The organism is Pseudomonas marginalis (assembly GCF_024169655.1).
Lineage (GTDB): Bacteria > Pseudomonadota > Gammaproteobacteria > Pseudomonadales > Pseudomonadaceae > Aquipseudomonas > Aquipseudomonas paraveronii.
On record NZ_JALJWV010000001.1, the window covers coordinates 2,960,669 to 3,185,895 of the forward strand.

At 59.7% G+C, this 225,227-nt stretch carries 220 protein-coding genes, 1 tRNA gene and 5 pseudogenes (2 of these 226 running past the window's edge); 125 read left to right on the forward strand and 101 right to left on the reverse strand.

Features of this window, described 5'->3' with window-relative positions:
• The 5 genes in view from tssK to J2Y83_RS13335 are tightly spaced (each overlapping or abutting the next) and all read left to right on the forward strand, a layout consistent with a single transcriptional unit that may run on beyond the window.
• Positions 1-535: the 3' end of a type VI secretion system baseplate subunit TssK gene (gene tssK, locus J2Y83_RS13315; protein WP_253395850.1), read on the forward strand. The gene continues 848 nt to the left of window position 1, outside the view; 535 of the gene's 1,383 nt are visible here — the last part of the coding sequence; its start codon lies beyond the left edge, outside the window; its stop codon occupies positions 533-535.
• On the forward strand, positions 532-1,200 hold the full coding sequence (locus J2Y83_RS13320; RefSeq protein ID WP_253395853.1) for a DotU family type IV/VI secretion system protein: 669 nt from the start codon (positions 532-534) through the stop codon (positions 1,198-1,200). The genes tssK and J2Y83_RS13320 overlap by 4 nt, the downstream gene beginning before the upstream one ends.
• Positions 1,200-5,138, forward strand: a complete 3,939-nt coding sequence (locus J2Y83_RS13325) for a type VI secretion protein IcmF/TssM N-terminal domain-containing protein (RefSeq protein ID WP_253395855.1) — start codon at positions 1,200-1,202, stop codon at positions 5,136-5,138. Before J2Y83_RS13320 ends, J2Y83_RS13325 begins: the two co-directional genes overlap by 1 nt.
• Positions 5,138-8,317: a response regulator gene (locus J2Y83_RS13330; protein ID WP_253395857.1), complete on the forward strand. Its 3,180-nt coding sequence runs from the start codon at positions 5,138-5,140 to the stop codon at positions 8,315-8,317. Before J2Y83_RS13325 ends, J2Y83_RS13330 begins: the two co-directional genes overlap by 1 nt.
• Complete coding sequence (locus tag J2Y83_RS13335) at positions 8,310-8,957, forward strand: response regulator (RefSeq protein WP_247397518.1); 648 nt, start codon at positions 8,310-8,312, stop codon at positions 8,955-8,957. The genes J2Y83_RS13330 and J2Y83_RS13335 overlap by 8 nt, the downstream gene beginning before the upstream one ends.
• Before the next feature lie 76 nt (positions 8,958-9,033).
• On the opposite strand, the gene J2Y83_RS13340 is transcribed toward J2Y83_RS13335, so the two are convergent.
• Positions 9,034-12,147 (reverse strand): efflux RND transporter permease subunit, encoded by a 3,114-nt coding sequence (locus tag J2Y83_RS13340; protein ID WP_253395858.1) that lies wholly within the window; start codon positions 12,145-12,147, stop codon positions 9,034-9,036.
• Positions 12,148-12,163: 16 nt separating this feature from the next.
• Positions 12,164-13,321 (reverse strand): efflux RND transporter periplasmic adaptor subunit, encoded by a 1,158-nt coding sequence (locus tag J2Y83_RS13345; protein WP_253395859.1) that lies wholly within the window; start codon positions 13,319-13,321, stop codon positions 12,164-12,166.
• A 147-nt stretch (positions 13,322-13,468) separates the two neighbouring features.
• Here J2Y83_RS13345 and J2Y83_RS13350 point away from each other — a divergent pair, with 147 nt between their 5' ends.
• From J2Y83_RS13350 to J2Y83_RS13390, 9 genes are all read left to right on the forward strand, one after another.
• Positions 13,469-14,107 (forward strand): TetR/AcrR family transcriptional regulator, encoded by a 639-nt coding sequence (locus J2Y83_RS13350; RefSeq protein ID WP_247397526.1) that lies wholly within the window; start codon positions 13,469-13,471, stop codon positions 14,105-14,107.
• An 80-nt stretch (positions 14,108-14,187) separates the two neighbouring features.
• Positions 14,188-15,627 (forward strand): AdeC/AdeK/OprM family multidrug efflux complex outer membrane factor, encoded by a 1,440-nt coding sequence (locus tag J2Y83_RS13355; protein ID WP_253395860.1) that lies wholly within the window; start codon positions 14,188-14,190, stop codon positions 15,625-15,627.
• Positions 15,628-15,904: 277 nt separating this feature from the next.
• Complete coding sequence (locus J2Y83_RS13360) at positions 15,905-16,465, forward strand: nitroreductase family protein (RefSeq protein WP_253395861.1); 561 nt, start codon at positions 15,905-15,907, stop codon at positions 16,463-16,465.
• A gap of 126 nt (positions 16,466-16,591) precedes the next feature.
• Positions 16,592-17,179, forward strand: coding sequence for a Spy/CpxP family protein refolding chaperone (locus J2Y83_RS13365; RefSeq protein WP_253395862.1), 588 nt, complete (start codon positions 16,592-16,594; stop codon positions 17,177-17,179).
• Positions 17,180-17,209: 30 nt separating this feature from the next.
• Complete coding sequence (locus J2Y83_RS13370) at positions 17,210-17,602, forward strand: hypothetical protein (protein WP_253395864.1); 393 nt, start codon at positions 17,210-17,212, stop codon at positions 17,600-17,602.
• A gap of 50 nt (positions 17,603-17,652) precedes the next feature.
• Complete coding sequence (locus tag J2Y83_RS13375; RefSeq protein WP_253395866.1) at positions 17,653-18,537, forward strand: universal stress protein; 885 nt, start codon at positions 17,653-17,655, stop codon at positions 18,535-18,537.
• A 44-nt stretch (positions 18,538-18,581) separates the two neighbouring features.
• Entirely contained in the window at positions 18,582-19,271 is a 690-nt protein-coding gene (locus J2Y83_RS13380) for a phosphoribosyltransferase (RefSeq protein ID WP_253395868.1), read from the forward strand.
• 189 nt (positions 19,272-19,460) lie between these two features.
• Positions 19,461-20,120, forward strand: coding sequence for a c-type cytochrome (locus tag J2Y83_RS13385; protein ID WP_253395869.1), 660 nt, complete (start codon positions 19,461-19,463; stop codon positions 20,118-20,120).
• A gap of 137 nt (positions 20,121-20,257) precedes the next feature.
• Positions 20,258-20,512, forward strand: a complete 255-nt coding sequence (locus tag J2Y83_RS13390) for an Lpp/OprI family alanine-zipper lipoprotein (RefSeq protein ID WP_253395870.1) — start codon at positions 20,258-20,260, stop codon at positions 20,510-20,512.
• 242 nt (positions 20,513-20,754) lie between these two features.
• On the opposite strand, the gene J2Y83_RS13395 is transcribed toward J2Y83_RS13390, so the two are convergent.
• Both J2Y83_RS13395 and arcD read right to left on the reverse strand, forming a co-directional pair.
• Entirely contained in the window at positions 20,755-21,297 is a 543-nt protein-coding gene (locus J2Y83_RS13395) for an Hsp20/alpha crystallin family protein (RefSeq protein ID WP_253395871.1), read from the reverse strand.
• A gap of 78 nt (positions 21,298-21,375) precedes the next feature.
• Positions 21,376-22,866 carry an arginine-ornithine antiporter gene (gene arcD / locus J2Y83_RS13400; RefSeq protein WP_301295008.1) on the reverse strand — a complete coding sequence of 497 codons (1,491 nt, stop codon included), beginning with the start codon at positions 22,864-22,866 and terminating at the stop codon, positions 21,376-21,378.
• Between the two features lie 431 nt (positions 22,867-23,297).
• Here arcD and J2Y83_RS13405 point away from each other — a divergent pair, with 431 nt between their 5' ends.
• From J2Y83_RS13405 to J2Y83_RS13440, 8 genes and pseudogenes are all read left to right on the forward strand, one after another.
• Positions 23,298-24,497 carry an acetate/propionate family kinase gene (locus J2Y83_RS13405; protein ID WP_253395872.1) on the forward strand — a complete coding sequence of 400 codons (1,200 nt, stop codon included), beginning with the start codon at positions 23,298-23,300 and terminating at the stop codon, positions 24,495-24,497.
• Positions 24,498-24,521: 24 nt separating this feature from the next.
• Positions 24,522-27,023, forward strand: coding sequence for an alpha-glucan family phosphorylase (glgP, locus tag J2Y83_RS13410; RefSeq protein WP_253395873.1), 2,502 nt, complete (start codon positions 24,522-24,524; stop codon positions 27,021-27,023).
• Between the two features lie 73 nt (positions 27,024-27,096).
• Positions 27,097-27,249: pseudogene (locus J2Y83_RS13415) on the forward strand (carbohydrate porin); the annotation flags it as partial.
• Between the two features lie 231 nt (positions 27,250-27,480).
• Positions 27,481-29,130 (forward strand): flavin-containing monooxygenase, encoded by a 1,650-nt coding sequence (locus J2Y83_RS13420; protein ID WP_253395874.1) that lies wholly within the window; start codon positions 27,481-27,483, stop codon positions 29,128-29,130.
• Between the two features lie 83 nt (positions 29,131-29,213).
• Positions 29,214-30,263, forward strand: a complete 1,050-nt coding sequence (locus J2Y83_RS13425; RefSeq protein ID WP_253395875.1) for an alpha/beta fold hydrolase — start codon at positions 29,214-29,216, stop codon at positions 30,261-30,263.
• Positions 30,264-30,346: 83 nt separating this feature from the next.
• Positions 30,347-31,321, forward strand: coding sequence for a transporter (locus tag J2Y83_RS13430; protein ID WP_253395877.1), 975 nt, complete (start codon positions 30,347-30,349; stop codon positions 31,319-31,321).
• Positions 31,322-31,772: 451 nt separating this feature from the next.
• A complete protein-coding gene (locus J2Y83_RS13435; protein WP_253395879.1) occupies positions 31,773-32,663 on the forward strand; it encodes a helix-turn-helix domain-containing protein in 891 nt (296 codons plus the stop codon).
• A 248-nt stretch (positions 32,664-32,911) separates the two neighbouring features.
• Positions 32,912-33,850 (forward strand): ADP-polyphosphate phosphotransferase, encoded by a 939-nt coding sequence (locus J2Y83_RS13440; protein ID WP_253395881.1) that lies wholly within the window; start codon positions 32,912-32,914, stop codon positions 33,848-33,850.
• 18 nt (positions 33,851-33,868) lie between these two features.
• Here J2Y83_RS13440 and J2Y83_RS13445 read toward each other — a convergent pair whose 3' ends face one another.
• Positions 33,869-34,510 (reverse strand): TetR/AcrR family transcriptional regulator, encoded by a 642-nt coding sequence (locus J2Y83_RS13445; RefSeq protein WP_253395883.1) that lies wholly within the window; start codon positions 34,508-34,510, stop codon positions 33,869-33,871.
• A gap of 122 nt (positions 34,511-34,632) precedes the next feature.
• On the opposite strand from J2Y83_RS13445, the gene J2Y83_RS13450 reads away from it, so the two are divergent.
• Positions 34,633-35,850 (forward strand): MFS transporter, encoded by a 1,218-nt coding sequence (locus J2Y83_RS13450; protein ID WP_253395885.1) that lies wholly within the window; start codon positions 34,633-34,635, stop codon positions 35,848-35,850.
• A gap of 53 nt (positions 35,851-35,903) precedes the next feature.
• Here J2Y83_RS13450 and J2Y83_RS13455 read toward each other — a convergent pair whose 3' ends face one another.
• From J2Y83_RS13455 to J2Y83_RS13465, 3 genes are all read right to left on the reverse strand, one after another.
• Positions 35,904-36,107, reverse strand: a complete 204-nt coding sequence (locus tag J2Y83_RS13455; RefSeq protein WP_253395887.1) for a DUF2986 domain-containing protein — start codon at positions 36,105-36,107, stop codon at positions 35,904-35,906.
• A 124-nt stretch (positions 36,108-36,231) separates the two neighbouring features.
• Positions 36,232-36,387 (reverse strand): DUF2569 family protein, encoded by a 156-nt coding sequence (locus tag J2Y83_RS13460; RefSeq protein WP_253395889.1) that lies wholly within the window; start codon positions 36,385-36,387, stop codon positions 36,232-36,234.
• 42 nt (positions 36,388-36,429) lie between these two features.
• A complete protein-coding gene (locus J2Y83_RS13465) occupies positions 36,430-37,470 on the reverse strand; it encodes an alpha/beta hydrolase family protein (protein WP_253395891.1) in 1,041 nt (346 codons plus the stop codon).
• A gap of 302 nt (positions 37,471-37,772) precedes the next feature.
• Here J2Y83_RS13465 and J2Y83_RS13470 point away from each other — a divergent pair, with 302 nt between their 5' ends.
• The 4 genes from J2Y83_RS13470 (at position 37,773) to J2Y83_RS13485 (ending at position 45,087) form a co-directional block, all read left to right on the forward strand.
• Positions 37,773-38,918 carry an NAD(P)H-hydrate epimerase gene (locus tag J2Y83_RS13470; RefSeq protein WP_253395893.1) on the forward strand — a complete coding sequence of 382 codons (1,146 nt, stop codon included), beginning with the start codon at positions 37,773-37,775 and terminating at the stop codon, positions 38,916-38,918.
• A gap of 296 nt (positions 38,919-39,214) precedes the next feature.
• Positions 39,215-42,802, forward strand: coding sequence for a magnesium-translocating P-type ATPase (mgtA, locus tag J2Y83_RS13475; protein WP_253395895.1), 3,588 nt, complete (start codon positions 39,215-39,217; stop codon positions 42,800-42,802).
• Positions 42,803-42,967: 165 nt separating this feature from the next.
• Entirely contained in the window at positions 42,968-44,107 is a 1,140-nt protein-coding gene (locus J2Y83_RS13480; protein ID WP_253395897.1) for a hypothetical protein, read from the forward strand.
• A 362-nt stretch (positions 44,108-44,469) separates the two neighbouring features.
• Positions 44,470-45,087, forward strand: coding sequence for a CatB-related O-acetyltransferase (locus tag J2Y83_RS13485; RefSeq protein WP_247397554.1), 618 nt, complete (start codon positions 44,470-44,472; stop codon positions 45,085-45,087).
• A gap of 61 nt (positions 45,088-45,148) precedes the next feature.
• Here J2Y83_RS13485 and J2Y83_RS29880 read toward each other — a convergent pair whose 3' ends face one another.
• Positions 45,149-46,012: a methyl-accepting chemotaxis protein gene (locus J2Y83_RS29880; RefSeq protein ID WP_373423758.1), complete on the reverse strand. Its 864-nt coding sequence runs from the start codon at positions 46,010-46,012 to the stop codon at positions 45,149-45,151.
• Positions 46,007-46,777: pseudogene (locus J2Y83_RS29885) on the reverse strand (MCP four helix bundle domain-containing protein); the annotation flags it as partial. The pseudogene J2Y83_RS29885 and the gene J2Y83_RS29880, both read right to left, overlap by 6 nt.
• Before the next feature lie 184 nt (positions 46,778-46,961).
• Here J2Y83_RS29885 and J2Y83_RS13495 point away from each other — a divergent pair.
• The gene (locus J2Y83_RS13495; protein ID WP_253395901.1) at positions 46,962-48,173 is read left to right on the forward strand and encodes a multidrug effflux MFS transporter; all 1,212 of its coding nucleotides are present in this window, start codon (positions 46,962-46,964) and stop codon (positions 48,171-48,173) included.
• Positions 48,174-48,218: 45 nt separating this feature from the next.
• Here J2Y83_RS13495 and J2Y83_RS13500 read toward each other — a convergent pair whose 3' ends face one another.
• Positions 48,219-49,133 (reverse strand): site-specific integrase, encoded by a 915-nt coding sequence (locus tag J2Y83_RS13500; RefSeq protein WP_253395903.1) that lies wholly within the window; start codon positions 49,131-49,133, stop codon positions 48,219-48,221.
• A 108-nt stretch (positions 49,134-49,241) separates the two neighbouring features.
• Complete coding sequence (locus tag J2Y83_RS13505; RefSeq protein WP_253395905.1) at positions 49,242-50,054, reverse strand: M949_RS01915 family surface polysaccharide biosynthesis protein; 813 nt, start codon at positions 50,052-50,054, stop codon at positions 49,242-49,244.
• Between the two features lie 512 nt (positions 50,055-50,566).
• Between J2Y83_RS13505 and arnC the strand changes: the two genes are divergently transcribed.
• The 14 genes from arnC (at position 50,567) to J2Y83_RS13575 (ending at position 67,515) form a co-directional block, all read left to right on the forward strand.
• Complete coding sequence (gene arnC / locus J2Y83_RS13510; RefSeq protein ID WP_247402749.1) at positions 50,567-51,604, forward strand: undecaprenyl-phosphate 4-deoxy-4-formamido-L-arabinose transferase; 1,038 nt, start codon at positions 50,567-50,569, stop codon at positions 51,602-51,604.
• Positions 51,601-53,592, forward strand: a complete 1,992-nt coding sequence (gene arnA, locus J2Y83_RS13515; RefSeq protein ID WP_253395907.1) for a bifunctional UDP-4-amino-4-deoxy-L-arabinose formyltransferase/UDP-glucuronic acid oxidase ArnA — start codon at positions 51,601-51,603, stop codon at positions 53,590-53,592. Before arnC ends, arnA begins: the two co-directional genes overlap by 4 nt.
• The gene (gene arnD, locus J2Y83_RS13520; protein ID WP_253395909.1) at positions 53,592-54,476 is read left to right on the forward strand and encodes a 4-deoxy-4-formamido-L-arabinose-phosphoundecaprenol deformylase; all 885 of its coding nucleotides are present in this window, start codon (positions 53,592-53,594) and stop codon (positions 54,474-54,476) included. Before arnA ends, arnD begins: the two co-directional genes overlap by 1 nt.
• Entirely contained in the window at positions 54,473-56,128 is a 1,656-nt protein-coding gene (gene arnT / locus J2Y83_RS13525) for a lipid IV(A) 4-amino-4-deoxy-L-arabinosyltransferase (protein ID WP_253395911.1), read from the forward strand. Before arnD ends, arnT begins: the two co-directional genes overlap by 4 nt.
• Positions 56,125-56,472 carry a 4-amino-4-deoxy-L-arabinose-phosphoundecaprenol flippase subunit ArnE gene (arnE, locus tag J2Y83_RS13530; protein ID WP_253395914.1) on the forward strand — a complete coding sequence of 116 codons (348 nt, stop codon included), beginning with the start codon at positions 56,125-56,127 and terminating at the stop codon, positions 56,470-56,472. The genes arnT and arnE overlap by 4 nt, the downstream gene beginning before the upstream one ends.
• A complete protein-coding gene (arnF, locus tag J2Y83_RS13535) occupies positions 56,469-56,882 on the forward strand; it encodes a 4-amino-4-deoxy-L-arabinose-phosphoundecaprenol flippase subunit ArnF (RefSeq protein ID WP_253395917.1) in 414 nt (137 codons plus the stop codon). Before arnE ends, arnF begins: the two co-directional genes overlap by 4 nt.
• Positions 56,879-58,258, forward strand: coding sequence for a UDP-glucose dehydrogenase family protein (locus J2Y83_RS13540; RefSeq protein ID WP_247402738.1), 1,380 nt, complete (start codon positions 56,879-56,881; stop codon positions 58,256-58,258). Before arnF ends, J2Y83_RS13540 begins: the two co-directional genes overlap by 4 nt.
• A 30-nt stretch (positions 58,259-58,288) precedes the next feature.
• Positions 58,289-59,887 (forward strand): ArnT family glycosyltransferase, encoded by a 1,599-nt coding sequence (locus J2Y83_RS13545; RefSeq protein ID WP_253400389.1) that lies wholly within the window; start codon positions 58,289-58,291, stop codon positions 59,885-59,887.
• 187 nt (positions 59,888-60,074) lie between these two features.
• A complete protein-coding gene (locus tag J2Y83_RS13550; RefSeq protein WP_253395919.1) occupies positions 60,075-60,785 on the forward strand; it encodes an HPP family protein in 711 nt (236 codons plus the stop codon).
• A 354-nt stretch (positions 60,786-61,139) separates the two neighbouring features.
• Positions 61,140-62,657 (forward strand): acyl-CoA dehydrogenase family protein, encoded by a 1,518-nt coding sequence (locus J2Y83_RS13555; protein ID WP_253395921.1) that lies wholly within the window; start codon positions 61,140-61,142, stop codon positions 62,655-62,657.
• A gap of 2 nt (positions 62,658-62,659) precedes the next feature.
• Positions 62,660-64,279, forward strand: a complete 1,620-nt coding sequence (locus tag J2Y83_RS13560) for a cytochrome P450 (protein ID WP_253395923.1) — start codon at positions 62,660-62,662, stop codon at positions 64,277-64,279.
• A complete protein-coding gene (locus J2Y83_RS13565; protein ID WP_253395925.1) occupies positions 64,276-65,121 on the forward strand; it encodes an alpha/beta hydrolase in 846 nt (281 codons plus the stop codon). Before J2Y83_RS13560 ends, J2Y83_RS13565 begins: the two co-directional genes overlap by 4 nt.
• Positions 65,122-65,256: 135 nt before the next feature.
• A complete protein-coding gene (locus tag J2Y83_RS13570; protein WP_253395927.1) occupies positions 65,257-66,360 on the forward strand; it encodes an enoyl-CoA hydratase/isomerase family protein in 1,104 nt (367 codons plus the stop codon).
• Positions 66,361-66,363: 3 nt separating this feature from the next.
• Positions 66,364-67,515, forward strand: coding sequence for an acyl-CoA dehydrogenase family protein (locus J2Y83_RS13575; RefSeq protein ID WP_253395930.1), 1,152 nt, complete (start codon positions 66,364-66,366; stop codon positions 67,513-67,515).
• A 63-nt stretch (positions 67,516-67,578) separates the two neighbouring features.
• Here J2Y83_RS13575 and J2Y83_RS13580 read toward each other — a convergent pair whose 3' ends face one another.
• Genes J2Y83_RS13580 through J2Y83_RS13600 form a run of 5 tightly spaced genes read right to left on the reverse strand, consistent with a single transcriptional unit; the run spans position 67,579 to position 73,141 of the window.
• Complete coding sequence (locus J2Y83_RS13580; protein WP_253395932.1) at positions 67,579-68,352, reverse strand: enoyl-CoA hydratase; 774 nt, start codon at positions 68,350-68,352, stop codon at positions 67,579-67,581.
• A 14-nt stretch (positions 68,353-68,366) separates the two neighbouring features.
• Positions 68,367-69,494, reverse strand: a complete 1,128-nt coding sequence (locus tag J2Y83_RS13585; protein ID WP_017846261.1) for an acyl-CoA dehydrogenase — start codon at positions 69,492-69,494, stop codon at positions 68,367-68,369.
• Between the two features lie 9 nt (positions 69,495-69,503).
• Positions 69,504-70,688 (reverse strand): acetyl-CoA C-acyltransferase, encoded by a 1,185-nt coding sequence (locus J2Y83_RS13590; protein WP_253395934.1) that lies wholly within the window; start codon positions 70,686-70,688, stop codon positions 69,504-69,506.
• A gap of 13 nt (positions 70,689-70,701) precedes the next feature.
• Positions 70,702-71,469 carry an SDR family NAD(P)-dependent oxidoreductase gene (locus tag J2Y83_RS13595; RefSeq protein ID WP_253395936.1) on the reverse strand — a complete coding sequence of 256 codons (768 nt, stop codon included), beginning with the start codon at positions 71,467-71,469 and terminating at the stop codon, positions 70,702-70,704.
• Between the two features lie 22 nt (positions 71,470-71,491).
• Entirely contained in the window at positions 71,492-73,141 is a 1,650-nt protein-coding gene (locus J2Y83_RS13600) for an AMP-binding protein (protein ID WP_253395938.1), read from the reverse strand.
• A gap of 236 nt (positions 73,142-73,377) precedes the next feature.
• Between J2Y83_RS13600 and J2Y83_RS13605 the strand changes: the two genes are divergently transcribed.
• The 5 genes from J2Y83_RS13605 to J2Y83_RS13625 all read left to right on the forward strand — a co-directional run bounded on the left by J2Y83_RS13605 (position 73,378) and on the right by J2Y83_RS13625 (position 83,630).
• Positions 73,378-74,271, forward strand: a complete 894-nt coding sequence (locus J2Y83_RS13605) for a bestrophin family protein (protein ID WP_253395940.1) — start codon at positions 73,378-73,380, stop codon at positions 74,269-74,271.
• 76 nt (positions 74,272-74,347) lie between these two features.
• Positions 74,348-75,406, forward strand: a complete 1,059-nt coding sequence (locus J2Y83_RS13610) for a tetratricopeptide repeat protein (RefSeq protein WP_253395941.1) — start codon at positions 74,348-74,350, stop codon at positions 75,404-75,406.
• A 141-nt stretch (positions 75,407-75,547) separates the two neighbouring features.
• Positions 75,548-77,047, forward strand: a complete 1,500-nt coding sequence (locus J2Y83_RS13615) for an ATPase domain-containing protein (RefSeq protein WP_253395942.1) — start codon at positions 75,548-75,550, stop codon at positions 77,045-77,047.
• A complete protein-coding gene (locus tag J2Y83_RS13620) occupies positions 77,047-78,756 on the forward strand; it encodes an ATP-binding protein (RefSeq protein WP_253395943.1) in 1,710 nt (569 codons plus the stop codon). The genes J2Y83_RS13615 and J2Y83_RS13620 overlap by 1 nt, the downstream gene beginning before the upstream one ends.
• A 113-nt stretch (positions 78,757-78,869) precedes the next feature.
• Positions 78,870-83,630 carry a hypothetical protein gene (locus J2Y83_RS13625; RefSeq protein WP_253395944.1) on the forward strand — a complete coding sequence of 1,587 codons (4,761 nt, stop codon included), beginning with the start codon at positions 78,870-78,872 and terminating at the stop codon, positions 83,628-83,630.
• Between the two features lie 55 nt (positions 83,631-83,685).
• On the opposite strand, the gene J2Y83_RS13630 is transcribed toward J2Y83_RS13625, so the two are convergent.
• The 5 genes from J2Y83_RS13630 to J2Y83_RS13650 all read right to left on the reverse strand — a co-directional run bounded on the left by J2Y83_RS13630 (position 83,686) and on the right by J2Y83_RS13650 (position 90,253).
• Positions 83,686-84,063, reverse strand: a complete 378-nt coding sequence (locus J2Y83_RS13630; RefSeq protein WP_253395946.1) for a response regulator — start codon at positions 84,061-84,063, stop codon at positions 83,686-83,688.
• A 78-nt stretch (positions 84,064-84,141) separates the two neighbouring features.
• A complete protein-coding gene (locus J2Y83_RS13635) occupies positions 84,142-85,335 on the reverse strand; it encodes a hybrid sensor histidine kinase/response regulator (RefSeq protein WP_253395948.1) in 1,194 nt (397 codons plus the stop codon).
• Complete coding sequence (locus J2Y83_RS13640) at positions 85,329-85,928, reverse strand: chemotaxis protein CheB (RefSeq protein WP_253395950.1); 600 nt, start codon at positions 85,926-85,928, stop codon at positions 85,329-85,331. The genes J2Y83_RS13635 and J2Y83_RS13640 overlap by 7 nt, the downstream gene beginning before the upstream one ends.
• Complete coding sequence (locus J2Y83_RS13645) at positions 85,925-86,755, reverse strand: CheR family methyltransferase (protein WP_373423750.1); 831 nt, start codon at positions 86,753-86,755, stop codon at positions 85,925-85,927. Before J2Y83_RS13645 ends, J2Y83_RS13640 begins: the two co-directional genes overlap by 4 nt.
• Complete coding sequence (locus J2Y83_RS13650; RefSeq protein ID WP_253395954.1) at positions 86,756-90,253, reverse strand: response regulator; 3,498 nt, start codon at positions 90,251-90,253, stop codon at positions 86,756-86,758. It lies immediately after the preceding gene.
• A gap of 276 nt (positions 90,254-90,529) precedes the next feature.
• Here J2Y83_RS13650 and J2Y83_RS13655 point away from each other — a divergent pair, with 276 nt between their 5' ends.
• From J2Y83_RS13655 to J2Y83_RS13665, 3 genes are all read left to right on the forward strand, one after another.
• Positions 90,530-94,153, forward strand: coding sequence for a hypothetical protein (locus J2Y83_RS13655; RefSeq protein WP_253395957.1), 3,624 nt, complete (start codon positions 90,530-90,532; stop codon positions 94,151-94,153).
• A gap of 148 nt (positions 94,154-94,301) precedes the next feature.
• Complete coding sequence (locus J2Y83_RS13660; protein WP_253395958.1) at positions 94,302-94,667, forward strand: response regulator; 366 nt, start codon at positions 94,302-94,304, stop codon at positions 94,665-94,667.
• Positions 94,668-94,832: 165 nt separating this feature from the next.
• Entirely contained in the window at positions 94,833-96,233 is a 1,401-nt protein-coding gene (locus J2Y83_RS13665; protein WP_253395960.1) for a DUF1254 domain-containing protein, read from the forward strand.
• An 18-nt stretch (positions 96,234-96,251) separates the two neighbouring features.
• Here J2Y83_RS13665 and J2Y83_RS13670 read toward each other — a convergent pair whose 3' ends face one another.
• From J2Y83_RS13670 to J2Y83_RS13685, 4 genes are all read right to left on the reverse strand, one after another.
• Positions 96,252-96,923 (reverse strand): DUF3313 domain-containing protein, encoded by a 672-nt coding sequence (locus tag J2Y83_RS13670; RefSeq protein ID WP_253395962.1) that lies wholly within the window; start codon positions 96,921-96,923, stop codon positions 96,252-96,254.
• 77 nt (positions 96,924-97,000) lie between these two features.
• Complete coding sequence (locus J2Y83_RS13675) at positions 97,001-97,495, reverse strand: hypothetical protein (protein WP_253395963.1); 495 nt, start codon at positions 97,493-97,495, stop codon at positions 97,001-97,003.
• A gap of 68 nt (positions 97,496-97,563) precedes the next feature.
• The gene (locus tag J2Y83_RS13680; RefSeq protein ID WP_253395964.1) at positions 97,564-98,028 is read right to left on the reverse strand and encodes a DUF934 domain-containing protein; all 465 of its coding nucleotides are present in this window, start codon (positions 98,026-98,028) and stop codon (positions 97,564-97,566) included.
• Positions 98,025-99,689, reverse strand: a complete 1,665-nt coding sequence (locus tag J2Y83_RS13685; RefSeq protein ID WP_253395966.1) for a nitrite/sulfite reductase — start codon at positions 99,687-99,689, stop codon at positions 98,025-98,027. The genes J2Y83_RS13680 and J2Y83_RS13685 overlap by 4 nt, the downstream gene beginning before the upstream one ends.
• 240 nt (positions 99,690-99,929) lie before the next feature.
• Between J2Y83_RS13685 and ccoN the strand changes: the two genes are divergently transcribed.
• From ccoN to J2Y83_RS13700, 3 genes are all read left to right on the forward strand, one after another.
• On the forward strand, positions 99,930-101,357 hold the full coding sequence (gene ccoN / locus J2Y83_RS13690; RefSeq protein WP_253395968.1) for a cytochrome-c oxidase, cbb3-type subunit I: 1,428 nt from the start codon (positions 99,930-99,932) through the stop codon (positions 101,355-101,357).
• Positions 101,357-101,566, forward strand: a complete 210-nt coding sequence (locus J2Y83_RS13695) for a cbb3-type cytochrome c oxidase subunit 3 (RefSeq protein WP_247403285.1) — start codon at positions 101,357-101,359, stop codon at positions 101,564-101,566. The genes ccoN and J2Y83_RS13695 overlap by 1 nt, the downstream gene beginning before the upstream one ends.
• A gap of 90 nt (positions 101,567-101,656) precedes the next feature.
• Positions 101,657-102,349: an aspartate/glutamate racemase family protein gene (locus J2Y83_RS13700; protein WP_253395970.1), complete on the forward strand. Its 693-nt coding sequence runs from the start codon at positions 101,657-101,659 to the stop codon at positions 102,347-102,349.
• On the opposite strand, the gene J2Y83_RS13705 is transcribed toward J2Y83_RS13700, so the two are convergent.
• Both J2Y83_RS13705 and J2Y83_RS13710 read right to left on the reverse strand, forming a co-directional pair.
• Positions 102,346-103,497: a glycerate kinase gene (locus J2Y83_RS13705; protein ID WP_253395972.1), complete on the reverse strand. Its 1,152-nt coding sequence runs from the start codon at positions 103,495-103,497 to the stop codon at positions 102,346-102,348. The two genes, J2Y83_RS13700 and J2Y83_RS13705, sit on opposite strands and share 4 nt — an antisense overlap.
• Positions 103,498-103,588: 91 nt before the next feature.
• Positions 103,589-104,695 carry a sugar diacid recognition domain-containing protein gene (locus tag J2Y83_RS13710; protein WP_253395974.1) on the reverse strand — a complete coding sequence of 369 codons (1,107 nt, stop codon included), beginning with the start codon at positions 104,693-104,695 and terminating at the stop codon, positions 103,589-103,591.
• Between the two features lie 161 nt (positions 104,696-104,856).
• Between J2Y83_RS13710 and J2Y83_RS13715 the strand changes: the two genes are divergently transcribed.
• On the forward strand, positions 104,857-106,167 hold the full coding sequence (locus tag J2Y83_RS13715; protein WP_253395976.1) for an MFS transporter: 1,311 nt from the start codon (positions 104,857-104,859) through the stop codon (positions 106,165-106,167).
• Positions 106,168-106,214: 47 nt separating this feature from the next.
• On the opposite strand, the gene J2Y83_RS13720 is transcribed toward J2Y83_RS13715, so the two are convergent.
• Positions 106,215-106,919 carry an SDR family oxidoreductase gene (locus tag J2Y83_RS13720; RefSeq protein ID WP_253395978.1) on the reverse strand — a complete coding sequence of 235 codons (705 nt, stop codon included), beginning with the start codon at positions 106,917-106,919 and terminating at the stop codon, positions 106,215-106,217.
• A gap of 101 nt (positions 106,920-107,020) precedes the next feature.
• On the opposite strand from J2Y83_RS13720, the gene J2Y83_RS13725 reads away from it, so the two are divergent.
• From J2Y83_RS13725 to rarD, 3 genes are all read left to right on the forward strand, one after another.
• Positions 107,021-107,923 (forward strand): LysR family transcriptional regulator, encoded by a 903-nt coding sequence (locus tag J2Y83_RS13725; RefSeq protein WP_253395979.1) that lies wholly within the window; start codon positions 107,021-107,023, stop codon positions 107,921-107,923.
• A gap of 82 nt (positions 107,924-108,005) precedes the next feature.
• Positions 108,006-109,016, forward strand: coding sequence for an aldo/keto reductase (locus J2Y83_RS13730; RefSeq protein WP_253395980.1), 1,011 nt, complete (start codon positions 108,006-108,008; stop codon positions 109,014-109,016).
• 157 nt (positions 109,017-109,173) lie between these two features.
• A complete protein-coding gene (rarD, locus tag J2Y83_RS13735; RefSeq protein WP_253395981.1) occupies positions 109,174-110,055 on the forward strand; it encodes an EamA family transporter RarD in 882 nt (293 codons plus the stop codon).
• 61 nt (positions 110,056-110,116) lie between these two features.
• Here the strand turns inward: rarD and J2Y83_RS13740 are convergent, their stop codons facing one another.
• From J2Y83_RS13740 to J2Y83_RS13750, 3 genes and pseudogenes are all read right to left on the reverse strand, one after another.
• Positions 110,117-111,367: a dermonecrotic toxin domain-containing protein gene (locus J2Y83_RS13740; RefSeq protein ID WP_253395982.1), complete on the reverse strand. Its 1,251-nt coding sequence runs from the start codon at positions 111,365-111,367 to the stop codon at positions 110,117-110,119.
• Positions 111,368-111,507: 140 nt separating this feature from the next.
• The gene (gene hppD, locus J2Y83_RS13745; RefSeq protein WP_253395983.1) at positions 111,508-112,584 is read right to left on the reverse strand and encodes a 4-hydroxyphenylpyruvate dioxygenase; all 1,077 of its coding nucleotides are present in this window, start codon (positions 112,582-112,584) and stop codon (positions 111,508-111,510) included.
• A gap of 245 nt (positions 112,585-112,829) precedes the next feature.
• Positions 112,830-113,582 (reverse strand): annotated as a pseudogene (locus J2Y83_RS13750) (DMT family transporter); the annotation flags it as partial.
• Between J2Y83_RS13750 and J2Y83_RS13755 the strand changes: the two are divergent.
• From J2Y83_RS13755 to J2Y83_RS13765, 3 genes and pseudogenes are all read left to right on the forward strand, one after another.
• A pseudogene (locus J2Y83_RS13755) lies at positions 113,576-113,854 on the forward strand (LysR family transcriptional regulator substrate-binding protein); the annotation flags it as partial. The pseudogenes J2Y83_RS13750 and J2Y83_RS13755 sit on opposite strands and share 7 nt — an antisense overlap.
• A gap of 47 nt (positions 113,855-113,901) precedes the next feature.
• A complete protein-coding gene (locus J2Y83_RS13760) occupies positions 113,902-115,443 on the forward strand; it encodes an EAL domain-containing protein (protein WP_253395985.1) in 1,542 nt (513 codons plus the stop codon).
• Positions 115,444-115,639: 196 nt separating this feature from the next.
• Complete coding sequence (locus J2Y83_RS13765) at positions 115,640-116,002, forward strand: histone-like nucleoid-structuring protein, MvaT/MvaU family (protein ID WP_253395987.1); 363 nt, start codon at positions 115,640-115,642, stop codon at positions 116,000-116,002.
• 111 nt (positions 116,003-116,113) lie between these two features.
• Here J2Y83_RS13765 and J2Y83_RS13770 read toward each other — a convergent pair whose 3' ends face one another.
• Entirely contained in the window at positions 116,114-116,650 is a 537-nt protein-coding gene (locus J2Y83_RS13770) for a DUF4946 domain-containing protein (protein ID WP_253395989.1), read from the reverse strand.
• Positions 116,651-116,847: 197 nt separating this feature from the next.
• On the opposite strand from J2Y83_RS13770, the gene gloA reads away from it, so the two are divergent.
• Positions 116,848-117,369 carry a lactoylglutathione lyase gene (gene gloA / locus J2Y83_RS13775; protein WP_253395990.1) on the forward strand — a complete coding sequence of 174 codons (522 nt, stop codon included), beginning with the start codon at positions 116,848-116,850 and terminating at the stop codon, positions 117,367-117,369.
• Between the two features lie 62 nt (positions 117,370-117,431).
• On the opposite strand, the gene ahpF is transcribed toward gloA, so the two are convergent.
• From ahpF to J2Y83_RS13790, 3 genes are all read right to left on the reverse strand, one after another.
• Entirely contained in the window at positions 117,432-118,997 is a 1,566-nt protein-coding gene (gene ahpF, locus J2Y83_RS13780) for an alkyl hydroperoxide reductase subunit F (RefSeq protein ID WP_253395991.1), read from the reverse strand.
• A 118-nt stretch (positions 118,998-119,115) separates the two neighbouring features.
• On the reverse strand, positions 119,116-119,679 hold the full coding sequence (gene ahpC, locus J2Y83_RS13785; RefSeq protein WP_010210361.1) for an alkyl hydroperoxide reductase subunit C: 564 nt from the start codon (positions 119,677-119,679) through the stop codon (positions 119,116-119,118).
• 133 nt (positions 119,680-119,812) lie between these two features.
• Positions 119,813-120,745 carry a site-specific integrase gene (locus J2Y83_RS13790; RefSeq protein ID WP_253395992.1) on the reverse strand — a complete coding sequence of 311 codons (933 nt, stop codon included), beginning with the start codon at positions 120,743-120,745 and terminating at the stop codon, positions 119,813-119,815.
• Positions 120,746-120,915: 170 nt separating this feature from the next.
• Between J2Y83_RS13790 and J2Y83_RS13795 the strand changes: the two genes are divergently transcribed.
• Positions 120,916-121,923: a DNA-binding protein gene (locus J2Y83_RS13795; protein WP_253395993.1), complete on the forward strand. Its 1,008-nt coding sequence runs from the start codon at positions 120,916-120,918 to the stop codon at positions 121,921-121,923.
• On the opposite strand, the gene gorA is transcribed toward J2Y83_RS13795, so the two are convergent.
• Together gorA and galU are read right to left on the reverse strand one after the other, a co-directional pair.
• Entirely contained in the window at positions 121,924-123,282 is a 1,359-nt protein-coding gene (gene gorA, locus J2Y83_RS13800) for a glutathione-disulfide reductase (protein WP_253395994.1), read from the reverse strand.
• Positions 123,283-123,387: 105 nt separating this feature from the next.
• Positions 123,388-124,227 (reverse strand): UTP--glucose-1-phosphate uridylyltransferase GalU, encoded by an 840-nt coding sequence (galU, locus tag J2Y83_RS13805; protein ID WP_003212579.1) that lies wholly within the window; start codon positions 124,225-124,227, stop codon positions 123,388-123,390.
• A gap of 310 nt (positions 124,228-124,537) precedes the next feature.
• Between galU and J2Y83_RS13810 the strand changes: the two genes are divergently transcribed.
• Together J2Y83_RS13810 and J2Y83_RS13815 are read left to right on the forward strand one after the other, a co-directional pair.
• Positions 124,538-124,723: a hypothetical protein gene (locus tag J2Y83_RS13810; protein WP_253395995.1), complete on the forward strand. Its 186-nt coding sequence runs from the start codon at positions 124,538-124,540 to the stop codon at positions 124,721-124,723.
• A gap of 145 nt (positions 124,724-124,868) precedes the next feature.
• On the forward strand, positions 124,869-125,150 hold the full coding sequence (locus J2Y83_RS13815; RefSeq protein ID WP_247402404.1) for a YgdI/YgdR family lipoprotein: 282 nt from the start codon (positions 124,869-124,871) through the stop codon (positions 125,148-125,150).
• A gap of 12 nt (positions 125,151-125,162) precedes the next feature.
• Here the strand turns inward: J2Y83_RS13815 and J2Y83_RS13820 are convergent, their stop codons facing one another.
• On the reverse strand, positions 125,163-125,393 hold the full coding sequence (locus J2Y83_RS13820) for a hypothetical protein (protein ID WP_253395997.1): 231 nt from the start codon (positions 125,391-125,393) through the stop codon (positions 125,163-125,165).
• A gap of 252 nt (positions 125,394-125,645) precedes the next feature.
• The gene (locus J2Y83_RS13825; protein ID WP_247402399.1) at positions 125,646-125,996 is read right to left on the reverse strand and encodes a hypothetical protein; all 351 of its coding nucleotides are present in this window, start codon (positions 125,994-125,996) and stop codon (positions 125,646-125,648) included.
• Positions 125,997-126,209: 213 nt separating this feature from the next.
• Here J2Y83_RS13825 and J2Y83_RS13830 point away from each other — a divergent pair, with 213 nt between their 5' ends.
• From J2Y83_RS13830 to J2Y83_RS13875, 10 genes are all read left to right on the forward strand, one after another.
• Positions 126,210-126,512: a DUF1883 domain-containing protein gene (locus tag J2Y83_RS13830; RefSeq protein WP_017846312.1), complete on the forward strand. Its 303-nt coding sequence runs from the start codon at positions 126,210-126,212 to the stop codon at positions 126,510-126,512.
• A gap of 26 nt (positions 126,513-126,538) precedes the next feature.
• On the forward strand, positions 126,539-126,703 hold the full coding sequence (locus J2Y83_RS13835) for a hypothetical protein (RefSeq protein ID WP_247402393.1): 165 nt from the start codon (positions 126,539-126,541) through the stop codon (positions 126,701-126,703).
• A gap of 4 nt (positions 126,704-126,707) precedes the next feature.
• Positions 126,708-127,373, forward strand: a complete 666-nt coding sequence (gene alkB, locus J2Y83_RS13840) for a DNA oxidative demethylase AlkB (protein ID WP_253395999.1) — start codon at positions 126,708-126,710, stop codon at positions 127,371-127,373.
• 75 nt (positions 127,374-127,448) lie between these two features.
• The gene (ada, locus tag J2Y83_RS13845; RefSeq protein ID WP_253396001.1) at positions 127,449-128,495 is read left to right on the forward strand and encodes a bifunctional DNA-binding transcriptional regulator/O6-methylguanine-DNA methyltransferase Ada; all 1,047 of its coding nucleotides are present in this window, start codon (positions 127,449-127,451) and stop codon (positions 128,493-128,495) included.
• A gap of 118 nt (positions 128,496-128,613) precedes the next feature.
• The gene (locus J2Y83_RS13850; protein ID WP_253396003.1) at positions 128,614-129,672 is read left to right on the forward strand and encodes an NAD(P)H-dependent flavin oxidoreductase; all 1,059 of its coding nucleotides are present in this window, start codon (positions 128,614-128,616) and stop codon (positions 129,670-129,672) included.
• A 119-nt stretch (positions 129,673-129,791) separates the two neighbouring features.
• Positions 129,792-130,559: a molybdate ABC transporter substrate-binding protein gene (modA, locus tag J2Y83_RS13855; protein WP_253396005.1), complete on the forward strand. Its 768-nt coding sequence runs from the start codon at positions 129,792-129,794 to the stop codon at positions 130,557-130,559.
• Positions 130,560-131,240, forward strand: coding sequence for a molybdate ABC transporter permease subunit (modB, locus tag J2Y83_RS13860; protein ID WP_017846319.1), 681 nt, complete (start codon positions 130,560-130,562; stop codon positions 131,238-131,240).
• A 5-nt stretch (positions 131,241-131,245) separates the two neighbouring features.
• Positions 131,246-132,325 (forward strand): molybdenum ABC transporter ATP-binding protein, encoded by a 1,080-nt coding sequence (gene modC, locus J2Y83_RS13865; RefSeq protein WP_253396007.1) that lies wholly within the window; start codon positions 131,246-131,248, stop codon positions 132,323-132,325.
• A gap of 242 nt (positions 132,326-132,567) precedes the next feature.
• Positions 132,568-134,190, forward strand: coding sequence for an ABC-F family ATP-binding cassette domain-containing protein (locus J2Y83_RS13870; protein ID WP_253396009.1), 1,623 nt, complete (start codon positions 132,568-132,570; stop codon positions 134,188-134,190).
• Positions 134,191-134,259: 69 nt separating this feature from the next.
• The gene (locus tag J2Y83_RS13875) at positions 134,260-134,964 is read left to right on the forward strand and encodes a YoaK family protein (protein WP_253396012.1); all 705 of its coding nucleotides are present in this window, start codon (positions 134,260-134,262) and stop codon (positions 134,962-134,964) included.
• Between the two features lie 143 nt (positions 134,965-135,107).
• Here the strand turns inward: J2Y83_RS13875 and J2Y83_RS13880 are convergent, their stop codons facing one another.
• On the reverse strand, positions 135,108-135,461 hold the full coding sequence (locus J2Y83_RS13880; protein ID WP_247405367.1) for a hypothetical protein: 354 nt from the start codon (positions 135,459-135,461) through the stop codon (positions 135,108-135,110).
• Between the two features lie 109 nt (positions 135,462-135,570).
• On the opposite strand from J2Y83_RS13880, the gene J2Y83_RS13885 reads away from it, so the two are divergent.
• Entirely contained in the window at positions 135,571-135,828 is a 258-nt protein-coding gene (locus tag J2Y83_RS13885; protein ID WP_253396014.1) for a hypothetical protein, read from the forward strand.
• Positions 135,829-135,934: 106 nt separating this feature from the next.
• Here J2Y83_RS13885 and J2Y83_RS13890 read toward each other — a convergent pair whose 3' ends face one another.
• The 3 genes from J2Y83_RS13890 to J2Y83_RS13900 all read right to left on the reverse strand — a co-directional run bounded on the left by J2Y83_RS13890 (position 135,935) and on the right by J2Y83_RS13900 (position 137,225).
• Positions 135,935-136,246 carry an AzlD domain-containing protein gene (locus J2Y83_RS13890; protein WP_247405361.1) on the reverse strand — a complete coding sequence of 104 codons (312 nt, stop codon included), beginning with the start codon at positions 136,244-136,246 and terminating at the stop codon, positions 135,935-135,937.
• Positions 136,243-136,938, reverse strand: a complete 696-nt coding sequence (locus tag J2Y83_RS13895) for an AzlC family ABC transporter permease (RefSeq protein ID WP_253396016.1) — start codon at positions 136,936-136,938, stop codon at positions 136,243-136,245. The genes J2Y83_RS13890 and J2Y83_RS13895 overlap by 4 nt, the downstream gene beginning before the upstream one ends.
• Before the next feature lie 71 nt (positions 136,939-137,009).
• The gene (locus J2Y83_RS13900; protein WP_003191339.1) at positions 137,010-137,225 is read right to left on the reverse strand and encodes a hypothetical protein; all 216 of its coding nucleotides are present in this window, start codon (positions 137,223-137,225) and stop codon (positions 137,010-137,012) included.
• Between the two features lie 177 nt (positions 137,226-137,402).
• Between J2Y83_RS13900 and J2Y83_RS13905 the strand changes: the two genes are divergently transcribed.
• The 11 genes from J2Y83_RS13905 (at position 137,403) to J2Y83_RS13955 (ending at position 147,197) form a co-directional block, all read left to right on the forward strand.
• Entirely contained in the window at positions 137,403-137,759 is a 357-nt protein-coding gene (locus J2Y83_RS13905) for a metalloregulator ArsR/SmtB family transcription factor (RefSeq protein ID WP_247405356.1), read from the forward strand.
• Positions 137,760-137,778: 19 nt separating this feature from the next.
• On the forward strand, positions 137,779-139,062 hold the full coding sequence (locus J2Y83_RS13910) for an arsenic transporter (RefSeq protein ID WP_253396018.1): 1,284 nt from the start codon (positions 137,779-137,781) through the stop codon (positions 139,060-139,062).
• Positions 139,063-139,075: 13 nt separating this feature from the next.
• The gene (locus tag J2Y83_RS13915; RefSeq protein WP_253396019.1) at positions 139,076-139,561 is read left to right on the forward strand and encodes an arsenate reductase ArsC; all 486 of its coding nucleotides are present in this window, start codon (positions 139,076-139,078) and stop codon (positions 139,559-139,561) included.
• The gene (gene arsH / locus J2Y83_RS13920) at positions 139,558-140,244 is read left to right on the forward strand and encodes an arsenical resistance protein ArsH (protein WP_253396021.1); all 687 of its coding nucleotides are present in this window, start codon (positions 139,558-139,560) and stop codon (positions 140,242-140,244) included. Before J2Y83_RS13915 ends, arsH begins: the two co-directional genes overlap by 4 nt.
• Before the next feature lie 50 nt (positions 140,245-140,294).
• Positions 140,295-141,086, forward strand: coding sequence for an AraC family transcriptional regulator (locus J2Y83_RS13925; protein WP_253396023.1), 792 nt, complete (start codon positions 140,295-140,297; stop codon positions 141,084-141,086).
• Positions 141,087-141,160: 74 nt separating this feature from the next.
• Positions 141,161-141,772 (forward strand): LysE family transporter, encoded by a 612-nt coding sequence (locus J2Y83_RS13930; RefSeq protein WP_253396025.1) that lies wholly within the window; start codon positions 141,161-141,163, stop codon positions 141,770-141,772.
• 320 nt (positions 141,773-142,092) lie between these two features.
• Complete coding sequence (locus J2Y83_RS13935; protein ID WP_253396027.1) at positions 142,093-142,395, forward strand: hypothetical protein; 303 nt, start codon at positions 142,093-142,095, stop codon at positions 142,393-142,395.
• A gap of 224 nt (positions 142,396-142,619) precedes the next feature.
• Positions 142,620-145,334, forward strand: a complete 2,715-nt coding sequence (gene mgtA / locus J2Y83_RS13940) for a magnesium-translocating P-type ATPase (protein WP_253396029.1) — start codon at positions 142,620-142,622, stop codon at positions 145,332-145,334.
• 65 nt (positions 145,335-145,399) lie between these two features.
• On the forward strand, positions 145,400-145,747 hold the full coding sequence (locus J2Y83_RS13945; RefSeq protein WP_253396031.1) for a DUF2493 domain-containing protein: 348 nt from the start codon (positions 145,400-145,402) through the stop codon (positions 145,745-145,747).
• Between the two features lie 18 nt (positions 145,748-145,765).
• Positions 145,766-146,557, forward strand: coding sequence for a hypothetical protein (locus J2Y83_RS13950; RefSeq protein WP_253396033.1), 792 nt, complete (start codon positions 145,766-145,768; stop codon positions 146,555-146,557).
• Between the two features lie 112 nt (positions 146,558-146,669).
• A complete protein-coding gene (locus tag J2Y83_RS13955) occupies positions 146,670-147,197 on the forward strand; it encodes a DinB family protein (RefSeq protein ID WP_253396035.1) in 528 nt (175 codons plus the stop codon).
• A 2-nt stretch (positions 147,198-147,199) separates the two neighbouring features.
• Here J2Y83_RS13955 and J2Y83_RS13960 read toward each other — a convergent pair whose 3' ends face one another.
• Complete coding sequence (locus tag J2Y83_RS13960) at positions 147,200-147,658, reverse strand: GFA family protein (protein WP_247400661.1); 459 nt, start codon at positions 147,656-147,658, stop codon at positions 147,200-147,202.
• A 199-nt stretch (positions 147,659-147,857) separates the two neighbouring features.
• Between J2Y83_RS13960 and J2Y83_RS13965 the strand changes: the two genes are divergently transcribed.
• Both J2Y83_RS13965 and J2Y83_RS13970 read left to right on the forward strand, forming a co-directional pair.
• Entirely contained in the window at positions 147,858-148,139 is a 282-nt protein-coding gene (locus J2Y83_RS13965; protein ID WP_253396036.1) for a hypothetical protein, read from the forward strand.
• A gap of 312 nt (positions 148,140-148,451) precedes the next feature.
• A tRNA-Leu gene (locus J2Y83_RS13970) sits at positions 148,452-148,538 on the forward strand.
• Between the two features lie 110 nt (positions 148,539-148,648).
• On the opposite strand, the pseudogene J2Y83_RS13975 reads toward J2Y83_RS13970, so the two are convergent.
• Positions 148,649-148,888, reverse strand: a pseudogene (locus J2Y83_RS13975) (alpha/beta fold hydrolase); the annotation flags it as partial.
• Between the two features lie 153 nt (positions 148,889-149,041).
• Positions 149,042-149,233: a hypothetical protein gene (locus J2Y83_RS13980; protein ID WP_253396039.1), complete on the reverse strand. Its 192-nt coding sequence runs from the start codon at positions 149,231-149,233 to the stop codon at positions 149,042-149,044.
• A gap of 786 nt (positions 149,234-150,019) precedes the next feature.
• Between J2Y83_RS13980 and J2Y83_RS13985 the strand changes: the two genes are divergently transcribed.
• The 3 genes from J2Y83_RS13985 (at position 150,020) to J2Y83_RS13995 (ending at position 154,163) form a co-directional block, all read left to right on the forward strand.
• Positions 150,020-150,952, forward strand: coding sequence for a cation diffusion facilitator family transporter (locus J2Y83_RS13985; protein WP_253396041.1), 933 nt, complete (start codon positions 150,020-150,022; stop codon positions 150,950-150,952).
• 1,546 nt (positions 150,953-152,498) lie between these two features.
• Complete coding sequence (locus tag J2Y83_RS13990) at positions 152,499-152,735, forward strand: DUF2790 domain-containing protein (RefSeq protein WP_253400390.1); 237 nt, start codon at positions 152,499-152,501, stop codon at positions 152,733-152,735.
• A 1,173-nt stretch (positions 152,736-153,908) separates the two neighbouring features.
• Entirely contained in the window at positions 153,909-154,163 is a 255-nt protein-coding gene (locus J2Y83_RS13995; RefSeq protein ID WP_253396043.1) for a helix-hairpin-helix domain-containing protein, read from the forward strand.
• 50 nt (positions 154,164-154,213) lie between these two features.
• On the opposite strand, the gene J2Y83_RS14000 is transcribed toward J2Y83_RS13995, so the two are convergent.
• The 3 genes from J2Y83_RS14000 to J2Y83_RS14010 form a co-directional block, all read right to left on the reverse strand.
• On the reverse strand, positions 154,214-154,672 hold the full coding sequence (locus J2Y83_RS14000) for a hypothetical protein (protein ID WP_253396044.1): 459 nt from the start codon (positions 154,670-154,672) through the stop codon (positions 154,214-154,216).
• Between the two features lie 113 nt (positions 154,673-154,785).
• A complete protein-coding gene (gene treS, locus J2Y83_RS14005) occupies positions 154,786-156,852 on the reverse strand; it encodes a maltose alpha-D-glucosyltransferase (RefSeq protein WP_253396045.1) in 2,067 nt (688 codons plus the stop codon).
• Positions 156,853-156,938: 86 nt separating this feature from the next.
• Positions 156,939-157,706 (reverse strand): AraC family transcriptional regulator, encoded by a 768-nt coding sequence (locus J2Y83_RS14010; protein WP_253400391.1) that lies wholly within the window; start codon positions 157,704-157,706, stop codon positions 156,939-156,941.
• A 220-nt stretch (positions 157,707-157,926) separates the two neighbouring features.
• Between J2Y83_RS14010 and J2Y83_RS14015 the strand changes: the two genes are divergently transcribed.
• From J2Y83_RS14015 to J2Y83_RS14060, 10 genes are all read left to right on the forward strand, one after another.
• The gene (locus J2Y83_RS14015; protein WP_253396046.1) at positions 157,927-158,853 is read left to right on the forward strand and encodes a 4-hydroxyproline epimerase; all 927 of its coding nucleotides are present in this window, start codon (positions 157,927-157,929) and stop codon (positions 158,851-158,853) included.
• Positions 158,854-158,894: 41 nt separating this feature from the next.
• Complete coding sequence (locus J2Y83_RS14020) at positions 158,895-159,842, forward strand: dihydrodipicolinate synthase family protein (protein ID WP_253396047.1); 948 nt, start codon at positions 158,895-158,897, stop codon at positions 159,840-159,842.
• Positions 159,832-161,094 (forward strand): NAD(P)/FAD-dependent oxidoreductase, encoded by a 1,263-nt coding sequence (locus J2Y83_RS14025; protein ID WP_253396048.1) that lies wholly within the window; start codon positions 159,832-159,834, stop codon positions 161,092-161,094. Before J2Y83_RS14020 ends, J2Y83_RS14025 begins: the two co-directional genes overlap by 11 nt.
• Positions 161,095-161,374: 280 nt before the next feature.
• Positions 161,375-164,002: a LuxR C-terminal-related transcriptional regulator gene (locus J2Y83_RS14030; protein ID WP_253396049.1), complete on the forward strand. Its 2,628-nt coding sequence runs from the start codon at positions 161,375-161,377 to the stop codon at positions 164,000-164,002.
• Positions 164,003-164,163: 161 nt separating this feature from the next.
• The gene (locus J2Y83_RS14035) at positions 164,164-166,248 is read left to right on the forward strand and encodes a hydantoinase/oxoprolinase family protein (RefSeq protein WP_253396051.1); all 2,085 of its coding nucleotides are present in this window, start codon (positions 164,164-164,166) and stop codon (positions 166,246-166,248) included.
• Between the two features lie 12 nt (positions 166,249-166,260).
• A complete protein-coding gene (locus tag J2Y83_RS14040) occupies positions 166,261-167,919 on the forward strand; it encodes a hydantoinase B/oxoprolinase family protein (RefSeq protein ID WP_253396053.1) in 1,659 nt (552 codons plus the stop codon).
• Positions 167,920-167,989: 70 nt separating this feature from the next.
• A complete protein-coding gene (locus J2Y83_RS14045; protein ID WP_253396055.1) occupies positions 167,990-168,880 on the forward strand; it encodes a hypothetical protein in 891 nt (296 codons plus the stop codon).
• A 32-nt stretch (positions 168,881-168,912) separates the two neighbouring features.
• On the forward strand, positions 168,913-169,734 hold the full coding sequence (locus J2Y83_RS14050) for an aspartate/glutamate racemase family protein (protein WP_253396057.1): 822 nt from the start codon (positions 168,913-168,915) through the stop codon (positions 169,732-169,734).
• 20 nt (positions 169,735-169,754) lie between these two features.
• Positions 169,755-171,113, forward strand: coding sequence for an MFS transporter (locus J2Y83_RS14055; RefSeq protein WP_253396059.1), 1,359 nt, complete (start codon positions 169,755-169,757; stop codon positions 171,111-171,113).
• Between the two features lie 149 nt (positions 171,114-171,262).
• The gene (locus J2Y83_RS14060; protein ID WP_253396061.1) at positions 171,263-173,197 is read left to right on the forward strand and encodes an avidin/streptavidin family protein; all 1,935 of its coding nucleotides are present in this window, start codon (positions 171,263-171,265) and stop codon (positions 173,195-173,197) included.
• Here J2Y83_RS14060 and J2Y83_RS14065 read toward each other — a convergent pair.
• From J2Y83_RS14065 to J2Y83_RS14075, 3 genes are all read right to left on the reverse strand, one after another.
• Complete coding sequence (locus J2Y83_RS14065; RefSeq protein ID WP_253400392.1) at positions 173,190-174,173, reverse strand: GlxA family transcriptional regulator; 984 nt, start codon at positions 174,171-174,173, stop codon at positions 173,190-173,192. The genes J2Y83_RS14060 and J2Y83_RS14065 overlap by 8 nt on opposite strands.
• Positions 174,174-174,911: 738 nt before the next feature.
• Positions 174,912-175,073: a hypothetical protein gene (locus J2Y83_RS14070; RefSeq protein WP_253396063.1), complete on the reverse strand. Its 162-nt coding sequence runs from the start codon at positions 175,071-175,073 to the stop codon at positions 174,912-174,914.
• A 136-nt stretch (positions 175,074-175,209) separates the two neighbouring features.
• Positions 175,210-175,632, reverse strand: a complete 423-nt coding sequence (locus J2Y83_RS14075) for an RDD family protein (RefSeq protein WP_253396064.1) — start codon at positions 175,630-175,632, stop codon at positions 175,210-175,212.
• 224 nt (positions 175,633-175,856) lie between these two features.
• Here J2Y83_RS14075 and J2Y83_RS14080 point away from each other — a divergent pair, with 224 nt between their 5' ends.
• On the forward strand, positions 175,857-176,555 hold the full coding sequence (locus J2Y83_RS14080; RefSeq protein ID WP_253396065.1) for a tetratricopeptide repeat protein: 699 nt from the start codon (positions 175,857-175,859) through the stop codon (positions 176,553-176,555).
• An 89-nt stretch (positions 176,556-176,644) separates the two neighbouring features.
• Here J2Y83_RS14080 and J2Y83_RS14085 read toward each other — a convergent pair whose 3' ends face one another.
• Positions 176,645-176,974 (reverse strand): hypothetical protein, encoded by a 330-nt coding sequence (locus J2Y83_RS14085; protein WP_253396066.1) that lies wholly within the window; start codon positions 176,972-176,974, stop codon positions 176,645-176,647.
• Positions 176,975-177,403: 429 nt separating this feature from the next.
• Here J2Y83_RS14085 and J2Y83_RS14090 point away from each other — a divergent pair, with 429 nt between their 5' ends.
• A complete protein-coding gene (locus J2Y83_RS14090) occupies positions 177,404-177,613 on the forward strand; it encodes a hypothetical protein (protein ID WP_253396067.1) in 210 nt (69 codons plus the stop codon).
• Between the two features lie 8 nt (positions 177,614-177,621).
• Here J2Y83_RS14090 and J2Y83_RS14095 read toward each other — a convergent pair whose 3' ends face one another.
• The 8 genes from J2Y83_RS14095 to J2Y83_RS14130 form a co-directional block, all read right to left on the reverse strand.
• A complete protein-coding gene (locus J2Y83_RS14095; protein WP_253396068.1) occupies positions 177,622-178,128 on the reverse strand; it encodes a lysis system i-spanin subunit Rz in 507 nt (168 codons plus the stop codon).
• A complete protein-coding gene (locus J2Y83_RS14100) occupies positions 178,125-178,634 on the reverse strand; it encodes a glycoside hydrolase family 24 protein (RefSeq protein WP_253396070.1) in 510 nt (169 codons plus the stop codon). Before J2Y83_RS14100 ends, J2Y83_RS14095 begins: the two co-directional genes overlap by 4 nt.
• Positions 178,635-178,693: 59 nt before the next feature.
• Positions 178,694-179,089, reverse strand: a complete 396-nt coding sequence (locus tag J2Y83_RS14105) for a hypothetical protein (protein ID WP_253396072.1) — start codon at positions 179,087-179,089, stop codon at positions 178,694-178,696.
• Position 179,090: 1 nt separating this feature from the next.
• The gene (locus J2Y83_RS14110) at positions 179,091-180,449 is read right to left on the reverse strand and encodes a pyocin knob domain-containing protein (RefSeq protein ID WP_253396074.1); all 1,359 of its coding nucleotides are present in this window, start codon (positions 180,447-180,449) and stop codon (positions 179,091-179,093) included.
• Between the two features lie 65 nt (positions 180,450-180,514).
• The gene (locus J2Y83_RS14115) at positions 180,515-181,177 is read right to left on the reverse strand and encodes a hypothetical protein (protein ID WP_253396076.1); all 663 of its coding nucleotides are present in this window, start codon (positions 181,175-181,177) and stop codon (positions 180,515-180,517) included.
• Between the two features lie 322 nt (positions 181,178-181,499).
• A complete protein-coding gene (locus J2Y83_RS14120; RefSeq protein ID WP_253396078.1) occupies positions 181,500-185,069 on the reverse strand; it encodes a phage tail protein in 3,570 nt (1,189 codons plus the stop codon).
• Positions 185,070-185,128: 59 nt separating this feature from the next.
• Complete coding sequence (locus J2Y83_RS14125) at positions 185,129-185,716, reverse strand: tail assembly protein (protein ID WP_247395566.1); 588 nt, start codon at positions 185,714-185,716, stop codon at positions 185,129-185,131.
• A 54-nt stretch (positions 185,717-185,770) separates the two neighbouring features.
• Positions 185,771-186,112 (reverse strand): hypothetical protein, encoded by a 342-nt coding sequence (locus tag J2Y83_RS14130; RefSeq protein ID WP_253396080.1) that lies wholly within the window; start codon positions 186,110-186,112, stop codon positions 185,771-185,773.
• Between the two features lie 146 nt (positions 186,113-186,258).
• Here J2Y83_RS14130 and J2Y83_RS14135 point away from each other — a divergent pair, with 146 nt between their 5' ends.
• On the forward strand, positions 186,259-186,705 hold the full coding sequence (locus tag J2Y83_RS14135) for a hypothetical protein (RefSeq protein WP_253396082.1): 447 nt from the start codon (positions 186,259-186,261) through the stop codon (positions 186,703-186,705).
• A gap of 21 nt (positions 186,706-186,726) precedes the next feature.
• On the opposite strand, the gene J2Y83_RS14140 is transcribed toward J2Y83_RS14135, so the two are convergent.
• The 20 genes from J2Y83_RS14140 to J2Y83_RS14235 form a co-directional block, all read right to left on the reverse strand.
• Positions 186,727-187,494: a C40 family peptidase gene (locus J2Y83_RS14140; protein ID WP_253396084.1), complete on the reverse strand. Its 768-nt coding sequence runs from the start codon at positions 187,492-187,494 to the stop codon at positions 186,727-186,729.
• A gap of 2 nt (positions 187,495-187,496) precedes the next feature.
• Positions 187,497-188,249, reverse strand: coding sequence for a phage minor tail protein L (locus tag J2Y83_RS14145; protein WP_253396086.1), 753 nt, complete (start codon positions 188,247-188,249; stop codon positions 187,497-187,499).
• 9 nt (positions 188,250-188,258) lie between these two features.
• Positions 188,259-188,597: a phage tail protein gene (locus J2Y83_RS14150; RefSeq protein WP_253396088.1), complete on the reverse strand. Its 339-nt coding sequence runs from the start codon at positions 188,595-188,597 to the stop codon at positions 188,259-188,261.
• Positions 188,597-191,647, reverse strand: coding sequence for a phage tail tape measure protein (locus J2Y83_RS14155; protein WP_253396090.1), 3,051 nt, complete (start codon positions 191,645-191,647; stop codon positions 188,597-188,599). The genes J2Y83_RS14150 and J2Y83_RS14155 overlap by 1 nt, the downstream gene beginning before the upstream one ends.
• 27 nt (positions 191,648-191,674) lie before the next feature.
• Positions 191,675-191,977, reverse strand: a complete 303-nt coding sequence (locus J2Y83_RS14160; protein ID WP_253396092.1) for a DUF1799 domain-containing protein — start codon at positions 191,975-191,977, stop codon at positions 191,675-191,677.
• 17 nt (positions 191,978-191,994) lie between these two features.
• Positions 191,995-192,375, reverse strand: a complete 381-nt coding sequence (locus tag J2Y83_RS14165) for a phage tail assembly chaperone (protein WP_253396094.1) — start codon at positions 192,373-192,375, stop codon at positions 191,995-191,997.
• A gap of 3 nt (positions 192,376-192,378) precedes the next feature.
• Positions 192,379-193,035 (reverse strand): phage tail protein, encoded by a 657-nt coding sequence (locus J2Y83_RS14170; protein WP_253396096.1) that lies wholly within the window; start codon positions 193,033-193,035, stop codon positions 192,379-192,381.
• Positions 193,036-193,108: 73 nt separating this feature from the next.
• A complete protein-coding gene (locus tag J2Y83_RS14175; RefSeq protein ID WP_253396098.1) occupies positions 193,109-193,525 on the reverse strand; it encodes a phage tail terminator-like protein in 417 nt (138 codons plus the stop codon).
• A complete protein-coding gene (locus tag J2Y83_RS14180; RefSeq protein WP_253396100.1) occupies positions 193,522-194,178 on the reverse strand; it encodes a hypothetical protein in 657 nt (218 codons plus the stop codon). Before J2Y83_RS14180 ends, J2Y83_RS14175 begins: the two co-directional genes overlap by 4 nt.
• Complete coding sequence (locus tag J2Y83_RS14185; protein WP_253396103.1) at positions 194,175-194,543, reverse strand: hypothetical protein; 369 nt, start codon at positions 194,541-194,543, stop codon at positions 194,175-194,177. Before J2Y83_RS14185 ends, J2Y83_RS14180 begins: the two co-directional genes overlap by 4 nt.
• Positions 194,544-194,591: 48 nt before the next feature.
• Positions 194,592-194,816, reverse strand: a complete 225-nt coding sequence (locus J2Y83_RS14190) for a hypothetical protein (RefSeq protein WP_253396105.1) — start codon at positions 194,814-194,816, stop codon at positions 194,592-194,594.
• A gap of 40 nt (positions 194,817-194,856) precedes the next feature.
• Entirely contained in the window at positions 194,857-195,360 is a 504-nt protein-coding gene (locus J2Y83_RS14195) for a DnaT-like ssDNA-binding protein (RefSeq protein WP_253396107.1), read from the reverse strand.
• 59 nt (positions 195,361-195,419) lie between these two features.
• Positions 195,420-195,995 carry a hypothetical protein gene (locus J2Y83_RS14200; RefSeq protein WP_232565783.1) on the reverse strand — a complete coding sequence of 192 codons (576 nt, stop codon included), beginning with the start codon at positions 195,993-195,995 and terminating at the stop codon, positions 195,420-195,422.
• Between the two features lie 49 nt (positions 195,996-196,044).
• A complete protein-coding gene (locus J2Y83_RS14205; protein WP_078825126.1) occupies positions 196,045-197,013 on the reverse strand; it encodes a major capsid protein in 969 nt (322 codons plus the stop codon).
• Between the two features lie 11 nt (positions 197,014-197,024).
• A complete protein-coding gene (locus J2Y83_RS14210; protein WP_253396108.1) occupies positions 197,025-197,732 on the reverse strand; it encodes a hypothetical protein in 708 nt (235 codons plus the stop codon).
• 94 nt (positions 197,733-197,826) lie between these two features.
• Positions 197,827-198,417, reverse strand: a complete 591-nt coding sequence (locus J2Y83_RS14215; RefSeq protein WP_253396110.1) for a hypothetical protein — start codon at positions 198,415-198,417, stop codon at positions 197,827-197,829.
• Positions 198,418-198,459: 42 nt separating this feature from the next.
• Positions 198,460-199,545 (reverse strand): minor capsid protein, encoded by a 1,086-nt coding sequence (locus J2Y83_RS14220; RefSeq protein ID WP_253396112.1) that lies wholly within the window; start codon positions 199,543-199,545, stop codon positions 198,460-198,462.
• Positions 199,520-200,980, reverse strand: coding sequence for a DUF4055 domain-containing protein (locus tag J2Y83_RS14225; RefSeq protein WP_253396114.1), 1,461 nt, complete (start codon positions 200,978-200,980; stop codon positions 199,520-199,522). The genes J2Y83_RS14220 and J2Y83_RS14225 overlap by 26 nt, the downstream gene beginning before the upstream one ends.
• Positions 200,980-202,467: a terminase gene (locus J2Y83_RS14230; protein ID WP_232565787.1), complete on the reverse strand. Its 1,488-nt coding sequence runs from the start codon at positions 202,465-202,467 to the stop codon at positions 200,980-200,982. Before J2Y83_RS14230 ends, J2Y83_RS14225 begins: the two co-directional genes overlap by 1 nt.
• 1 nt (position 202,468) lies before the next feature.
• Positions 202,469-203,086: a hypothetical protein gene (locus J2Y83_RS14235; RefSeq protein WP_232565788.1), complete on the reverse strand. Its 618-nt coding sequence runs from the start codon at positions 203,084-203,086 to the stop codon at positions 202,469-202,471.
• A gap of 85 nt (positions 203,087-203,171) precedes the next feature.
• Here J2Y83_RS14235 and J2Y83_RS14240 point away from each other — a divergent pair, with 85 nt between their 5' ends.
• On the forward strand, positions 203,172-203,381 hold the full coding sequence (locus J2Y83_RS14240) for a hypothetical protein (protein WP_232565789.1): 210 nt from the start codon (positions 203,172-203,174) through the stop codon (positions 203,379-203,381).
• A 31-nt stretch (positions 203,382-203,412) separates the two neighbouring features.
• On the opposite strand, the gene J2Y83_RS14245 is transcribed toward J2Y83_RS14240, so the two are convergent.
• The 18 genes from J2Y83_RS14245 to J2Y83_RS14330 all read right to left on the reverse strand — a co-directional run bounded on the left by J2Y83_RS14245 (position 203,413) and on the right by J2Y83_RS14330 (position 212,022).
• A complete protein-coding gene (locus J2Y83_RS14245; RefSeq protein WP_253396116.1) occupies positions 203,413-203,667 on the reverse strand; it encodes a hypothetical protein in 255 nt (84 codons plus the stop codon).
• A complete protein-coding gene (locus J2Y83_RS14250) occupies positions 203,664-203,852 on the reverse strand; it encodes a hypothetical protein (protein ID WP_253396117.1) in 189 nt (62 codons plus the stop codon). Before J2Y83_RS14250 ends, J2Y83_RS14245 begins: the two co-directional genes overlap by 4 nt.
• The gene (locus tag J2Y83_RS14255; protein ID WP_253396119.1) at positions 203,849-204,040 is read right to left on the reverse strand and encodes a hypothetical protein; all 192 of its coding nucleotides are present in this window, start codon (positions 204,038-204,040) and stop codon (positions 203,849-203,851) included. The genes J2Y83_RS14250 and J2Y83_RS14255 overlap by 4 nt, the downstream gene beginning before the upstream one ends.
• On the reverse strand, positions 204,037-204,246 hold the full coding sequence (locus J2Y83_RS14260; protein ID WP_253396121.1) for a hypothetical protein: 210 nt from the start codon (positions 204,244-204,246) through the stop codon (positions 204,037-204,039). The genes J2Y83_RS14255 and J2Y83_RS14260 overlap by 4 nt, the downstream gene beginning before the upstream one ends.
• Before the next feature lie 49 nt (positions 204,247-204,295).
• A complete protein-coding gene (locus J2Y83_RS14265; RefSeq protein ID WP_253396122.1) occupies positions 204,296-204,628 on the reverse strand; it encodes a phage holin, lambda family in 333 nt (110 codons plus the stop codon).
• Positions 204,629-204,998: 370 nt separating this feature from the next.
• Complete coding sequence (locus J2Y83_RS14270) at positions 204,999-205,508, reverse strand: hypothetical protein (protein WP_253396124.1); 510 nt, start codon at positions 205,506-205,508, stop codon at positions 204,999-205,001.
• A gap of 157 nt (positions 205,509-205,665) precedes the next feature.
• Entirely contained in the window at positions 205,666-206,211 is a 546-nt protein-coding gene (locus J2Y83_RS14275) for a hypothetical protein (protein WP_253396125.1), read from the reverse strand.
• On the reverse strand, positions 206,208-206,474 hold the full coding sequence (locus J2Y83_RS14280) for a hypothetical protein (protein WP_104902918.1): 267 nt from the start codon (positions 206,472-206,474) through the stop codon (positions 206,208-206,210). The genes J2Y83_RS14275 and J2Y83_RS14280 overlap by 4 nt, the downstream gene beginning before the upstream one ends.
• Positions 206,471-207,148 carry a recombination protein NinG gene (locus J2Y83_RS14285; RefSeq protein WP_253396127.1) on the reverse strand — a complete coding sequence of 226 codons (678 nt, stop codon included), beginning with the start codon at positions 207,146-207,148 and terminating at the stop codon, positions 206,471-206,473. Before J2Y83_RS14285 ends, J2Y83_RS14280 begins: the two co-directional genes overlap by 4 nt.
• Entirely contained in the window at positions 207,145-207,417 is a 273-nt protein-coding gene (locus J2Y83_RS14290; RefSeq protein ID WP_253396129.1) for a hypothetical protein, read from the reverse strand. The genes J2Y83_RS14285 and J2Y83_RS14290 overlap by 4 nt, the downstream gene beginning before the upstream one ends.
• The gene (locus J2Y83_RS14295) at positions 207,414-208,001 is read right to left on the reverse strand and encodes a DUF1367 family protein (RefSeq protein ID WP_253396131.1); all 588 of its coding nucleotides are present in this window, start codon (positions 207,999-208,001) and stop codon (positions 207,414-207,416) included. Before J2Y83_RS14295 ends, J2Y83_RS14290 begins: the two co-directional genes overlap by 4 nt.
• The gene (locus J2Y83_RS14300; RefSeq protein WP_253396133.1) at positions 207,994-208,185 is read right to left on the reverse strand and encodes a DUF1382 family protein; all 192 of its coding nucleotides are present in this window, start codon (positions 208,183-208,185) and stop codon (positions 207,994-207,996) included. The genes J2Y83_RS14295 and J2Y83_RS14300 overlap by 8 nt, the downstream gene beginning before the upstream one ends.
• Positions 208,182-208,688 (reverse strand): hypothetical protein, encoded by a 507-nt coding sequence (locus J2Y83_RS14305; RefSeq protein ID WP_253396135.1) that lies wholly within the window; start codon positions 208,686-208,688, stop codon positions 208,182-208,184. Before J2Y83_RS14305 ends, J2Y83_RS14300 begins: the two co-directional genes overlap by 4 nt.
• Positions 208,685-209,482 carry a hypothetical protein gene (locus tag J2Y83_RS14310; protein ID WP_253396137.1) on the reverse strand — a complete coding sequence of 266 codons (798 nt, stop codon included), beginning with the start codon at positions 209,480-209,482 and terminating at the stop codon, positions 208,685-208,687. Before J2Y83_RS14310 ends, J2Y83_RS14305 begins: the two co-directional genes overlap by 4 nt.
• On the reverse strand, positions 209,469-210,383 hold the full coding sequence (locus tag J2Y83_RS14315) for a helix-turn-helix domain-containing protein (RefSeq protein ID WP_253396139.1): 915 nt from the start codon (positions 210,381-210,383) through the stop codon (positions 209,469-209,471). The genes J2Y83_RS14310 and J2Y83_RS14315 overlap by 14 nt, the downstream gene beginning before the upstream one ends.
• A 1-nt stretch (position 210,384) precedes the next feature.
• Positions 210,385-211,245 carry a BRO-N domain-containing protein gene (locus tag J2Y83_RS14320; RefSeq protein ID WP_253396141.1) on the reverse strand — a complete coding sequence of 287 codons (861 nt, stop codon included), beginning with the start codon at positions 211,243-211,245 and terminating at the stop codon, positions 210,385-210,387.
• A gap of 61 nt (positions 211,246-211,306) precedes the next feature.
• A complete protein-coding gene (locus J2Y83_RS14325; RefSeq protein ID WP_042947214.1) occupies positions 211,307-211,774 on the reverse strand; it encodes a YmfL family putative regulatory protein in 468 nt (155 codons plus the stop codon).
• Positions 211,775-211,842: 68 nt separating this feature from the next.
• The gene (locus tag J2Y83_RS14330) at positions 211,843-212,022 is read right to left on the reverse strand and encodes a Cro/CI family transcriptional regulator (protein ID WP_253396143.1); all 180 of its coding nucleotides are present in this window, start codon (positions 212,020-212,022) and stop codon (positions 211,843-211,845) included.
• Between the two features lie 109 nt (positions 212,023-212,131).
• Here J2Y83_RS14330 and J2Y83_RS14335 point away from each other — a divergent pair, with 109 nt between their 5' ends.
• The 20 genes from J2Y83_RS14335 to J2Y83_RS14430 all read left to right on the forward strand — a co-directional run bounded on the left by J2Y83_RS14335 (position 212,132) and on the right by J2Y83_RS14430 (position 225,053).
• Positions 212,132-212,788 carry a LexA family protein gene (locus tag J2Y83_RS14335; RefSeq protein WP_253396145.1) on the forward strand — a complete coding sequence of 219 codons (657 nt, stop codon included), beginning with the start codon at positions 212,132-212,134 and terminating at the stop codon, positions 212,786-212,788.
• A 19-nt stretch (positions 212,789-212,807) separates the two neighbouring features.
• Positions 212,808-213,032: a hypothetical protein gene (locus J2Y83_RS14340; RefSeq protein ID WP_253396147.1), complete on the forward strand. Its 225-nt coding sequence runs from the start codon at positions 212,808-212,810 to the stop codon at positions 213,030-213,032.
• Between the two features lie 5 nt (positions 213,033-213,037).
• Positions 213,038-213,262 carry a hypothetical protein gene (locus tag J2Y83_RS14345; protein WP_253396149.1) on the forward strand — a complete coding sequence of 75 codons (225 nt, stop codon included), beginning with the start codon at positions 213,038-213,040 and terminating at the stop codon, positions 213,260-213,262.
• Positions 213,263-213,379: 117 nt separating this feature from the next.
• Positions 213,380-215,374 (forward strand): ATP-binding protein, encoded by a 1,995-nt coding sequence (locus J2Y83_RS14350; protein ID WP_253396151.1) that lies wholly within the window; start codon positions 213,380-213,382, stop codon positions 215,372-215,374.
• A gap of 125 nt (positions 215,375-215,499) precedes the next feature.
• Entirely contained in the window at positions 215,500-215,718 is a 219-nt protein-coding gene (locus tag J2Y83_RS14355; RefSeq protein ID WP_247395624.1) for a hypothetical protein, read from the forward strand.
• A 105-nt stretch (positions 215,719-215,823) separates the two neighbouring features.
• Positions 215,824-216,150 carry a DUF2388 domain-containing protein gene (locus J2Y83_RS14360; RefSeq protein WP_253400393.1) on the forward strand — a complete coding sequence of 109 codons (327 nt, stop codon included), beginning with the start codon at positions 215,824-215,826 and terminating at the stop codon, positions 216,148-216,150.
• Positions 216,151-216,243: 93 nt separating this feature from the next.
• Positions 216,244-216,567 carry a DUF2388 domain-containing protein gene (locus J2Y83_RS14365; RefSeq protein ID WP_253396153.1) on the forward strand — a complete coding sequence of 108 codons (324 nt, stop codon included), beginning with the start codon at positions 216,244-216,246 and terminating at the stop codon, positions 216,565-216,567.
• 694 nt (positions 216,568-217,261) lie between these two features.
• Positions 217,262-217,537, forward strand: coding sequence for a hypothetical protein (locus tag J2Y83_RS14370; RefSeq protein WP_253396157.1), 276 nt, complete (start codon positions 217,262-217,264; stop codon positions 217,535-217,537).
• A gap of 118 nt (positions 217,538-217,655) precedes the next feature.
• A complete protein-coding gene (locus J2Y83_RS14375; protein ID WP_253396159.1) occupies positions 217,656-217,871 on the forward strand; it encodes a hypothetical protein in 216 nt (71 codons plus the stop codon).
• Between the two features lie 77 nt (positions 217,872-217,948).
• Positions 217,949-218,530 carry a superinfection immunity protein gene (locus J2Y83_RS14380; protein ID WP_253396161.1) on the forward strand — a complete coding sequence of 194 codons (582 nt, stop codon included), beginning with the start codon at positions 217,949-217,951 and terminating at the stop codon, positions 218,528-218,530.
• 165 nt (positions 218,531-218,695) lie between these two features.
• Complete coding sequence (locus tag J2Y83_RS14385) at positions 218,696-218,947, forward strand: DUF1654 domain-containing protein (protein ID WP_253396163.1); 252 nt, start codon at positions 218,696-218,698, stop codon at positions 218,945-218,947.
• A gap of 432 nt (positions 218,948-219,379) precedes the next feature.
• Positions 219,380-220,141 carry an SAM-dependent methyltransferase gene (locus J2Y83_RS14390; RefSeq protein ID WP_177080762.1) on the forward strand — a complete coding sequence of 254 codons (762 nt, stop codon included), beginning with the start codon at positions 219,380-219,382 and terminating at the stop codon, positions 220,139-220,141.
• 517 nt (positions 220,142-220,658) lie between these two features.
• Positions 220,659-220,904 (forward strand): hypothetical protein, encoded by a 246-nt coding sequence (locus tag J2Y83_RS14395; RefSeq protein WP_253396166.1) that lies wholly within the window; start codon positions 220,659-220,661, stop codon positions 220,902-220,904.
• Positions 220,905-220,907: 3 nt separating this feature from the next.
• Entirely contained in the window at positions 220,908-221,354 is a 447-nt protein-coding gene (locus tag J2Y83_RS14400) for a hypothetical protein (RefSeq protein ID WP_253396168.1), read from the forward strand.
• Positions 221,355-221,512: 158 nt separating this feature from the next.
• Complete coding sequence (locus tag J2Y83_RS14405) at positions 221,513-222,607, forward strand: hypothetical protein (RefSeq protein WP_253396170.1); 1,095 nt, start codon at positions 221,513-221,515, stop codon at positions 222,605-222,607.
• On the forward strand, positions 222,607-223,350 hold the full coding sequence (locus tag J2Y83_RS14410) for a hypothetical protein (RefSeq protein WP_253396172.1): 744 nt from the start codon (positions 222,607-222,609) through the stop codon (positions 223,348-223,350). The genes J2Y83_RS14405 and J2Y83_RS14410 overlap by 1 nt, the downstream gene beginning before the upstream one ends.
• Positions 223,347-223,910, forward strand: coding sequence for a siphovirus Gp157 family protein (locus tag J2Y83_RS14415; RefSeq protein WP_253396173.1), 564 nt, complete (start codon positions 223,347-223,349; stop codon positions 223,908-223,910). The genes J2Y83_RS14410 and J2Y83_RS14415 overlap by 4 nt, the downstream gene beginning before the upstream one ends.
• 7 nt (positions 223,911-223,917) lie before the next feature.
• Positions 223,918-224,160 (forward strand): hypothetical protein, encoded by a 243-nt coding sequence (locus J2Y83_RS14420; RefSeq protein WP_253396175.1) that lies wholly within the window; start codon positions 223,918-223,920, stop codon positions 224,158-224,160.
• Positions 224,157-224,630 (forward strand): hypothetical protein, encoded by a 474-nt coding sequence (locus J2Y83_RS14425; RefSeq protein WP_253396177.1) that lies wholly within the window; start codon positions 224,157-224,159, stop codon positions 224,628-224,630. The genes J2Y83_RS14420 and J2Y83_RS14425 overlap by 4 nt, the downstream gene beginning before the upstream one ends.
• A 69-nt stretch (positions 224,631-224,699) precedes the next feature.
• Positions 224,700-225,053 (forward strand): hypothetical protein, encoded by a 354-nt coding sequence (locus tag J2Y83_RS14430; protein WP_253396179.1) that lies wholly within the window; start codon positions 224,700-224,702, stop codon positions 225,051-225,053.
• Here the strand turns inward: J2Y83_RS14430 and J2Y83_RS14435 are convergent.
• Positions 225,050-225,227, reverse strand: partial view of a hypothetical protein gene (locus J2Y83_RS14435; protein ID WP_253396180.1) — the 3' portion only. 53 nt of this gene lie beyond the right edge of the window; 178 of the gene's 231 nt are visible here — the last part of the coding sequence; its start codon lies beyond the right edge, outside the window — the gene reads right to left on this strand; its stop codon occupies positions 225,050-225,052. The two genes, J2Y83_RS14430 and J2Y83_RS14435, sit on opposite strands and share 4 nt — an antisense overlap.

Below are 225,227 nucleotides of genomic sequence, written 5' to 3' on the forward strand. Positions count from 1 at the left end.
GAGTCTGTTTTCCGATGTCTGCGACATGCTCGGCGAAACCCCGGATGGCCGTCTGTTGGTGCCGCCGTACAAACACGAGGAGGCGGGGGCCGCAACGATTGCGCTGGTGGCCCTGATCGGCCAGCAGCTCAATGAAATCAGCATCGGCTCAGAGTTGTTGGTGCACCTGCAACTGCAGGAAGGTTTTTATCAGGCCCCATTACCAGACGCGTTTTTCGGCCCACGGCATCGTTACTTTCTGGTGGCGCGCAGTGTGGTCGATCCGGTGTGGCTGGCCGAGTGCCTGCCGATGGATGGCAAGCTCGGAGCGCAGAGTGTCATGCAAGGCCTGGTCAACCGCGCATTGCCCGGCGTCGAGTTGATCTACCTGCAGGTTCCGCCCCAGGGGCTGCCACGGGTGGCCGGCGCGTTGTACTTCCGCCTGGAAACGCTGAGCGATGGTTGGGAAACGCTACAGCAGGAGCGTCAGGCGGCGTTTTTCCTGCCCCAGCCGCCGGCTGACCTGAGTATCGACCTGGTGGTGGTGCGCACATGATCAATCCCCGCCTGGCCGACTGCTGGATGTCGAGTTTCGAGGCTGCCAAGCGCGGCTTCATTGATCCGGCACAGTCCTACGAGACGCTTGCGCCGGCGCTCATCGTGCTGCTCGATGGCGCGGCCAATCGGGCCCGCGAGCTGCATTTTGCCGAAGCCGAAGTGCGTGAGGCGTTGTTCGCGGTGGTCGCCTGGATCGATGAGGCGGCCATGTCTGGCGAATGGCCCGGGGCGGCAGAATGGCGGCGGGCGCCGTTGCAACGTCACTACTTTTCCACCAGTCGTGCCGGGGTCGAGTTCTTCCAGCGCCTGGAGGCATTGCCCGAGGCGGCGGTCGGTGCCCGCGAGGTCTTCGGCCTGGCCTTGCTCGGCGGCTTCCAGGGGCGCTACGCGACCCGTCCGGGTGGTGAGCTGGTGCAGTACCGTCGGCTCTGCCTGGAACGGATCATTCTCGATCGGCAGATGGTCCCGCTGGATGCCACCAGCCACCTCTTTGAACAACCCGAGGCGCAGCTGCCAACCCGCCTGCGTGTGGTGCGCCGGGGCTTGCCCGGTATTTCGTTGCTGCTGCTGATCGGGGTGCCCTTGATTCTGTTGACCGTGCTTTACATCAGTTTTGACCTCTCGCTGGGTCGACAAGTCAGCCAATTGCTGGAGATGCGCTGATGTTGAAGAAAGCAGGGGTGTTGTTGCTCTGGGCGGTGCTGCTGGTATGCATCGTGCTGTTGCTCTGGGGCCTGGCGCTCTACGAAAACTGGCCATTGTGGTACGTGCCGGTGATTTTCATCGTTGCGCTATTGCTGGTTTTTTGCCTGCGTGGGGTCGGGCGGCGCTGGTATGCCTGGCGCTTGCGTCGGCGGATGAACAGCGAATTGCCCCAGAGTCGCGATGAAGCGCCGGCGCTTGATCAGGACTGGAACAGCGGCGTGCAGATGTTGCGCCAGTCGCGCCTGAGTCGATTGGGTTCACCGCTGTATGTGCTGCCCTGGTTCCTGACGCTGGGCGAGAGTGACAGCGGCACCCGGCGTTTGCTGGGCAACAGCGGGCTGACCTCGGCCTTGCGTTCGACCCACGGTGGAAAGCCGGCGGCCTCCACCGGGACCTTGGATTGGTGGTTCCTTGAGCGTGGCGTGATCATTGACCCCGCCGGGCGCATGGCCGAGGGCAACAGCGACGCTGGCCCGGAATGGCGGCGGTTGCTGTACTGGCTGTTGCGTTCGCGGCGCCGTGAACCCCTCAACGGTGTGCTGCTGGTGATCGACTGTCAGCGCTTGTTGAGCGATTCGGATGCGCGCCTGGCCGAGCAGGGGCACAATCTGCGCCGCCGCCTGGATGATCTGGTGAAGGTCTTTGGTGCCCGTTTGCCGGTGTATTTCATTATTACCGGTGCCGAAGCCTTGCCGGGCTTCACCCAATGGGCGTCCGCTCTCACACCGCCGCAACGTGAGCAGCCATTCGGCCTGCTCAGCCTGCAGCGCACGGGGGCGGCGCAGGTGTTTCTCGAAGAGATGTTCAGTGGGATTGGCCAGCGCCTGTTCGACCTGCGTATCGAGTTGGGCGTGCGTGGCCTGCCTGATGACGAGGCGTTCAGCCTGCCGGAGCGCATCGTTGATCTACGCTCGCGTCTCCAGCATCTGCTGTTGCCCGCGTTTGACGCCAACCCCTACAGCGAGTTGCCGCTGCTCTGCGGGCTGTTCCTCACGGCCAACGGGCAAGAGGCTGACGGCACAAGCGAAGGCTGGTTCAGTCATGAGTTGCTCGGACAGCAGTTGCCGGCGCAACGCCATGCCTATCAGCCCATCGACAGCTGGCATCGCTGGCGCCGACTGTTGGCCCATGCCGCGGTGCTTGGCTGGCTGGGACTGTGTGTCGGCTTTGGCGCCTTGCTGGTGTATGCCGACCACCACACTGAGGCAGTGCTCACCGAAGCGATGGACGAGCCGCCAGCGGCCGAGGACTTCGACGGCGGGCTGGAGACCGACCTGGATGCGCTGCGTCGCTTCCGCCAAGCGTTGATCAGCCTGTCTGCCCAGCAGCAGGGCGGCTGGCATGGTTTGCTGCCGTTCTCCCGGCATATCGAACAGGTCCAGGAGCATTACCGCTCTGACTACGTCAGGCTGTTCGACCGCGAAATACGCACGCCGGTATTCGATGGTGTCATTTCGCAAAACCTGCGCGGCGCGTTGAACAGCGGCGATCCACGCCTGATTGCCGCGTATGCCGAATACCTCGTGCGACGGATCAACCTGCTCGATGCCCGTCTGAACAATCAGTCGATGGATAACCTGCCGCTGCCGGGTTCCGAGGTGGGTTTCCTGAACTTGACCTACGGCTCCAAGCAAGCGACCAGCGCCGGGCAGTTGGTCACCCTGGGGAGCAGCTATCGCTCCTATCTGGAGTGGCAGACCGATATGGCGCAGATGCAAGGCCAGCGCGCGGCCTTGCTGGGCCAGCTCGAAAGCATGGGGCTTGAAGGGCGCCCCCTGACGTGGCTCAAAGCCTGGGCCGAACTGCAGGACAATCTGCCGCCGATCCGGCTGGCTGAATACTGGAGCGATAGCGATAACCCGGGGCTGAGTCTTTCCGGTGCCTATACGTCGCAAGGGCATACTGCGATTTTTGCTTTTATGGATGAACTCGGCCTCGCCAGCCGTGACAGCGCGCTGTGGGAGACACAGCGGGTGAAATTCCTCGATCAGTACCGAAGCGATACCCAGGATGCCTGGTATCGGTTTCTCCAGGGCAGCCTGCTCAGTGCGCAGACGCGCTTGAAAAATCGCGGTGATTGGCAACTGGCCCTGAGTGTCGTCGGTACGCCCAACGATCCGTTCCTGAAGCTGTTGCATCGCAGTGCCGAACGGTTCGCCCTGATCCCGGTCGAGCAACGCACACCTTGGGCGAACCGCGCGGTGTCGCTCGATCGCTTGCTTGAACTGGCCAGTAACAACGATCTGCATGCCGAGGCGGGGGCGCTGGGCAGTCTGAAAATCACCAATGCGCTAGGCGGCGATGTGCTCAAGGGCATGGCCAATGGCGGCTCGATCGAAGGCGGCGTCAATGGTTTGCGCGACGAGTTGACCCAAGCCCGCGCGTTGGCCAGGTTTCAGCAGTTGATGAAAGGAGTGGTGGCCGATCTGCAGAAAAGCGATGCGCAAGCGTTCCAGGTTGCCGTGGATACTTGGGGTTTCGGTGCCGATCCTGCGGTGAAGTCTGCGCCGCTGTGGGAAGCCGATAGCGTGCGCAGCGCCTTGATCCAGGCGCTGAAGGGTCCGGATCCGCGTGAAGATGTGGTCTGGTCGTTGGCGACCGGCCAGTTGGATTTCGCCTCGCATTACGCCTCCGAAGTGGCGGCCTGTCGCCTGCAAAGTGACTGGAGCGGGCAGTTGCTCAGTTCGATCCAGGGCGTGCAGGACCCGGTCATGCTTAACGAGCTGCTGTACGGCGAACGCGGTCAACTGCCGGCCTTTATGAACGGGGCGGTGAAAACCTTCGTGCAACGCGATGTGCAGCGCTACAGCGGACGGGAAGCGCTGGGTGTGCAAATTCCGTTGACCGGTGCGTTCTACGCTTATGTCAGTCGTATGCAGCATGCGCGCAACGATCTGCTCGGTGCCGAGCGACAGAGTCAGGCCCAGCAGGCCACCGAGCAGCAAAGCCGGCAGGCACTCGAAGCCGAGCAGAAAAGCCTGGTGGCGCAACGGGCTGAGCTCAAGCAGAGCATTGCCACACTGCAGGCCACCGCGGCCGTGGTGGAATTGTCCGCCGCGCCGTCACAGGTCAACCTCGGCGCCCGTTCGCTGCCCCAGCAGACGCGCCTGACGCTGCAATGCAGTGGCCGTTCGACGGTGCTGGATAACTTCAACTTTCCCACCAGCGCCAGCTTCGTCTGGGCACCCGGAGCCTGTTCCGATGTTGCCCTGGAGATCAGCTTCGCCAACTTCAAGCTGACCCGGCACTGGACCGGAGACCGGGCGTTCGTGGACTTCCTGCGGTTGTTCAACGGTGGGCAACACACCTTCAGCGCCGATGATTTTCCGAGCCAGCGTAACTTGATGGGCAGTGAGAACCTTATCGGCATTCAACTGACCTACCGCCAGGAAGGCGAACAGGTATTGATGGACAAGTACAGCCAGGCCGACCAATTGCAGCGCCAGGCCACCATCCTCGATGCACAGCTGAATGGCATCGCCGAGCAGTTGACGGCGATGGATGCCCAGGCGGCCGCGACGAATGTCCGTCTGGCCGCCCTCGGTTCGCCCACCGAGCAGGGGGTCGCGAGTATTCAACCGCCGACCCAGATTGCCTGGTGCTGGACGCCCCGGCCCGTGGCAACAGGTCTGTCGGCAGGTGAAGGGATACGTTTGGATCTTGGCACCTATGGCAACGAGACGCGCTTGAAGAACCTTGAGGCGCAGTTGCATACCCTGGGCTTGACCAGTCGGCGCGAAGCCGCGCAGGGGATAACGGGTGACAAGGTGACGCGGTTGCTGGTGTTGGCGCTGCGTGACGACGCGGCGGCACAACGGACGATTCGCGACATTCTGCGCAAAATGGGCGTGAGCGCCACACTCGACAGTGCCGCCGCCAGTAAGGTCGACCTGTGATGAAGGGCTGGCGTGCTTCATTGGCGCTGCGCATTACCTGTGTGCTGGCGCTGGTTCTGGCGTTGAGTTGGTGCGTGGCCGCCGGGCTTAGCGCGTGGCGCACGTATGAACAACTGCAAGGCAAGGCGCTGGACGATCTCGGCCAGCGCCTTGCCTTGCTCTCCAGTGTGGACAATGACGATTTTCGCGACGCGGAGGAGGGCGCCAGACGACTGATGACGCGCTGGAACAGCGGCGCGGCAAACGAGTTTGGCGGCAACATTTTCCAGCGCAGCACCCTGCATTGGGTGCTCAATCCGCCCGCGCAGGGCGTTGCGGACAACGCCGCGGCCACTGATCGGTTGGCCCGCGCCGCTTCCGCTGCCGAAGCATTCGGTACGGCCGGCCAGGCGATGACGGTCGATACGTTTTTCTATTTTCCCGACGCTGGGGCGGCTTTTTCCACGCAAGTCGATATTCCGTCGGGTTTCGCCCAGGCCCGGGCAACTCATTTGCGCGCGCTGTTCGACGGACTGCCGACAGATGGGCCTCAGGTTGTCTGGGACGGGCCTTATTACGAGCCGTCGCTGGGCCGCCAGTTGATCAGCGTTGCGGTGGTCGCCCGGGATGTATCGGGCAAACCCTTGTTCATGACGGGCTATGAATTGAAGCTGGATGAGCGGTTGGCCCGTATCGGGCAGTTGCTCAATGGCTATCCCACCCTGTTGCTGGATGCGCAAGGTCAGCGTATTGCCGATCTTTCCGGCAATACGCTGGAGGCGGTTTCCCGCGACAGGCTCAAGCAACTGATCGCGGATTTGCCGGCCGCAGCCGGCTTCCCACAGATCGGTCGCTTCGACGCCGACACGCCGATGATCGTCGCTCACCTGCAGCAACCGGATTGGTATCTGTTGACGCTTTATCCGCAAGCGCAACTGCGCGCTGGCGCGTTGGGCCTGATTCTAGCCGAGATACCTTTTGCGATTGTCGGCTTCATCCTCTTGGCCCTTGGTTTACTCTGGGTGTTGCATCGCCAGTTGGCGCAGCCGCTGGCCCGGTTTGCGCGGGAAATCGAAGAGACCGCTCGCGGCGACGACCTGTCGCGTCGTTTGCCAGAGGCGCGCGCCGATGAGTTGGGACGCTTCGCCAGGGCGTACAACCGCTTGCTCGATGCGTTGCAGGCCGAGCAGGCCGGGCTAGAGCACCTGGTGGAGGTCCGCACTCAGGAACTGCAGGGCGCCCGGGATATGGCCAACCAGGCCAACCAACTCAAGGGGCAGTTCCTGGCCAACATGAGTCACGAAATCCGTACCCCGATGAACGCCGTCATCGGCATGAATCACTTGCTGGCGGATACGCCGCTCACGGCTCAACAGCAACATTTTGTCACGGCCATCCGTGAGAACTCCGAAGCCCTGCTGGCGCTGATCAGCGACATCCTGGACTTCTCCAAAATCGAGTCGGGTAACCTGAATATCGAGCAGGTCGAGTTCGATCTGACCGAAGTGCTGGAAGACGTCACCGAACTGTTGGCGCCGCGCGCGGCGGAAAAGGGCCTGCGCATGATCTGTCATATTGCCACTAATGTACCGGGGCAAGTGATCGGTGATCCGTGGCGACTGCGGCAGATTCTGCTCAATCTCCTGAGTAACGCTGTCAAGTTCACCGCCAGCGGCTCGATTCGCCTGCTGGTCTGGCGGGGGGAGGGCGACCTGCTCGGATTTCAGGTGATCGATACCGGCATCGGCATCGCGCCGTCCGCACAGCGTTCGGTGTTTGAGGCGTTTTTGCAGGCCGATGCCTCCACCACCCGAAACTACGGCGGTACCGGGTTGGGCTTGTCCATCAGCCAGCGCCTGGCCGGGATGATGGGCGGCGGTATCGAGTTGCACAGCCAACCGGATGTGGGTTCGACCTTCGCGCTGACCTTGCCCTTGCCGCAATGCCCGGCGCGTGCGGCCGACGCCCCTCGGTTGTGGGGGCTGCGAACCCTGGTGGTGGATGAGCACGCCGATGAGCGTGGGGCATTGATGGAGATGCTCGGCCAGTGGCAGATGCTGTGCCAGGGCGCAGCGTCCGCGGAAGAAGCATTGAGCCTGATGCACGAGCAGGCGCAGTTGGGGGTCAGGTTCGACTTGGTATTGGTCAATTGGCGCCTGCCGATGGTCGATGGCGTCGAGTTCGCCGACCTGTGCCGTGCAGCGCCGGCGTTGGCAACCGCGCGCATCGTGCTGATGGCCTCGCAGGTGGAATCACTGCCGTCTGCCGATGAACTGCGCGCCCATGGCCTGGCCGCGTGCGTTGTCAGGCCGCTGCGTCGTCAGCATTTCTATCGGACCTTGTGCGAGGTGCAGAGCGGCGCAACGCCGACGCTCTGCGAAACAGCATCGCCGTTGCGCAGTCTGGAACGGCATGATTTCGGCCTGGATGTGCTGGTGGTCGATGACATCGCCACCAATCGCGAGATTACTCAGTTGTTCCTAGAGCGTTTCGGCCATCGCGTCGTTCATGCCCGCGACGGTGTCGAGGCACTGGAGATACTCGGTCGGAAGATTTTCGACGCGGTCTTGATGGACGGGCAAATGCCGCGAATGGATGGCATGGAGGCTGTTCGTCAATTGCGTTCGGGGCAGTGCTCAGTGCTGGATGAGGATGTTTACGTGATTGCCTTGACCGCCAACGCCATGAGCGGTGACCGGGAGCGTTTCATCGAAGCCGGCGCCAACGACTATCTCGCCAAGCCCGTGTTACCGATGCAGCTGTTCGATGCGATCACGCAAGTGATCGTGCGGCAGCAGGCACGCGGGATGGAGTTGCGCAGCGCAGAGCCCTCGGCACCGAGCCTGGCGAGGCCCGTGCCGACCCTGATGCCACTCCAGGAACAGGATCCACTCCGGGCCCCGCGTCTGCAGCGTTTATTCATGGCGGACTGCCAGGCCTTGCTGGCTCGGCTCAAGGAGGCGGTCGCGCAGGTCGATCATGCCGAGGCGGCGCGTATCGCCCATAGCCTCAAGGGAAGCGCCGGGCAATTCGGTGAAGCGGCGTTGGAGGCGTCGGCGGCGTTGATGGAACAGGCCGCTGCTGACGCGGATATCGCCACGATGGTCGCTGCGCTGTTGCAACTGGAAATGCATGGTCTGACCCTGGCTGCGCGTCAGCCCGGCCCCTCTGAAAAAACTGGAAAGCCTGACGATGTCTGAGTGCCGTTTACTGCTGGTGGATGATCACGCAATGATTCGCGAAGGGTTGTGTGCGCTGCTGGCCGGTGTGCCTGAGCTGAGCGTGGCGGGCGAGGCCGAAGATGGTCAGCAAGCCGTTGCCATGTGCCGCGCCTTGCAACCCGATCTGGTGTTGATGGACCTGAATATGCCGTTGCTCGATGGCGTCTCGGCCCTGACCCTGATCGCCAGGCGCTGGCCGGCCATCCTGATCATCGCCCTGACTTCCACAGTCTCCGAACATAACGCCGCGCTGGCGCTGGAGGCCGGCGCGGTCGGCTATGTGCTCAAGCGCAGCCGGCGCGAAGATTTGCTCCAGGCCATCGCCCAGGTACGCGCGGGGCGAATCTATATCGATTCCGGTCTCGATGCCGCTCAAGTCATGGCGCTACGCGGCGCCGGGCACGCGGCCAGCGGTGTCAGCCTGACCGGACGAGAACGCCAGGTCTTGAAGCTCGTCGCCGAAGGCGCGCGTAATCGAGACGTTGCCGAGATCTTGTGTATAGGCCTCAAAACCGTAGAGACCCATCGGCTCAACCTGATGAAGAAACTGGACGCACACAACGCTGCCGATATGACCCAGTGGGCCTATCGGCTCGGTCTGCTTGGAGAGGATCAATAACCCGTTGGGCAAAGGCGGTTGGCTTTTTGATTGGCGCGGGGACACCGGCGTAAGTCAGCCCGCGCGCTGAACAACATCATGACGAAGAATCAATTTTGAACAATTTGTAGACGACGACAAAGAACACCGGTACGAAGAAAATCGCAAGCAATGTCCCAGAGAGCATGCCGCCAATCACCGCCGTTCCCAGTGCGTGCTGTGCGCCGGCGCCGGCGCCACTGCCGAGGACCATGGGCAGTACGCCCAGAATGAAGGCAAGCGACGTCATCAGAATGGGGCGTAAACGCATCCTGACCGCTTCAAGCGCTGCCTCAATGAGCCCCTTGCCGTGCTCGTGAATCTCCTTGGCGAACTCGACGATGAGAATGGCGTTTTTCGATGCGAGCCCGATGGTGGTCAGTAAACCGACCTGGAAATACACGTCGTTCATCTTCCACGTCAGGATGGCACCGACCAGTGCGCCGAGCACGCCTAAGGGGACGACCAGAATCACCGACATCGGTATCGCCCAACTCTCGTACAACGCTGCCAGACAAAGGAACACAATCAGGATCGACAAGCCGTAGAGCAGCCCGGTGCGGCCCGTTGAGGCTTTTTCCTGGAGCGACAAACCTGTCCACTCGTAGCCAAAGCCTGCTGGCAGTTGGGCCATGGCGTCTTCGACAATCGCCAGCGCCTCGCCGCTTGAGGCTTTCCCCGGCATCGCCATGCCAAGTATCTCCACTGACGGCGAACCGTTGTAGCGCTCCAGCTTGGGCGATCCTGACGCCCAGTGCGCCGTGGCAAACGCGGTGAACGGCACCATGGTTCCTGCGCTGTTGCGGACATACCAGCGACCGATGTCCTTAGGCAACATGCGGAACTGAGCATCCCCCTGGAGCATGACTTTTTTGACCCGGCCCTGATCAAGAAAGTCGTTTACGTAAGTGCTCCCCCATGCGGTTGAAAAGGTATCGTTGATATCGGACATCGAAAGCCCGAGCGTGCCCGCTTTGTGGTGATCGATATCCAGGCGAAACTCTGGCGCGTCCTCTTGCCCGTTGGCCCGAACTGCGACCAATCGCGGATCTTTGCTGAGAATTTCAAGCAGTTGGTTACGGGCTTTCATCAAGGCTTCATGGCCAAGGTTTGCACGATCCTGAAGCATGAGGTCAAAACCCGTTGCATTGCCCAGTTCCGATACCGCGGGTGGGGCGAACGGGATGATCTGCGCATCCCTGACCTTGGCGAAGTAAGCCCATGCCCTGGCCGTCACGCTGTTGACGCTAAGGGATTCGTCACGGCGCTCGTCCCATGGCCGCAGCTTGATGAATGCCAGGCCAGTGTTTTGGCCATTGCCTGCGAAACTGAATCCGGAGACGGTGAAAATGCCCGCAACCGCCTCTTTCTCATCCACGAGAAAATGCTGCTCGACTTGTTTGAGCGCGTCATTGGTGCGGGCTGCAGTCGCGCCGGGTGGAAGCTGTATCAGCGCAAAGAGCGTGCCTTGATCCTCGTCGGGCAGAAAACCCACCGGGATTTTGAGGAAGGCGCCGACAACCAAGATCAGGAGCGCGGCGTAGATGAGCATATAGCGTTTGGGCCTGCTCAACATATGGTTCACGCCACCCTGATAGTGGCGGCTGCCGCGTTCGAACGTCCGGTTGAACCAGCCGAAGAAACCGCGCTGGATCAGCTCATGTCCACGATCGATCGGTTTGAGCAGCGTGGCACAGAGTGCGGGCGTCAGAATCATTGCGACGAGAATGGACAACACCATCGCCGACACGATCGTGATGGAGAACTGGCGGTAAATCACCCCCGTCGAGCCGCCGAAGAACGCCATGGGGATGAACACGGCGGCCAGCACCAGTGCGACGCCGACCAGCGCCCCGGTGATCTGCCCCATGGATTTGCGGGTTGCCTCCTTGGGTGACAAGCCTTCTTCGCTCATGACCCGCTCGACGTTCTCCACCACCACGATGGCATCGTCGACCAACAGCCCGATCGCCAACACCATCGCAAACATCGTCAGGGTGTTGATGCTGAAGCCGAATACCGCAAGTACGCCGAACGTGCCGAGCAACACCACCGGAACGGCAATCGTGGGAATGAGGGTTGCGCGAAAATTTTGCAAAAACAGGTACATCACCAGAAATACCAGCACGATCGCTTCGACCAACGTGCGCACGACTTCTTCTATGGAAATGCGCACGAAAGGGGTCGTGTCATACGGCTTCTGTACCTGAACACCCTCCGGGAAAAAGGGTTTGAACTCATCAATCCGCGCGTCGATGGCCTTGACCGTATCGAGTGCGTTGGCGCCCGGAGCGAGTTTGATGGCCAGACCGGCAGCCGGTTTGCCATTGAACCGACTGGCGTTACTGTAGCTTTCGCTGCCCAGTTCGATCCGTGCGACGTCGCGCAAACGCACCTGGGCGCCGTCGGTCTGCGTGCGCAGTAAGATGTCCTCAAACTCGGCGGCACTGCGAAGTTGAGTCTGAGAGGTAATGGTCGCATTGAGTTGCTGGTTGCCGGACGCCGGCAGCGCGCCGAGTTGCCCGGATGACACCTGCACGTTCTGCGCTTGGATCGCGTCCTTTACATCCAGCGGCGTCAGGCTGAAGTTTTCCAGCTTGTCGGGATCGAGCCATATCCGCATGGCATATTGCGCACCGAATAACGTGGTATCGCCAACCCCATCGACCCTTCCGATCGCGTCCTGGATGTTGGCCGAGACATAGTTCGAGAGATCGGCACCGTTCATTCGGCCATCTTCGGAGGTGAAGGCCAGGATATTCAGAAAGTTGGTGGACGATTTGACGACCTGCACGCCCTGTTGCTGAACCTGCGTGGGGAGCAGGGGAGTCGCCAGTGCGAGCTTGTTCTGCACCTGTACCTGCGCAGTGTCAGGATCCGTGCCGTTTTCAAAGGTCAGCGTAATCGTGACGGAGCCATTGGATTCGCTCGTTGACGCAATGTAGCTCAGGCGATCCAGGCCCTTCATTTTCTGTTCGATGACTTGAGTGACCGTATCCTCCAGGATTTTTGCCGACGCACCGGGGTAGGTCGCGGTAATCGCGATGGCGGGCGGTGCAATAGTCGGGTATTGCGCAATGGGCAGCGTCAGGATCGACAACACACCGACAAGCATGACGATGATGGCCAGCACCCAGGCAAAAATCGGGCGATCAATAAAAAAACGTGCCATGGTATTTACCCGCTGCTCAATGAAGGTCGGAAGGTGCAGTTGCCTGTGTCACGGACGGTGCCTGCCACGGTACGGTCTTGACCGTCACACCTGGGGCCGCGCGCTGCAGCCCATCAATGACCAATTGATCACCGGCATTCAGCCCACTGCGAATCAGCCACTGATCGCCGATAGCCCGGTCGGTTTCCAGATCTCGTCGCTCGAGTTTGTCGTCCTTGCCCACCACGTAAGCCTGCGGTTTGCCTGTGCTGTCCCTCGATACCGCTTGCTGGGGAACCAGCAGGCCTTGATCCTTGACACCCTCTTCAAGGACGGCGCGGACATACATCCCAGGAAGCAGGGTGGCGTTGGGATTGGGAAAGATCGCGCGAAGGGTGATGGCCCCGGTGTCTTGATCCACCGTCACATCCGAAAATTCAAGCGAGCCTTCCAGGGGGTAAAAGCTGCCGTCTTCGAGTCGCAGCCTGACTTTGGCCGCGCTCGTACCGCTTTTTTCCAGATCGCCTTGGGCCATTGCTTTCTTGAGACGCAGTAGTGCGACGCTCGGCTGCGTGACGTCCACGTAGATGGGATCAAGCTGCTGGATGGTTGCCATGGCCGTGCTCTGACTGGCCGTGACCAATGCGCCTGGCGTGATACTGGATTTGCCGATGCGTCCTGAGATAGGGGCATCGACGCGGGTGTAGGCCAGATTGATGCGACTGCTTTCGACATTGGCCCTGGCCGATGAAACATCCGCCTCGCCTTCGCCCACGGAAGCCACCGCGTCGTCGTAATCCTGTCGACTTATGGCATTGACGGCGGACAGCTCCTTGTAGCGATCACGCTTGAGTCGTGTGGAGATGAGGGTTGCCTGGGCCTTGGCCAATGCCGCGACATTGTTTTCATAGGTGGCTTTGTAGGTCGCTGGGTCAATCGAGTAGAGCACCTGGCCCGCCTTGACGTCGCTGCCCTCGGTGAAGCTGCGCTTGAGCACGATTCCGTTGACCTGAGGCCTCACCTCTGCGATCAGAAACGGCACCGTCCGTCCAGGAAGCTCGGTGGTAAACACCACGCGTTGTGGCTGCACAGAGAGCGTACCCACTTCAGGCGTACCTGCGGCCAGTGGTGCGCCGCCTGGCGGTTTGCCACAGGCCGCCAAGACACTGATTGACGCGATGACCACCACTGACATGAGGCGCTTCGGGTATGCAAGGCACATAGCGTGCTCCAAGGACAAAAGACATTATTAACGATACCGAACTGTACGGTAATCTATTTTGACAGAAGCATTTGGTCAAGTAATAATGGTACACATCGGTATCGAAATAGGAGATTTCTTGTGCGGGTACTCACGGACAGTAAGCGGGACGCAATTCTTCAGGCCGCTGCAGACATTTTTCATGAGCAAGGGTTTGAAGGGGCTTCCATGGCAGGCATTGCCACGCGAGTGGGCGGTTCCAAGTCGACGCTCTATCGCTATTTTTCCTCCAAGGAGGAGTTGTTTGTTGCGGTGAGTCATCAGGCTGCCAAAGACCAGATTCTTCCAACCCTGGAAATATTGCTGGCAAGCACGGATCAGGAACTGGGCAGCGTACTTCGACGTTTCGGGGAGACGGCACTGGCGATTGTCGCGAGTGAACCGGCGATCAAAGCCATGCGCACAGTGATCAGCGAGTCAGGTCGCAGTGACATCGGCAAGCTCTTTTATGAAACCGGGCCACAGATCGCCATGAATGCCCTGGCTGAATTTTTCCGGGCGCGGATGCTCGCAGGTACGTTGCGTCAGGCTGACCCCTGCGTGGCCGCTCGACACCTCATCGCGCTCTTCGAGTCGGAGACCGTATTTCCTTGCCTGATGGGGATCAGGTCCGAGTTGTCCCGCGCCGAGCTCAAAGGAGCTGTTCAGCGTGCCGTTGACGTTTTCCTAGGTGGTTACGGCCGGGGGGATGGAAAAACAGAAACCGAAACGATTGCTTGAGGGGGGTTAAGTCCTCCGTATCCGTCCCAGCCGCGTTGGCGAGGGCCATTCAAACGCCATTTATTTGATAGGGCTGCGCAATGAAGAAATCTCTGTTGTCTCTTGCAGTAACCGCGTTTGTGCTGGGCGGCTGCTCACTGATCCCTGACTATCAACGGCCCGCAATACCTACGGATACGCAGTACCCGAAGGGGCAGTCGTATTCGCCAGCCGTGGTGGCGGACACTTCTGCCGCTGAGCTGGGCTGGCGCCAGTTTTTCAAGGAGCCTGGGCTTCAGCAACTGATTCAGCTATCCCTGGAAAACAATCGAGACCTCAGAGTCGCCGCACTCAATATCGAAGCGTACCGCGCCAAATACCGGATCCAGCGTGCCGACCTGCTGCCATCGATTTCCGCCGATGCCAGCGGGACTCGCCAGCGAACACCGGCCGATCTCTCGCAGACAGGGCATACAACCACGTCAGGCCAGTATTCGGCGACACTGGGCATTAGTTCTTATGAACTGGATTTGTTCGGCCGCGTGCGCAGCCTCAGTGAAGAGGCGCTGGAAACCTACCTCTCCAGCGAAGAGGCCCGTCGCTCGACTCAAATCAGCCTGGTGGCAAGCGTTGCCAATGCGTACTTCACCTGGCAGGCGGATCAAGCACTGCTGTCGCTGACCCAAGACACCCTTAAAGCCTATGAGGAAAGCTTGGACCTCACCACGCGCAGCAGCAAAGTGGGGGTGTCTTCCGCACTGGATCTGGCACAGGCTCGCACATCGGTAGATAGCGCTCGCGTGAGTCTGGCGACCTACCAGCGACAGGTCGCCCAGGATCAGAATGATCTGGTGTCACTGCTGGGCGCTGACTTGCCCGACAATCTTCCGCTAGCCAAGCCCTTGGGGACTGACCTGCTGGCCACCGTACCGGTTGGTTTGCCGTCGGATCTGCTGACCCGTCGTCCAGACATTATCGAGGCCGAACATACGCTGAAGGCTGCCAACGCAGACATCGGCTCAGCTCGCGCGGCGTTTTTCCCGAGCATTACCCTGACAGCCGACGCGGGAACGTCCAGCAGCGAGCTGTCCGGCCTGTTCAAGAGCGGCTCCGGCAGTTGGCTATTCACGCCCAGTATCAGCCTGCCCATCTTTAACGCCGGCAACCTGCGGGCCAGTCTGGACTATTCGAAAATAGAGAAAGACATCAGCGTCGCCAACTACGAGAAGGCCATTCAAACCGCCTTCAAGGAAGTGTCTGACGGCCTGGCGTCGCGTAAAACCTATGTCGATCAGCTTCAGTCGCAGCGTGACTACGTTCGCGCCAGTCAGGACTACTACGCGCTTGCCGAATACCGATACCGTGTCGGGATCGACAGCAACCTCACCTTTCTGGATGCCCAGCGTTCGTTGTACAGCGCACAACAGTCCCTCATCAGTGACCAGTTGTCCCAGCTGACTAGCGAGGTCAACCTGTACAAGGCTTTAGGGGGAGGGTGGTACCCAAACACGGTCGAGAAGACTTTGAAACTCAAAGGTTGAGTATTTGAGTCGTACTGCCCGCCTCATTGACGTACTGAGCATCGCCATAGCGGTACTTTTGAGCGCGCCTTCCTGCGCATGCCCCAGGCAACTTGTGAGATGAATGCCGGTGGTGCTCACCATCAGGCCGTCTGCAGCCGAGCGGGTTGATTTTTGTCAACCCGGCGACAGTCAGTGAACGCGTCGGCCGGGGTGTGACTTTGTTGATAAAAGTCAACCTGGCCGCAGGCACTTCAGAGAAGCATGCAAGTACCGTCGACGTGAGAGGAGAGCCCCCATGAACGTAACCAAGGCAATCGCCGGCCGGCGCTCGACACGTGACTACACGCCAGAACCGGTCGATGAAAAACTCATTTTTCGCCTGATCGATGCCGCCGCCCAGGCGCCCAGCGCGATGAACCAACAGCCCTGGACGTTCACGGTGATCCGCGACCAGGCACTGCTGGAGCGGATTTCCCGTGAAGCCCGGGCCTGGACGCTCGCCACCACGCCCGCCGGAACGCACTCCAGCCACTTCCAAGCGTTGCTCAGCGAGGAAAGTTTTCAGATTTTCTACCATGCGCCGGTCCTGGTGCTGATCTCGGGCAACGCGCCCAATCAGTGGATTGTCGAAGACTGTGCCTTGGCGGCCGAGAACCTGATGCTCGCGGCGCATGCCGAGGGGCTCGGGACGTGCTGGATCGGTTTCGCCCATGGCTTTCTGAATACGCCGCAGGGTAAGCAGGCGCTGGGCCTGCCCGCCGAGTGGACGCCCGTGGCACCGATTATCGTGGGGCATCCGAAGTCGGTGCCTGCGCCCATCGTTCACAAGGCCCCAGAGATCCATTGGATAGGCTGATGCGCCAGGCAGGGCTACCGTTGATCCAGCGGCTGGCCGGTATCTCGGTTTTCTGACGTGGATCAGATCGCCCGCCAGGCGGGCTCCTATGCTCGGATTGAACCCACGATGTTGAGATGAGTTGAAATGAAAAAATCACGCTTGATGGGTCAGTGCTTGTTGATCGCGGCCAGTGCTCTGCTGTTGCCGTCCACTGGCGCCTTTGCCAACCCTGCGATGCCAGGGCCAGGGCCGGGCGGCATGTTCCATCACGCCTCGAGTTTCGATTGGGTCAAGCATACGCAGCAGACCCTGGACGAACTCAAGGGCAAGCTCAGTCTCAAGCCGGAGCAAATGCCCGCCTGGGAAACCTGGGCCACGGGCGTCATCGCAGACGCCAATCAGCAAATGGAAAAAGGCAACGCAGCCGATACTGACAAGGCGAGTGCCAGACAAGCGCTGAAGGACGAAACCACGCCGCAAAGAATGGCAAAAGGCATAGAGCGCCTGCGAGCGCAAACCACTTGGATGCAGGCGAAACTGGTCCGTCTGGACGCTGCGCAGGCACGCACGCAAACCTTTTATGACGCCCTCGATGCCCCGCAAAAAACCATCTTCGATCTGTTCTGGACTGTGATGCACCACCGGGTCGCCGATCAGGACGGTTGGCAGATGCCCATGCACATGGCATGGCCGCAAGGGTGCGGCGCGTCCGGCCAGATGGACCAACCGTAACGCTACTCGTGATCCTCCTGGGTAAACATCATGAACAGTGACTCGGTAAAACAGTGTGTGCTGACAGGGTTCATCCTGATGGCGGTCGCCGTTGCATTGCCGGCGCATGCCGCGCCGCACGGCGGCGGTCATGGGGGCGGGCCAGGCTGGTGGGGCTTTGGTCTCGGCCTGGGGTTGGGTTGGGAAGCCGCGCGGATCGCCACCCCGTATTACTACCCGACGTACCCGGTTTATTACTATCCCGCCCCGGCTTACTACTACCCACCCAGCCCGCCGACGGTGGTGGTCGAGCCCCCGCCCGGCGCGACCGCGCCATCTGCCTGGTACTACTGCGATTCGGCCAACGGCTATTACCCGACCGTGCGCCAGTGTCCTGAGGGATGGCGCATGGTTCCCGCGACGCCGCCAGGGCCTATACGTTAAGTCCCTCTTACGTGTGGGTTGTGCTTTTCATTCCTCTCTGGAGCCCGATCATGAGCCAATACAAACGCCTGTTACTGATCATCAACCCCGCCCTGCGTGATTCCCCGACGATCAGCCATGCGGCCGCCCTGGCCAAGGCCAGTGGCGCGAGCTTACATATTGCTGCGCTGACAACACCGTTGGACATCCTGTCGCTACTGGCCGAAGACGTGCGGGAAAAGGCCCGGGCCAGCTACCTCCAAGACCACCGCGACTGGCTGGACAACCAAACCAACAATCTGCGCGCGCTGGGGCTCGACGTGACGTCGCAGGTGACCTGGGCCTCTGACCTCAAGCAAGACATCCTGGATTACGTCACGGAGACGCAGCCCGATCTCCTGATCAAGCAAGTGCAGCACGAGTCGGCGCTCAAACGCGCGTTCTTCACCCCGCTGGACTGGCAGTTGCTGCGCGAGTGCCCGATTCCGGTCTATCTGGTCGGCGGTGGCGGCCATGCGTTGCCGCGCATCGTGTTGGCAGCGGTTGATGTGGCGGATGCTCAACAGGTAAACGGCGCGTTGAACCAACGTATCATTGAGCAGGCCACCAGCCTGGCGCTGCAATGCGATGCCGAGCTGCACCTGCTGTACGCCTGTGATATGTCCGCGATCTACATGGGCGACATGGGCGGCATGGCCCTTTCCAATCTCAGTAAGGAACTGGCGAGTACCGAGAAAAACAACCTTCTCGAACTGGCGCGAAACTATGGCGTCCCTTCCGATCGTCATCACTTCGTGTTGGGTAACCCCGTCGCGGTGTTGAGTCAATTCGCCAAGGAACATTCGGTGGATGTGATCGTGATGGGCCGGGTCCAGTACCACGGCATCGAGAAGCTGCTGGGCAGTACCACTGAACACATCCTCTACCAGGTGCCGTGCGGTGTGCTGGCGGTCTAGGACCGTAAACGTCCTGTGCAATGAAACGACAGATGAGGTGCCCCATGACTCATAGCCCTTCGCTGCAAACGCTCTGGCAGGATCGGTCGGTGGCCGGACAAGGTCTGGTGGAACCGCTGCTCAGATACGCCCGTCGCCCCGATGTCATCGTCCTCGCCGTGCCGCGGGGTGGCGTCCCTGTGGCGTATGAGGTGGCCACTGCCTTGCACGTGCGTCTGGACCTCCTCGTAGTACGCAAGCTCGGCATTCCATCCCAGCCCGAGTTCGCCATGGGCGCCATCGCCAGTGGCGGTATCCACCTTCGCAATGAAGAGGTGCTGCGGGCTCATTCGATTGATCAAGGCAGCTATGACGCCGTGGTCGCCCAGGAAACGCGTGAGTTAACGCGCCGTGAACAGGTTTACCGCGGCACGCGGGCGCCGTTGCAACTGAAGGATCAGGTGGTCATCCTGATCGATGACGGCCTGGCCACGGGGGCCTCGATGCGCGCCGCGATCCAGGCGGTGCAGTTGCAGGCCCCGGCGCGTATCGTCGTGGCGGTGCCGGTCGCGCCGCTGGATACGGTGGAGACCCTGCGCTGCATCGTCAATGAAGTGATCTGCCCGTTGATTCCTGAGCGGATGATGTCCATCGGTTACTGGTACTCGAGTTTCCCCCAGACCACCGATGAAGACGTCATTGAATTATTGCAGCGGGCCTGGCAGCGCGAATCGGCGGAAGGACGCTCGGTGTAGACGCGTCGCGACCTGTGAGCCTTACACGCCGAACGGAAAGGTTTCGTCTTCGGGTTCCCAGACAGTGCAGCGCCTCATTAATCGAGTTACACCCCGCCCCAGGCGAATCATTGAGTTTTGTCAATAAAGCCTGCACGGCCTTGAGCGAAGGTGTCTGGACCCGGTACGCGCTGGCGACCGACGCTGCTCATGGAGGCTTGTGATATGAGGTGCTCTATCAACCGATCACACCTGACGCTTGCCCTCTGTGCTGTGGTCCTTATGGGCTGTTCCGGCACCCGCGATCGGGCAGCGCAAAACACCGCGTCCATGCCCGCGCTTGCCTTGGTAAACGACGTGTGTTCCCTATGCCATGGGCTGACGGGGGAGTCGGTCGCGCCGCTGTTTCCTAAATTGGCCGGCCAGCAAAAAGACTACCTGAAGCAGCAGTTGACTGATTTCAAAGGCCATGTGCGCATGGATAAAGCCTCGATTCAGTACATGTGGGGCTTTACCCATTTGACCGAATCGCAGATCACTGAACTGGCGGACTATTTTTCAAAACAGCGGCCCATGCAAGCAGAAGCCGAAACGCCTGACGCGCGGGGCGAATTGATCTTTCGCCACGGCGTGCCTGAATCCGGCATCGCACAGTGCAGCGCCTGCCATGGCGCCGAAGGCCGGGGCCATGGCCAGACCCCGCGCGTGGCAGGTCAGCATGCCGCCTACCTGATTCGCCAGATCCAGGTGTTTCAACAGGCCGACCTGCGTGAGCGGGGTGATCTGACGAGTCAGATTGCGCATACGTTGTCGGACGCCGATAGCGAGGCTGTCGCACGTTACATGGCGCGGCTGGGTACGACGGAATAAGGACGGGGTGTCGCTCGCTGAGTGCTGTGCGTGAATGTTGGTCGAAAGTTGACAAAAATCAGTGCCCCGCATCGACGGCGCCGGATACTGGAACCGTAGCCGGAGCTTTCCAGCTACGACCCTCAAGGAGAATACCCATGAATATGCGTTTACCCGTAGCGTTGCTCAGCGTCCTCATGGCGCTGTCGGCTGGTTGCAGTAACAAGCCGGCCAAAGAAGTGGATGCACGCCTGGACGCCGCCCAAAGCACCGCGCTGTCGGCACAAGCAAGGGCTGATGAAGCCTACTCGAAAGCCGAACAGGCGGCGGCGGCGGCCAATCAGGCGCAACAGACGGCCGATCAAGCCAATGAGCGCGCCAGCCGGATGCTCGAAAAGGCAAGCCGCAAGTAGTGAACGGTTGCAGCACCCGACACGTCGTCGGGTTTGCTGCCAGGCAGTCGCAGGGTTGCCAGCAACGCGTGCCGGGCAGGGGAGGAGACGTCATGAATACCGTCCCACGACTGCCGCCAATCATCCCGCCCCGTGACGATCAATGGGCAGGACATCTGGCGCCTGAGCGCCTTCCAATGAACCGCGGCAGATAAAAAAAGCCCCTTGTCGGTTTCCCGCCAAGGGGCCGTGCAGCCCGGAATTCACTCGCCTTTGATGGGCACGACTTTGTCCGCTTTCATGGCTTCAGGCTTTTTCGGCAACGAGATGCTCAGTAGGCCTTTACTGAACCTCGCGTCGATCTTGTCGGCGTCAATACCTTTGGGCAGGTTGAATACCCGTTCGAAGGAACCGTAGTGACGTTCGCTCAGGTGGTAGCCTTTGCGTTTTTCTTCCTTGTCCTCGTGTTTCTCGCCTTTGATGATCAGGCTGCCGTTGGACAGTTTGATCTCAATGTCTTTCTGATCCATACCGGGGACTTCGGCGGTGATTTCGTAGCTTTTTTCTTTCTCGGTGATGTCCACGGCAGGCATGCCATGGCCGATCAGCTCGCGACGCCAGAACGGTTCAACGTCGAACAGCCCGCGACCGAAGGGCGACAGGCTGGTACCGCGATTGAAGTCATCGAACAGGTGGTCGACCTGTTGCCGCAGTTTTTCCAGCGGTCGCCACAGGTCAGTCGTCATGGCGTGCTGGTCGGCTTTGTGTTCGGCAGTGACCGGCATTTTTTTTGCGGAATTGCTCATCTTTCGGTACTCCTCTTCAGATAGAAGGCAGGCAGCAGAACGCTCTCTGCGCGGCCTGCCAGGACAGAACACGGGGCCTTACATGGTCAGCGTCCCCGACCACAGCATCCAGCCGGCATACGCCGCAGCCGCCCAGATAATGATCAACAGGCCGGTCTCAGGGCCGCTGAGCGGTTGTCCCTGACGGGCGCGCAGGGTGCCCAGGTAGATCAACGAACCGGGGGCGTAGAGGAGGGCGCTGAGCAGCATGTATTTAGGCCCGGCGGCGTAGAGCAACCATACGCAATACAGCGTGGCGACTACCGCGATGGCCATGTCGCGCAGTTGCAGGCCGCGATGGCCGGCGTAGGTGTCACCCTTCCAGGTCAACTTCAGCGCATACAGACCGCTGAACAGGTACGGCAACAGAATCATCGAGGTGGCCAGGGAGATCAGCGCCAGATAGCTGGCACTCGAATACAAGGTCAGCAGCAGGAACAACTGAATGCAGCCGTTGGTCAGCCACAGCGCATTGGCCGGCGCGCCTTGGGTGTTTTCCACGCCAAGCGCGACAGGCATGACCTTTTCCTTGGCGGGCGTGAACACCGACTCGGCCGCCAGCAGCGTCCAGGCGAGCAGGGCTCCGCCGACCGAAACGATCAGGCCGATGCTGATCAGCACCGCGCCCCACGGCCCGGCGGCGGCCTGCAGTACGCCAGCCATCGACGGGTTTTTCAAGGCCGCGAGTTCCGGTTGTTTGAGAATGCCCAGCGACAGCAAGGACACCGCAATCAGCAGCAACAGCGTGATGACAAAACCGATTACCGTGGCCCGCCCGACATTGACACGCTCCGCCGCCCGGGCGGAAAACACGTTGGCGCCTTCGATCCCGATAAACACCCAAACGGTGACCAGCATCGTGCTTTTGACTTGATCAAGCGTACTGCCCAATGCCGGCGAGCCCCAGAAGTCGACAGTGAACGTTTCACGCTGGAACGCGGCGATCACCAGGCCGATGAACAACAGTAACGGCACGATCTTCGCGACAGTCGTCAACGCATTGGCCCGCGCAGCGGTGCGCAAGCCCTTGAGGATCATCCAGTGCAACGACCACAACACCACCGACGCACCGACGATTGCCGCCTTGTTATTGCCTTCGCCAAACACCGGGAAGAAGTAACTCAGCGCAGCGAACAGGATCACCAGGTAACTGACGTTGCCGATCCAGGCACTGATCCAGTAACCCCAGGCGGAGTTGAAACTCAGGTATTCGCCACCCAGCGCTCGCGCATAGGCAAACACACCGTTGTCCAACGCGGGCTGGCGGTTGGACAAGGTCTGATAGACCAGCGCCAACGACAACATGCCGACGCCCGTGATCACCCAACCAATCAGAATCGCGCCAGCGCCAGCACTGGCGGCCATGTTTTGCGGCAGGCTGAAAATACCGCTGCCGATCATCGAACCGACCACCAGGGCAATCAACAAGCTCAGCGACAAGCGCTTGGGTTCTACCTTGCGCAAACTGCCTGCCACGGGTTGGGCCGCCGGCGGGACGATCGGTTGAGTGCCTTGCAGATGCGTAGCCATGACGAACCTCCACGAAAACGTGAGTTTCTGCACCGTCGAATGCGAGGGTGCGACTGCTGCGTCTAATTTCTGCGCGAAGGGGCTGGGTTTGATTGATTTAGATCAGATGTAAGTGTCTGCGGATCAGTCGCAATACTTAACTGATTGAATTGTTTTCAAAAAACATTTTTTCGCGGGTGTTTTCGTCGTTAAACGCCAAAGTGTTGTTCGTCAATGATATTGATGCGCCAGGAAAGCGCTGAACCGTAACGGGAACGTTTTATTGAGGAAGATCAAGCCGCCGCGCCCCGTGGATGCCAGGATAAGGCCAACCTGGGGCAAGGTTCCCTGTAACCTCATCGAGTGTCGAGGCGGCCCATGATGCGAGCATTACGGTTACTGCTTGGCGGCTCCCGTCAGGCCGTGGATTCCCCGGCGTTGTGGAGCCGCGCATGATGGATGCCCCTTGCCCGGCGTTGTTGGTGCTGAATGCGGGCTCTTCGACCCTCAAGTTTTCCCTTTACTTCGTGGCGGCACCAACGGTCCATTGCCTGGGCAGCGGCATGATTGAAGTGCGCCAGGGCAGGGCAACGCTGGTGTATCAGGCCCCAGGATCCGAGGCCGAACATCAGGAGCAATGGCGCGCCGACAGTTGCATGGACGCAGTTTCCCTAGGCAACCTGATGCGTTGGCTGGGCAGCAACCGCCAATGGCAGATTGTCGGCGCGGCGCATCGAGTGGTGCATGGCGGCGCCCGTCGGGAAGTGGCTGCGCGGGTCGATAGCGCGCTGATCGACGAGATACAACGACTGATTCCAATGGCGCCCTTGCACCAGCCCCTGTGCCTGGCACCGATTCTCCATGTGGCCCGCGAACATCCCGAGCTGCCTCAGGTGGCCTGCTTCGACACGGCCTTTCACCACACGCTCGACCCGCTGGAAACCCTGTATGGCCTGCCCAGGGCACTGAGCGAGGAGGGCCTGCGGCGTTATGGCTTCCATGGCTTGTCCTACGAGTACATCGCCGGGGTCCTGGCCGATTATGATCCGCGCGCGGCCACCGGGCGCACCCTGGTCGCCCACCTGGGCAACGGTGCCAGCCTGTGCGCGATGCGTAACCGGATCAGTTGCGGCACCACCATGGGTTTTTCCACCCTGGACGGACTGTTGATGGGCACCCGCCCGGGCAACCTCGACCCCGGAATCGTGCTGTTTCTGCTGCGCGAACGCGGCATGAGCGCGGAGGCGGTCGAACACCTGCTGTACCACGAGTCCGGATTGCTTGGCGTGTCTGGCGGTGTGGCGAGTGACATGCGCACGCTGCTGGCCAGTCATGCCGAGGGGGCCGCGCAGGCCATCGAGTTGTTTGTACGGCGTGCCGTCAAGGAAATCGGGGGGCTGGCCGCAGTGCTGGGCGGGCTCGACGCGTTGGTGTTCACCGGTGGCATTGGCGAACATGCTCCCGCCGTGCGTGACGCGATTCTCGACGGTTGCGCCTGGTTAGGCGTAACCCGCAACCACGAGCATCCCACCGGAGCCTGCCTGACGACGCCGGACAGCCAGGTATCCGCCTGGGTCATTAGCACTGATGAAAATGCAGTCATCGCTCGACACAGCCTGGCCTTGCTGCCAGCGCCGAGCGAGGCGCTTTAGCCACTATCGCCTTGAGGTGTCGACGTGTATGCATTCTTGCCACGCGAACTGCCAGAGCAGTTGCGCGCATTGACCGAGCTTGCGCTTAACCTGCGCTGGACCTGGAACCATACGCTCGACGAGCTATGGAAAAGCATCGACCCGCTGCTGTGGGAGCGCACCCATAATCCCTGGCTGATACTGCAGAACACATCGCCGCACCGGCTTGAAGAACTCTGTCGAGATGCGACGTTCTCGCAAACCCTCGCGCACGCCATCGAAGAGCATCGGCACTACCTCAGTGAGCCGGGTTGGTATGCGCAGCAGAAAACCGCTGGCGATTCCAAACGGATCGCCTACTTCAGCATGGAGTTCGGCCTGAGCGAGGCGCTGGCGCTCTACGCCGGCGGGCTCGGTGTGCTGGCCGGGGATTACCTGAAGACGGCAAGCGATATGGGGGTGCCGATGATCGGAGTGGGGTTGCTCTATCAGGAAGGCTATTTTCGACAAACCATCGACGCGACGGGGCGCCAGCAGGAGGCCTACCCCTATAACGACCCCACCAGCCTGCCGATCCAGCCGGCGTTTGGGCATGACGGCGCCTGGTTGAAAGTCCCCTTGGCGCTTCCCGGCCGTACCCTGTTTTTACGCGTGTGGCAGGCCATCGTCGGGCGTACCAGCCTGTACCTGCTGGACAGTAATGATTTGCTCAATGGCGCCAGCGACCGTGGCATCACCTCGAAGTTGTACGGCGGCGGTTCGCAGATGCGCTTGCTGCAGGAAGTGGTGCTTGGCATTGGCGGCTGGGCCGCACTCGACGCATTGGCGATCAGTGTCGATGTGTGCCACCTCAACGAAGGTCATGCTGCGCTGCTGGTGCTGGAGCGTGCCCGGCGCTTCATGCACCAGCACGGCACATCGTTCCACGAAGCCTGGTGGGCGACGCGGGCAGGTAACGTCTTTACCACCCACACGCCGGTGGCGGCGGGTTTCGATGTGTTTCCCGCGGCACTGGTACTCAAGTATGCCCGAGGCTATCTCGACGACTGCCACCTCTCTTCGCGCGAACTGCTGGCGCTGGGCCGACGCAATCCGTTGGACGATGATGAACCCTTCAACATGGCTTTTCTGGCACTGCGCGGGTGCGCTCAAGCCAATGGCGTGAGCCGGTTGCACGGCGAGGTCAGCCGCCAGCTATTTAGCGATCTGTATCCCCGTTGGCCCGTCCAAGAGGTACCGGTGGGGCATGTCACCAACGGTGTCCATGTCTCGTCCTGGGACTCAATGTGGTCGGATCATCTATGGACCACAAGCTGCGGCAAGGAACGTTGGCGCGGCGCGGTCGAATTGCTGCCGGCGACGGTCGCCAACAATGACGACGAGGCCTTGTGGAACATGGCGGCCGAGCAACGCCGCGACCTGGTGAACTATGCGCGCAAGCGCCTGGCCTGGCAGCTTGAGCAGCGTGACGAGTCGGCGCAGCAGGTGGCGCAGGCCGCGCAGGTACTTGACCCTAACTGCCTCACCCTCGGGTTTGCACGACGCTTCACCGACTATAAGCGCCCGAACCTGCTGCTGCATGACAGCGACCGCCTGGCGCGGCTGTTAACCAACGAACAGCATCCGGTACAACTGCTCATCGCCGGCAAGGCTCATCCCGCCGACGAGCAGGGCAAGCAACTGATCCAGGCATGGCTCGACTTCGTGCATCGCCCGGGGCTGCGCCGGCATGTGGTGTTCCTGGAAGACTATGACTTGGAAATGGCCCAACACCTGGTGCAGGGCGTCGATGTCTGGATCAACACCCCGCGTCGGCCGTGGGAAGCCTGCGGCACCAGCGGCATGAAGGTGCTCGTCAACGGCGGCTTGAACCTCTCGGAACTCGATGGCTGGTGGGCGCAAGCGTACCAGCCCGCCTATGGCTGGGCGATCGGGGATGACGCGCCGAGCAATGACGACGTCGACGCCGAGCGCTTGTACGGCCTGCTGGAAAACGAGGTAGTTCCCACGTTCTACGCACGCGATGCACAGGGTATTCCAAGGGACTGGGTGCAACGCATGCGCGCCAGCATGTCGCAACTGGGGCCGTACTACAGCAGCAATCGCATGCTGCAAGAATACCTGGAGCATCTTTACCAGCCGGCGATCCAGGCGTTTAGACGCCGCCGCGAGGATAACGCGGCACTGGCACGCACGCTCCACGCCTGGCAGAAAGGGTTGGTGTCGGCATGGGGCAATATTCATTTCGGCACGGTCGAGGGGCATCGCGACGGCGACTGTCTGTGCATCCGCGTGCCAGTCTATTTGGGTGAAGTCTCGCCTCAGTGGGTCAAGGTGGAACTCTATGGGGGACTGTGCGGCGAGTATCCCGCAGAGTGCCTGCTGATGAATGCCGTCGATGTGATTCCGGGTGCGATCCAGGGTTATATCTATTCCATTTCGGTCGCCACGATACGCCCGCTGGAGCACTACACCCCACGGGTTCGCGCCTGGCACCCGGAGGCCTTTGTGCCGGCGGAAAACCCGTTGATTGCGTGGCAGCGTTGAGGCGGATGCAGCCTTGCGACGCGCCTATTGCCAGTCGGGGCAACATCGGCACGTGAGGCTTTTCACGCAAGGCCTTCTCACACGCCCGGAATTGCGAGTGTTCGCAAGCTTCATGAACTGGTCTTCCGATCTGGACAAATACACGACCTCTGACACCTTCGGCAGGACGGACTTCAAGGCCGGAGGTGTATGGCAATACGGGGTACAGATGGAAACCTGGTTTTAATGTTCGGACGCTCCGGCCCACGCGCCTTCAGCGCGGCGGTCGGGTTGCGTCGCGCCCATCTGTCGTCGGCCTCGACGAAGCCCGGTTCGTTACACCGGATTGTTCAAGCTATTCACCCTTTCCTTCAAGAGTAAAACGCGCCTTGGTTGTTATCGTTTATTCGTGCCTTAAGCGTTGCCTGGCAGCAAATAAGTAACGGCAAATATAAACATAACAATATGAGGCTTCAAAATGAGTGCTCAATCTAAACTCACCTCTGCGTCTACCGACAACGGCAAAGTCACGTACCTGGACGCAATGGTGATTGGTGCAGGGGTAGCTGGCCTCTACCAGTTGTATCGACTTCGTGAGATGGGCTTGACGGTCCGCGCCTACGATGCGGCTTCCGGAGTTGGCGGCACATGGTATTGGAATCGTTACCCCGGTGCGCGGTTTGACTCTCAGGCAGAAATTTATCAGTACTGGTTCTCTGAAGAACTCTATAAGTCCTGGCAACCCACCGAGCGATTCCCTGCTCAGCCCGAAACGGAGCAGTGGCTGAACTTTGTCGCCGATCGGCTGGACCTCAAGAAAGATATCCAGTTCAGCACCCGCATCGCTGCGGCTCTCTTTTGCGAGGAGAGCGGGAGCTGGAGGGTGATAACCGAGGCCGGTGAAACGATCAATACCCAATACCTGATCTCTTGCTGCGGGATGCTGTCCGCTCCACTGTCCGATCGGTTCCCCGGCCAAACCAACTTCAGCGGCCAGATTTATCACACCGGTCTGTGGCCAAAAGATCCCGTGGACTTCAACGGCAAACGTGTGGCCGTGGTGGGCACTGGCGCCACCGGTATTCAGGTGATCCAGACCATCGCTCCGTCGGTGGGATCGATGAAGGTCTTCGTGCGTACCCCGCAGTATGTGATTCCGATGAGGAACCCTAAATACAGCAAAGAAGACTGGGAAAAGTGGGGCACACAATTCCACCAACTCAAGAAGCGCGTGCGAGAAACTTTTGCCGGTTTCGACTACGACTTCGACGCCGGCCCCTGGTCCGAGAAAACCCCTGACGAGCGACAAGCCGTGCTTGAGCAACTCTGGGAGGATGGTTCTTTGGCCATGTGGCTGGCTTCTTTTCCCGAGATGTTCTTTGACGAACAGGTCAATGAAGTCGTGTCGGAGTTCGTGCGCATCAAGATGCGTGAGCGTCTGCAGTCGAGGCCAGATCTCTGCAATCTACTGATCCCAACCGACTATGGCTTCGGCACCCATCGCGTACCGCTGGAAAGCAAGTACCTTGAAGTCTATCTGCAACCCAACGTCGAGGCGGTCGACTGCAAGCAGTCACCGATCGAGCGCATTGTGCCGCAGGGGATCCAGACCGCGGATGGAAAGATTCACGAGGTAGATATCATCGTACTGGCCGTGGGTTTTGATGCAGGCTCCGGCGCACTCAGCCGGATCGACATTCGAGGGCGCGACAACCGGTCGTTGAGGGAGCAGTGGAAACAAGAAATTCGCACATCGATGGGCCTGCAGATTCATGGCTACCCCAACCTGTTCACAACAGGTGCGCCGTTGGCACCGTCGGCTGCACTTTGCAACATGACTACTTGCCTGCAGCAGCAGGTGGACTGGATCACGGGATGCATTGAGTTTGCCATCCAGCACGGCAAACAAGTCGTGGAAGCCTCCAAAGCGTTCGAGGACAACTGGGTACAGCATCACGACGAGACTGCGGCGAAGACCTTGGTCGTCAAGACCGACTCTTGGTACATGGGCTCCAACGTCGACGGGAAACCACGCCGACTTGTGTCGTATATCGGCGGTGTCGGTAATTATCATCGCCGATGCGACGAAATAGCCGCACAGGGTTACCCAGGCTTTGAAATGGCCTGAAGTCGAACGACTGCTCACGGGTTGAAGCTGTCACTGCGACTCTCTAGTGCGCCGTGACAGCTCGATATACGAGGTGACCTAAAATGAATAATTATTACTCCGAAGAAAATCACGGTCCTTTTGAACTTATCAATATCGGATCGCTCCAGCTTGAAGAAGGTTCATGCATTCCGGAGTGCCGACTGGCCGTAGCCGTACATGGCACCCTGAACGCCGAGAAGAGTAACGCCATACTTGTTCCTACCTGGTATTCGGGCACGAGCAAGGCGATGGAGCAAATCTACATTGGCGAAGGGCGGGCGCTGGATCCTTCGAAATACTGCATCATCGTCGTCAACCAGATCGGTAACGGCCTTTCCAGCTCAGCGAGTAACACTGGCGGCGCATTGGCGGGCCCTGGATTTCCGAATGTCAGGATTGGCGATGACGTCAGCGCCCAGTACACATTGCTCACCGAATACTTTGGGATAGAGCACTTGGCGCTAGTGGTCGGGGGATCGATGGGTGCGCAGCAAACCTACGAGTGGACCGTGCGCTATCCAGACTTTGTCAAACGTGCCGCGGTCATAGCCGGCACCGCGCGCAATAGCGAGCATGACTTCCTGTTCACCGAAATACTCATTGACGCGATAACGACCGATCCGGCCTTCCGGGCCGGCTTATACGGTTCGTCGTCGACAGTGGAGGCCGGACTTAAGCGGCACGCGAAAGTTTGGGCATTGATGGGCTGGAGTACTGAGTTCTTTCGCGCCGAGCGGCATAAAGCGCTGGGTTTCGAATCGATGCAGGTATTCATCGACCGCTTCATGACAGGCTACTTTGCGGCAATGGACCCTAACAACCTCCTGACCATGGCGTGGAAATGGCAGCGAGGAGATGTCAGTCGAAACACTGGCGGTGATCTTGCGACGGCCCTTGGGCGAATCAAAGCGAAAACCTATGTCATGCCAATTTCACATGACCAGTTTTTTACCATGGACGATTGTCTGTCGGAGCAGCAAATGATCCCGAACAGCGAGTTCAGGCCATTGCAATCAATCGATGGTCACCTCGGACTTTTTGGCACCGATAGCGAAATGCTCAATCAACTGGACGCCCATCTAGGAGAGCTGCTTTTATCCCCAACCTATTGAAACACACCTGCAAGAACGCAAAAAAATAGCACAGGACTCCTGTGCTAAACCCAGAATAATTTTATAAAAAACAGGGTTGAAGGATGAAAATAACAACAGCACGTTCTTTGCGCGCGCCGAATACGCTCGAATCGAGTTCTGACGCCGACGTCGACTGCCTCAGGAAAAACAACCTACACTTGCGTGTCCTGCATGCGTTTCGGTTGCTGATTCTAATTCTTTGCCTTCAACGTTCGATTGTCTGCCACGCATTGGATGTCGATCCTGGCGACTATACGCCAATGCCCGATGGCACACAGCTCGGACTACTTTATTTACAGCACGCAGAACGCCATGATTATTACGTGCGCGGCAATCAGTTAAGCGACAAATATAACCTTTACTCGGATGTTGCCATCCTGAGGGGGGTTAGCTATCAAGCGTTTGCAGGCCTGCTGACGAATATCCAACTTCTATTGCCTTTCGGCCATCTCTCGACAGGTGGCGATATAAAAGCCATGGGCAGTGAAAGCGGAATGGGCGACCCCATTCTGGCGAATGCGATCTGGATCCATCAGGATCCTTCAAAAAACCGCGCATTGGGCCTGACTCAATATCTTTTTTTGCCTATAGGCGACTACAGCAAGAATCAAGAGTTGAATATCGGGGAAAACAGATGGAAATATGTCTTGCAGGGCGGGTACATGCACGGTATCGGCAGTAGCGTCATTCTGGATTTCGTTGCTGATGTTACTTTTTTCGGTGATAACGATAGTTACTCCGCTCGTGACCTGACGCTGAAGCAGGATCCACAGTATCAGATGCAAGGATTTATCCGGTACAAGCTCAGTGACCGCGCAGCTATGCATGTCGGTTATTCGCGGCTATGGGGCGGGCAGAGGACAGTTGACGGAACTGATTTGGAAGATGAAAGCCGTCAAGCAAAAATAATGCTGGGAGGGTCTTACTTCGTTACTCCTAAAGTTCAGTTGCTTGCGACATTGGGGCGAGACATGTCAGTTGAAAATGGCTTCAAGGAGGCGTCTCGCCTTAATCTTCGAGTGCTTTACGTATTCTAAGTCACACCGCTCTTGATCAAGGAAAGTCAGGCAAGGACTCCCCAATCGAGCTGCGCTGGCTACGTCAGGAAAATCATCGAAAACACCCCCCAGGGCGATGGCCTGATATGAATCGCTCCGTTGCGAGAACTCCGCCTCGCAGCCCCTTTTGCGGCCGCCCGCCGGTGGCCGTTTTTTTTGCCTGGGTCGGAAACGTTAGTAACCATCAACGCATGGAAATCGGTCGGTGACTTTTTATAGCTGTTTCATACTGGCATTCGGTTTTTTATAATTACTTAAATCGCGTAGCGTTTGATATTTGTTTCGATGCCGCTCATCCCATGCTAGTATTTCTGTGAGATGTACATACTAATAAAAACAATATTACAAGGCCAGCCCTCGAGTGCTTTCAGCACTTTACGTAGGAGCACAGCGAGAGCAAGGATGACGGCCTTCAAGTGAGACTTTAATTATGCCGACTGTCATTACTCCAAAGGAACTTCTCAAGTGGGTGCCAGGCGTAGTTCTCAGCTCAAGCGAAGAGCTCGGATGGAAAGATATAGAACAACGGTCATATCGCTATAGAGGTCAGGACGTTCTCATTCCACCCCTTGATCATTTCATGATCGTTTATTATTTTGGCGGCCGTACACCGATGGATCGATGCGTGGACGAGGGCTGGACGCGCACAGCTTGCGCTCCGGGCGATATTTCGCTGCTTACGATGTCACAGGACTCCCACTGGAACTGGACTGAAGACATTGATGTTTCTCACCTCTATCTTTCCAATGCGCTGATGTCACGTGTGGCCATGGATGTTATGGACCGTCCGATTGAAGACGTTCGCCTACATGATCTGCTCCGCACCCAAGACTCGATCCTGACAGCGATTGTCGGCGCAATCACAAATGAAGTAAGAAATCGTGGAATTGGTGGGGCATTGTATGTGGAAGCCTTGAGTATGCAGTTGGCCATTCACCTCCTACGGCATTACGCCAGTGTCACCTTTAAAGAATTCAGTGCGCCTGGCCGGCTGTCCCAACAGCAAAAAAAATACTTGCTCGAGTTTATCGATGCTCACCTGGAAGAGTCCATACGTCTGGACGAAATGGCCGATGCCGTAGGATTGGGCGTCTGGACATTCTCCCGAAAATTCAGTGAATCATTTGACTGCTCGCCACATACATTTGTTACCGAACAGCGCATCGAGCGAGCCAAACGAATGTTGTACAGCGGCACACTTTCGATTAAAGAAATTGCCTATCATTGCGGATTTTCCGATCAAGCGCATTTGACACGTGTATTACGTACTAAACTCGGCATGACGCCTACGCAACTAAGGAACAATAAAAACCACGAATAGTAGATGCCTGGACAGGAAAATCCAGATTGAAAGCATCGCGTAGGAGCGGGCCAAGTCGAAAGAGAAAATTTGCGGTAAATTCCAGTTAGCCCTCACACGGCACCCAGTCGCGCCCTCTATTCCAGAACAGTATTCGCCTTGCGAATCGGCAACCGTCGCCGAGGCAACGTCGGATCCGGCCGATACAAAATAAATCAGTACTCTTGGGCAGAATTCTGAACGACACTGTGACGTGTTGCGTTGATCGGATGGCAAATTCCCAATGCAGCGGCAAGACAACCAGCAACCGCGCCGGCGGCACCGAAAGGCGGAATATGAAAATCAATTCGGCGGAATTTAGAGTACGGGAAGGTGACAAGGTCAATCTCCACAAGTGGCCGACCAAGGTGGAGCCTTTCTACAAGTCAAAACAGCAATATCGCAAGCTTCTGAGAGCGCATGTTGCGCAATTGAGCGCGCAGCAACAGCTTCTTTACGCGTCCAATCGCTATGCCATTCTGCTGATTTTCCAGGCGATGGATGCGGCTGGAAAAGATGGTGCCATCAAGCATGTGATGTCAGGGGTGAATCCGCAGGGTTGCCAAGTATTCAGCTTCAAGCATCCCAGCGCGGCTGAATTGGAGCACGACTTTTTATGGCGAACCACACGCAATCTACCGGAACGCGGGCGGATTGGCATATTCAATCGGTCGTACTATGAGGAGGTACTGATTGCGCGTGTCCATCCGGAGATTCTCCGAAGCGAGGGACTCCCGGATGCTCTTGAAAACAAGAGTACTGTCTGGCGCGACCGATATCGTTCGATCTCCAATTTGGAGCGACACCTTTCAGGTAACGGAACATGCGTCGTCAAATTTTTTCTCCATCTCTCGAAAGAAGAGCAACAAAAGCGCTTCCTTGATCGCATCGATAAGCCGGAAAAAAACTGGAAATTCAGTGCGGCGGATATCGAGGAACGCAAGTATTGGAACGACTATATGCAGGCCTACGAAAAATGTCTTAGTGCAACGAGCACGACTGAGACACCTTGGTATGTTGTGCCTGCCGATGACAAGAAAAATGCCCGACTGATCGTATCTCAGATACTTTCAGATGTGCTGGATGGGCTGAGAATGTCATATCCAAAGACCAGCGAGGAGCGTCATCAAGAACTGCTGAATATCCGCAAGCAGCTTCTGGAAGAATAACTAAGTTTGCCGTACTCACTACCTGCCCAGGTGGCGAATGGGCGGTGTGACAGACGCAGCAACATCCCAAGTCAGCATGAGCTGGCTGATCGCCGCATCAAGGCTGGCGTGCGGCACCCCATCGCGGGCCAAGATCGAAACGCCTTGCAGGAAACTGTCAAACACTGTCGCCATCACCGCCGACTGGGTCTGCTCGGGCAACTGGCCGATGTGCACCGCGCGCTCCACACAGGCCACGATCCCCGCCCGCGTGCGCAGCCGCGATTGGGTCAAGCCATTCGCCACCCGTGCGTTCTCCGGGCTGGGCGCGCTCATCACGCCCAGCGCCACCATGCAGCCCTTGGGGTGGCCGTCTTCACACTGCATGCGTACCGACTGGCGCAGCGCGGTCTCAATCGCCTGACGCGGCGGCAGGCTTTCATCCCACAGGCATTCGGTGACTTTGGCGTAGGTGTCCAGGTAGCGCTGCACGCACTCCTCGAACAGCGCCTCTTTGGAGCCGAACGCCGCGTAAAAACTCGGCGCGGAAATGCCACCACCCAGACCGGCCTTGAGTTGGGCGAGGGAGGTGGCGTCATAGCCGTGTTGCCAGAACAGGTGCATGGCCTGTTCCACGGCCTGGTCGCGGTCGAAGGTGCGGGGGCGGCCCATTTGTGCCATGGCAGGTCTCCTGTGCAAAGGCATATAAATACTAGTCGATACATAAGTCATTGACAATGCGCGGAGCGCGCCTGCAATATTTGTATCGATCAGTATCTAAGTCGCTTTCCAAGGAGTTTCCCGTGCCCCCCTCACTCACCTTATCGGCCGCGTCCGAGCGCCTGCCCATCGGCGCGTTGCTCGCCCTGGCGATGACCGGTTTCATCTGCATCGTTACCGAAACCCTGCCCGCCGGCCTGTTGCCGTTGATCAGCGAGGGCATGGCGATTTCGCCGTCCATGGCCGGGCAGATGGTCACGGCCTACGCGCTGGGGTCGGTACTGGCGGTGATCCCCATGACCAAAGCCACCCGGGGCTGGCGTCGGCGCAATGTGCTGCTGCTGACCATCGTTGGTTTTCTGCTGTTCAACTCGATCACCGCGCTGTCGTCCCATTACGGCATAACCCTGGTTGCGCGCTTTTTCGCAGGCGTCGCGGCGGGATTGGCCTGGAGCTTGTTGGCCGGTTACGCGCGGCGCATGGTCGCGCCCCATCAACAGGGCAGGGCGCTGGCACTGGCGATGGTCGGCACGCCGATTGCGCTGTCGCTGGGCGTGCCGCTGGGCACCTGGCTGGGCGGGCTGGTGGGGTGGCGCACCACGTTTGGCCTGATGTCGGGGTTGACCCTGGTATTGATCGTCTGGGTGCTGGTGAAAGTGCCGGACTATACGCCGCAACCCGCACACCAGCGGCTGTCGCTGGGCAAAGTGCTGGCCACGCCAGGCGTGCGGCCGGTACTGGCGGTGGTGATCAGTTGGATGCTGGCGCACAACATTTTGTACACCTACATCGCACCGTTCGTGGCGCCCGCGGGGTTGGCGAGTCACGTCGACCTGGTGCTGCTGGTGTTCGGCATCGCCGCGTTGGCGGGGATCTGGATCACGGCCAGGCTGGTCGAGCCTTTGCTGCGCAAGACCGTGCTGGTGAGCCTGGCGACGTTTGCGCTGGTCAGTGTGGCGTTCGGGTTGCTGGGGAATAGGCCTGAGGTGATCTACCTCGGTGTGGCGGTGTGGGGGCTGAGCTTCGGTGGCGCCGCGACCTTGCTGCAAACCGCGCTGGCCGATGCTGCGGGCGACGGCGCAGATGTGGCGCTGTCACTCAACGTGGTGGCGTGGAACAGCGCGATTGCCGGCAGCGGCGTGGTCGGCGGCGTGTTGCTGGACACATGGGGCGTGGCGGCATTTCCGTGGGCGATGCTGGGGTTGGGGGCGCTGGCGCTGGGCATTGCGTGGACGGCGCGGGCCCATGGTTTCAAGCCGGGGAAGCGGTCTGCCGATGGTGCGGCGGCGGTGGGGCATTAGTGTTGGCGCGACCTGCCATCACTTACGCCGCCCTGGCCCTGGCCGGGCGCGCGCTACTGGCCGCTGGCCTGGCCGGCCGTCTCACCCCCAGCGTGAAAGTTCTCAGCGCAACTGTCTGGCGCCTGGGCGGCTTCGGCTTCCAGCTTTTCCCGGTCGGCCTTGCTGACGTATTTATCCTTGGATTTGGGCGCCAATTTGGCGCTGGCCTTTTTCGCCTTGGCCTTGAACAACTGCTGGAGTTTTTTCTGACGATTCATGGGTTTTTTACCAGATCTGTAAACGCGCGAATCATACCAGTTTAAAAAACCTGATCGTTGCGCCTGCCGGTCATCGGGCAGGCGCTCAACGCATCAAAGGCTGACGGGGCTAGGCGCTTCTGCCTCAACCGGCCGAGGCGATGAGCGTGACGATATAAACCCTGGGGAATAAATAGTGTTCGGAGAAGAACAGGTAAACCAAATAACCAAAGGCCGCGATCAAGACTGCATTCATGAGTGTTTCTGAAACCAGGATCGCGCCCCATAGGGTGTTATCCATCGTCGTGCCGGATGAGGTAATGGTACTAGGTCGATGTTTGCTTCAATGTCGAAACGAGCGCTCCAAAAACTCGCTGATCAGCCCCACCACCTGCTGTTGAATCACCGCCCGTGGCCGAGCCCCCTCACCATCCCGGCAAATCATGCCGTCGCCCGGCGAATCCGCTTCAATCAACGCCATGCCACCCGGCTTGCAGATCGCCATGAAACTGAAGTGAGTGGCGTCGGCGATCTCCACGTATTGCGTCGACGCTTTCGGCAGGCGCTTGACCAAGGCGGCGGACTCCAAGTTAGGGTCCATCTCCTCCGACGGCACACCCCCCGCGATTACCAGCGCCGGCACTGGCAATACCGCCAGGCTGGCGTGGGTGAAACCGCGCGACAGGCCCAGGTCCAACGACACAATGGCGGTGATGCGTTTGTCGCTCAGGTCAGCGGCCAGTTGGACCTTGCCGGCGGGTGTGCCGGCAGGGTTCATCTGCCGATAGCCAATGCAACCGCCCAGCTTCGGGTGGACGTTGCAGTCTCGATTGAACAGGTCTGGATCGAAACGGGCACCGGCGATTTCCAGCACGGTCCAGCCGCCGAGGGAGTGGCCCACGGCGGCAATCTGGTTGTGCTTGACCGCGCCAAATTGCGCACGCTGCGCGAGCACCGCGTCGATGGCACGGCTGAGGTCTTTGGGCCGTTGCCACAACTGCGCGGCGGCGGCGGGGCTGCGATCCTTACTGGTGGTGCCGGGGTGGTTGACCGCTGCCACGATGTAACCTTGATGAGCCAGTGCACTGGCCAGCCACACCTGGTTGCGCCAATTGCCGCCGTAACCGTGGGACAGCACCACCAAGGGATGCTCTCCGGCAGCCGGCGGTGCGTCGGGCACGGCGAGAGTCCCGATGAACACCGCATTGTCGGCGATCAGCTCAGGCTTGGCCGTGGCGGCGGCGGGGTACCAGACGGCCAGTTGCAGCGCACGCTGGTTCTCTACATCGGGCAGGGTGGCGGTTTTAAAGCCGATCGGGTTTTCGTCGGCGAATGCCGGGGAGGTCAGGCAAAGCAGCAATAGCGCGCAGAACGCCGTTCTCATTGTTTTTATCTTCCATGATGGGATCGAAGGACCGTGGGGCTAAGGTAGTGCGTAGCGCCCATGATCCGGCGGGATCGTATCGTGTTTTGGGTCGCTGACCTACATCTCCCGGGGAGGGCAAGCGCTATGCCGGCATTCAGAACCAGCTATTTTATGCAGAAAACTGCAATAGGGTATACGGCGATGCACAGGCCGTCCTGGTCAAGATGATCGAGGCGGGCAGAGGCTTGGGGTAACCGAGCATGGCGACGTCCCAGCATGGGCGGTAATTGACTTCAGTACCGATCGAAGGTGTGAAAAGCATGAACACGTTGAGTCCCGACCTCGATAACGGCGCGCGCCAGGCGGCCTTGCTGACGGTACACCAGATGGCGGAAGCCGACCGGCTATCGGTGGTTGCCGGAGTGTCGTCTTTCGAGTTGATGAGCAATGCCGGTGCGGCGGTGGCGCGCGAAATCGAGCGCCGCTGGACACCCCGGCCGCTGCTGGTGCTCTGCGGGCCGGGCAACAACGGCGGCGATGGTTTTGTCAGCGCATACCGACTTGCGCAAGCGGGCTGGCCAGTGAGGGTGGCGATGTGGGGCAGTCGAGCGGCCCTGAAAGGCGAAGCCTGGCAACATGCACAGCGTTGGCAGGGCGAGGTTCAAGCCCTGAGCCCCGCGGCGCTTGAGGGGGCCGAGCTGATTGTTGACGCGGTGTTCGGCGCTGGTCTCGCCCGTGCGCTGGAGGGGCAGGTGTTGGACACCCTTGCCGCGGCTGGCCGTGGCAAGGCGCCAATTGTCGCGGTCGACACGCCCAGCGGCGTGATGGGCGATACCGGTGAGTCCTTGGGCGCGGTGGCGGCAGCCCTGACAGTGACGTTTTTTCGCAAAAAGCCCGGGCATCTGCTGTTGCCGGGGCGCGATCTGTGTGGCGAAGTCGTTGTGGCCGATATTGGCACGCCCGAAGCGGTGCTCGACGCGATCGTCCCCCAGGCATTTGAGAATCACCCTGCGTTGTGGCGGCTCGACTTACCGCGAGCCGGTCTCGATACCGTCGAGCAAACCTTTGCTGCAACCCCCGCGATCATTGCTGCGGATGCCATGCAGGTGCTGACCCTTCACGAGGGCGAATTTCGGCGGATGTTCGACTTCGTCGGCGACAAATTGACCCGCACTCGAGCCGCTGCCCAGCGCTGCTCGGCGGTGGTTGTGCATCGAGGCAGCGACACGGTGATTGCCCGCCCCGATGGCCGCGCCGTGATCCACTGCAGCGTGCCCTCGGCCGGCACCGGCGACCTATTGGGCGACATTGTTCTGTGGTTGCTGACCCAGGGCATGCCGGCTTTTTCGGCTGCGGCAGCGGGCGTGTGGCTGCACGATGCGGCCGGTGCCGAATTCGGCCCAGGGTTACGGGCAAAAGAGGTACCGAATCTTTTACCAGGGCTATTACGTCGACTGTACGGTTGATTGTCCGTGGACGTGTCGGTGAGCGGTGTATTCCACGTCCAATGTCTGATTTGAAACCTGGATGGGCGTGCGTTTGATATTTATCAAGTACGGTTTGCCGGAAAAGAGCAGTTTAACCCGCACACGAAGGTATTCATCTTCTTAGAGCGGGCCCGTACAACCCAACCCACACCGTTGCGGAGCGAGCATGCACTGCGCTCCGCCAACACCGCCCGGGGCAGGTTGACTTGGATCAAACGGCCCCGCCCAGAACGCGCCAGAATCGGACTCTCTGCTGACTCGCTCAGGGGCATGGTATGCCTGTCAAACCGCCCACTCCGGGTTTCATCGATCCGCCTGTACCTGAAGAGGAACAGCATTACAGCCGTTCCGCGCTGTGGCTGACGTGGCTGTTGGGAGCCGCGATGTTTGTGACAGTGGTCGGCGTGGCACTGCAATTCACCGACGTCGAATCCTTCACGCGCTTGCTGACCCAGGCAGAGCCGCTGTGGCTGGTCGGCGCCCTGGCGTTGCAAGTCTTGACCTATATGGCGCAAGGGCAGGTCTTTCGGGTGGTGCTCAAGGCCGGGGCACAGCCGCTTTCACTCTGGGAGGCGGGCAAACTGAGTGTGATGAAGCTGTTTGTCGATCAGGCCCTGCCGTCCTCCGGCATCAGCGGCGCCTTTGCGGTAGTGGCCTCGTTCGTCCGCCTTGGCTTCGCCAAACCGCTGGTGCTGGCCAGCCTGGTGCTGGATTTGTCCGGGTATTTCCTGGCGTATGCGGTGTCGGTCGGCGTGGCGTTACCGGTGGTGATCTTACAGGGCCATGCCACGCCGGCGGTCATCACCGCGTGCCTGGTGTTCGTCGCCGTCAGCCTGCTTCTGGCAATGATCACGCCCAGGCTGGCCGGCAATCGACACCTGGTAGCGCATTTGCCGGGGCAGCATTTTTCGATTGTCGCCAGAATCGCTTCATTGCTCACGGGGGCGGACAAACAACTGGTTCGCAGCCGAGGGTTACTCTGGCGCATTACCTTGCTGGAACTGCTGATCATCGTGCTCGACAGCGCCACGTTGTGGGTGCTGGTGCGTGCGCTGGGGGTGTCCGCGCCGCCGCTGGGGCTGTTTGCCGGCTTTATGCTGGCCAGCGTGCTGCGCAGTATCGGCATTGTGCCGGGCGGGCTCGGGGCCTTTGAGGCGGCGGCGGTGGTCACGCTGCATTGGGTCGGGGTAAACATCGCGGTGGCGCTATCGGCCACGTTGTTATTCCGCGGGCTGACGTTCTGGTTGCCGATGCTGCCTGGCCTTTGGTTGGCCCATCGTGAATGGCGATCCACCGCCAAGCCACCCGCATTCTTGGCAACCGGCGACTATTGGAGCCCACCGCTGTGCCAGGTGTTCAGTAACGTACAGAGCACGCCGCAGGGCTTGAGCGAGGCCGAAGCCAGCGCGCGGGTGCGCAGCGCGCCGGCCGCGGCCAAGGACCGACCGCGAGGCCTGGCCCGGCTGGTGCTGGAGCAAATGCGCACGCCCCTGGTGCTGATCCTGATCGTGGGCGCGCTGGTCGCCGTGGTGGTGGGGGACTGGCTGGATGCGGCGATTATCGGCTGCATTGTGCTGATCAGCGCGGTTCTCAGCGCCTGGTATGAAAATCGCGCCAGTACGGCGGTGGAGCAACTGCGCAGCAAGATCGCGCAGCGCGCCACGGTGCGTCGCGATGGCAAGCCCGTGGACATCGCCGCCAGCGCGGTGGTGCCGGGGGATATCCTGTTGCTCAGCGCTGGCAGCCTGATCGCAGCCGATGGCCGAATCCTGCAGGCGCTCGATTGCTTCATCGGTGAAGGCCTGCTCACCGGTGAAACCTTCCCGGTGGAAAAGTTGCCCGGCGACTGCACCGCCGATGCCACACTCGGGCAGCGGCATAATTGCGTGTTCATGGGCACCTCGGTGCGCAGCGGCACCGCCGAGGTGCTGGTCACGCGCTACGCCCCGGAGAGCGAAATCGGGCGCATCGCCAAGACGCTGACCCTACGCCCACCCGAGACGGAGTTCGAGCGCGGCCTGCGCCGGTTCGGCGGCTTGCTGTTGCGGGTGATGCTGGTGATCACGATCGTGGTGTTCGGCATCAATATCCTGCTGCACCGTCCCGCCCTCGACACTCTGTTGTTCGCCATCGCTTTGTCCATCGGGCTGTCGCCGGAACTGTTACCGGCGATCCTGAGCATCACGCTGGCCAAAGGCGCGCAACGCATGGCGGCCAAAGGGGTCATCGTGCGTCACCTCAATGCGATTGAAAACCTCGGGGCGATGGACATCCTGTGTACCGACAAGACCGGGACGCTAACCCGCGGTGTCGTGGTGCTGGACGGCGCAATGAATGTCGAGGGCAATGTCGATGCCAATATCCTGCAACTGGCGGTGTTCAACGCCAGCCTGCAGACCGGCATGCGCAACGCCATGGACGATGCAATTACCCTGGCCGGCAAAACCCTGGCGCCATGCCCAGGCGCGAGCAAACTCGATGAAGTGCCGTATGACTTCGTGCGCAAGCGCCTGAGCGTGGTGGTCGCGAATGCGCCAGAGGCCGCCCGGCTGATGGTGACCAAGGGGGCGTTGGACAACGTGCTCGAGGTCTGCACGCAGGTGCGCAGCGGCGAACAACTGCTGGCGCTGAGCGATACCGAGCGCGCCACGATTGCGCAGCGTTTCGCCGACTGGAGCGAGCAGGGCTTCAGGGTCCTGGGCCTGGCCACGCGGGTTTTGCCGGAGCAGCCGCATTACGGCCGGGATGAAGAAAAGGACATGACCTTCCGCGGCTTTCTGTTGTTCTTCGACCCGCCGGAGCCGGGCGTGAAAGACACCCTTGCCACGCTTGAGCGCCTGGGTGTGCAAGTGAAGATCATCAGTGGCGACAGCCATCTGGTCGCCCGTCACGTAGGCAGGGCAGTGGGCCTGCCCGTGGAGCGGATCATCACCGGTGCAGAGCTGGCGGCCATGAAAGACGAAGCGTTGATGCACCTGGCGCCGCTGACCACGCTGTTTGCCGAGGTCGACCCCAACCAGAAGGAACGCATCATCCGCGCCCTGCAGAAGACCGGGCACGTCGTCGGCTACATGGGCGATGGCATCAACGATGCCCCGGCGCTTCAAGTCGCCGATATCGGGATCTCGGTGGACAACGCCGCCGACGTGGCCAAGCAGGCCGCCGACTTCGTGTTGCTGGAGCACAACCTCGACGTATTGCGCGAAGGCATCGAAGAGGGCCGGCATACCTTTGCCAATACCTTGAAGTACATTTCCATCGTCTCCAGTGCCAATTTCGGCAACATGATCAGCATGGCCCTGGCTTCGTTGGTATTGCCGTTCCTGCCGATGCTGGCCAAGCAAATACTGCTCAACAACTTCCTGTCTGACATCCCCTCCATGGGGATTGCCAGTGACAACGTCGACCGCGAATGGGAAAACACCCCGCACCGCTGGAACATCAGCGAAATCCGCAACTTCATGGTGGTGTTCGGGCTGGTCAGTTCCCTGTTCGATGTGCTCACGTTCGCCGCGCTGTACCTGCTGGCAGAGAAGGGCGCCGAAGTATTTCGCAGCGGCTGGTTCGTCGAGTCGCTGCTGACCCAACTGCTGACGATCTTCATCGTGCGCACCTACCGCCCGTTCTACCAAAGCCGTCCGGCGACACTGCTGTTGCTCAGCGCCGCGGCCATCGGCCTGCTGGCCGTCGGGCTGCCTTACAGCCCGATCGCGTCTTGGTTCGGCCTAGTGCCCTTGCCACTGCCGATCCTGCTGACGGTGCTGGCAATCAGCCTGGTCTACATGGGCGCGGCGGAATGGGTCAAGCGGCTCTTTTACCGTCGCCAGCGGTTGAACCGCGCCCGCGCTGCCACACTTTCTTGATTCCAGACTTGCCATCAACCGCGCAACTACGCGATGTACTAGCTTCATGGCAAGCAGGTGGCAGTATGGCGTGCAATCATAGGAGGTGAACCGAGTGTGCACTTAAGGAATGGGCCGTACTCAATAAACGTCGAATGGACATAAAGACAATGACCGCGAGGGTGAATGATGTTTAGGGATGAAAAAGAAATGCAGGAGGCGATGGGGGTTCATCTTCGAGAATTTAGCGGTCTAGGCGATATAATTATTCCGTGTGAGTACGAAAAAGACGGTGATGCACGGCGTAACCGCATCATCGAGTCGTATGAGTATTGCTGGAAGTGTGTGCGTGAGACGGTGCTTGTTAGTCAAGATAAAAATATTTCTCTATTCGCGTCGGAAATAATAAAGCCTGACTTTCTGTTGTACGACCCCGGGATGGAAACATTCGTAGTGGTCGAGCTCAAGAACTCTTCAAATCCCACAAGAGAAGCGGGGACAGAGTTGGGCGCATATACAAACGCCATTAAGGCGCATTTCCCACTCATTTCAAACGGTGATGTGATTTGCGTGATCGTCTCAAGTCACTGGCCGACGCTTTTAAGAAATTATTTGTTTAGTGAGATATTTTGGCACAAAAGAAACATTCTATGCCTGCAGCCAAAATCCACCTCGCCATTGCAGCTTGAACATCTTCCGCCGGAAAAGCTCCTCAATGCCAGTACATCATTGAAATTCAATAAGAATACCTTTTCTGGTCTTCAGAATTGCATATACGCAAATAACATATACAGCGGGGGTGATATTGAGGATTTGGACAAATATCTGGAGCAAATAAAGTCTGCGTTTGAGCGGATTGTTAGAAAGTCTAATGAAATCAATTCACATGGATTCGCCTTCCTGTGGCGAGATTTGAGAGAACATACTGTAGCCAGATACAGTATTACGTACCTTGATATCAATCCGTGTGAGAAGTTTCAGCGCTACGAAGTCAGTATCCCGAACAAGATATCTGAATCTCTACATGACGTTATTACAGAGTGGGAGACCTCCGGAGTTACCTACTCGACAATTAATACAATTTCGAAGGGTGACTACTTTCTCAAGAATATAGCAGGCCCCGTGCCTGAAGCTCCATCGCCTTGGCGGACGCTAAGGAAATTTATGCTTGACCATAGCGAGCTTATTTCTTTCAGGGCGTGGGGGGTTTTGGCAGATCTTCATGAGGAAGCACTTCTGGAGGAGTATAAATCTGATGGGGGTACTACGAAATATGACTGTCCTGCATTTGGTTTGAGATTTATATCGAGTATTGTTCCAGATTGATGTGTATTGGGGTCACGCCAGGAAGGAGCAATGGCGCGCAAATACCAAAAGCAAAACCGCGCCGTCGTGAATAACACGAGGTCGAGGTTCGGGGTTCGGGGTTCGTGAAAGGGAGGCTATAGGTTGGTGAAAGCGGCTAATTGGACGCCTATCCAGCATAGCACCTAATTTAACATAATATACATTATGCGAACCGTCGTGTGTAGAGCTGGGGGGCTCTCGGGTGAGATTTTAAGCCTGGCACTGACTCTCGCCACCTCAGGCCGAAAAAACAAACCCTCCATTTCACTTGCCAGCTTGCAACCCTGGTTTTCATTCTTCAGGATAACGTCCCATTCCAACGTTTGAATAAGGTTCTTCCCATGAAGCTACTGCGCATCTGGCGTGAGCGTCAGGAACGCAAAGCGCTGCGTGCACTGCCGAAGCTTGAGCGTGCAACACAAAAACTGCGTAACCGTTATCCGCAATTCAGCTTTGGTATTGGCACCTATGGCGATCTCAAGGTACATGACTGGCATGAAGGAACGACATTGCGCGTAGGCGCTTATACGTCGATTGCCGGCAACGTGGAAGTGTATCTGGGCGGTCATCATCGCATCGACTGGCTAAGCTGTTATCCGTTTCCCGCCAAGGTCGAAGAAGTTGCCTATATCACTGACTTCGGCGGCAGCAATGGCGACGTAGTGATCGGCAATGATTGCTGGATCAGTTCCCATGCAAAAATTCTTTCGGGTATCACCATTGGCGATGGCGCCGTAGTGGCGGCCGGTGCGTTGGTGACCAAAGATGTGGCGCCCTATTCCATAGTCGGCGGAAACCCGGCCAAGTTTATCCGTTGGCGTTTTGATGAGCCTGTTCGCCAGGTCTTGGAACAATCCGCCTGGTGGTATTGGCCTGAGACCGAGGTACGCAGTGTCGCGCATCTGCTGTGCTCCTCTGATATCGAGCCGTTTATCGAGTACTTAAAACAACGCCAGTAAGGTGGAAAAATATAACTCAACTAAATAGATGTTTAGTTGAGTTATATATCAGCTGTGATGCTCAAAGCCGAAATCGATCCACCGACTGCGACAACTTCCCCGCCAACGCGGACAACTCGTCCGTCGTCGAGGCCGTCTTGCCGATCACCTGGCTATTGCGCTCCGACATACTGGCAATCATCTCCACTTGATGGGCAATTTCGTTGCTGGCCAGGCTTTGCTCGCTGATGGTGCGGGAGATGTCGTTGACCAACTCGGTGGTGTTGAGGGTGGCCTGGAGAATCTCGCGGATGGCGCGCTCGACTTCAGCAGTCACCGCCATGCCCTTGTCCACTTGAGTGACGCCCTCCTCCATGCTGGTCACCGCTTCCCGGGTGTTTTGCTGGATGCGGCCGACCATGCTGGCAATCTCCTGGGTCGACGCGCTGGTGCGTCCGGCCAGGCTGCGCACCTCATCGGCGACCACCGCAAAACCGCGCCCCTGTTCACCGGCGCGGGCGGCTTCGATCGCGGCATTCAGGGCCAGCAGGTTGGTTTGATCGGCAATGCCCTTGATAACCTGGATAATGCTGAAGATTGCCTCGGACTCCTTGTCCAGCGTGCGGATGACTTGGGCCGACTGTTGCGCCGAACGGGCAATGCCGTCCATGTCACTGACCACCTGGTGGATCACCCGACCGCCGTCCTTGGCCAAGGCTTCTGCCTGGTTGGCCATATTCAGTGCGCGTGCGGCATGTTGGGTGATTTCCTCGATGCTGGCGGTCATTTCACTGGCGGCCGCCGCCATGGTGCTGGCGGCGGCGCTTTGCTGCTGACTGCTGCCCGCCACCTCATGGCAACCCTGGCTCAGTTGCTCGCTCATGTCATTGACGCCGTGGGCATTGCTGCGCACCACTTCGATCATGCCGCGCAAATACGCCTGCATGGTGGAGAGGCTGCGTATCAGCGCGCTGGCCTCGTCCTTGCGGTCGGGCACGACAATCGGCTCGCTCAAATTGCCACGGGCGATACTGTCAGCAATTCGGCTCGCGGCCTGCAACGGATCCATGATGCTCCGGGTAACCCAGCGGCCCTGCGCAAGGAGCAGCAGCAGGCTCGCAATCAACACCACGCCCAAGGTGACGTTGGCGTTGCTGATGGTTTGTCGGGTACCGACGCTGGTTTGCTGCGTATTGTTTTCGATCAGCTCGCTGAGGCTAGCTAGCTGACCTTCCAACTGGCTGAAAGCAGTATTGAAGGTCTCCAGTTCGCCGCGAGCGGCCTCCGGGTTGTCCAGCGCGAGTGCGACGATGCGTTCACCGGCGTTGATATAGGTATCCAGGCTGGGTTTGATTTTTTCCAGGCTGGTCTTGAGCGTGTCGCCCAGCGGCAGCTTTAGATTGTCCTCCAGCACCTGGCGGAAATGCTCGGCATGCTCCTTGAGTGAACTGCTGACTTCGGCTTTGGTGCTGGTGCTTTTACCCAACCCGACCAACATCGCCGACAACACGTCGGCGCGCAGGGCATCGTGCATCATGTCGGCTTCCATGTGGTTGCGCAGCACCGTCATGCTGGTCTCGTTATCCTGCACGGCATCGGCCATCCGACCGTTTCCCAGGTAACCGGCCAGGCTCATGATCAAAGCGGTGAGCAACCCGGTCGCAATCAATAGCCATAAGCGTAATTTGATCGTCATGCTGGTCATTCCCATAGCCTGGATAGCTGGTTGGGTACCCAACCGCTTGAGCGTCGCTGATACTGTTATCGGCAGAGACTCCCTGTTATTGAAGCTCAATTGCTCAGATCTGCGCAGTTAAACTCAACGTCTTCCCCATCTTGTTTGCGCGGGGGTGGTTCTTTAAGCTGGCCGACCTTTGCTTCACCCGGAACTGCTCATGTCCAAACGTATCGCCCACCTTGCTTTGCTGCTTGGTCTGATCACTGCCGTCGGCCCCTTCGCCATCGACATCTACCTACCGGCGCTGCCGACCCTGGGCGCCAGCCTGCAGGCCTCACCGGCAGCGGTGCAGATGAGCCTCACAGTGTTCTTCATGATCATCGGCGTCTGCCAGTTGTTTTATGGCCCGATCAGCGATGTGTTCGGGCGCAAGCCGCCGATCTACGCCGGGTTGCTTATCTTCGCCGTGGGCAGTATCGGCTGCGCGCTGGCGCCGAGTATTGAAGTGCTGATTGGTTTTCGTGCGGTGCAGGCGTTTGGCGCGTGTGCGGGGATGGTGATTCCCCGGGCGATTGTGCGCGACCTGTATACCGGCCATGAAGCTGCGCGGCTGATGGCGTTGCTGATGCTGGTGATGAGTGTGTCGCCGATCCTGGCACCGTTGGCCGGTAGCCTGGTGATTGCGCTCTGGAGTTGGCGCGAGGTGTTTGCCGTGTTGGCGGTAGTGGCCGTGTTGTGCCTGGTCATGACCGTCGTACAACTGCCTGAAACCCACCCCGCCGAGCGTCGGTTGGGCAAGACCCTGGGGAATGCCTTCAGCAGTTATGGGGCGTTGCTGCGCGACCCGGTGTTCATCGGTTTGTCGGTGGTGTGCGGGTTTGGCCTGGCGACGTTCTTTGTATTTATTGGCAGCGCGCCGTTCGTATACATCGAGTATTTCGGGCTGACCCCCACCCAATTCAGCCTGTGCTTTGCGCTGAACGCCGCGTCATTTTTTGCCATGAGCCAGCTCACCGCACGCCTGAGCGCACGCTTCGGCCTGGCGCCGCTGATTCGCTGGTCGGTGGTGGGCGTGGCCGCGGTCATGGTATTGCTCGCCGCTACGACGCTATGGGGCAGCCACCTAGGCTTGATGATGTCGCTGTTGTTTATCGGCTTCGGTTTCCTCGGCTTGCTGTTGCCAGCGGCCGGCGTGTTGTCCCTGGAAGACCACGGCGCGGTGGCCGGTTCCGCATCGGCGTTGCTCGGCGCGATCCAGATGATCACGGCGGCCGTTTCCATGACCCAGGTGGGCGTCTTTGCCGATCACACCCCGGCGCCGATGCTGATCGGCATCGCGCTGTGTGCCGTTGCGGCGCTGCTGACCACGCTGTGGACCTTGCGCCGCCTGCCGGCGCACTTGCTGCCCGGTGCCCCGCCCTCCTCCTGAGCCGAGCCTGACGCGGACCGCGCGTTTTTCGCCGGTCGCCGCCGGCTAAAGATCAAACCGCTCCACCGCTCGCCGTCGCTCATTGTCGTCACGCACGTCGTAGTTCGCGGTGGTCTGGATATTGGTGTGGTGCGCCAGTTTCTGCGCGATGGACAGGTCATGCTCCTCAATCACCCGCGTGATGAAGGAGCGCCGGAAATCATGCGGCATGATCTTCACCCCCACCTGCTGACCGCGCTGGCGGGCGATGTAGTAAATCGCATGCTTGGTGATGCGTTCGCGGGTGATATGGCTGCCCCTGCGGATGCGGTTGAACAGGAAGGAATCGTCCTGCTCGCCTTCCTTGAGTTGTTCGCGCCGGAATTCGAGCCAGGCCTGCAATTTGGCGAAGGCCCAGCCCGGCGCGTATTTGATCAGTTCCTTGTTGCCCTTGCCAATCACGCGCAGGCTGCGCTCGTCAAAGTTGATCTGTGCGAGGTCGAGGTTGACCGACTCCGACTTACGCATGCCCGAGCCGTACAAAATACCGATCACTGCAGCATCGCGCAGGCCCTGGGGCCGCGGGTCGGCAGCGCATACATCCATCATTTCGCGGATCAGCGTGCGACGCAGGTTGCGCCCCTGGCTCAGGCGCGTGCCGGACGCGGCCTTGACCGTGCGCATTTTCAGCAGGTGTTCCTGGCTGATCAGGCTCATGCGCCAGGCTTCGTTCATCACCCCGCGCACGGCGTTTACATACAGCGACGAGGTATTGGGCGCGTAGCCGTCCTCGCGCAAGGCCGCAACCAGCGCGATCACCTGTTCGGGTTGCAGCAGGTGCCAGTCGATGTCTTCAAGGTTGATGTCCTCGAAGCCGAGGCGGTCGGCGGCGTCCTGCAGCACGTAGCGCATGGTCAGTTGGCTGGAGGGCGCCAGGCGGGTGAGGTAGAGGGTCAGCGGGTTGCGGATTGACTCAGTCAAGGTAGATCGGCCTTTGGATTAAATACCTCGAACAAGTCTTTGTTTATTCGAGATATTCATTGAATTGGCGAGGGCCGAGTCTAACGCACCATCGGCCCTGGTACCCAGTCACGGGGCGGTGTCTTCATCCCCGCTCGATTCCTGGGGCGGGGTCTGCGCCTGACTCCATTCAGCATCCTGTTTCTGCATCAGCGCGAACCAGTGCTGACGCATGAATGTCAGGTAGGCCTGCGGTGCCTTGGCAAAATCCTTCTCGTCGCTGTAGCAACCCGGCAAAGGCAATTCAGTGCCCTGCTCCTTGTACTGGCTGACCAGCGCCTGTTGCCCGGCGACGCTGCAATCCTTGGGCAATGGCATGCCACGCAATGCCCCGGCTTCTTCGTCCCACCAGGCCGCGCCGACCCGGTCGACGCCACGCAGGCGGTACTTCTGCGACTTGCCGACATGCATGATCAGCTTGAATTCATTGGGGCTGACATCACTGGTGCAGCTGCGCGTGTAACCCACGGTGGCCTGGGTGATGCCGTCGCCGGAAAGGTCGGTGACCTTGGTCGCCGCCATGTCAAAGCGCAGCGCGGCATCGAATTCGCAGCGCTGCACGTCGTCGTAGAGCATCCATATGCGTTTGGGGCGGTCACCGTCGAGCAAGTACTGGGCCGCGTAGACAAGCGCCGACTGGGTGCCGTCATCCTCGCGTTGGTTGATTTGCTCGGCCAGCACCAGCAGGTTCTTGCCCTGGCGGTCGTCCCAGGTATAGGCGGCGACCTGCTTGCCTTGCACTTCAACCCCCTCTGGCACTTGAGCGAGCGTGGTCAGCGCCACGCCCTCATCCGCGCATACGGTGGTGACGCAGGCTGCGTTCATCAACAATCCCATCAACACGGGCCGCCATTGGCCGCCTAAACGCTGCACGCTATTCATCCGAGTACCCTGGCAAGAGATGGCTTACTTTACCGGCACTTGAGGGGCAATGCAGAGAAGATTCTTCAATAAACACAAGCGGCAGAGCGTGCCGTGACGCGCAGCGCCGATCCACGTCCACCCAGTTGCGCCCAGCGCCATGCAAAACGTTCCTATTACGCTAAATAAACAACGCCTTCAGAGCCTTAGTTGTTTAGCTGAACCCTAGCTGTCTACCTGTCAAATAAACGAGTTTTTCATCTGGCTTTCATATTCGTTAAACATTTTTACGCTTAATCTTGGTCGCAGGACTTGAGAACGAACCGCGTTGTGCCGACTAACTTATTGATTCCGCTTGATCTTTGTGAATTATGGTCTTTACTCCCTGATGCACATGGAAGACTTCAATAGCCCATCAGGATGGTCGGATGAATACCCCAATTCCACTCCAGGTTTAACCAAGCACCTGCCTTTTCGGCCCGTGATTGTTGTCTCTACGCTCCAAGTTGCTCAAACCCCGAGGTCATGAATCTTTGAAACCCTACCCTATTCATTGTGTGTCGATCGTTATCCCGGTCTACAACGAACAAGAAAGCCTGCCTGAATTGCTGCGTCGCACGACGGCAGCCTGCAAGCAACTGGCCTACGAATACGAAATCATCCTGGTGGATGACGGTAGCCGCGACAAATCCGCCCAATTGCTCGAAGACGCTGCCGCCGAAGACGGCAGCAACGTGGTCGCGGTGATCCTCAACCGCAACTACGGTCAGCATGCGGCGATCATGGCCGGTTTCGAGCAGTGTCGGGGCGACGTGGTGATTACGCTCGACGCCGACCTGCAGAACCCGCCGGAAGAAATCCCGCGCCTGGTAGAACAAGCCGCCCTGGGCTACGACGTGGTTGCCACCGTGCGCAACAACCGCCAGGACTCGGCCTTTCGCCGCTGGCCGTCGCGCCTGATCAACCTGGCCGTGCAGCGCTCGACCGGCGTCGCCATGACTGACTACGGCTGCATGCTGCGCGCGTACCGCCGCACCATCGTCGACGCCATGCTCGCCTGCCGCGAACGCAGCACGTTTATCCCGATCCTGGCCAACGGCTTTGCCCGTCACACCACGGAAATTCTCGTACACCATGCCGAGCGCGAACACGGCGAATCCAAATACAGCGCCATGCGCCTGATCAGCCTGATGTTCGACCTGCTGACCTGCATGACCACCACCCCGCTGCGCCTGCTGTCCATCGTCGGCTTCAGCCTGGCGGGCCTGGGCGTTTTGTTCGCCTTTGCGCTGATCGTCCTGCGCCTGGCCTTTGGCGCCCAATGGGCCGGCGATGGCATGTTCGTGCTGTTCGCAGTGCTGTTCGTGTTCACCGGCGGCCAGTTCATCGGCATGGGCCTCTTGGGTGAGTACCTGGGCCGCATGTACAGCGATGTGCGCGCCCGCCCACGGTTCTTTATTGAAAAAGTGCTGCGCAACCAACCGGCAGCACCGGCACCCGTGGTCGTCCTTGACGGCCTGGCGTCCTCCCATACCACCACTACTTCCCCTTCCGATCAGGTTTCGTCATGAATTCAAAAGCTGTTGTCTTCGCTTACCACGATATTGGCTGTGCTGGCATTGAAGCCCTGCTGAATGCCGGTTACGACATTGCTGCCGTGTTCACCCATGCCGATGACCCCAAGGAAAACAATTTCTACGGTTCCGTCGCGCAACTGTGCGCCCGCAAAGGCATCCCGGTGCATGCACCGGAGGACGCCAACCACCCGCTGTGGATCGAGCGCATCGCCAAGCTCAACCCGGACTTCATCTTCTCCTTCTACTACCGCAACCTGCTGAGCGAACCCCTGCTGGCCACCGCCCGCAAAGGCGCGTTCAACCTGCACGGCTCGCTGCTGCCGAAATACCGTGGCCGCGCACCGGCCAACTGGGTCCTGGTCAAAGGCGAAACCGAAACCGGCGTGACCCTGCACCGCATGGTCAAGCGTGCCGATGCCGGCGCGATCCTGGCCCAGCAGAAAGTCGTGATCGAGCGCTCCGACACCGGCCTGACCCTGCACGCCAAACTGCGTGACGCCGCCAGCAGCCTGCTGCGCGATGCCTTGCCGCAACTGGCCGCAGGCAAACTGACCGAAACCGCCCAGGACGAAAGCCAGGCCACTTATTTCGGCCGCCGCACCCCAGCGGATGGCAAGTTGGAGTGGCAAAAACCGGCTGAAGAGCTGTTCAACCTGGTGCGCGCCGTGACTCAACCGTACCCGGGCGCTTTCTGCGCCGTGGGCGAGCACAAGCTGATCGTGTGGCAAGCCGAAGTGGTCCAGGGCAACGAAGGCCTGGCGCCTGGCCGTGTGATCAGCGTCAACCCGCTGCGCATCGCGTGCGCTGAAGACTCGCTGGTGATCAAGTTCGGCCAGCGCAACGACAACGGCCTGTACCTGGCCGGTCCGTCCCTGGCCAACGAATTGGGCCTGGTGGACGGTTCGGTCCTGCGCGGCGCCGAGTCTGGCCGCAAGCCACGTCGCACCCGCGTGCTGATCCTGGGCGTGAACGGCTTTATCGGTAACCACCTGTCCGAGCGTCTGCTGCGTGACGACCGTTACGAAGTCTACGGCCTGGACATCGGCTCCGACGCCATCGAGCGCCTGCGCAGCCACCCGAACTTCCATTACGTGGAAGGCGATATCAGCATCCACACCGAGTGGATCGAGTACCACATCAAGAAATGCGACGTGGTCCTGCCGCTGGTGGCCATCGCCACGCCGATCGAATACACCCGCAACCCGCTGCGTGTGTTCGAGCTGGACTTCGAAGAGAACCTCAAGCTGGTGCGCTACTGCGTCAAGTACAACAAGCGCGTGATTTTCCCGTCGACGTCCGAAGTCTATGGCATGTGCCAGGACCAGTACTTCGATGAAGACACCTCCAACCTGGTGGTCGGCCCGGTCAACAAGCAACGCTGGATCTACTCGGTCTCCAAGCAACTGCTGGACCGCGTGATCTGGGCCTACGGCGCCAAGGGCCTGAAGTTCACCCTGTTCCGTCCATTCAACTGGATGGGCCCACGCCTGGACCGCCTGGACTCGGCCCGTATCGGCAGCTCCCGTGCGATCACCCAGTTGATCCTGAACCTGGTGGAAGGTACGCCGATCCGCCTGTTCGACGGTGGCGAGCAGAAACGCTGCTTCACCGACATTGCCGACGGCATCGAAGCCCTGGCGCGCATCATTGATAACGACAACGATGCGTGCAACGGTCAGATCATCAACATCGGTAACCCGGAAAACGAAGCGAGCATCCGCCAGTTGGGCGAAGAACTGCTGCGTCAGTTCGAAGCTCACCCACTGCGCAGCAACTTCCCGCCGTTCGCCGGTTTCCGCGATGTCGAAAGCAAGGCATTCTACGGCACCGGTTACCAGGACGTGGCCCACCGCAAACCAAGCATCGAAAACGCCAAGCGCCTGCTGAACTGGGAACCCACCGTGGAGATGAGCGAAACCATCGGTAACACCTTGGACTTCTTCCTGCGTGAAGCCATGCTCGAAATCGCGGACAAGCGCTGATGCACGCAGGTCTTCGCATCGACGTCGACACTTACCGTGGCACTCGCGAAGGCGTGCCACGGTTGCTCGAATCCCTGGATGAAGCCGGGGTGAAAGCGACGTTTTTCTTCAGTGTCGGGCCGGACAATATGGGGCGCCACTTGTGGCGCCTGATCCGCCCGCAATTTCTGTGGAAGATGCTGCGTTCCAACGCTGTCGGCCTGTATGGCTGGGATATCTTGCTGGCCGGCACCGCCTGGCCGGGCAAGCCGATCGGCCGTGACCTGGGGCACTTGATGCGCCAGGCCAAGGCCGCCGGGCATGAAGTCGGCCTGCACGCCTGGGATCACCATGGTTGGCAGGCCAACGCCGGGCGTTGGAGCGACGCACAGTTGATCGAGCAGATTCGACGCGGTGTGGACACCTTGAGCGACATCCTCGGTGAACGTATCGACTGTTCAGCGGCCGCCGGTTGGCGCGCCGATGAACGCGTGGTGCAAGCCAAGCAAGGCTTCAACTTTCGCTACAACAGCGATTGCCGGGGCACCAGTCTGTTTCGTCCGACCCTGGCCGATGGCAGCGCAGGCACCCCACAGATTCCGGTAGACCTGCCGACCTTCGACGAAGTCGTCGGGCCGGTGGTGGCTGCCAAGGATTTCAACGGGTTCATCCTCGACCGCTTTGCACAGTCAAAGCTGAACGTGTACACGATCCACGCAGAAGTAGAAGGGATTCTGATGGCCAATGATTTTCGCCAGTTGCTGGCCCAGGCAGGGCAGCGCGGCATCCATTTCAAACCGCTGGGCGACTTGTTGCCGGCGGACGTCTCAACCCTGCCCCAGCAACAACTGGTGCGCGGCGCCCTGAGCGGCCGTGAGGGTTGGCTCGGAGTGCAGCAGGCATGATCCGCCGTTGGGCGCTGCCCCTGCTGCTGTTGGCATTCGGCGCATTTTATCTGTTACCCCTGGCCACCCATGGCCTGTGGATTCCGGATGAAACCCGCTATGCACAGATCAGCCAGGAAATGCTGCTGACCGGCAAATGGGCGTCGCCGCACTTTATGGGCATTCGCTATTTCGAAAAACCGGCTGCCGGTTACTGGATGATCGCGCTGGGCCAGGCGATCTTCGGGCAAAACCTGTTCGGCGTGCGGTTTGTGTCGGCCTTGAGTACCGGGCTCAGCGTGCTGCTGGTGTACCTGGTGTCGCGCCGGTTGTGGAATGACCCGCACAAGAGCCTGGTCAGCACGCTGCTGTACATGAGCTTTGTCAGCGTCGCGGCGCTGGGCGGTTATGCCAACCTGGACCCGCAGTTCACCTTCTGGGTCAACCTGACCGGCGTGGCGCTGTGGTTTTGCTTCGACAGCCGCACGCGCAGCGCTCGCGTCGGGTCCTGGGCGTTGCTCGGGGTTGCCTGTGCCATGGGCTTCATGACCAAAGGCTTCCTCGCGTGGCTGCTGCCGGTGCTGATCGCCCTGCCCTACGCGATCTGGCAGAAGCGCCTGCGCGACCTGCTGGGTTATGGACTGATTGCCGTCGCCGTGGCGATTGCCATCAGCTTGCCCTGGGCACTTGCGGTGCATAGCCAGGAGCCGGATTACTGGAACTTCTTCTTCTGGCACGAGCATATCCAGCGCTTTGCCGGCGAAGATGCGCAACACGCCGAGCCACTCTGGTACTACCTGCCGCTGCTGGTCGCATTCACCCTGCCGTGGGTGGCGCTGTTGCCGTCCACCGTCAAGCAAGCGTGGCAGCACAAGCGCACGCCAAACATCGCCTTCCTGCTGCTGTGGCTGCTGATGCCCCTGGCACTGTTCAGCCTGGCCAAGGGCAAGCTGCCGTCCTACATCATGCCGTGCCTGCTGCCGCTGGCGTTGCTCATGGGTAACGCGCTGACCGACAAGCTGGCCCAGGCCCAAGGCCGCACATTGCGCATCAACGGCTGGCTGAACCTGATCCTCGGGGTTGTGGCTTTGCTCGCGCTGACGTGGTTCCAACTGAAAAAACCGCTGTACGAGCACGGCCAGGAAACTCTCGGCCTGGTGCTGGTGTTCGCCTGCCTGTTCGGCTGGATCATCGTCAACCTGCTGCAGGCTGCACGCCCATTGAAATTGTGGGCCGCGCCGGCGCTGGGCAGTTGGTTGCTGGTGGCGTTGGCGCCGGCCTCGCTGCCCCATTCGGTGGTGTACAACAAGACCCCGGATCAATTCATCATTGACCACCTGCCGGACCTGCAGCCGACGTCCGCGCTGCTCAGCAATGACCTGGGCGCGGCATCGGCCCTGGCATGGCGCCTGCAACGTGCTGACGTCACCCTCTATAACACCGCTGGCGAAGTGAAATACGGCCTCGCCTACCCGGACGCCGCCCAGCGTAAGGTCGACATGACCCAGGTCCAGCAATGGATGAGCCAAGCCCGCCAAAAAGGCGCGGTGGGGGTGGTGATGCGCGTCAAAGGTGACGACGAGATCGCCGAAGTGAACCTGCTGCCCCAGGACGGCAAGCGCTATGAGCAAGGCAATCTCATGATTCTGATTTTCCCGCAGGCAGCGCCATGATCACCCTGTTCTTGTTGTTAGCCGCCTGCCTGCTCACCTGCATGGGCCAGGTCGCGCAGAAGTTTGCCGTGGAAAGCTGGCGCGAACAGCCTGACGGTTGGGCGCTGAAACTGCGCTCACCCTGGTTATGGGCAGCGCTGCTGTGCCTGGGTTGTGGCCTGCTGGTCTGGCTGCTGGTGCTGCAGCGCCTCGAAGTCGGGATTGCCTACCCCATGCTCAGCCTCAATTTCGTATTGGTCACGCTAATGGCGCGCTTCGTATTCAAGGAACACATCGACACTCGGCATTGGCTGGGCGTGGTGCTGGTGATTGCCGGCGTCGTGCTGCTGGGGCGCCAAGTATGAGCCGGGGACGCGGGTTTGCCTTCGCCCTGGGCAGTGTCGGCCTGGTCAGCGCCGCCCAGTTGGGGATGCGCTGGAGCATGACGCGCCTGCCCCTGCCTGACGAATGGCTCGGCGCGTTCAGCAGCAACGCCATCGATCTGGGCGCCCTCGGCGTGGTGAGCCTGGCGATCCTCGCTTATGCGCTGTCGATGCTGTGCTGGCTCTGTGCGCTCAAGGATTTGCCCCTGGGCCGCGCCTATTCGCTGCTCAGTATCAGCTACGCGCTGGTCTACCTGTTGGCCGCCAGCCTGCCGGTGTTCAACGAACATTTTTCGCTTTCAAAAACCCTGGGGGTGGCCTTGGTCATCCTCGGTGTACTGGTTATTAACTCTCGTCGTGCTAGCGCAGCAAGCCCTAGGAATGCCCCATGAAAATCAGTGTATTTGGTAGTGGTTACGTCGGTCTGGTACAGGCCACCGTATTAGCCGAAGTCGGTCACGATGTCATCTGCATGGACGTTGATCAAAACAAGGTCCGGCTGCTGCAGCAGGGCCATGTGAGCATTTTCGAGCCAGGGTTGGCGGCGATGGTCAAGGAGAACCTGGAAAGCGGACGGCTGAGCTTCACCTTTGATGAAAAGCTCGCCGTCGAACATGGCGAGGTGCTGTTTATCGCGGTGGGTACGCCGTCGGATGAAGACGGTTCGGCCGACTTGAAATACGTGCTGTCGGTAGGCGATGCGGTCGCCCGCCATCGGATCGAGCCGGTGATCCTGGTGGAAAAATCCACCGTCCCCGTCGGCACCGGCGACACCTTGCGAGCCCATATCGAAAAGGCCCTGCATCTGGCCGGCCGGCACTTGGAGTTCGATATCGTCTCCAACCCGGAATTCCTCAAGGAAGGCTCGGCGGTTGCCGACTGCCGCCGCCCGGACCGCATCATCATCGGCTGCGAGCGTGAAGAAGTGCGTGAGGTCATGCGCGACCTGTACGCGCCCTTCAACCGCAACCACGATCGCATCATCTTTATGGACCTGCGCAGCGCCGAACTGACCAAGTACGCCGCCAACTGCATGCTGGCCACCAAGATCAGCTTTATCAACCAGATCGCCGAGCTGGCCGAACACCTGGGGGCGGACATCGAAGCGGTGCGCCTGGGGATCGGCGCCGACTCGCGCATCGGCTATCACTTCATCTACCCAGGCTGCGGCTACGGCGGCTCGTGCTTCCCCAAGGACATGCGCGCCCTGATCCACAGCGCCAAGCAGGCCCATTGCTCGAGCGACCTGCTCGAAGCCGTCGAAGCGATCAACCAGCGCCAGAAGAGCAAGCTGTATGAACGCATCAACGCCTTCTTCAAGGGCAACCTGCGCGGTAAGACCTTCGCCCTGTGGGGCCTGGCCTTCAAACCTAACACCGACGACATGCGCGATGCCCCGAGCCGCGTGCTGATGGAAGCGCTGTGGGCTGCCGGCGCCACCGTGCGCGCATTTGACCCGGAAGCCATGCAGGAAACCCAGCGGATTTACGGTGACGCCCCACGGCTGATGTTGATGGGGACTCCGGAATCCACCCTGAGCGGCGCCGATGCGTTGATCGTCTGCACGGAATGGCAGCAGTTCAAGGCACCGGATTTCGACCTGATCCACCAACGCCTGAACACCCCGGTGATCTTCGACGGTCGCAACCTGTATGACGGCGAGCGCCTGGCGCGCAAAGGCTTCCAGTATTTCCCGATGGGCCGGGGCGACTCCTGCCAGTTGCCGATTCCCCAACAACAGTGGGTGCCGCACGTTGTGGAAGCCTGACCGGTGAACAAAGACCAACTGCCCCAATTGATGAACGCAGCGATCCGGCGCCAGTCGTTGGGGCTGGCGCTGCTGGCGTTGCTGTTATTCATTGCTGGCAACTGGCACCAGGCAATCATCGGTTTCGACTCGCGCTTCGTGGTCTTTGCCCAGGAGATGTTGCGCCATGGGCCGAGCTTTTTCCCCACGACCTACGGGCAACCTTATGCCGATTACCTGGCAACCTCGACGCTGATGACGTGGCTGCTGTCCTTGCCCCTGGGCGAGGTCAACAGTTTTACGGCCTGGTTGCCGACGTCTCTCGCTTCGGCGCTGATCGTCATGCTGGTGTACCGCCTGACGGCGCCCTACTCCCAGCGCTGGGGCCTGCTGAGTGTTGCGCTGCTGTTGCTCAGCAGCACGTTTATCAGCGAAACCCGCGCCGTGTCCCTCGACCAAATGCTCGCCGCCGTGGCCCTGGCGGTGTTCTACCTGGGTTATGCGCATGATCACTTCGGCGCCGCCAAGCGCCTGCACTGGGTGTACCTGCTGTTGATCGTGGGCTTTGCGATTCGCGGGCCGATTGGCCTGGTGATCCCCACGGGCGTGCTGTGCAGCTACTTCCTGCTCAACCGCCAATGGCGCCAACTGTTCAGCTTCGGCCTGTTGGCCCTGGCACTGCTGGGGGCGTGCGTCGGCCTGCTGTTGCTGCTGGCCAAGCTCAGTGGCGGCGCAGCGTTCATGCAGGACGTGATCCGCATGCAGTTCCTCGGGCGTATGGATGGCAGCGAAGGCTCCAGCGGTGCGCTGTATTACTTCACCAGTTCCCTGGGCAATTACGCGCTGGCTTACCCGCTGGCGCTGCTGGTGCTGCTGGTGATCGCGATTGGCGGGCGACGCGCACCTGATCCGGCGTTGCAGTTGGTGCTGTACTGCGCAGCGGCGGGCTTGTTGGTGATGCTCGGCTTGTCGATCCCCCAGGCAAAGAAAGCGCGTTATGTGCTGCCAATGTTGCCGATGGCGGCCATTATTGCGGCGTATCCGTTTCAAGTCGCCCACGGCCGGTTGTATGGCTGGCTGCGCGGTTTGATGCTGAGCCTGTGGACCGTGTTGCCCGCGCTGCTGATCGTCGGGCTATGGCTGGCGCGCCGGCGTTACCCGGAGCAGATGGCGCACATCGGCTGGGTGCTGGGTGTGCTGGGCGCGCTTCAAGTGCTGGCGCTGGTGGCGGTGTTCCAGGCACGCCTGCGCACGCTGGTACCGGCGCTGACCGCCGTGCTGGCGGTGTGGACGGCGTATATTGTGGTGGTCGAGCCAGTGGAGCGCAGCCTCTATGACACTCGCGCCTTCAGCCTGCAAGTCCAGGCGCAGGTCCGCCAGCAACCGGCGCCCATCGTGCTGCATGCGCTGGGTAAGGATGCCAAAGCCATCAAGTTCATGGTCAACCTCGATTACGACCGGGTGCCGGTGTTCACCCAGCAGCCCGCCGACCTGGCAACATTGCAAGGCCCAGCGTGGCTGGTGATGAGCCAAGATGACTTTGAAGGGTTGCAGGACCCGCGATTGCGCGCAATCACTCCGACGCTCACTGGCACGTTCGACAAGAATCCCTACGTGCTGCTGCACTTGGACAAAACCCTTCAACCTTGACCGCGCCGGCGGCGGCCGGCCAGTTGAGTCCATTATTTTTGTATTTAACCTGCATTAATATGCATTGGCGACCTTGCATCGCGGTCGGCACACTACGCGGGTTCCTCCCCCAAATGCAGGAACGTTCAAGGGCTTGTCCGGGAAACCAGACAAGCCTTTTTTTGCCCGCTTTTTATGGAAATTGTGAATGCTCGCTCGCTGGTTACCCGCCGCCATCAATACCCGCCCTGCCGAATGGAGCCGCGCCGCGATCGGCATGGCCCTGGGCACCCTGCTCAGCGTGTGGGTCTGCGCCCAAGTGTTTGGCATGGAGGTCGCCCTGCACCTGCTCGGCCCTCTGGGCGCGTCGGCAGTGTTGCTGTTTGCCGTTTCATCCGGCGCGCTGGCCCAGCCGTGGTCGATCATTGGCAGCTACCTGTGTGCCGGCGTAGTCGCGCTGCTCGTCGCACGGGTCCTGGGGCGCACCCTGGGCAGCGCCTGCCTGGCGGCGGGCATGACCGTGGTCCTGATCTGCTGGCTGCGCTGCCTGCACCCGCCGGCGGGAGGTCTGGCGATGACGCTGGTACTGGCCGATCCGGCCTCGACGGCTCTCGGCTGGCAGGAACTGCCCGCGGTGATGCTCGGCGCGGGAGCGTTGGTGACCTGTGCTCTGGCCTATAACAATGCCACCCGCACGCGCTATCCCAAGGGCGCGACCGAGGCACCGAACACCTTCGTGAGCAAGGCGCAGGCAGCAAGAGACCCAGCAATCACCGCGGCGGACCTGAAGCTGGCGTTGGCCGACATGGAGCAGTTCTACGATATCGAGCCCACAGAGCTGGAACAGTTGATCCACGCCGCCGAGAGTCATGCCCGTCGCCGAAGTATCGGGCAAGTGCTGGCAAGTCGCGTCGAATAGCGGAAACGACGAGTGGCACATCACGCTCCTTGCGCCGAGGTGGGTGGCAGCTAAAGTTGTACAAACCACTTGTGGTTGTCTGCTTTTCCCCTGACGTCTGGATTGCCGTAAACCAGTAGCGAAGACATTGGATAGTCTGGCTAAAGATTGGTGCTCACTGAGCGGCGATGCACGCAAAGGGTTGCCCCTCTGTCGCTCTCATCGTAGTTCTGCACGCTGGCCCTCCTGCTCAAGTGCTTTGAATGTTCCGTTCAAACCGGGTGAGGGTCCGCCATGGACGACCGTTTGCAGAGGTTGCTGCGCGACCGGCTATTTGATGCTCGACAGCGCCATCACCTCCCCCTCAGGGCCTACATGGACCTGACGATCGAGCGCATGCATGCCATTTCCAACGCTGGAGTGATCAACAATGACATGTGGCTCGGCCAACCGCGCGAATCGCATTTCAGAGCGCTGTGCGAACGGATCGGCTTGATCGGCGCCTACGATTACGCACTGTATTCCTCGTTAGTCGACCACATGATCGCCGCCAATGCCTTATTGACCCAGGGCAGCCCGGAGCAAGTGGCGCGCTACCGCGATGAGATCATTCAGATGCGCGCGGTGTATGCCTTTGGCTGCACCGAAATCGCCAGCGGCACCGACGTGCGCAACCTCAAGACCACCGTCACCTATGACGCCGGCCAGCACTGCCTGGTGCTCGACTCACCGTGCGCCGATGCCTGCAAGTACTGGATCGGCAACAGCTTGCACGCCGCCCAAGTGGCGATGGTGCTCGCGCGATTGCAGGTGAACGGCGAAGACCAGGGTCACCACTGGTTTCGCGTGGTGATTCGCGACCGGGAGAACGGCCCGTTGCGACCGGGTGTCAAGGTCATGGCCTGCGACCCCAAGGGCGGCATTCACGCCAATCAGGTCGGCGGTTTACGCTTTTGCCAAATGCAGCTGGGCACCGATGCCTTGTTGCAGCGCCACGCCAGGTTTACCCGGCGTGGGCAGTTCCTCAGCGACTTGCCCAAAAGTGAGCGCTTTATCAACGCACTGGAGACGTTTCTCCAGGAGCGCCTGCTGTTGATGGCCGCCTCTCGCGTTGGCGCAGGGCTAAGCGCGCACCTGACCTATCAATTTGCCCGCCACCGCCTGCTACAGACCGGCCCGCTGCTGGGCAACCCGCTGTTTCGCCAGCGACTGTACAACGTCCAGCTCAAGGCATTGGCCCTCAAGTTCGTCGAACAGGCCATCCTTGAGCGCTTCGAAGCGCAATGGACCCAGGCCGACCGGCGCAAGGACCTGCATATTCTCGCGGCACTAAGCAAATGCGTCGGCACCTGGACGGGTCTTGACGTGATCGCCCAGTGCCGCGAATTGTGTGGTTCCCAGGGGTTTCACCACTACAACCAGATCGTCACCCTGCGCATGGACTTCGAGATAAGCCCCACGTTCGCTGGCGACAACAGCGTGATGGCCTACCAAGTGATCAAGGATGCGCTGTCCCGTCCGCGATTTGACCACGTTGAGCCATGCAACCCCGGCCAGACAATCGAGCAGAGCATCGTCCGGCAGTGCCGACACGCCGGTGATTTTTCCCATTCGCAAGCGGTGGGCCTGACATACGCCCGCGCACTCGATCTGGTCATTCAGGCGCTCGAAGGCCAACCGCTCGAAGCGGGCATGCAGCGCGACCTGATCGGGGTGTTTGTTCCCTACTTGCACCGTTGGGGGCTCGCTCACGATGCAGAACCGTGCGCCAGCGTTGCGCGCATCTCATCGCTGGCTGCATGGCTGAAACCGCCTGACGAGCTGATCAACGCGCCTATCGCGAAAGCTGACTACATCCAGCAATTCACCCGCGCATTGTATGAGGACACATAACCATGAACCCTCACGTCAAACCTGACTTCTGCAACCCCGATACCGTTCGTGACCCTTATCCGGCCTACGCATTTCTACGCGAGCATCATCCTGTGTATTGGAGCCCCCAACACAAAGCATGGATGCTTACCCGCTACGACGATGTCTTCACGGCGCAAAGCGACGCCACGCGCTACTCCTCGGACCGGATACGCCAACTGGTAAACGCGCAACTGCCGCCCGACAAACGTGCGATGTACGAGCCCTTTATTGAAAAAGCCTCCCGCTGGATGTACGCCCAGGATGGCAAAGCCCACGAGGTCAGCCGCCATCTGCTGGGTCGCGCGTTCACGCCGCGCTCGATTGAAGCGCTGCGGGCCGACATTCAGGCGGTTACCGATGAAATCCTGTCGACATTGGGCCCCACCCCCGAACTGATGAGCCGCCTATTCAACCAGGTGCCGGCCAGAGTGCTGGCCATGCTCTACGGCATCCCCAAGAAAGACGCGCTTAAACTGCGGCGCTGGACCGATGTGATCCTGATGTTTCTGGTGGGCAACCTTGATCCGGCCAATACGCCTGGCGCCGCAGCGAAGGGCCTGGAGGACATGTACACCTACTTCGGCGACTTGATTGATCGACGTCGGCAGGCTCCGCGTGACGACTTGGTCAGCCGTGTCATCGCCGCCGCCGGCCCCGACACGAGCAAAGACGACCTGCTGGCCCAGGTGGCCTTTGTGCTGGTGGCCGGCTACACCACCAGCGCCGATATGCTGGGTATCGGCCTGTGGTACTTGTTGACCAACCCTGCCCAGTTGAACGCGCTGTCGGCCGATGTGTCGTTGATAAAACCGGCGGTTGAAGAAATGCTGCGCATTGATCCCTCGGGGCAGTTCAGTCATCGCGTATTGACGCAAGATATCGAGCTCAGAGGCCAGACCCTGCGCAAAGGCGACCTGGTGTACCTGATACGTGCCGCGGCCAACCGGGACCCGGAGCACTTCACCGACCCAGACCGTTTCAACATTCAACGTGCAAAAAATGACCATTTGGCCTTTGGTCGCGGCGTGCATTTCTGTTTGGGGCCGGCATTGTTCCGGCTGGAGGCCGAGATTGTGTTCACCCGCCTGCTCAAGCGGTTCCCCACGCTGCGTTTGCTTGAGAAAAAGCCTCCCGTGTGGCGTACCAGTAACCTGCAGTTTCGTGGGTTGAAAACCCTCCACGTCGAACTTGAACCCATTTTCAGGGACGACCCGATCCAGCGCTGCTTTTCTGCTGCCCCCTGGGAAAAAAACGGCGGTTACTGCCGTGCCTTGCGCGTGGGCGAAACCATTGTCACCAGTGGCACGGTAGCCTTCGACGAGGATGGCAAGCCGTATGCCACCGACAATGTCTATCTACAGACCCGTCGCTGCCTGGAAATCATCGAAGCGGCGCTTAAGCGGCTTGGCACAGACCGCCGCCGAGTGATTGCCACGCGCATGTACACCACCAACGTGAACTGGTGGCCGGAAATTGCCAAGGCGCATAAGGAGTTTTTCGAGGGCTGCGAACCGACCACCATGTTGTTAGGCGTCAAGGCGCTGATCACCCCGGACTACCTGGTGGAAATCGAAGCCCAGGCGCAGGCGGCCCCGCGATGAGCCCCGAGCAAGCACGCAAGGAGGTGCGTGATGCGGTGGTGATGGATGTCAGCAACCTGACCCTAACCACACAAGGGCTACCTGTGGCCGTGAGGCTGTACCGCCCCGCCCGCCCTGTGCCGGCACCGGTACTGATGTATTTCCACGGCGGTGGCTGGGTCGCCGGCGACCTCGATACCCACGACAGTTTTTGCCGGGTGATTGCAGAGTGGGCCGGCTGCGCGGTGGTCGCGGTGGATTACCCCAGGCCGCCGGAACAACGCTTCCCCGCCGCAGTGAAAAGCTGCTACGCCGCCACGCTCTGGATTGCCCGCCACGGGACCGGCCTGGGATTGGACACTCAGCGTATCGCCGTGGCAGGCGGTGGCTCGGGAGGCGGGCTTGCGGCGGTGATCTGCCAAATGGCCAGGGACCTCGGCGAGGCTCGCATCGGTTTCCAGTTGCTGCTGTACCCGGTACTCGACTGCCTGGCGCGCAATCGCTCCCGAGATGAATTCGCCACAGGCTTCGGGCTGACGGCCGAAGTGTTGGAGTGGTATTTGAGCCAATACGTCCCCCCCGATATTCCGCGACAGCACCCCTGGCTTTCCCCAGCCCGCGATCCCTGCCTGCAAGGCTTGCCTGCGGCCTTGATCATCACGGCTGGCTGCGACCTGCTGCGGGATGAAGGGCGCGCATTTGCGCGGCGCCTAAAGAAAGCCGGAGTGCCGGTGCGGCACAAAGAGTACCCGGGCATGCGCCACGGCTTTATCAACTACCCCGCTTCTGAGCCTGCGGCCAGGCGTGCCGTACTGCTCTGTAGCGAGGCCCTGGCCGGCTATTTTCACCTTCCCGCCGGCTGACCGCCGGTTCTGCATAAATGCAAAAACGACCTGCATGATTCAAGGTTGTACTGGGCAAATTTGCACTGGTACGATCGCGAGATGGTTCGTCCGCGAACATCTTGTTTAAAGAACAATAAAAGCAGGGAGTTACAGATGACTGCTCAGGTTTCATCCGAGGCAAGCCACGCCGACATTCTTCAGGAAGAGGTACTGGCCGACGTCCGCAACCATGTTGGCCACCTCACCCTCAATCGCCCCGCCGGCTTGAACGCCATCAACCTGAACATGGTTCGCGGCCTGGCCCAACAGCTACAGGCCTGGGCAGATGATCCCCAGGTATATGCCGTGGTCCTGCGCGGTGCCGGTGAAAAGGCCTTCTGTGCGGGCGGCGATATTCGCTCGCTCTACGACAGTTTCAAGAACGGCGACAGCCTGCACGAGGATTTCTTCGTCGAGGAATACGCCCTCGACCTGGCCATCCACCATTACCGCAAACCGGTACTGGCCCTGATGGACGGCTTCGTCCTCGGCGGCGGCATGGGCCTGGTACAGGGCGCGGATCTGCGTGTGGTCACCGAACGCAGCCGCCTGGCGATGCCGGAAGTGGCGATCGGTTACTTCCCCGACGTGGGCGGCAGTTATTTCCTGCCGCGCATTCCTGGCGAGCTGGGCATTTACCTGGGCGTCACCGGCGTGCAGATTCGTGCGGCCGATGCGTTGTATTGCGGGCTGGCGGACTGGTACCTGGACAGCACCAAACTGGCCGACCTCGACCAGAAACTCGATCAACTGCAATGGCAAGACTCCCCTCTAAAGGACCTGCAAGGCGTGCTGGCCAAGCTGGCCGTGCAACAACTGCCCGATGCCCCGCTCGCCGCCTTGCGCCCCGCCATCGACCATTTCTTTGCCTTGCCGGACGTGCCGAGCATTGTCGAGCAACTGCAGCAAGTGACCGTCGCCAACAGCCATGAATGGGCCTTGACCACGGCCAACCTGATGCAAACCCGTTCGCCGCTGGCCATGGCCGTGACCCTGGAAATGCTGCGGCGCGGGCGCCGTTTGCCGCTGGAGCGGTGTTTCGCCCTGGAACTGCACCTGGACCGCCAGTGGTTCGAGCGTGGCGACCTGATTGAAGGCGTCCGCGCGCTGATCATCGACAAGGACAAAAGCCCGCGCTGGAACCCATCGACGCTCTATGAGCTGGACACGAGCCACGTGGAAAGCTTCTTCCACAACTTCACGCAGGTTGCGAGATAAGCCATGCAAGATATTGAATACACAGAAGAACAAATCATGATTCGCGACATGGCGCGTGACTTTGCCCGTGGCGAAATCGCCCCTCACGCCCAGGCCTGGGAAAAAGCTGGCTGGATCGATGACGCCCTGGTGGCGAAGATGGGCGAGCTGGGATTGCTGGGCATGGTGGTACCGGAAGAATGGGGCGGTACCTATGTCGATTACGTGGCGTATGCCTTGGCTGTGGAGGAGATTTCCGCCGGTGACGGTGCCACGGGCGCGCTGATGAGTATCCATAATTCAGTGGGTTGCGGGCCGATCCTCAACTACGGCACAACAGAGCAGAAACAAACCTGGCTGGCGGAACTCGCCAGCGGCCAGGCCATCGGCTGCTTCTGCCTGACCGAACCCCAGGCCGGCTCTGAGGCCCACAACCTGCGCACCCGTGCCGAACTGCGCGATGGCCAGTGGGTGATCAATGGCGCCAAGCAGTTTGTCAGCAACGGCAAGCGCGCCAAGTTGGCGATTGTGTTTGCGGTGACCGATCCGGAACTGGGCAAGCGCGGCATTTCTGCCTTCCTGGTGCCGACGGACACGCCGGGGTTCGTGGTTGATCGTACCGAACACAAGATGGGCATCCGCGCCTCGGACACCTGCGCCGTTACCCTCAACCAGTGCAGCGTGCCTGAGGCCAACCTGCTGGGTGAGCGCGGCAAAGGCCTGGCGATTGCGCTGTCCAACCTGGAAGGCGGCCGCATCGGCATTGCCGCTCAAGCCCTGGGCATCGCCCGTGCTGCGTTTGAAGCGGCGCTGGCGTATGCCCGTGACCGCGTGCAGTTCGACAAGGCCATCATCGAGCACCAGAGCGTGGCCAACCTGCTGGCCGACATGCAAACCCGGCTGAATGCTGCACGCTTGCTGATCCTGCACGCCGCACGCCTGCGCAGTGCGGGCAAGCCGTGCCTGTCGGAAGCGTCCCAAGCCAAGCTGTTCGCTTCGGAAATGGCCGAGAAGGTCTGCTCCTCGGCGATGCAGATTCATGGCGGGTATGGGTATCTGGAGGATTATCCGGTGGAGCGGTACTATCGCGATGCGCGGATCACGCAGATCTACGAAGGCACCAGCGAGATTCAGCGGATGGTGATTGCGCGGGAGCTGAAGAACTACCAACTCTGACTGACACACCACAAACCTTCTGTGGGAGCGGGCTTACCCGCTCCCACAGTGTTTATAGGCAGGTTATTGGTCTTTGAACTCGGGCGCGCGCTTGGCCACGAATGCCGCCATGCCTTCCTTCTGATCCTGCGTCGCAAACGCCGCATGGAATACCCGACGCTCAAAGCGCACGCCTTCCGACAGGCTCACTTCAAACGCCCGGTTCACACTTTCCTTGACCATCATGCTGATCGGCACCGACTTGCCGGCAATCAGCGTGGCGACTTTCAGCGCTTCTTCGAGCAGTTCATCGGCCGGGACAATGCGCGCTACAACCCCGCAACGCTCGGCTTCCACCGCATCGATAAAGCGCCCGGTCAGGCACATTTCCATGGCTTTGGCCTTGCCCACGGCGCGGGTCAGGCGCTGGGTGCCGCCCATGCCCGGCAGCACGCCCAGGTTGATTTCCGGCTGGCCGAACTTGGCGCCGTCGCCCGCCAGAATGAAGTCGCACATCAGCGCCAGCTCACAGCCGCCGCCCAGGGCGAAGCCGTTGACGGCAGCGATAATCGGCTTGCGACGGTTGGCCACGCGATCGGCCTCGCTGAACAGGTCGTCGATATAGATCTGCGGGTAGGTCAGCTCGGCCATTTCCTTGATGTCGGCGCCAGCGGCGAAGGCTTTTTTCGAGCCGGTCAGCACGATGCAGCCGATTTCAGGGTTGCGTTCCAGGTCATCCAGCGCCTGATTCAACTCGTTGATCAATTGTGCGTTCAACGCGTTCAGGGCTTGCGGACGGTTAAGGGTGATCAACCCGACACGGCCCTGCACGTCGAGCAAAATAGTTTCATAACTCATGTAGTGGCTCCTTCTTAAAGATTGCGTGAGATGACCATGCGCTGAATATCGCTGGTGCCTTCGTAAATCTGGCAGACCCGCACATCGCGGTAGATCCGCTCCAAGGGAAAGTCGCTCAGGTAACCGTAACCGCCCAAGGTTTGCAAGGCGGCGGAGCAGACTTTCTCGGCCATTTCCGAGGCGAACAGCTTGGCCATGGACGCCTCGACCAGCGCCGGCTTGCCGCTGTCACGCAGGGCGGCGGCGTAATGCACCATTTGCCGTGCGACGGCGATTTGCGTGGCCATGTCCGCCAGGCGGAAGGCCACGGCCTGGTGTTCGATCAAGGGTTTGCCAAAACTTTCGCGTTCTCGGGCATAGTCGCGCGCGGCTTCAAAGGCGGCGCGGGCCATGCCCACCGATTGCGAGGCAATACCGACACGCCCGCCTTCGAGGTTCGCCAGGGCGATGCGGTAGCCCTCACCCTCCTCCCCCAGACGATTGGCGAGCGGCACCTTGACGTCTTCGAACAGGATCTGGCAAGTGTCCGACGCATGCTGGCCGAGCTTGTCCTCGACCCGCGCCACCGTGTAGCCCGGCGAATCCGTCGGCACGATAAACGCGCTGATGCCGCGCTTGCCCGCCGCAGGGTCAGTGACAGCAAACACAATCACGATGCCGGCGTTTTGCCCGGAGGTGATGAATTGTTTGCAGCCGTTCAACACGTAGTGATCGCCTTCGCGGCGTGCACGGGTTTTCAGGCTGCTGGCATCGGAACCGGCCTGGGGCTCGGTCAATGCGAAGGCGCCAAGCATCGCGCCACTGGCCAGCGGCTTGAGAAATTGCTCTTTCTGCTGGTCGTTGCCGAACGTGAGGATCGGCACGCACCCCACCGAGTTGTGTACGCTCATGATGGTCGAGCAAGCCCCGTCGCCGGCAGCAATTTCTTCCAGAGCCATGGCGTAGGCCAGGTAGCCAGTGTCGCAACCACCCCACTGCTCCGGCACCAGCATACCGAAAAAGCCCAGTTCGGCCATTTCACCGATGGCCTCCTTGGGAAAGCGGTGCTCGCGGTCCCACTCGGCCGCGAACGGTTTCAGGCGTTCCTGGGCGAATTGTCGGGCCGCGTCGCTGATTTGCAGTTGTTCGTCATTGGGTAGCATGGTCAATCCTTAATACAGGCATTCGACGGCCATGGCTGTGGCTTCACCACCGCCGATGCAGATAGCGGCGACGCCCCGTTTGAGCCCCTTCTGGCGCAGGGCCGACAGCAGCGTCACCAGAATCCGCGCACCGGACGCGCCGATCGGGTGACCCAAGGCACAGGCGCCGCCATGAATGTTGACCTTGTCGTGGGGGATATCCAGCTTGCTCATGGTCACCAGGCTGACCACGGCAAAGGCTTCGTTGATTTCGAACAGGTCCACTTCGTTCAGGTTCCAGCCGGTCTTGCTCATCAGCTTGCGGATCGCCCCCACCGGCGCTACCGGAAACAGCCCCGGTTCATCGGCAAACGCCGCATGCCCACGGATCACCGCCAAGGGTTGCAGCCCGCGCTTGTGCGCCTCGGACTGGCGCATCAGGAGCAAGGCCGCCGCGCCGTCGGAAATTGAACTGGAGTTGGCCGCCGTCACTGTCCCGCCTTCACGGAACGCCGGTTTCAGGCTGGCGATCTTGTCCGGTTTGGCTTTGGGCGGTTGCTCATCATGCAGGACGGTTTTTTGCTCTTTGCCTACCGTAACCTGCACCGGGACGATCTCGGCCGCGAAGCTGCCATTGCTGATCGCCGCTTGCGCACGGCTCAGGGACGCAATGGCAAACGCATCCTGGGCCTCGCGGGTAAAGCCGTTATGTTGTGCGCAGTCCTCGGCAAAGGTGCCCATCAGGCGGCCTTTGTCGTAGGCATCTTCCAGGCCGTCGAGGAACATATGGTCCAGCACGCGGCCGTGGCCCATGCGGTAGCCGCTGCGTGCGCGGTCCAGCAGATATGGGGCGTTGGACATGCTTTCCATACCGCCAGCAATCACCACGTCAACGCTGCCGGCCAGCAGCGAGTCATGGGCAAGCATCGTCGCCTCCATGCCCGAGCCGCACATTTTATTGAGGGTGGTGCAGCGGGTGGCCTTGTCCAGCCCGGCGCCAAGGGCGGCCTGGCGTGCGGGGGCTTGGCCGAGACCGGCCGGCAGTACACAGCCAAACAGCACTTCATCCACGGCATCGCTGGCGATACCGGCACGCTCGACGGCGGCGCGAATCGCCGCGGAGCCGAGTTGCGGCGCGGTCAGGCCTTTGAGATCGCCCTGGAACGCGCCCATGGGGGTGCGTGCGGCGCTGACAATTACGATGGGATCGGTCATGACGCTTCCTCTCTTACTTGGCTGCCATGCGCAAGGCACCGTCGAGACGGATCACCTCGCCATTGAGCATGCTGTTTTCAATGATGTGCCGGACCAGCGCGGCGTATTCGCTCGGTTTGCCCAGGCGCGGCGGGAACGGCACCCCGGCGGCCAGGGAGTCGCGGACTTCCGGGGTCATGCCCGCCATCATCGGGGTTTCGAAAATGCCGGGGGCGATGGTCATCACCCGAATGCCGAAGCGCGCCAGCTCCCGCGCGGCGGGCAGTGTCAGGCTGGCGATCGCACCTTTGGACGCGGCATACGCCGCCTGGCCGACCTGCCCGTCAAACGCCGCCACCGACGCGGTATTGATGATCACGCCGCGCTCACCGTCGGCATCCGCCTGGGTTTCTGCAATGGCCGCAGCAGCCAGGCGCAGCAGGTTGAAGCTGCCGATCAGGTTGACGTTGATCACCTGGGCAAAGCTGGCCAGCCCATGGGGGCCGTTCTTGCCGAGGATCTTCTCGCCGCGCACCACACCGGCGCAATTCACCAGCCCGTGCAAGCCACCAAAGGCGGCAACGGTGGCCTGCACGGCGGCTTCGGCAGCGGCTTCCTGGCTGATGTCCGCCACGGCGCTGCGGGCGTTGTCGCCCAGCTGTTTGGCTTTGGCCGCGACCGCGTCGGCATTCATGTCCACCAGCATCACTTTGGCACCGGCAGCGACCAGCATTTCAGCGGTGGCGGCACCGAGGCCCGACGCGCCGCCGCTGACCAGAAAAACCTTGTTTTCAATCTGCATCATTGTTTCCTTGAAAAGTGGATCAGGCCAACGCGGCTTGCGCCTTGGCGATTTCCTGATTACGCAAAATAAAGCGTTGCAGCTTGCCGCTCGGGGTCTTGGGCAAGTCGCTGACAAATTCGATTTCCCGCGGGTAGGCATGCGCGGCGAGGCGTTGGCGTACATGCAGGCGCAGTTCCTCGGCCAGCTCGGGGGTTGCGCGGAACTGCTCGTTGATCACCACGAAGGCTTTGACCAGCTCGGTGCGTTCCGGGTCGGGTTTGCCGACGACCGCCGCTTCCACCACTGCCGGGTGTTCGACCAGCGCACTTTCCACGTCGAACGGGCCGACGCGGTAGCCAGAGGTGGTGATCACATCGTCACTGCGTCCGACGAAGCTGATGCTGCCGTCCGGATTCAGTTCGACGGTATCGCCGCTGAGGTAGTACTTGCCGACAAAGGCCTTGGTCCGCGCGCCGTCATAGCCGGCGAACCAGCACATCGGCGATTGCTCGCGGTCGATGGCGAGAATCCCCGGCTGGCCGGCAGGCAACTCCTGGTGATCGTCGTCCAGCACCACGATGCGATGCCCCGGCGAGGCAAATCCCGCCGACCCGACATGCACCGGATGTTCCAGGCCGTGGTGGTTGCACAGCACCATGCCCAGCTCGGTCTGGCCGTAGTGGTCATGGATGGTCACCCCCAGGTTGTCGGCAAACCAGCGGATCACTTCCGGGTTCAGCGGCTCGCCGGCGCTGCTGACGATACGCAGCTTGCCCTTGATCGAGCGGGCGAATTGCTCGCCGCCGGCAATCAACAGGCGATACGCAGTCGGCGAGCCGGCCAGGTTGGTGATCGCGTATTTATTGATGACCCGGCAGGTGCTTTCCAGGGTGAACGGGCCATCGTAGAAGGTAATCGGATGGCCCATGGACAAAGGCCCGGTCACGCCGAAATAGATGCCGTAGGCCCAACCCGGGTCGGCGACGTTCCAGAACGCGTCTTCAGGGCGCAGGTCGATGGCGTCGCGGGTGTAGCTCTGGAACGCAACAATGGCCTTGAGCGGCACCGACAGCGCTTTCGACGGGCCGGTGGTGCCCGAGGTGAACATCAGCAGGAACGGCTCGTCTGCGCCCAGCAGCACCGGCTCGCAGTGGTTGGAGTAATTGGCCAGCTCGGCCCAGAAACTGAAATCACCGCGCACCAGGCCTTCGCCGTTGGCGCCAGTGACCGTCACGATCGTCGGGCAGCCTTCCACTTCGGCGAGTTTGGGCCGGTTCACCGCATCGGTGACCACCACGGCTGCGCCGGAGCTGCTCAGGCGGTGTTCAATGGCCTTGGGGCCGAAGGCCGTAAACAGCGGTTGATAGACGGCGCCGATGCGCCAGGTCGCGAGGACCACCACCAGCAATTCGGCGGTGCGTGGCAACAGGCCGGCCACCTTGTCGCCGCGTTTGACGCCCTGGGCCAGCAGGAAATTGGCGAAGCGCGAAGCCTGGTCCTGCAAGTCGCTGAAGGTGGACGTGGTACTGCGCCCATCCTTGCCTTCCCAGAACAGCGCAATGCGCCCTGGCAATGCATGCCGGTCGCAGCATTCCACGCAGGCATTGAGGCCCTGCAGGTTTCCGGCCAAGGTGCTGTCGACGGTGTGTTGGTAATCGAACTCGGTAGTGGCAGCCAAATAGTCACGCATCGCTTCAAATCCTTCAGTATTTTTATTTTCAGGACGTTTTTTCGGACAAGAACCGCGGAAATAGTGGCTCTAGAGCGCTGTAGCAGCAATGGTCAAAGCCACCAACATGCCTGACTGGTTTGGCCAATGCCGCTTGATCATAGACCCCGCCGATCAAGCGTTCGGCCCAAGCGATTGGACGCGCCGGCCGCCAGCTTCTAACCTGATGGCCTGCGCCACCGAAGAAGCCCCTCCCGATGATTGTTCGCCCCAAACCCAACCTCCTGGGCATCCTGTTCTCGCTCAAGGGCTCGATCGCCAAGCGCATCGCCCTGCGCAGCTTGCTGGTCACGTTGCTGGCCTCGGTCATCGTGCTGGTGGAAACCCTGCACCCGGCGTACTTCTCCAAGGTCAACGCCACGCCGTTCACCCTGCTCGGGCTGTCGCTGTCGATCTTCATGAGTTTTCGCAACAACGCCTGCTACGACCGCTGGTGGGAAGGCCGCAAGCAACTCGGGCAGATGATCATCGAAGTGCGCTCACTGATCCGTGAAACCCAGGTGCTCAGCGACCCGCTGGAACGGGCCAGCCTACTGCGCGGCCTCTGCGGTTTTGTCCATGGGTTGATTGCGCACCTGCGCCTGGAAGATGAAGCCCGGGCGCTAAAGCCCTGGATCGCAGTCGACTCAGGCCACCCCAACCTTCCTGACCAGGTACTGCAACAGCTCGGCGCGCGGTTTTCCGGGCTGGCCGAACGGGGCGTGATCAGTGAATGGCGCTACACCCAACTGGAGACCCGGCTGGTCAGCCTGAGCCAGGTGCAGGCGGCGTGTGAGCGGATCAAAAGCACACCGCTGCCCTTCCCCTACACCCTGCTGCTGCACCGCACCATTTACCTGTTCTGCATCCTGCTGCCGTTTGCCATGGCCGAACCGTTGGGCTGGCTCACGCCGGTGTTCACCGCGATCGTCAGCTACACCTTCTTTGGTCTCGACGAAATCGGCGACGATCTGGAAGATCCCTTCGGCTTCGATGAGAACGACCTGCCCTGCAATGCGATCGTGCGGACTCTGGAACGCGAGATCCTGGCAGCCCTCGGCGAAACGGTGTTGCCGCCGGCTCTGGAGCCGGTGGAATACGTGCTGACCTGATGCGGGTTTGACACTCGCCGTGGTCTGACCGAAGCTGAGGGCTTTGCCCTAGCTGCCTAAGCTCTCGGACGCCTGCATGTCAAAGTCACGCCGTTACTCCATCATCGGCCTGTGCGCCCTGTTGTTGATTGTGCTGATCACCTGGTATTTCTCCCATTCCACCCCGGTGGCCGTGCCGCCCGCGATTGCCCATGGCTACGCGAAAGCCTTGAAACAGGCGCGTAACGGCGAACCGGGCGCCGCCCGCGTGCTGTATCAGCAACTGGCCCGGCCGGACCTTTCCGACGAGCGCCGCGTCGCCTTGCATGCAGAACTGCCCAATTATCCCAGCCCCCAGGCACTGAAGCTCGCCGACAAGGACCTGGCCGATGACTCACCGCAAGTGCGTGAAGCGGCGATTCACAGCATCGTCGGCCTGGTGCCTACGGGCCAGCGCACCCTGTTGCTCGGACCATTACTCGACGATCCGCAACAAGACGTGCGCTTTGCCGCCGCCAATGCGTTGCTCGGTCTCTCGCCCGACACCCTTGGCCTGTATTTCGGGCCGTTGCAGCAAGTGCTCGATGAGTTTGTGAAGAAGCTCAAGGCGCAACCTGAAACCGCCGAAGGTTGGCTCCAACTGGCGCGCCTGTATATCCACAGCGCGCTGTTGCCGCAGGCACAAAACGCCCTGGAGCAAGCAATGCGCCTGCAGCCGGACAACCTGCAGGCCGTGGTTGCGCAAATCGAACTGTTGGATAAACAGGGCAAGACCGACGAGTCGCGCCAACTGCTGGCCCGCCAGTTGGCGGCGCATCCCGAATCCGCGTACCTGCAACACGCCCTGGGCATGTGGTTGCTGCACCACGGCGAGCGCGCTTACGCGTTGCTCGGCCTGTCGAAGGCGGTGGAGCTGGAACCGAGTAATCAGGATTACCGGTACGACCTGGCCACCACCCTGCACGCCCAGGAGGAACTCGAAGCGGCCCAGCGCCAGTTGGAAGAAATCATCCAGCGCCACCCGGCCAATCGCAAGGCGCGGGTGCTGCTAGTCAGCTACTGGACAGAAAGCGGCCAATTGCAGAACGTCCAAGTGCTGCTGGCGCAGTTGGAACAGCAAAACCCGGATGATCCGGCGCTGCAGCAGGGGCTGTAGGCCAACTGCAGCGCTGGCCCCAGCGCCGACACACGTACAAAGTCCGATAAGGTGGAACCCCGCTGATACGCCATGGTCAAGAAGCTATGGCGCGCTCGAACGAACGCGCACCTCTACTCGTATGTGACCTGAGGGCACTTCTTGTCTACATCCAACGCGCGATTAACCGAAAAAGCGGCCACTGGCATCGAAGGTCTTGATGACATTCTTTCCGGCGGTCTGTCCCGCAGCCACCTGTTTCTGCTCGAAGGCGAGCCAGGAACCGGCAAAACCACCGTCGCCCTGCACTTCCTGCAGGCGGGAGCAAAGAACGGTGAACGCTCGCTCTATATCACCTTGTCCGAAACCGAGCGTGAATTGCGCGAAGGTGCGAGATCCCACGGGTGGGATCTGGATGACAATATCCATATTTTCGAGCTGACCCCGCCGGAAAGCCTGCTCAATGCCGAGCATCAGCAAAGCCTGCTGTACTCTTCCGACCTCGAGTTGGGCGAGGCCACGCGGCAGATCTTTGAAGTGGTGGAACGGGTCAAGCCAACCCGCGTGGTGGTCGACAGCCTCTCCGAGATCCGCCTGCTGGCGCAAAGCTCCCTGCGTTATCGCCGGCAGATCCTGGCGATCAAGCACTACTTCGTGCGCTACGACGCCACGGTATTGCTGCTCGATGACCTGACCACCGAATCCCTCGACAAAACCGTACACAGCGTGGCCCACGGGGTGATTCGCCTGGAAGAACTGACGCCCAATTACGGTGCCGAACGCCGCCGTGTGCGGGTGGTGAAGTACCGTGGCCAAAAGTACCGGGGCGGCTTCCACGATTTCACCATCATGGGCGATGGCGTGCATGTGTTCCCGCGCCTGGTGGCGGCCGAGCATCGCGGCGGCTACGCCCGAAAGACCCTGAGCAGCGGCATTCGCGAAATGGATGCCTTGATGGGCGGCGGGGTCGAGACCGGTTCCAGCAGCCTGATCCTCGGCCCGGCGGGCACCGGCAAGTCGCTGATCTCGATGGTGTTTGCCGCCGCCGCCGTGGCACGGGGGGAAAACGCCGCACTGTTCATCTTTGACGAAGAACTGGGCCTGTTGTTCGAGCGCATGAAAAACATGGGCATCGACCTTGCCGCGCTGCAAGCCACCGGCAACCTGCTGATCGAACAAGTCGACGCGGCCGAGTTGTCCCCTGGCGAGTTCTCCCACCGTGTGCGGCGCTGTGTGGATGAGGGCGGGATCAAGACCGTGGTCATCGACAGCATCAACGGTTATCAGGCCGCCATGCCGGAAGAAAATGCACTGATCCTGCACATGCACGAACTGCTGCTGTACCTCAACCGCCGTGGCGCCGCCACTTTCATGACTGTCGCCCAGCACGGCCTGGTCGGTGACATGCAGGCGCCCGTCGACATTACCTACCTTGCCGACACGGTCATTCTGCTGCGCTATTTCGAAGCGCTGGGCAAGGTGCGCCGCGCCATTTCCATCATCAAGAAACGCACCGGCCCCCATGAGTCGACCATTCGCGAATACCGGATCAGCAGCCAGGGCATGACCGTGGGCGAGCCGCTCGATAACTTTCAGGGCGTACTGCGCGGTATCCCGACGTACATGGGCGCCGGCTCGCCTCTGCTCAAGGATGAGGGCTAGTGACGGGTTTATCTCCAGTCTCCGAGCGTGCAATCGTTCTTGCGCCGATGGGGCGGGACGGCGCGTTGGCGTTGATGATGCTCAACGAGGCCGGTTACAGCGGCATGATCGCCACTAGCCTGATGGCCTTGTGCGGCGCACTGGAAGAAGGTGCCGGCCTGCTGATTATTGCGGCCGAAGCCTTGCACGGCGTTGACCTGGAGCCGCTGCTCGAGTATTTGCACCAGCAGCCTGCGTGGTCGGATCTGCCCATCGTATTGATGACCCATCACGGCGGCGCCGAGCAGAACGGCTCCTCGCACCTGAGCGGGTTGTTGGGCAACGTCACCTTCCTCGAACGGCCTTTCCACCCCGTGACGTTGATCAGTCTGGTCAGCGCCGCACTGCGCGGTCGGCGGCGGCAATACGAGGCGCGCGACCGGCTGATCGACCTCAGCGAAAGCGAACTGCGCTTGCAACGCACGCTGGAGACGCTTGAGCAGCAAGTAGAAGAACGCACCGCGCAGTTGCGCAGCAATGAAGAAGCGCTGCGTCAATCGCAGAAAATGGAGGCCGTTGGCCAATTGACCGGCGGCATCGCCCACGACTTCAACAACATGCTCACCGGCATCATCGGCAGCCTGGAGTTACTGCGCAGGCGCGTCTCCCGCGGCAAATTGGACGACCTGGACAGCCTGATCGATCTGGGCGTCACCTCCGCCAACCGGGCCGCCGGCCTTACCCACCGCCTGCTGGCGTTCTCCCGCCGGCAATCGCTGGATTCAAAACCCGTCGAGATCAACCAACTGGTGACCTCCATGGGCGAACTGTTGCAACGCAGCATCAATGAAAGCATTGCCCTGGACATGCGCCTCAGCGCCTCGCTCTGGACCGCCGAGGCCGACCCCAACCAGTTGGAAAGCGCACTGCTCAACCTGGTGATCAACGCACGCGATGCCATGCCCAACGGCGGCAATCTCACCGTGGAAACCAGCAACCGTCATCTCGACAGTGTGTTCACCGCGGCCTACGGCACCTTGCAACCCGGTGACTACGTGGAATTGAGCGTCAGCGACACCGGCTGCGGTATCCCGGAAAGCGTGATGGGGCGCGTCTTCGACCCTTTCTTCACCACCAAACCCATCGGCCAGGGCACCGGCCTCGGCCTGTCGATGATTTACGGTTTTGCCCGGCAATCCGGTGGTCATGTGACGATCCACAGCGAAGTCGGAAAAGGCACCACGGTCAGCCTGTTCCTGCCACGCTGCGTCGGTGAAATGGTGGTGGCCGAAGCGGCAAACCCCGCGCGTCTGCCCTTTGCCAATGCCGGTGAAACGGTGTTGATCGTGGAGGACGACCCTGCGGTCAGGGTCCTGGTCTGCGCCGTGCTGAAAGAGCTCGGCTACGCATTTATCGAAGCCGGCGATGCCAACACGGCCGTGCCGATCATCGAGTCCGACCAGCGCATCGACCTGATGATCAGCGACGTCGGTCTGCCGGGTATGAACGGCCGGCAACTGGCGGAAGTCGGCCGGCAGATCCGACCGGAACTCAAGGTGCTGTTTATCACCGGTTATGCCGAACACGCGACGGTGCGCGGTGGTTTTCTGGAGCCTGGGATGCAGTTGATTACCAAGCCGTTCACCTTTGATCTGTTGACGGCGAAAGTCAGGGAGATGATCCGCACAGCCGCCAGCCAACCGGAGGCGGCTAGCAACAGAGTGCAATAAAGCCACGGTTCAAAAATGGAATCGGTCGAGGGGCTTCGGTACGAAGGATTAACACTGGGACTCGGAATTTATACCCAGTGGATTTTCCAATCCTGATGATAGAGCCGCCACCAATGACGATTTCCAGCAGCCTTGCGCACGCTTTGTCCCCGCATCCTTCCACCGCCAACGACACGCTGGAGCCAGCTGCGCAGGTAGCTGTAGCGCCCGACCGCAAAAGCCCTCACCTCTCTGCCCCTGGCAATTCCCCCCGCGCCAGGGGCGACAGTGAATTGGCGCAGAACTACGGCAAGGCATTGCTGGGCTTCAGCGGAGTTCCCGCCCACGACAACGCGATCATGGTGGATATTCCGCCGGATTCAACCTTCGGTCAGTGGTGGAGCCTGCTGGGCGATGCCGCTCGGTCTCCGGAGTTCCTCGACTGGCGGCGCCAGGTCAGAGCCCTGCCCAGCTCGATCAAGATCGTGCCGCAAAGCGGTCAAGTCACCTACCGTGTCACCCCAGACGTTTCGCCCAATACGCCCTTACAGCTGCGTGCGAGCGACGACAAGCACTGGTCGGCGGTGCGAGGGCCGTTAATGGATGCCGGAGGGATCATCTCCGACAGGAACCGGCCGTTCCCCCTTCCGTTGTCCGGGAGCACCAACCGTGCGCCGGCCTGGCTGGTTGGGCAGTTCTACCAAGAGCCGACGCGAATCGCCCCTTCCGACTTCCAGCAACGTGCCGCCGAGCTGGAGCGCGATAAAACCTTTGCTCCGCTTGACCCCGCTGTGTTCCCTGGGCTCCAGGAAAAGCGCAGCGAGGATGCACTCAAGCAGCAGCAGACGCTGCTGGGGAATATCAACAACCGGCACCAAGCCGCTGTATTGTTGAAGCACCTGGGGACAGTGCTTGCCTCCGGCGCCCTTGAGCTGTCGCAGGTTCCCGCGTATCTGCGTGAAACCACCTTCGAATTGAACCCCCATTCCTCATACGAACAGGACCGCGGCGCGCAGGACGGAGGCCTGGTCAGCCTGGCTGATTTTCTTGAATACCACGGCTTTGAAAAAACCCGCACTGCACAGGAAGTGGAGAACCTCAAGCTATTCCTCCTCGCGCCCACACCGCGAAGTCCCGCCCATGGCAACTATGGTGGCGCGCTGTCCTGGCCGCAACCGATCGGTACGGACACCCAGCGCCAACTGTTAGCATTCTTGCAGCATGGCAATGTTGGCGACCTGAACCTGGGAAGCAATCGCAATGTGTTGGAAGCGTTGATGCAAGGTGTGGCAGTCGAAGCCCACGAGCTTCGCAACCCACGACAACTGCTCGACCGCATCATCCAGTCGCCCAAGGGCCAGGCGCTAGGGGCGGCCATTCAGGCCAAGTTCAACACCCTATCAGTCAAAGGCAGCGTCAATGACTGGCTAATGGCGGCCTTGAACCTGAATTACACCGATGCATTCACCCAGGCAAACTTGCCCCAGAAGCACATTTCAGGCTTTGACCTGGCCGGCCAGCAGCTTAAAGGCAAACCTTTGTCAGAGACGGCCCAGCGCGTGGCCGACCATTTGTACTACATCACAAAAGAGGCTTCGTCACCGGAAAAAGCCCTTATCCAGGCCAACCTGAAGCTGGCCTCCAAGGCGCCGGAGTTGCTGGTCAAGGATATCCCGGCCACGGTCACTCACGGCTCCCCCGCCCACGTCAGCTTCAGTACCGCGGTGGCCCGCATAGAGGCTGAGACGCCGGGCCGGGCATCAACCATGAGTTACGGGGAGGTCATGTTGCACGCCGATATCGCCCCGGTGTCCCAGGCTCAGCGTCAGATCGAATATGTCGCCCAGCATGAAGCACTCAAGGAGTGGGGCCTGACCAACCGCATCGTCACGAGCGTGACGTCGCCCGCGGATATGCAAACCATTACCGACGCCTTTAACCAACAGGCTGGCGAACTGCGCGCCGCATCCGAAGCACAGCGCACGCCTGTGCCTGCGTCGCGCAAGGAGTTGGCCCTGGCCGAATTGCGCAAGGCGCTGGGTGATGACGTACACCTGGAGCTGAAGTGCATCGTACTGGGCACTTACGATAAAGATCGACCCGGGCCCTATTCGATATTGGACTTGTACATGGAGAACATGCTGCACAACCCGCCCAAGGTGCCCTACCACCCGGCCAGGCGCGACAATAGGCCACGCCCCAACCAATGGGTGATTGAGCCCTACACGCCACCGCGCAGGGGGCCCGGCCGCTCAGCCGCCAACACCCCCAACTTCACCCTTGAAGAGGTCTTGAGCAAGACGCAAAACCTGAAGAATATCAGCAGGGAATTCGTCAGTGAGTTCAAACGGTTTGGTCAGGCCCTGGATAGCAGCGTCGCCACTCAGGTCAAGCATCTGATCGCCCAGTTACCGCTGGAAGACCGACAGAATATCGAATACGGGGGCCTGTCGATCTTCAAGGAGTTCCACGGTGAACATCAGGCCAGCGGTATCGTCCGGGTGCCGGCTGCCGAGGGCAATCCGGTGCTGTTGAAAGTGATGCGCGACGGGGTGGCCCATACCTATGAACTCAATGTCCAAAAAAACACCCTCACCAAACGTCGGGATCTCGGGGATTTTCAGCCCGGTTATCAGCCCGGGCCTCATATAGAAGACGGAAAACCACGGGATAACAGGACGCCTTACACGGACATGGCCCCCGTCACTCTGTCAATTCGCGATGAAAGCAGCGCTGTTGAACGCCAACAGCTCCTACAAGAAAAAACCGACACCGGAGGCCCGCTGAATAGTTTCGCCAGCCCTAGAAGCGCAGCCATCGGTGCCACGGTGGCCAAGGTCAGCAGTGTATGGGGAGCGCTGGAGGCCGAGGCTCGAGGGGTTACGACGGTTGAGTCCGAGGTTCCCTTCTACAGGAAGTTGAGCACGTTTCTTCTTGACTTGATCCCATTCCGCTCGGCGATCAATAACTTTATAGATGGCAATATCGGCGAAGGGATCGTTGACTTGTCACTCGACATATTTGGCGTCTTGACGGCCGGGACGGCGACTGTGGGCAAAGCCGCAAAAATTGCAACCAGCACGCTGTCGGCGGGTGGCAAGGTCTTGCGTACCGCCAAGACCCTGGGGCTTGGGGCGATCAGCCTGGTCAACCCGTTGGACGGCGCGACAGATTTACTGCGCGTGACCGGGCGCGGGTTGGCAAGTGCCGGCAAACGCGTCATCACTGACACGATTCAAGACCTGCGGAAACTGCGAGGCACGCACACCCGTTATGACCTGGTCGCCGCCAGCAAACAATACGACGCCGCCGCGATGGGCACGTTCAAGACGTCCGGTGAGACCCTGCAAGGTAGCGCTGTACTCCAAGACGGTAAATGGTATGCCTTTGATACAGTGACCCAGCGCCCGTTCGGCAAAGTACTGGATGATTTCCAGCCGTCGATACGAGGTGGCAGTCCGGAGCTTCATGCGTGGCAAAACATGCAGCGCTCTCCCTCACCGGCGTCGATTCAGATCCGAAAAGATTGGGAAATACTGCTCGATCGCCACCACGGCGACGGGACGCCCAGCGCAGCCTTTGAGAGTGGCTATGAGGACGGCGCGCCGGAACTGATCAAAGGCTACGTCAAGGGGATGAAATCAGAAGACGTGATGAAACTGGCACTGCATCCAGACCGCACCGCACAAGAAGTGGGCACATTAGTCCGGCAGCAGGAACGGCTGGCTGTCCAGCACGGGCTCAACGGCACACAACATTTCAACGCCCACGTAAATGCCGTCGGAGGGACGTTCACCCCCGTACCTCAGGCCTTCTACCTTAGTCAGGTCAACCGTCTTTCCGAGGGTCAGTGCGCCGCTCTTACTCGTACATTCGCGTCAGCCAAGGCTCACGGAAAAGAGCGAGTATTCATTGACAACCTGTACGTCGCCGCCGCTGATCCGCGGAGCGAGGAGGCGCGAGTATTTACTCGCACATTAGGCGACGTGCAAAAGAGCATCAGCACACCGACAATGTTTCACGCCGGTAATCCGCAGCGCCAGGTAACGTATCAGGACATGATTACGGAACTGGCCAACGCGCCCGAGGGCAAGACCGTGATGATCGACTCCCCCGGCCATGCAATGCTGGCCGGGTCCGTGCCGGACGGCGACGGTAAGAAGTTCTTTTTTTACGACCCTAATTTTGGGGTGGCCGAGTTCTCAAGCGAGGCCATGATGAAGCGTGGTCTCGAAAAAATATTCAATAGCAAGAATCTCCCCGTCCAATACAAGACCTATAGCAATGACCCCAAAAAACTTGAATTCAAGATCAGCGACCATAACGAGTCGTGGATAGGCACTGCGAGTCTTCATGACAGACCTATCAAACGGCTTTATGAAGACCCTATCCCTACGATTATCACTAACGTGGAGCCCCCCGCTCAGACCCACTACGTCCATATGTCGGACTATACGGACGTCACCGTCACTGACCCGACGTCAATCATCAGCACCCGAGGTATTGGTGACTGTTCGGCACTGGCAGTGCTAACCGACTTGAAAGACGGTGTCTACCGGAAACGAACGTTGCTGCACTTCCCTGGCGGCACGCCGACGACTGAACAACATAGGGTACTTAAACAACTGGAGGGGGAATTGGATCAGGGAAGCAAAGTGATTTATGTGGGCGGTGATAATGTCCGGAGCATCCCTGGATTAGGCATCGCACTGAAGCAAAGTCACACCAGTGAACAAGTGGTGTTCAACATCGCAAACAAATACCCGGCCTCCACTACGATCGCAACGGCTAACCGCATTGACATAAAACCCGATGGATCATTTGAGCTCTTCGAGGGGACTAACCCTGCACGGGTACTTGATCCGCATGCAAAGGCCGAGGTGCTTGCCTGGTAACCCTGACTTCTCGCCGGTCAGAGACTATTCGAGCGTTGACTGACACACGGACGTGTCACGCCAACAACTCCTGGATACGCATTTGCAACGTATCCAGGTCAAACGGCTTGGCCAGGATCGGCGCCTTGCGTGTGATCGGGCTGTTGCAGTCAAGAATTTCCTGCGGATAGCCACTGATAAAAATCACTTTAAGCTCCGGGCGCAACTTGATCGCCGGCTCGGCGATCTGCACCCCGGAAATACCGCCCGGCAGGCGATAGTCAGTCACCATGAGGTCCAGGTGCGGTTTACTGGCGAGGATTTCAAAAGCCTCTTCGCCATTGATCGCCTTCAATACCCGAAAGCCCAGGCCTTTGAGGTATTCGTCCAGGACAAACATAATCGATTCGTCGTCCTCGACGATCAGAACAACGTCTTGTGCATCTTCACTCATGGGAAGCCTTTGTCCGGTCAATTGCTGCACTTACGACCATGCAGTCACGCAGAGGTTGCGTCGAAGTGACGATTGTTTTCACGCCGATGCGTCCAGGGGCAGGCACACCCGGAACAGGGCGCCCTCGCCTATCTGGCTCTGCACCTCGATGGAGCCGCCATGGGCCGCGACGATCTGTTCGGAAATAAACAACCCCAAGCCCAGACCGGCGGCCACATGGCTGGCGGAGACGCGCTCGAACTGCTGGAAAATCCGCCTCTGATTGTCGGCGCTGATGCCGATGCCGTGGTCTCGCACCTCCAGCCGTGCTTCGCCGTGTTCGCTGTACACTCGCACTTCCACCGGGCTCTTGGCCCCATAACGCAGGGCGTTGGTCAGCAGGTTGGACACCACCTGCTCGATGCGGAACTCATCCCAGCTGCCTTCCACCGGGCCTTCTGCCTCCAGTTGCACGGACGATTCGGCGGCGGCCACTTGCGGTGCGAAGTTTTCCAGCAGGTTGCGCACCAGTTGCGTGAGGTCGAAGCGCGCCGGACGAATCGACAGCTTACCGGTGCGGATGCGCGACACGTCGAGCATGTCTTCGATCAGGCGGATCAGGCTCTGGATCTGCCGCTCGTCACGGTCGACCATGGCGTGCATCTTGTCCAGGGTGAACGCTGCGGCGTTGTCCCGGGCCAGGTGCATTTTGCGCAACTGGGTTTCGAGGATCAGCCCATTGAGCGGCGTGCGCACTTCGTGGGCGACGATCGACATGAAGTCATCGCGCATGCGCACCGCCTGCTCCAGCTCAGCCTGAGTGGCCTGCAGGCGCGCCAGCAGCAACTCCTGTTCGCGACGGCTGTGCTCCAGCGCTTGCACCTGCAGTTTCATCGCCTTGCTTTGGCGGTACAGGTCGACGAACACATTGACCTTGCTCTTCACCGCGTGGATATCCAGCGGCTTGTGCAGGAAGTCCACGGCGCCGCTTTCGTAGCCCTTGAAGGCATAGTTGAGTTCGCGGCCGGCGGCGCTGACGAACACAATCGGGATGTTCTTGGTTTTTTCGGTGCCGCGCATCAACTCGGCCAGCTCGAAACCGTTCATGCCGGGCATCTGCACATCGAGAATCGCCATGGCGAACTCGTGCTCCAGCAACAGGGACAAGGCCTCGTCGGCGCTCAAGGCCTTGAAGACTTGACGGTCCTCGCGCTTGATCAGCGCTTCGAGGGCCAGCAGGTTTTCCGGCAGATCATCGACGATCAGCAGTTTGGCCTGGACAGTACTTAACATGGGGAAGATTCCAGGGAAGCCAGCAATGAGCCAATCCGGCTCAAGCTCAGAATATGATCAGGCGTGTGTAAGGCCAGGGCCGCCAGGGGCATCACGGCAATCCGGGCGTCCTTGGGGTCCTGGACCACGGTGGTGGCGCCGGATTGCTTGGCGTGGGCCAGTCCTTGAGCGCCATCCTGGTTGGCGCCGGTCAGCAAAATCGCCAGCAGGCCCTGACCATAGGCATCGGCGGCCGAAGCGAACAGGTAATCGATGGCGGGCCGGGAGTGGTGTACCCGGTCTTCCTGGCTCAAAGACAGGCTGCGGTCATGCTCCACCGACAGGTGATAACCGGGGCTGGCGAAGTACAAGGTGCCCGGTTGGATCACTTCCTTGTCCTGCCCTTCGCGTACCGGAATCCGCAAACGCCGCGCAAACACTTCTGCCAACTGGCTACGGCGCTGATCCGGCAGGTGCAGCACGGCAATGATCGGTAGGCTAAAGGTCTCCGGCAGATCGCCAAAAATACTCAGCAACGCCTCAACGCCGCCGGCGGACGCGCCGACGACGATGGCTTCAATCCCACAAATCGGGTTGGCGGCAGCGTCGTTCATGATTTTCGGTAGATCCGTTCCTGTTTGACCAAGGGCTCGAATTGCGTGCTGTAGGCGGAAAAATCCAGGGTTTCCTTGCTGCCCAGCACAAGAAAGCCGCGATGACACAACGACTCATGAAACAATCCAAAGGCCCGATCCTGCAATTTTTTATTGAAGTAAATCAGTACATTGCGACACGAAATTAATTGAGTTTCTGAGAATACACTGTCGGTTGCCAGGCTGTGGTCGGCGAACGTGACATTCTCGCGCAACGTCTTGTCGAAGATTGCGTAATCGTATGCCGCCGTGTAGTAGTCGGCAAATGAACGCTGCCCGCCGGCCTGCTGGTAGTTGGCGGTATAGGCTCGCACATTCTCCAGGGAGAAGATCCCCTGCTTGGCTTTATCCAGCGACGCCGGGTTGATGTCGGTGGCGTAGATGATGGTGCGCTCCAGCAGCCCTTCTTCGCGCAGCAGAATCGCCATGGAGTACACCTCCTCCCCCGTGCTGCAACCGGCGATCCAGATCTTGATCGACGGGTAAGTCTTGAGCAGCGGCACCACTTCCTGGCGGATCGCGAGGAAGTGCGACGGGTCGCGAAACATCTCGCTGACCGGGATCGTCAAAAACTGCAGCAACTGCATGAACGCCGCCGGGTCGTGCAACACGCGCTCCTGCAGCGCCGAAATCGTCGCGCAGTCGAACTGGCGCAGGGCGTGGGCCACACGGCGTTTGACCGACGCGCCGGAGTAGTCGCGAAAGTCATAGCTGTACTTGAGGTAGATCGCCTCAATCAGCAAGCGCAGTTCAATATCACTGCTTTTATCCAAAAAACCGCGCTCCACTTAAATGCGTTCCATCTTCGGTAGCCATACGCGAATCAGCGAGAACAGACGATCCAGATCAATCGGCTTGGCCAGGTAATCGTTGGAGCCGGCCGCGAGGCAACGCTCCTGATCGTCCTTCATCGCCTTGGCCGTCACGGCGATGATCGGCAGCTTCTTCCAGCGTGGGTCCTGGCGGATCAAGGCGGTGGCCTCGTAACCGTCCATTTCCGGCATCATCACGTCCATCAGCACCAGGTCGATATCCTCGATTTCATTGAGTCTGGCGATGGCTTCATGGCCGTTACGCCCGATCACCACCACGGCGCCTTTGTGCTCCAGGGCGCTGGTCAGGGCGAAGATGTTGCGCACATCGTCGTCCACCAACAGGATCTTGCGCCCTTCGAAGACCTTGTCGCGGCTGCGCGCGGTCTTGAGCATCTTCTGGCGCTCATGGGACAGCTGCGATTCGACTTTGTGCAAAAAGAGTGTGACTTCGTCGAGCAGGCGCTCCGGCGAACGGGCGCCCTTGATGATGATCGAGCGCGAATACTTGCGCAGCTCGGCCTCTTCGTCGCGGGTCAGGTTGCGCCCGGTGTAGACGATCACCGGCGGGAACGAGCAGATATCCTCGGAGGCCATGCGCTTGAGCAGCTCGTTGCCGAGCATGTCCGGTAACTTGAGGTCGATGATCATGCAGTCGTAGATGTTGGTGCGCAGCAGATCGAGGGCTTCCTGGGCAAAGCCGACGGCGGTGATCTCGATGTCATCGTCGCCGATCAGGCGGGCAATGCTTTCACGCTGCAGGTCATCGTCTTCTACCAGCAGGATGCGCTTGACCTTCTGGGTCAGTTTGGCTTCCAGGCGCGCGAACACGTCTTTGAGCTCTTCGCGGGTGGTGGGTTTCACCGCGTAACCGATGGCGCCCATGTGCATGGCGGCTTCGACGCGGTCTTCCACGGAGATCACATGCACGGGGATGTGGCGGGTATTGGCGTGTTCCTTGAGGCGTTGCAGCACCGTCAGCCCGGAATGGTCCGGCAGGCGCATGTCGAGCAAAATGGCGTCGGGGATGTATTCCTCGGCCAGGCTGTAACCCTCATCCGCGCCATGGGCCACCAGGCAGTGGTAGCCCAGCTCATGGGCGAGGTCGAACAGAATGCGCGCGAAGTTCGGTTCGTCTTCCACCACCAGGATGCAACGAGTGGTGAACGGCGCTTTTTCGCGGTCGTCGGCAAACTGCGGGATCTGTGTGGCATCGGCCACCGGCAGCGGCGAGACCGCGATGGGCTTGGGCGCCGGGGCGGCAACGACCTGGCGCGGTTGTTCGGCAGGCGCAGCGTCTTCATCGCGTTCGACGTACTGCTCCGGGATGACCAGGGTGAAAATACTGCCCTGGCCGGGTTCGCTGGTGACGCTGATATAGCCGCCAAGCAACGCGGCCAGGTCACGAGAGATCGACAGCCCCAGGCCGGTGCCGCCGTAACGGCGATTGGTGGTGCCGTCGGCCTGGCGGAAGGCTTCAAAGATGCTTTCCTGCTGATCCGGGGCGATACCGATCCCGGAATCGCGCACGGTAAAGGCAATGCCCTCACCCGGTGCGCGGGACACCGACAGGCTGACCTGGCCCTGCTCAGTGAACTTGACCGCGTTGGACAGCAGGTTCTTGAGAATCTGCTCCAGGCGCTGGCGGTCGGTAAAGATCAGGGTCGGCGTACCTTCCTGCACCTCCACCTGGAACCCCAGCTTGCGATCGGCCGCCAGCGGCTCGAACATTCCGCGCAGGCCATCGACCAGCCGCACCACGCTGGCGTTTTCCGGGCGCATTTCCAGCTTGCCGGCTTCGACCTTGGAGATATCCAGGATGTCGTTGATCAGGTTGAGCAGGTCATTGCCGGCGGAATAGATCGACTCGGCAAACTTGACTTGCTCGGCGCTGAGGTTTTCCTGCGGGTTCTCCGCCAGCAACTTGGCCAGGATCAGCGAACTGTTCAGCGGCGTGCGCAGTTCGTGGGACATGTTGGCGAGGAATTCGGATTTGTATTTGCTGGAGCGCTGCAACTCTTCGGCGCGGTCTTGCAGTTCGAACTGAGCCTGGTTGAGTTCGACGTTCTTGCGGTCCATGGCATCGCGCTGCTCGGACAGGGTCTGGGCCTGCTCGGCCAATTGCTCGTTCGTCTGTTCGAGTTCTGCCTGTTGCGTTTCCAGGTGGGTCTGCGACTCCTTGAGGATGCGCGATTGCTCTTCCAGCTCTTCGTTGGCGGTCTTGAGCTCTTCCTGTTGCACTTGCAGCTCTTCGTTGAGCTGTTGGGTCTCGGCCAGCACTTCCTGCAGGCGCTGGCGATAGCGGGCGGCTTCGATGGAGGTGCCGATATTGCCGCCGATGAGTTCCAGCAACTCGACATCACGGTCTTCCAACGGGCGCAGGAAGCCCAGTTCGACCACGCCGTTGACCCGGTCGTCATCACTGGTGGGCATCACCAGTACGCTTCGCGTCGGTCCCTCACCCAGGCCGGAACTGACCTTGAAGTAGTCGACAGGCACATCGTCCAGGCGAATCAGGCGATCGAGCTGGGCGGCCTGCCCAACGATGCCTTCGTCGCTGTAGATCGCCTGCTCCTGCTGCTCCTGTTCGCGGGAGAAACCATAGGTGGCCACGCGCTTGAGGCCGCCGTGTTCTTCACGCACATACAGCGCCGCGACCGCCGAGCCCATGTACTGGGCAAAGAACTGCAGGATATTGCGCCCCAACAGGTTCAGGGTCAGTTGACCGAGCACCTGCTCAGCCAATTCAGTCTGGCCATTGCGCAGCCAGGCTTGCTGTTCCAGGCGTCGCGCAATCTTCTCTTGTGACGTGAGGTTTTCGCTATAACTATTTGATAGAGAAAGTAAATTTTTACGGCCAATGTAGGCCAGGAAGCCACTCAACCCCAGCACGAACACCAAGTACAGGGTGACGCTGATGACGGTAGTACGGGTGACTTCTTCGTTGCGGGCGATCCGGAACTGTTGCTCCATCGCCACCGCGTCGTCGTATTCCTTACGAATCTCATCGGTCAGGCGTTTGCCCCGGCCAGCCTTCACTGCGCTGCGGTAATCACCGCTCTCGCGCTGCATATCAATCATCGACTGGGCGTATTTGTTCCACTCGATTTGCAGGGCTTCCAGGCGCCTGAGGCGGTATACCTGCTGGGGATTGTCCGCTACCAGTTCCTGCAAATTGCGCAAATCGGCAATGATCCGCGGCTTGGCCACTTCATACGGGTCGAGAAAATGCTCGTCGCCCGTGATCAGAAAGCCGCGCATGCCGGTTTCCAGGTCAACCGTCAGCTTGGACGTTTCATTGAGGTTATTGATGACCCGGTCGGTGTGCTCTACCCATTGGATCACCGACAACAAATAAGTGATCAGGCACACGAAAAACACCGCGCTGAGTACACCCACACCGAGGGGCAGTGCCACGTTGCGGCTCAACAGTGCACGAAAGCTCTTTTCATCGACGGACGACGAGGGGGTCATGGGCATGCCTTGGCCAAGTACGGAAAAACCCGGAGTTTGCCCCAAAGTTGTCGTTGAACGCTATTTTTCTGCCATGAACGGGCGCAATCCAACGCGGAAAATCGAGCAAAAGCGCCCAGGGCACCGTTCACCTCCCGTCGTAGTTTCAGTTGCTCACACTCCGCGCGCCCTGATCCGGAACCTGGGTGATCAGGTTTCACACAGAAGAAAGCGTCTTGGGAAAAGGGAAGCTCCGCGAAAAAGACGTTCACCTTCTTTTCAAAAAACGGTGCTCGCATGACTATTTCTTCTTTGCAAACCCGACCCAGCGCTTCATTGATATCCCTTTCCGCGCAAACGCCAGAACCCGTCGATACTCGGCCGGCCATGACGCTCACATCCGGCCACGACTCACCGGTGCCAACGCCGCCGCCAGCCAGCGTCACCGTCGAGCCAAGCTCCAGCCTCAAGGCGAAGCTGGGGCATCATCACAACTTCAAAACACTCGGAGACAAACTCAACGAAATCGCCCAGCGGCTAGGGCCTGATGCCTCCGCTCCGGCGGTGCTGGCGGCCCTCAAGACAACACCGATGGACGTTCACCCCGACTCGGTTTATCACAGCGAAGTCGGCGGCAGCACCAGCGTGGATAGCTTTATCAATCGCCAGGGAGGATTGCTTTTACCCTATAGCCATTTATCCCTGATCGGTCTGTCGGACGCCATGGCCGCCCGATCCCAGGCACACCCGTTGGGCAACCTGGGCGGCGCCCTCAGTTGGCCGATGCCCTTGAGCGCCGACGAGCAACAACGCTTGCATGCCAACACGCTGAATTACACCGACCCGCTTGGGCAAAAACAGTCGCTCAAGCAAACCGCGGGCGGTGTACTGGAGTTCCTGCGCCATCGAACCCCGCTGCCCGCTGAAGCGCTGACGAGCCCGGCCGCGACGTTGAACGCCCTCATCAGTTCGCCAGAGGCGCAATCATTGGGCGCTGCGCTGCAGGAACAGATGCAGGGTATTGCCACCGATAGCAGCACGCTCGACTACCTCCTCGCGGCCGTTACATTGCAATTGGACCCAGCGTCCATCACCGCCCCCCAACGCAATCGCGTTGCCGGTTTTGACCTGGCCGACGCAACACTCAAGGGCAAGTCGGCCACCCAGATACGCGATGCGCTGAGTCAACACCTGGTGGCACGAGGCAAGACCAGCCCTGAACTGGCAGGCGCAGCCGCCCACCTGCTACTGGCCGGTCGTGCGCCAGTCTTCCTGATCAAGGACATTCCAGACAGCGTCACCTATGGCAGCCCGGCCTGGGTCAATCTCGCGGTGGCCGCAACCACCATCGATGCCCTGACACCAGGCCGAGTTGCCAACATGAGTTTCTCCCAGGTGATGCTGGAAGCCGAACACGCCAGCGGCGCAGACCAGGACGTGACGGACGCCGCTCAGCGTAATGCGTTGATCGATTGGGGCGCGGCCAATGGCGTACTGGGAAAAAAAGCCGATCACCTGTACACCGCCGATGAATTGAACAGCCTGGTGACAAGCTTCAATGCCCGTCGAGCGTTGATGTCGACCGCATCAGAGGCTTTCGACAAGGACATCCCGTCACGTAAAGAGTTGGCGTTGGCGGAACTGAGAAAGCGTTTTCCCAAGCACGAGGCGCTGTTTGAAGAGAAGCTGATTCACGTAAGCCATGTGCCGGGTGGGGATATCCGCCGTAGCAACCAGGTGGTGGGCCCACACTCGCTGCTGGATGTCGCGATGATGGACATCGGGCCTGACGCGGTTTACAGCTCCCGCGACCGCCGCGTCCCCCTGGCGGCGTTGAACGCCAACCCCGGCTTTGGGGTGGCCGACGCGTTCGAATCACAGTTCAAAGATGTTATCGCAGAAAAAAAAGCCGCGATCGGCACGTATATCAAGCACTTGATCAGCCAATTGCCGGAGCAGGACCGAAAAAACTTTGAACAGGGCAATGTCACTTTTTTTCAGAAACACTCCCACAAAATCGGATTGGGTTTGTTCGGTGACAAAACGGAGCGTCCCAAAGGCGAAGAGTTGCTGGTCAGGATCGAACGCGACGGCATGGCCAGTGCGTATGCAATCAACTTCAACGCCGGCGTTATCCGTAGCATTCCCGAGAGCCAGGCAACGCCCCGCTCCTCAAGGTCGGCGAGTATCGGCCACGAAACAAAAGAGTTCAGCCCCCGCGCGGGTCAATCCCTGCGGAACACTCCACCGCCAGCGTCCGGCGAGTCCCCCGGCGATACCTTTGCCTCGCCCCGCGTCCAACTGATCGCCGACGCCTTCGTTGAACATCTCAATCTCGATGATCCTGCGATCAAACAACAGGCGCGCGGCCTCACCACTGACGACAAAAATCGGAACAGGTCCGAAAAGGTTGAAAACTTCCTGCTGGACCTGATCCCTTTGCGCTCCGCGATCAACCACTTTCGTAATGGCAATATTGGTGACGGCGTGATCGATCTGAGCCTGGACGCGTTCGGTTTTCTGACGGCGGGCGCGGCGACAGCGGGCAAGGTGGTCAAGATCGCGGGGACCGCGGCTTCGGCTGCAACCCGCGTGGCGCGGGCGGCCAAAACCATCGGCATGGCAACTTTCGGCGCGCTCAACCCGCTGGGCGGCGCAGGCGACTTGGCGGTTGGCGGTGCGCGCCTGCTCGGTAACGGGCTCAAATCCCTCGGGACCAAGGGCGTCCAGGGGGTGAACGCATTACGTGGCGCGGCGGGCCGTTACGACCTGTTGAAAGCCGCCAGCAACGACCAGGGTGTCCTCGCCACCGGCACCGTAAAAATCGGCGAGCACAGTATCGACGGCGCCGCCGTGCTGAAAAATAGTCAATGGCATGCCTTCGACGCCGAAAAAATGCGCGCATACGGCGGCCCGCTCCAGGGCTTCACACCGGCCACTGTCTCGGTGAGGGGGCAGATCAACCAGAGTTTTACCGATTGGCTCTACAAGAAGCTGGCGGGCGAAACAGTGCCGACGGCGGGCGCCCCCAGCGTACTCGGTCAATATGTACCCAGGGCGTTCGACGACGCATTGCGACGCGCCCAAGCCCCCGCGCAGATTTCCGACTTCAACGCCGGCTACGCGCATGGCAACCCGCACAGGGTGCCTGGCTACTCGTCAGATATGAATGTGATCGAGCTTCAGACCCTGGCCTCCCAAGGATGGATGAGCGCGCAAGACATCGGCACGCTGGTCAAACAGATCGAGCGCCAGAAAGTCAAACTGATCCAGGACGGCTTTTTGCTGTTCCAGCAAGATATCCATGCAGTTGGCGGCACCGTGACCCCCATGCCCCAGGAGTTTTACCTCAGCCAAACCAACCTGGCCTCACAGGGTGAGTGTGCGGGTATCGCCAATACCCTGGCGCTGGCAATCCATTCGGGCGACGAGACGACCTACCTGGGAAATATGTTCAAAGCCGCCGCCAACCCGGGCGACCCCAACGCTGCCCAGTTCATCCGCACCCTCAAGTCTTTTCATCGCGCGGTCAGCCACGTGGAAACCTTCCATATGGGCAAGCAGTCCAGGCAAATCCCCTATGACGAGATCGCTACCGAGCTGACCAGCGCGACGCCGCCAAGGAGCATGCGGATCGCAACGCGGGATCACGCACTGCTGGCCGGCGTCACGATGCACAACAACAGGCCTGTCTGGTTCTACTTTGACCCGAATTTCGGGCTGGCCAAGTTCGACTCGGCCGAGGCCATGAAAAATGGCCTGGAACGCACCTTGAACCGCGGCACCAGCCCGTTTCAGCATCGGGCATACGGCACGAATCCGGGCGCGCCTGAGTATAAGGTGAGTTATTTCGATGCCAGCGATATGCGCGCTTACGGCGATGCCGCACACATCAGCCGCATCGCATCGGTCCCGTTGTAGGTATTTGCACGCCCTGACGCGACATTCTCCGGCGCTAAGTTCACAATGCCAGCAGCTTTTCGGAACTTGCTGGCATTGCCGCCACTCACTACTGGGTTGCGTTTAAACCTGTCGCGCCCAGCACCTCACTTTTTCAGGAATGTTCATTATGTCGGCGCTCACCTCAACCATTCTCGTAGTCGAAGACGACACCATCGTGCGCATGCTGATCGTCGACGTACTCGAAGAGCTGGGGTTTCGTGTATTTGAGGCTGAAGACGCCCAATCGGCGCTCAAATTCGTGAAAGAGACGAGCAATGTCATTGACCTGATGATGACCGATGTCGGCCTGCCGGACATGAATGGCCGGGACTTGGCCATCCTGGTGCGCGAACAGCGCCCGCAACTGCCGGTCCTGTTTGCCAGTGGTTATGCCGAGAGCGTCGAGGTTCCGCCCGGTATGCAATCGATCGCCAAGCCGTTCTCCATCGATCAACTGCGCGATAAGGTCAAAGCCATGCTTAGCGCGGCCTGACGTTAGCGCGCCCCTCCAATGCCGCCCAGTTGGGCGGCATTTTTGCGTCAAGCAGTGCGTCATGCCGGGATTAACGTGACGTTCGACCAATAAAGTTGGAAACTCGACGCTTTGCCACGCCACTCAATAGCACTCCTCACAAGACTTCTGGAAGGACGCAACAACATGATTGGAAAACCGACGCGCCTGCTGTTGGCGAGCCTCTCGATACTCATGAGCACTGGCGCCTGGGCCGACTTCACGGCCACCCCCTCTGAGGCTCGGGCGATTGCCAAGGAAGCTTATTTGTATGGCTACCCGGTCGTGGAAATGTACAAGACGCTCTACACCCAGGCGGTCGACAAAGGCGGCGTCAACTACAAGGCACCCTTCAACCGTATCGGCAATACCGCCCAGGTCTTCACCCCCAAGGACACCGCGCTCGCCACGCCGAACCCAGATACGCCCTACTCCTTCGTCTGGATGGACCTGCGCAGCGAGCCGCTGGTGCTGACGTTGCCCAAGATTGAAGACAACCGCTATTACTCGGTGCAACTGATCGACCTCTATACGCAGAACTTCGCGTACCTGGGCACGCGCAGCACCGGCAACAATGGCGGCCACTACATGATCGCCGGGCCCAACTGGAAAGGTCAGCAGCCGGTCGACGTGGATCGCGTGGTGTACAGCGAAAGCAATATCGCCTACGCCCTGTACCGCACGCAGTTGTTTGATGAAAAGGACCTGAACAAGGTCAAGCAGATCCAGAATGGCTACAAAGTGCAGTCTCTCAGCAGCTACGTGAAACAGGCCGCCCCGGCCAAGGCGCCGAAGATCGATTGGCCCAAGCCGATGGCCAGCATGAGCGAAGGCCCCCAACTGTTTCGCTACTTGAACTTCATGCTCGCCTTCGCTGCGCCCCAGGACAGTGAGAAAGACCTGCTCGCACGCTTTGCCACCATCGGCATCGCACCGGGCGCGCCATTCAAGGTCAACCAGTTGAGCACCGAACAGCGTAAAGCGCTGGAAGACGGAATCGCCGACGCCAAGGCCGAGTTTGCAGCGTTCAAAAAAGACAAACTCGACACCCAGCAGGTTGCCGTAGGCGACTTGTTCGGCAACCGCGATCACCTGAACAACAACTACCTGTACCGCTATGCCGGTGCCGACGTGGGGCTTTTCGGCAACTCCGCCGATGAAGCCACCTACTTCAATTACGTTGTCGACAGTGAAGGCAAACCCGCCAACGGCGCACGCCACAGCTACACCGTGCACTTCGCCAAGGACCAACTGCCGCCGGCCGATGCGTTCTGGTCACTGACCCTGTACGACACGAAGACCAAGTTGCTGGTGCCCAACCACAAGAAACGCTACGTGATCAACTCGCGGATGCTGCCCCACCTCAAGCTGGACGCCGATGGCGGCCTGACCCTGGCGCTGCAGCACCACGAACCGCCAAAAGCCGAGCAGAGCAACTGGTTGCCGGCACCGCCCGGCCCGTTCTACGCCGTGTTGCGGATGTACCTGCCAAAGCCCGAGGCGAATAACGGTCAGTGGAAACTGCCGCCGCTGACGCCACTGAAATAGTCCCAGGCACTGCGCGATTTACTGCTTTTTCAGTTTCACATACGACTGGTGCAAGTCCGACGCCCAACCGTCGACCACGCTTTTTACGTCATTGGGCGTCATCACCTGCGAGTCGTTTTCCAGCGGCTTGCCGGTGCCCTTGCGTACCACCTCAGCGATCACCTTGCCGTTGGCGCCGTCGAGAAACTGCGCCTCGGTGCCCAGCACTGTGTCCTGGTCGCGGATGCCGGTGCCGGTACTCACCGCCGCAGCCACCAGGGCGACCGGCACGAACTCATAAGGTTTCAGGCCCTGGGTTTTACTGCTGACCGCCGTGATCGCTGCGCGCACCACTAACACCCCGTTGCCTGGCCCTTGTGCAAGGGGCAATGACTTGCCGATTTCGCGCTTGAGGGCCTGATTGAAGTAGTCGTTGATGCCGCGCAACGTGCTCTCAGGGATTTTCGCGGTGGCTTGGGGCCTGGGGTAAAACTGGGTCGGTTCGATATACACCGCGTTGTAGCGGCCCAGATCCAGTGTCGGATCGACCCAGCGCACCACCTTGACGCCCGAAGGCGACGTGGCCGGCTTGAGGCGGCTGTAATCGGAGAGGAATCCTGAATACTCATCCGGTTGCGTGACTTGGCTGGCACAGCCCACCATCCCGATCGTGGCGATGCAGAGCGTGCTGATCATTAGCCTTAGTTTCATCCTCGAACTCCTTGGCAGTCATCATCAGAACGTTGAGCTGTAGGTATAGCCAATCCTGGGAAAAAGCGCTGAAAAGCTCAGCCGCGCTCGCGCGGAATCAGGCTCTGCAACTGTGCGGCCAGGAAGTTCGCGTTGAAGGCGAAGGTGTCCGGGTCTTTCAAACCGTTGGTTTTCTTCCACAACCAGTCGTTTTTGTCCGCCGGCAGCACCAGTGAAACACTGCCGTGCCGTGCCGCCGTCAGGCCCATGACCGACACCGAAATCAAGCCGCCGACGCCCATCACGTCCGGCACGAACTCGACGTTTTTGCCAGTGATCTGCACGGTGAGCTTTTCGCTCTTGAAGGGCGACGTCTCCACCGGAACGCTCGGGCCGCTGGCGACATACTCTTCGCGGTGGACTTCAAGCAAGCCCGCGGTGTTGACCGGTTGCAGCCATTGTTCGATCTGCTGGAACAACTCGCCGAGCTTTAGCGCCCAGCGCGCCGATTGCAGCTCGAACTGCTGTTTTTTATGGGCTTCGCTATCGGCGTAATGACGAAGCATCTCGCCCAGTTGCTGTACATCATCCATTGCGGTTTTCCTTGGGTGAGCCATAGTGCGAACCACGATCATGGCAGATGCGGCGACTCACCGTATGATTAACGCCGACGGAACAGCGGGCGTGGCTCGATCACGCTGCGCCCATACTGCACGCTCATCCCCGCCAGCCCCTTCAGGGCGTCTTCAGCCGATTTGTCCGCGCGCACCGCAAATGCATCGAACCCGCACTGGCGCATGTGACTGAGCTGATCGCGCAGCACATCGCCGATCGCCCGCAACTCGCCTCGCCAGCCCATACGCGTGCGCAACAGATAGGCCTGGCTGTAGGCGCGCCCATCGCGAAAGCTGGGAAAATCCAGGGCAATCAGCGGCAGCGTGGCGAGCCAGGGCAGCACCTGCTCGACCTCATCATCCGGGCCCAGCCACACGCCATGCCCCGGCGCATAGGACGCCAGCGGCAGGATCAGCGCACCGCCCGCCGGTACTTCATCACGCACCAATATCCACGGGTCATCCGCAACCAGACGCGCTTCACCCTGCTCAAGCCTCAACAGATTGTTCATGCCGGCTGCTCCGCGTACACCCGCTCCTTGAACGGCTCCAGGCCAATGCGCTGCACGGTATCGACAAAGCGTTCTTCGCTTTCGCGGTAGCGCACAAAGGTGCTGATCACACGCTCGATCACATCGGGAATCTCAGCGGCGCTGAACGAGGGGCCGATCACTTTGCCCAGTGAACTGTGTTTGCCCTGAGCCCCGCCAAGGGTGATCTGATACCACTCACTGCCATTCTTATCGACGCCCAGGATGCCGATATTGCCGATGTGGTGATGGCCGCAGGCATTGATGCAGCCGGAAATATTCAGACTGATATCACCCAGGTCGTGCAGGTAGTCGAGGTTATCGAAGCGCTGTTGGATCGCCTGGGCGATGGGGATCGACTTGGCATTGGCCAGGGCGCAGAAGTCGCCGCCGGGGCAGGCAATGATGTCGGTCAGCAGGCCGATATTCGCCGCGCCCAGGCCGTGTTCACAGGCCAGGCGCCACACGGCATGCAGATGCTCCTTGGGCACATCCGGCAACACGATGTTCTGTTCATGGGCGATACGGATTTCGCCAAAACCGAACCGCTCCGCCCACTCGGCCACGGCCTCCATTTGCGGGGCGCTGACGTCGCCGGGCGGCGCGCTGATGCCAGGTTTGGTGGACAGCACCACGCTGGTGTAGCCCGCGACTTTATGCGGCATGACGTTGCGGCTGACCCAGCGCGCAAAGCCCGGGTTGTCGGCCAGTTCGGTGCCGTAGGCCAGGCTGGTATCGCTGAGCGACGCGTAAGCCGGCGGCACGAAGGCCGATGCCACACGGTCGTACTCGGCATCGGTCAACTGCGCCGGGCCATCGCGCAGGTACTGCCACTCTTCCTCAACCTCGCGGGAGAACGCCTCGATCCCCAGCGCCTTGACCAGGATTTTGATGCGCGCCTTGTACTTGTTGTCCCGCCGACCATGCCGGTTGTACACGCGCAACACCGCCTCGACGTAGGACAGCAGGTGCCGCCACGGCAAACCCTCGCGGATCTGCAAGCCCAGGATCGGCGTGCGTCCCAGGCCACCGCCCACCATCACGCGCAACAGCATGTCGCCTTGGTCGTCGCGGTAAAGGTACAGGCCGATGTCGTGCATCATGATCGCCGCGCGGTCTTCGCGGGCCGAGCAGATGGCGATCTTGAACTTGCGCGGCAGGAACAGGAATTCCGGGTTGATGGTTGACCATTGGCGCAGGATCTCCGCCAAGGGGCGCGGGTCCAGCAGTTCATCGGCGGCCACCCCGGCAAAGGCTTCGGTGGTGATATTGCGCACGCAGTTGCCGGAGGTCTGGATCGCATGCATGTCGACCTGGGCCAGGCGTTCAAGGATGTCGGGCACCTGGTGCAGCTCGATCCAGTTGAACTGCAGGTTCTGGCGGGTGGTGAAGTGGCCGTAGCCACGGTCGTAGTCGCGGGCGATGCTGGCCAGGGTGCGCATCTGTTCGGCGCTCAAAGTGCCATAGGGAATCGCCACCCGCAGCATGTAGGCATGCTTTTGCAGGTACAGGCCGTTCTGCAGGCGCAAGGGCAGAAACTCTTCTTCGCTCAAGTCGCCGGCGATATAACGCTCGACCTGATCACGAAATTGCGCCACGCGCTCGAACACCAGCGCCCGGTCGTATGCGTCGTACTGGTACATATCACCGCCTCATCAGGGTTGGCCGCGTCCCAGGGCGCGACTTCTAGGGGGGCGACTATGCACCTGCGGCGCAGGGCGTAAAAGATTCAGGTGCAGGCATAAAAAGCAGATCAGATGGACTGTAAGTCATGCTTTCACGCCGAATAAACTGATCCGTAGTAATGAGCTTTTTCTGAGCCTGTTTTGTTTTGTCCACACTTCCTACAGTGCCCGCCACTTGGAACCGTGGGAGGACTGAGCATGAGCACAGCAACAATCGGACAGGCTTATAACTATAAAGTCGTCCGCCAATTCGTGATCGCCACCATCGTATGGGGCGTTGTGGGCATGGCCATGGGCGTGTGGATCGCTTCGCAACTGGTCTGGCCGCAAATGAACCTTGATTTGCCCTGGACGACCTTTGGCCGACTGCGACCGTTGCACACCAGCCTAGTGATCTTCGGGTTCGCCGGCAGCGCGCAATTCGCCGCCAGTTATTACGCGGTACAGCGCACCTGCCAGGTGCGGCTGTTTTCCGACAGCCTCGCCGCGTTTACGTTCTGGGGTTGGCAATCGGTCATCGTGATCATGTTGATCAGCCTGCCGCTGGGCTACACCACCACCAAGGAGTATGCCGAGATCGAATTCTCCGGCGCGGTGTGGATGACGGTCGTGTGGGTGGCCTACGCCATTGTGTTTTTCACCACGGTGGTGCGGCGCCAGACCCGGCACATCTATGTGGGCAACTGGTTTTTCGGCGCGTTTATCCTGGTGATCGCCATGCTGCATGTGGTCAACCACCTGGCGATTCCAGTGGACTGGTTCAAGTCCTACCCCGTGTATTCCGGCGCCACCGATGCGATGGTGCAATGGTGGTACGGGCATAACGCCGTAGGCTTTTTCCTCACCACCGGCTTCCTTGGGATGATGTACTACTTCGTGCCGAAACAAGTCGGGCGGCCGGTGTATTCCTATCGGCTGTCCATCGTGCACTTCTGGGCGCTGATCACCCTGTACATCTGGGCCGGGCCGCACCACTTGCATTACACGGCGCTGCCGGATTGGGCGCAGTCACTGGGCATGGCGATGTCGCTGATCCTGCTGGCACCGAGCTGGGGCGGCATGATCAACGGCATGATGACCTTGTCGGGCGCCTGGCATAAGCTGCGCAGCGACCCGATCCTGCGCTTTTTGGTGTTGTCGCTGGCGTTCTACGGCATGTCGACCTTCGAGGGGCCGATGATGGCGATCAAGACCGTCAACGCCCTCTCCCACTACACCGACTGGACCATCGGCCACGTGCATGCCGGCGCATTGGGCTGGGTGGCGATGATCACCTTCGGCTCGCTGTACCACATGATCCCGAAAGTCTTCGGCCGCCAGCAGATGCACAGCGTGACGCTGATCAACCTGCACTTCTGGCTGGCGACCATCGGCACCGTGCTGTACATCGCCTCGATGTGGGTCAACGGCATTACCCAGGGCCTGATGTGGCGTGCGATCAACGATGACGGCACCCTCACCTACTCGTTTGTCGAGGCCTTGCAGGCCAGCCACCCGGGGTTTGTGGTGCGCTTTGCCGGTGGTGTGTTGTTTCTCAGCGGCATGCTGCTGATGGCCTACAACACCTGGCGCACCGTGCGGGTCGCGGACTTGCAGGTCGCGCAACTTGACGCGCGGATCGCCTGATGTGGGGCCTGTTGATGGTCGCGTGCCTGTATGGCGCGGTGGAGTACTGTTTGCGCGGTCAATCCGAGGAGACGCTGGATGAGGCCAGCCTGATTCCGTTCGCCGACGACCCGGAGGTGGCGCGCCGGGTGGAGCTGGCCACCGGCAAACAGATCCACGCGGTGGCACCGGAGCAAGCCAGGCCAGGCTGGGGCAATCGGGATATGTGAAACTGCTCCGGTGATTTGGCGCGCAACTGCGTATGACTAATCGGTGGTCGATGGGTAAGGTGATGCGATATTTCTTGTCAGGAGCATCGCATGCGCACCATCGGCCTGATCGGCGGCATGAGCTGGGAGTCCAGCGCCGAGTACTACCGCATCATCAACCAGCGCGTGCGCGACCAACTCGGCCCGCTGCGCTCGGCGCAATTGCTGATGTACAGCGTGGACTTCGGTCCGGTGGAGCAGGCCCAGCATGCCGGACGCTGGGACGACGCCGCGCTGATCCTGGAAGATGCCGCACGCCGCCTGCAAGCCGGGGGTGCCGAGTGTGTGGTGTTGTGTACCAACACCATGCACTTGGTGGCGCCGCGGATCGAAGCGGCGGTGTCGATTCCCTTTCTGCATATTGCCGACGCCGCAGGTTCGGCGGCCGTGGCCGCTGGCACACTGACCGTCGGTTTACTCGGTACGGCGTTCACCATGGAACAGGACTTCCTCACGTCACGCCTCGCCGCCCACGGCCTGAACGTGCTGGTGCCAAACGCGGACGAGCGCCAGGCCGTGCACCGGATCATCTATGAGGAGTTGTGCGTCGGCGTGATCAGCGAGGCGTCACGCCAGGTCTATCAGCGCGTGATTGCGTCCCTGGCCGCACGCGGCGCCCAGGCAGTCATCCTGGGCTGCACGGAAATCGGCCTGCTGATCAAACCCGAACACTGCGACCTGCCGCTGCTGGACACCACCGCGCTGCATGCGCAGGCAGCGGTGGCGTTCGCGTTACGGGACTAAGCCGAGGTTCTTGACCCCGCTGCGCGGCGCCACAGCCGCGCAACATCCGCCGCTCGCTCGCGCAACAAGCGCGGTGCCTCGCTGCAGGCCTGCTCCAGGCTCATCGGCCCGGACGGCAAGGCGAAAGCCGCATCCACGCCGTGGGCGTACATCTGCTCGTAGCCTTCACCCAGCGTGCCGGCGATTACGATCACCGGGACATGGTGGCGCTGGGCAATGCCCGCCACACCGAAAGGCGTTTTACCGCGCAGCGTCTGGGCATCGAAACGGCCTTCGCCGGTGATCACCAGGTCGGCGCCGCGTACCGCTTCGTCGAGGCCGACCAGTTCGGCGACGACCTCTACCCCCGCACGGAACTGCGCACCGAGGAAGGCCTTGGCAGCAAACCCCAGGCCGCCGGCAGCGCCACTGCCGGGTTCGTCGCGCACGTCATTGGGCAATACCTTGGCGCAGTGGTCGGCAAAGTGGCCGAGGGCCGCGTCGAGTTGTTCGACCTGCTGCGCACTGGCGCCTTTTTGCGGGCCGAAAATCGCGGAGGCACCATGGGCACCGCACAGCGGGTTATTCACGTCGGCGGCGATTTCAAAGCGCACCTGGGCCAGGCGCGGGTCGAGGTGTTCCAGGCTGATCCGCGCCAGATGGGCCAAGGCCAGGCCACCCGGGGCCAGAGCGTTATCCTCGGCATCGAACAACTGCACGCCGAGCGCCTGCATCGCACCGGCGCCGCCATCGTTGGTGGCACTGCCGCCAATCGCCAGGATGATGCGCTGCGCACCGGCGTCGAGGGCTGCGCGGATCAGTTCGCCGGTGCCAAAGGTAGTCGTGGAGCACGCGTCGCGCTGCCCCGGCGGGACCAATTGCAGACCGCTGGCTTCGGCCATTTCAATGAGTGCGGTGTGGCTGTCGGCCAGCCAGCCCCAATGCGCATCCACTGTGGCGCCCAAGGGGCCTTTCACCGATTGGCGCCGCAGCTCGCCCTGGCAGGCGGCGAGTACCGACTCCACCGTACCTTCACCGCCGTCCGCCATCGGGCATTGGACCAATTGCGCCTCCGGCCAGACCTGCGCCAAGCCTTCGGCAATGGCCTGGGCGACGCCTTCGGCACTCAGGCTGTCCTTGAACGAATCGGGGGCGATGATGATTTTCATGGGCTTTCTCCGGTTTTTATGACGCCCATGCTGCCAGTTGCCAGCGGCAATGACGCTGGTCCGATGCACAAGTACGAACCTGGCTTGTTGGTCATTCCGACAAAGCCTGGGGCAGCAACTGGACGCCGAGGTACAGCGCGAGCATGCCGTCCAGAGTCAGCGGGTCGACCCCGCTGAGTTCGGCAATCCGCTCCATGCGGTAGCGCAGGCTGTTGCGGTGAATGCCCAGCGCATCGGCACACGCCTGGCTTTGCCCATCGTGTTCGCACCAACTGCGCAAGGTGGCCTGCAGTTGGCCGTTGTTGTCCTTGGCCAGCACTTTTCGCAGCGGGTTGAGCAATTCGTCCAGGGCATCGTCGTTGCGATGCCGCCAGAGCATCACCGGCAGGCGATAGCGGTTGAGGGTCAGCAGCCGCGAGTGCGGAAGTACGTCACGACCGTAGGCCAGCAAATCGCCCACACGCCGATAACAACGACGCAACCCCGCCAAACCATCGGCTTGCCCGCCGACCGCCACCCGCTGGATATTCCAGCCCAGGCCCTGGAGCTTTTCCAGCAGGCGCGGATTGTCCACCTGTACCGCCGCCGGCCGGCACCAGAGCAAGGAATACTGCGCGGAGCTGACGCACCAACTGTCCGGATAGCGCGACGTCAACCAGGCGCTCAGCGCTTCCGCCGTCTGCCCCGCCCCCAACTCGAACAGATACGGCGTGCGCGCCATCTGCGGCTTGAGCCCCAGTTGCTGCGCCTCATCCACCAGACGCGGCGAGTCGCCGGTCTCGGCCAGCAGCAATGCCAGCAAATCGTCGCAGCGCTGGCGTCGCCATTGTTGCTCGGCTTGCTGATGACGGTGACTGACCAGCATTTCTGCGGTCATGCGCACCAGTTCGGCGTAAGTGCGCAGCCCCTCCGGTTCGCCAGTAATACCGAGCACACCGATCAGGCGCTGGTCGTGCATCAGCGGCAGGTTGATGCCGGGTTGCACGCCCTTGAGGTGTTTGGCGGTCTGCCCGTCGATCTCCACCACCCGACCATTGGCCAACACCAGTTGCGCGCCTTCATGCCGCGTGTTGATGCGCTCCGGCTCGCCGCTACCAAGGATCAGGCCCTGGCTGTCCATGACGTTGACGTTATGCGGCAGGATCGCCATGGTGCGATCGACGATATCCTGCGCCAGGTCATGATCCAGCTCGAACATGGGGCTAATTTCCTTGAAAGCGAAGGTTGTTCATCGGCACAGCGCAAAGGATGCTTCACTGTGCGCGAGCACAAAGACAGCACCCCGCCAGGTGGCCGAGACTCATTGGGCGATCAACGTTACCCGCGCATCGCGAAAAATCATAATAAAGAGAGACTCCCATGTCACAGAGCGCCGCTGCCCCACTGGCCACCGATGACGATAAAAACGCCATCTACAAGCGCATTACCCTGCGCCTGATCCCCTTCATTTTTATCTGCTACCTGTTCAACTACCTTGACCGGGTTAACGTTGGCTTTGCCAAGTTGCAGATGCTCGATGCGCTGAAATTCAGCGAAACCGTATACGGCCTGGGTGCCGGGATCTTCTTTATTGGCTACGTGCTGTGTGGCGTACCGAGCAACCTGGCGCTGACCAAGTTCGGTCCGCGGCGCTGGATTGCCTTGATGATGATCGTCTGGGGCGCGCTGTCCACCTGCCTGCTGTTCGTCACCACGCCGACGCATTTCTATACGTTGCGCCTGTTGACCGGTGCCGCCGAAGCTGGCTTCTTCCCCGGTGTGGTGCTGTATCTCTCGCAGTGGTTCCCGACGTTCCGCCGTGGGCGGATCATGGCGTTGTTCATGTCGGCGATTCCGGTGTCCGGCCTGCTGGGCAGCCCGTTTTCCGGCTGGATTCTCAACCATTTCGGCACCGGCCAAGGCGGCCTCGCCGGCTGGCAGTGGATGTTCCTGTTGCAAGGCATCCCGACCGTGATTCTGGGCGCCCTCGCCTACTTCCTGCTCAGCGACAGCTTTGCCAACGCCAAGTGGCTCAAGCCGCATGAACGTGCGGTGCTGGAAGCCGACCACGCCACTGACTTGGCAAACAAGCCGAAAACCACCACCGACTCCCTCGCCGAAGTGTTCAAGAACCCGGCGATCTGGGCGTTCGGCCTGATCTATTTCTGCATCCAGAGCGGCGTCTACGCGATCAACTTCTGGCTGCCGTCGATCATCAAGAACCTGGGTTTCAGCGATAACCTGGTGATCGGCTGGCTCAGCGCGATTCCCTACCTGCTGGCCGCCGTGTTCATGTTGCTGGTGGGCCGCTCGGCTGACTTGCGCAAGGAGCGGCGCTGGCATTTGGTGGTGCCGATGTTGATGGGCGCTCTGGGCCTGGTGATCGCGGTGAATTTCGCCACCACCCCGGCTATCGCGATTCTCGGCCTGACCATCGCCACCATGGGCGCCCTCACCGGCCTGCCGATGTTCTGGCCGGTGCCCACCGCCATGCTCAGTGCGGGCGCGGCGGCAGGTGGCCTGGCGTTGATCAACTCGATGGGCCAGATGGCCGGCTTCCTCAGCCCGTATATCGTCGGTTTTGTGAAAGATGCCACCGGGTCCACGGATAGTGCGCTGTACCTGCTGGCGGCGGTGATCGTCGGCGGCAGTGTGTTGGCATTGCGTATGACCCGGACCCTCAAGGTCTGACGCGGGCGTACAGGTGGGGCACGCCTGCTCCCACCTGTCTGCGGTGTTTACAACAGCCCGCCGCCGTTGATATCAATCACGGCGCCGGTCATAAAGCCATTTTCCATGGCCAATACATACCCCTCCGCCACTTCGTCGGACTGCCCGACGCGCCCTACCGGCAATGTGCCCCCCACGCTGGCAAACATCGCCAGGCGCTGCGCTTCGTCCAACCCGGCATACGCCGGCGTGTCGATCACGCCAGGGCAGATCACATTGACCCGACGCGGTGCCAGCTCCTTGGCCAATTGCTTGCCCAGCGCTTCGGTGGCGGCATTGATACCGGTCTTGATGAACTGACCGGGCGCCAATTTGCGCCCCAGTTGACCGGAGGTCAGGCTGATGCTGCCGTGCTCGTCGAGGAACGGCAGCGCCCGTTGAATCGCGCGCAACGAACCCCAGAGTTTGACGTTGAAATTATCCTGGGCTTCGTCCAGGTCGGTGTCGACCAGGTGCTTGGCGCGCACTGACGGGCCGGCGGTATAGACCAAATGATCAAAGTGCCCCACGGCCTCGAACAGGCGTTGCAGAGAGGCGCTGTCAGTGACATCCACCGGTTCGCTGCGCACGCCGTTCTCGACGCCGGAGGACACACGCCGTCCGGCCAGCACCACCTGTGCGCCATGCGCGGCTGCCGCCTTGGCCACCGCTGCGCCAATGCCGCTGCTGCCGCCGATAACGACGACAGTTTTGCCGCTGAGAGAATGGGTCATGAAGAAATGTCCTGCGTCAGAAAGTGAAGGTTCATCTTCCCAGCTTGGCAATCGGCGAAAAATCCCGGTAAAACGACAAGATATTTAAAGGATTTTTACAAATGAGCTCGATTCTCGACCTGGAAGTCTTCGTGCGCACCGCCGATACCGGCAGCCTGTCAGCGGCCGCGCGCAGCCTCAGCCTCACGCCGGCCGCCGCGAGCATTGCGCTCAAACGCCTGGAAACCCGCCTGGGCATACGGCTGCTGGCCCGCTCCACCCGCAGCATGCGCCTGACCGAGGAAGGCCGGCGCTACCTGGACAGTGTGCGCGTGGCGCTGGAAGCCTTGTCTGAGGGTGAACAGGCGATCAAGCAACAAGGCCAAAGCCTGAGTGGTTGGCTGCAATTGGCCGCGCCTTCGGATTTCGGGCGCAACGTACTGTTGGGCTGGCTGGATGAGTTCAAGCTGGAACACCCGAACATCCGCGTTCAATTGTTGCTTAACGACAGTAACGCCGACCTGTTCCGCGAAACCGTCGACATCGCCCTGCGCTTCGGCGTACCCCGAGACTCCAGCCTGGTGGCGTTGCCGGTGGTGCCAGGCCACCGCCGCATCGCCTGCGCCAGCCCCGCCTATCTGGCGCGCCATGGCGCACCGAGCACGCCGGCACAACTGGCGCAACACAACACGCTGCGCTACATGCGCCAGGGACGGGCCAACAACACCTGGTACTTCCGCCAAGGCGCAGAGCTGCAGGAAGTCGAGGTGACGGGCGACTATTTGAGCGATGACGGCGAAATCGTGCGGCGCTGGGCATTGGCCGGGCATGGCATTGCCTATAAAGCCAACCTCGATATCGCCAGCGACATCCAGGCCGGACGCCTGGTGCCGCTGTTGACCGACTGGCAGGGCGAACCCACGCCCTTCAACCTGATGTGCCCCCATCGCCTGCAAGTGTCGGAACGGGTGAAAGTGCTGCATCGCTTCCTCCAGGCTCGTTGCCAGAGGCTGCTGAGCACATGAAGAAACACGCCCGAGGGCTTGTTCCAGAGCCTGCGAGTCTGGTATTGCATGGCACACGTTTTCCTGCCTTGAGGAGCTTTCCATGATTTACCGCACATTGGGCCAATCCGGGTTGAAGGTCAGCGCCTTGACCCTGGGCACCATGATGTTTGGCGAACAGACCAACGCCGAAGACTCGCTGCGCATCATCGACAAGGCCTGGGACCAGGGCATCAACTTCATCGACACCGCCGACGTTTATACAGGCGGACGTTCGGAAGAGCTGGTCGGTGAAGCCATCGCCCGTCAGCGCCAGGACTGGGTAGTGGCGTCCAAGGTCGGCTTTGGCCCGCCAGACGGTTTGCCCAACCGCAGCGGTTTGAGCCGCAAGCGTATTTTCAACGCACTGGAAGCCAGCCTTACCCGTCTCGACACGGATTACCTGGATATCTACTACCTGCACCGCGAAGACCACAACACCCCGCTGGAGGTCAGCGTGTCGGCGATCGGCGACTTGATTCGCCAGGGCAAGATCCGTTACTGGGGCCTGTCCAACTACCGTGGCTGGCGCATTGCCGAAGTGATTCGCGTGGCCGAGCGCCTGGGCGTGGACAAGCCGGTGATCAGCCAGCCGCTGTACAACATCGTCAATCGCCAGGCCGAGGTCGAACAGATCACTGCCGCAGCCGCCTATGGCTTGGGCGTGGTGCCTTACAGCCCACTGGCCCGTGGCGTACTCAGCGGCAAATACGCACCCGATGTGACACCCGAGGCCGGCAGCCGCGCCGCGCGGCAGGACAAGCGCATTCTGGAAACCGAATGGCGGGTGGAGTCGCTGCGCATTGCCCAGCAGATCCAGCAATACGCCCAAGAGCGTGGCGTGGGGATTGTCGAATTCGCAATCGCCTGGGTCCTGAACAACGCAGCCGTCAGCTCTGCGATTGTCGGCCCGCGCACCGAAGCGCAGTGGGATGCGTACACCGGCGCATTGGATGTGAAGCTCACGGCTGAGGACGAGGCCTTTATCGACTCGCTGGTGACGCCGGGGCACTCGTCCACCCCGGGCTTCAATGATGTCGGTCACTTTGTATCGGGCCGCATGGCACGCACGTAACCCCCGGAAAATTGCAGTTCACTGCCCTCCTGCCGAGGGCAGCGAGCAAACCTGGATGAAACGCCCCAAAACAGAGCCACCCTCTGACGCCAAAAGCACTATATTCCCCTGCTGAAATCCCCCCTCTTTTGTATCCAACGGTTTTCGCGAGGACAGCGTGTCTAAAGGTGTTGTGTTATCGGTCTTGGCTTCGGTGTTGTTTGCCGTGATGTATTACTTCACGTCGCTGCTGACGCCCTTGAGTGGCCTGGAGATTTTCGGCTGGCGCATGTTACTCACCATGCCGTGCATGACGGTGTTCATGCTCGTCAGCGGCGAGTGGCGACGGGTATGGGACGTGCTGCGGATGCTGGCGGCCAAGCCGCGACTGATCGGCGGCATCGTGGTGTCCTCGGCGCTGCTCGGCGTGCAATTGTGGTTGTTCATGTGGGCGCCGCTGAATGGGCGCAGCCTGGATGTGTCAGTGGGTTATTTCCTGCTGCCGCTGACTATGGTGCTGACCGGGCGCCTGGTGTATGGCGAACGCTTGTCGCGCCTGCAACAGATCGCGGTGTTTTTTGCAGCCCTTGGGGTGCTTAACGAACTGTACCAGGCCGGTGGTTTTTCCTGGGCCACGCTGGTGGTGATCATCGGCTACCCGGTCTATTTCGTGGTGCGCAAATACCTGACCACCGACCACTTGGGCGGGCTGTGGCTGGACATGGCGCTGATGCTGCCGGTGGCGTGGTGGTTTGTGCAGAGTGGCGAACAGGGCTTTGCGGTGATGCAGGCCCATCCGAAGTTGTACGCATTGATCCCGATGCTGGGCGTCATCAGTGCCTCGGCGCTGGTGAGCTATATCATTGCCAGCCGCCTGCTCGCATTCAGCCTGTTCGGGCTACTCAGTTATGTGGAGCCGGTCCTGCTGCTGGGGGTGGCATTGCTGTTGGGGGAAGGTATCAAGGCGGGCGAATGGCTGACGTATATTCCGATCTGGCTGGCGGTGATGGTGCTGGTGTATGAGGGCTTCAAGCACCTGGTGCGTCAGCGCAGGGCATGAGCGCGCACGCTGGATTTAGGTGAGGGCATCCATTCCCTTCGGGTTGGGGCTGCGTAGCGACTTAACCGACGTGTACCTGAACCGTTGGTGGTTTGGGCGTGCCGAATTGGTTTTCCAATAAGTCGGCCACGCCCTCCAGCTGCTGCCTCTTGGAGCCATAAATCGGGATGCGGCTCTGCGCCTCATTGCCGATCTTTTCCAAGGCCTCATCCATTACTTCTTTCTTGACGCCAAACAGATTGCCCAGCCGATTTTCCTGGTTCAGCTCGAGCAACGTCCCCGTGACCGGGTTCTTGAGGATTTCTTCGATCGAGTTAGCCGCGTCTTCAGAAACGCCCAACTCTTTCAGCGCGGTCCCCAGACCATGGCCGGGGTTTCTGAGCTGTTTGAGGAATTCGTCGTAGAGCCCATTCAGATCATTGGCTTCGGTATTGTCCAAAAGAGTACTGGCGTGATACTTGGCGTGTTCCTCAGGCGTCCTCAGCTCGAGCGGTTCGTTATTGTTCAGCCCGTTGCGCACCAAGTACAACCCGTCCGAAGCTCCGCCTAGCAGGTTGCCGTAACCGTCGTAAGCGTAAATTACCTTATTTCCGTCCTCGCGCGTCCCGATGTAAGTGGCCCTGCCATCCGGCGACAGGCTGTTGAGACGCGTATTGGTCAGGCCATTGACCGGCACCGGCGGGGTGCTCACGTCTTGGTTCAGACGCGCAAAGATGTCCCCCTTCTCATACCCGTAACTGCCGAGCACTGCCTGATCGCCAGCGGCAAACTTTTCCAGCACCTGCTGGACCCGCTCCTCTTGCTTTGGCGCCGCGTCACTGGAGAAATGTGCGGCAAACTTGTCCCGCGCCTTCGGATCGCTGAGCGACGCCTTGAGCGAGGCTGTCATTTCTTCACGGGTATTGAACTCGTGAAACGAATGACCTTCCTGCTCTGGCACATACATTAGAAAATTCGGACCTTCGGCGGTCTCCGGGGTGCGCTTGACCATGACGATGTCTTTGGCTTGCGCACTATCGACGGCAAAGGTCGAAACCTGTACCCCAAGGGCTCCTGCCTTGCCGGGCCTTACGGCGGCATTCGCCAACTCTCGCCCCCCGGCACTCAGCGAACCGTCCCGGAACTCGGACTGCATGCGGTCCATGTATGTGTGAAACGCCAGCTCGACGGGGTCCGAGTCGTCGATTGAACGGATGCTGCGAGTGGCGGTGGCAGGCACACTGTGCGTGTAAGGTGTCAGCGCATGTTGGTTTGCGTAGGACGTATCGATCATAAAGCGTACCTCGTCGGCATGAATACTGAAGTTCGGCATCCCTGCATCCAGGCACAGGAGGTTTCCTGCTGCCCTGTCACCTTTGTGACCGCTGCTCGGCATACGGTTCCGCACATCTTGTGGCGCAAAAAAACCCGGCGGAGGCAACCTCGACCGGGCTCGTTGTGGCGATAACGTAATCAGTCGGCGGTCAATACACCGCGACGCACTTGGTCACGCTCGATGGACTCAAACAGTGCCTTGAAGTTGCCCTCGCCAAAGCCATCATCGCCCTTGCGCTGGATGAACTCGAAGAACACCGGGCCCATCAGGGTTTCCGAGAAAATCTGCAACAGCAGGCGTTTGTCGCCTTCAATGGACGAGCCGTCGAGCAGGATGCCGCGCGCTTGCAACTGGTCCACCGGCTCGCCATGGTTCGGCAGGCGGCCTTCGAGCATTTCATAGTAGGTATCCGGCGGCGCAGTCATGAAGCGCATGCCGATCTTCTTCAACGCGTCCCAGGTCTTGATCAGGTCGTCGGTGAGGAACGCCACGTGCTGGATGCCTTCACCGTTGAACTGCATCAGGAACTCTTCGATCTGCCCGGCGCCCTTGGACGACTCTTCGTTGAGCGGGATGCGGATCATGCCGTCCGGGGCGCTCATGGCTTTGGAGGTCAGGCCGGTGTACTCGCCCTTGATATCGAAATAACGCGCTTCACGGAAGTTGAACAGCTTCTCGTAGAAGTTGGCCCAGTAGGCCATGCGCCCGCGATACACGTTGTGGGTCAGGTGATCGATGACCTTGAGGCCGGCGCCGACCGGGTTGCGCTCCACGCCTTCGAGGTAGACGAAATCGATGTCGTAGAGCGAGCTGCCTTCGCCGAAGCGGTCGATCAGGTACAGCGGCGCACCGCCGATGCCTTTGATCGCCGGCAGGTTCAGCTCCATCGGCCCGGTTTCGATATGGATCGGCTGGGCGCCCAGTTCCAGGGCGCGGTTGTAGGCCTTTTGCGAATCCTTCACGCGAAACGCCATACCGCACACCGATGGGCCGTGCTCGGCCGCAAAGTAGGAGGCGATGCTGTTGGGCTCGTTGTTGAGAATCAGGTTGATCTCACCCTGGCGATACAAGTCAACGTTCTTGGAGCGGTGGGTCGCGACTTTGCTGAAGCCCATGATCTCGAAGATCGGCTCCAGGGTGCCGGGTGTGGGCGATGCGAACTCGATGAATTCAAAGCCCATCAGGCCCATTGGGTTTTCGTATTGGTCAGCCATGTTCGGCGCCTCTTCATTCTTGTGATGAACGGATGTCAATTGCCAGCAAGGATGAAGCAGGAGGGAGGCGCACACGAAAGACCTCGCACGCTACGGGCGAGGAAATCACCAAAGATCAGGGGGGAGCCGAGTAGCTTCATGGTTACATCAGTCTCTGACGGCTGAGGCTTGCGTGAGCGCAAGTCCATATTCTTGTATGCGTAAATCGATTCTACACAGCGTAACAGTATTTGTCCGCTCCCTTATCAAATCCCCATTGGCCTGGCCGGAGCAAGGGGTTTGTTGCACAGGTAGATGCCAAGCAGGATCACCGCGCCGCCCAACAACATGGGTGGGGTCAGTTGCTCATCCAGCAACACCGCGCCGCAAATGACCGCGGTCAGCGGATTCAGGGCGATAAACACACCGGCGCGGGTCGCGCCGATTCGGCGAATACCGTCATACCAGCCGATATAGGCCACCGCCGAGCCCACCACCCCGAGATACAACAGGCCGAGCAGTTGCGGCAGATGGACGGCGGCCAGCGCATTCAGAGTGAGCCTGCCACTGATGAGGGTGGTGATCATCAGCATCCCCGTGCCCAGCAGAATCGACCAGGTGACCGTTTGCAAGGGACCCAGGCATTGGTTGAGCTCACGGGAATACAACGAGTACACGCCCCACCCCACCACGCAGCCGAAGATCAGCAAATCGCCGCGCCAGGCGTTGTCTACCGCCTGCAACAGTTGGGGGTTGCGACTGACAATCACCGTGCCCGCGCCGGCCAGGCACAAGGCAATCCCCAGCCACCTGGCTGCACCCAGGCGCTCCTTGAACAGCAACCATGAAGCCACGCCGATCACCGCGGGGTTCAAGGCGACAATCAAGGAGGCTAGCGATGCATTGATGTAATGCAGCCCGTAAAAGAAACACAGGTTGTAGAAAAAGATGCCGAAACAACCCAGCACGGCCAGACGCACGAACTGCCTGGCGTCTGGGCGACTCAGGCGCACGCGTGCGTTATCGCTGCTCGCAACTGCTCAGCACCCTGGAGGCGGTAAGCCGTGGTGACGGCGTCAGCGTGGTGGCGCAGGCGTCGTTGCCCGAAACGCCGGATGCGCGCTACACCGTGCGTCCGCTGTCCCCGCCGGTCAGCCGCGAAATTGGCCTGGCGGTGCTGGATCAACGCCAGTCGACGCCTGCGACCCTGGCCTTCATTCATGTAGCGCAGAACGTAGATTTCTCACCGGCGGCGAGCTTAATCGGGCCCGGCCATCTATCATCGAGTTAATCGTGTGCCGCCCGGCACGCCCCATCCCACGACAGACCGTCCGCCCCATGCCCCTGACCGTCAACGCCCCGCGAAAGCGCGCCACGCGCTATCTGATCACCGCGCTCAGCGCGCTGCTGCCGATCGGGGCGGGCGTGGTCATCCTGCATTGGCAGGCTGAACACACCCTGCAACAAAGTACCGCGCAGACGGCCCAGGAAGCGGTGCGCCAGTTCGACCTGATGCTCGACAACACCGCCCTCGCCGCCCAGGCGTTACTGCCGCTGGCCGGTCAGCCCTGTGACAACACGGTAAAGCTGGCACTGCGTGAACAAGTCACGCGCCGGCCGTTTGTAAGGGCGACCACCTTGTCCTGGCAGAAAAACATCTATTGCAGCTCCCTGTTCGGCGGTGGTTACGAATCACCGGTCAACCCGGACGATTATGTCAATGGGCGCTTATGGTTGATGAATGGCAACCCGGTCACACCGGATACCGCGCTGTTGGTATACCGCCTGGTCGACGGCGATAAAGGCGCATTTGCATCGATTGACGGCTATCACCTGAGCAACGCCCTGCGCCTGATCCGCCACAACGCAGAGCTCGTCCTACAGGTCGGGCCTCACTGGATGAGCGCTGACGGCAAGGTGCGCGACAGTGCGCAGCCGGTGTTTGCCGTGGCCCACCACCACCTGGCATCCACGCGCTATGGCTACAGCGTCGACGCCGGCATGCCGGCCGGGGAAGTCTGGCGCTATATGCAGGATCGTTACCCGGCGCTGTTCATCCTGGTGGGATTCTTTGGCGCACTGGCGGGTGCGTCGGCTCATTGGTTGCAAAAACGCTCGTCAGCCCCGACCCACGAACTGCACCGGGCCTTGAGCGCCAATGAGTTCATCGCCTATTTCCAGCCGGTGATACGCGGCGATACGCGCGAGTGGGCCGGCTGCGAAGTGCTGATGCGCTGGAACCACCCCAAGGAAGGCCTGGTGCGGCCGGACCTGTTTATTCCACTGGCTGAGGACTGTGGCCTGATCGTGCCCATGACTCGCGCGCTGCTACGCCAGACGGCGGCGCAATTGGCGCCGCATGCCGAGCGTTTCACCCGCGGTTTCCATATCGGCGTGAATATCACCGCCCGTCATTGTCAGGACCTGGCCTTGGTGGAGGACTGCCGGGAGTTTCTCGCCGCCTTCACGCCTGGCCAGGTGATCCTGGTGCTGGAGTTGACCGAACGCGAGCTGATCAAGCCTACCGACACCACCCGCCGCCTGTTCGATGCGCTGCACGAACTGGGGGTGATGATTGCAATTGATGACTTTGGCACCGGTCACTCCAGCCTGACCTACTTGCGTAACTTCAATGTCGACTACTTGAAGATCGACCAGAGCTTTGTCGCCATGATCGGGGTAGATGCACTCTCGCGGCATATTCTGGACAGCATCATAGAGCTCTCCGGCAAGCTCGACTTGGGCATCGTTGCCGAAGGCGTGGAAACAATCGAGCAATGTGAATACCTGGCAGCACAAGGCGTGGATTTCCTGCAGGGTTACCTGTTCGGGCGCCCGCTACCCTGCGACGAGTTCATTAAATCCCTGACCAGCCATTGAATAGCCATCTACCGCGCCGATGAAAGAGTGTTAATTAGCTAAAGACATGATTTACTCGTGGCGGATTAACTACTACAATTTTTCATACCTGTGCAGAACTCGCAGGAAGGCTTCTTTCTTGAGTCGCCTTAAAGCTCTTGGCTTGTAGCGTTATCTGCAGTTGATATCAGCCAAATACACTATTGGAGTAAATATTTTGTCCAGACTCGCCGAATTTCGCGCAGCAGAAAAAGCCCTTCAAGAGCAGCTTGCCCAGCTGGAATCCCTGAAGAACGACGCTGGCCTGAAGAAAGAAATCGAATTCGAAGAAAAACTGCAAGCGTTGATGAAGAGCTACGGCAAGGGCCTGCGCGACATCATTTCCATCCTTGATCCTAACCCAGGCAAGGCCGCAGCGGTCGCGACCGCACCAAAACAGCGCCGCGCGCGCGTGGTCAAGGTTTACCACAACCCGCACACCGGCGAACTGATCGAGACTAAAGGCGGCAACCACCGCGGCCTGAAAGCCTGGAAAGAACAGTACGGCGCCGCCACTGTAGATTCCTGGCTTCGTGGCTGATCGAAAATGCACTTACAAAGAGCCCCGCAATAGCGGGGCTTTTTTTTAACGGTTCGAATGCGAACTTAAATAACATTTCACTTCGTTCAAAAATGGGGGGGACAGCGCCTTTCAAAGTTTCAGGCTGTCGCGCACCGAACGGACTTCATCCTTGCTCGCTTCGTATGCTTGCGCCTGGCCCGCGTATGAAAAAACAAAGGCCTTATCGGTATCAACAGCGCCAACCAATGTTTGCGAGAGTACGTGCCGGCCGTTCTCGGTAATCACGCAAGTAGTTTCCAGCGCTTCAAGACGGCTCAATGTTGTAGGGTGCATCTTGCTGCACACACTTTGATAGCCGCCCTGGGCAAAATCTTTCTGGATGGACTTGCGCATTTCCAGTAACACGCCCTCAAGATTGACGGCATGCCCGGCCTCGATCGGCGTGCCCGTCAACTCCATGACCATCACTGTCGCGCCATTTTCATCATTCTTGATTGCCCGCTGCCGAGACACGTTTTGAGTGCTGGCTGGCGCCTCTTTATCAGTGACCACTTCTTCGATTTGCCAGCCACTGGGCCAGTGGATTTCCGGTTCGGCCGCCAGCGCCAAGGGGCTACTCAACAGCAAACACAACGCGCTCAACAGCGGTGTACGACATTCGATCATTGCAAAAACACCCCAGGTTCAAGCGCCAAAGTTTGCGGCCCCGCCCCCGCGGGTCGCAAGGCCTGCGTGACCTTTTTCATTTGGCGCAGTGAGCGGGCCTTGCGTATCATGGCCCAGCTGCACGAATGCTTGCCGCAAGCCAAGGGAACGCACCGCTCATCTCACGCCGCGTTTGCCCCATTTTTTCTGGAGGGTCCATGAGCCTGCACGATCTGAACACTTTCCCGGGCGTCACCGCCCAACCTGACACCGCCACGTCGAACTTCGTGTTCAATCACACCATGCTGCGGGTCAAGGACATCACCAAGTCCCTGGATTTCTACACCCGTGTGCTGGGTTTCTCGCTGGTAGAAAAGCGCGACTTCCCGGAAGCCGAATTCAGCCTGTACTTCCTGGCGCTGGTGGACAAGGCCCGGATTCCGGCGGACGCCGCCGAGCGTACCCAGTGGATGAAGTCGATCCCTGGCATCCTGGAACTGACCCACAACCACGGCACCGAAAACGACGCCGACTTCGCCTATCACAATGGCAATACCGACCCACGCGGCTTTGGCCATATCTGCATTTCGGTGCCGGATATCGTGGCTGCGTGCGAGCGCTTCGAAGCCCTGGGCTGCGACTTCCAGAAGCGCCTGAACGATGGCCGCATGAAAAGCCTGGCGTTCATCAAGGACCCGGACGCTTACTGGGTTGAGATCATTCAGCCAGCGCCGCTGTAAACATCCCACGCAATAAAAAACCCCATGCTTACACATGGGGTTTTTCATTTCCGGGCTGGATTTTATGCCGGCGCCGAGCTACGGATCAGGTGATCAAACGCGCTCAGGGAAGCCTTGGCGCCCTCGCCCACCGCAATCACGATCTGCTTGTACGGCACAGTGGTCACGTCACCGGCAGCGAAGACGCCTGGCAGTGAGGTTTCGCCACGTGCGTCGACAATGATCTCGCCACGGGGCGACAGTTCGACCGTGCCTTTGAGCCAGTCGGTGTTCGGCAACAAACCGATCTGCACAAAGATGCCTTCCAGATTGATGGTCGTGAACTCGCCGCTGTCACGATTCTTGTACACCAGGCCGGTGACTTTCTGACCATCGCCTTTAACCTCACTGGTCAGCGCGCTGGTGATCACGTTGACGTTCGGCAGGCTGAACAGCTTGCGCTGCAACACAGCGTCGGCGCGCAGCTTGCTGTCGAACTCAAGCAAGGTGACGTGACTGACGATACCGGCCAGGTCGATGGCGGCTTCAACGCCGGAGTTACCGCCGCCGATCACCGCCACGCGTTTGCCCTTGAACAGCGGGCCGTCGCAGTGCGGGCAGAAGCACACGCCCTTGGCTTTGTATTCCTGCTCACCCGGTACACCCATTTCACGCCAGCGGGCGCCGGTGGCCAGGATCACAGTTTTCGACTTAAGCGTCGCACCGCTTTCAAAGCGGATTTCGTGCAAGTCACCGGCATTCTTCGCCGGCACCAGGCTGCTGGCACGCTGCAGGTTCATGATGTCCACGTCGTACTGACGCACATGGGCTTCAAGCGCGCTGGCCAGCTTCGGCCCTTCGGTTTCCTGTACCGAGATAAAGTTCTCGATGGACATGGTGTCCAGCACCTGGCCGCCAAAACGCTCCGCCGCGACACCGGTACGGATACCTTTGCGCGCAGCATAAATAGCCGCCGCCGAACCGGCCGGGCCACCGCCGACCACCAGCACGTCGAATGCCGCTTTGGCGCTGATCTTCTCGGCGGCTTTTTCGATGCCGCTGGTGTCGAGCTTGGCGAGGATTTCTTCCAGGCCCATGCGGCCCTGGCCGAAGTTCACACCATTGAGGTAGACACTTGGTACAGCCATGACCTGACGCTCATCGACTTCGGCCTGGAACAGCGCGCCATCGATGGCCACGTGGCGGATGTTCGGGTTCAGCACGGCCATCAGGTTCAGCGCCTGGACCACGTCCGGGCAGTTCTGGCAGGACAGCGAGAAGTACGTCTCGAAGCTGAACTCGCCTTTGAGGGCACGAATCTGTTCAATCACTTCGACACTGGCCTTCGACGGGTGGCCACCGACTTGCAGCAGGGCCAACACCAGCGAAGTGAATTCATGGCCCATGGGGATGCCGGCAAAACGCAGGCTGATATCGGCACCCGGGCGGTTGATGGAGAACGAGGGCTTGCGCGCATCGTCACCCTCGGTTTTCAGGGTAATCAGCGTGGTGAGGCTGGTTACGTCCTGCAAAAGAGCCAGCATTTCCTGGGACTTCGCGCCGTCATCGAGGGAGGCGACGATCTCGATCGGCTGGGTGACCCGTTCCAGGTATGACTTCAACTGAGCTTTAAGATTGGCGTCCAACATACGGGCGATTCCTTTTGATTCGGTAAAAAAAAACGCCCGAGCGAATCTCGCCCGGGCGTTTTTGAGGGCGGTTGCAGCTTACTTAGGTGCGGAATCCCGCCCTTGATGTGTCACAGACTTAGATCTTGCCGACCAGGTCCAGAGACGGAGCCAGGGTGGCCTCGCCTTCTTTCCACTTGGCTGGGCACACTTCGCCTGGGTGGGCAGCAACGTATTGAGCGGCTTTGATTTTGCGCAGCAGCTCGGAAGCGTCACGGCCAACACCGCCGTCGTTCAGTTCAACGATCTTGATCTGACCTTCCGGGTTGATCACGAAAGTACCGCGATCTGCCAGGCCGGCTTCTTCGATCAGCACGTCGAAGTTGCGGGAGATGGTCAGGGTTGGGTCGCCGATCATGGTGTACTGGATCTTGCCGATGGCTGGCGAGGTGTTGTGCCAGGCAGCGTGGGCAAAGTGGGTGTCGGTGGAAACGCTGTAGATTTCGACGCCCAGCTTCTGGAATTCGGCGTAGTTGTCAGCCAGGTCTTCCAGCTCGGTTGGGCAAACGAAGGTGAAGTCGGCCGGGTAGAAGAACACTACGGACCATTTGCCTTTCAGGTCAGCGTCAGACACGTCTACGAAGTTGCCGTTTTTGTAGGCGGTCGCTTTGAACGGTTTTACTTGGCTGTTGATGATAGGCATCGTTGACTCTCCGTCAGGGGTTAGTAAGTTGATGAGATGAATCCTACCCACTCTTGCGGCCGATGGCTCATTGGCAAACCTGATGCTCGCGATTGGCTTTCTCTATCAACTGACAGTATTAATAGAAGAAATCTCAAATCAGCGGCTGGGTGGCCAGGGTCATGCCAAGAAAGGGCGTCGCTTCAACATAGCGCATGGCGGATTTCATGTCGCTCCAGCCGACGTAACTCATCAACGACTTCAAATCCCAACCGCTGCGCTGGGCCCAAGTCGCAAAGCCCCGGCGCAGGGAGTGGCTGGTGTATTGCTCGGCCGGGATGCCCGCACGCTCCAGGGCCTGGCGCAACAGCGGGATCACGCTGTTGGGGTGCAACCCCGCCTCGCCCACGTTGCCCCAGCGGTCAATCCCGCGAAACACCGGGCCGCGAACCAGCGCCGAGGCGCTGAGCCATTCGCTGTAGGCCTGCACCGGGCATAGCCGCAGCAATGCTGGGGTTTGGTAGGTCTTGCCGACGTTGTCGCGGTCGCTCTTGCTGCGCGGCAGGTACAGGCTGATGCCAGCCCCGGGCACGGCCTGAACGTGCTCGATGCTCAATCGGCACAACTCATCACTGCGAAAGCCTCGCCAGAACCCCAGCAGGATCAATGCGCGGTCACGTTTGGCGCGCAGCAGTCCGGCGGGGTCCTGGGCTTCGCTTGCCGCTCGCGCCTCTCCTTCCAGGCATGCCACCACCTGCTCCAGGTGCTTGAGCTGTAACGGCTCTGCCTGCTTCTCGCGCGCAGGGTGCACGGCGCGAATCCCCTTGAGCACCTTGCGCACGACTGGCGCCTTGGTCGGGTCGGGAAAGCCCTGGCTCGTGTGCCACTGCGCCAACGCTGAAAGCCGCAGCTTCAGGGTATTCACCGCCAACACCCCGGCATGCGCCACGAGGTAACGCGCCACGCTGTCGCTGGTGGCGGGCAGGAATCCGCCCCAGCTCACCTCGAAGTGCTCGATGGCTGCGCGATAACTGCGGCGCGTGTTATCGCGGGTAGCAGCGTTGAGGTAACGATCCAGATCGCTCATGAAAGCCTTTTCGTACTGCTGATAGGGCGCACTCACGGTGAAAACCGTGCTGACACGGGATAATACGCCAATATCCCATCTGTTAAATCATGAATTTTAACCGACAATTATTGATGATATAGTATGTATATACATACCATGTACCACAGTACTAAATCGACGGAGACCCCATGGCTCGTGGCGGCATAAACAAAGCAGTCGTTCAAACGGCACGCCTGGCGATTCTCGCCCGCGGCGAAAACCCCAGCATCGATGCGGTACGCATCGAAATGGGTAATACCGGCTCGAAAACCACGATTCATCGCTACTTGAAGGAACTGGACGAGAGTGAAACGCGGCAGACCATCACCGAAGCGCCCATCGACGACGAATTGGGCGAACTGGTGGCGCGGCTTGCCCAACGCCTGAAAGAGAAAGCCCAAGAACCGATTGACCTGGCCGTGGCGAAATTTGAGCAACAGAAAACCGCCCTGCTCGCCCAACTCGAAACGCTGCAAACAGCCCATAACCAGCTGCAGCAGCAATTCGATATCCAGGCCGCAGCCCTAGCCGACGAAAGCGCAGCCCTGCAAACCGCCAGCACCAGCCTGCAAACCGAGCAAACCCGTAACGCCGGGCTGAGCCAGGCGTGCAGTGACTACGAGCTACGCATCAGCGACAAGGACGAACAAATTCGCTCGCTGGAAGACAAGCACCTGCACGCTCGGGATGCCCTGGAGCATTACCGCAACGCAATCAAAGAGCAGCGCGAACAGGAACAGCGCCGCCACGAAGGCCAGGTGCAGCAAGTCCAGGCGGAACTGCGCCAGGCCCAGCAGAGCGCAATGGTGCGTCAGGACGAGATCACCCAGCTGCACCGCGACAACGAGCGCCTGCTGATCGAACATCGAGTAACCGTGAAGGAGTTGGCGGCATTGCACGAGCAAGTGCGCAAGGACCAAGCGCAGCAACTCAAACTGAGCGAACAGTTGAAGCAGATCGACAGCGAACGCACCCTGCTCCAGGAGCGCCTGCGGGTCGCGGTGCAGGACAGCCAGTCACGCCAAGCCGCGCTGAGCGAATTTCAGCAGGCCAACAAGGCACTGGAACTGGACCTGATCAAGGCCCAGGCCAGCATCGAGGCGTTGCGCCTGACGGCCGCCGTTGCAGCAACCGCCGAGGCAACGCCCAGCACCTGATCAGTCGGCCACGGGCGTGCGCATGGTGACGAACTCTTCCGCCGCCGTCGGGTGTACGCCAATGGTTTCATCAAAATGCTGCTTGGTCGCGCCCGCCTTGAGCGCGATCGCCAAGCCCTGCACGATTTCCCCGGCGTCCGGGCCGACCATATGGCAACCCAGGACCCTGTCGGTGTCGGCGTCGACCACCAGTTTCATCAGGGTTTTCTCCTGGCAGTCGGTCAATGTCAGCTTCATCGGCCGGAAACGGCTTTCGAAGACCTTCACCTTATGGCCGCTGATCTTCGCGTCTTCCTCGCTCAGACCGACCGTACCGATGTTCGGCAGGCTGAACACCGCCGTCGGAATCATCGCGTAGTCCACCGGGCGATACTGCTCCGGCTTGAACAATCGACGCGCCACGGCCATGCCTTCGGCCAGGGCCACCGGGGTCAGTTGCACGCGACCGATCACATCGCCAATCGCCAGGATCGACGATTCGGCGGTCTGGTACAGGTCATCCACCTCGACAAAACCGCGCTTATCGAGCTTGACCCCGGTGTTTTCCAGGCCCAGGTTATCCAGCATCGGCCGCCGGCCGGTGGCGTAGAACACGCAGTCCGTGTTCAGCACGCGCCCGTCTTTGAGGGTGGCCTTGAGGCTGCCATCGGCTTGCTTGTCGATCCGCTCGATATCGGCATTGAACTGCAGATCCAGGCCGCGCTTGGTCAATTCTTCCTGCAGATGCTTGCGCACCGCACCGTCAAAACCGCGTAGGAACAGGTCGCCGCGATACAGCAAAGACGTCTGCGCACCCAAGCCATGGAAAATTCCGGCGAATTCAACGGCGATATAGCCGCCGCCCACCACCAGCACGCGCTTGGGCAATGCCTTGAGGAAGAACGCTTCATTGGAACCAATCGCGTGCTCATGCCCCGGAATCTGCGGAATCTGCGGCCAGCCGCCGGTGGCGATCAGGATGTGCTTGGCTGTAAAGCGCTCGCCATTGATTTCCACCTGATGCGGATCGACCAGTCGCGCATGCCCTTCATGCAGGGTCACGCCACTGTTGACCAGTAGGTTGCGATAGATGCCGTTGAGGCGGTTGATCTCGCGGTCCTTGTTGGCGATCAGGGTCGCCCAGTCAAAGTTCGCTTCACCCAGAGACCAGCCAAAACCGCTGGCCTGCTCGAAGTCTTCGGCAAAATGCGCGCCGTAGACCAGCAGCTTCTTCGGCACGCAGCCGACGTTCACGCACGTGCCGCCCAGGTAGCGGCTTTCCGCCACACCCACTTTGGCGCCATAGCCGGCGGCAAAGCGCGCGGCACGAACACCGCCGGAACCGGCGCCAATCACATACAGGTCAAAATCGTAGGCCATTTCACTCTCCTCGGCAGGCAATCAGCATACCGACTTAGTTGGGGGCGAAAAACGAAAAAGCCACCCGAAGGTGGCTTTCTCTTACAACAGGCGGGCAACCGTGAATCAGTAAGCCTTGCCAGTCTTGTAGAAGTGCTCGTAGCAGAAGTTGGTCGCTTCGATGTAGCCTTCGGCGCCACCGCAGTCAAAACGACGACCTTTGAACTTGTAGGCGATCACGCAACCGTCTTTGGCCTGCTTCAACAGGGCGTCGGTAATCTGGATCTCGCCACCCTTGCCCGGTTCGGTTTCTTCGATCAGCTTGAAGATGTCCGGGGTCAGGATGTAACGACCGATGATCGCCAGGTTCGACGGGGCATCTTCAGGCGCAGGCTTCTCGACCATGTCGCGCACGCGGATCAGGCCATCGCCGATATCGTCGCCGGCGATAACGCCGTACTTGTTGGTTTCTTGAGGATCAACCTCTTGAACCGCGACGATGGTGCAACGGTACTTCTGGTACAGCTTGACCATCTGGGTCAGCACGCCGTCGCCTTCCAGGTTCACACACAGGTCATCCGCCAGTACTACGGCGAACGGTTCGTCACCGATCAGCGGGCGGCCGGTCAGGATGGCGTGGCCGAGGCCTTTCATCTGGGTTTGGCGGGTGTAGGAGAACGAGCACTCGTCGAGCAGCTTGCGGATGCCGACCAGGTATTTTTCCTTGTCGGTGCCTTTGATCTGGTTTTCCAGCTCGTAGCTGATGTCGAAGTGGTCTTCCAACGCGCGTTTACCACGGCCGGTGACGATGGAGATTTCGTTCAAGCCGGCATCCAGTGCCTCTTCGACGCCGTACTGAATCAGTGGCTTGTTCACCACCGGCAGCATCTCTTTGGGCATGGCCTTGGTCGCTGGCAAGAAGCGAGTGCCGTAACCGGCTGCTGGGAACAAGCATTTCTTGATCATATGGGTCCTTACAAAGGGCTGTGCGTACGGAATTCGGCGCAGTCTAATCAGGCCGCAGGCACCTTACAATGGGTCCTGCTGGCGTTGCGATGTCATCATAGAGAAAAAATGTCGGCGTAAGTTCCGCTAATCCTACGAAGAGCTGCACAAACGGCACGACAAAAACAGCGTTGCCCTCTGGTTTAAAATGGGCTGCAACCCTTTTAACACGCTTTGGCGCCTCAAACATTGACCTGGAATAACTTGGGCGGGGGCGCGACAATTGGCGCTATCATTACGCCCTTGAACCAGACCACGAGATTGTTAATAGATGTCAGAACCCAAAGGCGTAAACGGCTACCTGATCACGCAGCGTGCGGACGGTTGGCACTTGATCAACTTCCACGGAGACAGCGTTGCCGGCTCGTTCGCGACCGAACGCGAAGCTGTTGCGGTAGCCGAAGTGTTTGTGGATGAAGCGGGTCACGCGTCGAGCAAGCGGCCAAAGAGCAAGTAAGCCTGCAAGCCCTGCGCACAAAGCCCCGGTGACCGGGGCTTTTTTGTGTGGGTCATGTACCTACATGGCCGTTCGCTATAATCTTCTGCAAACGCCCCACGACAATGTCCGCGCGCCCCTCCAACATCCTCGACGACGACCCCACATGAACAAGATTCTGGCACTCACCGCGGTACTGGCGCTCACCGGCTGCACCACCACCTCTGACGTTTATCTGAAAAACGGTGAACAGGGCCTGACGATCGACTGCTCGGGTGAAGCCAACTCCTGGGCCGGTTGCTATGAAAAGGCCGATGCATCCTGCGCCGGCACCGGTTATCGCATCGTCGGCACCGAGGGCACGCCCGCCCTGAGCGAAGATGACAAGACCCTGGGCAAAGACGTGGGCAACTTCAAGAGCCGCAGCGTGGTGGTGGTCTGCAAGTAGGCGCTGCTGCGCTTACATGTGGATTTCGGCGAACTTGATACCCAGGCCGCGAACCGTCTCGATCAGGTCGTCCAGGCACTGGAACGACTCCACTTCATCCTGATCATCCACCAGGAAAAAGCTGCGTCCGCCGCTTTTCTTAAAGAATACGATCCACTCCCCCAGATCAGCGGGATTCTGGATGATGTGGGTGGCCGAGATCTGACCTTCGGCATGGCGGGCTTTGACGTGTTCACGTTTCATGACAGAGTTCCAGAAAAAGACAAATGCCGCGCAAACCCAGGGTTTGAGCGGCATTTTTTGTAGTGCATGGCCGACAGTTTAACGGATACCCTGCCCGATGAGCACGCCGTCTACTGTTTGACCATAGAGATTGACCCCGTCATTGGCGTGAACTTATGCAGGACGGGACAACACACAAAAAAAGGCCTGACACCGCAATGGCAAGTCAGGCGTCTTTATCGGATTCAAACGTGCTGTATAAAACGCGTGGCCTCAGCCGGAAATGCAGTCCTCCCCGGCCTTCTTCACATCGCCAGGACGGATCGGCACATTGGACATGCTCTCGTAGAGCTTTATGCTGCTGCCACTGGAGCGTTCTTCAATCTCGAAAATAGCCGACGGGTCGGTGGAGAATTTCTGCGGCACAATCACCTGCACGCCGTCTTTATGAGGCTCAATCTGCGGCGGCCGGCGGGTAGTCGACAATTTACGCACCACACAGGCGGCATATTCCTGCGGTTTTTTCCCTGAAATGACCGCTAGGGTCGGGGGGGTCTGCTTGATATCTGCAACCGAAGCACACCCACCTATCGCCAAGGCCAGAACCAACACACTCCACTTCATATAAAACCTCCGATAAAGACCCTACGACAGCGGGGATGGTAATTTTCTCCCGCCCACGTAGGATTTATCTCTGATAACTCGGCAAATAACTGTTTTAAATTGTCGACGTCGTCGACGACGGCCCGATAATAAACGCGCTGGGGCTGATAAACTCTATCTTAACCTACGTATCGTTCTGATTTTTCAGAAAAAGCCCTTCTGGAGACACCCCCCATGAAATTCATCCACCAGCGTGAGCACCTCAACGAGGGAGACATTGTTGTCATCGAATGCTCGCAGACTTGTAATATTCGTCTGATGAGCGATGCGAATTTTCGCAGCTTCAAGAATGGCGGTCGTCACACCTACCACGGCGGCGCATTCGACAAGTTCCCCGCAAAAATCACCGCGCCCAGCACCGGTTTCTGGAACATCACCCTGGACGTTGTGACGCGCCGCGCCATCAGCGTCACCCGCAAACCTGCGCTGTCCCACAAGATCCGTATCGTTCGTCGCACCAACAGCAAATTGAGCTGAGCCGAACACTCGACAGGAAAAAAGCTGTGACCACGACCAAATACGTCATCAAGTACAAACTCAACGGCGAACGCCGCTTTGAGTTTGCGCAACTGCAAAGCAACAGCGTCGAAGAAGCCAAGCAAGTCCTGGCGAAGATTCACGACACCAGCGATGAAATCACTGACATCAACGTGAGCAAGGCGCTGTAAGCCCATGCCCGGCCCGACCGCCGACCTGTTTGCCGAAGACGCCCTGCAACAACCCGCAGGGCGTGAGCAGATTGGCGAACAGTCCCACGTTATGAGGGGCTATGCCCTGCCCTACATTGAGCATCTTCTGCCAGCGTTGCGGCGCGTGCTGGCTCAGTCGCCGTTTCGGCAAATGGTCACACCCGGCGGTTTCACCATGTCGGCGGCCCTGAGCAGTTGCGGTGAGCTGGGGTGGACCACCGATCCCAGCGGCTATCGCTACAGCGCGCTTGACCCGCGCAGTCGTCAACCCTGGCCAGCCATGCCCGAGACCTTGCGCCAACTGGCGGCACACGCAGCGGCCGACGCCGGGTTCAGTGATTTTGTGCCCGATGCCTGCCTGATCAACCGTTATGTGCCGGGGGCGAAGATGTCGTTGCACCAGGACAAGAACGAACGCTGCTACACCGCGCCAGTGGTTTCCGTGTCGCTGGGGCTGCCAGCAGTCTTCCTGTTCGGCGGCCATGCACGCAGTGACAAGCCGCAAAAAATCTCGTTGTTCCATGGTGATGTGGTGGTGTGGGGCGGCGTCGATCGCCTGCGCTTTCATGGCGTCATGCCGGTCAAGGACGGTACGCATGCGGTCATGGGCGCGCAACGCATCAACCTGACCTTTCGTACCGCTGGCTGATTTGACCGCAAGCTTCAGAGTGCCAGGCCACTGCGACACGACTAATCTGGCCGTGACCCGTCATGAGAACAGGCAATGAATAACGAACATGACCCCCGTTGGGCGGCACTCCTCGCCCGCGATCCCCAGGCGGATGCGCTGTTTGTCTATGGGGTGAAAACCACCGGCGTGTATTGCCGTCCCAGCAGCGCCTCGCGCTTGCCGCGACCGGAAAACGTCGAGTTCTTTGATACGCCCCAGGAGGCCGAGACGGCAGGCTATCGCCCAAGCAAACGCGCGACCGGCGACCAGACACAGCGCGCGGCGCGACACGCCGAGCTTGTAGCCAACGCCTGTCGGCAGATCGAACACGCCGAAACCCCGCCCAGCCTCGACCAACTGGCCCTGCAGGCCGGGTTGAGTCCGTTCCATTTCCATCGGGTGTTCAAGTCAGTCACCGGTATCACCCCCAAGGGTTATGCCAGCGCCCAGCGCTCACGCAAAGTGCGCGAGGGGCTCAAGGGGCGCAACACGGTGACCGACGTGCTGTATGACGCAGGCTTCAATTCCAACAGCCGCTTCTATGAATCGGCGGATCAACTGCTGGGCATGAAGCCAAGCGATTACAAAGCCGGCGGCACGAATACTCACATCCATTTTGCCGTCGGCCAGTGTTCCCTCGGCGCGATTCTGGTGGCGCAAAGTCATCGCGGCGTGTGCGCGATCCTCCTGGGCGACGAGCCGGACGCGCTGGTGCGTGACCTGCAGGACCAATTCCCCAGGGCTGAACTGCTCGGCGCCGACCCGGCTTTCGAGCAGTTGGTCGCTCAGGTGGTGGGGTTTATAGAAGCCCCCGCCCTGGGCCTGGACTTACCGCTGGATCTGCGCGGCACGGCCTTTCAGGAACGGGTGTGGCAGGCCTTGCGCGACATCCCGGTGGGCAGCACCGCCAGCTATGCGCAGATCGCCGAACGGATTGGCGCGCCTACATCCTTTCGTGCCGTGGCCCAGGCCTGTGGCGCTAACCGCCTGGCGGTCGCCATTCCGTGCCACCGGGTAGTGCGCAGTAACGGCGACGTGTCGGGCTACCGATGGGGCGTGGAACGCAAGCGCCTGTTACTGGAGCGCGAGCGCGACATCTAAACAACGGCTCGCCAGTGCACGAAACTCAGGCTGCGTCCAGTGAATAAAACAGACTGGCCGGGCGCCAATGGCCCTGCTAAAACAGCGAAAATTCTTACTAACGCTGGAGACGCATCCCATGAGCACCTGGCCAGACACCCGCATTCTTGACCTGCTGGGCATCGATGTGCCGATCATCCAGGCGCCCATGGCCGGTGCAACCACTGCGCAAATGGTCATCGCCGCCAACGAGGCCGGCGCGCTGGGTTCGATGCCGGCAGCGGCGCTGAGTATCGAGCAATTGCGCGAGGCTTTGGCCACTGTCCGCAAGGCCAGCACGCGGCCGATCAATGTGAATTTCTTCTGCCACCAACCGCCCGAGGCGGACGAAGCGCGTGATCGGCGCTGGAAGGACCTGCTGCAACCCTACTACCGCGAACTGGGCGCCGACGTTGATGCTCCAACGCCAGTAACCAACCGCGCACCGTTCAACGAAGACGCCTGCCAAGTCGTAGAAGCATTTCGCCCTGAGGTGGTCAGTTTCCATTTTGGCTTGCCGGAAAAGTCCCTGCTCGACCGCGTCAAAGCGACCGGCGCCAAGGTGCTGTCATCGGCCACGACCGTCGAAGAGGCGATTTGGCTGGAACAGCATGGCTGCGACGCGATCATCGCCATGGGCCTTGAAGCCGGCGGCCACCGCGGCATGTTTCTCAGCGACGACCTCAATAGCCAGATCGGCTTGATGGCGCTGGTGCCGCAGATCGTCGACGCCGTCAGCGTGCCGGTGATCGCCGCCGGCGGCATCGCTGACGCGCGCGGGATCGCCGCCGCCTTCGCTTTGGGCGCCTGCGCCGTGCAGATAGGTACGGCGTACCTGTTCACCCCCGAAGCCACGGTCAGCCCCTCGCACCACCATGCATTGCGCCATGCCCAGGCCAGCGAAACCGCGCTGACCAACCTGTTCACCGGCCGGCCGGCGCGGGGCATCGTCAACCGGGTGATGCGTGAGTTGGGCGCGATCAACCCATTGGCCCCGGCATTCCCCAGGGCCGGCGGTGCGTTATTGCCACTCAAGGCCAAGGACGAAGCGGGCTTCAGCAACTTATGGGCAGGCCAGGCGTTGCGCCTGGGTAAAGAGATAGGCACCTATGAGCTGACCCGCGAACTGGCCAAACAAGCACTGGCGAAGCTCAAATAGACCCAACCGCTGTGGCAACTTTGCACTGTACCGGCAATGGCCAACCGCTATATATTCCCCTACATAGCGGTTGAGCCTTCTACCTATAACAAGCCGTACATTTCCTAAGGAGCTGCTTCATGACGATTCGCGCCTCACGCCTGGCCCCTACCGCCCTGGCCAGCCTGATTGCTGCCTGCGCTTTGGGTCCGGCCCACGCCGATGAAGTCCAGGTGGCCGTCGCCGCCAACTTCACCGCACCGATCCAGGTGATTGCCGCCGATTTCCAGAAGGACACCGGGCACACGCTGGTCGCCGCCTATGGCGCCACCGGGCAGTTCTATACCCAGATCAAGAACGGCGCGCCGTTCGACGTGTTCCTCAGCGCCGACGACACCACCCCGCAAAAACTCGAAACCGAAGGCGATACCGTCAAGGGGTCGCGCTTTACCTACGCGGTCGGCACCCTGGCGCTGTGGTCGGCCAAGGAAGGTTATGTCGATGCCAAGGGCGAGGTGCTGAAGCAGAACGCGTTCAAACACCTGTCCATCGCCAACCCGAAAGCCGCGCCCTACGGGCTGGCCGCCACCCAGGTGCTGGCCAAGGAAGGTCTGACCGACAAGGTCAAGGACAAGCTCGTCGAGGGCCAGAACATCACCCAGGCCTATCAGTTTGTCTCCACCGGGAATGCCGAGCTGGGGTTTGTTGCCTTGTCGCAGATCTACAAAGACGGCAAAGTCACCAGCGGTTCGGCATGGATCGTCCCGGCCGCCATGCATGACCCGATCAAACAGGACGCGGTGATCCTCAACAAGGGCAAAGACAACGCCGCTGCCAAGGCGCTGGTCGAGTACCTGAAAGGGCCGAAAGCCGCTGCCGTTATCAAGTCCTACGGTTACGAGCTCTAAATGCCGCTATCGAGTGCCGATTTTTCCGCGATCTGGTTGACCATCAAACTGGCGTCACTGACCACGGTGATCCTACTGGTCATCGGCACTCCGATTGCCCTGTGGCTGTCGCGCACCCGCTCGTGGTGGCGCGGGCCTATCGGCGCGGTGGTCGCCCTGCCGTTGGTGCTGCCGCCCACGGTCATCGGCTTCTACCTGCTGCTGACGATGGGGCCGCATGGTTACTTCGGCCAGTTCACCCAATGGCTGGGCCTGGGCACCCTGACCTTCAGTTTCGCCGGGCTGGTGATCGGCTCGGTGATCTATTCCATGCCGTTCGTGGTGCAGCCGTTGCAAAACGCCTTCTCCGCCATCGGTACACGCCCGCTGGAAGTGGCCGCGACCTTGCGCGCCAATCCCTGGGACACGTTCTTCAGCGTGATCCTGCCCCTGGCCCGCCCGGGGTTTATCACCGCGTCGATTCTCGGCTTTGCGCATACCGTCGGCGAGTTCGGCGTGGTGCTGATGATCGGCGGCAATATCCCGGACAAGACCCGGGTCGTCTCGGTGCAGATCTACGACCATGTCGAAGCGATGGAGTATGCCCAGGCGCACTGGTTGGCCGGCGCCATGGTGGTGTTCGCGTTTCTCGTGTTGCTGGCGCTCTATTCCAGCCGAAAAACCAAGATGGGCTGGAGCTGATGTCGATGATTGATGTACGCCTGCACCTTAAGTATTCCGCCTTTGCCCTGGAGGTGGACCTGCATCTGCCCGGGCGTGGCGTCACCGCGCTGTATGGGCATTCCGGCTCCGGCAAGACCACCTGCCTGCGCTGCATTGCCGGGCTGGAACGTGCCACGGACGGGTTTGTCCAGGTCAACGATGAAGTCTGGCAAGACAGCCGCAGCGGGCTGTTCGTGCCGCCGCATAAACGTGCGCTGGGCTATGTGTTCCAGGAGGCGAGCCTGTTCCCCCATCTGTCGGTGCGGGCCAATCTGGAATTCGGCCTCAAGCGCATCCCGCGTGCGCAACGTCGCGTCGACATGACCCAGGCCACCGAACTGCTGGGTATCGGTCACCTGCTTGAGCGGCATCCGCAGCACTTGTCCGGCGGCGAGCGCCAGCGCATCGGCATCGCCCGCGCATTACTGACCAGCCCGCGCCTATTGTTGATGGACGAACCGCTGGCCGCCCTCGACAGTAAACGCAAGAGCGAAATCCTGCCGTACCTGGAACGCCTGCACGACGAACTGGACATCCCCGTGCTCTACGTCAGCCATGCCCAGGACGAGGTGGCGCGCCTGGCCGATCACATCGTGTTGCTCAGCGAGGGCAAGGCCCTGGCCAGTGGCCCCATCGGTGAAACCCTGGCGCGGCTGGATTTGCCCTTGGCGTTGGGCGACGACGCGGGTGTGGTCATCAGTGGCACGGTGAGCGCTTACGACGCGCACTATCAGTTGCTCAGCCTGCAACTGCCCGGCAGCGCCTTGCACATGCGTGTCGCCCATGCGCCGCTGGCCTTGGGCAAAGCCTTGCGGATCAAGGTGCAGGCGCGGGATGTGAGCCTCAATGTGCAGGCGGAAGAACACAGCAGCATCCTCAATCGCCTGCCGGTGACGGTCATCCAGGAGATTGCGGCGGACAACAACGCCCACGTGCTGGTGCGCCTGGATGCCGGCGGCACGCCGCTGCTGGCACGGATCACCCGCTTCTCCCGTGACCAATTGCAACTGCACCCCGGCCAGACGCTATGGGCACAAATCAAGGCAGTGGCGGTGCTGGCGTAAGCCACGAAAACCTTTTGGCACGAGCGCACCCCGCTGGCCTGATTTGTTGCCAAGGAATGCGCGCCATGCCCGATTCTGCATCGCCCGCCGACTTGCTGAACAAAACCGGGTGGGTTAGCCTCTGCCCCCCTTCTGATTTACCGGACGACCGCCGACGTGAACCGCTAAGCCTTCCAAAATGTATCCGCAACGAGCCGCCTGGCGTGCTTGTTGGCCTGTTCGACATTTTTTTGGAGGTGCTGATGACTGACGTCAACCGGCTACCCGTATTGGTTTCCCTGCAACACCTGTCTTTCCAGTTCGCCGATGGCGAAACCCTGCTGGACGACCTGAACCTGTCCATTGACCACACGCCCACTGGCATTGTCGGCCGCAATGGGCGCGGCAAAAGTATTCTGGCCAGGTTGATTGCCGGGAGGCTGGCGCCCACTTCCGGCACCCGCGCGGGTTCTGCCAGCGTCGTGTATGTGCCGCAAACCCTGGCTATCGAGCCTGGCGACAGCCTCGCCCACCTCACCGGCACCGCCCAGGCATTGGCCGCGCTTGAGCGCATGGCTCACGGCGCCGCCCAGGCCGAAGACCTGGAACTGATCGACGATCGCTGGGACCTGGCCGAGCGCTTGCGCACCGCGCTGGATGTGGCAGGGCTGCAACCCCTTCATGCGCACACCCCGGCCCATCACCTCAGCGGTGGTCAGTTGGCCAGGGTTGCGCTGATAGGTGCGTTGCTGGCCTGTCCTCAGTTGCTGATTCTCGATGAGCCGACCAATCACCTCGACAGCGCCGGGCGTGATTGGCTGCTGCAGGTGCTGGGCGACTGGCGCGGCGGCCTGGTGGTGGTCAGCCATGATCGGCAACTGCTCAATGCCATGGGGCGCATTATCGAACTGTCGCCCCTTGGCGCTCGGGCGTATGGCGGCAACTACGAAACCTATCGACAACAGCGCGATACGCAGCAGCACGCTGCCATCGCCGCCTGGGAGCACGCCCGCCTGGAGCGCAGCCGCGAGCGTCGGCGCCTGCAACAAGACCACGACAGCCTGCAACGTAGCGCCGCCCGTTCACGCAAGCACGCTGAAACCGCGAATGTCGACCGTTTCACCAAGGCCCGCTGGAAAGGCGCCGCCACGCAAATCGTCGGCACGGTGCGCAGCGCCCATCGCGAACACAACGCCCGGCTGGATGCGCAAGTGCGTCAAGCCTACGAAGGCGTGGCGGATCAGACGCCGACGCTGCTGGCCTTGCCCGGCTCGGCGCTGCCCAATGGTCGACAGGTCCTGACCCTGATCGATGCCGAGCTACCGTGGCTGGGCGCTCAAACCCTCACACTCAGCCTGATCGGCCCTGTGCGCGTCGCCGTGCGGGGGCCGAATGGTTGCGGCAAGTCGACCTTGCTCAAGCTGTTGGCGGGCCAATCGCAGGCCGTCAGTGGCGAATGCTCGGTGCACGTGCCCAGCGCCTATATCGATCAACACTTGGCCCTGCTGGACAACCAACGCTCGATCGTCGAGCAGCTCAACCTGCTCGACACGCCACTGGCCGAGGCTGAGTTGCGTACCCGGTTGGCCTTGCTGCAGCTGAATGCCTCGCGGGTCACGCAAGCGGCGGGCCGGCTCAGCGGCGGCGAACGTTTGAAAGCCGCGATGGCCATCGCCTTGTGGCGCGAGACGCCGGCGCAACTGCTGCTGTTGGATGAGCCGACCAATCACCTGGATCTGGAGTCGATCGTCGCGTTCGAACAGGCGCTGAAGGGATTTACCGGCGCAATGGTGGTGGTGTCACATGACGAGGGGTTCGTGCAGGCGATCGAGCCGACTCATACCTTAGTCTGGCAAAGCACCGGTTGGCGGCTGGTAGCTGTCTGAGATCATTGCGCCGGACATCAAAGCGCCTTACGGTGGTGGCCGAATAATCTCACCGAGGAACCCGGCCCCATGTTGCCTTCGTCCCAAAAGTCCTACGCCAACGCCGGACTCGCCCATCAACAGCGATGGCGTGGCCGTGTCGGTATGCTGCTGGTGGCCAGCCTGTCGGTGCTGGCGGGCATGACCGATGCCATAGGCTTCATGGCCAGCGGCGACTTTGTCTCATTCATGAGCGGCAACACCACGCGCCTGGCGGTGGCAATCAGCGAAGGCGACCTGGGCCTGACCGGGCGCCTGCTATTGCTGGTCGCAACCTTCATCGTCGGCAACGCCTTGGGTGTCATGGTCAGCCGTATCAGCCGTCGCCACGCCCTGCCCTTGCTGCTGTGCATTGCGACGCTGCTCTGCGCCGGCGCGCTGTGGCCGTTCGACGATATGCTGCCGGCCTTGCTGGCGGCAATTGTGGCGATGGGCATGCTCAATGCCGCCGTCGAAGAAGTGAACGGATTGCCGGTGGGGCTCACCTATGTCACCGGAGCGCTATCACGCTTTGGTCGCGGGCTGGGCCGCTGGCTGCTGGGGGAACGTCGCAATGGGTGGCGCGTGCAACTGGTCCCATGGACGGGGATGTTTATCGGGGCGGTGATCGGTGCGCTGCTGGAGCATCGGATGGGCTTGAGTGCGCTGCTGGTCAGCGGGGCGCTGGCTGCAGTGTTGGGCGTGGTGTCACTGAAGATCCCCCGGCGCTGGCACTTGGGGTACATGCCGCGCTGATAACCAGAGGTGCTCGCCCGACGTTACGGCCTCGACGTCCGTGTACTGGTAAAGAGCCATCACGTCGAGCGAGCGAGTGAATCATAAGACAATGTCCAGCGCCTGTCCCGCCAGGCATGTCCTAAAACCACTAAGGCAACGGATTACAGACAAGTCGCGAGTGCGGCCAAACGACGCTTGGCGACCATAGAGTCATCAGCGGCGTAGTAATGAACGGAGGAACCGGCCCCTGCGCTGCGCACGTCGACAAAGTAGTCGCCGCCGGTGGTGTACACCGTGAAACCACCCGCCTCGATCGGCTCCTTGAAGCCGCCGGCGTCGACACCAAACACCGTCTCGTCCTGCCAACCGAACTGGATACATTGGGCAACCACCAGCGCAGCCTTGTCCGAAGCCAAGGTCTTGTAGGGCGTGCCGGAGCGTGCCGCGTTCATTTTCGAGCCCGCGCAACCGCCCAGTGCAGCCAGTACCAATGCGCCAATTACCAGTTTCCGCATGCCATCGCTCCTTGGAAAAAAACGCGACTCTACCATTAGCAGGCGACACTCACGGATTATTACGTCACCCTGTCGCCTACTTGCGAGCTCGCTTCTACCTGGAAAACCGATGACACCCAATGCCGAACGCTACAACCCATCCACCGACTATGCCGACAAGCTGATCAGCCGCATCGGCCAGACGCCCACGTGGATCGCCAAGCGCATTGGCGTGACGGACAAGCGGATTCGCTACATTCTCGACGGCGAGCGCACGGTGAAAGGCGAAAGTACGCCGATCCAGATGACCTACACCGAGCAGTTTGCGCTGGAGTGCCTGGCGGCCGAGGCCAAGGCGAAAAAGAAGCCGGCGCCGGCCGCCGAATGAATTTAGTTTCACTGTGACAGTAGAACCCGCCACGGATAATGGCCGGGCTCACTTTTAGAAGTTCCCTTCAGCCCGCCCTCCCGCGGGCTTTTTTTCGCCTGCGCGTTTAAAGCCACCAGCGAAACAGGTAGAACAACGCCATGCTCAACAGCACCGTGAGCAGCACATTGCGCGTCCAGAACATCAGCGCCACCGCACAGATCCCGGCCAGCAGGTAGGGGTTGGCTGGGCTCAGGTTGAGCTGGTGGTCGGCGAAAAAAATGATCGGCCCGCAGATTGCCGTGAGCATGCCCGGCACCGCAAACCCGAGAAACTCCCGCGCACCACGATTGAGCCGCACGGGCAGGCGCGGTTCGATAAACAGGTAGCGGTTAAGAAACACGATCAGTCCCATTGCAACAATCATCACGAAGATCATGCCTGCCCTACTCCCAGTCGCTTGCAGGCAAACCCTGCGCTCATGCCCAACACACCCGACACCACCACGGCCGACTCCCATTGCAAGAAGCTCAAGCCCACCGAGCCCAACAGCGCCACCGCCACGCAGACCACGGTGGGCACATCGCGCACCACGGGCGTGATCAACGCGATAAAGGTCGCGGCGATCGAGAACTCCAGGCCCAGGTGTTCGAGCCCTGGAATACTCTTGCCCAGGACGATGCCGGCGAGGGTAAACAGGTTCCAGGCGATATAGAACGTCAGGCCAACGCCCAGCGCGTACCAGCGGTTGAAGGTTTCGCGGTCGTACTGGCTGACCAGGGCGAAGAACTCATCGGTCATCAGGAAGCCCAGGCTCATGCGCCAGCGCGGCTTGAACGTCGACAAGGTGGGACGCAGATGCATGCCGTAGAGCAAATGTTGCGAGGTCAGCAGCAGGGTCGTGAGCAAGATGGAGATCAGGCTGGCGCCGCTCTTGACCATGCCGATGGCGACCAGTTGCGCGGCGCCGGCAAAGACAATGGCGGAAAGGCCTTGGGCTTCGAGCGGGGAAAACTGCGCATCAATGGCCATTGACCCGGCCAGCAAGCCCCAGGGCGCGCACGCCAGGGATAGCGGAATGACAGCAATCGCGCCACGGGCGAATGCGTAATGAGGTAAGGCAGTAGGCATGGGAACCGCTCATCGACAGACAGTCGCCAAGCATGCCAGCGCCATGTGCAGGTTGTCTTGAACGATCTTGCTCAGGCCAGCTTGACGGACACCTGCTCCACCGAGTCTCGCGCTTCGCGCAGCTCATAGGCATCCTGGTTGAGGCGGTGGATGGTATTGAGCAAGCGCTGGCGCAGCACTTCATCGCCGAGTTTTTCGACGGCGCGCATCAGATCAAACGCCGCGGTTTCATTATTTTCCGCGACGGAATCGAGGGTCTTGCGCAGGTTGCGAGTGGCACGGGTCACGCGTGGTATTCCTTCATCAGCTATGGGCAGGCACTTTAGGACATTTGTGTTTCATTTTAATTTCAATCACTTGTGGCGTGTTCCCAGACATTTGATCCATATCAATTGAAACAGGATTTGACTGCAATATATGGAAATACGTATATTCGAATACACATATATGCACAGGCCGTGGCCATGTCAGACCCTTTCTCCCCTCCCGCTCTGTTCAAATGCCTGGCCGATGCCACGCGTTTGCGAATGACCCTGTTGGTCCTGCGCGAAGGCGAACTTTGCGTGTGCGAACTGATCCATGCACTTGACGACAGCCAGCCGAAAATCTCCCGCCACCTCGCGCAACTGCGCAGCAGCGGGTTACTGCTGGATCGGCGCCAGGGGCAATGGATCTACTACCGCATCAATCCGGCACTGCCCGCCTGGGTAACTCACGTGCTGGACACCACCCTGCAAGCCAACCAGCCATGGTTGCAAAACGACGCGCAGCGTCTTGATGCAATGGGCGACAGACCACAACGAGCCAGCACCTGCTGTTGAGCCACCGGAGCGTTTATCCATGCTTGTCGCAATTGCGATTTTTATCTTCACCATCGTCCTGGTCATCTGGCAGCCCAAAGGCCTGGGCGTCGGCTGGAGCGCGACCCTGGGCGCGATCCTCGCACTGGCCTGTGGCGTGATCAGCCTGGCGGACATCCCGGTGGTGTGGCACATCATCTGGAATGCCACCGGCACCTTTGTCGCGCTGATCGTCATCAGCCTGTTGCTGGATGAGGCCGGATTCTTTGCCTGGGCAGCGTTGCATGTGGCCCGTTGGGGCCGTGGGCGCGGCCGGCGGTTGTTTGCCTATATGGTGCTGCTGGGCGCGCTGGTGTCGGCGCTGTTTGCCAATGACGGCGCGGCACTGATCCTCACGCCGATTGTGATGTCGATGTTGCTGGCGCTGCGTTTTTCCCCGGCGGCAACCCTGGCGTTCGTCATGGGCGCAGGGTTTATTGCCGACACGGCGAGCCTGCCGCTGGTGGTGTCGAACCTGGTGAACATTGTCTCGGCGGACTATTTCAAGATCGGCTTCAATGAATACGCGGCGGTGATGGTGCCGGTCAACCTCGTCAGCGTCGCCGCCACCCTGGCGGTGCTGCTGTGGTTTTTCCGCCGCGATATTCCGCAGACCTACGACCCGGCCGACCTGGCTGACCCGGCCAGCGCCATTCACGACCGCGCCACCTTTCGCGCCGGTTGGTGGGTGCTGGGCATCCTGCTGGTCGGGTGTTTTGCCCTGGAACCGTTGGGGATTCCCATCAGTGCCATCTCTGCTGCGTGCGCGGTGTTGCTGCTGGTGATCGCCGCCAAAGGCCACAAGATTTCCACGCGCAAAGTGCTCAAGGACGCGCCCTGGCAGATCGTGATCTTTTCCCTGGGCATGTACCTGGTGGTCTACGGGCTGCGCAACGCCGGGCTGACCACCTACCTGGCGACCTGGCTCGACACCTTCGCCACCTACGGCGTGTGGGGCGCGGCGATGGGCACCGGGGTGCTGACGGCATTGTTGTCTTCGGCAATGAACAACCTGCCGACCGTGTTGATCGGTGCGCTGTCCATCGAATCCAGCCATGCCGTCGGCGTGGTCAAGGACGCGATGATCTACGCCAACGTGATCGGCAGCGACCTCGGCCCGAAAATCACCCCCATCGGCAGCCTGGCGACCCTGCTATGGCTGCATATCCTGGCGCGTAAAGGCATCACCATCACCTGGGGTTACTACTTCAAGGTCGGGATTGTACTGACCTTGCCGGTGCTGCTGATCACGCTCGCCGCCCTCGCCTTGCGCCTTAGCCTCTAAAGGACATCCGCCAATGAAAGTCTTGTTCATGTGTACCGCCAACAGCTGCCGGAGCATTTTGTCCGAAGCGATGTTCAACCACCTGGCGCCAGAAGGGTTTGAGGCGGTCAGCTCCGGCAGCTTCCCCAAGGGTCAGGTGCTGCCCCGCAGCCTGAGCACCTTGCAGGCGGCGGGCATCCGCACCGAGGGCCTGTACAGCAAGGGCAACGACGCCTTTGAAGGCAGCCCGCCGGATGTGGTGATCACGGTGTGCGACAAGGCTGCCGGTGAGTCCTGCCCAGTGTATTTCGGCCCGGCGCTGAAGGCGCATTGGGGGTTGGAAGATCCTTCGGATGTCGACGGTGACGAGGCAAGCATCCAAGCCGCCTTCGACGCCACGTTGCGGACCATCGCCACGCGCTGTCGGGCGTTTTTCGCCCTGCCCTTTGCCGATCTCGACCCTGGCGAACTGAAAGCAGAACTCGAGCGCATTGCGCTGTTGCAGGCGGAGCAAGCATGACCACCCTGCCCAATCTGGACGCGTCGTTAATCACTTCACGCCCTGCCGAACCGAGTCAGCCCCCGCGCATTCTGCTGCTCTATGGATCGACCCGCGAACGGTCGTTCAGCCGCCTGCTGGTGGAAGAGTCCGCGCGCCTCTTGCAACACTTCGGCGCGCAAACGCGCATCTTTAACCCGAGCGGTTTGCCATTACCCGATGCTGCTCCGCGTGAGCATCCCAAAGTGCAGGAACTGTTGGAGCTGATGCAATGGTCGGAAGGCCAGGTCTGGTGCTCCCCTGAACGACACGGTTCGATGTCGGCGGTGTTCAAGGCACAAATCGACTGGGTGCCACTGTCCTTGGGCGCGGTCCGCCCGACCCAGGGCAAGACCCTGGCGGTGATGCAAGTGTGCGGTGGTTCCCAGTCGTTCAACACGGTCAACCAACTGCGCGTACTCGGGCGGTGGATGCGTATGTTCACCATCCCCAATCAATCCTCGGTGCCCAAGGCGTTCATGGAGTTCGATGATCAGGACCGCATGAAACCCTCCGCACTCTATGATCGCGTTGTCGACGTGATGGAAGAACTGGTGAAGTTCACCGTGCTGCTGCGTGATCGCCCGGACTTGGTCGACCGCTACTCGGAGCGCAAGGAAAGCGCGGATGAACTGTCGCAACGGGTCAATCAACGGTCGATCTGAGCCCTGCTGACGGCGTATGCTCACGTCCATCCCGTGACTGAGCCGACCCCATGAGCACCCTGCAACACACCTGGCTGGGCAACTACGAAATCAACAGCGTCCATTGCACCGGCCTGACCTTTGCCCGCCACAGCCATGACGAATGCGTGATCGGCGTGAACCTTGTAGGCGAGGAAAAAGTGTGGCTGGACCGCCAGGAGTTCGAGGCCGGGCCAGGGTCCATCACCCTGTATAACCCAGGGCAGATTCAGGGCGGCGGTGCAGCGGACGGAGCGCCGTGGCAGTTTGTCAGCCTCTACGTCACCGCGAACCAATTGGCCTGCGACTTGGGGCTGGCGCATGTAGAGTTCGATCGATCGCTGTGTTTTCAGCCGGATGTCGCACGGCGCCTGGCGGTTGTGGCGAAGGGCGCCTTAAGCGGCGACGCGCTGGTCCGTGAGTTGAACGAAGACGCCTTGGTTGTATTGCTGGGCGAAGTGGTCAGCCTCAGCGGCGTGCGCGTGCCCGCCAGCGCGGCAGCCGGTAAAAGCCTGATCGGTCGCGCCCAGGAGTTGCTTGCCGAACAACTGCATCAATCGCTGCCCCTGGACCACCTCGGCGAGGAGCTGGGGTTGTCCAAGTTCCACCTGCTGCGCACCTTTCAAAAAGAGACCGGGCTCAGCCCTCGTCAGTGGGCCATGCAATTGCGCACGCGCCGCGCCAAAGGCCTATTGCGCAATGGGATGGCGGCCGGCGAGGTCGCCCATCAGCTCGGTTTTGCCGACCAAAGCCACCTCAACCGGCATTTTCGCGCGGCCTATGGCATCACGCCTGGCCGATATCAAAGTGTGGCGAAACGCTAAACAGCACAATCTGGTCCAAGACAACCTCTGCGTGCGCCAGCACACTGCCTGCCATCATTGGATGGAGCACAGGCATGCTGGCGATCTTCTTCTACGCACTGGTATTCGGTTTTGTGTTTTGCCTCTCCCCCGGCGCTGTGCTGGCGGAGACCCTGCGCCGTGGCTTGCTGCACGGTTTTACTCCCGCGCTGCTGGTGCAGGTCGGTTCGCTGGTCGGCGATGCGGTGTGGGCCGTGATCGGCCTGACCGGCATCGCGCTGCTGATCCAACATGACGCCGTGCGCGTGCCGCTGACCCTCGTCTGCGCGCTGTACCTCACCTGGCTCGGCGTGCGCAGCCTACGCGACGCCTGGCGCTTGCCCGAAGCCGACAGCGCACCGGCCGGCTCCAGTCAGAATGCGCTGGCCGTGGGCGCGGCCATTTCGCTGGCCAACCCGAAAAACATTGTGTACTGGGGTGCGCTGGGCAGTGCTTTATCGGGCATCGTCGGGGCCACGCCCAGCCACGCGCAGACGCTGATGTTTTTCGCCGGCTTCATGCTGGCTTCGGTGTTGTCGTGTTTTCTGACGGCCGCACTGGTGAATCTGTTGCGCAAGAACGCCTCGCCGACCTGGCAGCGCATCAGTTATGGAGCGTGCGGTGTGGTCTTGATCTATCTCGCCGTTCTCGCCGCGCAAGGTATATGAAGTTATATATGCCCGACAACTTGCGAGTGTGTTCTATCTGAATAGACTCTGAACACTTTGCCATTTGATTAATCATGCGTTGACATTCTGTAACGGGCTAAGTAGATTGCCCCTGCCCGCAACTGGGGCCTTTTTTAAACCTCACAAAAGAAGCCAATGGACACAGTATTTAGTCGCTGTCCGAGCACCGCGTTGGCGGGCATCGGGCGCCAAATCCAGAATATGACAGGACTCGCCTCCCCGGTCCGGTAAGCTGCGCTAGAGCTTGTGCTCCATCGTAACTGCCTCGCCGGTCGCCCGTCCGGTCCCGAGGTGTTGTTATGACCTTCCAAACCTTTGTTGTAAATGATCCACGAATGCTGGCCGCCGCCCTGCGCGCCAAGCTGTGCCGCGCGCCCGCAGGCTTTTCTGCTGCCCGCCCGGCCTTTGCCGCACCCTCCCCTCAAGTGCGTCCGGCCCATCCGCTGGCGCATTGGCGTGTCTGCCCAACGACCGGCCGACTGCAACAGCATTGGGCTCAAACCGACCCTCAGGACCCACAGAGGCGTATCGTTTCCAGCCTGGCTGAAGCACGCCGGATGCTCGATCTATCCCTGAGCACTCGCGCCGCATACATCGACTGAAACTGCAACTTCCCGACTAATACCCTGGAGTTCTTTATGAACCTGTCCAGTAGTAGCCCGCTGCGCGAGTAGTAACTAACGCGCTATTAGCGGGCCCCTTGAAAGTTATTCAACACCTTATTTGAACCGATCGCGAAGTCCGCGGCTCGGCATGCTTTCGCTCGCCTGTCATCAGGTCAGTACCGGGTATGTTTTGTCGAGAATTGGCGACAGGAGTACACACCATGAGCGCCGTAAAAAAACCACCACAGCACAAGAAAAACCGCACCGACGCCGACACCCGCCTGTCGATGCGTGCCGCCCGCGAGGCCCACAACGGTCTGTCGGCCACCCTGGCCAATGTGCGGGCCACCCAGGATGGCCTGACCGAGATGGACGCCGCCGCGCGCCTGCAACGGCAAGGCCATAACGAAGTGGCCCATGACAAGCCGCCTCACGCCATCGTCCAGTTCCTGCAGGCACTGAACAATCCGTTTATCTACGTGCTGCTGACGCTGGGCGCGATCAGCTTCGTCACTGATTACTGGCTGCCGTTACAGGCCGGTGAAGAAGTCGACCTGACCAAAGTCATCATCATCATGACCATGGTTCTGCTCAGCAGCCTGCTGCGATTCTGGCAGGAGCACCGCTCGGCCAAGTCCGCCGAAGCGCTCAAAGCCATGGTGCGTACCACCGCCACCGTGTTACGCCGCGAACAAGTCGGCGGCCAACCGACACTGCGCGAAGTGCCGATGCGTGAACTGGTGGCTGGCGATATCGTGCAGCTATCGGCCGGCGATATGATCCCGGCCGACATCCGCCTGATCGAATCCCGCGACCTGTTTATCAGCCAGGCAGTGCTGACCGGCGAAGCCTTACCGGTGGAGAAATACGACACGCTGGGGGACGTAACGCAAAAATCCGCCAGCCCCCTTGCCGCCGACCAGGGTAACTTGCTGGACCTGCCGAACATCTGCTTCATGGGCACCAATGTGGTCAGCGGCCGGGCGAAAGCCGTGGTGGTGGCCACCGGACCGCGCACCTACTTCGGCTCTCTGGCCAAAGCGATTGTCGGCTCCCGGGCGCAGACCGCGTTTGATCGCGGCGTGAACAGCGTCAGTTGGCTACTGATCCGCTTCATGCTGGTGATGGTGCCGATCGTGTTCTTCCTCAACGGTTTCTCCAAGGGGGACTGGGGCGATGCCTTCCTGTTTGCCCTGGCGGTCGCCGTGGGCCTGACCCCGGAAATGCTGCCGATGATTGTCAGCGCCAACCTGGCCAAGGGCGCCACCGCCATGGCCAAGCGCAAAGTGGTGGTCAAGCGCCTCAACGCGATCCAGAACTTCGGTTCGATGGATGTGCTGTGTACCGACAAGACCGGCACCCTGACCCAGGACAAGATCATCCTTGAGCACCACGTCAACGCCTTTGGCCAGCGTGATGATGCGGTGCTGTCCCTGGCCTGGCTCAACAGCTATCACCAGAGCGGCATGAAGAACCTGATGGACCAGGCCGTGGTGCAATTCTCGGCACAGAACCCCAAGTTCCAGGTGCCGTTTGCCTACAGCAAGATCGATGAATTGCCGTTCGACTTTGTACGCCGTCGCCTGTCGATTGTGGTCAAGGACGCCGCCGACGACCACCTGCTGGTGTGCAAAGGCGCCGTGGAAGAGATGCTGAGCATTTCCACGCATGTGCTCGAAGCCGGCGCCGCCGTGCCGCTGGATCAGCGGCGTCGCCAGGAGTTACTGGCGATTGCCAATGACTACAACGAGGACGGCTTCCGCGTGCTGGTGGTCGCCACCCGCAACATCCCGAACGCCGTGGCGCGCCGGCAGTACACCACCGCCGATGAGCGCAACCTGGTGATCCAGGGGTTCCTGACCTTCCTCGATCCACCGAAGGAAACCGCAGGCCCGGCGATTGCGGCGCTGCAACAGATCGGCGTCGCGGTGAAAGTGCTGACCGGCGACAACGCCGTGGTCACCAGCAAGATCTGCCGCCAGGTCGGCCTTGACCCAGGCCAGCCACTGCTCGGTGTGGACATCGAAACAATGGACGACACAACCCTGCTGCGCCGCGTGGAAGAACGCACGGTGTTCGCCAAGCTGACACCGCTGCAAAAGTCGCGGGTGCTCAAGGCCCTGCAAGCCAACGGCCACACCGTCGGTTTCCTCGGTGACGGCATCAACGATGCACCGGCGCTGCGCGATGCCGACGTGGGTATCTCGGTGGACAGCGGCACCGACATTGCCAAGGAATCGGCCGACATTATCCTGCTGGAAAAGAGCCTGATGGTGCTGGAGGAAGGTGTGCTCAAGGGCCGCGAAACCTTCGGCAATATCATGAAGTACCTGAACATGACCGCCAGCTCCAACTTCGGCAACGTGTTCTCGGTGCTGGTGGCCAGTGCGTTTATTCCGTTCATGCCGATGCTGGCGATCCACCTGCTGCTGCAGAACCTGATGTACGACATCTCCCAACTGGCCTTGCCGTGGGACAAGATGGACAAGGAATACCTGGCCAAGCCGCGCAAGTGGGACGCGAAGAACATCGGCCGCTTCATGCTGTGGATCGGGCCAACCTCATCGATCTTCGACATCACCACCTTCGCACTGATGTGGTACGTGTTCGCCGCCAACAGCGTAGAGATGCAGACGCTGTTCCAATCCGGCTGGTTCATCGAGGGGCTGCTCTCGCAAACCCTGGTGGTGCATATGCTGCGCACCCGCAAGATCCCGTTCTTCCAGAGCACCGCCGCATGGCCCGTATTGCTGATGACCTGCGTGGTAATCGCCCTGGGGATCTACGTGCCGTTTTCACCGCTCGGCGCCCTGGTGGGCTTGCAACCGCTACCGCTGGCGTACTTCCCGTGGCTGGTGGGTACCTTGCTCAGCTACTGCTGTGTGGCCCAACTGATGAAGACGATCTACATCCGCCGCTTCAAGCAGTGGTACTGATCACTCCCTCCGTTTAAATGGTGGCGGCCGCCCGGCGGCCACCGTGTACTACAAGGATTTCAACGATGCGCGTGCTGATCTGTGCAGGTCGTCATTACGCCGACACGAAAATGTCCCGCCAAGTGCTGGACGCCTACCACCGCCTGCGCCCGGTGCAGGTATTGATCCACGGCGGCAACCAATTCCTAGGCAGCGACATCGAGGAATGGGCGCGGGAAATCGGTATCGATGTGGTGCGTTACCCGCCCAATTGGCAGCGCCACGGCAAGCAGGCGGAGCGCCAGCGCAACGAATTCATGCTGTCCGACAGCCGACCCAATGTGGTCATCGCCCTGCCAGGCGGTGACGACACATCCGAGCTGGTCTGCCAGGCCAAAGCCAGCGGCATTTCGGTGCTGACCGTAGAAAGCTGAATTCAAGCGAGGTACGCCATGTACAAGAAACACCGCCAACACTCGGACAGGGTTGCCCGCTATCGCGGCGCTCGCCATACCCTCTTGTTGCTACCGCCCGCCAAACGGCGCGCGCTGCGGCGTAACCTGATGTTTATCGGGCTGACGCTCAGCGTCATCCTCGTCATCAGCCTATTGTCGAAGGCCTTCGCAGCGGGGGGCGCCTACGTGGTCGACGACGGCGCAATCAATGCGCCGGGCGAATGCAACGTCGACGCCTGGTACAGCGCCGAGCGACACAACAGCAGTGCGCACAACGAGACGATGTCGCCTGCCTGCACCTTCAACGCCCTGCCTGCAATACAGTGGGGCGCGACACTGTCACGGGCCAACCGCGAGACTCAAGTAAGCCCGCAAGTGAAGGCACAGATGATGTCACGCCAGGACTTGGGCCTGGAGATGGCCGTATCCGTCGGTGCCCACGTTGCCCTCGACCGGCGGCACGCGTTTGACGGCGCGGATTTCAACGTACCGTTGACGTGGCAACCGCTGGAGCCGCTGCGACTGAACCTGAATGCCGGATGGACCCATGCGTATGACAACGGCGAGCAAAACCATCGCCTCACATGGGGCACCGGCGTCGAATACCAGGTGGCGCATTCATTGACACTGATAGTCGAGCGCTACGGCCAGAAAGGCAGTGAGCAGGCCTGGCAAGCGGGCCCGCGATTCCACATTGGGCCGTTGGTCGACGTAGACGTGGTGGTCGGGCGCAGCCTGGTGGCTGAGCGCACGCAATGGTTGAGCACCGGCGCTACGCTGCGTTTCTAAGGATTCCCCCTTCGCATCGGTGGCGCCTGCGGCGCCGCCCCTACCGGAACCCGATGACCACCGGGCGGACACGTCTTATGATGGCGCCATCGCACCGCCAGAGAGCACGCATGTGAACCGTCTCGAACAGATTGCCCTGATGGCGACCTACAACCAGTGGATGAACCGCAAAGTCTATGACGCGGCGGCCAAGCTGACGGACGCCGAATTACGAATGGATCGCCGTGCGTTTTTCGGTTCGATCCTCGGCACGCTGAACCACCTGACACTGGGTGACACCGTGTGGCTCAAGCGCTTTGCCCAGCATCCCGCCGGCCATTCGGCGCTGGCACCGTTAAGCGCCATTGCCACCCCCACCGACCTCAAGCACCTGGCCTTCGCCAACCTGCGCGAGTTGGCCACGCACCGCGCCTGGCTGGATCGACTGATCATCGACTGGGCGCAGAGCCTGCGCGATCCCGACCTCGACCTGCGCCTGCAATACCGCAACATGCGCGGCGTCGCGGCGGACAAGCCGTTTTTCAGCTTGCTGATGCATTTTTTCAATCATCAGACCCATCACCGGGGCCAGGTGACAACGCTGCTGACCCAGGCGGGACACGATGTGGGCGATACCGACCTGCTCGCGCTGATCGACTGAACTCAGCGGGCGCTGAACTCGGCGTAGGCCTGCAACAAACGCGGAAAATCCTCCGGTGCGGGCAATTGTGCAAAGCGCTCGACTGCCGGCGTCGTGGCCCAGGGCAATTTCTCGCAGGTCCAGGTTTCCATGAAAGGCAGGTAATCCTTGGCGTTATCCAACAACGTCGCACGCACATTGACGAACTCATCTATGCCATGGGGGCGGGTAAACAGCCAGCTCATGCAATGCGGGCAAAAGTAATGGCGGTCCACGCCATGCATACCGCCGACCACGGGGCAACCCTGGGTCACGGTGAACGCACTGGCGGGAATCAGCGCACTGAGGGAGAACGCGCTGGCGGTCATCTTCTGACAACCGGTGCAATGACAGGCCATGGTGATCACCGGGGCCTGGCTCACACTGAAGCGCACTCGGTTACAACGGCAACTGCCTTCATGGGGCAGGTTTTCGACGCTCATCACTCACTCCTTTTTATGATTAGGCTCGAGCCAGGGTAACGTCGCGCCCAGGGGTTGAACAGGGCTGCAGGGCACAAACCGAACGCTGCGACCGGCGTGGGGTCGTAATTGAAGGTGTCGGGATTAATCGCAGCCCGCGCTCCCCGCGTGCATTGTGGGTCTACCGATGCGCGCCCCCCCCCAAGAAGGAGACGCTTACATGGTCATTCACTTCAAGGTCGCCGGGCACTTAGCCTGCGGCCATCACGGCGGCAACCTCCCCTCCAGCACTGAGCTGAACCGCGTCAAATGCCGTACCTGCCGCAACACCGAAGCCTACAAGGAAGCGCGACGCACCCAACGCAACGCCGCACGCCGTGCTTCGCGCAAAGCCAGGACCCACACCTCCAGCGACTGGCGCAGCGCTTGGGCACAACGCCTGACCGACCTGCCCGGGTTGCAACGCCTGCCACGCGGCTTCAGTGGCCAGCCTTTCGTATAGGCCAAGATGCAGAAGCCCCGGTCGCGCCGGGGCTTTGTTCTGCTGGACCAAGTGCGAGTGTCCTACACTCAGACACCAGCCTGCTTACTACTGAGCATCCACTCTGAAGTGCAGAGACAGCGTATCGGCGTACCTGTCATTTTTGAGGCCTGTTCCCCAGCCCTCGGAATCTTCGGTTTCTCCCCGGCTACCTATGTAGACCACTGATCTATCGAGCTTTTTCATCCCCCTCTTTGTACAACAAAGGCACCTTCGACCTTGCGCCCAAGCGCCCGGATCTATATATTCCCAACCCTGCTGCACCGCGCTACCGCCCGAATGGCGAAACTGGTAGACGCATGGGACTTAAAATCCCCCGCTCGTAAGGGCGTGCCGGTTCGATTCCGGCTTCGGGCACCATAGATATCAAGGGCTTGCATGATGAACTTCATGCAGGCCCTTATTGTTTTTGCTCCGCAATTTCATTGCTCCGGCGTCCTGCCGATCGAATACAAGCCATCGAAAACGTTTCAACTGCCCAGCCCATGAGCCAGGTGTTTATCAATCAACCCGGCAACTTCTAATGGGTGGGTAAAGCCCAGGTCATGACCAGCGCCGGAGAGCACGTGTATTTCGGCATTCAGAAGGAGCTGGTTAAGCCGCTGGCCAACACCGAGTGGACTAATCGGGTCCGAATCCCCCCAGATAAGCAATACAGGCATGTGCATCTCATCCAGCCGCTGTGTCAGATCGGTACGATCGTCGAGAAACCAACGCGGTAATTTTGCCTGCCACTACGCTTTCGATACTCTTTAGCGTTAGCGGAGACCACTCAATACCCTCCCCCAAATACTCCCTCGCCCGAGTCAACAGATAACCAGGCCCAGCGCCGGATATATTGTTTCTGCCAGCAGCCGTATTTCTTATTCAACATTGTTTGCAAGAAATTCGCCCGCCTTACGAACAAGCTTCCGCCATTCATCCTCGTTGATGAGACCGGCGTTCTTCATGCGGTCGGCCCCACTAAGCAACTTGAAATATTTGTCCTCAACGTCCTGTTCGTTTACAACCTGGTATAGAAGGTCCCTCCAGGCTTTTACAGCTGAACGACGCATTGCAGATCACCTGATCATGTCGGAGGAATGGAACCTGAGGTCTCAAAAAACGTTCAACGACGTCACGTTCGACCAGCGCACACGTGGCATTATGCCATCACCCATTCGAATTAGAGATCATTCAGAGGCGCGACGTCACTCGTTTAGAAAATTTTCATCTCGGGTGCGCCACCGGTCGTGATCTACAGAGGCTGCGCTGATGGAGTTGGCGCTGCTCGTCGAATGCCAAGGCCATACGGATACCGGCCAAAACGTCCGAGGCGCCCTTGAGGTGATCGGGGAGAACGCCGGTGGTCCGCTCTGAAGAACATCGACGCGGAACTCAGACCTGATGCCCTCGCTCAAAAGCGACGCTAACCAGTTTACCCCTGGGGTTTGTAGCGCAAGGCTTATAACTGGCCCACAAATACAGTACTCACACGTCAATGTTTAAGTACAGCAACATTAATTTTTGTGAATGTATTTGCGCATGACCGTTTGAGTCTTTGATATAGACCCCATGCCTCTGTGGCCGTCGACCTTTCCTTTATTCCAGTTGAGAAGCATCCCGCTTTGACTCACTAACTCTGTAGCCAACCTGAAATCTTAGTTACGCGAAACATTAGTATTTACATCATTCCAGGCAACCCTAAAATCGGCACTTACACACTTTTAGAATGCACGACTACTTGCTTTAATTGAGGCACACCCCTTACCCTTCACGCCCGATAAAAAGCTCAGCTATTACTGAGTACTGACCTTGCTCGCAGCGCGAGACGAGTATCAATTTCAATTAGAGAAACAAATATGAATCATGAACAAATAGCTGAAGACTCTGAAGACGAGGGATATAGTCAAGCCGCCCGCGCATCGGCAGCCTCCCGATGCACATGGATGAGCGTCATCGTCAATATTGCGCTCTCACTTACACAAATTGCAGTAGGCGTGATGTCAAAATCCCAGGGGCTTGTAGCCGATGGTATTCACTCGCTATCAGACTTGATCGCTGATTTCGTAGTGCTATTCGCCAGCCACAAAAGCAAAGAGGATGCTGACGAAGGTCATCCTTATGGGCATCTGCGTTTCGAGACCGCCGCATCCATGGTATTGGGAATACTCTTGTTGATCGTGGGTGTCGGCATGATCGGATCTGCGGTGTTCAAGCTTCAAACCCCTGAGTCGATTCCAACGGTACACGTTGCTGCCTTGTGGGTTGCCATCGCGGCGCTGGTAGCCAAGGAGCTGTTGTTTCGCTTTATGCTGAGGGTCGCCAAAAAAGTTAAGTCTAGTTTGTTGGTTGCCAATGCCTGGCACGCAAGATCCGACGCGGCGTCCTCCTTGGTTGTCGGTATAGGCATCGTTGGTAATCTGGCCGGCTACCCGATTCTTGACCCCATTGCTGCGCTTGTTGTCGGAGGCATGATCGCCAAGATGGGTTGGACCTTCACTTGGGATTCATTACATGACCTGATGGACCGCTCTGCCGATGAGCAGGAAGTACAAACCATTCGCAACACGCTCCAAAACATACCTGGAGTTAAAGGTGTGCATGATCTACGAACTCGAAAAATGGGTGACATGATCATCGTCGATGCTCATATCGAAGTAGATGCTTCAATTACCGTTGCGCAAGGTCATGCTATTGCAGTTTCAGCAAGGGAAGAAGTGATGCGGATACATCGCGTTTTGAATCTTATGACGCACGTAGATCCCTGGCACCGACCTGACCTTGATCATTAACCCGGCGCGGCGCCTGTAACACGACGCGCCAAGATAGATAGTGCAAAAACAACGTGTAAACCATCACAAAATTATCACACATTTTTCACGTACAACTTGAGCACTAACGTGCCGAACCAAACTTAAGACTAGGAAACACTCTCAATTATTTTTATTCATGAGACGCTTAACTAAAGCGTCTAAACATTGAAACAATATGCCGATAGTATTAACTCAAACAACCGGCTCTTGAGGGGATTCACATGACATCGGCAATTACTGGTTCGACACACATCACACAACCGCAACCTGCAGCATTCAAACCCCAAGTCCGGCCAGCCGTGCAGGCAGACAGCGACGGCGATCATGACGGTAGCACTCCGGGCGAAGTCGAACAGACCAAAGCAACCTCAGGATCAATAGGCACGCGAGTCAACACGACGGCGTAACGCTCAGCAGAGATAGGAGGGGGAAACCAATCCCCTCTGCGTCTTTGAAGGATGTCCATTAGGCCCGTGCGCGGGCCGTTTAGTTGGCCACTGCTACGCTTTCTAGACCCTCAAATGGACCTAATGGCTGGACTAATCACGGGCCCCTCGCTGCTCATATTCGAGCAGATCGCCGCAATGACCGGCACAGTGACTCGCCATGAGTGCATCGAGCTTGCGATCGGGTCGTTTGCCCATAAAGCCTGTCATTTTTAAGGAACTGCAATACAGTTTTGAGACCAACATTCGACGTGACCGGGCCAACATAAGGCGCGCCTAACAGCGCCCGAAATACCAAGAACATCAAAACGAAATGTGCAGCAAAAACCCCAGAATCCAATGGCCTCGGCCTGAAATAAAGCGATACCTAGATAGCTACCAATAACAATAAGGAGATCATCATGCTGTGGCTTAAGCTATTTTTCGTCACGCCCTCTAAATTCCGCAGCTTCGTCAGAGTTGATCAAAACGGCGTCTGCTCAGAGCTCATTCGATGCCAACAATCGCCTGCGGACACATGGGTGGAAGTGGATGAGTTCTGCGTGAGTTGGCTCGGCAAGCCGTTACCTGGTCATGCCTGCAAAGTGAGTCTTGCGGGAGTGAGTCTGCTATCAAAAAGCTAGCCCTCTCCATTCGCACCGTAGAGATCAAGAGCTTGCCGGAGAATCTGATGCAGCCCTTATCTTTTCTGGACCACCATTTCTAACCTTGCTCCGCACCGCCCCAGCCACGGCATCCAGCCGACCAACCCCATGCTTTTCTCCCGGCACTAAACAACCGCAAGTTCGCGTTACCTGCCCGCAGAAGCAAAGCCCGAACGTCTTTGACAGGGATGCTTCCCTGGTGCCACGCAGCATTATTACCTTTTCGACAACAATGATTTCCAGGCTTTGGGATTTATCAAAATCGCCAACGGCATAAACTAGACCCAGCTTCCAAACAAAGCGACGAAGCGCCAATCCACAGGGTCCAAGCAAACCACCCTCCCGCGCCTCGTAGAGCCTTCGGCCATATGTACTCCGACTGAAGACGTAAATCGTTTGCATCGTTGGGACACTGAAAAAATGAAACTGTTTAAAATGTTGATTGCTGCTTCTTTTGTAATGCTGGGCAGCCAGATGGCGTTTGCCGATCAACCGGCCGTCGAGCAGTACAGCTACAGCTCGCACCTCGACATCGCCAAAGTGATTCACGTGGACTCTATCCCTGACAATGTCTGTGCGGTAGTGCCTGTCCAGATGACTTACCTGGACCACCAAGGCCATGAACACGTCATGCAATACAGCGTGATGGGTAACGGTTGTTCCAACAGCTGACCGAGTCCCAACAAAGCCTGCTTGATGGCAGGTTTGTTAAAACGCCCCACAGGGGCAAGCTGGGGGAAGTTCCCAGCATCATTTCCGCCCCCTGCATCGGTGATGCAGGCAGACCCCGCCTAGTGCGGGGTTTTTTGTGGCTCAACAAAACCAGATCACGCAAAGGAATGCCAAATAATGAAACGGCTCTGCTCGATGAAAAGGCCTGGAACACGTCCAGGCCTTTTCGCGTCGAGCAGCACTCGGTTGCTTGCTGTCAGTCTGATTGATCGGGTGTGACTTTGTCCTGGGGTTGAGCCAACGGATCCAAGGTACGCTCGCCCGTATCCTCCCGCGTTATGCCTCTATTTGACATGACCGTTTCCAGGTTCTTTACATGTATCGCTTTGTTCCACCGGACTGAGCTTACATCGTACCTAGCCGCCAGTGCTTTAACCTGTGCCAAACAAACTAAGGAAAGAGTCTCTTCACGGCTGCCGCCCTCCGCAATAATGGCAACTTTCCACGCATCAACCTCCATCATGTGTTTGGCCCTGATCCTTCTGACGTTTTTGTGGCCACGCTTTATGTAATGTATCTCGTAATCAGTCTGCATAAGCACTTGGCATTACCCTTTGATTATCACGCTTACGTTAAATACCGCTGTGAAAGCGGCAGTCAGCTTTTGAAGTGACAATCAAGCCAGTGGTCCAGCTCAGAGGAGGAATGGCGCTCGCGCGCAGGTACGTGAGCCAGGCTTTCCGAGACCCTGAGCCTATTTTCAGGGGTCGTGTCATAACCCCTGGTTATTAAGAAGATCTCAATATACTCGGATGTACTAATGACTTTGTTATCAGTCACGAGCACCGCTTTCACGCTGGATTTTTCGTGTAACTCGTTTGGATATGTATATTCCAATGGGATCACCTATTCTAAGAGGGAAACTATTTTCCCTACTTTTAATATGGTCCCGTTTTTGTAGGCTGACTTAAAAGTCAGCTATTTTATTTTTTAATGGCGTTACATTTATATGTCAAAAATGTAACGCTCTTTATATGGCCCTTAAACAATCAAAAAACAGCAAGCCCACGTGTCGACAGCCAGGTAGTACGATGTACCGAATCAACTTCGGTTTATTGAAACACTCCCCGGCATCCGGCACACTCCGGGGCTCTTGGAAAAAGGAATTTACCGATGCCATTCTCATTGGAAGAAAGAACTGCGTTGCTCGCACTCAAGGGCGTAGGCCCCACAGTGATTACCCGGCTTGAACAGATGGGCATCGAATCGCTGGACGCTCTCAGCCAATCACACGTGGGAGACATCCTGGCCCAGGCCTCTGCGGCATTAGGCTCGACATGCTGGAAGAACAGCCCTCAAGCCCGCGCAGCAATCACTGCGGCCGTGGCACTTGCGAGAAACGAGCGCGCACGCAACCCTCACGGGTAAGCGCGTTCACTCGCTTCCCGCAGGGGTTGCTTGTTGACTGCCTGGCGGATCTAGCGTGGTTTCATTGCAGACAGCACGATTGATTCGACGAGACGCCGAACGGCGACGAACTTGTGCTCGTTTGGCGTATTCCTCTCGTTGTAGAGCACCGGGCCGCTGTCACTCTCCCAGACATCGCCATCCTTCAGAATCCGAAACGCCCAGATTTCCGGCCAGGCGTCTCTTCCCTGCTCGTCCAGCGTGTGCTTGCGAAGCACCACACGACCAAAGGTGCCGCTGCCCTCATTGGCATAGAGCAGATTCGCTCTGACCAAACCGAAGTGGCCTTCAACCTGGAAGTAACCCTCTGGCGGAACGGAAAAGCTCACGCCAAAACGGCTGTGCGTAGACGCGAAGAGTTCAGAAAGACGTGCTCGCAACCCTTCGGTGTACTGCGCAACGTCCTCGATATCCTGGACGACATGACCGATACCGTTCAGCGACTCTTCAGCATATGCATCAAACAACATGGTCAGGTTCCTCTTATGGCTGGATTAGCGTCGTGCCGGGTTGCCCTCGACCCGCGTGGCAACCTGCACCGAACCAGTTTGACCTGTCGGTGGCGGTCATCACTTGATCTGCGCTAAAGCATCGGCGAACTGCTGACTACCCGCAACGCCAGCCCTTCATACGCGTCCAGCGTAATGGTGAATTCCCCTTCGTCCGTCAGGTCGCCCTCGACCCGTTCATTGATGATGTCCACCACCGGTCCCGGCGCGATATTGGGCAGGTGCAGGGTTTCGGTGAGCGGCGTGCTACCGAAGTTCAGCGCGGTGATTTGCGTGCCTTTGCCGGCCGGCAGTTCGTGGACCATGATCAGCAAGCCAGGATGTTCGACGTCCGGCACCAGGATTTGGCGACTGGCGGCGATGTCATAGGCACGGCGCACGGCGAGGATTTTCTGCAATTGCGAAGCAAACGAATCGGGGTCCTGCAATTGGCGATTGAGGCTGCCGTACAGGCTTTTCGAACGAGGCATCTGCCCAGCGGATAGCTCGGCCTGCGGGTTCAGGTCCACCAGGTCGTAGGCACCCCGGTGAATCCAGCGGGTATCGCCATCGGCCATCAGGTGCGCGACCTCATCCGCCGCTAACGGCAATGCACCGACCAGGTCCCAGCCGGACAAGGCGAACACGCCGGGCTGCATGGCGTTGTACATCACCAAGAGCAAATGGATCTGGCGAATCTGCTCGATATCAGCCGGCGTGATCGCCTCCAGGTCACGAATGCCGAGGGCTGCCGTGATGATGCTGGCGGTGGTGCAGGACACGCCATTGGTGACGAACTTGAGGTTATACGGTGCATGTTCGCCGGCCAGGCGCTCGTACATCTGCTCACGGATATGCTCGCGCAGGATGTTGCCGGGGAAGGTCTGCCCCTGGTAGAGGAAGCTGTCATGGGCATGTAGGGTCCAGAAATGCACGAGCTCCAGGGTCAGTTCATCATGGTTTTGCAAGGCATGGATCAGCGAGCCGGGGTCGATGCCGAGGGTGTGCATCTGGCGCAGCATCAAGCGCAGGAACTCGGTATCGCCCATCAGCAACGCATGCTGGTACGCCGGCCGGGTGATGAAGTCGTAGGAGAGATCAGCACCGCCGTGGGACATCGAGGCGATATCGTCCACGGTCAGGTTCAGTTCCTGGAAGCTGAAACCGCCGGCCTTGCGAATCGCGCCGCCGAGCAATTGATTACCGGTGATCGACAGCGGATGGCTTTCCGACCAGGCCGTGCCGTCGAGCTTGCGCTCGACACCGAGGAAACCGTTGGCGTCCAGGCGCAGGATCTTCGCGCCCATTACATCAATCGCGTGCAGCGCATCGCCAATGATCATTTGCTGCGCGGCAAACGATGGATCGAGCCAGTTGAGCGACGGTTGGCCCTCCTTGAAGTAATGCAGGTAGACCCAGCGCCGCGGCTTGCCATCGACGCCGATGACCACGGGCGTGGTGCTCCAGTCGGTTTCCTTCACGCCAGGCTCGAAGAAAATCACCCGCTGCAACTGACCGACGATGTAGTGCTTATCGCGCAGCGCGTCCACCTGCAGCGGGCTGAGGTTCTGCGCATCGCGCCCGCCTGCGACCTCCGGCAGCAACGGCCAGTCTTCCTCGCGGATTTCCACCATATGGTAGAGCCCCGGGTAGTCCTCGTAAGCCATCTCGGCCAGGCGGAAATCCGCGCCCTTGCCCGTGTGCGACGGGATCACATCGTCGATGATCACCGCGTTGTGGGCAGCCGCCATGCGCGTCAACGCCTGCAACTGCGCCTCGGTGCCCAACTGCGGGTCGATGTCGAAGCTGATGCGGTCGAAATTGCCATCGATGGTCGGCGTGTGTTCCGTCCCGGCCAGGCCGCCGGACTTTTTCAGCGGGCCGTTGTGAATGCCCTGGATACCGATCTTCGACAAGGCATGCCACAGGCTTTCATCGCCCAGCGCCTCCAGCACCGTGCCATTTTCACGCGTGACAATCGACGCCGGGTACGCGGTAAACCACACCGACGACAAGGCTGACGCATCGCGCGGCCGGGTGTGCGCATACGGCTGTTGCCACATGCGGCCTTGCCCCGAGTAGAGCTTGGCCCGTTGACGCGCCGCGTGCAGCATCGACTGTTGCACCAGCCAGTTCACATGATCGTTGTCCGCCGCCGTCATAAGCCCATTACCTGTCGTCGTGAAAAGGTTACTCGTAAGCATAGGAGCGGCGACCGGGGCTATTCGTTGCATCGCAATGCCGGCGACTAGCCCAACTGGCGGTACTGCCTGGGCGTAAACCCCGTCGACGCCTTGAACTGGCGGGTAAATGCACTGTGGTCGGTATAACCGCACTGCAGCGCCACGTCGGTGATCGGCAGGTCGCCGTGCAGCAAGCGGTGAGCCTGTTCCAGGCGCGCTTTCTGGATCATCTGCCGCGGCGTCAGGTGGAACACGCGCTTGCAGTAACGCTCCAGTTGCGCCACGGAAATCCCGGCGATCCGTGTCAGTTCACCCACGGTCACGCGCCGATTGAAGTGCCTGCGAATGTGCTCGTCCACAGCGGCCAGGCGTTGGTAGGCCGGGTGGGCTTGGCTGGCTGACTGCAGGTCGACCGAGATCCCGGCCAGGCCGATAATCTGGTCGACATGGTTGTACAGCGGCCATTTATGGGTCAGGCACCAGCCCGGTTCGCGGCTGCCATACAGATGCAATTCGAGCTGATCCGCCAGGACAAACCCCTGCTGCAGCACCCGCCGATCCTGTTCGGTATAGCCCGGCCCCAGTTGCGCGGGGAACACCTCGGCGCTGGTTTTGCCCAGCAGCGGTTCTAGTTGCTTGAGCCCGCAACGTTGCACCAAGGTGCGGTTGGCGAGCACATAACGGGCGTCGAGATCCTTGATGAAGATCGCTGCATTGGGGATCACATCCAGCATCGGCAACAGTTGCATGACGCCGGCCAACAACTGCTCGATGCTCTGCGGGCGATTCGCCTCACTCCCTTGGCACAGGGCTGCAAACGCGCTCTGCAACATCACTTCGGCCCTCCACTTTGCGCCTCGACGTCCAGCAGATTGCCGCATGCACAGGACGCTGTCGAGCGCGGAGAACTGTGCTGAATTCGTCATCCGACACAGCGCAAAACATCAATCGCCAGCAACGCCGATGCGTTCACGATAGCGCCACTGCCTGCCTATCCCGTCACTCACAGGAAGGCGCCCGCTGCGCCCGGCTCAGCCCTGAATGGAGCGCGTCATGAAACGACTGCACGTCATCGACTCTCACACCGGCGGCGAACCCACGCGCCTGGTGATGGATGGATTCCCTGCGCTGACCGGCACCAGCATCGCCGCGCAACTCGACAGCCTGCGCACCCACCACGACCAGTGGCGCCGCGCCTGCCTGCTGGAACCACGGGGCAACGATGTGCTGGTGGGCGCGCTGTATTGCGCGCCGGTCACGCCAGGCGCCCTATGCGGCGTGATCTTCTTCAATAACGCGGGCTACCTCGGCATGTGCGGCCACGGCACGATCGGCCTGGTTGCTTCGCTGCACTATTTAGGGCGCATTGCGCCCGGCGTGCATACCATCGACACCCCGGTCGGCCCAGTGGCGGCCACGCTGCACGAGGACGGCGCCGTGACCCTGTGTAACGTGCCGGCCTACCGTTTTCGCCAACGGGTAGCGGTGGCCGTGCCGGGCCATGGCGTGGTCCATGGCGATATCGCCTGGGGCGGCAACTGGTTCTTCCTGGTCTGGGAACACGGCCAGGCGCTGCAGATGGACAACGTCGACGCCCTGACCGACTACACCTGGGCGATGCTCAAGGCCCTCGAAACCCAGGGCATCCGGGGTGAACACGGCGCCCTGATCGACCACATCGAGTTGTTTGCCGACGACGCCCACGCCGACAGCCGCAACTTTGTCATGTGCCCGGGCAAAGCCTACGACCGCTCGCCCTGCGGCACCGGCACCAGCGCCAAGCTCGCCTGCCTGGCCGCCGACAACAAACTCGCCCCGGGTGAAACCTGGGTACAAGCGAGCATTACGGGCAGCCAGTTCGAAGGCCGCTATGAATGGGACGGCGAACGCGTGCGCCCGTTCATCACCGGCCGCGCCTACATGACCGCCGACAGCACCCTGCTGATCGATGAGCAGGACCCTTTCGCCTGGGGCATCTGAGCCCCGCGCTATGTGACTAAGCATTCCAAGGAGTCAGTACCATGAGCGACAACATCTTCACCGGCTGCATCCCCGCGCTGATGACCCCGTGTACCGCCGCGCGCGAACCGGACTTCGACGCGCTGGTCGCCAAGGGCCGCGAATTGATCGATATCGGCATGAGTGCCGTGGTGTATTGCGGGTCGATGGGCGATTGGCCGTTGCTCACCGAAGCCCAGCGCCAGGAAGGCGTGGCGCGCCTGGCGGCCGCTGGCGTGCCGACCATCGTCGGCACCGGCGCGGTCAACAGCCGTGAAGCGCTGTCCCACGCGGCACATGCGGCCAAGGTCGGCGCCCAGGGGTTGATGGTGATTCCCCGCGTGCTGTCGCGGGGGGCGTCGGCGACCGCGCAAAAGGCCCACTTCGCAGCGATCCTCGATGCTGCGCCCCACCTGCCGGCGGTGATCTACAACAGCCCCTACTACGGCTTCGCCACCCGCGCCGAGCTGTTCTTCGAACTGCGCCGCGAACACCCGAACCTGATCGGCTTCAAGGAGTTCGGCGGTGGTGCCGACTTGCGCTACGCCGCCGAATACATCACCTCCCAGGACGAAAACGTGAGCCTGATGGTCGGCGTCGATACCCAGGTGGTCCACGGTTTCGTCAACTGCAACGCCACGGGCGCCATCACCGGTGTCGGCAACGCCCTGCCACGGGAGGTGCTGCAACTGGTGGCGCTGAGCAAGCAAGCCGCCAAGGGCGATGCCAAGGCGCGTCGCCAGGCACTGGAGCTGGAAGCCGCGCTGGCGGTGCTCTCGTCCTTCGACGAAGGCTGCGATCTGGTGCTGTATTACAAGTACCTGATGGTGCTCAACGGTGACCGCGGCTACGCCCTGCACTTCAACGAAACCGACCGGCTCAGCGAGGCCCAGCGTCGTTATGCCGAAAGCCAGTACACGCTGTTCCGCCAGTGGTACGCCAACTGGTCGGCTGAACAGAATGTCGCTTGAAACCCCAAGCGCCGACATCGCCGTGGTCGGCGCGGGCATCATCGGCGTCGCCTGCGCCTTGCAGTTGGCACGCCAAGGGCGCCAGGTCATCGTCATCGACCCACAGCCACCCGGCATGGGCGCCTCCTATGGCAATGCCGGCCACTTGGCGACCGAGCAAGTATTCCCCATCGCCGACCTATCGATCCTCAAGCGCTTGCCCGCGATGCTGATGGACCCCATGGGCCCGCTGCACCTGGACTGGAAATACCTGCCCCGCGCCCTGCCCTGGTTTGCGCGTTTGCTGCTGAACCTGCGCCCGGCCAGCTACCGGCGCACAGTCGCCGGGATTCGCGCGCTGAATGAAGCCAGCCTGGGCGCATGGCAGCGCTTGCTACAAGGCATCGACCGCCCGGAGCTGCTGCGCGAAGACGGCTCGTTGCTGGTGTTCGAACGGACGGATTCGCGGGGCGCCATCGACGCGTTACACCAGCGAATGGAGCAACAAGGCGTGCCCGTGGCGTTCTGGTCGAGTGAGGCCATACGCAACGCCGCGCCGCAGTTGAGCGAGCACATCCAGGGCGGGCTGTTCTTTGCGGGCACCGGGCACTTTCTCGACCCGTACCGGGTGGTGTGCGAACTGGTGAACGCCGCCAAAGCCAGTGGCGTGCAATTCCTCACCCGCAAGGTGCTCGACGGGCAGATCAACACCCAGGGCGTTACGTTGATCACCGATCAAGGCCCGCTGACTGCACGCCAGGTGCTGATCGCCTGCGGTGCCCACTCGGCGAAACTCACCGCGGCCTTGACGGGTAAGCACGTCCCGCTGGACACCGAACGCGGCTACCACCTGATGCTGCCCCACGAACATCAGCGCCTGCCCTTCGCCGTCACCTCCCTGGAGCGCAAGTTCATCATGACGCCCATGACCGGCGGGCTACGTCTGGCCGGCACCGTGGAGTTCGCCGGTCTTGAGCGCCCGGCAAATATGCAACGCGCCTGGCAGTTGCATCGCCTGAGCAAAGGGTTGTTCCGGCAAGACCTCAATGCGCAGGACGCCACGCCATGGATGGGGTTCCGGCCCTCGCTGCCGGACTCGCTGCCGATTATCGATCGGGTCGCAGATGGCAAGGTGCTGCTAGCGTTCGGGCATCAACATCTGGGGTTGACGCAGGCGGCGGTGACGGCAGACATCATCGCGCAACTGGCTTCAGAACGGCCGCTGCTGTCGGGTTTGCCGGAACTGGGGGGGTATCGGTTGGCGCGGTTCTAAGAGGCTCCGCGCCAAAAGTGCCGCGCTGAAAAATCCAGAAAGTTCCTACAACCCTTGTAGGAGCGTGTTGCACAGAAGCTGCGCGATGCCTTAGCAACGCCGACGTGGCAAGGACTCCGCGCAGCCTCCCCCTCCTTCTCGCGCCGGGTTTTCACAGCCGAATTCGCCGCAGGTCTTGGCTTCATACACTGAATAAACATCACGTAACTATTCGCCCCCCCTGAGCCAAAACGTAATTGATACAACCCCAAGCGGCCTTCTTCTGCATGAGCCCGCAGCCATGAATAAACACATTTCCCCCCCTGTAGTCAGTGAGTGGTGCTGGGTTGGCAAACTGGCGCCGCCGTTGACGCTGCTCACGTCCTTGCCACGCCAGGCGCTATTGGCCTCCTTGCATGCCCGGACAAGGGGGCCTCTGGTGCTGCTGATCGCGCCCGCCGGGTACGGGAAAACCACGTTGTTGATGCAATGGCGGCAAGCCCTGCTGTCGAGCACGCCATCGGCAACCGTCGCGTGGTTGTCTTTGGATGAGGCTGACAGCGACCCGAATCGTTTTCTGTCCTATCTGATCTTGACGCTGGATCGAGCGGGGCTTGATCTTGGCCATCTGACGCGCCTGGCGCACGCCCAGTCGCTGGATGTGCAGCCGCACCGCACGATCACCGCCCTTCTCCACGCACTCGCCAGGGAAAACCGCCGGGTTACGCTGTTTCTTGACGACTATCACGCAGCGGCAAACGCTGCGCTTGACGCCCTGGTACAGGCCTTGCTGGAACAGGCGGCGCCGTGGCTCGAATGGGCAGTGTCCGCCCGCGCCCGCCCAGGCTGGCCACTGGCGCAGTGGAAGGCCAATGGCTGGGTACACGAAGTGTTTGCCCAAGCGCTGAAATTCACCGAGGTCGAAACCGCCGAAATCCTTGGCCCCGCCGTTTCACCGACCGAGCAACAACACTTGCACGCGAAAACCGAAGGTTGGCCGGTTGCCGTACAGCTGGCCCGACTGTGGTGCGCCAATGGCGACGCATCGCTGTACGGCCTGAACGCCTTTTCAGGCTGTATCGCCGATATGGCCGACTACCTGACCGGGCAAGTGGTGCAGCGCCTGCCCCAAGACGGCCAGGACTTTTTGCGCGACATGGCCCTGCTGGAGCGCTTCAACGCGGAGCTGGCAGATGCTGTACGCGGCCGTAGCGACAGTGCGCAAAGGCTGGTGCAACTGGCCCATCTGGATGCCCTCTTGGTGCCCCTGGATGCGGACCGCCAGTGGTTCCGCCACCACCGGTTGCTCCAGGATTTTTTCAACCAAAGCATCGACGCCAGCATCGCGCGCGACATCCACTACGCCGCGGCCCAGTGGCTGGCTGGGGAAAAGGATTGGGTACAGGCAATCACTTATGCGCTGCGCGCCGGCGATACCCGCCTCGCGGTGGAGCTGGTCGTGCGCGCAGGCAGTTGGGAGGTCGTGCTGCACAAAGGCATTCGCTATGCGCAGAGCCTGCTGGGCTTATTCGACGAGAAAATCCGCCGGGAGGAACCGGACTTGCTCCTGCTCCAGGCCTATCTGCACGCCAAACTTGGCGATCACGCGCTCGCCACGCAATTGCTGTACCTCGCCCACGGCAGGGTCGAGGATGCCCCTCGCCTGGCGCGGGACTTTCACGTCATCCACACGCTGGCGAATGCCTACATGGATCGCTTCGAACCGCGCGATTGCGCAGGCACAGCAGGCGACGACGTACTTGCCCAGGGTACGCTGGAGTGCGTCCATGCCTTGCAGGCACTGACGCAGGGGCAGTTGCCTTTAGCCCTGCAAACCATCCGCTCGGCGCACATCAAAATGCGCCTGGCCGCCAGCGCGCGGGGCGAGAACTATTGCCGTATCCACGAGGCGCAGGTCCTGGCCTTGGGGGGTGAGCTTTCGGCATCAGCGCAGATGGTCGATAACGCACTGGTCATTGCCGATAGCCAGTTCGGCAGCGAAAGCTCGGTCAGGGCGCTGGTGGGCTGTCTCAAGGCGCAGCACTTGTATTGGCAAGGTGCCTGGGCCGAGGCGACGCCCTGGTTTCGCGATGGCTGGGCGTCACTCAAACATACCGATGGCTGGCTGGATATCGCGGCCACCACCGCCGAGGTGACGGGGCGCAGCGCCCTGCGAAATCTGGGCCTGCAACCGGCACTGCTGGAGCTTGAGCACGCCGCCCAACTGGCTACCGCGCGCAACTGGCAGCGCCTGGAACGATTGGTCTGCGCCTGGCGAGTCGACTTATTGGTGCAAGGCGGGTCGTTGACCCAGGCGCGCCAGGAAGCACTGGCCGCCAACCTCGAACACGCAGCGAACAACACCGAGGACTGGCGTAACCTGGAGGCGGCTACGCTGGCATTGGCCCGGCTTCAGTTCGCGACCGGCGCGTCCGGTGCCGCGCTCAATCGCCTGCAACACGGGGTCGGGGTGCTGCAGGCGCAAGGTTTGTGCCTGCCCGCATGGCGCCTGCAAGTGCTGACCCTGGCGGCTCACGGTAAAGGTCATGCGGTAGCGCTGGACGCGATCCTGGCGTCGATACCCGCAGCCGCCCTGCCTGGGCTGTTACTCGAGGCCGGACCTTGCGTACTCGCCGCCCTGGAAGCCTGCTCCGACCGCCATTCCAGGCACTCCACAGTGATCACCCGCCTGCGCGGATGGCGCGCCCACCCCGTTCGCCCACGCACGCCCTTCAGCGCCAAAGAGACGCAGATCCTCGCCCTGCTCGCCGAAGGCCAATCGAACAAAGCCATTGCCCAGGCCATGGATATTTCCGAAAACACCGTGAAATTCCACCTCAAGCATGTATTTGCCAAGCTCGGCGTGGACAGTCGCACAGCCGCCATGGCCGCCGCATTGCGCCTGGGGATGCTGACGCCTTTTCATTGACCCACCCACCTACCCGTGCGGGTAGTCGATCGGCCCCGATCGGTGCCACCTACCCGCCCGGTGTGTAGTCGCCGCCGTGCGCCGCGCCCTAGCATCCCGTCAACACCAGCGAGAGCCCTTCTCCTGGCGCCCATAACAATAAACACAGCAGGAGATGCCCTGTGGGTACGGACGGCAAAACAGTGCGCGTGGCCACCGACGTCGGCGGGACCTTTACCGACTTGGTGTATTTCGAAAGCGATCCGGTCACCGGCGAACAGACCATTCGTACCGCCAAGGTCGACACCACCCCGCCGAACTTTGCCCAGGGCGTACTCAACGTCATCGGCAAGGCCGACGTGGACCTGAACACCGTGGACTTTCTGGCCCACGGCACCACGGTGGTGATCAATGCCCTGACCGAACGTCGCGGCGTCAAGACGGCGCTGATTACCACCCAAGGCTTTCGCGATGTGCTGGAGATTGCACGCGCCAACCGGCCGGACTACTTCAATCTCAAATGGGTAAAACCAGCCCCCTTCGTGCCCCGCTACCTGCGCCGCGAAGTCGCGGGCCGCTTGCACACCGATGGTCAGGAACGTCAGCCGCTTGACCTCTCGCAACTGCCGCAAATCCTCGATGCCTTTCGTGCCGACAATGTGCAAGCCATTGCTATCTGCCTGTTGCACGCCTACGCCAACCCGGCCCATGAACAGGCGGTACTGAATGAAGTGCGCAGGCTCTGGCCACAGGTATCGGTGGTGGCCTCCCATCAGATCACCCGTGAATGGCGCGAATACGAACGCTCCAGTACCACCGTGCTTTCAGCCTATGTGCAACCCATTGCTGCGCGTTACCTGGATGACCTGGTCGATGGCCTGCGTGACAGCGGCTATAAGGCACCCTTGTACATCATGCAGTCCAACTGCGGCGTCGACAGTGTAGAGCACGCCCGACAGACACCGATCACCATGGTCGAGTCAGGCCCGGCCAGCGGTTTTTGGGCCGCTGCGCAACTGGGGCACCTGATCGACGAGCCGAACATATTGGGCCTCGACATCGGCGGCACCACGGCCAAATGTGCGTTGATCCGTAACGGCCAGGTGTCGATCAAGACCGATTACTGGATTGAGCGCAACAGGATCAATGCCGGCTATCCGATCATGGTGCCCGTGGTCGACCTGGTGGAAATCGGCAACGGCGGCGGTTCCATCGCCTGGGTCGACGACTTCGACAAACTGCACGTGGGGCCACAGTCCGCCGGCGCGGTGCCAGGCCCCGCCGCCTATGGCAACGGCGGTACGCACATCACCACGACCGACGCCAACCTGATGCTTGGGCGTATCAACCCGGACTACTTTTGTGGCGGCCACGTGGAGGCCGACTTGCCCGCCGTTATGCACGGCTTGAACGCACTGGGTGAACGCCTGAAATTGCCGGCGGATGAGATCGCTCGCGGCATCGTGCGCTTGGCCAACGACAATATGGTCAACGCGTTGAAACTGGTGTCCTTGAGCCGTGGCCACGACCCACGTGAACTGACCCTGATGGCCTTCGGTGGCGGCGGCGCGATGCACGCCGTCGCGCTCGCTCAGGAACTGGGCGTGAAGAAGGTCATCATCCCGCGCAGCGCCTCGGTGTTCTCGGCCTGGGGCATGACGCTCTCGGACTTGCGCCGCGACCTGTTTATCAACCGATTTGTGGATACGGCCCAGGCCGGCAACCTTGAGCAGACACAGCAGTTCCTCGACGAATTGAGCGATACGGCCCGCGAGCAATTCGTCGCCGAAGCGATCCCCCCACAACACGTCGAACTCCAGGTGCATTGCAAGCTGCGTTACCAGAACCAGGAACATTCAGTCGAGGTGCCTCTCAACCCGCACGAACGTCTCGACGCGGACTGGGCACTGATCGAGCAGCGCTTTCATGGTCTTTACGAACAGCACTACACCTATCGCCTGCAGGCCCCCCTGGAAATTATCGGTTTTCACCTGGTCGCCACGGCCCAGATCGGCAAGTTGACGCCCCAAGCGCTACCGATCACCGGGCGCCACGTCAGCGACGCCTGCAAAGGCCAGCGCCGTGTGGATTACGCCCAAGAGGGCTGCCACAACGCGAGCCTCTACGACTACGACTTGCTCGAACCGCTGATGACATTTTTCGGCCCGGCAATCGTTGAGGACGCCGGCACCACAGTGGTCGTTCACCCCGGCAACCGCGTACACGTCGACCGCCTTGGCAACCTGCACATCATGATCAACGGCTGAAGGAGCGCTGCAATGAGTACGCTTGATATCTTTACACGCGACATCATCCAGAACTCGCTCCAGGCGATTGCCGACGAGATGTTCACCGCCATGCGCAAAGCCGCGATGAGCCCGGTGATTTATGAAGTGCTGGACATGGGCACCGGGATTACCGACGCGCACGGCGACATCGCGAGCTCCGGCGCAGGCATTCCGGCGTTTGTCGGCGTGCTGGACAAGGCCGTGAAGAAGATTCTGCTGCACCATCCGTTGCCGCAGGACATCGAGGACGGTGACGTTTTCATCAGCAATGACCCCCACGACGGCGCAGTCACTCACCTCAACGATGTGGTGCTGGCCATGCCGGTCTTTGCCGAGGGCCAGTTGGTCGCCTGGACCGCTAACATCGCGCACTGGAGTGATGTCGGCGGGCGCGTGCCGGGGTCGTTATCAACGGAGGCGACGGACATCTTCCAGGAAGGTCTGCGCCTGGCGTCGGTCAAGCTGATCAGCCGCGGCCAGCCGATCCGCTCGGTGTTGCAGATCCTGCGCGCCAATACCCGGATGCCGGATTTCATGGAGGGCGACCTGTGGGCCGGGGTGGCTGCAGTGCGCGGTGGGGCAATGCGCCTGCGCGAACTGACGAGCAAGTATGGTAGCGCGCTGTTTTTGCTGGCGATGAAGGACTTCATGGACCTGGGCGAGAAGGTCTCCCTCAAAGCCCTGAGCGCGCTGCCTGCGGGGCAGTTCAATCTGGAAGAACCGCAGGATGACGGCAGCCTGTTCAAGGTCCGGATCGACATCCGCGCCACCGAAATGGTCATCGATTTGCGCGACAACCCCGACCAATGCCAAGGGCCAACCAACCTTAGCCGCGACGGCGCCGTCGTTGCGGCACAGATGGCCTTCAAGGCATTGACCGCCCCCCAAGGCATTACCAATGGCGGCACGTTTCGCCCTCTCAGGGTCTTGACCCGCCCCGGCTCGTTGTTCGACGCGCTGCCACCCGCCGCCGAAGGCTTCTATTTCGAGAACCTGATCCGGGTTCACGACCTGATCCTGTGCTGCCTGGCCCAGCGCTTTCCGGAGCGCTTGCCCGCCGGCAATTTCGCCTCGGTGTGCGCCACGATCATTGGTGGCGTTCACCCGGACACGGGCCGCCTGTTCACCCTGGTCGAACCGGAAATCGGCGGTTGGGGCGCCGAGCCCGGGCGCGACGGCAACAACGCCGTCTACTCCGGGCTGCATGGCGAAACCTACAACTGCCCCGTCGAAGTCTGCGAGGCCCGCTATGGCTTGTATGTCGAGCGCATGGCCTTGAACGATGAACCCGGCGGGCATGGGCAATTTAGAGGCGGCCGTGGCGTGTGCATCGATTACCGGATTCGCGCCGATGGCAGCTTCATGACCTGCGGCTACACCCGCTCGGTCGTTCCGCCCTGGGGCCTGGAACAGGGGGCGGAGGGCACGCCCAACTACGTCGAAGTCATCCGCAAGGACGGTCAACGCGAGCGCCACGCGATGGCCAGCGGCATCGCGTTGAGCGCGGGTGATCTGGTCCGGGTGCGCACCGGAGCGGGCGGAGGGTATGGCCCCGCCATCCAACGAGATCCGGACGCGGTGCGCGACGATCTGAAGAACGGCTACCTCGATGCGGCGACCGCCCAGTCGGTATACGGCCTGGTGACGTGACTTCGGGGCGCCCCCCGCGCCCCGCCTGCTGCTCGGCCTTCAAGAACAACAACAAAAAGAGAGCACCCACATGAAACTGCAACACTCATCTCGCTTATGGGTAGGGCCCGCACTTGCCTTGGTTTTGGGGATCACGCCCCTGGCACAAGGCGAACAGTTCATTGGCTTCGCCCAACCGGGCGTACCCGGACAGTGGGCCCTGGAATCGTTTCCCGTGTTCAGCCGCACGACAAAAGGCAGCGTGCGTGCGGGCAGCAACACCGTCCTGGCGTACTTTTCGGAAACTGGCTTTACCGGGACGCAGCGCGACCAATTGCAGTTTTGGGTCGGCGCCGACACGGGTTACAACAATGACAACAGCGCTCGCAACAACGGGGCGTGGGGCGTCGCGTCGCCGAACCTCGGCCTGGCCTATTACTACAACGTGGTGGAGCCCAAGAGTGCCTATGACTCCGATGACTTCACCACCTTCTGGGTCAACCCCACGCTCTCCCTGGAGTTTCCCAACGGCAACGATGAAGGCACCGGTTACGGCGCGTTTGCCAACCGCTATGGCGCGAGCTTCAGCGTCGCCAACTACCTGCGCGTGGGTCGTTTTGCCGCCACCTTTACGCCGGCCGGCATCCACTACGCCGCGCGCAATCGTCACGCCACCGATCTCGGCAGCGGCGACCCGACACGCCTGCGTGGCGGCGTCAGCTTCTGGCTGGCCGACATCGCCGCCGGGTACCTGGTCACCGACGATGTGTGGCTCGGCGTCCATCACTCCTACCACATCAACAATCGCTCAGCGTCCGACTTCAAGGAATCCCGCGAAGGCAAGATCGGCCCGGCGATGACCTACACCGGTTTCAGCAAACAGGGGCTCTACCTGTCGGCCAACCTGAACTTTGACTACTACCACAGCGACAACCTGCCCCATTCCAATAGTTTGACCATGGCCCTGGTGAAGTTCTTCTAGTGCCATTCAACACACCTATCGAGGAATACCGTGTGGACAGTTCAACCTTCAACATCGCACCGCAAGACATTGCAGTGACCGTGCGCTGGCTCAACCCGATCGGCTGCCCGACCTTTGACGCGCCCATCGCTGAGCTGTTGCACAGCATCAAGCAGCCTTCCACTCAGGTGGAGGTGGTGTCGTTCGACATGACGCCCAGCCCGACGCACCTGGAATACCGCGCCTACGAGGCCCTTACGTATGAACGCAGCGTACACATCGCCCGCGATTGCGCCCGGGCAGGCGTGGACGCGTTAGTGCTGGGTTGCTTTTACGATCCAGCACTGGAAGACGCGCGGGAAATATCCGGTGAAACCCTGGTTGTCGCGCCCTGCCAGGCGAGCCTGCAGGTGGTGGAACAGCTGGCCAATCGCTTTTCGATCATTGTCGGGCGCACCAAATGGATCGAGCAGATGCGCGCGCGCGTACAGGGCTATGGCGCCGGCGCACGGCTGGCTTCGCTGCGCCCGTTGGGCATGGGCGTCGACGAGTTCCAGCGCGATCACGCGTTGACCCGTCGCAAGATCATCGAGCAAGCCCACCGCGCCGTCGAAGAAGACGGCGCTGAAGCCGTGATCCTCGGCTGCACCATCGAATTCGGTTTTTTCGAGGAGGTGCAGCGGGAAGTCGGTGTGCCGGTGATAGATCCGGTGGTCGCGGCATTCAAGGTGGCCGAAGCGATGGCGGGTATGAAACGCCGGTTTGGCTGGCGTCCGAGTCGAGTCGGTAGCTGTGAGCCGCCACCGGAAGCTGAAATCGAACGGTTTGGTTTGTTCCGCGACCCCGCGCCAATTGGCAACCGCGTCAGAGCCTGACTTGCAAGAGGATCGCCAGCATGAGTGATATTTCCTCCACGCTACACACCGATCACCCGGAACCTGCGCCGGATTCGCACACCTGCAACGTGGGCGACGTCTTCCGAGAATTCCCCCTGACCCGTACTCACCTGCAGTGTTGCCTGGTGCTGTTCTTTGTCTTTGCGATTGAAGCCTGGGAGATGATGATCATCGTCTACACCGCGCCGCTGATTGCCGCCGAGTTTGGCCTGGACGCCCTTGGCGTGGGCCACCTGATCGGCGCGATGTTCATCGGCATGCTGCTGGGTGCGCTGGCCTGGGGCAAAGTTGCAGAACGCATTGGCCGTAAACGCGCGATTATCTGGAGCCTGGGCACTTATGGCGTCATCTCCCTGGCCAGTGCGTTTGCACCCGATTACTCGACCCTGTATGCCCTGCGATTGCTGTCCGGGGTCGCCGCCGTGGGCATGATGGTGGTGACCTTCGCGCACTACCAGGAACTGTTGCCGGTACGCCAGCGCGGCTCGTTGACCGTTTATCTCGCTTCCGGTTGGCCCATTGGAATGCTGCTGGCGTTGGGCGCCACCGTGTGGTTACTGCCGCAAGGTTGGCGCGCGATCATCGTCTTGAGTTCGCTCGGTGGGTTGTGGGCGATCGCCGTGGCACGCTGGGTACCGGAGTCGCCTTATTGGCTAGCCTCTACCGGCAGGCAACAGGAGGCCAGAACGGCGATTGCCGTATTGAGCCAAGGGGCGGTGCGCATACCCGAGCACTGCGAACTGCAGGTTGATCGCAGTGCTTCGGGGCGCCAGCGTGACCTCTTCAGCCGTGCTCTGTTGAAGGTCAGCCTGCTGCAAATCACGGTCAACTTTACCTTCTCTTGGGGTTACTGGGGTTTGCAAACCTGGCTACCCACCTTGCTGCAGCAGCGCGGCCTGAGCTTGCCGCAGAGCTACGGTTTTATCGCGTTGTCGGCGTTGTGCATGATCCCCGGTTATATGGCCGCGTCGTATCTGACGGGGCGCTTTGGGCGCAAAAAAGTCATCGTGAGTTTTATCAGCGCATCGGTGTTGGCAGGTTATGGTTTTGCCAATGCCCACAGCCTGGAAATGCTCTACCTGAGCAATTTCGCGTTGGCGTTCTTTAGCCTCGGCGCATGGGGGGTGTGGGGGGCATGGATCGGTGAGCTGTATCCCACCTCGTTACGAACTGTGGGTTATGGCTGGGCGATTTTCGCCCAGCGCGTGGCGAACGTACTGGCACCGTCGCTGATCGGCGCGCTGATCGCCTACGGCACTTCGTTCAACCAGACGACCAGCATCATCAACGCTTTTCTTTTGGTCACGGTCATTCTTGCCGCGTTCATGCCGGAAACCGAAGGCGAGGCGTTGCGCTGAAACCGCCTGAGTTCAGCGTCGAATCCGACAACGTGAAGGGTTCGCCGCTGGCAGCGGTCGCCAAGGCGATCAGGCTGAATATTGCCAGGCACATTCAAGCGCCCGACGCCGGTCGGGCGCCTATCAATCCGAATGGAAACGGAGTTCTCATGAGCAATAAACACTTGGAAAACCGCCTGGTTTTCCCCATGCAGCGCGGGCCTTATCAGAACAATGGTGCTTCGCCTTGGTATTGCACGCTTAAACTCGGCACCCCTGGCCAACCGCTCAAGTTCGCAATCGATTCAGGCACCAACATGAACTGGATCACCTCGGCATTTTGTCCGGCCAACCAGTGCGTGCATTCTGCCGGTGGCCGCTTTGACGCCCAGTCTTCCAGCACCTTTGCCTTTACCGATTGCCTGCAGCGGCCTTACAGCTTTGGCCCCTGGGGCACGATGCAGGTGGAGTCCGCCTCGGACGTTTTGACAATGCCTTGCGGTACGCCACTGGAGACGCAACTGCTGCTAGCCACCGCCTACGACGGCGAACAATTCAAGCAACTCGATTGGGACGGCGGCCTGGGTTTACCTTGCAGCAGCGCTTACGTCGAGGGACGCAGCTCCTTTTTACTCCAGGCATTAATGCGTGAAGGCCAACTGTCTCCCGCCCATCCCTTCGTCGCATTTGATTGGGATAACCAAGCCCGCAACGGCACTTGCCAAATGGGCGGCGTGGACCCCACGAAAACCCAGGGCCCGCACCTATTTTTGGCATGGTCGGCCTACAGCACCTTAGCCGGTGTGGAATACATCTGGTCGGCCGACCTGAAGTCCTACTCGGTCGGCTCAGAGCTAATGGCCAGTAACCTCAAGTTTGCGCTCGACTCAGGCTCTTCGCAGTTCAAAGGGGATGACGGTCTAATGCGCCGGACCCTGGCGCGTATTGCGCAGGGAGGAGAACCCGACATCGTGCTGGGGTTTGCCGACGGTGAGATCACCTTGGGCGCCAACCTCTATAACTGCCTGATCGAAGAAGGCCCACAAAAAGGCGAGCGTTTGCCTCAATTCGCTCCATTGGGCCTGGCTGACCTTGTGCTGGTGGGGTCGCTGGTGATGGAGTACTGCTACACGGTGTACGAGTATCAAGTCGTGAAATGCAGTCATCAGGTCTATTCGTTAGCCCCCGTAGGCATGTGGCTGTTCAATCGTGCTGAGGGTCCGCAGATCATCACGCGATCGTCATCGAAATATTTCACACCTGAAGCGCGTTCAATCTCCAATGGAAAACTCGCCCTCCCGGGCCCTTCGATTGAAACCGTATCGGTCGCCGGCACCTGGAAGAACGACTACGGCTCAGTCATGAATCTGGCGGTGTCGGGACAGCACATTTATGGCACCTATCACTCCTCGACAGGCTCAACGGGCAAGTATTCGGTGAGCGGCGTTTCCTTGGGCGCGGCCCCTGACCGTGAAAAAAACCAACCCATCGCGCTGGCCATTAACTGGCGCGATCTTGGCGCCGAGCCCTGTGACCCCAGCTGGAACTGGACTTCCGGATTGAGCGGGCAGTTGAGTGTGACGGCTACCGGCGAAGTGCTGACTTTGTCCCACCTGTTGGTCGCAACCAGCGAGTTCCCTGAACTTGCCGGCCCGGGAACCTATGTCGACAAGTTGGTCTATCGTCGGCTAGAGAAACAACGACGCCTTGAGCCCCCTTCGCCACCGCCGCTGTTACCCGTTGAAAATGCGCTGGCGGGCAGTTGGGTCGCGGGCGATGGAACGTCTTTGGTATTGAGCGTGCAAGGCGACAGCACGCAGCGCATGGGTATCGTTCGGGGGCGGCTGACGTGTCCGGGCAGCGGGGCTGATTCAGAGGTTCGCGGCTTTACCGACATCAATGCCGTCGCCAGCAAACTCCAGCGCCAATCCGTGAGCCTCACCGCCGCCGAGGCTGCGGACCCGAAGGTGTGTGCCATATGCGGCGCCCTGGAATTGGCGGAAGACGTGCTCGATCTGCTGATACTGGCAAGCGCTTCAGTCGCGCCTGCAAATGCCTACCTGGCAACACAGATCTCATCGATACGCTTCACTCGCGCTACTTGACCAACCTCTTTTCCTTCGACGGTCTGTAGCCAAAATACGCGCTATAACACTTGCTGAAATGACTCGGCGAAACAAACCCGCACGCCACCAGCACCTCCACCTGCGACAACTCGGTGTGTTGCAACAACCGGCGAGCCTCCGTCACCCGCAGTTCCATGTAATAGCGCTGCGGCGTGGTGCCCAGTTGTTCCTTGAACAGCCGTTCGAGCTGACGGCGGGAGCGGCCGGCGTAGACGGCGAGCTGGTCGAGTTCCAGAGGCTCTTCGAGGTTGGCGTCCATCAGTTTCACCACCTCGCGTAACGGCGCGCTGACGCTGACGTTTTCCGTCGGTTTGATCCGCCGGTAGCGGGACTCCTCGAAGGCCAGGATATCCTCGATGCCTTCGACCAACGCCTTGTCGTGCAGGCCCTTGATCCAATCCAACGCCATGTGGAACGCCCCGGACGGGCTGGATGCGGTCAGGCGGTCGCGGTCGATGACATACGGCTCGCTGGTGACGTGGGCAGCCTTGGACACCTCCGCCAGCGCCGGACGATGTTCGGGGTGGATGGCGCAGCGGTAGTCCTGCAACAGGCCGGCACGACCTAAAAACCAGGCGCCGTTCCACAAGCCGGCAAGGCTGACGCCCTGCTCGGCGGCACAGCGCAGCAGGTGGATGAAGTCGTCGCTGGCCTTCAGCTCGGTGCGAAAGCCGCCGCAGATCACCAGCAATTCCAGCGTTTGCAATGCCGCCACGTCGAGGCGTGCATCGGGGCGGATCACCAGGCCCAGGTCGCTGATGACTTCGCCGTCACCCCAGCCAAACGTGCGCGATGCGAACAGCTCGGGACGCAGGAGATTGGCGGTGACCAGGGTGTCGAGGGTCTGGGTGAAGGCCGGCAGGGAGAAGTGTTCGAGCAGCAGGAAGCCGACGCGGGTGGCCGACGCCGACTGGCCGGAAGGCTCATTGAGGTAGCGCAGGTTCTTGCCTTTCATGCCGCCGCTGAATTGACGTCTTTCCATCGAGGGTTGGCCCTCTCTTATTGTTGAGGCTGTGGGCGCCATCTTAGGGGGAAATGCAGCGGCTGTCTCAGGTAGCGCGCCATACCCTCAAGGCCTGGCTCACACGCTGATCTTGATAAACCCGGCCCTCGCCAACCCCCCAGGCCAAAGCCTTGCGCAGGCATCTGATACGGTTTTTTCTTTGCTATCTGCGCCTGTATCGAAATTTCAACGAGGCGGACAATAGGGCCACTCCCGACACCCTTGTCGAGCGCGGCAGGAATGTTCCGGCCGCCCCCTTCCCTTCGGAGGCCTTATGACCAAGATGGCAATTTTCCTGTTTGGCTTTTTGGTGCTGACCATCGGTATCGGTCTGCTGGCGACCATCTCGCCCGTCTGACGTCAACGCAGCCCCTCTCCAACAGCATAAAGACTGACAGCAGGCGGGTGGACATGAAGATGGAGCGGCATGCAAACGGGGGTACATGTCTGTGACAGATGCCTTATCCGTCTGAGCAGATCGACCTAAAATACATCGAGGTACGTTGAGTCTGCCCTTTCACAAGGCTTTCACAGATGAGCGTCTAATGTTGTTTCAGCTCCTAGAGAAACACCTTTTAGCCCGCACTCCCCATCGCGGGCTTTTCTTTGCCCGTGATTTAAGCCAGGCAAAAAAAAGCAAGCCACGCCTCATCAAGATGAATAGCGTGGCTTGCCCTGATAAGCCGCTACTTAACGCGGGCCGGGACCGCCTGGGCCGCCATGGCCGCCGCCCTGACCGTGTCCACCACCACCGCCACCACCACCGCCCGGTGGCATGAATATCCAGCAGCCCGACAGGGACGATAACAACGCGACAATCAGTGCCGCCTTAGTTAGGTTGTTCAACTTCATCACAAGACTCTCTATCCACAAGCTTTAATGCTCAATGGATAAGACCGTTCAAAATGAAGTGCGTCACGCTTATCGTGTAACTTGATGGTAGGGATTGTGTTGTAAAGGCTACAAATACCTGGCCGCTATAGACTGATTACCTGGATCGGATCACTACCGTGGATGCGAGCATGTCGCCTAGACGCTTGCGTGAACCAAAGAAAATAAAAATCCAGTCCAGAACACTCAGAAAGGGCGTCGTGATATTGCGCATAAACGATTGGAATAGATTGCAGCCAAGGTAGCTGCGCTCATCGATCACCGACATCCCCAGCAGCTTTTTACCCAAGCTTTGACCGTTGGGCAGAGCGTCGGAAAACAGGTAGTACGTCGCAGCGGCGCCCACAGCCAGAACCCCTGCCACGTCAGACGCAAAACCAAAAACCTCAGCCGTGCGCCCTACCGCGAATAACAGAAAGAAGGTCATCAGCGAGTCGATACACTGACCGCCCAAACGCCGCCCGAGACCGGCCAGGTTATTGGGCTTGCGGTATTCATTTTGGGTGTTGTTGCCTTCCATGGGGTGTTATTCCATTCGTTTTTAGGTCAGGTATTGGCAGAGGCAAAAAAGCCGGTGTCGATTTCGGTGATTGTTGTGGCAGGCGCAGTTTAAGATATTGAACGCGCCCTCGCTCTGGAAAATTTATCAGCAACAGCTGATTCCCTCTTCCCAAAATGGTGCGAGGCTGAGCATCATTCCCCCCCTGAGTCCATCCAAACTTTTTGATGCTAAGGCTGCTTGAAATGCGCAAAGCCAAAATAATGTCCATGATTTGCTTCTGCCTGACAGTGTCCGGCTGCGACAAGGTTCAAGAACTCGTGAAGGCCAACGAACATAAAAAAGAAATAAATACCAACTTCACGCAAAGCCAGGCACTTCAAGACAATGGAAACAGTACTGAAGCCATTGAAAACTTTAAAAAAATTGAAGCCGACCCGGCGACCAGCAATCAACAAAAGGCATCCGCCTTACGATATATATCCCTTAGCTACTATGAGTTAGGTGACTACCAGCGCTCGGGAGACTATGCGGCAAAAGCTGCCAGCTATTACCCTGCGGGCTCCTACGACTATCTCGTCAACATGGCAGATGCGGATCTGATGCAAGGCAGAATCCCGACAGCTCGAGAGCGCCTGGAAAAAGCGGTCAGAATCAACCCTCGTCAACTCGCGGCGAATAACGTACTGGGTCTCTTATATATGGGTGACAACGGCAAACAGTACGCTGACTTCGACAAAGCCCTGGTATTTAACCAAGCGGCTTTTGATATTGCGCCAGGGCGAATAACTCAAATAGTTCTGGTCCGAAATCTAATAAAGGTCGGCCAATACTCAACGGCGCAAACAAATCTGAATGAGCTAAAACTCAAACATCCAAATGACAACCGTCTCCGCTCGCTACAAAACGAGTTAGACACCTCAAGAACCGAGCCAAAAAAGTAGCAGACGCTTACTAAACATTTACACGGCCGATTTTTTAGCCGAAACCAGGGGCAAAAGGCCCAACACTATCTGGGCCTGCTTCGAAACAACTACTCTGCGAGAGACTGAGCGCCTGGCGCTGCTTTCTTGAGTGCAACCTTTGGATCGGGCACCTCCACCCAACCCTTCTTCAAATACTCGTCAGCCACGATTTTACGTATCAAAAAGCAGTAAATGATGGGCAATCCGGCGATAGGGATAGCCATCCAAGGCGGACCGGCAAAAATACCCAAGCCTATGGCGATACCCCAGATTAGCAAGTGCCGCCAAAGGCCGGCGAAGAGCAGATAGATCGCACCGAGAAAGAATATCGCCAGAACCTGAAATGCATCGACCTCTTCAACTTGGTCACTGCCTGGTTTTTTGAAATAGCGGGCCATTGCACTGTCCTTGTGGGTATTAATTGCGACGAATCTAACACTGGAAGCCAGATGCGAAAAGGCCAGCGCTAGCTGCACTCTGGTTTCGATCAAAAAACCTTGGGGTTGCGGAACATTTCCCAAATCACAGGCAATAAAAAACCCCGTAGACGTTAATCTACGGGGTTTCTAAGAGTGGAGGCCGAGGTCGGAATCGAACCGGCGTAGGCGGATTTGCAATCCGAGCGTGAAAATCAAGTGGGCTGCGGCCTGTAGAGAAATTACGTTCCGAAACCATGGCAAAAAATATGCCCTGGAGACCGCGCAGAATGCGGACTCTACTTTTTGTTTCGGAACTGTTTCAAACCTCCCCCGGCGTCCTGCCGACCGAACACAAACACCCCAAAGAACACCGACTGCTAAGCTGTTCACTCAACCAGAGGACCGCCGATGCCCAACTCAGACCTACTCCCCTCCCTACTCTCCAAGCTCTACGAAAACCAGCTGGCCCTTGAGGCGTCCATCATGGAGATCTCGAACTGGGTCGAGCAGCGTGGCTCCGCCGATGTGGCCGAGAACGTGCGCGGCGCTCTGCACACAATCGATGAGAACGAAGAGTTCATCAAGCTTACCCTGGCCGTCCTCATGGCTCCTGAGTGATCAGACGGTCAGCGGGCTATCGCCCTGACATACGCCTGGCACGCCCGCAGCGCGATCAATCCTTGATCGCCGTCACCGGTAATGGCGAGAATTCGTTGAGCATGCGCTGGGTCAAGTTGGGCTCGCGCGGCTCCATGAACCACGCCGACGGCGCCGGGGGCGGCAGGCACGTTGCAGCCACTAGCTGAATCCGCGGCGTCGAGAAGGACTGACAGCCGGACATCAGAAGTGGCAAGGCGATCGCGCAGAACAGCCTGGTTGCGTTGGGCATCGGATAATTCCCTGGTGTGTTGTTGGTCCTGGCCGGCGAGCTGCTGCTCCAGGGCCAGGCGCTTGTCGGTCTCGGTGCGCGCTTGGGCGGCGGCGGCATTGGTGATCTCCGCCAGGTCGTCCTTGTGCAGGCCGGCCTGCTCGGAGAGCTTCTTGCCCATGCGCCAGTCCTGCACCTGCCAGGCACCGCCAAAGCCGATGACCATTGCCAGCAGGATCGCGGCCAGGATCTGCCCGGGCGTCACGACATCACCCCGCCCGCCAGCCGGTACTGCTTTAGCAGATCCTCCAAGCGGTGTTCGCGCTGCCCGTATCCCGCGCCGGGCAGGCTGGCCCAGATGTTCCGGCACTTCGCGATAGCCGTTTCGATCCGCCCGACCACCACGTCGGCCAAAGCCCGGCACTCGCGGATGTGCTGCAGCGCCAGAAGGTCTTGGCTGATCGGGCTGAAGTCCGGCAGCTTGAGCAGCGCCTTGTAGTGCGGCCAGTCCTTCAGCATCTGCTGATAGCGGCCGGAAGCATTGGACGTCAGCCCCTTGCTGTTGACGACCTTCGACGCGCGCCCCTTGGCGAACGGGTGATCGGTGAAGTCCTTGAAGACCTCGGGCTTACGATCGGCGCCGGTGACGATCACGTCGTAACCATCCATGGCCGTGGCCGGAGATGTGCTGGTGCCCTCGCTCCAGGCGAGCATGTCGAGGAACGCCAACGCGTTACGGCCGCCGGCGAGTGATTCGGAAAGTCGTGCCATTGCTTTTCTCCAGGCAAAAATAAACCCGCTCATGGCGGGTGGTGGCATTCGGTATCGAATCAGGTGGGCGCTATAGGACGCTTGCTGATGTCGGGGAAGTCGGGATTGGTCTCGTTCCAGTTGCTGACCTGGCCTCGATACTTCAACCACTGCTTTCGGGTGCCGGGCAGAAGATCTACAGGAGGAACATCCGCATCCGCCTCTTCGATGGCGTCCAATTGGCGTGCGATTACCGGAAGCTCGGCGGTACGCCATGCGGCCTCAGACGCTCCCTGCAAATCGTCTTCGGTTGGGAGAGGGATAGGCTCAAGTGTGGGCACTCCAGACTCATCTAAAATAATGCTGTTGCCTTCTCCTCGCCCGTCAAGCAAGCGGCAGTATTCTTCATCACTTAAAAGAACAAAGCCTTCTTGCTGGTCGGATTGAAACGTCATCGTCTTGCAGTCGAAATACATATCAAATTCCTTTCGCATACCAGGTCACATTGACAGGAGTAGTGGCGTGCCCTGATGCAATCTTGAACTGACTCAGATTCATAGGGATTGCAGTATTGTTGGCCTCTGCGCCGGCGCCCCGCCCATCCATAGCGGTCGTCGCAAGAAACAGCCTTACCCCCGTCAAAAATGGTGTATTGAAAGAAAATGTAACTCCCGCAGCAGCATTGGCGACACTCACCGTCCCCCACTGCTCGATAGTCCCATCCGAATACTTTATCCACCCGTTGGCAGACGTGCCGCCAGTCGATGTAATGCTCAGTTTCGAGCTCAACGCGGCAGAAAGCACGGAGTTATCAGTAGGCGCTCCAGACAAGCTTGAGAAAGCACCCTCCGGCGCCCAACCACCCCATACTCCGCCGCTCATGCATCGGATCGCCCTGAGGTTACTGGTTATTCCGAATGCCTCTTGGGTTAGATATGCACCAGCGCCATGCACGGAGACTCTGATATATATTGGTCCACCCGAGAAAGACGGCGGGCCATTAGTATAGGTGGCATTCAGCGCATACAAGCTCGACCGTTGCAGACTGTTACAGTCCGTACCGGCGCCCGCCAGTATTGCAACTCCGCCGTTCCATCCGGCATGGCCGACTTGCAGAACCTCTCCCGACGTTGAGCTGTTACCGGCCGCTTTTGGCAAGCCTAAAGCGGCCTGCGCCGTGACCTGGGTTTTGCCCCCGGTTCCGCCCTGCGCCACAGAAAGTGCCGTGGTCAGGCCGCTAAGAGATGTGATGTCGCTGTTAGCGCCTGCCGACGCCTTATTTGTAACTGAACTGGCAGCCGCCTGTGCGACGGCCGCGGAGTTTGCCGCATTGGTCTCGCTGGTTTTTGAAGAGTTCTTATTAGCCAGAGCCTCGCTCGCACTCTGCGCCGACTGGTCCTTTGCGGAAGCCGCCGTGGCAGCCGAAGAGGCGGCAGCATTTTTGCTCTGGGTGGCCGATGCCTCCAGCACTGTTACTGCATCCTTTGAGGCAGTCGCAGAAGCTGCGGCAGCCTGAGCCGCGGTGACCTGTGCTGTCATGTCGGTAGCGGTGCTGGCAATCACCTGGGTGGCCGCACGCAAGGCGTCAGCCGAATCCTTGACGTAACCCTGCATGGGCGCTAACGAGTAACTGCCGGTCGCCACGGTGGCGCCTTGGTAAGTGGGAGAGATCGAAAGCGCCGTATCGCTGGCGATATTGGTGACTTCGTACCATCCGCCATCGGGCCCACGAAAGGCATCACCTACACGCGAGTTCGCGATGAACGACGTGCCGGTGCCGATCACCGCATTGCTACCAGACGCGACACTGACAGTCCCAGTTTTGTACCAGCCCATACTTTTCTCCAGGCAATAAAAAACCGCGCATGGCGGTTGTAGAATTCAAACAGTTATTGCTACGTTTATGAAACGGGCTTCGCAAAAACTACCGGCATATACAACGCCGCCGGAAGGTCGACACCTACTGCCTGAATAACAAGGCGATTATTATTATACTCCCAAACCGCGTATACATTGCCTTGCCTAGACGTGACCCCTGCTATATCCATAGCAATGTTATTTAATAGCATATAGTCGCCAGTATCTAACGGTGATGATGCAGTCCAGCTATATCTGTACTGCCCCGATCCAGGGGGATAACCTACTGAGCCAAGATATGCCCAACTTGTAATAGTTCTTGTAAATTGCGCACAAGGCGTGCCGCTATCAAATAGAAGTTTGGATGAGGCATCCCACAAACGAAACCCATACGCAGCCGTTGGCTCTGACTTGAATGCTGCAGCAAACCAATTTCCAGAAGTCGCCTGACCCACAATCCCTACAAAGGAAAAGCCTGTCCATGCTCGCGCCGATCCATGAATCAAGCAGAAACAAAGTAAGTTTGACTGACTTGGCCTGACGAATACCAGCGGTGGTTCGTCAGTTGTAATCGTCTTTGCGAACGGCACAAACACTCCTGAGCCGCTGCCATTCCAGGTGCCTTTCTCAAGTACAACAAGCCTCGAGAGCTCAGAGTCAAGCGTCACAACATCGGAATTATTGGTAAAAGTAACTCCATAAGACATTAGCGATACCTCATAACTAAGAGCCTTTGTGGGCTTGAACCAGTGGGCCCAGTAGAGGCTGCTGGACTTCCGAAGTAAACAGTAACCCCTCCAGAGTTTACAATTGGCGTGTATTGAATCGCTGTCCACATTTGGGCCGTTGTGTCATAGGCAGCAATAGGAACGCAGACTGCCGAATGTGTCGATGGGTTGACGCCAGGAATAGCTATAAACCGACTGCGACCGCTCGACTGGACTATCTCTGAATAAACAATCCTTACAGTAAAAGAATTTTCATCCAGCTCCAGGAGGCCGGTCGGCCCCCACACTCTTACCCCGTAGTTCATGCGGAAAGGTCTCCCCACTGGTAGCGCTTGGTTCCGTTCTCGTCGAAGACCTTGCCGCCTGCGTTATTGATTACCTGCCGCGCTTGGCCACCGAAAGCGCTGTTAATTTCAAAGGTCCCGTCGAAGAACAGCTTCCAGCCGGAAACGCCCGCTACGTAGTTGTTGGACGCAATGAAATTGCCGATTTTGGCGTTGGTGATCGTGCCGTCTTGGATGAACGCCGAGTTCATGAACACCTGCCCGCCTTGCACCGCAAACGGAACCGAGATCGCGCCGCCGGCAATAGTGTTGACGATGGCGAACCGGTCCGCGCTGACCAGAAACTGGCTTTGCAAACCCGCGGGGCCATTCTCAATGCTCAAACCCACCCCGGCGGTTATGTACTGCCCGGTCACGGAGTTGTATTGCATCTTTACCGACCAGGACAGGTTCACCTTGTCGCCGATATCGCTGACGATCTGGGACTGTGTCTGAATGTCGGAGGTGTTCCCCTCGACATCCGTGTGCAGCTGCTGGATGGCCAGGGCCGTGGCCTCGCGATCCGTGACCACGACGCTTTCCAGATCGGTCACAGTGCCGGCGACGTCGCCCACCGATGCGGTGAGTTCGGTCTGGCGCTGCACCATGGCCTCGTTCTGCGAAGCGCGCGTCTTCACTTCCTGCGCGAAACTCGCCGAGGCGTTGTAGCCCTGGAGCGCATCGGCCAGATCACCCTCCCCGGTGTCGTCACGATAAGCAGACTGCAAGGCCTGAAGGCTTGACGCCTGGGCCGTGACCACGCCGTCCAGTTCGGTAATGCTGGTGGTGTTGATCTCCACCTGGCGCGCGAGGCCGTTGGCAGTGACCACCGCCTGGCCCACGTCCTGCCAGAAGATGGCGTTCGGCGGAGGTGTATCGACGGGGACCATGCCAGTAGCCTGATAGATCCGCTTGCCCACCACTACCAGGTCGCCCTCGAGGTAGGTTTGCTCAGGGTCGTAGGCAGACAGCCCGTCGAGCGCATCGATCTGCGCCTGCAGGCCCGGGATCTTGTCGATCTCGTCGTTGATGTCCTGACCGAGCTCGGTCCGGCCGATCTGCCCAGCGATCAACTCCAGCACCGGTGCAGCATCCGAACTGGCCTGCCCAATCACACCATTGCCCACCGGATAGAACTGGCCAACGTTGCCGGTGCGGTCCACCAGGCGAGCCCAGAAGAACAGGGTTGCGCCAGCTAACAGCGACTGCATGCGGTAATCCGCCTGCGGATGCGCCAGGTCGGCAAGCTTGGTCGCCACCGACAAGTCATTGGCCGGCCCATACCATAGCTCGGTGCGCTGGGTGTCTTCGGCGCCAGCAGGAAAGCCCCACTTGATGCCGATGCCGAACAGTTCGCTGGTAGTGGTCAGGAACGCCACCGCCGGCGGCAGGCCAACCTTCCCTTCCAGGTTGGTCAGGTTGGAGCTCTTCCAGATCGAGGAAATCTCGAAGGCGCTCACGGACCGAACCCGGGCCACGTAGGCGCCGGAGTAAATGCCAGTGACGTCGACGCTGGTCGAACCGGTACGCTGCACCTTGATCCAGTTGCCGCTGTCCTTGCGCCACTCCACGTCATAGGCGACTGCACCGGTCACGGCGGGCCACGAAATGTTCATGGTGCTAATGGCAATGCCTTGGTTCACGGCGTAGCTCGACGTCAGTGTGACGCTCGCCGGCGCCGGAACGACGGTGATCGGCACGACGCTGATTGCGCGCTCTTCCAGGCGCGCGCCGGTGTCGATGTGCGCGAACTTGCTCGGGTCATACTGCACGGCCGAGATCTCGAACACACCAGGCTCCGGCCGGGCAACGCTCACCACCCGGTACAGCGGGATGGCGAGATCGTCGGCATCCAGCGCCCATACCAGTTCACGCTCAGGCGCCACTGAGTAGGCCACGGTAACGGTGACCTGCCGGCCGCTAACCAGTTGCACGGTGCGCCCCTCGCACTTGCCGTCGGGCAGGTTGAGGATCAATCGATCGCCGGGCTTGGCCTGGGTGTCGCGGTCCAGCGTGATGACCTTGCCGTTCACAGCAGAGATGCGCCCGCCCACCGGCCGACCGGCCAGGAGTTCGTCAGCGATCGGGATCACGTAGCCAGGCAGAGGAATGCGCCCGTCGAGGCCGACCTTGAAGGTAACGGCCCGGTCCTTGGAGTTGGTGAGCAGCGCCCACTTGCCGCGGCGCTGAGCCTCCGACTCGCGGGTGCAGCCGATGGCACTGATCTCCAGCGGATTATCGCCGTAGCGGCGCTGCAGCTTGGCATCCGTGACGGCAGTGACGTCGGTGTCGTAGTTGTTCGACGGGTTATCGTAGCTGATCAGCGCTCGGCTGTACCGGGTGCGCTCCGACGCGCTCGAGTAAGTGAACTTGCCGTCGATCACATTCGCTCGGGTGTAGGCGAAGTCGAAGTCGGTGGCGCGCGGCATATCCGACAGGGTGAAGACCTGGCCCTGGGCCCAGTAGGTCATGCCCCGGTAGATCGCCGAGATATCGCGCAGCAGCGACCAGGCATCTGCCTTGCTCTGCAGGTTCAGGTTGCAGATGAAGCGCGGCTCCATGCCGCCCTTCCCGTCCGGTACCAGTTGGTCGCAGTACTGCGAGATGCGGTAGAGCTCCCACTTGTCCACCATCCACGGCTTGATGCGACGGCCAAGGCCGAATCGGTCACTGGTGGTGATGCCGTATGTAGCCCAGGTCGGATTGTTGGTGTAGGCCTCTTTGAGCGTTCCGTCCCAGATACCACTGTATGTCCGCGACACGGGGTCGTAGTTGCTTGGGACCTGCCATTTACGGGCCTTGCAGCCGACGGTTACCGCCGGAATGCTGCGGAACTGCTCGGCCGAGAATTCGATGTAGAGCAGCGCGGTGTTCGGATAGCGAATCTTGGCGTCGATCACCTCAGTGAAGCCCGCGATCTGCATCGTGTCGGAGATTTTGTTGTTGTTCTGGTTGATCGTCAGACGGGTTATGCGCATCAGCCAGCCGGTGGTGGCCCTGGGTAAATCGATACGACGGGTGCGCTCATAAGTGCTCGTGGTCTTGCCGTCGACAGCCTCACTCAGCACCTGCTGATAAGCACCGCCGTCGGTGGCGAGCTCAACTTTGTACTCAATCCGGTAGCCGTTGATGTTGTTGCTGGCATCCACAGACTGGAGCGCCGGCCAGGCAAAACGCACGCGCACAGCCGAAAGCTGGGTGTTACTGATTGCCCGAACCCACGGTGTGCCGCTGCGCAGTTCGGTACTGATGGTGGTTTCGTTCTCGATCGAGGGGATGCCCTGGATATAGGTCTGGTCCAAAGCGCCGGTGCGCCACTCCCACTTCACGTTCGGGAAGTTCATGTTGCCCTGAGGATCTTGCAGCGGGGTGTTGTCGAGATAGATGTCGCGCGCGGTGGGCGTGCCTTCGAACTCACCCTCCCCGATGGCAATCAGCATCTTGGCGATGGCAACAGAGCGCAGGCTATCCGGGGCTTCCGTTGGCGTTTTTGCTTTCTCTTCGCCGCCCTTGGCGCCGTGGATATCAATCTTGCGTGCTGCGCCCATGCTTTCCTCCAGGCAATAAAAAACCGCCTCTTGGGCGGCTGCAGTGCTGCGGGTTTCTGCTACATCTGGTCTTCGGCATAGATGGCGGCGCTGATAATTGCGCCACCCCACCGGCGCTCACCTATGCAAAGCGGTACCGGATTACCGGACGCGGTGGTGTTCTTTGCGCTGCCGAAGGCATAGCCGGGGGTGTTCTCTGGCGCGGCGCTGGTCTTGAGGCCGCCGGCCTGGGGGCTGAGCATTTGGATCACGCCGCCAGCGACCAGACCGATGCCGGCGGGAGCCAAATATGGTGCGGTAACCGGGAAAACATAAGAAATAGCGAGTAGCACTACACCAACGATTGTCTGGAGAATCCCAGCCCGTTTGCTACCAGTAATTACCGGCGCAATGCGGATGTCGCCTTCTCCGCCAAAAGCGAGCTCGCCCTCTCCAATATTCTTTTTCCCCCTGAACACCGCGAACTCAATCCCTCGAGACTTCGCATTCGACAAGAACCGCTCGAAGCCAGGAACCTGCACGCAGAGGGCCTTGATCGCCTCGGCGGTCGTTCTGACCGACAGTTTGAAGGAGCGACCGAACTGGCGTAGCTGACCGAAAAGCAGGATGGTGGTGAGTGGCTGGTATTCGATTGCGAGCGCTGCCATAGTTTTCTCCGGACGTGAAAAAGCCGCCCGAAGGCGGCTTGATGTAGTTGTTCGTTACAGGCAGTCGCGAACTGCCTTTTCAATGGCTGATCGACCGTAACCGGGCGCCCAGGACAATCGCTGATAAAGCGCGATGCTGCTGCCATTTGAGGATTGATTCACCTCAAGAAGCTCCTCGGCCGTCGAGTCCGTAGCAACGATGAGCCTATAACCAGTCGAGGTTTCGGCCATCGTGGCTCCTGAGCGAGCATCCTGCCATTTGGGCATGACGCAGAGGGCATATTGTTTCGGCGCCTTACTCGACGAGGCGCTGATGGTTGCCTTTCCGCCTTTGAGGTCGCCAGGTGTTGTGCACCCCGCCAGCATCGCCACCGCTACCGCTATCAAAATCCGCATGTCGTTCCCTCTTTGGTTTGGCGGGACTGTAGCACTGAGCACGAGCCGATTAAATTGGCCCTCTCTGCGAATTTCGATTTAAGTGGATGCGGAACGTGTAGCCACTCGCTATCATCGCCGATTTGGCTATGAATTGAGAGAATTTAATGAGCGGTTCTAATTGGGTTGCTGTTGTATCGGTGATTTTCACGTCATTGACAGCAGGGTATGCTACTTACGAAAACAACCAAACTAGTAAAGAGCTAGAAAAGTTAAAAAAAGAGCAATACCTGTCCATGGAAGAGATCAAATCAAAACAAGCCATTGAAAACTTAACCCTAAACAAAAAATATGAGGCTAGAGCTCGTTATTGTGATAAAGCACACTCTATCTACAAAGACTTGATTGATGCCGTAGGGTCCACTAATGATAGAAATCTAGAAACACAGAGGACAGCAAATAACATAAAGTCCAACCTCACCATTCTATCTTTCGCTTATTTAGACGAAAACATATTTGAAAACTTTCAGAATCGTAAGCCCGACACTGGTTCTCCGGATGACGCGATACTCGCAGCTTTAGCAACTCAAATCAGGGCATGTGCAACCCTGTAACTGAGGGGACTATTAGTGGTTCTATCTGCTCCAGCAAGTTACCGCGCGGTGCCTGAGAATCAGGCGCGTCCGGTCATACCAGGGGCCGCCAAAGACGATGATCTCGGAAGGCCTGCCATACAGGTGGTGAAGCAGGAAAGGACCAGGGCCGAAGGTTCCTGACTCCTCACCTCGTAGCGAAGGATCGTTGCCCAGGTATATGCCAGCGTGGTTAGGGTGAACCGTGCGCCCAACCTGCATAACGATCAGATCCCCTCGCTGTGGCCGGTCGACACGTACAAAGCCCGCGGCCTCGTAGTTCGCCTCGTACAGACTTGCGTTCTCTGCGCTCTCCCACCAGCCATCGGCGCGCTGGAAGGCTTCGAACTCAAGCCCCCACTCACGCTGATACCAGTCGGCGCAGACCTGCCAGCAGTCCCAGGCCCCGTGTACGAACGGACGCATGAGCAGCGGAGTGCTGCCCATTGGCGTGATCGACCTGAGGTCGCCCTCGGGCCAACTCAGAATGTGCCAGGGCAGATCTGTGGCCTCGCACATGGCCAGGTCGTGCGGTGACGGCCTGCTGGTGGCGTCCGGATGCGAGTGAACGATCCCGATCACCTCGCCCAAATCTTCCGCTGCAGCATAATCCTCTGGATCAAGCCGAAACTCTTCGTTTGGCGCCGTGGCGATGTTCCGGCACGGGAAGTACTTTTGCGCGCGCCCGACGCTCAGCAGCAGGCCGCAGCACTCTTTCGGGTACTCGGTTGCAGCGTGCGCCTGGATCGCAGCGATGATGTGCTTGCGCATGGTCAGCTCCTCGCGATCAAGCTGACGGCGGGGAATCCACCGAAACTGAGCTCGTTGTTCTCGCCAAAGCGCAACTTGCACGACGACAGACAGCCCTTGCACTGATCTTTGGCAGGGTCATCCGTGGGATTGTCCTCGTCATCGAACATGGCCGCGCCGGTGTAGCCGCAATCCGGCCCGCGATATCCATTCGTCATGGCCCAGTGGCAGAAGGTCGTCATCTGCCGGCCTGGCAGTCCGTGGTTGTCGATCTCCCCCGGAGAAGACAGCTCCCAAACCACGGCCTCACTGTCCTCGCTGGTTTTCTGGTCGATGTACCAGATCTCCAACGCTTCCTGGGTCGGGTCTGCAGTCGGGTTGCCGTTGGGAAAGTTGGCTGCGTCCAGATACTGGGCCAGGGTCTCGCGAACCGTCAGCTTGAACTTGAGCATGTCCTCGAAGGCCAGGCACAGCGCCGTGACTCGCCCGTTCACGTTACCGGCGGCGAATGTCGGCCGCGAGGCTGTGCCGTCGCTACTCGAGGAAATCCCCTCAATCTGCACCGGCCAGGCCGCGTACTCCTCGCCCTGCCACCAGATCGACTTCGCCGGCAGATCCTCTTCCGAATGCTCGTAGGCCAGCAGCTCTTCAGGTGTGTGCGGAATGGCGTGCCCGTGGAAGCGCAGGTAATCCGCGCCGTACTCAGTCCCGTCAATTTCAAACAGGCGAATCTCGCCGCCGGGCTCCAGCTTCTGGATGTCCGTGATCAGTGCCATGGATAGGCCTCAGGGATGAAAGGTTTGCTTGAAGGTGGCGGTGATGGCGTAGACCTGGCCTCCGCGGTGAACCGGCTTGTAGCCGTTGCACTTGTAGAGGCCAAGCCCTCCAAGCGGGGGTTCCCACAGGAAGCCCTTGGCGCCCTTGTGCCGATCGAGGAAGGCCTTGATTTCCAGAACGCGAGCTTTGGCGCCGGTGAACGTGAGCGGCCAGGATTGGGACTGGTTATTGAGGCCGTCTTCGACCGACTGCTCGTACCCATCGCCGAACTGCTTGGTCCGGACGCGCTGGGTCACATCACCCTCTGCGCCCTTCTCCGTTGCCCAGGTGAATCGTTCGATTGCCATCAGCGCCCCTTGATTGCTTTGTTGATGACGCCGCCCTGGCCCATGTCCTTGTTGCGCATCTGCTGGTACTTCTGCTCAACAAACGCCGCCAGCTCCTTGCCAAACAGGTCGTAGCCAGGCGCGTCGGCGGAGGACGATGCGTTGCCGTCCCCGTCGATATGCACCTCGACATTGATCTGCGTTGCGCCGGCCCCGCCGCCCATGGCCATAACGCCGAGCTTTCCGCTCGATGTCCGGGTCAGGGGCATGATCGCTTCTTCCCCCGCCTCGCCCATGACCCCGGTTTTGCCGTTGGCCATACCGAACGCCGTGGGCTTGCTGACGATGGAGTTGGTGAACGCGCCGCCGTCGGCGAACATCTGCACCCCGCCCGACCAGGCGCCGCCCATGGCTTGCGGGAAGTAGCTGCCGGAGTAGCCCCCCGCTGAAGCGCCAAGGTTGGAAGATGCAGCGCCAGCAGATCCGGCTGCCAGCCCGTTGCCGCCGGCGGCACTGCCGCCGAAGTAACTCGCCGCCGCACCCACCAAGCTGCCCAGCAAAGCGGAACTGGCCTGACGTGTCGCGATGCGCGCCATGTCCGCCAAAATCGACTTGGTGAAGTCCGCGAACGACGCTTTGCCTGTAACGGCGAAGTTGACCAGCGAATCCTCCATGGAGCTGAAGGCATTGCCGAACAGGCTTTTCGTCTGGCCGGCGATGTTCCGCGCCGAATCCAGGTAATTGTCCCAAGCTGCCGTAGCGCCCTTCGTCCAATCGCCCTGGGCGGCCTCCACATCTGCGTAGTTCTGCCGGATCTGGTCAGTCGCCGCCTTGTTCGCATCGGCGAGCGCCTGAGATTTACGCTTGAACTCTTCCTCCGACATGTTCCGCGACGGGTCGGACTTCTGGTTGGCCAACTCCAGCGACTGCTGCGCAAACCGGTCTTGCTGGCTGTTCAGCTCGCCGCTGAGCGCGTTTTGGCGATCCCCCTGGCCCACGCCGAGGACTGCGCGCTGGCCAGCCAATTCAAGTGCCCGCTGTTGCTGCCCCAGCGCCTGGATGTAGGTGCTGATCGCGCGCTCCTGCTTGGCAAGGCGCCCGGCCTCATTGGTGACCAACACTTCAAGCTGGCTGTCGGCATCCTTCTGAGCCTTGACCATCCCTGCGCGTGCGTCAGCGATCTTTTGGTCCAGCTGGATGCTTTGCGCGGCCGACGTGGTCTTCTTGCCCTTGGCGGCCTCAAGCGCGGTGATCTCCGCCTCATAGGCTGCCGTCACCTGATCGCGCTCGTTTCCGATCAGGGCCTGGCGGCGCAGCAGGTAGTCAGCCTCGGATACCAGGCCGGCCTTCTGCGCCGCGTCCAGTTCCTTCTGGTAGTTTTTGTAGTCAGCGGCGATGGCCGCCAGGTTGTTCTTGGCGTCGTTGAAGCCGGTCAGGTCGACCTGAGAACCCGAGGCCTTCGGGTCTTTGAACTTGTCGTTGATGTTGGAGATGTTCTTGTCGATCGCCGCCTGATCGAGGCGAGAATCCTTCGGATCGACCTTGCGGATGTCTTCGAGCTGCTGCTTGTACTCCTTGATTGCCTCGGTGCGCTTCTGCTCATTCGTCCATGACGATTTGGTCAGTGCGTCGATTTTCGCCATGGACGACACTGCATCGCCCTGCGCTTTCGCTTGCTCGCTCTCCCACTTGGCGATATCGGCTTGCGCGGCCTTTTGATCCTCCAGCATGTTCAACTGGTTGGTGTAGTAATCGACCATCACCTGCTTGTTTTGGAAGACACCAACGTTGCCCTTCTGGGCTTCGGCCAGGTCACGGCGCGCCTGTTCGATATCGGCGCCGATGTCTGGCCGACCGAGATTCTTGAGGTTATCGGCGGCGCGCGCTACGGCGTTGTAGCCTTTCTCCCAGAAACTCAGGTTTTCCAGAATCTTCGGGGTGCGCTCGTTGATCGCGTCAGCGTAAGACTCGGTCGCCAGCTTTACCGCACCAGCGTGGTCGCCCTGCTCTTCCAGCGCCGTGATCTGCGAGTAAACCGAAGCTGTCAGGTAGTGGTACTGCTCGTTCAGCGCGGCGGAAGCCTTGACCGGGTCGTCGGCCAGTTTGGAAAACTCGGCGACTGTCTCACTCACCGCCTTGCCCGTGGCTTCCTGCATCGACACAGCGGCCTGGGTGACGCCAGTGAAGCTCTCGCCAGCGATCTTTCCGTTGTCGGCCAGCAGCGCGAGAACCGCAGCAGCCTGGCCGGTGGTGCCCACGGTTGCGCTGACCTGCCGCGCCATGTCGCCCAACTGCTCTGCGCTAACTCCAGCATAGTTGCCGGTGAGGATCAGTGATTTGTTGTACTTGTCCTGCTCTTCGCTGCCTTTGTAGTAGGCGACCCCAAGAGCGGCGACAGCGCCTGTCGCAAGGGCAATAGGCGCCAGCATGGCCAATAGGCCGGCGGCTGATGCGCCAGCACCTGCGCCAAGCTGAAGAACAGCACGAACACCGCTCCCCCAGTCACCAGAAGACAGCGCGTTGCCAAGCTGCGTAACGTTTTCCTGCGCCTGGCGGGTTCCGAGGCGCAGCTTGTCGAAACCGGTGGCGGTTTTTTCGAGCTTGGCATAGTCCTTGTCGATATTGCCCAGGGCTTTGTTGTAGTCGTCCTGACTCAGGCGCCCCGCATCCAGGTGCTTTCCCAGTTGCTCGACTTGAGTGTCGAGTTTCGCCAGCGCCGCGCGGGCCGGGTCAATTGCCCCCAGCAAGCCGTTGAGAGCTTTTTGCTCATCCAGAGCGGACTTGGCTAGGGCCACCTGCTGCTTGTCGAGCTGCGCGGAGATCTTCGCCGCTTCGGCCTCGCCATAGGCGCCGGTCTTGGTCAGCTTGGCGAGAGCGTCCCTCTGCTTTGCCAGATCCTGAGTGGTTTTGGCGCTGGTCGAAAGCGACTTTTCCAGCGCCTCCATTTCGTTCATCAGCGAGACGGCGGACTGCTCTGCCCGGCCACCAGCCTTCGCCATCTCATCCAGGCTTGTTTTGGCCTGGATCGCATCGGCCGAGTCGATCTTGACGCCGAGTTCTGCAATGTTCATCGACTCACCTTGAATAAGTGCCCGTGGTTACGGGCGGTTTTCCCTTTCCTCCGCCATGACGCGCAGGGCTTCGCCTTCCAGCACCTGAAGGTCAGGGAAGATTTCCGCGAGTTTCTTTTTCTTGATGCCAAGGAAGCTGGCTACGTCGCGGATGCAGCTGTAGTCGAGACCGATCGCGCCGCCGGTGCCTGCTCGCCACTGGGTAGACATTCGGTTGAACAGGAGGAAGGCCGGCCAGTTGCAGGGCCAGACCTCCACTTCCTCAACCAGGTCGCCAGGGGCAAGACCGAACATGCCGATAATCGTGTCGGGCACACTCGACGAGTACATCGCGCGGGCGGCGTCAGTCAGTTTCCCAGGCGGGCCTGGCTGTATGCGCTTTCGTAGGCCTTAACGACCGCCTCGGCGGCACCATGGCAGGACTTCACGAATGCGACGATGTTGTCGTCGCTGTATTCGTCATCGAAGCCCCAGCCGACTACCAGGTCCTTGATCTGCTGGGTTTGCTGCTCGGTGTCCACGGCAACCACTTCCGACCAAGAAGGCTTGTCGCCAAACGCGGCCCGCGCCTTATTCCGCGCCTCGCTCCATTCATCGAACAGAGCGGCAAGCTCGGTACGATCCCGGTACTTGAAAGTGAACTCGACCTTCTCGGGCTCGCTGCCAACGATAGGGATCAGCACGGGCGCATTGAACGTAGCCTTTTGCGCGATACGGATCTTAGCCATGGGTTACACCGCCGTAGTCAGGTAGCGGGTCGGCTCGGCCTGCAACGCCAAGCTGACGGTACGGGTCAGCAGGTTGTTGCGGGACACCGCTGGCTGCTTGGAGAACGACGTGTAGGTGCCGTACAGCAGGGTGTCGTTACCTGGCAGGTTCAGGCGCGCCGCTTCGATCTGCTTGCCGGCGTCCGCCTTCAACAGCACCCCGTTGAATGCCTGGGCCGGGTCATCGGCAATGGTGAGCACCATGCTTGCTGCGGATTTATCGGTGGGGATCTGCTTGCCCTGGTCATCCTCGAGGAACACCACGTCCAGGTAGTTCTGTTCGCCACCGGAGAAGGCCACGTCGGAGATTTGCGGGATCTGCACCCAGGTCAGCACCTTGCGCATCGTGCCCGCGCCGCCAGCGACCGGATAGACCTGCGTGTCGGTAGTGTCGATGCCTTCCAGGGTAATCGCCGTTGCCGTGGCTGCCTTCACGCGCACCACCTTGCTATCCAGCTTGCTCCAGCCAGACGTCAGCAGAACAATATCGCCGGCAGCGATGGTGCCGCCGACAACAGTGGCAACGGCCTCGGCGGCGTTGCTGATAGCAGTGAACGCCAGTGCGGTCGCGTAGGTTGCGGCGTGCTGGAAGGTGCCGCCGTTCGGGAGTTTGTAGCCCATGGGGTATTTCCTCTTTGCAGATGTGAAAAAACCCGCTCGATGGCGGGTTCTCGGGGTTGCCCAATGGGCGGGATCAGTTGGTGTCGGCTCGGTACAAGAACGAGACTGGAACGGTATAAGTTGAATCGCCTGTGATGCCGGGCCCTGGGTCAACTGGCGACATGGTCACCACGGTGACCGCGCCCTTCGTGTCCCTGGCATATAGCGGGAACAGGTCTGTCAGTTCTGCTGCGATTGGATTCGTCTTGGCCTTGCCGGTACCGGCCGGCGCGATGATGCTCACCTGGAACACTCCGGTGAACAGTCGGTGATCGCCGCCGAGCGTGTTGCTCGCGGTGTCACCTGGTATTGTGAAAGCGCGAAGGTAAGTCTCGCCCGCCGCCGGCGTATAGGCGGTGTTCTCGAAGACGATCTTCAGCTTCTCCGACCTGGCAGCGTTCCAGACGATGAGCTTGGCCTCGTAAATCGAAGCGATGATTGCGTGACTCATACCTGGTTGTTCCTGATGGCCTCCAGCACGATCTGCTGAAAGCGAGCCACAGTTACCCGAACCATGCCGCCGGGGGCCTGGGTTGAATGGCCGAACTCCAGCGGGATCGCGTAGGGCAAGTTGTTGATGATGTAGGCCATTTGGCCGGCGGTGAAGTCGCTCATCGCGGCAACCATTGCAGCGGTGGTTTCGGCGCCGCTCGGGTCAACCTCATCAAAGGTGACGCTCTCTACCACGCCAAGCGATATGTGCCAGTTCGCCCGGAACCGGCCGCCGACGTAGTCCTTTCCTGCCACCAGGCCGTTCACGTTGAAGTTCTGGTCGCGCTCGGTCTTTGTCAGGGGTTTGGCGTACTTCACACCCTTTCGCAATTTGCCGGCTTTGGTGAAGTTCGACTCGTTGAGGTTGATGATCGTATTGCGGACCGCGACCTTGAAGTCATAGTCGTCGGCCGCCCAGGTGTTCGCCTCACGGTGAGCAACGTTTGCGGCCCAGATCTCCGGGTTACCCACGGGAGACATTCGAATCAGGCTGCTGCCGACCTCGATGATGATCTCTCGCACGCTGGCGTCGATGGCTTCGCTGGTTTGGGCGGCGAACTCGGCCAGGCTCAGGGCGAAGCTGCCGGATTGACCGGCGCCTGCCCGGCTCAAGACCGCACCTGCAGTTCATACAGAATCGGCGTGCCGGCCGGGCTGACCTCTTTCAGCGGCGGAACGATGGACCAGGTGCGGCCCTGGGCGACCACTTTGTCGAGCAGCCCCGGCACCCAGGCCAACCCCTGCGCGGCGATCTTGAGCTTCTTGTCGCCCTGTTTGATGAGACTGTTGTTTTGGAATTCTTGGCCGGTGAAGTCGAGCAGAATGCCCTGGGCGATCTGTTCGACAGTTGCCCCCGGCGCTTCCCCGCCCGTTTCCGGGTCGTAATCGCCCGGCTCCGTCTTGCTGATGATCACGGGCTGGCCGAACTCTGTGATCATCTCCAGAGCCATCACGGCCATTTCGTCGTAGAAGGCCATGGTGGCTCCAGATGTGAAAAGCCCAGCGCGATGGCTGGGCAGTTTGAGTTAAAGCTTGAGAGGCACGCTTTGAGCCGTCGCCTTTTTCTCTGGGAACAACTCTCTCCGCTCGTTGAGTAGCAGGGTAGCGAACTGTGCGGCCTTTGAAGCCGCCAGTTTATTTGGTTCGCTTCCTATAGCAACAAGCGAGGAAAGAGCAGCGCTGGCATAAGCATCCCAAGCGTCTTTTTCATCCTGAGTCGGGTGTTTTCTGATTATCTGATGCTCTGCCATATCGACTTCCTTTTTGATGGAGTCGCAAGCCTACGCTCGATTATGCCCTCACCGCAAACAGCCCCCTTTTCTGGAGGTAGTCAGCAAACTGAGTGGCGCTCGGGCGATCCGGCGCCGCCGGCAACAGTCGGCCGCAGGTGTTCGGGATCGTCGCGTACTCGCGTGTTACCGCGCCTTCGACACGCTCCAGCGTTACAGCACCCTTGCGCTTGTCGATTGGGTCGATGTCGTCCTGATGGATCTCGGCGGCCAGGGCCATCTGGCCGTACTGGATCCGCGCCGGCAGGTAGTTGTCTGGCTTGATCTGGCAGTCCAGCTCAACACCCCGACGCGGCCAGGCCAACGCCTGCTCGCTGCTCATCTTGCGGCCTTTCCAGGTCTTGCCATCCATCGCCAAGGCAGCCCGGCGCAGCAGCGCTTCCTGCTCGGGAACGCCTGCGGGGATGACCGTGCCGAATTTCACGGCATACAAGGCCAGGTCCTCGGCGCTCGCGTAGCTTTCGGCGTCAGGCTTGCCGGTGCCGTCCTCGATGATGAGTGTCATGCGTCAACTCGCTGGAATGGTTTGAAGATTGGCCGCCGGGTCACCGGCAGCCAGCAGTATCACGCCTTGGGCAGATCAGCGACGAGCTTTTCCAAGGAGTCTTTCGAGGCATTGGCCCGGTACTGGACCTTGGCCTCATCGAGCTTTGCTTTCAGGTCGGCGATTTCCTTCGCTTCGGCATCTTCCCGACCGGCTTTGTCGACTTGCTGGAGAAGGTCGCCCACCTGCAGTTGCAGAGCCTTAACCTTTTCAGCTTCGCCATCACGCGCACGGATGAGGCTTTCCACGCCGGCGTTTACCGCCTCGAAAACCTGGAACAGGCGGCCAGCGATAGGACCAAGCTCGTTTTCGGGGCGCACCAGCTCTTGATCAGCGAATGACTCGACGATCAGTCCGACAGATTCGAGCTCGGCGCGGAAGGCGTCGATATCGATGCTGGAGTTTCCGCCATCGATCAGCAGTACCGTCGGCTGTTCCTTGATCGTCACTTCAGGCACATCGGCGGCGGCGTCATCGCGACTTTCGGTAGCACTCGCATCAATGATGCGCAAGCCATTCGCCTTGGCCAGCGCCTTCACGTCTTCCTGGTACTGGTGGAATGGACCAGGCAGATACCAGATGTTCTTGTTGCTCATGATCGTGTCCTCGCCAAGCCGGGCGCTGGGCCCGACTCAGCTGTCAGGGTTACTTGGAGGCGTCACCGATCAGGGCTACACCGGCGGTGTGCTTGATGCTGGTGGCGGTCTTGTCCCAGTTGGTACCGGTCGCCAGTTCGGCGTCGGTTGGCGACTTGCCGCCGGTGGTGGTGTCCCAGGTGTAACCCTTCAGGCCCAGGCCGAAGGTGTAGTCGGTCTGGAGCGTGGTTTCGATACGCTCCTTGCCGTTGGTGGTCTGGACGTTGCTGATGATGTCGCGGCCGTCGTGGACCAGCGCAGCGCCTTGCACCAGGGACAGGATGATTTCCTTGTTCGGGGTGCCGGCCTGCATCAGCGCCGGGGCATCCGTCACAACGGAGATCTTGCCGAGGATATCCACAACGCGGACGTTGCCCGCCTGGAACAGTTGCTGCTGGTTCGCCAGGTTCTGGCCGACCAGCTTGTGGTAGCTGGTGCCCTGCATCACCTGGGTTACCAGGTTCTGGCTTGCGTCGCCGAACTTCGCGTGGGCGTTGTTCAGGCCAGCGTAGGTGATGCCAGCGGTAGCCGACACATCGTTGACCGCGGCGGCCTGGGCGGTGATTGCAGCAACCAGGGCGGCAATCGCGGTGTTCAGTTGATCCTTGAGCAGGATTTCAGCGAACGCGCGGCTGGCGACTTCGATGCCTTGGGCGGTTGGTCGCTCCAGCCAGGTCATCTGCGACGGCTCGTAGCGGATCGGACCGAAGCCACCGGCGACTTTCACCGAAGTGTTCTTCAGCTCGGTCAGGTCGGTAGCGGCGACAGTAGCGTTCGCGCTGTAGCGATCCACGCGGCGCTGGGCAGCGGCCAGAGTCTGGAAGAACGACTCTTGGAGGAAGTCACCGGTGAAGCCGTCCGGAGACAGCACGATTGCGCCACGGCTGGCGGCGTTGAAAGCGGCGAGATACTGATCCAGCGTCTCGAGAGTCGCCGGCATGATGTATTCGTTGAAAACCTGCATTTGCGACAGGGACATGAGTTATTTCCTTACGATTGTGGGAGATCCGGGAACCGGCTCGCGATCGCGGCCTGTCGTTCCTCTTTGGTGCCGCCGATTTTTCCTTTTGCGGCCCCGCCGCCACCTCCAGCACCAGCAGCCCCGCCGCCAGATGCCTTGCTACCCGCGATCAACGGCGCGAAGGCCGTGTCGTTTGCGAATTCTGCTTTCAGCTCATCCAGCGTTGCCGCCGAGAGCTTGCCCTGCTGGTCGAGGACGACCACAACAGGCTTCCCGTCGCGCTGCTCCACGCTCAAACGGCGCTCGATGTGCGGCAACAGGGCTTTGGCGCTGCCCGGGATTGCCAGGGCAGACGCGATGTCAGTAGCGGTACGGCCGACTGTCAGATCCCGGATCTGAGTGCTCAGCGTTCCACGCTCCTGTTCCAGCATGCCGTTCAGCTCAGCTTCGCGGCGGTTGTACTTTTCGGACCAGGACTTTTCGAGCTCTTCGACGTTGCCGGACTTGCGAGCTGCTTCTTCACGCTCCAGTCGGGCCTGCTCTTCTGCGTCCTTGCGGGCCTTCTCGGCGGCTTTCTTCTCGCCGAGCAGCTCATCAACCTTGGCCTTCAGTCCGGATACATCTTCTTGCTGCGGCAGACCTTCAATGCCGAGTACGAACTTGCCGTCCTTCTCGGTGTAAAGAGCGCGCACGGCTTCGTCGACACCATCCAGGCTGTCCAGTTGGAATTTCAGCATTTGTTGTCTCCCGGAGACGTTGGTGCAGGCCCTGCCTGCGGGCAAAAAAAAGCCCCGTCAATGACGGGGCTCTCATGATTCATTCGGTTGGGATTTACGATTCACGTATTTTTGGGATTGCTGGATCCACTTCTACAGTGAAATCCTTCAAAGCTGTAGAAATCGTAATTTTCAATCCTTCAGTCTTTCCGCCGCAATAATCACGAACGTATCCCTTTAGTCCTCTCAACGCATCTCTGTTGAAAAGCACGCTAAACCCTTTACCGGGCGTTAACGTCGTAATGAAAGAAGGCGTGCCGTGTAAAACCGACGAGCCATCCATCCAAAGCGTCTGGTCACTATGTTCTGAGTGGAAGAATATTCCATGAATATCGATTGGGGAGTTCCCCGAGTTTGCAAGCTTTACAGAAAACCCTGATGCCACACTCCCTCCGTGATTCGCCATGTAACCAGTGAGCTTTACAGAAAGCTTGGGTAACAACGCATCCCGTTGAGCCCAGCCGAAATAGCAAGTGGCGAAGACAGCGGAAAGCGCACCAATTCCGGACACCCAATCAGCGAGGCTCCCCCAGTCGGGAACAAACCTTACAGTTGATTGCGGATTCAAATTAATTCCCGCCGTAAGACCTAGTAATCCGCAGGCAACACACAGAAAAATGGCGCCAAACCCCATTAGCCAATTCATGCATTCCGCCCATAGATTTGGAAAGAGCGCACTTTATCACCACTATAGCCCTGCACGCTCGAACGCTAACGGCTCAAGCGCCTTCATCTGCACAAGGGTCAGCGGCGCAAAGTTCCGATCAAGCTGCAACTCGGAAAAGCGCTCGATGCTCAACCCTCCTTCTCGAAACAGCTTCGCGCGTACTGGGCCGATAGCCCTATCCTGAAACGCCGCCGGCTGCTGCTTGAGCCAGTCGTAGTAGCTGAGATCCGCCCTCACCTGCTGGGCGCCAGCGTCACCGATGGATGCCCGCGTAGCGTCCTTGGCGAACAAAGCGCTGAAGCGAGTCACCGCCACCACCGTCGAGCGACAGTTGATGTGGATCGGCGGCCTTGGCCCCTCGGTCAGCTTGAACCGGCGCTTATCGAGCGTTCGGCATTGGCTGGTTGTCTTCGAATCCAGGGTGCTGACCCACTCCACCGACTGCACGACGTCGCTGTTCTCCTTCAGCGTCTCCATTCGCGCCTGGGTGGCGACGTGCTGCACCGCCGTCCGCACGATGGCGCCAGCGTTACGGTTCGTCGTGGCCAGGATGCCGTCGTTGTACTGGAGCGCCTTCGTGCCGCGAATATTCTTGATGATCTGGAAGTTGGTCTGGCCTTCGAAGAAGCCCTGCCTGATCGTACCTGTGAGGCGTTGCCGCTCGGTGGCGGTAAAGCCATCGATGAACGACTTGAGCAGCTTCCCGCCGTCGGCACCGCGCACACTGAGTGGATTGGTGAGGATTGCCGCCCTGATTGCCGCAGCACCTGGCACTGCCGCGTCGAAGGTGACGCCCACCGGTGCCGCCCGGGTCAGGCTGGTTGCTTCAAACTCGGCCTCATAGTTGGCGATGTCCACCAGGTCGAGGTTCAGCTTCTCGCTGTACCGGTCGAAGATGCCCAGCAGCAGGCTGTCGACCTCGCTCAGCAGTCGTTCCAAGCGGACGACGGTGTAATCCGTCAGATCCGCGCGAATCAGCCGCTCACGAATCGAGCGGTCGATCTCCTTGAGGAAAGGTGCGAACTTCGCCACCTCTCCAGACTTGAGCTGCTCAAGGAAGACGGCGTGCCGGATAGTGGCGTCAAGGATTGCTTGGTTTGCCGCCATTCGGGATTACCTCAGTGTCATCAAGTGCGGGCCCGGTGCTTTGTGCCTCCAGCTCATCCCGGATTTCGTCGTCCGTTTTCTCTGGGTTGATCACGCCGCGATCGCGCAGGTACTGCCAGAAGTCGCCTTCCGGTAGCTTGCCGCCCTGCACTGCGTTGAAGAGTGCCGCCAGGATCGTCGCGTCCAGAGTGATCTGGCTGAAGTCTTGGTTGAGCTTGTAGACCACTTCGCCAGGGGCATTCACGAACTCAGCCATCCAGGCCAGGCACTGGCTGTACGCTTCGCTGACGTTGCTCACCACCAGGGAGAGAACGCTGTGTTCGGCGGCGCTGTCGTTGTCCGCTTGGGTCGCGGTCTTCACCGCACTACCACGTTCAATTAGCCGGGCACCGAGAGACACCATGTCCTCTTTCTTCGCGTCCATGGCCTCCTTGACGAGGGTGTTCGGCTCCGGTTGAGCGAATCCACACGACCCGTTGGCCGGTAGCGTCAGCGGCGCTCTGGAGCCGACATAGATACCGTTGGCCTCAAGGTGATCGCGCCAAGCCTCATCGAGCCCGGAAATCCAGAACTGCGGCTGCCCTGAAAACCAGACCGAGTCCTCATAATCCGCACTATTGCAGTAATGGCCGATGTTGAGCACGGCCATGTCGTACAGCGGCGCGTCGTCGATGCTGGTGTCGTTGTTCTCGCTGCCGAGAAAGTGAAACGGGATGATCCGCCAGGGCTGGCCCGCGCCGTTGAGTGGAGTGAAGGGGGGGATGATCATAGCCGTTTGGCTTGAGCTCTCTTCCCACACCTCCTGGGTATAAACGCCGACATCGTCCAGGCGTAGCACTCGGTATTGGGTAACCTTTTCGCTACCGAAGCCATCATCGGTATCGACATCCACGGATTCCTGCAGCACCACCAGACTCAGCAGGTGCTGGCCACCGACCTTACGGGTCTTCCAGTTCCTGATCGACTCAGCAGGGTAGCTCGCAACACTCGCACGAGCGCGACCCGCCTGTTCGTCCGCCTTGCTCACCGTACCCGCCTGCACTGCGGCGTAATCCACCAGCAAGCCGTGCCGGCCAACTTCGAGCAGGTGCCCGATGACCGATTGAGACTGCTGGTAGACGCTCACGCCCTGCCCGTCGATATCCGTGGCCACGTAATCAAGCGCGCCAGGCACGGTCAGCGTTGGCCAAGTGCGAAACACCGCCCCCACCAGACTGTGCTTCGTGCGGCCGGTAGCGTTGTAGAACACGGCCCGCTGCTTGTACGACTTGTACCGCTCAAGGTTCTCAGGGCTGGTGTCGTGTTTGTTGGGCCTCGGCAAGTAAACATCGCCGCGCCCCTTTACCGTCTCGGAGCCCTTGCACACGTCGCGCACCAGCCGCCAACGGGACTGTGCCGCGTTGTACTCCGGGCGGGTGTAAGTGACGTCTGCCATTAGCGTGCGAATCCCATTTTGATTGATTTGACCGGTTTCCTAGCGCTCTTGGCGACAGCGAAGTACCGGAATCCGTCGGAGCCGTGAGAGGTCCAGTCGTGCAGCGGCTTGTCTTTCCAGCAGCCGCGCTTGTCGTCCCACTCCTTGCGGTAGTTCTCAAGGCAGGAGACCCCCTGCTCGCACTTCGAGTCATCGAAAGCACACTTGGGCAGGATCTCCCGCACCTGCTCGATACCATCGTTGACGCCGAGCTTCGGCACGACCTGGAAAGTCATGCTGTATTTCTGGCCGTCGATGTCGTAGCCCTCGCGGGCCAGCTCCCGACGGGTTTTGGCGTCGCTGCCGAACTCCCTGTTATCGATGTCGTGCGGCCCCCAGTGTTCGGAGTAGGTGTAGCCCTTGTCCTTGAGCACCTTCATGTAGTGCCGCAGGCCTTCGCCGCTGTTCTCGTAGTAATCGATGACGTGAAACTCTTCGCCGACCTGGCGCACGAACCAGATCGCCGTGGAGTCGCCGACGCCGATGTCCCAGAAGGTCATCACCGGCAGGTGGCTGTTGTTCGGGATCACGCCGATACGCTGCTGGGCGTAGAGCTTCGTCAACTGCTGGGCGTAGTAAGCACCCTCAACCGACTGCTGGAAGGCTTCGACCGGGATCGACGGGTATTCCCGCTTCATGTCGTCGCCGAGCGTCTTCTCCTTCGCCGCGTACCAGGCGCGCTGGCCTGGGTTTGTGTCGATTCCGTGCTTGGCGAACAGGTCGTTGAAATAGTCGGTCAGGCGCTGCGGGATGACGACGTCAGTCGGGTCAAGCCAATAGGCCTTGTTCTTCCACCAAGAGAAGAAGAAAAACTTCCAGTCCAGCAAGCCCAGGGGCACGCCGGCCAGTTGTTGGCGCTCCGCGCTCTGCGAGTAATCGAAGAAGTAGCCCGCCCTGCCCTCCGCGGTCGACTCAATCGTGACGAAGCAATCGGTGGCGACAGCCTCGAAGGCGCCGGTGACGATCTCCCGCGCCTTGTGCGGAAACTTGGCGCAGATCTTTCCGAATTCGGATACGTGCAGGTAGCGCAGCGTGCCGCCCCGAAACGAGGTGCTGACGTAGAGCGAACCACCCTTGCTGAAGACCAGCTCGCCGGCGGCGTCATTACTCGCAGGGTTGGCAGCGCGAATCTCAGCAGGCAGGTTGTCGTAGGCGTACTTCACCTTCTCCCGGAACAGGCGCTTGGCGTCGTTCAGGGTGTGAGCGATCAGAGCGCACTTGGCCGACTCGAACAGAGCCGCGTCCAGTTGGATGATGCAGCACTCGGTGGTGAAGCCAAGCTGCCGGGCCTTCAGGATGATGTTCCGGGTGTGCATCCCCTCGAAGTATTCGATCTGCTCGTCCGTCATCCGGAAGCGAACCTTCTTCCCGGCTTTGTCGGTGATGAAGTAAAGGTTGTTCAACCGCCAGTACTTGTCCCGGAGCAGCTTCAAGTGCTCGGGCTTCATGTCAGGCTTCCTTCGATAGATCGTCCATCATTTTCGATAGCTCGTCGGCGTCACTGTTGCCGGCTTTGGTGTCGAGGTCGTAGGCCTGGCGCTCCAGGGCAACCAGCGTCTTCAGGGTCTCGGCGAGCTCCTTCATCGTCTTGGTGCGAGAAGGCAGCGCGCCCATCTTGTTAGCCAGGGCCAGAACGTCTGCCATTGCATCGCCGTCGTCGTGGTCAGCGTCCTTCAACTGGGCGATCAACTCTTTGATGGTGCCCTGCTCATCGGTCAGCGCTTCCAATTCGTCCAGCAGCTTGTTGGTGAGGCGCCGGCCACGTGAGATGTCGCCGCGGTGGGCCATACGGATGTTCGCGATGACCTCGGCGTTGACCTCGATGATCTCTCGCTCGGTTTCCACTGATTTGCTGGCAACCTGCGTGGCAACCTCTCGTTTGGCAACCAGCGAATCAGCTTTCGCCTTGATCTTGGCCTTTAGATCTCGCTCCCAGCCATTGGCCTTGGCTCGCTTCTGGATAGCGGTGTGAGACACACCGCAGGACGATGCGATCTCTCTTACGGAAAGCACGCCGGCCCGATAGGCGCGTTCGATTGCCTCCCAGTCGGGTTGCTTGGTTGTCATAAATTGTCTCAGGCACTTGATTGGTCGAGCACGTGACTCCATTAGTAATGGCGCAGTACCCAATTAACCGTTTTAAGGAAAGAAGATGTCTATCGAAGCGATCTCGAAAGTTGGTGAAAACTCCTACCGCCAATTGATTCCCGCAGCGCAGCGTGCTGTCGCCGTTGGTGCTGCCTTGGAGCTGATTCAAAGCCGCATCGGCACAGCTCTCGCTGGAACCAGTCTTGAAACTGAAATGACCAAGCTGTCGCAGTACGCTGACAAGATCCAAGCTGCTCTTAAAACGGCAGATTGATGCATCCGTGCCGCACTTACCTGCGGCACACCTACCCTTCCCCATTGTCCAGCAGTACATCAATCAGCTTCTGCTCACCCAAGCACATCGCACCCAGGCATTGCAGGTCATCGCACTTAGGGCCGAGGCCGAACACGGTGACCTCTCCCTTCGCGCCGATCAGCGTCAAGGCGCCTACGGTGCATTCAGGATGCTCACCCGCGTCGAGGTCGTCAGCAATCTTGCGCAGGGTCTTGGCAGCATCGCGCCACCCCTCACGCTTGAGCTCAACAATCTTCATGCTCATGCGCTCACCTGCTGAAGCCACTCTTCTATGATCCGGCGCACCACTGGCTCAGTCAGGATTGAGGACGGCTTATCGCCGGCGATCACCGATTGAACCAGGGCGCGCGGTATTACGCGGACAGCATCACTGGCTACCACCATCAGGTGCGGGCGCTGGTCGGCGATGTCGTGGATGGTCGCGGTCATTGCGTCACCATCTGGTGTGTCTGTGCATGGGCGTGACCATGGAGCAGTCCAACGATCAGACCTTGGGGCAGTCCGGCTTCCTTGGCAGCGTCAACGGCATCAGCAATAGCCTTGTCGAGAGCACTTGCTGCGGCGTTGATGTCCTGGCTCATCGGCAGTGCGCGGCGCAGGCGGGTGACGTTGCTCACGGCGCGACCTCATACTGAAATGCCCGATCAGCAGGCATGGCAGTCACAAACCGGCACCGGTGGGCATCGAACTCTTCCTTGGTGGCGATCGTGCGCTCGTAGCGGGAATTGTTCTTCCCGGTGAACCGCTCACGATGAACGACCACACCCTTACGCAGGAACTCGACCTCGGCCGACCCCAGAAGCTTGGTTACGATTACTTTCATGTGACCTTTCTCGCGCCACGATTTGACGCATTCGAAAACGTGGCGCGGATCAATCGACCTTGCGACTGGGCAGTTTGAAGTCAGTCACCCTGTCAGCAATCGACCGGATCTTCTCCACACCCAGAAAACCAACCCAACCACCCGCGAAGGTGGCCATGCTCTGGGGCAGACCGAAGAAGTCCAGGCCACTGATGATGGTCAACGTCAGGCCGCCACAGATCGCGCCCTCCACCAGCATCTGGCGCCGCGTGCCGCCGCCGTAGGTGATGCGCAGGACGGCCATGGCGCAGGACAGCGCAGCCGCACAGAGGATTGGCGAATGCTGGCTCAACCACGCAAGCGCAATCGCCCATGTGTCTGGTTTGTCTGGCATGTTGGACATCTCGGTTCCTCCCCGTCAGGGAGTTATGAATATGACAGGTCATGGCCTGCAGATTTGAATCAGCTCCGGCGGCACTCCCAGCTCAGAGCGAAGGGTGTGGCGGGGCCGAAAACGAAAAGGCCTCGATCAATGTCGAGGCTCTGAATTAGAGGCGCTTAAGCCTTTCGATGCAGATGAGCGCGCCAATTCCGGAGAGGATTGTGCCGCCCGCTGCGATCAGGAAAATGCCAGCTTGCCGCCCAGTAAGATCTCCCCGTCCGCAAGCCTCGTGGTTCGCAGCCACTACCAACAGGTTTACAGCCGCCATGTCGAGTCCGTAGATGCAAAAAAGCCCCAGCGGATGCTGAGGCTCTTGATAAAACAACCAACGCTAAAACAATGCCGTCGCCACGTGAGCACCAACCCTCGCAGGGAGCGGAATCAGGATCTCCCACTGCGGCGGCTTACGCGGCCCCTCTACGGGCTGATGGTTCGACTCATCCATGCGCCAGTAATTGCAGGCATATGCGATGCGGGCATCCAGACCGACTTCATAGTCAAGCCAAGTCACATCATGCCTTGAAGCCCGATTAGCAAATATCTCAAAAATACGGATTGGGTTACTGGGAGTCGGCGTTACAGCATGCGCAAATTCAATTGCCTCCTCAATAGTTTCGGCGGCAAATATTGAGCAGTGCCTGGACCAGTAAAAACCAGTCATGCCCAAGGCCTTTTCAGCGCAATACTCTCTGAGTAGCGCAGGGTCAGCGTTAAGCGGGGGCTCCGACTGAATCAGAGGCCAATATACCGCCCCAAAAGCCGAAAGCCCGCGCTCGTCTTCAACCAGCGCCTGGCCAGGCGCAAGGGTTGAATTTCTGTCCGCATGAAAAAATGTCTGCATGCCATGTCCTCTTTATTGGAAAGGACGTTACACAAGCAGCGAGAAATAAAAAAGCCCCGCACAGTGGCGAGGCTTTCTAGTGTCAAACCCTGACGCGCAAGATCGACAGGATGGGCAAATAATCTCTCACTTTCTCACGCGTTGCAACGGCTTTTTGCTACGCCGCGCAACTTTCGATTAAACCTTCTGCATCAAGCAGTTCCTGAGCAGCAGTTAATGCCTCATTCACCTGGTCATCCAGTGCCTTTCGGATCGACGAGCGCCACCGGTACCGAGTGGATTCCGGCTTGCCGTCGTTATCCCAGTTGGTGATGTCGTACCAGGCGGCCGGGAGCACTGCGGCGGAACGCTTGCCCTCGACGCCTGCAACCTGCGGAATGGCCCAGGTCAGCACTGCGCATTCCCGGAAACGTTTCGGCGCCGGCGTGCGCACCGAGTTGAGCAGTTCCAATATCGCGCCGTGCTTGCGCTCCTGGTGCGTCGAGTACTTCGCCACGAGTGCCCGCCAGTGCGCCGGTGTGAGCGCCTTGTGTAGCCGCCCGAACACCCAGCAGTCCTGGAGAAACGCCGCCTCCTTGCCGACGATCTCCCCCTTCTGCTTGGCGCACTGCACCTTGGGCTCGAAGTCGCAGCCGCCGGCGGAGTTGATGGTCTCGGCGGCCAGCGCCCGAACTACTGCTGAAACAACATTGCGATAGGTCATGCTGCGGCCCTCCGAGCCAATTTCAGTTCACATTTTTTGCAGCGGTCCCAGTTGCCAGGCTCGAACATCGGCATTTTGTCCGTGCTTACCGTGTCGATTCCGCAGATCGAGCGCCAGAAATATGCCCTGCCTTGCGCTGTGATCGCAGCGAATTCCTTTTCCTGATTGAAGTAGTGGGCCTTGCCCGTGATCGGGAACATAGGCTTCAGCCAGCCCTTTGATGGCCTACTTGCGCCGCCAGTGATTTGCGCAATCTGCGTCATGCTGCAGCCCTCTTCAGTTCTCTGGTCTTTGCCCGGTACTCGGCGGTAATGGCTTTCAGTTGCTCGACTGTTTCCTTGCGCGGCTCGTGGTCGGCTTCCAGCGCCTCGACAGCCTCAAGGCCGATGCGGGCGATGAGGCCGGTGCGGAAACCCTGGGAAACCGTCTCGCCTTTGCGGGCGAACTTGGATGACCCCGCATTGCAGCTTTTGCACTGAAGCCAGATATTGCTGGGCACCAGCCTGAGTTCTGGACGGGCGCCCTTGCCGAGGAAGTGCCCCGCATCGAACGCCCCGCCGGTCTTCCAGCCCTGGGCGGAAAGGATCGATTCCTGCGACTCGCCGCAACTGATGCAGCCGCTGCCAACGCTCAGTTCGTAGGTGCGGCGGTAGTCCCGCACAGCCTTCTCGGCATCCTTCATGTGGTCGGCACGACTCTTCAGGGCCTCTTTTCGCACCTTGATCTCCCGGCGCCCTACTTCTGCCAGGGCTTTGCCTGCAATAGCCCGACCCCTCTCCGACTGACCGTGTGCGATGGCGCACTCGATCTCGCCGCACACCGCTTGGGCGGCTCGGGCTGGAGTGAACATCACCCGGCACGACGGGCAGCGCTTGCGGCGTGGGCCACTGGATTGAAGCGGGGTCTTGCGCTGCAGTGGTGTGCGCTTAAGCGTCATTGGGGGCACTCCTGCCGGTCGGTGCATATGGTTCGGTAGTGCCCGAAGCACTCCGGCGACTGCCATGCCGTTGGCGTATGGAAGTCCATCTGGTGCTTCTTGGAGCAGGGGTTGTAGTCGGAGGGGACTTCTCTTTTCTCGCTCCAAGTGCGGAAGTTCAGGCACTCGTCGCACCACCTGGCGGGCTGCCGATTGCTCTTGGTGCTGTTGCGCCTCCGAACAATCTCTTCGAACAACTCATCGTCGGTGAAGTGGTCAAGAACGCTCATGCGTAGCTCCCGATCTGGTCAGCAGCACTCAACGCCGCCTCTTCGGTTTCAAAATGTGCAGACAGCACCAGGCGCCAGCAGGCGTTGAACACGTCGCGGTAAAGGGGCTCGAACGCCGTATCGTCCATGGAGGCCCAACTGATCGACTTGGCTTCCTTACGCACGCCGTCTGGAGTTCGCACCAGGTGGAAGTGACCGGCCTCGATCGTCACCCATTCACGAAATGCTTCACGGGACTTATCCACGGCCGGAAAGCGCTCGGCCCTAGCCGACTCTAGGCCGGTGATGTACGCATCAACTGCATGCGGCAACTGCCCAGGCTTTCCGCTCTGCGCCTCGAAGAACTTGGCCAACCCCTGGATACCGCGCAACTCCTGACGCGGCACCAGGCCGCCGACCGGCTCCCAGTACTCCCACGCCAGGTCCAGCATGGAGAAGAACTTGCCGTGGAACTTGGCGTTACGCATACGGGTGAACTTGCCATGGACGACCTGGCCCAGCTTCCATTTCTGGGTCAGCTCACGATCAGCCTCAGTGGCCGGCATTAAACCGTGGGCAGTGCGGATAAGGGCGAGTTCAGCCATTGCTCACCTCCGCCGCTTCTGCGATGAATGCCAGGCGCTCCAGACGCTCGGATGCTTGACCGGCGAGATTGGCGCCGTCAGCCTCATCTACCACCGGCATGCACACAAAACGGATTCCGTGCCTGACCAGGGCGTTGGCCACCTCAAGGGATTGGCGTAGCTGTGCTGGGTTTGCACGCTTCATTGCGATATCCCCTTCAGCAGCTCCTGCAGCTGTTTCAGCTTGTTCACGGCCTCGGCATTGCTCTCGCGCTCAGTCTCAACCGATAGCGCCACCTCTTCGATGCGAGTGGCGAGCGCTTTCATGCGCTTGCTGAAGTCGTCGGCCAGATTCACCACCTCACCGGAAAGGCTTGCCAGGACGTCCAGCGCGCCGGTCTCAGGCTTCTTGATCGAAACAGCGGATGTCTTGGCTACCTGGGTCACTGCCTGCTCCTTCTTAGGTTTTGGGGTTGCTGCGTCACGCTGAAACTTGCCGCCGACCGGCTCGCGGATCAGGCCGGCCTCCTTGAGTTCGCCAAGGGCGCGACGAATTGCATAAGGCGATGCGCCGGTGGCCTTGGCCGTAGATACGGCGCCGTGGATTTCGTGGTTGCTCCAGCTCGTCTGGATCGGGACGTAGGCGAAGATCTTCTGTGCGATTGAGGACTGGCCCGCGAGGATTTGTTGCTGTCTGGATTCGTTCATTGTGCCGCCCTCTTCGCTTCCAGCTCCTGAGCCTGCTTGATCAGCATCGCCCGGCGATCAGCCAACTCATTGGCCGCATCAATTCGAATTTCATCCTTCCGCTTGGCCGTGGCCTTCCGCATTCCCAGCATCGACTTCTTCACCAGGTGGAGTTTTTCGCGGAGCGCCGGAGCCGGATGGGTAACAGCACCTGTGAGCAGCCCGGCGACAGCCCGGCCGTCCTCGGTGATTGGCTCAATGCTCAGGTCCGCCAAGTACTTCTGGCCGTATTCGCAGGGGATACGCTGCATCTGCACTGCCCTGGTGACTGCCTGGATACGGCGGTTGGCGTCAAAGCCTACGGACACATGCCAGTTGACTGCCTTCGCATCCTCGCGGGCCTGGCCCACGAACCGCTCATACGCGCTGATGAAAGCCATGCGGGCACCTACCTTGTCGCCGGCATCGAGCACCGGCTTTGCAGCGGCCAAGGCCAACTGGATTTCGTCGGTCAGCACCACAGTTTCGAATTCGTCGTTGGTGGTCATGGCAATGGCCCAGGCCTCGTCCTTCCCAGGGCGACCGTCGGAGGTCTGGACACGCTGCAGGATGTCAGCCATAGCCAGCTTGCCCTTCACTTCGAAGCGGCACGCCTTCAACGCGGCTTTGACGACAGGCACCGGGTAGGCACAGAGGTCTTCAGCCATCATCGCCGCAGTGCCTGGGTTCATTTCCTGACCCATGGCCTCGGCCGTCGCGCAGATGGCGGCGGCAAGTCCGGCAACCTGCTGGTCGTTCATTTCAGAGGTATTCATTGCGGTCACCTGCTTGGCGCTTGGCCAGAACCATCTGGGCGGCCTGCTCGGCTGCGGAGAGGTTTGCCTCAGTCCTTTCCATCTGGCGGGCGGTTGTTCCGTTGATGCGCTGCCCGGTCACCCACTGGGTGTGGTAGCTCTCGGCGTTGGCCAGTAGCTCGTTGAGGCTGTGGCACTTGCGCAGGACGGCGGCATCGCTGGTTTTCAGGAAGTGGGCTGCCACGTGGTGGGCGACGTCGGCGCCCAGTCTGTCGACGAGCAAAGCCATCTGCTTGCCAGTCTTGGCGTTCCACACCGGCCAGGCGTTGTAGCGTTTGCGGTAGGCCATGGCGTAGTTCGCCCAGACCTTGAAGGTTTTGCAGGTTTGGTCTTTGGGGCCTGGCATGTCGGCAGGGATCTCAACTCGTGGTTGCTGCGGAACGAATTGCACGACCTGCCCCGTCACGACCTTGGCGGTAGCCTGGGGCGTAATTGGTTCAATGACCGGTTCTATGACTGGTTCAAGAGAGTTACTGATTCTGGGTGCAGCTGCTGCACTACCCCCTGGTGCAGGAGATTCACTAGGGGGTGAACCTGCTGCATTACCCTGGTGAATCTGCTGCGCTACCCCTGGTGCAGGAGGTGCACTACCCCCATCGAGAGTGAGGAAGTAAACGTTCGACGAGTTTCCCTTCGGACCACCCTTACGGATTTCCTTTCGCAGCAATCCCGCATTACACAGGGCTGTGATGTGGTTCATGACAGAGCGCTTGCTGATCTCGCACTGATCGGCGATGTGCTGATAGGACGGCCAGCACTCGCCTACGTCGCTGGCGTTGTCGGCCAGCTTGATCAGCACCAGCTTGCGCAATGGATTGCCTACGCGAAGTTTCATCGCGGCGACCATAAGGCCCATGCTCATATCAAGCCTTCCCGACCTTAGCGGCCAATTCAAGGAAGCGATCCACATACCAGTGAGGCTGCGTCTCGCGGGGGCATTGAGGGCTGGTGAGGTTCTTGCCGTAGGCAATGCCCTTCTCAGTCACGGACCAGAAGTCGACCATTTCCTGCTTGGAGTTTTTGCGCTGGAGCAGAACCAGGAAGCCGTGGGCCTTGAGTGCAAGGTTGAAGGCGCGGGCAGTACTGGCGATGGCGTGATCTTTGATCAGGGCGGTGATTGCCTTGGTCGGCATCGAAGACCCGCCAACGGCATCAGGGGCAGCGTCCACGGCGTAACCTGGGAGGAACTTGGCATCCAGGCCATTGTTGGCGGCGATCTTGGCCAGCATCAGCATTTTGCTGGATGGCGCGGGCTTCAGCAGGCGGTCGAAGCACTCAAGGATTGCCAGCTCGCCGACGATCTTGGAGTTGTTCGGGCCCTGGGCAGAAAAGGTGCCGGTCTTGCGGATGCTCGGCAGGACCTGGCCCACCACCCACTCTTCGAACTGCTCAGCAGCAGGAAGCTTGGACTTCATCACCAGACGGTAGAGATCGCGCTCAGGGATGATTTGCACCGCACGGACCTGACCTCCCATTTCGGTATGGCAGGTACTGACCGCTTTGCAGTGGACATTGATCGCCTTCGACGTGTTGGAGTAGCCCAGGGCTTCGGCGATGTCCTTGGCGATGAACCATGGCTCCCCATGGCCGTCGTCAATTACGCGGACAGGGAAGCCGTGGAAGTCGAAAGGAGTCACGGGCTTAATCCGCGCCACGTTTTCACATTGCGAAAAACGTGGCGCGGGAATGTTGGGGGTATTGACGGGGATGGATTGTGTATTCATTATTGCCTCGCTGAAGTAGCAATGAGCCAGGCCACGAACCTGGCTTTTTTGTGCCTACGATTTATGCGCGGGCTTTGTGCAGTTCAATCACCGCCGCCACAGCCTCAAGGCTTGCCGACATGTACTTGGCGTGCAGGGCGCGGATTTTCTTTGCTTCGTTCGAATCGATCTCGCCGTCTTCCAGAGCAGAAGCCACCATCTGGTCAAGAGCGCCGCGCTGTGCAGATGCGGCCAGAGAGCGCTGATACAGGTCGACGTTGTCCAGCTCCCCCGCCTCCGGGATCTTTACGAACACACCGCCGTACATCGCGCAGATGTAGTCCGGCAGATGCTCGGTCTTTGTTTCGCTTTCCAGCACGAAGATCTCGGCATCGCTCAGCGGCTTGCACCCGGCGGTTTCGTAAATCTGGTTCTCCAGGCGTTTGTCCTTGATGCCAAGGCGAGCTGCCGCGCAATCCATCCCACCAGGGAAAGCGTTGGACACAGCAGCCATTACTTGGCGGCGGGTCTCTAGTACGGGCGTTTTCATGTCCTAGTTTTTCCTTGGGTCGATTGCGGTCAAGATGGCTTCAATGGAACGGCGGACAGGGATGTCGCTTAGGCGGCCTGGGCCTTCTTTACGGCCTTAAACTTCCCCTTGGAGAGAACCTGAATCTGGTACTGCCGGGATTCGGGAATGGTTTCCCCCCACATGGTCACGGCGCTTGGACGAATGCCCAGGGCCAATGCCAGCTTTGTCTTGTTGCCGAAGAATTCGGCGACTTCATGCGTATTCATTGCGCATCCTCGTTCGACTCTGATGTAATTTCAGCATGCTTAATTTGTTGCGTCAACGCTGTTTTCTGCCTACTGCATGCTTAAATTCAGTTAACTTAATATTGGGTCCATGGAAAGACACGAACGTATTGCCCGAGCCATACAGCTCAGCGGGAAAAAGAAGGGGGAAATTGCATCGCTTTGCGGCGTCGCAAATTCTGCCGTCACTCAATGGATTACTGGGGAGAGCAAGAGCCTTCGGCCAGAGAACCTTTATGCCCTGGCGAAAGCGACCGGGTTTCGAGCCGAATGGCTTGGTATTGGCGAAGGTGAAGAACGGGAGGCTTCAGAGTCGAACATCTCCATTGCGGTCCAGCCCACCAAATCATTCCGCTACCCGGTAATCAGCTGGGTTGCCGCCGGCGCCTGGGCCGAGGCTGTAGAGCCCTACCCCGCCGGCTTCTCGGACAGCTATGAGTTTTCGGAGTACGACTCCAAAGGCCCGGCGTTTTGGCTAAAGGTGAAAGGCGACTCGATGACGGCGCCTGCAGGCCAGAGCGTCACCGAAGGCACGTTGATCCTAGTCGACACCGAAGCCGAGGTCGCGCCAGGTAAGCTGGTCGTGGCCAAGCTGCCGGATAGCAATGAAGCGACATTCAAGAAACTCGTGAGCGACGGCGGCCGGCTATTTCTGAAACCGCTGAACCCAAGCTACCCAATCGAGGCGGTCGACGAGAACTGTCGGATCGTGGGTGTAGTTGTGCAGGCGCTGCAGAAGTTTTACTGACGCACTTCAAGGAGTAGCCATGTCCCTCACCAAGCCCAACCAGCAGCTACGCCGCGACCTCAAGGCCATCGCCTCCAACCTTGAGCAGTCCTGTATCGACCTGGGAAAGCTGGCGGAAAAGCTCAGCGATGCCGACGCCATAGCCCTGATGGGGTTGGTGGGCACGCTCTATGAGGAAGCTGACAGGTTGGTGGGTTATGCCGAGGAAGTGAAGATCGGTCAAATAAAGCGGGTTACGGAATAGCGCGAATGACTGCATGGCGAGAGCAGAGCTTCTGGAGCAAGGTTGGGGTCATTGCTTGGCTGGCGCTGCTTATGGTGATTCCTGGTGCTTCCGACGCGGTCGGGCTGGGCGGAAACCAATACGGCCGTAAGCGCGTGTTCAGCCCTGGCTTCCTCATGCTCTGCGTTTTCGTGGCTGTGTTTGAGCTGATAGCGCTGAACCATTTCTATGGTGTTCAAAAATGGGGTTAAATCGGAGTTCCTGTCGTAGAACAATAGGAGCCTATATTGCGAGCCGAAAAAAACCATCGAACTTAAACAAGCTACTAACTCTCATGGAACCGCCTCAAGGGCTAACAAGGAATATTTATGGTGCCCGCATTCAAGGCAAATGATTTTTCTGGAAACACTAAGATTACTGATGCCGGCATTCGAAACAACTTCAGCAAGTCTTTAGAGCCTTGGAGCCCGCTAGTCGAGCTAATCTGGAACGGTTTTGATGCGAATGCGGACAACATCTCAGTTACAACAAGAGACACCGGCCTGAATGCTACAGAGTCCATTACTGTTTTAGATGACGGCGCTGGAATCGACTTTACTCGCCCTGATGACAACTTCCTTAGATTCCGTGACTCACTAAAAAAGAAATCCCACGACGTGCACGGGGAAAAGGGCATAGGGCGACTCGCCTTTCATAGAATATGCAACAGGGCAATCTGGTACACGAAATTCAAAGATGAAAATGCAAGGATTGAGATAAGCAGCAGCTCTCTGAGCAGTGTGAAAGGCACAACAATTCCTGCAAGTGAGCAAAATGCACTTTTGGCAAATAGCACTTCCGGAACATGTGTTGAACTCTTAGAGTTCATCGGCTATTTCCCTAGCCAAGCCGCCCTAACCAATCAGCTTGCACTAGAGTTTGGGTGGTATCTTGCGTTGAACCCTAGCAAACAGCTTATTTTTAATGGCCACATTGTAACGCCACCAGAGCACTCATGTAGCGACACATCTTTCACAATCGAAGGCAGTGAGTTTAAATTAAGACTGATACATTGGCGAGATAAGCCGGCATCGGAGAGGTCGTATACATATTATAGAAGCAGCTCCGAAAATGTTATTTATCATGCGCCGAGCAGTCTTAACAAAAAGCCGAATTACCATACGACGCTATCGGTACTATCCTCTTGGTTTGACGAATTTTCAGAGGATGAAAACGGCCAGTCTTTAGATATGCGCAGTATGCAGCACTCTAAAGTATGGAAGGCTCTTCAAAAAGAGGTTGGCGCATTCGCCCAAGAGCACTATAAATCATATTTGGTTGGTCAGGCTGACGAACAGATCCAGAAGCTGATAGATGATGGTGATTTCCCAGACTATAGCGAGTTAGGAAAAAGTTACTCAGAGTGGCGCTTAGGGAACTTGAAGGGCATCCTCAGAATCATAATAATTTCAGAGCCAAGAATATTTAAGGATAGTAATAAAAGACAAAGGAAAATAATAATAAGGTTATTGGACAAAATATCTGTATCCAATGAAAATGACGCCATATTCGATGTGCTTGAGGGCATACTTGATTTAGACGAGGCGTCTATGCAGCTATTTTCCGATCAAATTAAAACCGCAAAATTGAATAATATTATTCAGACTATTGAAAAGCTTCAGAAGCGGGAAGCAGCAATCTCTCGCATATCCGAAATAATGCTTAATCATTATAACGAGACCCTTGAGACTCCAGATCTCCAAGGAGTTATAGAGGCTAACACCTGGCTGTTTGGAAATCAGTACGAAACTATCGGAGCTGAAGAAACCACTTTTACTGTCATTGCTGAAAATCTTCGCAACTCGATTGCAGGTATAAATGAAGTACTTGATGACGATGTCGACGACGGAGCTAATCTGTCAGGTGCCAATCGACAAGTAGATCTCTTCCTAGTCAGACGCAACATGCAGTATGACTCGCACAATAATCAACCGTACTTCAGATGCGTAATTGTAGAAATAAAAAGACCAAGTATCGCTCTCAACAAAAAGCATCTTCGCCAGATTGATGACTATGCGGGAATTCTCGCAAAGCATCCGCAGTTCAATGGAATTCAAACTCGCTACGAGATTATACTGTTAGGTCGAAAGATATCCCCAAACGACTATGACATTTCCGAAAGGCTCGAGCAGGTTGCGGGACGAAATGATCCCGGCCTGGTAGGCGGCGGCCCCATCAAAAAATACGTGAAAACCTGGCAAACCATTATTGAAGAATTCCGAATTGCAAACGACTATCTTTTATCGACTCTTCAAACTCAGCGTGACACGCTTGAAAGCTCGAAAGAAGATCTTTTGAAGCATCTGCATTCGCCAACTCACTAAAGATTACGCCCGGCCCAGCGCCGGGCTTCTTGTATCTGCCCTTCCCTTCAGCAATCTGGCGATCGGCGGCCATTACTACGTATTCTCATGGGTTAAACTTGGGTTGAGATATGGAGGGAATACCAATGGAAAAGTCGAAAACCGCAGAAGAGATTCGAACGCTTCTGCTGTCCCAGCGTCCCGACCTGAGAGATGAGCTTGCGAAGATTTCCGACCTTGAGGTGCTGCAGCTCACGGCATGCGCCTACAAAAGCGCGATTGATATCAAGGAAGCCGAACTGATTGAAGTAGAAGCTCGCCTGGACGACGCCGCAAGGGCTCTATTTTCTCCTGTACCCCACTGACTTCATTAAGGCCATGCAATTGGACGGGCTTCTTGTACTGCCCCCCCGATCAGAACTCTACTCTGCTAAGGTGGCGCACTCTGAATGCAATGGAAGCTTCGAAGAATGGACTCATGGAAGACACTGGCGATCGCCCTACTGGCATCTGTCAGCACTCAGGCCGTATCAGGTGATGGCGCCAACCCTATCGCTGCCGCGATATTTCTCACAATTTCCGCGCCAACCATTTTAATTGGGGCGACCACATCCCTCACGACCGAGCCGCCTGAGATTTTCAAGTCAGCCAAGACTGACGCTCTGGCCTTCATCGGTTCGGACGGGGAGATTCGCGGCGCGGAGTTTGAGCAGGCGTCCCGGTATTATCGCTCGGCCTACACATCGCCTCATATGTCTGACATGCAACTGGCGCAGGCGATCGCGACCTCGTTCTGATGACGGCGTAAGACTGTCCCCTCCTCTTGTCCCAGCAAGAACGCACTCTGCTATGGTAGCGTCCCACTAAGGCCGCAATGGAAGCATCGAAGAATGGACACATGGAAGATTGTAGCAGCAGCCCTTATGGTATCGATCAATGCTCATGCTTCAGAGGGGTCTGATGACTCCTACAATAACTCGATGCTGTCAGTGCTAATGGCTCCAACCTACACCGTTGCGGGAACTACCGGACTTACCATGCTGGCCTCAAATAACTTCAAGCCTGCAAAGGCTGACGCACTTGCGTTCATCGGCTCAAAAGGCGAGATTCGCGGCGCACAATTTGAACAGGCAGTACGCTTTTATCACACGACCTACGCACCACCGCTGATGACTGACCATCAACTCGCCTTAGCAATCGCGACTTCATTCTGAGCTCGACCTTCAAACTAACCGCCGCACCATACCTTTCGTTTCTGCGACATCCTTTTCACCTGGCATTTACAGGACAGAGCGCAAAGTCGCGCTACTCAGTTGAAGAATTCCCTTTTGGTCCGCCCACAAGCGGGCTTTTTTTTGCCTGAGCTTCCAATTTCTCTGGGTTCGGGCAAGCTTTGCAGCCACCCAGAAGTTCGTCGTGTAGCCCGACGATAACCGCAGATTCGGCGCTCTGCAGGTTAAAAAATGGCGGGATCAGGTGCTGCTTTCGAATTCACCAATCGTCGATGCCTTACACCCATCACTGCCAAACACGTACATACATTCCCCTTGTATTTGATAGCTTAAAGCCATCAAGCGGCATGCCTTATGCGCAGAGCCGCCCTAGAAAAGACGTGGACGTCTGGCAATCATCATTAATTGATGAGTTGTTTCTATCAGGGAAGAGGATCTGAAATTGGTGACCGCCACCCAATCCTCCATAGCCAAATGCTCAGGAATCCACGCGAGCTTATGGCTGCCCCTGCCCGACCAAAGCGTTAAGCACTGGTGCCCTCCCAGGAATCTGTTTTGCGACCAAAAATCGTTGCCCAGGAGCACTCTCAGGAAATGGATTCCGGAAACCATTCAATAGACGGGGCGGACTCCGAAAAGCCAAACGAGTAGGAACTTAAATATGGAGATTTATAGTATGTCAGCTCAAGAAAACCACGTTGGTGTTGGCGGATGGACTGCTTACCACGAACTGACCCCAAAGGACCACGCTGTATTCAAAGAAGCCTTGGAAGGCTTTGTGGGGGTGCAATACACCCCTGAGACGGTTTCGACTCAGGTCGTCGCCGGCACAAACTATCGCTATCACTCGAAAGCACAGCAGCCTGGTTCGCCAGCAATCTGGGCAGCAATCGTGGAAATCTACGCCCCCCTCAAAGGTAAACCGCACATCACCCAGATCATCCGCATCTAGGCGCGTTTGACACCCTTCGGGTCGCGCGAGGATTGCGAGACTCGAAGGCTGATCGCCGCCCCCCGCTTGTGCTGTCCCTGCTACGCTTCTGGCTTCTCCCTCCCCTGGAGCCGCAAGCATGCATGCGCCCTACTCCCTCCCAGACATCCTTGAAAGAATCTACGAGAACCAGCTCGCCCTTGAGGCTGCGCTGATGGAGTTGACGTTGCTCGTCGAAAGCCAAGGCCATACGGATGCAGGCCAGAACGTCCGAGGCGCCCTGGAGGCGATCGGGGAGAACGCAGGGCATATCAAGCAGGGTTTGGCCAGGCTGAAGGCCCAGGGGCCGGATTGACCGCCCTCCTCTCCAATGGTGGCTGTACGCCATGAATGGTAAAGTGCTCGATCTGCCCAATGGATTAGGTTTTTGATATGGATAATGGAAACCCAGCAGCTGCATTCCTGCTCTTGGCGATCAGCTTCGTCATCTATTTTTTTCCAACGTTTATTGCCTCCTACCGCAAGCACCTCAATGGAACCTCCATTTTTCTGGTGAATCTGTTCCTAGGCTGGACGTTTCTTGGCTGGGTTGTCGCCCTGGTGTGGGCATCGTCGGCAAACACGGAAAAGTCAGCAGAAAAAAGCACCCCTGCTCCAGCCGTATCCGGTGATCGCGCCTGCCCGTACTGCGCCGAGACAATCAAGAATGCCGCCATCAAGTGCAGGCACTGCGGTGCCGATGTTGAGCCTGTTAAGCCGCCCCGCCTGAAACAAGGCTGGGTAGCGTCTACCGCCTGCCGCGACAAGGAAGAACAGGAGCGCACCATGGACGCCATAGCGATGGCGGGACTCCCTGTTGTGTCGATGACCGGCCTTTCTGTAGGTGCCGGCCCCTACGAGACCAAGGATGAAGCGAAACGGGCGCTGGCCGTCCTGCGAGATGGTCCGCGCCTGTTTAGTGAGATCGTCTACAGAGACTCGGTTAGCAGCAAGTACACCCCCATCACAGACTGATACCTAAAGGTCGCCAGAGCCCGCCCAGAGCGGGCTTTTTCATGCCCCGAGCAAAGCACCTGCGCGAATTATTTACACGTCCTCTAGAGGCAATTCAATTCTTCCTTGCCATTACGCGGCGGCACAAATACTGTATATACATACAGTTACGGTAAGGAATGCCACATGTCTCGCCCTGCTTTTTCCACCTCGCAAATGAGCTCTTCCTACGAAGCCACAGGTCGGCGCCTGCAAGCGCTGATTGCCGCGCCAGGTGTTCAAAAGGTGCAAGCGGTGACAGTGGCGAGGCTGGATCACGAAAGCCCTGAGGACTGGAAGCGACTGCTTGATGAGATCAGTGAAACCGCCGGTGTCCGGATTGAGCACTTGGAAGGTGGCGTAGTCAGGATCGGTTGGCGCGAGTACTTCGACGCGTAAATGAGCCCGCCACTGAGCGGGTTTTTTATCGCCGCAAATTTCAGCATTCTTAATTTATTTATTCAGCATGCTTGACACGTTAATTTCAGCTTGCTTAAATTCAGCTCAAGCCAGCGACGAACATCGCAGGCCAGCAGCGAAAGCCGCGCCGCTCTTTAGCGACACCCCTTGCCGGATCACCACCGGCCCAGATTCAAAGGCAGCGATGAACCGGCCTAAACGGTTCAGAGGGTTGGCAACTGACCCGGGCGTGCAGCGTAAAGCGCCAAGAACAGTTATCCAGCGGGAGAACAAGCCGAAAGGCCCGCGGCTGGAGTGACATTTGATTCAAGCCGGTGACCGACGCCAGTAGCGGGTCACGGCGGAAGTTTTCACTGATGCACCCAACTGCAGCTCGGTCGGGTGCATTGGGAAAACAACCGGGAGTCACACATGAAAGTCGATAACGAAGTGATGGCGCTGCTCAGCGCTTCGCGCACCGAAGACAACAAGCTGTTCATCACCGCCGGCCAGCTCGATAAGAGTCTGTATCAGCGCCTCGACAAAACTCTGAAGGCTGCGGGCGGCAAGTGGAACACCAAGGCAAAAGCGCACTTGTTTGCCGGTGACGCCGCCGACGCAATCGAAAACATCCTGATGACCGGCGAGGTTACTGTTCCTCAGGACTTCGGCTTTTTCCCGACGCCGCCGCACGTTGCAAAACAGGCGGCGGACCTCGCAATGATCAGCGACGGGATGTTGGTGCTGGAGCCGAGCGCCGGGCGTGGCGCACTGGCGGTGGCCGCCAACTCCGCAGCGGTAGGCGTAATGGTCGACATGCACGAATTACTGCCGGACAACCACAGAGCGCTGATCGAACTGAAGCTGCCGCTGTCGGGTGTTTCCGAACCTGGCGACTTCTTGCAGGTCGAGCCTAAACCCATCTATGACCGAGTGCTGATGAACCCGCCCTTCGACAAAAAGCGCAGTGATATTCACCACGTTGTTCACGCACTGAAGTTCCTGAAGCCCGGCGGCCGACTGGTGGCGATCATGCCTTCCGGTGTGACCTTCCGCGATGACGCTCTGACCCGGGACTTTCGCGGGATCGTAGAGCAGCGCGGCGGGAGTATCGAAACCCTTCCAGAAGCCTCATTCAAGCAAGCCGGAACGATGGTCAACACCGTATTGGTGGTGATCCCGGCCGCAGCCTGACAACCAGCGCCACGACAGCCTGTCGTTAACTGCCCGAGGCCCTGGTACTCCCCAGCACCAGGCTGCATCGGAGTGTGAACTGAGTACCGCCGGCCAGCGCGAGAGCAAAGGCAGACAAACGTCATGCAGTTCACACCCCGATGCGGACGAAATCGCAGCCTATAACCGCCCACCTGCATCCAACTGCCAGAGCCCACCGCCGCAGTTGAAACCCCGCACGGAGGATTTGCAGCCATGCCCCAGTAAGCACTCGCTGCCGAGCAGCAGTGTCCGCAGGCACTACAGTCCTGTGCGCTTTGACCGACGAGAGAATATCGGTTGCGGAGAGCGTGCCTTGTCAGCACCCCGAAAGCGGGCATAGCCCAACGGACGGCTGAGACATCAGCGCCGGAGACGTAACCGGCAACCCTCCCCCACCTCTACCCGTCAGCACTCCTCCCCCGCGCCCATCGGCAACCAGCGGGAGGCATGAGTGTTGACGAATACAGGTGAACAACCCGCCACCTTGGAGGTGACCATGCACCACAGCATCCAATCGCGCCGCGACATCGTCGAAGGCCTGCATCAGCGTTCACGTCTCGCCACCATTGAGCTGTACCGGCTGATCGGCCGGCCTGAGCCAGTGGTCGCCTTCCGGATGATAGTCAAGCCTGCAGGCCGCGACTTCTTTCATGTGGTGGATAGCCGGACCGGCAAGGTCATTGGGTTCCGCCGCAATCACAACGCAGCCTGCGCCCTCGCTCGGCGCCTCGAACGGGAGTAAATCATGACGAACTTTCTCGATACGCCAGAAGGACCGGACTGGCTCCACGACGCGATCAACTCGCTGATCTGCGGCGACAACGTCACGGCGCCGCGGGCGCACGGCAAGTCGGTCGCCCTGGTCACTCCTCAGTCGTTGTGGGAAGCGCTGGCAGAACACCTCGGCGCACAGGAGCACATCGCGCCCCTCCTCACCGACAACCGTGAGTATCCGATTGAGCGGCTTCTGTGTTGGGTCATTGCCGATGGACGCCACGTTCACGGCACCGCCTACGACCTGGCAATTGAGGCGATCGGCCAGCCAAAAGGCAAGCATCCCACGGCACTGCACGATGTCGCGGAATCGCTGATCCGACCGCACGCAAATGAGTACGGCCGGGCCCGCACCGAAGAGCTTGCGGCGGATCGCGCCGCCGACGAGGTGGAGCAGCGCAAGGCTGATGCCGCGTGACGCCAGGTCAACGCACCCGGCGTCCGCTCATCTGGCGCAGCTCTTTCTCTGCCCTCTCCCTCTGCACCTTCCTGATATTGCTCGGCTCTCTCGCTGATCGAATTACCTCTTAACCAATACCTTCACAGCGCCCCGCTAGGATGGCGCGGGAGATAGTCATGCTCGCAGCTATTGCAGATCGAATTCGCTCCAAGTCCTACGAACTTCCGCTGTCCCGCGACTACGTCCGCCACTGGGGCCTGAAAGAGGCCATCCGGGAGCTGGTACAGAACGCCCTGGATAGCGAGTCGCCATTTGAATATGCCTTCGCCGATGGCCAGTTGTTCATCACCAGCCGGTTTGCCAGACTTGAAGCCAGCACCCTGGTACTGGGCAGCACTTCCAAGGCTGACCGCTCCGACGCCATCGGCAGTTTCGGCGAGGGTTACAAGATCGCCCTGCTGGTGCTGACCCGCAACGGCTACGACGTGAAGGTCTGGAACGGCAACAAGCAGTGGGTGCCTGAGTTCCGGCACAGCGACCAGTTCGACGCCGAAGTGTTGTGCATCAACGAAACCCCAGCCCACCGGCAAAATCAGGGCGTTGAATTCGTCGTATCAGGCCTCACCAAGGACGATGAAGCAGAAACTCGCGGCATGTGCCTCCGTATGCAGCCGCCGATGAGCGATGTCATCGGCACCAAGTACGGACACATCCTTCCTTCCCGGCCCGGCAAGCTCTACGTCGGCACGCTCTTCGTGTGCGACACCGATCTGACCTACGGCTACGACATCCTCCCCGAGCACCTGCAGCTTGAGCGTGACCGCCAAACGGTTAGCGGGTGGGACCTGAAACAGGTATCGAAAAACGCCTGGATCGACACCGGGCGCCTGGATGAGGTAGCGGAAAAGATCGAGGCAGGCATTCCTGACGTTGAATATGTCGAGTACGGCAGCACCGAGCTTGTGCGCGAGGCCTGCTACAGGTTGTTCCAGCAGAAGCACCCCGGCGCTATTGCCGTTCAATCCCAGGAAGAGCTGAACAACCTAGTCAAACAGGGAATGACCAATACCGTAGTGGTAAGCCGGACCTTCCACTCTCAGGTTTCAAACTCGACCTCATACAAGCAGCAGGTCTCCCACGTCGTTGCCATCCAGACGCCCAAAGCTGCCCTGGAAGAATGGTATCGCGACAACAAAAAATACATGAGCAGGCTGCCGGCGGCTTCCTTCAAGGAGCTGCTCAAGCGTGCTGACGGCTGGAGGAATAAGTGATGCCTGAGAACACTAGGATATGGGATCAGGTCGATACGACCGATCCTGATGCAACGAAAAAATTCACAGGAGCGGGCGGCTTCAAGGGTACCGCCATCAAGCCGACGTATTTGATGCGCAAAGCCACTGAGATCTTTGGTCCGTGCGGCGAGGGATGGGGCTGGAGCGTCCTTGAAGATCGGTTTGACGAAGGCGCCCCACTCCAGGCACCTACCAAAGAATGGCCTGAAGCACCGCTGATCTGCGCGAAGCTGCACACCATAAAAATCGAGCTCTGGTATCTCGGCAAGGCTGGACAGAAATGCACTGTCCAGCATTACGGCCACACACCTTTTGTCCACCTACAGCAGGGAAAAATCCTGACCGATTGGGAGGCAGCGAAGAAATCGCTGACTGATGCAATCGGCAAATGCCTGCAACCACTCGGCTTCGCCGCTGACATCTACATGGGCATGTTTGACGATCCGACCTACGTCGACACCATCACCGAAGAATTCAAGATCGAGAAGGCTGAAGACAAAGACGCCGAAATTTTGCGCCAAAAACAGGAGCGCATTGACTGGCTCGCCTCGGCTGTCGAGACCATCGGCAAGGCGGTAACCGCCTATGAGCTGAAAACACTGAACGTCAAATACATTCGTGAGGCAACCCGCCGTAACGAGCCGGCTTTCATCGCGCGGATCACCCGGGCGTTCGAAGAGCGCAAAACCACCCTGGAAAAATCGACTGAGGACGCAGCATGACTCAACTCTACGCACTGACCGGCAAGCTCGCCGAACTCCAGGCCATGGCTGACACCGACGATGAGGGCCTGAAAGAGGCCTTGCAACACGCCATGGACGAAGTGCAAGGCGACTTCAACGACAAGGCCGACAACATCGTCATGTTGCGCCGGAACATTGAAAGCGACGTGACGGCCATCGAAACCGAAATTGAGCGCTTGGCCGAGCTGAAACGGATCAAGTCCAACAGCGTGTCGCAGATCAGTGACTACCTGCGCCGCAACATGGAGGCCGCCAACATCAAGTCGATCAAGCGCCCGCTCTTCACTATCACCCTGGCACTGGGCAGTGAGCGAGTGATCGTAGACAACGAAGATGCAGTGCCAGACGAATTGACGTCGGTGAAATCAAGCATCACCCCGGACAAAAAGGCCATCGCCGCAAAGCTCAAAGAAATCCGCGAGCATAACGAGACCGTCCGCAAGCGCATGGCCGCCGGCGAGGATGCCGAACACGATCTGCTCGAAGAGCCGAAATGGGCTCACCTGGAGCGCGGCGACAGTTCAATCAGAATTAAGTGAGGCCGCCATGATCAGTAACTACCTCAGCCTGGTAGAGCAACAACGCCAGCACGCCGACTCAATATCGGAACGCACCGCGCAGTTCCTGGCCGCTGGCGGTGCCGTGGCGCACTTGCCAAGCCCGCCGCGCAACCCGCTGCCGCCGAAGCGCTCCGCGAAGATTGATCCCGAAACCATCCTCAAGCGCCGCAAGCCTCCTATTTCAAGGGCCGAGCGTAATGCGCTGCGCAAACTCGCGGAGGCGTTATGAGCAAGAAGCGAAAGCCGCATAACCTGCAGGTACGCATCGCCAGGTCATGCCGCTCACTGCTGGCATCCAATCACGTCGCCGTGGTGAACATCGACCCCAGTGGCCGCCAGGGCATGATCAATTACAAGTCGCTGAAGAGCATCGCGCCGGGGAAGATTGGCCAGGCCGTCTGCGGCATCCCCCACCGCTGGACGATCTACCTGAGCGCGCTTTGCATAGACGCCCGCGGCGACCGCTACAGCAAATCGGTGGAGGTAGCGCCCGATGGCGTTTACCTCTCCGACCACCTGGAAGACGTGATCGAGCATTGCTACAAGAAGCTGCGCGACGAGGCCAACCAAAGCCAGATGGTGGCTTCGGGCTGGATCGCGATTCCCGAAGCGATGTCGCTGGACGAGGCACATGCCGCGCGGATCTTCGAAGCGGTCGGCGCTTGGCACCAGGTGAAGGTCGACTCATGCGCCGCGTAGCCCGAATCCAGCAACGCAAACGTCAAACCTGGCTCGCACTGCCGGCCAGCGGAATAGAAGAGGTAGGCCATGGCCAAATCAGTACAGGAACGGTCGGCCAAAGCTGCGCAGAAGCGCCTGGCTGTCGCAGAGAAGGAATTGCGGCACAAGGTCAGGCCAGGCATCGAGCAGGCCATGGAGCGTATTCGGCTGCGCGGCCATGTGCCGATCATCAGCGAAGCCCTGCAGATCGCCATCATGAGGATGGACTTGATGGGCGACGACGAGCTAGCTGCGTTCTTGAGTTACCCGCGCCACGAAATCGTGATCAGCGAAAACGTGGCGCGTGAATTTCACAATCAAAGCTTGGCCGAGTTGAAGCGCGATCCAGGCGACGAGAATGTCGCTCCGGATTTAAATTTGGAGGGAGCGGAAGGATTTTAACCCTCTGCGGAACTGTCCGGCAGCTGCATTACTCGTCCAACTCTTAACAATTGAATATCGATCGCTCCCAGCGCCGCCCCGCCCCATCCAAATGCTGCTGTTATAGCCATCAAAATTACTCCTAGATCGATATGGTAAATAAGTGGGATTCCATCAAGTAATGGAAAACCGCCC

Excerpts from the sequence above, each read along its gene's own strand:
- J2Y83_RS13320 (WP_253395853.1), top strand. The coding sequence starts at position 532 with ATGATCAATCCCCGCCTGGCCGACTGCTGGATGTCGAGTTTCGAGGCT.
- J2Y83_RS13325 (WP_253395855.1), top strand. The coding sequence starts at position 1,200 with ATGTTGAAGAAAGCAGGGGTGTTGTTGCTCTGGGCGGTGCTGCTGGTA.
- J2Y83_RS13330 (WP_253395857.1), top strand. The coding sequence starts at position 5,138 with ATGAAGGGCTGGCGTGCTTCATTGGCGCTGCGCATTACCTGTGTGCTG.
- J2Y83_RS13335 (WP_247397518.1), top strand. The coding sequence starts at position 8,310 with ATGTCTGAGTGCCGTTTACTGCTGGTGGATGATCACGCAATGATTCGC.
- J2Y83_RS13340 (WP_253395858.1), bottom strand. The coding sequence starts at position 12,147 with ATGGCACGTTTTTTTATTGATCGCCCGATTTTTGCCTGGGTGCTGGCC.
- J2Y83_RS13345 (WP_253395859.1), bottom strand. The coding sequence starts at position 13,321 with ATGTCAGTGGTGGTCATCGCGTCAATCAGTGTCTTGGCGGCCTGTGGC.
- J2Y83_RS13355 (WP_253395860.1), top strand. The coding sequence starts at position 14,188 with ATGAAGAAATCTCTGTTGTCTCTTGCAGTAACCGCGTTTGTGCTGGGC.
- J2Y83_RS13360 (WP_253395861.1), top strand. The coding sequence starts at position 15,905 with ATGAACGTAACCAAGGCAATCGCCGGCCGGCGCTCGACACGTGACTAC.
- J2Y83_RS13365 (WP_253395862.1), top strand. The coding sequence starts at position 16,592 with ATGAAAAAATCACGCTTGATGGGTCAGTGCTTGTTGATCGCGGCCAGT.
- J2Y83_RS13370 (WP_253395864.1), top strand. The coding sequence starts at position 17,210 with ATGAACAGTGACTCGGTAAAACAGTGTGTGCTGACAGGGTTCATCCTG.
- J2Y83_RS13375 (WP_253395866.1), top strand. The coding sequence starts at position 17,653 with ATGAGCCAATACAAACGCCTGTTACTGATCATCAACCCCGCCCTGCGT.
- J2Y83_RS13380 (WP_253395868.1), top strand. The coding sequence starts at position 18,582 with ATGACTCATAGCCCTTCGCTGCAAACGCTCTGGCAGGATCGGTCGGTG.
- J2Y83_RS13385 (WP_253395869.1), top strand. The coding sequence starts at position 19,461 with ATGGAGGCTTGTGATATGAGGTGCTCTATCAACCGATCACACCTGACG.
- J2Y83_RS13390 (WP_253395870.1), top strand. The coding sequence starts at position 20,258 with ATGAATATGCGTTTACCCGTAGCGTTGCTCAGCGTCCTCATGGCGCTG.
- J2Y83_RS13395 (WP_253395871.1), bottom strand. The coding sequence starts at position 21,297 with ATGAGCAATTCCGCAAAAAAAATGCCGGTCACTGCCGAACACAAAGCC.
- arcD (WP_301295008.1), bottom strand. The coding sequence starts at position 22,866 with ATGGCTACGCATCTGCAAGGCACTCAACCGATCGTCCCGCCGGCGGCC.
- J2Y83_RS13405 (WP_253395872.1), top strand. The coding sequence starts at position 23,298 with ATGATGGATGCCCCTTGCCCGGCGTTGTTGGTGCTGAATGCGGGCTCT.
- J2Y83_RS13420 (WP_253395874.1), top strand. The coding sequence starts at position 27,481 with ATGAGTGCTCAATCTAAACTCACCTCTGCGTCTACCGACAACGGCAAA.
- J2Y83_RS13425 (WP_253395875.1), top strand. The coding sequence starts at position 29,214 with ATGAATAATTATTACTCCGAAGAAAATCACGGTCCTTTTGAACTTATC.
- J2Y83_RS13430 (WP_253395877.1), top strand. The coding sequence starts at position 30,347 with ATGAAAATAACAACAGCACGTTCTTTGCGCGCGCCGAATACGCTCGAA.
- J2Y83_RS13435 (WP_253395879.1), top strand. The coding sequence starts at position 31,773 with ATGCCGACTGTCATTACTCCAAAGGAACTTCTCAAGTGGGTGCCAGGC.
- J2Y83_RS13440 (WP_253395881.1), top strand. The coding sequence starts at position 32,912 with ATGGCAAATTCCCAATGCAGCGGCAAGACAACCAGCAACCGCGCCGGC.
- J2Y83_RS13445 (WP_253395883.1), bottom strand. The coding sequence starts at position 34,510 with ATGGCACAAATGGGCCGCCCCCGCACCTTCGACCGCGACCAGGCCGTG.
- J2Y83_RS13455 (WP_253395887.1), bottom strand. The coding sequence starts at position 36,107 with ATGAATCGTCAGAAAAAACTCCAGCAGTTGTTCAAGGCCAAGGCGAAA.
- J2Y83_RS13460 (WP_253395889.1), bottom strand. The coding sequence starts at position 36,387 with ATGGATAACACCCTATGGGGCGCGATCCTGGTTTCAGAAACACTCATG.
- J2Y83_RS13465 (WP_253395891.1), bottom strand. The coding sequence starts at position 37,470 with ATGAGAACGGCGTTCTGCGCGCTATTGCTGCTTTGCCTGACCTCCCCG.
- J2Y83_RS13470 (WP_253395893.1), top strand. The coding sequence starts at position 37,773 with ATGAACACGTTGAGTCCCGACCTCGATAACGGCGCGCGCCAGGCGGCC.
- mgtA (WP_253395895.1), top strand. The coding sequence starts at position 39,215 with ATGCCTGTCAAACCGCCCACTCCGGGTTTCATCGATCCGCCTGTACCT.
- J2Y83_RS13480 (WP_253395897.1), top strand. The coding sequence starts at position 42,968 with ATGATGTTTAGGGATGAAAAAGAAATGCAGGAGGCGATGGGGGTTCAT.
- J2Y83_RS13485 (WP_247397554.1), top strand. The coding sequence starts at position 44,470 with ATGAAGCTACTGCGCATCTGGCGTGAGCGTCAGGAACGCAAAGCGCTG.
- J2Y83_RS29880 (WP_373423758.1), bottom strand. The coding sequence starts at position 46,012 with ATGCAGGCGTATTTGCGCGGCATGATCGAAGTGGTGCGCAGCAATGCC.
- J2Y83_RS13495 (WP_253395901.1), top strand. The coding sequence starts at position 46,962 with ATGTCCAAACGTATCGCCCACCTTGCTTTGCTGCTTGGTCTGATCACT.
- J2Y83_RS13505 (WP_253395905.1), bottom strand. The coding sequence starts at position 50,054 with ATGAATAGCGTGCAGCGTTTAGGCGGCCAATGGCGGCCCGTGTTGATG.
- arnA (WP_253395907.1), top strand. The coding sequence starts at position 51,601 with ATGAATTCAAAAGCTGTTGTCTTCGCTTACCACGATATTGGCTGTGCT.
- arnD (WP_253395909.1), top strand. The coding sequence starts at position 53,592 with ATGCACGCAGGTCTTCGCATCGACGTCGACACTTACCGTGGCACTCGC.
- arnT (WP_253395911.1), top strand. The coding sequence starts at position 54,473 with ATGATCCGCCGTTGGGCGCTGCCCCTGCTGCTGTTGGCATTCGGCGCA.
- arnE (WP_253395914.1), top strand. The coding sequence starts at position 56,125 with ATGATCACCCTGTTCTTGTTGTTAGCCGCCTGCCTGCTCACCTGCATG.
- arnF (WP_253395917.1), top strand. The coding sequence starts at position 56,469 with ATGAGCCGGGGACGCGGGTTTGCCTTCGCCCTGGGCAGTGTCGGCCTG.
- J2Y83_RS13540 (WP_247402738.1), top strand. The coding sequence starts at position 56,879 with ATGAAAATCAGTGTATTTGGTAGTGGTTACGTCGGTCTGGTACAGGCC.
- J2Y83_RS13545 (WP_253400389.1), top strand. The coding sequence starts at position 58,289 with ATGAACGCAGCGATCCGGCGCCAGTCGTTGGGGCTGGCGCTGCTGGCG.
- J2Y83_RS13550 (WP_253395919.1), top strand. The coding sequence starts at position 60,075 with ATGCTCGCTCGCTGGTTACCCGCCGCCATCAATACCCGCCCTGCCGAA.
- J2Y83_RS13555 (WP_253395921.1), top strand. The coding sequence starts at position 61,140 with ATGGACCTGACGATCGAGCGCATGCATGCCATTTCCAACGCTGGAGTG.
- J2Y83_RS13560 (WP_253395923.1), top strand. The coding sequence starts at position 62,660 with ATGAACCCTCACGTCAAACCTGACTTCTGCAACCCCGATACCGTTCGT.
- J2Y83_RS13565 (WP_253395925.1), top strand. The coding sequence starts at position 64,276 with ATGAGCCCCGAGCAAGCACGCAAGGAGGTGCGTGATGCGGTGGTGATG.
- J2Y83_RS13570 (WP_253395927.1), top strand. The coding sequence starts at position 65,257 with ATGACTGCTCAGGTTTCATCCGAGGCAAGCCACGCCGACATTCTTCAG.
- J2Y83_RS13575 (WP_253395930.1), top strand. The coding sequence starts at position 66,364 with ATGCAAGATATTGAATACACAGAAGAACAAATCATGATTCGCGACATG.
- J2Y83_RS13580 (WP_253395932.1), bottom strand. The coding sequence starts at position 68,352 with ATGAGTTATGAAACTATTTTGCTCGACGTGCAGGGCCGTGTCGGGTTG.
- J2Y83_RS13585 (WP_017846261.1), bottom strand. The coding sequence starts at position 69,494 with ATGCTACCCAATGACGAACAACTGCAAATCAGCGACGCGGCCCGACAA.
- J2Y83_RS13590 (WP_253395934.1), bottom strand. The coding sequence starts at position 70,688 with ATGACCGATCCCATCGTAATTGTCAGCGCCGCACGCACCCCCATGGGC.
- J2Y83_RS13595 (WP_253395936.1), bottom strand. The coding sequence starts at position 71,469 with ATGCAGATTGAAAACAAGGTTTTTCTGGTCAGCGGCGGCGCGTCGGGC.
- J2Y83_RS13600 (WP_253395938.1), bottom strand. The coding sequence starts at position 73,141 with ATGCGTGACTATTTGGCTGCCACTACCGAGTTCGATTACCAACACACC.
- J2Y83_RS13605 (WP_253395940.1), top strand. The coding sequence starts at position 73,378 with ATGATTGTTCGCCCCAAACCCAACCTCCTGGGCATCCTGTTCTCGCTC.
- J2Y83_RS13610 (WP_253395941.1), top strand. The coding sequence starts at position 74,348 with ATGTCAAAGTCACGCCGTTACTCCATCATCGGCCTGTGCGCCCTGTTG.
- J2Y83_RS13625 (WP_253395944.1), top strand. The coding sequence starts at position 78,870 with ATGACGATTTCCAGCAGCCTTGCGCACGCTTTGTCCCCGCATCCTTCC.
- J2Y83_RS13630 (WP_253395946.1), bottom strand. The coding sequence starts at position 84,063 with ATGAGTGAAGATGCACAAGACGTTGTTCTGATCGTCGAGGACGACGAA.
- J2Y83_RS13635 (WP_253395948.1), bottom strand. The coding sequence starts at position 85,335 with ATGTTAAGTACTGTCCAGGCCAAACTGCTGATCGTCGATGATCTGCCG.
- J2Y83_RS13640 (WP_253395950.1), bottom strand. The coding sequence starts at position 85,928 with ATGAACGACGCTGCCGCCAACCCGATTTGTGGGATTGAAGCCATCGTC.
- J2Y83_RS13650 (WP_253395954.1), bottom strand. The coding sequence starts at position 90,253 with ATGACCCCCTCGTCGTCCGTCGATGAAAAGAGCTTTCGTGCACTGTTG.
- J2Y83_RS13655 (WP_253395957.1), top strand. The coding sequence starts at position 90,530 with ATGACTATTTCTTCTTTGCAAACCCGACCCAGCGCTTCATTGATATCC.
- J2Y83_RS13660 (WP_253395958.1), top strand. The coding sequence starts at position 94,302 with ATGTCGGCGCTCACCTCAACCATTCTCGTAGTCGAAGACGACACCATC.
- J2Y83_RS13665 (WP_253395960.1), top strand. The coding sequence starts at position 94,833 with ATGATTGGAAAACCGACGCGCCTGCTGTTGGCGAGCCTCTCGATACTC.
- J2Y83_RS13670 (WP_253395962.1), bottom strand. The coding sequence starts at position 96,923 with ATGAAACTAAGGCTAATGATCAGCACGCTCTGCATCGCCACGATCGGG.
- J2Y83_RS13675 (WP_253395963.1), bottom strand. The coding sequence starts at position 97,495 with ATGGATGATGTACAGCAACTGGGCGAGATGCTTCGTCATTACGCCGAT.
- J2Y83_RS13680 (WP_253395964.1), bottom strand. The coding sequence starts at position 98,028 with ATGAACAATCTGTTGAGGCTTGAGCAGGGTGAAGCGCGTCTGGTTGCG.
- J2Y83_RS13685 (WP_253395966.1), bottom strand. The coding sequence starts at position 99,689 with ATGTACCAGTACGACGCATACGACCGGGCGCTGGTGTTCGAGCGCGTG.
- ccoN (WP_253395968.1), top strand. The coding sequence starts at position 99,930 with ATGAGCACAGCAACAATCGGACAGGCTTATAACTATAAAGTCGTCCGC.
- J2Y83_RS13695 (WP_247403285.1), top strand. The coding sequence starts at position 101,357 with ATGTGGGGCCTGTTGATGGTCGCGTGCCTGTATGGCGCGGTGGAGTAC.
- J2Y83_RS13700 (WP_253395970.1), top strand. The coding sequence starts at position 101,657 with ATGCGCACCATCGGCCTGATCGGCGGCATGAGCTGGGAGTCCAGCGCC.
- J2Y83_RS13705 (WP_253395972.1), bottom strand. The coding sequence starts at position 103,497 with ATGAAAATCATCATCGCCCCCGATTCGTTCAAGGACAGCCTGAGTGCC.
- J2Y83_RS13710 (WP_253395974.1), bottom strand. The coding sequence starts at position 104,695 with ATGTTCGAGCTGGATCATGACCTGGCGCAGGATATCGTCGATCGCACC.
- J2Y83_RS13715 (WP_253395976.1), top strand. The coding sequence starts at position 104,857 with ATGTCACAGAGCGCCGCTGCCCCACTGGCCACCGATGACGATAAAAAC.
- J2Y83_RS13720 (WP_253395978.1), bottom strand. The coding sequence starts at position 106,919 with ATGACCCATTCTCTCAGCGGCAAAACTGTCGTCGTTATCGGCGGCAGC.
- J2Y83_RS13725 (WP_253395979.1), top strand. The coding sequence starts at position 107,021 with ATGAGCTCGATTCTCGACCTGGAAGTCTTCGTGCGCACCGCCGATACC.
- J2Y83_RS13730 (WP_253395980.1), top strand. The coding sequence starts at position 108,006 with ATGATTTACCGCACATTGGGCCAATCCGGGTTGAAGGTCAGCGCCTTG.
- J2Y83_RS13740 (WP_253395982.1), bottom strand. The coding sequence starts at position 111,367 with ATGCCGAACTTCAGTATTCATGCCGACGAGGTACGCTTTATGATCGAT.
- hppD (WP_253395983.1), bottom strand. The coding sequence starts at position 112,584 with ATGGCTGACCAATACGAAAACCCAATGGGCCTGATGGGCTTTGAATTC.
- J2Y83_RS13760 (WP_253395985.1), top strand. The coding sequence starts at position 113,902 with ATGCCCCTGACCGTCAACGCCCCGCGAAAGCGCGCCACGCGCTATCTG.
- J2Y83_RS13770 (WP_253395989.1), bottom strand. The coding sequence starts at position 116,650 with ATGATCGAATGTCGTACACCGCTGTTGAGCGCGTTGTGTTTGCTGTTG.
- gloA (WP_253395990.1), top strand. The coding sequence starts at position 116,848 with ATGAGCCTGCACGATCTGAACACTTTCCCGGGCGTCACCGCCCAACCT.
- ahpF (WP_253395991.1), bottom strand. The coding sequence starts at position 118,997 with ATGTTGGACGCCAATCTTAAAGCTCAGTTGAAGTCATACCTGGAACGG.
- ahpC (WP_010210361.1), bottom strand. The coding sequence starts at position 119,679 with ATGCCTATCATCAACAGCCAAGTAAAACCGTTCAAAGCGACCGCCTAC.
- J2Y83_RS13790 (WP_253395992.1), bottom strand. The coding sequence starts at position 120,745 with ATGAGCGATCTGGATCGTTACCTCAACGCTGCTACCCGCGATAACACG.
- J2Y83_RS13795 (WP_253395993.1), top strand. The coding sequence starts at position 120,916 with ATGGCTCGTGGCGGCATAAACAAAGCAGTCGTTCAAACGGCACGCCTG.
- gorA (WP_253395994.1), bottom strand. The coding sequence starts at position 123,282 with ATGGCCTACGATTTTGACCTGTATGTGATTGGCGCCGGTTCCGGCGGT.
- galU (WP_003212579.1), bottom strand. The coding sequence starts at position 124,227 with ATGATCAAGAAATGCTTGTTCCCAGCAGCCGGTTACGGCACTCGCTTC.
- J2Y83_RS13810 (WP_253395995.1), top strand. The coding sequence starts at position 124,538 with ATGTCAGAACCCAAAGGCGTAAACGGCTACCTGATCACGCAGCGTGCG.
- J2Y83_RS13815 (WP_247402404.1), top strand. The coding sequence starts at position 124,869 with ATGAACAAGATTCTGGCACTCACCGCGGTACTGGCGCTCACCGGCTGC.
- J2Y83_RS13820 (WP_253395997.1), bottom strand. The coding sequence starts at position 125,393 with ATGAAACGTGAACACGTCAAAGCCCGCCATGCCGAAGGTCAGATCTCG.
- J2Y83_RS13825 (WP_247402399.1), bottom strand. The coding sequence starts at position 125,996 with ATGAAGTGGAGTGTGTTGGTTCTGGCCTTGGCGATAGGTGGGTGTGCT.
- J2Y83_RS13830 (WP_017846312.1), top strand. The coding sequence starts at position 126,210 with ATGAAATTCATCCACCAGCGTGAGCACCTCAACGAGGGAGACATTGTT.
- alkB (WP_253395999.1), top strand. The coding sequence starts at position 126,708 with ATGCCCGGCCCGACCGCCGACCTGTTTGCCGAAGACGCCCTGCAACAA.
- ada (WP_253396001.1), top strand. The coding sequence starts at position 127,449 with ATGAATAACGAACATGACCCCCGTTGGGCGGCACTCCTCGCCCGCGAT.
- J2Y83_RS13850 (WP_253396003.1), top strand. The coding sequence starts at position 128,614 with ATGAGCACCTGGCCAGACACCCGCATTCTTGACCTGCTGGGCATCGAT.
- modA (WP_253396005.1), top strand. The coding sequence starts at position 129,792 with ATGACGATTCGCGCCTCACGCCTGGCCCCTACCGCCCTGGCCAGCCTG.
- modB (WP_017846319.1), top strand. The coding sequence starts at position 130,560 with ATGCCGCTATCGAGTGCCGATTTTTCCGCGATCTGGTTGACCATCAAA.
- modC (WP_253396007.1), top strand. The coding sequence starts at position 131,246 with ATGATTGATGTACGCCTGCACCTTAAGTATTCCGCCTTTGCCCTGGAG.
- J2Y83_RS13870 (WP_253396009.1), top strand. The coding sequence starts at position 132,568 with ATGACTGACGTCAACCGGCTACCCGTATTGGTTTCCCTGCAACACCTG.
- J2Y83_RS13875 (WP_253396012.1), top strand. The coding sequence starts at position 134,260 with ATGTTGCCTTCGTCCCAAAAGTCCTACGCCAACGCCGGACTCGCCCAT.
- J2Y83_RS13880 (WP_247405367.1), bottom strand. The coding sequence starts at position 135,461 with ATGCGGAAACTGGTAATTGGCGCATTGGTACTGGCTGCACTGGGCGGT.
- J2Y83_RS13885 (WP_253396014.1), top strand. The coding sequence starts at position 135,571 with ATGACACCCAATGCCGAACGCTACAACCCATCCACCGACTATGCCGAC.
- J2Y83_RS13890 (WP_247405361.1), bottom strand. The coding sequence starts at position 136,246 with ATGATCTTCGTGATGATTGTTGCAATGGGACTGATCGTGTTTCTTAAC.
- J2Y83_RS13895 (WP_253396016.1), bottom strand. The coding sequence starts at position 136,938 with ATGCCTACTGCCTTACCTCATTACGCATTCGCCCGTGGCGCGATTGCT.
- J2Y83_RS13905 (WP_247405356.1), top strand. The coding sequence starts at position 137,403 with ATGTCAGACCCTTTCTCCCCTCCCGCTCTGTTCAAATGCCTGGCCGAT.
- J2Y83_RS13910 (WP_253396018.1), top strand. The coding sequence starts at position 137,779 with ATGCTTGTCGCAATTGCGATTTTTATCTTCACCATCGTCCTGGTCATC.
- J2Y83_RS13915 (WP_253396019.1), top strand. The coding sequence starts at position 139,076 with ATGAAAGTCTTGTTCATGTGTACCGCCAACAGCTGCCGGAGCATTTTG.
- arsH (WP_253396021.1), top strand. The coding sequence starts at position 139,558 with ATGACCACCCTGCCCAATCTGGACGCGTCGTTAATCACTTCACGCCCT.
- J2Y83_RS13925 (WP_253396023.1), top strand. The coding sequence starts at position 140,295 with ATGAGCACCCTGCAACACACCTGGCTGGGCAACTACGAAATCAACAGC.
- J2Y83_RS13930 (WP_253396025.1), top strand. The coding sequence starts at position 141,161 with ATGCTGGCGATCTTCTTCTACGCACTGGTATTCGGTTTTGTGTTTTGC.
- J2Y83_RS13935 (WP_253396027.1), top strand. The coding sequence starts at position 142,093 with ATGACCTTCCAAACCTTTGTTGTAAATGATCCACGAATGCTGGCCGCC.
- mgtA (WP_253396029.1), top strand. The coding sequence starts at position 142,620 with ATGAGCGCCGTAAAAAAACCACCACAGCACAAGAAAAACCGCACCGAC.
- J2Y83_RS13945 (WP_253396031.1), top strand. The coding sequence starts at position 145,400 with ATGCGCGTGCTGATCTGTGCAGGTCGTCATTACGCCGACACGAAAATG.
- J2Y83_RS13950 (WP_253396033.1), top strand. The coding sequence starts at position 145,766 with ATGTACAAGAAACACCGCCAACACTCGGACAGGGTTGCCCGCTATCGC.
- J2Y83_RS13960 (WP_247400661.1), bottom strand. The coding sequence starts at position 147,658 with ATGAGCGTCGAAAACCTGCCCCATGAAGGCAGTTGCCGTTGTAACCGA.
- J2Y83_RS13965 (WP_253396036.1), top strand. The coding sequence starts at position 147,858 with ATGGTCATTCACTTCAAGGTCGCCGGGCACTTAGCCTGCGGCCATCAC.
- J2Y83_RS13980 (WP_253396039.1), bottom strand. The coding sequence starts at position 149,233 with ATGCGTCGTTCAGCTGTAAAAGCCTGGAGGGACCTTCTATACCAGGTT.
- J2Y83_RS13985 (WP_253396041.1), top strand. The coding sequence starts at position 150,020 with ATGAATCATGAACAAATAGCTGAAGACTCTGAAGACGAGGGATATAGT.
- J2Y83_RS13990 (WP_253400390.1), top strand. The coding sequence starts at position 152,499 with ATGTTGATTGCTGCTTCTTTTGTAATGCTGGGCAGCCAGATGGCGTTT.
- J2Y83_RS13995 (WP_253396043.1), top strand. The coding sequence starts at position 153,909 with ATGCCATTCTCATTGGAAGAAAGAACTGCGTTGCTCGCACTCAAGGGC.
- J2Y83_RS14000 (WP_253396044.1), bottom strand. The coding sequence starts at position 154,672 with ATGTTGTTTGATGCATATGCTGAAGAGTCGCTGAACGGTATCGGTCAT.
- treS (WP_253396045.1), bottom strand. The coding sequence starts at position 156,852 with ATGACGGCGGCGGACAACGATCATGTGAACTGGCTGGTGCAACAGTCG.
- J2Y83_RS14010 (WP_253400391.1), bottom strand. The coding sequence starts at position 157,706 with ATGTTGCAGAGCGCGTTTGCAGCCCTGTGCCAAGGGAGTGAGGCGAAT.
- J2Y83_RS14015 (WP_253396046.1), top strand. The coding sequence starts at position 157,927 with ATGAAACGACTGCACGTCATCGACTCTCACACCGGCGGCGAACCCACG.
- J2Y83_RS14020 (WP_253396047.1), top strand. The coding sequence starts at position 158,895 with ATGAGCGACAACATCTTCACCGGCTGCATCCCCGCGCTGATGACCCCG.
- J2Y83_RS14025 (WP_253396048.1), top strand. The coding sequence starts at position 159,832 with ATGTCGCTTGAAACCCCAAGCGCCGACATCGCCGTGGTCGGCGCGGGC.
- J2Y83_RS14030 (WP_253396049.1), top strand. The coding sequence starts at position 161,375 with ATGAATAAACACATTTCCCCCCCTGTAGTCAGTGAGTGGTGCTGGGTT.
- J2Y83_RS14040 (WP_253396053.1), top strand. The coding sequence starts at position 166,261 with ATGAGTACGCTTGATATCTTTACACGCGACATCATCCAGAACTCGCTC.
- J2Y83_RS14045 (WP_253396055.1), top strand. The coding sequence starts at position 167,990 with ATGAAACTGCAACACTCATCTCGCTTATGGGTAGGGCCCGCACTTGCC.
- J2Y83_RS14055 (WP_253396059.1), top strand. The coding sequence starts at position 169,755 with ATGAGTGATATTTCCTCCACGCTACACACCGATCACCCGGAACCTGCG.
- J2Y83_RS14060 (WP_253396061.1), top strand. The coding sequence starts at position 171,263 with ATGAGCAATAAACACTTGGAAAACCGCCTGGTTTTCCCCATGCAGCGC.
- J2Y83_RS14065 (WP_253400392.1), bottom strand. The coding sequence starts at position 174,173 with ATGAAAGGCAAGAACCTGCGCTACCTCAATGAGCCTTCCGGCCAGTCG.
- J2Y83_RS14070 (WP_253396063.1), bottom strand. The coding sequence starts at position 175,073 with ATGAAGTTGAACAACCTAACTAAGGCGGCACTGATTGTCGCGTTGTTA.
- J2Y83_RS14075 (WP_253396064.1), bottom strand. The coding sequence starts at position 175,632 with ATGGAAGGCAACAACACCCAAAATGAATACCGCAAGCCCAATAACCTG.
- J2Y83_RS14080 (WP_253396065.1), top strand. The coding sequence starts at position 175,857 with ATGCGCAAAGCCAAAATAATGTCCATGATTTGCTTCTGCCTGACAGTG.
- J2Y83_RS14085 (WP_253396066.1), bottom strand. The coding sequence starts at position 176,974 with ATGGCCCGCTATTTCAAAAAACCAGGCAGTGACCAAGTTGAAGAGGTC.
- J2Y83_RS14090 (WP_253396067.1), top strand. The coding sequence starts at position 177,404 with ATGCCCAACTCAGACCTACTCCCCTCCCTACTCTCCAAGCTCTACGAA.
- J2Y83_RS14100 (WP_253396070.1), bottom strand. The coding sequence starts at position 178,634 with ATGGCACGACTTTCCGAATCACTCGCCGGCGGCCGTAACGCGTTGGCG.
- J2Y83_RS14105 (WP_253396072.1), bottom strand. The coding sequence starts at position 179,089 with ATGTATTTCGACTGCAAGACGATGACGTTTCAATCCGACCAGCAAGAA.
- J2Y83_RS14110 (WP_253396074.1), bottom strand. The coding sequence starts at position 180,449 with ATGGGCTGGTACAAAACTGGGACTGTCAGTGTCGCGTCTGGTAGCAAT.
- J2Y83_RS14115 (WP_253396076.1), bottom strand. The coding sequence starts at position 181,177 with ATGTCTTATGGAGTTACTTTTACCAATAATTCCGATGTTGTGACGCTT.
- J2Y83_RS14120 (WP_253396078.1), bottom strand. The coding sequence starts at position 185,069 with ATGGGCGCAGCACGCAAGATTGATATCCACGGCGCCAAGGGCGGCGAA.
- J2Y83_RS14125 (WP_247395566.1), bottom strand. The coding sequence starts at position 185,716 with ATGGCAGCGCTCGCAATCGAATACCAGCCACTCACCACCATCCTGCTT.
- J2Y83_RS14130 (WP_253396080.1), bottom strand. The coding sequence starts at position 186,112 with ATGCGGATTTTGATAGCGGTAGCGGTGGCGATGCTGGCGGGGTGCACA.
- J2Y83_RS14135 (WP_253396082.1), top strand. The coding sequence starts at position 186,259 with ATGAGCGGTTCTAATTGGGTTGCTGTTGTATCGGTGATTTTCACGTCA.
- J2Y83_RS14140 (WP_253396084.1), bottom strand. The coding sequence starts at position 187,494 with ATGCGCAAGCACATCATCGCTGCGATCCAGGCGCACGCTGCAACCGAG.
- J2Y83_RS14145 (WP_253396086.1), bottom strand. The coding sequence starts at position 188,249 with ATGGCACTGATCACGGACATCCAGAAGCTGGAGCCCGGCGGCGAGATT.
- J2Y83_RS14150 (WP_253396088.1), bottom strand. The coding sequence starts at position 188,597 with ATGGCAATCGAACGATTCACCTGGGCAACGGAGAAGGGCGCAGAGGGT.
- J2Y83_RS14155 (WP_253396090.1), bottom strand. The coding sequence starts at position 191,647 with ATGAACATTGCAGAACTCGGCGTCAAGATCGACTCGGCCGATGCGATC.
- J2Y83_RS14160 (WP_253396092.1), bottom strand. The coding sequence starts at position 191,977 with ATGTACTCGTCGAGTGTGCCCGACACGATTATCGGCATGTTCGGTCTT.
- J2Y83_RS14165 (WP_253396094.1), bottom strand. The coding sequence starts at position 192,375 with ATGGCTAAGATCCGTATCGCGCAAAAGGCTACGTTCAATGCGCCCGTG.
- J2Y83_RS14170 (WP_253396096.1), bottom strand. The coding sequence starts at position 193,035 with ATGGGCTACAAACTCCCGAACGGCGGCACCTTCCAGCACGCCGCAACC.
- J2Y83_RS14175 (WP_253396098.1), bottom strand. The coding sequence starts at position 193,525 with ATGAGTCACGCAATCATCGCTTCGATTTACGAGGCCAAGCTCATCGTC.
- J2Y83_RS14185 (WP_253396103.1), bottom strand. The coding sequence starts at position 194,543 with ATGGCCTTCTACGACGAAATGGCCGTGATGGCTCTGGAGATGATCACA.
- J2Y83_RS14190 (WP_253396105.1), bottom strand. The coding sequence starts at position 194,816 with ATGGCAGAGCATCAGATAATCAGAAAACACCCGACTCAGGATGAAAAA.
- J2Y83_RS14195 (WP_253396107.1), bottom strand. The coding sequence starts at position 195,360 with ATGACACTCATCATCGAGGACGGCACCGGCAAGCCTGACGCCGAAAGC.
- J2Y83_RS14200 (WP_232565783.1), bottom strand. The coding sequence starts at position 195,995 with ATGAGCAACAAGAACATCTGGTATCTGCCTGGTCCATTCCACCAGTAC.
- J2Y83_RS14205 (WP_078825126.1), bottom strand. The coding sequence starts at position 197,013 with ATGTCCCTGTCGCAAATGCAGGTTTTCAACGAATACATCATGCCGGCG.
- J2Y83_RS14210 (WP_253396108.1), bottom strand. The coding sequence starts at position 197,732 with ATGCTGAAATTCCAACTGGACAGCCTGGATGGTGTCGACGAAGCCGTG.
- J2Y83_RS14215 (WP_253396110.1), bottom strand. The coding sequence starts at position 198,417 with ATGAATTGGCTAATGGGGTTTGGCGCCATTTTTCTGTGTGTTGCCTGC.
- J2Y83_RS14220 (WP_253396112.1), bottom strand. The coding sequence starts at position 199,545 with ATGGCGGCAAACCAAGCAATCCTTGACGCCACTATCCGGCACGCCGTC.
- J2Y83_RS14225 (WP_253396114.1), bottom strand. The coding sequence starts at position 200,980 with ATGGCAGACGTCACTTACACCCGCCCGGAGTACAACGCGGCACAGTCC.
- J2Y83_RS14230 (WP_232565787.1), bottom strand. The coding sequence starts at position 202,467 with ATGAAGCCCGAGCACTTGAAGCTGCTCCGGGACAAGTACTGGCGGTTG.
- J2Y83_RS14235 (WP_232565788.1), bottom strand. The coding sequence starts at position 203,086 with ATGACAACCAAGCAACCCGACTGGGAGGCAATCGAACGCGCCTATCGG.
- J2Y83_RS14240 (WP_232565789.1), top strand. The coding sequence starts at position 203,172 with ATGTCTATCGAAGCGATCTCGAAAGTTGGTGAAAACTCCTACCGCCAA.
- J2Y83_RS14245 (WP_253396116.1), bottom strand. The coding sequence starts at position 203,667 with ATGAGCATGAAGATTGTTGAGCTCAAGCGTGAGGGGTGGCGCGATGCT.
- J2Y83_RS14250 (WP_253396117.1), bottom strand. The coding sequence starts at position 203,852 with ATGACCGCGACCATCCACGACATCGCCGACCAGCGCCCGCACCTGATG.
- J2Y83_RS14260 (WP_253396121.1), bottom strand. The coding sequence starts at position 204,246 with ATGAAAGTAATCGTAACCAAGCTTCTGGGGTCGGCCGAGGTCGAGTTC.
- J2Y83_RS14265 (WP_253396122.1), bottom strand. The coding sequence starts at position 204,628 with ATGTCCAACATGCCAGACAAACCAGACACATGGGCGATTGCGCTTGCG.
- J2Y83_RS14270 (WP_253396124.1), bottom strand. The coding sequence starts at position 205,508 with ATGCAGACATTTTTTCATGCGGACAGAAATTCAACCCTTGCGCCTGGC.
- J2Y83_RS14275 (WP_253396125.1), bottom strand. The coding sequence starts at position 206,211 with ATGACCTATCGCAATGTTGTTTCAGCAGTAGTTCGGGCGCTGGCCGCC.
- J2Y83_RS14280 (WP_104902918.1), bottom strand. The coding sequence starts at position 206,474 with ATGACGCAGATTGCGCAAATCACTGGCGGCGCAAGTAGGCCATCAAAG.
- J2Y83_RS14285 (WP_253396127.1), bottom strand. The coding sequence starts at position 207,148 with ATGACGCTTAAGCGCACACCACTGCAGCGCAAGACCCCGCTTCAATCC.
- J2Y83_RS14290 (WP_253396129.1), bottom strand. The coding sequence starts at position 207,417 with ATGAGCGTTCTTGACCACTTCACCGACGATGAGTTGTTCGAAGAGATT.
- J2Y83_RS14295 (WP_253396131.1), bottom strand. The coding sequence starts at position 208,001 with ATGGCTGAACTCGCCCTTATCCGCACTGCCCACGGTTTAATGCCGGCC.
- J2Y83_RS14300 (WP_253396133.1), bottom strand. The coding sequence starts at position 208,185 with ATGAAGCGTGCAAACCCAGCACAGCTACGCCAATCCCTTGAGGTGGCC.
- J2Y83_RS14305 (WP_253396135.1), bottom strand. The coding sequence starts at position 208,688 with ATGAACGAATCCAGACAGCAACAAATCCTCGCGGGCCAGTCCTCAATC.
- J2Y83_RS14310 (WP_253396137.1), bottom strand. The coding sequence starts at position 209,482 with ATGAATACCTCTGAAATGAACGACCAGCAGGTTGCCGGACTTGCCGCC.
- J2Y83_RS14315 (WP_253396139.1), bottom strand. The coding sequence starts at position 210,383 with ATGAGCATGGGCCTTATGGTCGCCGCGATGAAACTTCGCGTAGGCAAT.
- J2Y83_RS14320 (WP_253396141.1), bottom strand. The coding sequence starts at position 211,245 with ATGAATACACAATCCATCCCCGTCAATACCCCCAACATTCCCGCGCCA.
- J2Y83_RS14325 (WP_042947214.1), bottom strand. The coding sequence starts at position 211,774 with ATGAAAACGCCCGTACTAGAGACCCGCCGCCAAGTAATGGCTGCTGTG.
- J2Y83_RS14330 (WP_253396143.1), bottom strand. The coding sequence starts at position 212,022 with ATGAATACGCATGAAGTCGCCGAATTCTTCGGCAACAAGACAAAGCTG.
- J2Y83_RS14335 (WP_253396145.1), top strand. The coding sequence starts at position 212,132 with ATGGAAAGACACGAACGTATTGCCCGAGCCATACAGCTCAGCGGGAAA.
- J2Y83_RS14340 (WP_253396147.1), top strand. The coding sequence starts at position 212,808 with ATGTCCCTCACCAAGCCCAACCAGCAGCTACGCCGCGACCTCAAGGCC.
- J2Y83_RS14345 (WP_253396149.1), top strand. The coding sequence starts at position 213,038 with ATGACTGCATGGCGAGAGCAGAGCTTCTGGAGCAAGGTTGGGGTCATT.
- J2Y83_RS14350 (WP_253396151.1), top strand. The coding sequence starts at position 213,380 with ATGGTGCCCGCATTCAAGGCAAATGATTTTTCTGGAAACACTAAGATT.
- J2Y83_RS14355 (WP_247395624.1), top strand. The coding sequence starts at position 215,500 with ATGGAAAAGTCGAAAACCGCAGAAGAGATTCGAACGCTTCTGCTGTCC.
- J2Y83_RS14360 (WP_253400393.1), top strand. The coding sequence starts at position 215,824 with ATGGACTCATGGAAGACACTGGCGATCGCCCTACTGGCATCTGTCAGC.
- J2Y83_RS14365 (WP_253396153.1), top strand. The coding sequence starts at position 216,244 with ATGGACACATGGAAGATTGTAGCAGCAGCCCTTATGGTATCGATCAAT.
- J2Y83_RS14370 (WP_253396157.1), top strand. The coding sequence starts at position 217,262 with ATGTCAGCTCAAGAAAACCACGTTGGTGTTGGCGGATGGACTGCTTAC.
- J2Y83_RS14375 (WP_253396159.1), top strand. The coding sequence starts at position 217,656 with ATGCATGCGCCCTACTCCCTCCCAGACATCCTTGAAAGAATCTACGAG.
- J2Y83_RS14380 (WP_253396161.1), top strand. The coding sequence starts at position 217,949 with ATGGATAATGGAAACCCAGCAGCTGCATTCCTGCTCTTGGCGATCAGC.
- J2Y83_RS14385 (WP_253396163.1), top strand. The coding sequence starts at position 218,696 with ATGTCTCGCCCTGCTTTTTCCACCTCGCAAATGAGCTCTTCCTACGAA.
- J2Y83_RS14390 (WP_177080762.1), top strand. The coding sequence starts at position 219,380 with ATGAAAGTCGATAACGAAGTGATGGCGCTGCTCAGCGCTTCGCGCACC.
- J2Y83_RS14395 (WP_253396166.1), top strand. The coding sequence starts at position 220,659 with ATGCACCACAGCATCCAATCGCGCCGCGACATCGTCGAAGGCCTGCAT.
- J2Y83_RS14400 (WP_253396168.1), top strand. The coding sequence starts at position 220,908 with ATGACGAACTTTCTCGATACGCCAGAAGGACCGGACTGGCTCCACGAC.
- J2Y83_RS14405 (WP_253396170.1), top strand. The coding sequence starts at position 221,513 with ATGCTCGCAGCTATTGCAGATCGAATTCGCTCCAAGTCCTACGAACTT.
- J2Y83_RS14410 (WP_253396172.1), top strand. The coding sequence starts at position 222,607 with ATGCCTGAGAACACTAGGATATGGGATCAGGTCGATACGACCGATCCT.
- J2Y83_RS14415 (WP_253396173.1), top strand. The coding sequence starts at position 223,347 with ATGACTCAACTCTACGCACTGACCGGCAAGCTCGCCGAACTCCAGGCC.
- J2Y83_RS14420 (WP_253396175.1), top strand. The coding sequence starts at position 223,918 with ATGATCAGTAACTACCTCAGCCTGGTAGAGCAACAACGCCAGCACGCC.
- J2Y83_RS14425 (WP_253396177.1), top strand. The coding sequence starts at position 224,157 with ATGAGCAAGAAGCGAAAGCCGCATAACCTGCAGGTACGCATCGCCAGG.
- J2Y83_RS14430 (WP_253396179.1), top strand. The coding sequence starts at position 224,700 with ATGGCCAAATCAGTACAGGAACGGTCGGCCAAAGCTGCGCAGAAGCGC.